Genomic DNA, 230,022 nt, shown 5'->3' with positions numbered 1-230,022 from the left:
AGCAGCGCCACCTCGGAGCGGTCGAAGGTCCGCTCGGTGCGGTCGGCGGCGTAGAGGACGCCGATGACCTGCGACCCGCGGATCAGCGGCACGCCGAGGATCGCGACCAGGCCCTCCTCGCGCACGCCGCCGTTGATCTCGTCGGTGTGGTGGAAGCGGGCGTCGGTGAAGTAGCTCGCCGTCGCGTACGGCGCCGCCGTCTGGGCGACCAGCCCGCCGAGGCCCTCGCCCATCGGCAGCCGCAGCGCCTGGAAGCGCGCCGACACCGAGCCGTCGGTGACCCGCATGTAGGTGTCGCCGTGGGCGTCGTCGTTGAGCGTCAGGTAGGAGACGTCGGTACCCAGCAGCTGGCGGGCGCGGCGGACGATCGCGGTGAGCACCGAGTCGACGCCGCGCAGCGCGGCGAGGTCGCTGGCGGTGTCGAACAGGGCGGAGAGCTCGGACTCCCGCCGCCGGCGAGCGGCGAAGGCGGCGCGCACCTGCAGCGCCAGGAGCCGCAGGTCCTCCAGCTCGGCCAGCGTGCCGGCGTCGGCCCCCGCGGCCCGGGCGCGCACCAGCGGCCCCTCGTACTCGATGGCCGCGGCGTCGTCGAGGACCAGCCGCAGGTACTCGGCGGCCGCGACGGTCACCCGCGGCGCGCCCCCTCCGTCGGCGGGCAGGGCTGCGGTGCGGGCCACGACCGGCATCCTGCCCGGTGCCGGCCCCCGGTAGGGCCCGGCCGCGGGCCGGCGGGCGGGCAGGCGGTCCTCCATCAGTGGGCGGTCCACCCGCCGTCCATCACCAGGGAGGTGCCCGTGACCGAGGTGGCGGCCGGCGAGCACAGCCAGGCGACGGCGTCGGCGACCTCGGCCGGCTCGATCAGCCGCTTGAGCGCCGCCGGCGCGAGCATCACCTGCTCGACGACCGCCTCCTCGGAGATCCCGTGGCTGCGCGCCTGGTCGGCGATCTGCCCCTCCACCAGCGGCGTGCGCACGTAGGCCGGGTTGACGCAGTTGGAGGTGACCCCGTGCGGCGCGCCCTCGAGCGCGACCACCTTGGACAGGCCCTCCAGCCCGTGCTTGGCGGTGACGTAGGCGACCTTGTAGGCCGACGCCCGCAGCCCGTGCACCGAGCTGACGTTGACCACCCGGCCCCAGCCGCGGCCGTACATGTGCGGCAGCGCGCGGCGGACCAGCCGGAACGGCGCCTCGACCATCAGCCGCTGGATCGTCGAGAACACCTCGACGGGGAACTCGTGCACCGGCGACACGTGCTGGAAGCCGGCGTTGTTCACCAGCACGTCGACGTCGACGTCGAGCCGGTCGACGGCGGCGAGGTCGGAGAGGTCGGCGGTGACCGGCGTGCCCCCGACGGTCCTGGCCACCTCCTCGGCCGCCGCGCCGTCCCGGTCGACCACCACCACCTCGGCGCCGGCCTCGGCCAGCCGGGCGGCGACCGCCCGGCCGATCCCGGACCCGCCACCGGTCACCATCGCCCGCCGCCCCTGGAGGTCCTCCGCGCTCATGGCGGGGACGGTAGGCGGTGTCGGCGACCGCCGTCACGGCGGACCAGCACACACCTGGCGGCGCCTACGTGGTGTCACGCCACATGGCTGCCTATTGCCCGCGCGGTCGGCCGGTCGGTGGGTCGAGCCCCACGGCCATGGGCCGAGCACACATGAGCCGGGTCACAGGACTGGGTCCGAGCACATGGGCGCGGTCCCGGATCGTCCGTAACGTCACCCGGCGACCGGACTCCCTCCGTCCCTCAGGAGACCCGCATGACCGCACCCTCCCAGGTGCCCGAGCGAGGGCGCTTCGGCCGCGTCGTCGGCGCGAGCATCATCGGCACCACCGTCGAGTGGTACGACTTCTTCCTCTACGGCTCGGCCGCCGCGCTCGTCTTCGGCCCACTGTTCTTCCCCGAGCAGGACGACTTCGTGGGCGTGCTCGCCGCCTTCGCCACCTACGCCATCGGCTTCGCCGCCCGCCCGATCGGGGGTCTGGTCTTCGGCCACTTCGGCGACCGGATCGGTCGCAAGAAGCTGCTGGTGATCTCGCTGCTCATGATGGGCGGCGCCACGTTCGCCATCGGCCTGCTGCCCACGTACGGCACCGTCGGCGTCCTGGCGCCGGTGCTGCTCATCGCCCTGCGGCTGGTGCAGGGCTTCGCTCTCGGTGGGGAGTGGGGTGGCGCGGTGCTCATCGTCTCCGAGCACGGGAAGCCCGAGCACCGCGGCTTCTGGGCCTCCTGGCCGCAGGCCGGCGCGCCCGCGGGCCAGCTGCTCTCCACCGGCGTCCTCGCCGTGCTGGCCGCCTTCCAGTCCGACGAGGCGTTCGCCAGCTGGGGCTGGCGGATCCCGTTCCTGCTCTCGGCGGTGCTCATCCTGGTCGGCCTCTGGGTGCGCCTGGCGGTCAGCGAGTCGCCCGTCTTCCTCGAGGCCCAGCGTGCTGCCGCGGCCCGGGCCGCCGAGACGGGAGAGGTCGAGAAGGCGCCCATCGTCACCGTGCTCACCCGCTACAAGCGCGAGGTCCTGGTGGCCATGGGCGCCCGCATCGCGGAGAACGTGTCGTACTACGTCATCACCGCGTTCAGCCTGACCTACCTCACGCGGGTGCTCGGTCTGGAGACCTCGTTCGCCCTCAACGCCGTGCTGATCGCCGCCGCCGTCCACCTGGTGACGATCCCGCTGTGGGGCGCGCTGTCCGACCGCATCGGCCGCCGGCCGGTCTACCTGTTCGGCGCCCTGGGTGTCGGCGTGTGGGGGTTCGCCTTCTTCGCCCTGCTGGACAGCGGCAGCTTCGTGCTCGTGGTCGTGGCGATCACCGTGGGGCTGCTCTTCCACGGCGCCATGTACGGCCCGCAGGCGGCGTTCCTCTCCGAGCTGTTCGGGACCAAGGCGCGCTACTCCGGCGTGTCGGTCGGTTACCAGCTGGCCTCGGTGGTCGCCGGTGCCCCGGCGCCGCTGATCGCGGTCGCCCTGCTCGGCAGCTTCACCGACCCCAACCCGATGCGCGTGTCGCTGTACCTCGCGGCCTGTGCGGTCGTCACGTTGGTCGCGGTCCTCTCCTACGGCGAGACCCGCACCCGTGACCTCGCCGAGGACAAGGCGATCGTGACGAAGGGGACCCGGTCGGCCGCCGTCTGAGCCCGGACCCCTCCCGGTGCGAGGACCCCCTGCCGGGTCGCCTCCCGGCCCCGGGACGCCGTGGAGGAGGCCACTCACCGGACACGGGCGGCAGACACCAGGAGGGCTCACCACGGGCCCCCCGTGACACGCGTCACGGGGGGCCCGTGCACGTGCGGCCCCAGGTCGTGAGAGACGGCACCTGTGCCGGGCCGGGACCGGCGGGAGCGTGGGACGTGCCCGGACGACAGCGGCCGACCCCCGGCCGCCGGGCACCCCGAGGAGGCCCCGCAGTGCACCTGACCGCCGCACCCCCCGCCCCGTCCCCGGTGCGCGCCCTGCCGCAGGCGCCCGCCGTCGAGGTCACCGACCTGCGGCGCCGGTACGGCTCGTTCGAGGCCGTCCGCGGCATCTCCTTCGAGGTCCGGCCCGGCGAGGTGTTCGCGCTGCTGGGCGTGAACGGCGCCGGCAAGACCTCCGCCCTCGAGGTGGTCGAGGGCCTGGTTCCCGCGTCCGGCGGCACGGTGCGCGTCCTCGGCCACGACCCGCGCACCGAGCGCCCGGCCGTCCGCCCGCACCTCGGCGTGCTCCTGCAGTCCAGCGGGCTGCCCGGGGACCTCACCGTCGCCGAGACCGTGCGGACCTGGGCACGCACCCTGACCGCGCCCCGCCCGGTCGAGGAGGCCCTGGCGCAGGTGGACCTGACCGGCCGCGCCGGCGTCCGGGTGCGCAGCCTCTCCGGCGGCGAGCGCCGCCGGCTGGACCTGGCGCTGGCGCTGCTCGGCCGCCCCCGGGTGCTCGTCCTGGACGAGCCCACCACCGGCCTGGACCCGGAGAGCCGGCGCACCGTCTGGGAGCTGGTCGGCGGCCTGGTGGACGACGGCGCCGCGGTCGTGCTCACCACGCACCACCTCGAGGAGGCCGAGCAGCTGGCCGACCGCATCGCCATCATGCGCGCCGGGCAGGTGGTGGTCGCCGGCACCCGCGAGGAGATCGCCGAGACCCAGCCGGCCACCATCCGCTTCGTCCTCGACCCCGGCGCCCCGCGGCCGCCGGTGCCCGCGGGGGTCGAGGTGGTCAGCCCCGGTCCGCGGGTCGAGTGGCACACCCGCACCCTGCAGCCGGTGCTGGGCGAGCTGCTGGCCTGGGCCGCCCGCTCCGGGGTGCTGCTGCGGGGCCTGCAGGCCCGCGCCGCCTCGCTCGAGCAGGCCTTCCTCGCCGTCGCCGACGGCGCCGACCCCTACTGACCCGCAGATCCCGAGAGGAACCCCGATGACCACCGCCACCGCCACCGTCGTCCCGGCACCCCCTGCCGGGCCCTCCCGCCTCCGCCGCGTCGGCGCCCTCGCCGCCGCCGAGACCCTCCTGCTGCTGCGCAACCGGACCGCCGTCGTGAACTCGGTCCTCTCGCCGCTGCTGCTCGTGGCGTTCGTCCCGGTCCTCAGCCCCGGCGACGCGCCGCTGGGCCAGACCCTGCTGGTCTCCGCGGCCGCGTTCACGCTGGTGTTCCTCACCTACTACAACCTGGTCACCACCTACGTCGCCCGGCGCGAGGCCCTGGTCCTGCAGCGGATGCGCACCGGCGAGCTCGGGGACGGCGAGGTGCTCGCCGCCACCGCCGTCCCCACGCTGCTGGTCACGGCCGTCCAGCTCGTCCTGGTGACGGCCGGCGTCGTCGTCCTCGGCGAGTGGCGCGCGCCGGTCGACCCCGTCCTGCCGGTGCTTGCGGTGCTGCTCGGCGCGGTGCTCATGGTCGTGCTGGCCACCCTGAGCAGCGTCTACACCCGGACGCCGGAGTCCGCGCAGGTGACGACGCTGCCGGTCGTCCTCGGGGCGACGGCGCTGTCGGGCCTGTTCTTCCCGCTGACCGCGCTGCCCGAGGCGCTGGCCGCCGCCGCCCGGTTGCTGCCGCTCACGCCGGTGGTCGAGCTGGTGCAGTTGGGCCTGTCCGGGCGCACCTGGGACGGCGAGGTCGTCGCGGGCGCCGACCTGTGGTGGGCCGCGCTCACCCCGCTCGCCGTCGCGGCCGCCTGGGTCGTCCTCGCCGGGCTGGCGAGCCGGCGGTGGTTCCGCTGGGCCCCGAAGCGCTGAGGCGGGGGCGCTGACGCGGCCTGCGGACGACGGTCGGTACGGCAGCATGGGGGCCGTGCCGACCGTCGCGCGCTGGTGGAGCAGCCGCACCGACCCGCAGCGCATCGACCTCTACACCCGCTCCTCGTACTACACGACGCTGGTGTTCCTGCCGGCGCTCCTGCTGTTCGCGGTGGTGCCCGACTGGGCCCCGACCTCCCCGTGGGCGGCGCTGCTGCTGGCCGCCGGCGCACTGGTCACGACGGTGGCCTGCCTCCTCCTCACCCGGCGGGGCTTCCAGGACCGCGACCACGACCGCGGCACCCGCCCCGACCGGCCGTCGCTGGCGGTCGCGGTCGTCGCCGGGCTGGTCACCGTCGCCGCCGCCCTGATGGCGACGGCGGAGGGCCCGGCGCCGTCGGCACCCTGGGTGGTGGCCCTGCTGGGCGCGGCGGTCCTCCTGGCGCTGTCGGTGACGGTGCCCACCCGGCCGCTGATGGCAGGGGCGGCTGCCGCCGGCGTCCTCGCCGGCGTCGTCGCGCTGATCGACGGCAGCCCCCCGGTCGCAGCCGTGGTGGTGGCCGCCTCCATCGGGGTCGCCCTCGCCGCCTTCGTGGCGGCGTTCCGCTTCAGCGTCTGGATCCTCGACGTCGTCCTGGAGATGGAGCGCACCCGCGGCGTGCAGGCCCAGCTCGCCGTCGCCGAGGAACGGCTGCGCTTCGCCCGCGACCTGCACGACGTCATGGGCCGCAACCTGTCGGTGATCGCGGTGAAGAGCCAGCTGGCCGCCGAGCTGGTGCGCCGGGGGAGGGACGGCGCGGTCGAGGAGCTGGTCGACATCAGCCGGGTCGCCGAGGAGTCGCTGCGGGAGGTGCGCGACGTCGTCCGCGGCTACCGGGGCAGCGACCTCCCCGGCGAGCTGGCCGGGGCGCGGTCGGTGCTGCGCGCCGCCGGCGTGGAGGTGACCGTCCGGGGCGAGGACGCGGCCGTGACCCTGCCCGGGCCGGTGCAGACGGCGCTGGGCTGGGTGGTGCGCGAGTCGGTGACCAACGTGCTGCGGCACAGCCGCGCGACCTCGTGCACGGTGGAGCTGTCCGCGACCGGCGGCACGGCGGAGCTGCGGGTGGTCAACGACGGCGTCGCCCCGGCCGCGGAGGGCTGGGGCAGCGGCCTCACCGGCCTGGCCGAGCGCCTGACCGCCACCGGCGGGCGGCTGGTGGCGGGCCCGGACGGCGACCGCTTCGTGCTGACGGCCACCGTCCCGGTCGGGGTGCGCGTGTGATCCGGGTGCTGCTCGCCGACGACGAGAACCTCATCCGGTCCGCGCTGGCCGCGCTGCTCGCGCTGGAGGACGACCTCGAGGTCGTGGCCCAGGCCGCCTCCGGGGGCGAGGCGCTGGCCATGGCGCGGGCGCACACGCCCGACGTCGCGGTCCTGGACCTGCAGATGCCCGACCGGGACGGCATCTCCGTCGCCGGCGAGCTGGCGGCCGTGCTGCCCGGCTGCGCGGTCGTCATCGTCACCGGGCACGGCCGGGCCGGGCACCTCAAGCGTGCGCTGGCGGCCGGTGTGCGCGGTTTCCTGCCCAAGACGGTCAGCGCGCCGGTGCTCACCGACGTCGTCCGCACCGTCGCCCGCGGCGGGCGCTACGTCGACCCCGAGCTGGCCGCCGAGGCGATCAGTGCCGGCGACAGCCCGCTCACACCGCGCGAGGCCGACGTCCTGGAGCTGGCGGCGGGCGGCGCCCCGGTGGAGGAGATCGCCGCCCGCGCCCACCTGTCGCCGGGTACGGTGCGCAACCACCTGTCCTCGGCCGCCGGCAAGCTCGGCGCGGCCAACCGGCACGCCGCCGTGGAGGTCGCCCGCCGCCACGGGTGGATCTGAAGGAGGACCTTCCTGCGGCCCGCTAGCCGGCCTCGTTGCCGCCGCGGATGGGGAGGTCGTCGCGCTGGGCCTCGTCGTCGGTGGTCAGCGTGACCGTGTCCTTCTCGCCACCGTCCCCGCGGTCGTGGCCCGGCGTGCCGTCGACCAGGTCGCCGTCCGGGTCGGAGGTGGCGGGGGAGTCGTTGTAACCGCTGTTCTCGGGCTCGGTCATGCCAGGTCCTCTCAGGTGCTGTCGGGGGTCGCGCGCTCGGCGATCGCGGCGTCGGTGTCGGCCTTGGCCGGCAGGTCGTCACCCGAGGCGGCGTCCCGCTCGATCGCCTCGTCGGCGGTGAGGGGGACCTCGTCGAAGCCCGTGCCGGTGCTGCTGTCGTCGCCGCTGCCCGACGCGGTGGGGACGTCCTGCTGGATCCGGTCGCTGCCCTGGGGGTCGGTCACGGGAGCCTCCTGTGCGACGGCGCTGTCCCCGGGGCCATGCCCTCCGCGGGGCCCCCGAAACGGCCGGCGGCCGCCGTGCAGAGCTGTCGGCCCTCGATCAGAAGGCGGCCTCGGGGACCTCCATGAGGGCGTTGTCGGTGGCCCCCACGATCGCCCGCTCACCGGCCAGGCGCGGCAGCACCTGGGTGGTGAAGAAGCGGGTGGCGGCGAGCTTGCCCTCGTAGAAGTGCCGGTCCCGCTCGCCCACCTCGCCGGCCAGCGCGGCCAGCGCGACCTCGGACTGGCGGACCAGCAGCCACGCGGTGACCAGGTCGCCGACGGCCAGCAGCAGCCGGGAGGTGTTCTGGCCGACCTTGTAGAGGCTGGTCGCGTCCTGCTGGGCGGCGGTCAGGTGCCCGAACATCGCGGTGAGCATCGCCTGGACCTCGCCGAGGGCGGTGGCCAGGTGCGCCCGCTCCTCCTTGAGCCGGCCGTTGCCGGCCTCGGCCTCGATCGTGGCCTGGATCTGCGTGGCCAGCCAGGTCAGCGCGACGCCGCCGTCCCTGACGACCTTGCGGAAGAAGAAGTCCTGGCCCTGGATCGCCGTCGTCCCCTCGTAGAGGGTGTCGATCTTGGAGTCGCGGATGTACTGCTCGATCGGGTGGTCCTGCAGGTAGCCCGAGCCGCCGAGGGTCTGCAGCGACTCGGCGGTGAGCAGCTGGGTGGCCCGCTCCGAGCCGAAGCCCTTGACCACCGGCAGCAGCAGGTCGTTGACCCGGGCGGCCAGGCGGGCCTCCTCGCTGTCGGCGGTGCCGGCGGCCTCGGCCTCGGTCACCCGGTCGCGGAACGTCGCGGCGTAGAGGTACAGCGCCCGCATGCCCTCGGCGTAGGCCTTCTGCAGCATCAGCGAGCGGCGGACGTCGGGGTGGTGGGTGATGGTCACCCGCGGCGCGTCCTTCGACGTCGCGGTGAGGTCGGCGCCCTGCACCCGCTCCTTGGCGTACGCCAGCGCCTGCAGGTAGCCGGCCGACAGGGTGGCGATCGCCTTGGTGCCCACGAACATGCGGGCGTGCTCGATGACCTCGAACATCTGCGCGATGCCGTCGTGCACCTCGCCGACCAGCCAGCCCGTGGCCGGCACCGGGCCGTCGCCGAAGGTGAGCTCGCAGGTCGTGGAGACCTTGAGGCCCATCTTCCGCTCGACGTTGGTCACGTGGACGCCGTTGCGCTCGCCGAGCGCGCCGGTCTCCAGGTCGACGTGGAACTTGGGGACGACGAACAGCGACAGGCCCTTGGTGCCCGGCCCCGCGCCCTCGGGACGGGCCAGCACCAGGTGGACGATGTTGTCCGACAGGTCGTGCTCGGCCGAGGTGATGAACCGCTTGACGCCGGTGATGTGCCAGGAGCCGTCCTCCTGCCGCACGGCCCTGGTGCGGCCGGCGCCGACGTCGGACCCGGCGTCGGGCTCGGTGAGCACCATGGTCGCGCCCCACTTGTGCTCCAGCATGAGCGCGGCCAGGCGCTTCTGGTCGGGGGTGCCCAGCTCGTCGAGGATCGCGGCGAACGCGGCCCACGAGCCGTACATGAAGACCGCGGGGTTGGCCCCGAGGACCATCTCGAAGGCGGCCCAGGTCAGCGCGTGCGGGGCGCCGAAGCCGCCGAGGTGCTCGGGCAGGTCGAGGCGGAACCACTCGCCGTCCTCGATGGCCCGCACCGACTCCTTGAAGCTCTCGGGGAGCGTCACCGAGTGCGTGGCCGGGTCGAACACCGGCGGGTTGCGGTCGGCGTCGGTGAAGGACGCGGCGATCGGCCCCTCGGCCAGCCGGCGGACCTCGGCGAGCACGCCGCGGGCCGTCTCGGCGTCCATCTGCTCGAACGGGCCGGTGCCGAACCGGTCCTTGGTGTCGAGGAACTCGAACAGGTTGAACTCGAGGTCCCGCAGGTTCGCGGTGTAGTGGCTCATGCGGTGGGGCTCCCGTGCTCCGTGCCGGTGGGGCGGCGAGGTCGTACTCGCCGGTAACAAAACGTATTACCGACCGGTAACCAGGGCAACCACCGCCGCCCCGGCGGGGGGGGTACCCCGGTCCCCTCCCCCGGAGGGGGCGGTGGACCTCAACCGCCGTCCCGGCCGTGCCGATCACCTGCCCGTGACCCGACGTGCCACCGCCCTCGCCACCGCTGCCCTCACGACCGTGCTGGCGGCCTGCGGCACCACCGCTCCCGACGCCGCCGGGACCTCCGCCGCGCCCTCGGCCCCGACGGCCGAGGACGGCGCCACCCTCGTCATCGGTTCGGTCAGCGACGACCCCGAGGAGGAGGCGGAGGTCTTCCAGCCCTTCATCGACCACGTCGCGGAGCAGCTGGCCGACGCCGGTGTCGGCCGCGGCGAGGTCGTGGTGGCCGAGTCGGCCGAGGAGATGGCCGAGCTGCTGCGCTCGGGTGAGGTGGACCTCTACGTCGACAACATGTACGGCGTCACCGGCGTCGTCCTCGGCGGTGCCGGCACCCCCGTGCTGCGGCGGTGGAAGGACGGCGAGCCGACCTACCACAGCGTCGTCGTCGCCCGGCGGGACAGCGGGATCACCGCTCCCGAGCAGCTGCTCGGACACACGGTCGCCTTCGAGGAGGAGACCTCCACCGACGGCTGGTTCCTGCCCTCCAGCACCCTGCGCGGGCTGGGCCTCTCGCTCACCCAGGTGGCCGAGCCGGTGTCCCCCGTCGCGCCCGACGAGGTCGGCTACGTCTACTCCGGCGACGACGAGAACACCGTCTTCCTCGTCCTCGACGGCCGGGTGGCGGCCGGCGCCCTGAGCGAGGAGGACCTCGCCGAGAACGCCGGCTCGCGGGCCGACGAGCTGGTCACGGTGGCCCGGTCCATCGAGGTCCCCCGGCACGGGGTCGTCGCCCGGGTCGGCCTCGATCCCGAGCTGCTGCAGGCGGTGACCGGCGTGCTCGCGGCGCTGGACGAGACCGCCGGGGGGCGCGAGGTGCTCGAGGAGTTCGACAGCACCGCCCAGTTCGACGCGCTCACCCCGGAGGACCTCGCGCCGGTCCTGCAGTTGCGTGAGGCGCTGGACGATGCGCGCCCCTGACCGCGGTGCGGCCCGGTGGTCCCGGGCCGCCCTCGGGCGACTGGGCCTGCGCACCCGCTTCGCCCTCACCGTCGCCGCCGTCGTCGTCCCCTTCGGGGTCGCGACGACCCAGCTGGCGATCCAGCAGCAGGTCGCGGCGCTGCAGGCCCACGCCGAGGAGAACGCCCTCGGGGTGCTGAGCCTGCTGGACTCCGGCGTCACCAACCTGGTGGTGGCGGGGGACGTCTCCGGTCTGCACGACGTGCTCGGGGACGTGCGCCGGCACGAGGGTGTCGCCGACGCCTACGTGCTGGACGGGGACGGCGTCCTGCTCGCCGACGGCACCCCCGACGAGGACCGGCGGTTCTCCGCCGTGCCGCTGCACGACGAGGTCGCCGCGGCCCTGGAGGACTCCGGCGGACGGCCCGTGGTCCTGGAGAACGCCGACCACCTCGACACCGCCCTGCCGCTGATGCTGGGCGACGACCGCATCGGCACCGTCGTGGTCGACTACAGCCTCGCCGAGGTGCAGGCCGAGGTCACGGCCGCCCGCCGCACCGGCGTCCTCGTGGGTCTGCTGTTCACGGTGCTGGCCGTGCTCGCCGTCAGCCTGATGGCCGGCCGCATCACCCGGGCCCTGGTCCGGCTCACCGACGCCGCGCGGGTGGCCGCCGAGGACCACCTGCCGCGCGTGCTGACCGCGGTCCGGCAGGGCCGGGTGGTGACCGCCGACCTGCTGCCCGAGCCGGTCGAGGTGGGGGACGGCCGGGAGGCGCGCGGGCTCGCCGACGCCCTCAACGCCTACCGCCTGGTGGTCACGGGCATGGCCGGCGACCTGGCCCGCCTCCTGCGGGAGACCGACGCCCGCTTCGCCAGCGCCTTCGACGGCTCACCCGTCGGCATGGCGATCCTCGACCCGGCCGACCACCGTCCCGTCGCGGTCAACGACGCGCTGTGCCGGTTGCTCGGCCGGACGCGCGAGGACCTGTCCGCCGCGCCGCTGACCGACCTGGTGCACGGCGAGGACCGGCCCGCCCACGACGCCCGGATGACCGGGCTGCTGGAGGGTGGCGGCCCGGGGGTGCCGGTGGAGATCCGCTACGTCCGGGGCGACGGCGAGGTGCTGTGGACGATGGCCAGCATCGCCCTGCACCGGGACGAGGACGGCACCGTCCAGGCGGTGTTCGTGCAGCTGGTCGACGCCTCCGCCCGCAAGCGCGCCGAGGGCGACCTCCTGCGGCTGGCCTACCACGACCCGCTCACCGGGCTGCCCAACCGCACGTACCTGCTGGAGACCCTCGACCGCGCGCTCGGGCGCGCCCGCCGCACCGACACCCCGATGGCCGCCCTGCTGCTGGACGTCGACCACTTCAAGGTGGTGAACGACAGCCTCGGGCACGACGCCGGCGACGTCCTCCTCCGCGAGGTCGCCACCCGGCTGCGCACCGCGGTCCGTGAGGGGGACACCGTCTCCCGCTTCGGGGGTGACGAGTTCGTGGTGGTCGCCGAGCCGGAGTGCGACGACGAGGGCGCCCTGGCGCTGGCCCGGCGCATCGAGGAGGCCCTCGCCGCGCCGGTCGTCGTCGACGGCCGTGCGGTGCACGTCTCGGCGAGCATCGGCGTCGCCGTGTCCCGTGGTGAGCGGGACTCCCGCGGCCTGCTGCGCGACGCCGACACGGCGGCGTACTGGGCCAAGGCCCGGGGGCGGGCCCGCTCCGAGCTCTTCGACGAGGAGCTCCGCCGCCGCGCCGACGCCCGGCTGGAGACCGAGCAGGACCTGCGCCAGGCCCTGGACCGCGACGAGCTGTCGCCGTACTACCAGCCGGTCGTCTCGACGGTGACCGGCGAGGTGCTCGGCTTCGAGGCGCTGGCGCGCTGGGAGCACCCCACGCGCGGCCTGCTCTCCCCGGCTGCCTTCCTCGAGGTCGCGCTGGAGACCGGTCTCGTGGTCGCGCTGGGCCGGCGCGTGCTCGAGCGGGCCTGCCGGGACCTCGCCGCGTGGGACGCCGCCCGTGACCCCGCCGAGCTCGCGGCCGGCGCGCCCCTGCCGTGGGTGTCGGTGAACATCGACGCCCAGCAGCTCCACCTCGACGGTTTCGCCGACGACGTCGCCCGGGTCCTGGCCGAGACGGGGACCTCGCCGGACCGGATCCGGCTCGAGCTGACCGAGAACGCCTTCCTCGACCTGACCTCGGTCGAGGCGGCCCGGCGGTTGCGGGCCATCGGGGTCCGGCTGGCCGTGGACGACTTCGGCACCGGCTACTCCTCCCTGCAGTACCTGCGCCGGCTGCCGGTCGACGTGCTCAAGATCGACCGCTCGTTCCTCGAGGACCTCCCTGTGGACCCGCAGGCGGCAGCCGTCGTCGAGGCCATCGTCCAGCTCTCCCACACGATGCGGCTCACGGTCGTGGCGGAGGGCGTCGAGACCACCGAGCAGCTGGCCCACCTGGGTGCGATGGGGTGCGACGCCTCGCAGGGCTACCTCATCGCCCGTCCGATGCCCGCCACGGCGGTCCCGGGCTTCCTCGGGCGGGTCCCGGTCCGTTCCGCTCCGGTGCTGGCCACGGTCGCCGGCTGACCGGCCCGAGCGGGGGTCAGCGGTTGCGGCGGCGGGCGCGCACCACGGCGCCGGCGAGCGAGGCGATCAGTGCCCCGAGCGCGGCGGCGATGAGCAGCGCCAGCACCAGCGGCGCCTGGACGTCGGTGAAGACGAGGCTGATCTGCACGGTCTGTCCGTTGAAGACGACGAACAGCACCAGGATCACCGTGACGGCGATCAGCAGGGCCAGCGCCAGGCCCAGGCCGGCCGTGCGGCCGGCCGACCGCGCACGGGACGGCGTCCCGGAGCGGGTGGTGGCGGGCGGCGTCGACGCCGGCGCGTCCGTCCCGTGCGGGGCGGCGCCGGTCGCGAACGGGTCGGTGCCCGGCGCTGAGGGCCGGGGCTCGGCAGGCGTTCCGGGAGCGGTCACGCAGGAGGACTGTCCGCCCCGGCGGGACCTCAAACGGCGTTCACCGGGGCGTCCGGCCCCGGGGCTCAGTCGCGGTCGGCCGCGGGTTCCGTCTCCGCCGGCGGGTACGACGGGCCGGCGGCGCCGTCGGCCGGGCCGACGTCCCCGGGGCCCTCGGAGTCCGGCGCCGGCGGCCCCGACGTGCTGCTGCCGAGCGGGCCGACGCTGCGCGGCTCCTCCGGCTGGGGCATCTTCTGCTCGCGGGTGCTCACCCCGCCGAGTCTGCGGCCCGCGGAGCGGCCCGGCGACCGGGGAGGGTCACCCCGACAGCGACGGGCCGGCCTCGTGCGCGGGGTGTCCCGCGCTGCGCTCGCGCTGCTTCATGCGGGCCTCGTGGACGTGCCGGTCGCCGTCGGACAGCTCGTTCCTCGCCCGCTCGTCGAAGGCGCGGAAGACCGACCAGTAGGAGGCGTCGTAGTCCTCGACGATCTGGAAGGTCCACCGGTCGGCGATGACGTTGCGGCCGACCAGGTCGCGCTCGAGGTCGTCGGCCAGCTGGGTGTGCCCCGCCTTGCGGAACAGCTCGACGGCGTCCTGCAGGAGCAGGTCGGCCTTGCCCGAGTGCTGGTGGAACCCGTAGAGCTGGCCTCGGGCCTGCTCGATCGTCTCGAGGGCCTCGGAGAGCCTGCCCAGCCCCTCGACGGTCGTGTCGTCGAGGTCGGGGCGGCTGCGGTCGACGGTCACCGGCCCATCCTGCGGGCTGGTGCGCGGCCCTGCCCGGCGAGTGGTGCGGCCGGCGGGCGGGGTCCGGCGCCGGCGGGGGACGGCGGTGGTCAGGCGGGCCGGGGAGCGGGAGCCGAGCCGGCGACGGCCAGGTCGACCAGCCGCTCGGCCAGCGCGCGGCCGTGCGCGGCCGGGCCGTCGGGGCCGAGCAGGCCACCGGAGAGGTACATGCCGTCGATGATCAGGTGCACCTGGGCGGCGAGGTCCTCGCCGGCCCCGGGAGCGACCTGCTCGGCCAGCCGCTCGAGGCGGGCGTGCAGCTCGAACTTGTAGTCCGCCGCGGCGCTGCGTGCCGGGTGCTCCGGGTCGTCGTACTCGCTGCTGACGTTGGTGAAGGGGCAGCCGCGGAAGCCGGCGCGCGTCACGTCGCGCTCGACGGCGTCGACGACCGACAGCAGCGCGGCCCGCGGGTCCCCCTGGAGGCGGACCAGCTCGGCGTCGATGCCGGCCAGCACGGTGGCCGCCTTGCGGGCCAGGTAGGCGCCGACCAGGTCGTCCTTGCTCTTGAACAGCCGGTAGACCGTCATCTTGCCCAGGCCGGTCTCGCGGACCAGCTCGTCCATGCCCACGCTGCGCGAGCTGCGGCCGGCGAACAGCCGCTCGGCGGTGTCGAGGACGATCGCCTCCCGCTCCACGCGGCTGCGGCGGACCGGGGCCGAGGGGTCGGCGTCGGCGAGGGGCAGGGCGGCAGCGGTCACGCGGTGATCGTGCCGCGTCCCGTGACGGAGCAGTTCGCGGCACGCCGGGCGCCGGGCACGGGTGGTCGCTCTGCGTGCCGAGGGGCGAACGCGCAGGTCGGGACGCCGGGGAGCGGTGGGACCGGTGTGACGACGGCGCGCCGGCGGCCGCCGGCTCAGGGGCGGCGGGTGCGGCGGGGGTTGGCGAGCAGGCGCACGACGGCCTCGGCGCCCTGCTCGGCGCGTGGGCCCTCGGACCGCTCGTCCGGGGTGTCGTGCGTCGGCCGGTCCTCACGGGGGGTGTCCTCCATGCCCCCAGCGTGCCCGGCGGGTCGTGTCCCGGGACGGGCCCGTGAGCAGCGACGACCCGTCCGGGTGCGAGATCTGCCTCACGTCCCGCCCGACCCGGCCCCCGGCTCGGCGCGACCAGGCTCCGGGCGGGACGGGTCCGTCCCGCCGATCAGGTGCCGGGGCTGTCGGCGGGGCCGTCGCCGCGGTCCCCGCCCTCCGCGGGCTCGTCGGGGTGCGGGGTGCGGCCGGCGTCGGGCTCCTCGCCCGCGGGGTCGCCCTCCGCCCGCTCGGGGCTGCGCGGCGGCCGTTCGGACTCGGTCACGGCGTCCTCCTCGGGTGCAGGGTCGGTGCGGTCACCAGGGCCTTGCCCCACGCCCGCACCGCCGAACCCCGACGGTCAGCCGACCGGGACGGCGTCCGGGACGCGCGGCAGCAGCTCCCCGACCGCGGCGGTGCCGGGCAGGGCGCCGCGCGCACCGGGCCCGGTCGTCGACAGCGCCGCGGCCGCGGCCGCCTCCCGCACCGCGCCGGCGAGGTCGCAGCCCCGCGCGAGCGCGGCGCCCAGCGCCCCGGTGAAGCAGTCACCGGCGCCGGTGGTGTCCACCGCCTGCACCGGCGGCGGGGCCTGCAGCAGCACCGGCCCGTCAGCGGGCACCACCAGCGCCCCGCGGGCGCCCAGCGTCACCACGGTGGCGGCCGCGCCGAGGCCGCGGGCCAGCCCGGCCAGCTCGGCGGGGGAGCGGGGCGCGGGGTCGGCGCCGGCCAGCTGCACCAGCTCGTGCTCGTTGGGCACCAGCACGGCCACGCGCCGCAGCAGCTCCGGCGGCAGCGGCTGCGGCGGCGCCGGGGTGAGGACGACGGTGCCCGACGCCGCGTCGGCCGCCGCCCGCACCGCGGCCAGCGGGACCTCGAGCTGCAGCAGGACCACCGCGGCCCGCCGGACCGCGGGGACGTCGACGTCGGCCGGTGTCAGCGCGGCGTTGGCCCCGGGGACGACCACGATGAGGTTCTCGCCGCTGCCGTCCTCGACCGGGATGGTCGCCGAGCCGGTCGGCCGGCCCGGTGTCCGCAGCACGAGTGAGGTGTCCACCCCCGCGTCGGCCAGCGCGGCCACCTGCCGGTCGCCGGCGGGGTCCCCGCCGACCCGGCCCACCATCGCCACGCCGGAGCCGGCCAGCCGGCCGGCGGCCGCGGCCTGGTTGGCGCCCTTGCCGCCCGGGGCGAGCACCGCCTCCCGGCCGACGACGGTCTCCCCGCGGCCGGGCAGCCGCCCGACGGCGACGAGGACGTCCTCGTTGAGGCTGCCGACGACGGTGACGGACACGGGCGACCTCCGGTCTGCGGGGACGGGCGGGGTCATCCTGCGGGGCCGTCGCCCCCCGGCGCCTCGTCGGGGTGGACGCCCGAACCGGTGCGGCGGGCCCACACCGGCAGCCCGTACCAGAGGCCGACCGCGACGAGCAGCACCGCTGTGGCGCCGACCAGGCCGGGACCGCGGCCCAGCACGACGTCGAGCACGAGCAGCACGCCGCTGGTGATGGCCAGCACCAGCAGCGCCAGGCCGACCACGAGCATCCGGTCGGCCACCGCGATGAGCACCGCCTTCTGCCGCCGCCGGAACACCAGGCGGTGGAAGGACACCGGCGCAATGAGGACCACCGTGGCCAGCGCCGTGGCCAGCAGCGTGACGGTGTAGACGGTGAGCGCGAAGGCGTCCAGCTCGGCGAAGCGGGAGGTGAAGGCCAGCCCGAGCAGGAAGGCGAACAACACCTGCACGCCGGTGATCGCCACCCGCAGCTCCTGCAGCAGCTCGGCGAGGTTGCGGTCGAGCACCTGGTCGAGCGTCTCGCCACGGGCCCGGGCGCTGCGGACGGCGTCCGCGGGGTCGAACCGCGCACGCGCCCGCGTCCCGGCGTCCGACCCGTCCGCGGTCACGGTCCCCGGGTACCCGGCGACGCCGGTCACCGACACCCGTTTCCCGAGGTCGGCGGCGCGGTACCGCCGGAGGACCGACGAAGGAGGGGCCGTGGCCGACGACGACAGGGACACCGTCCGCGAGGAGTTCGACGAGGCGGTCAACATGAGCGCCTCCGAGCTGGAGGAGTGGCTCGCGACCGACGAGTCGCAGTCGGTGGGGCAGAAGAGCGGCGGGTCCGGCGAGTCGACCGGCCACGAGTCCGGCCGGCGCATCGTCGAGCTGCTGCGGAAGAAGGGCGGCGACCTCACCGACGACGACTACGCGCACATGCGCAAGGTCCACGGATACGTGCAGCGGCACACGGCCCAGGAGCCGGGGAAGGAGGACGTCGAGCACTCGAGGTGGCGGTACTCCCTGATGAACTGGGGCCACGACCCGCTGAAGAAGAAGTAGCCCGCCGCGTGCGCCTCGACGACCCGCGCCGCAACGACCCGGCGCAGTACGACGCGCTGGCCGACCAGTGGTGGGAGGCCTCCGGCGGGTTCGCGATGCTGCACTGGCTGGCGGCCTCGCGCGCCGAGCACATCCCGCCGGCGGCCGGACCCGGCGCGCTGCTGGTCGACCTGGCCTGCGGCGGCGGTCTCATGGCGCCGCACGCCGCCCGGCTGGGCTACCGGCACGTCGGCGTCGACCTCAACGCCGCGGGGCTGGCCGTGGCCGCCCGGCACGGCGTGCGCGCCGTCCGCGGGTCGGTGCTGGCCGTGCCGCTGCGCGACGCGTGCGCCGACGTGGTCGTGGCCGGCGAGGTCCTCGAGCACGTCGCCGACGACGTGGCGGTGCTCGCCGAGGCCGCCCGGCTGCTGCGGCCGGGCGGGACGCTGGTCGTCGACGCGATCGCCGCCACCCGGCTGGCGTCCCTGGTCGCCGTCCGGATCGCCGAGCGGCTGCCGGGCGGGCCGCCGCCGGGCATCCACGACCCCGCCCTGTTCGTCGACCGGCGCCGGCTGCTCGCCGCGGCCGACCGGCTCGGCCTGGACCTGCGGCTGGTCGGGCTGCGCCCGTCCCTGCGCGACGTGCTGGCCTGGCGGCGGGGCCGGCGCGACGTCGTCCGGATGCGTGCGCTGCCCACGACGGCGGTGCTCTTCGCCGGGTACGGCCGCAGACGCGACCCGTCACGACCGCCCGGGGACGCCGGGACACCACAGCGGCGGGCCACCGCGCCCGCCGATACGGTCGGGGCATGACCTCGCTGCTGACCAGCACGTCCCGGGGGCCGCGCTGGTGAGCGCCGCGGTGCTGACCGGCGCCGGCGCGGCGCTGCCGGCGACCCTCGACCAGGACGCCGCGTGGGAGGGCTTCTTCGCCCGGCACTACGCGGGCGTGCGCGCCGCCCGCCGCATCTGGGACAGCGCGGGCGTGCGCACCCGGCACGCCGTGGCCAACCCCGTCGACGAGGACCTCAGCCGGTGGGGCACCGGCGCCCGCATGGCCCGCTACGTCCAGGAGGCCCTGCCCCTGGGCAAGCAGGCCGTCGCCGGTGCGCTGGACGCCGCCGGCCTGGCCCCCGGCGACGTCGGGCTGTTCGCCGTGGCCACGTGCACCGGGTACGCCACCCCGGGGCTCGACATCCGGCTGGCCAGTGACCTCGGCATGCCGCCGGGGCTGCAGCGGCTGCTGGTCGGGCACATGGGCTGCTACGCGGCGATCCCGGGGATCGCGGCCGTCGGCGACTTCGTCACCGCCCGCTCGCGCCCCGCGGTGCTGCTGTGCTGCGAGCTGACCAGCCTGCACGTGCAGCCGGCGCAGCGGGAGCTGGACCAGGTGGTCGCGCACGCGCTGTTCTCCGACGCCGCGGCCGCCGTCGTCGTCGAGCCCGGGGCCGGCCGCGGACGGCGGCTGGCCGGCGTGGTCGCCCGCACCGACCCCTCCACGGCCGACCACATGACCTGGGACGTCACCGACCTGGGCTTCCGCATGGGCCTGTCGCCGCGGGTGCCCGACGTCCTGTCCCGGCACGTCGGCGACGTCGTGGCCGAGCTGCTCGCCGGCGCGGGCCTGCGCGTCGAGGACGTCGCCGGCTGGGCCGTGCACCCCGGCGGGCCGCGCATCCTCGACGTCGTCCGCGACGAGCTGGGCCTGGCCGAGGAGCAGATGGGCGCCTCCCGCCGGGTGCTCGCCGAGCACGGCAACTGCTCGTCGGCCACCGTGCTGCTGGTGCTCCAGGAGCTCGCCGACGTCGAGGGCCCGGTCGTGGTCATGGCCTTCGGCCCGGGTCTGACGCTCTACGCCGCCCTTCTGCTGCCCGTCTGACCGCCCCTCCGCGCCCTCCCTGGGGCTACCCTCCGCGATGATCGTCACTCTGCGGCAGGGAGGCTGGTCGTGGCCCCGTCGGGATCGCCCGTCCGCGTGTTCCTGGTCGACGACCACGAGGTGGTCCGCCGCGGCGTGGCCGAGGTGCTCGAGGACGACCCCGGGCTGGTCGTGGTCGGGGAGGCCGGCACGGTCGCCGAGGCGCTGGCCCGCGTCCCGGCGGTCCGGCCCGACGTCGCCGTGGTGGACATGCGCCTGCCCGACGGCGACGGCGCCGACGTCGTCCGGCAGCTGCGTGCCCGGCTGCCCGGCACGCGCTTCCTCGTGCTCTCCAGCTACACCGACGACGAGGCGGTCGCCGCCGCGCTCGCCGCGGGGGCGGCCGGCTACCTGGTCAAGCAGGTGCGCGGCGCGGACCTGGTCTCGGCGGTGCGGACGGTGGCGGCCGGCGGGACGCTGGCCACGGGACTCGGTCGCCGTCCGCGGCCCGACGGCGACGTCGAGCGGCGGCTGGCGGCCCTGACCGAGCAGGAGCGGACGGTCCTGGCGCTGATCGGCGAGGGGCTGACCAACCGGCAGATCGGCGACCGGATGGGCCTGGCCGAGAAGACGGTCAAGAACTACACCAGCCACCTGCTGGCCAAGCTGGGTCTCGAGCGGCGCACCCAGGCCGCGATCCTCGCCACCGAGCTGCGGGAGCGGCGGCCGGGCGGCTGACCCCTCCCGGCGCGCGTCTCAGCCGGGGACCGGTCGCGGTACCGACCAGGTCACCTCGGTGCCCGCGGGCCCGCCGACCGTGCTCATCCGCCCGCCGTGCCACGCGGCCCGCTCCGCGAGGTTGGCCAGCCCGCTGCGCACGGTGACCGCCGGCAGCCCCCGGCCGTCGTCGGCGACCACCAGGCACACCTCCGCGTGGGGGTTCTCCCCGACGTCCAGCGTGACCGCCACGCGCGTCGCCCCGGCGTGCCGGACGACGTTGCTGACCAGCTCCCGGACCACCGCGAGCAGGTCGGCAGTCAGGGTGGGCGGCAGCCCGTCGAGGTCACCGCGCAACCGCAGGTCGGGCCGGACGCCGGAGCCCTCGGTCGCCAGCCGCACCACCTCGGCCAGCCGGCGGCCGAGGCCGGCCGGGGCGCTCTCCCCGTCGCGCAGGCCGAAGATCGACGAGCGGATCTGGGTGATGGTGGCGTCGAGCTCGTCGACGCTGCGCTCCACCCGCTGGGCGGTGTAGGGGTCGACGTCCTCCAGGGCGCGGGCGACCCGGTCGAGCGCCAGCGCGGTGGCGTAGAGCCGCTGGACGACGTGGTCGTGCAGGTCGCGGGCGATCCGGTCCCGGTCGGCCTGCACCAGCAGCCGGCGCTCGCGCCGCTGGCTGCGGGCCAGCTCCAGGGCGACCGCGGCCTGTGCGGCGAAGGCCGACAGGGCGTCGAGGTCCTCGGTGTCGAACGGCTCCCGGTCGCGGGCGCGCAGGCAGACGATCGTCCCCAGCGAGGGGCCGAGCGGCACGATGACCGCCGACCGGTACTCGCGGATCAGCTCGACGGCGACCGCGGCGTGCCGGCCGCGCACCGGGTCGACGTTGATGTCCTCGACCAGCTCCCCGACGCCGGAGCGGTGCACCCGCCCGACGTGCGTGTCCTCCAGCGGCACCCGCACGCCCTCGAGGTCCTGCGCGCCGGGCCCGGCCGCGGCGACGATGGTCAGCGCCCCGGCGTCGCCCTCCTGCGCGACGAGCACCCCGGCGCGGTCGGCGCCGCTGAGCTCGGCCACCCGGGTGACCACCGTGGCGAGCACGGCCTCGGGCTGGGCTCCCGACAGCAGCGCGGTGGACACCTCGGTCGCGGCCTGGACCCACGCCCGGCGGCGTTCGGCGGACTCGGCCAGCCGCGCGTTCTCGATGGCCAGCCCGGCCGCGCCGGCCAGGGCGAGGACGGCCTCCTCGTCGGCCTCGGTGAACGGCTCCCCGGTCCGCTTCTCGGTGAGGTAGAGGTGGCCGAAGACGGCGTCGCGCACGCACACGGGGACGCCGAGGAAGGAGTGCATCGGCGGGTGCCCCAGGGGGAACCCGACCGACCCGGGGTGGGCGCCGAGGTCGTCGAGCCGCAGTGGCACCGGGTGGTCGACCATCAGGCCGAGGATGCCCTCGCCCTCGGGCAGCCGGCCGATGCGGGCGTGGTCGGACTCGTCCATGCCGACGATGACGAAACGGTCGAGCCGCCGGCCGTCCGGCGTCAAGACGCCGAGGGCGCCGAAGGTGGCGTCGACGGTGCCCACCGCCGCCTCGACGATGTCGTGCAGCGTCGCCTCGAGGCGCCCGCCCGCCGCGGCCGCCCGCACCGCCGCGGCGAGCGCGGGCTCGCCGCTCGTCGGCGTGCCCTCCGGGCCGGGCGGGGTCACGGCCCGTCCGGAGGGGTCTGGGGGCGGTCGGTCGACCGGGTCCTCACGCGCCGCGGGCCAGGCGGCGCCCCGCGCGCGGCACCACGGGCCGGAGCAGCGTGCGGCCGGCGCCGCCGACGAGGACCAGGTCCCCACCGCGGCCGGCTGCCTCCAGCGCGTCGAACACCGACTGCTCGACGGTGGCCGTGCGGACCCGCCCGGTCACGCCGGTCTCGGCGATCGCCCGCACGACCTGGGCCTCCACCTGTGCCCGCACCGCGGCCCGCGTGCGCTCGCCGGCCGACCGGGGAGCGGGCACCAGGCCGTCCGGCGCGTCGGCGACCACGCCGGCGGCGAGCACGGTGCCGTCCCGGCGGGCGGCCTCGCGCAGCGCCCACACCAGCGCGCCGTAGGTGGCCGGGGAGCCGTCCACGTGCACGACGAGCCGGGGCCGGGGACGGCGCGGCAGCAACGGTGCCAGCCGGAGCGGTTCGACGGGCGTGTCGGCCATGCGGGGATCGTGGCGTGCACCTCTCCGATCGGACAGGGACCAAAGGCCCTCAATCCGGAACTCGATCGACTGGTGTGGCGTCCAGCGTCGCGGTGACCACCGCGGTCCCGCCGTCGGAGGACACGTCGACCCGTGCGGACAGCCCGGCCCGGGTCACGACGTCGGCCAGTCCGGGCGCCTGGTCGCCGCCGACCTCGACCAGCAGGCTGCCGCCGGGCGCCAGCCAGGCGGGCGCGCCGGCGGCCACGCGGCGGTGGACCCCCAGCCCGTCCGGCCCGCCGTCGAGCGCCGTCCGCGGTTCGTGCAGCCGCGCCTCGGGCGGCAGCAGGGCCAGCGCGCCGGTGGGCACGTAGGGCGCGTTGACCACGAGGACGTCGACCGCGCCGCGCAGCCGCCCGGGCAGCGCGTCGTAGAGGTCGCCGCCGTGCACCGACCCGCCGACCGGGCCGAGGTTGCGACGCGCGTAGGGCAGGGCCGCCGGGTCGACGTCGGCGGCGTGCAGCTCGGCCAGCTCGACGGCGGTGGCCACCGCCAGCCCGACCGCGCCGCAGCCGCAGCACAGGTCGACGGCGACCGGCCGGCGTCCGGTGCGCGCCCGGACGCCGGCGGCCGCCTGCACCGCGCGGGCGACCAGGGCCGCCGTCCGCTGCCGGGGCACGAAGACGCCCGGGCCGACGGCGATCCGCAACCCGCAGAACTCGACGGCGCCGAGGAGGTGCTCCAGCGGCGTGCCTGCAGCCCGGCGGGCGGCGAGGTCGCCCAGCTCGGCGGGGGAGGCCGCGGCGTCGGCCAGCAGCCGGGCCTCGTCCTCGGCGAAGACGCACCCGGCCGCACGCAGCCGGGCGACGAGGTCGGCGGTGGCCGCGGGGGAGAGGAGCACGGACCGAGGTTGGCAGGCGGCGGTCCGCCCCGCTGCGGCCGGCCGTCGGGGGCCGCTGGTGAGTGGCCATGCAGAGATGTGCATACTGATGCCGTGTCCAAGGTGCTGAGCAGTCTGCCCGTCGGCGAGCGCGTGGGGATCGCCTTCTCGGGCGGCCTCGACACCTCCGTGGCGGTGGCCTGGATGCGCGACAAGGGCGCCGTCCCGTGCACGTACACCGCCGACATCGGCCAGTACGACGAGCCCGACATCGCCTCGGTGCCCGACCGGGCCGCCAGCTACGGCGCGGAGATCGCCCGGCTGGTCGACTGTCGCGCGGCGCTGGTCGAGGAGGGTCTGGCCGCGCTGACCTGCGGGGCGTTCCACATCCGCTCCGGCGGTCGCAGCTACTTCAACACCACCCCACTCGGCCGCGCGGTGACCGGCACGCTGCTGGTGCGCGCCATGCTGGAGGACGACGTCCAGATCTGGGGCGACGGCTCGACGTTCAAGGGCAACGACATCGAGCGGTTCTACCGGTACGGACTGCTGGCCAACCCGTCGCTGCGGATCTACAAGCCGTGGCTGGACGCCGCGTTCGTCGACGAGCTCGGCGGCCGCAGGGAGATGTCGGAGTGGCTGACCGCCCACGGCCTGCCCTACCGGGACAGCGCGGAGAAGGCCTACTCGACCGACGCCAACATCTGGGGCGCCACCCACGAGGCCAAGCGCCTCGAGCACCTCGACACGGGCATGGAGATCGTCGAGCCGATCATGGGCGTGCGGTTCTGGGACCCCACCGTCGAGATCGAGACCGAGGACGTGACGATCGGCTTCGTCAACGGCCGGCCGGTGTCGATCGACGGGAAGGAGTTCGACTCCGCCGTCGACCTGGTGCTGGCGGCCAACGCCGTCGGCGGCCGGCACGGCCTGGGCATGTCCGACCAGATCGAGAACCGGGTGATCGAGGCCAAGAGCCGCGGCATCTACGAGGCGCCGGGCATGGCGCTGCTGCACGCGGCCTACGAGCGGCTGGTCAACGCGATCCACAACGAGGACACGCTCGAGACCTACCACCTGCAGGGCCGGCGGCTCGGCCGGCTCATGTACGAGGGGCGCTGGTTGGACCCCCAGGCGCTCATGCTGCGGGAGTCGCTGCAGCGCTGGGTCGGCATGGCGGTGACCGGGGAGGTCACGCTGCGGCTGCGCCGGGGCGAGGACTGGTCGGTCCTCGACACGACGGGCCCGTCGTTCAGCTACCACCCCGACAAGCTGTCGATGGAGCGGACGGACAACCCCGCCTTCGGGCCGGGTGACCGCATCGGCCAGCTGACCATGCGCAACCTCGACATCGCCGACTCGCGCGCCAAGCTGGAGCAGTACGCCCGGCTGGGCATGGTCGGCGCTGAGCAGCCGGCCCTGGTCGGTGCCGCCCAGGCCGCGGCGACCGGGCTGATCGGGGACATGGTGGAGGGCGGCGCCGAGGCGATCGCCTCGCTCGGCGCGCGGGGCGCCGACGAGGAGTCGCTCGACCGCGCCGCGATGGAGGCCGGCAACGACTGACCGGCGTCCGCCGGCGCCACCCCGGACCACCCACCTCCCGCCGGTGTGAGTGCGGGTGCCGCGCCCGGACTGCTCGGCGCAGTCGAGACCGGGGCCGTCCGTCGTCAGAACGGTGGCGGGTCGTCGCCCGGGGGCGGCGGTGGGTCGGGCACCGGTGGTGGCGGGTCGGGTGCCGCGGGTGGCTGCACACCGGGTGGTCTCGTGGTGCGGGTGATCCCCGACGGGGTGGTGACGGTGAGGACGCCGTCGGCGTCCACCTGGAAGCGCCAGCCGCGGGCGTGGGTCTTGAGCCGGTGGTGGCTGCGGCACAGGCAGCACAGGTTGGCGCAGTCGGTGGGTCCGCCGCAGGCGTGCGGGACGACGTGGTCGGCGTCGGCCCACCCGACCCGCTGCCCGCAGGTGGGGAAGCGGCAGGTGCGGTCGCGGGTGCGCACGAAGCGCTGCTGAGCCGCAGACGGCGTGTAGGTGTCGACGGGCTCGGGGCGGTCGAGCACCGGGCAGCCGCAGTCGCCTTCACTCGGGTGGTCTCGGCAGCCGCGGCGGACGAGACGGCGCAGCTCGGCGAGGGTGCTGGTGGCCCGCAGCGTGCCGTCCTCGTCGGTGAGCGCGAGCGTCACCGACCCGCCCTGCGGGATGCGGACGCCGAGGGCGTCGAGCTGGGTCAGGAGCTCGCGGACCTGCGCGGCCGTGATGGGCAGCCCGTCGACCTTGCCGGGCTCGTCGGGTCGACCGGCGAGCGCGGCGAGGGTCGCGATGACCTGCAGCTGTGCGGTCACCGCCGGGCGGGTGTCGTCCCACGGCCGCTGGATGAGGTCGGTGAGCACCTGAGTGCGCAGCTGCCCGATCGGGCGCTCGTCACCGTCGGCCTTGAGCATCCGGGCCAGCCGGTCGAGCACGTCGTGGCAGGCCGCCGCGGTCGGCGCGGGCAGGTCCGCCGCCAGGGTGGCCATGCCGTCGCGCGGGGAGGGGTAGACCTGCACGTCGGCGTGGCGCTCGGCCTGCGTGCGGCGGGCGTCGACGGCGTCGGCGTCGAGCTCGAGCAGCAGCGCGAGTGCCTTCTTCTTGAGCTTGCCCACGGTCAGCGCGGTGGCCTCGGGCAGCAGCGCCGCCTCGACGCGGCGGGCGAGTGCCGGATCGGTGTGCTCCACCACCTCGGCCAGGGCCTTGGCGCGCGCCTCGTCCAGCTCTCCGGCGGCCAGCGTCGCCCAGGTGGCGGGCAACCCCTCCCGATAGGTCCACGCTCGCCGGGCCAGATGACTCGCGGTGCCGCGGCCGACGTTCAGGATCACCGCCAGCTCGGCGGGGAAGAACTCCGAGACACCCGGCAGCTCGGGATCCGGCGCCCACGACCCCGACCGCGCCCCCGGTGTGCCCGGCGCGGGATCGAGGTCAGCAGGCGTGTCGTCGGCCAGCCCGAGCACCAGCTCGGCCTTGTACGCGGCCGTGCGCGCCTCCAGCGCGGCCACCCGCTGCAACTCCGCGGCCTTCTGCTCCCGCGACAGCAACGCCACCGGCAACCGGCGGAACGGCGCAGGCCGCTCGACCAGCCAGCCCGCGAGCCCACGCTCCACGAGCGACCCGACGTCGGCGACCTCCTGCACGACTCCGAACCTACGCAGGGGGTACGACAGTCTCGGGACCCGAACCGGCCTCTGAGCAGGTCTTTTGCCCGTGAAAGGCCGAACGGGGGCGGAAGGGAGCGGCGGGGTCGGTCGCCCGATCAGGTCGCGGCCAGGAGCCGTGTCAGCGGAGCGGGCGCCGACGACGGGTCGAGCCGCTCGACCAGGGCGCGTGCGTACCGGGCCTTGCGGCCGCTGGTGGTCCCCAGGAACCGGTGCAGCTGCTGCTCCGGTGCGCGACCGCGGTGGGCGGGCTGGTGCCGGAAGGTCGTCAGGGCGCGGTACTCGCCGTGCGCCCGGGCGACCGCCTCGACGCCCGCCGTGCCGACGCTGCGGATGAGCTCCTCCTCGAGGTCCGCGACGCAGGCGAAGAACCCGGCCGACGCCAGGTCCTGCCGGGAGGGGGCGGCCCCGTACCCGTTCTCCTCCAGCGCGCGGGCGAAGAACCCCTCCTCGGCGGCGTCGTACAGCCCGGTCACGCGGACGCCGAGCCCGTCCGGGCCGAGGAGCGCGAGGTACCGGCGGATGCCCGTCGCGCCGCCCATGGGGACGACGACCACGCCCTCCGCGGCGAGAACGCGTCCCTGGCGCCCGGCGGCCGCCTCCACGGCCTCGCGGTCGCTGACCCCCTCGACCAGCACGACGGCCCGCAGGCCGGCCTCGCCGGCGAGCCGCCGGACCCGCTCCGCCGACTGCTCGTCACCGGCGCGGTGGGCGCCCCAGGACAGGAGGGCGGAGGAGAGCCGTGCCGGTGCGGACACGCGGCGACCCTGTCAGCCGCCCGGCCCGCGGACAACCGCGTTGCGCCGGTCGTGAGGCGCGGCTCCTCCGGCGTGCCGGGGTCCGCGGGCCGGAGGTCGCGGGGCGCTCGTGCTCAGGCGATCGCGGCGACGGTGGCGGCCACCTCGTCGCGGAACCGCGGTCTGGTCGGGATCCAGCCGAGCTGGTCCCGGATGCGGGCGCTGCTGATCCTGAACGAGGTGGCGAGGCTGGCGACCAGGGTGCGGCCGAGGAACAGGCCGACCAGCGTGGGCGGGGCGGTGCCGACGCGCGGGCGGCCGAGGGCGTCGGTCGTCGGGTCGGTGAGCTCGCGCAGGCGTAACGGCTCGTCGTCGACGACGGCGAACGCCGTGCCGGCCGGCGCGCGGGTCAGCGCGGCGAGGTAGGCGGCGGCGAGGTCCTCGACGTGCACGCAGCTCCACCAGTTGGCCCCCCGGCCGATGCAGCGCAGCCGGCCCGCGCGCGCCTGCTCCACGAACGCGGAGGCGAACAGCCCACCCGGCCCGTAGACGAAGCCCGGGGACAGCCGGACCACGTCCAGCCCCTGCTCGCGGTGGCGCCGGTCGAGCCGACCGGCCTGGCGGGCGTGCCCGACACCCATGGGGGAGGGGGTGAGCGGGGTGTCCTCGTCGATCCACTCCTCGCCGTGGTCGCCCCAGTCGAAGCACCCCCGGTGTAGACCAGGCGCCGGCCGGACCGCTGGCAGGCGTCGGCCAGTGACCGGGTCGTCAGCGCGTCGGCGTCGAACAGCCGACGGGACCGGGCCGGGGTCAGCCGCCCGGGGACGGCGAGCTGCGCGGCGTGGACGACGGCGTCGACGTCGGCGACCAGCGGGACGTAGGAGGCCGGGTCGAGCACGTCCCCGCGGTGGACGACGGCGCCGGTGGCGACGGTCAGGTGCCTCCGCGGAGGGCGTCGACCGGCTCGATCCTGGCTGCGCGGCGCGCCGGGAGGCCACCGGCCACCAGGCCGACAGCGGCGCCGAGCAGCGCGCCGCCCAGGGCGATCCAGGGGTCGACCACCGGTGTCCAGTTCCGCACCACGGAGATGCCGACGACCGCGAACACGCCCAGCGCCGAGCCGATGAGGCCGCCGAGGAGACCGACGACGACCGACTCGGCGACGAACTGCCCGGCGATCTGACGCCCGGTCGCGCCGATCGCCCGGCGGAGACCGATCTCGCCGACCCGTTCCACGACCGACAGCATGGTCACGTTGGCGATGCCGACCCCGCCGGCGAGCAGCACGATCACGGACAGGACGACGAACACCTCGTTCACGTCTGCCTGCACGTCCTGCCCGAGCTCGGACCGGCCGTCCGGGGCGTTGACCTCCAGGCTCTCCGGGTCGTCGGGGGCCAGTGCGAGGGCAGCCTGGGTCCGCAGCTGCGGACCGGCTCCGATGGTGATGCGGGCCTGGGCGTCGCCGGGGGCGGGCAGGCCGAAGTCGGCACGCGCCGTCCCGGTGGGGAGGATCACCGCGCCCAGCAGCTCCGCCCGGACGTCCACCGAGGCGACCACGCCCACCACGGCATAGGCGATGCCGTCGACGAACACCGAGGGCTGCGTGTCGACTCGTGGGACGCCCAGACGCTCCGCGGCCCGGGCGCCCAGGACCGCCACCCGGTCGGCCCGGAGGTCGTGACCGGCATCGAAGAAGCGTCCGGTGGACAGCTGCCCGCCCAGCGTGTCGAGCAACTCGTCGGAGGCCGCGTAGACCGGAGGAGGGGCGCTCGGCGGCTGGGAGGGGTCGTTCACCGGCACCGCCGTGACGACGGCGTCGGGCAGCGGCACCTCCGCGAGCAGGGCCGCCGACTCGATCCCGGCCAGCCGCTCCAGTCGGGGGACGGCGTCCCACGGCAGCGCCGTCGCGGCGACCGTCGTCCCGCCGCCGGTGCTCGCGGTCCTCGGGGTGACGACGAGCTGGGTGACGGCGTTGGCGTCGAACTGGCGGGCGATCTGGGCGGCGGCGGTCTGGGCGAGCCCGATGGTGGCGATCAGCGCGGTGATGCCCAGCACGGTGCCGATCAGCGTCATCACCAGTCGCCCGGGCCGGGAACCGATGTCCGCGGTGGCCTCGCCGAGCAGGTCGGTGAAGCGGAACCGGTCGGCCGGCTCGACCGGCCGGCTGCCGGGCGGTGCGACCGGCCGGCGAGACCGGCGCAGCTGGGCCGGCCGGTGGAGCCGGGACGGACGCCGGGTACGGGACGGCGGGGTGGCTCCGTCGGTCACCCCGCCTCGCTCACGCGACCGTCGGCGAGCCGGATGCGCCGCGAGGCCCGCCGTGCGACGTCCTCGTCGTGGGTGATGACCACGAGGGTCAGCCCATCGGTGTGCAGCTCCTCGAACAGCGTCATGATCTCCGCGGACGTGGCCTGGTCGAGGTTGCCGGTCGGTTCGTCGGCGAGGAGCACGCGCGGCCGCGAGGCCACGGCGCGGGCCACGGCGACGCGTTGCCGTTCTCCGCCGGACAGGGCGCCGGGCAGGAAGTCGATGCGGTGCCGCAGGCCTACCCGCTCCAGGGCCTCCCGGGCCCGGGGCTCGCGCTCGGCACGCGGGGTGCCGTTGTAGAGCATGGGCAGCAGCACGTTCTCCAGCACGCTGCGCCGGGACATCAGGTGGAAGGCCTGGAACACGAAGCCGAGGTGCTGGGCGCGAACGGCGGCCCGGTCGTCCTCGTCGAGCGATCCGGTCAGCACCCCGCCGAGCCGGTACTCACCGACCGTGGGCCGGTCGAGCAGTCCGAGGATGTTGAGCATCGTGGACTTGCCCGATCCGCTGGGGCCGGTGACGGAGACGTAGTCGCCGTCGGCGACGGACAGGCTGACGCCCTTGAGCGCCTGCACCTCCGGTGGCCCCGGGAACGACCGGGTGACGTCCCGGAGCTCGATGGCCGGGACCGGGGCAGGGAGCGGGGTGGGGAGCGTATCCGTCGCCGGGACGGCGACCGGTGCCGTGGGTCCCGCCGTCACCGGCCGACCACCACGAGGTCGTCCTCGGCGAGGTCGCCCTCCACGGGGCGGACCTCGACGGCGCCGTCGGCGGCCAGCCCGGTCTCGACCACGACCATGCGGGTCTCGGCACGGGCGCCGTCCCGTGGGTCACCCTCGACCACCTCGACGCGGGACTCCCCGCCGGGGCCGGCGCTGAGCGCGGCCAGGGGCACGGACAGCACGTCGCCGTCCGTCGCACCCACCGGGATCCCGACCCGGACGTTGGCGCCCTGCAGCTCGGTGACCTGCTCGGGCGTGAGCGGCGCCGGCTCCAGCTGCACGGTCCACCGTGCCTCCTCGCCCTCGCCCGGGGTGACCCCGGTGATCGTGGCGGCGTGCTCGGTGCCGTCGGGCAGGTCGAAGGTCGCCGTCATCCCCGGGGTGAGCAGTCGGGCGTCCGCGACGGCCACGGTGCCCGACAGGCTGAGGGTGGCTCCCGACACGGTCATGGCCGCGCCCTCGAGCACCGCGCCGCGCCGGGCCTCCACCGCGTCCACCCGGCGCGGGAGCTGCGTGAGGTAGAGGACCTCTCCCGCGGGCAGTGCCGGGAGGGCGGCCTCCCGCGCCCGGGTCAGCTCCTCGCGTGTCTGGGCGAGCTGGTCCTGCGCGGCGGCCAGCTGGGCACGCTGCGCCGTGGTGTCGGCCGGGGCGTCGAGCTCCTGACGCCGCAGCTGGGCGAGGGCCAGGGTGTCGCGCAGGTCCCCGATCGTCACGGTGTCGTCGGGGGTGGCCGCGAGCGCGGCGTCCAGTGCGCGCCGTGCACTGGCGACGGCGTTGTCCGCCTCCCGGACCTCGACGGCCGAAGGACCGCTCCGGGCGCCGGTCAGCTCGGCCTGCGCGGCCGCGACGCCCTGTTCGGCGCTCCGCACGGCGTCCTGCGCTGCCAGCACGCCGTCCTCGGCGCCCTCCTCGGGAGCCGGTGCCGGGTAGCCGGCCTGGGCGTACAGCGCGGTGACCGCGGCTGCGGCGGTCTGGTCGAAGACGTCGCTGGCCGGGTCGCCGGCGTCCAGGCCGACGGCGCGCACGGCCTCCTTGAACTGGACGACGTCGGGTCCGGAGACCCCGACGCGCAGCGTCCGGTAGGCCGGCAGCTCCCCGGGCAGCACGACGACCGGACGTCCGGCGATCTCCAGGGCGACCTCCAGCGGGGCGAGCTCGGAGCCGACCTCGGGCACCTGGCCGGTCACCACCGCGGGACCGGAGATGGCGGAGGTGTCGACGGTGACCTCGACGGAGTCGGCGTACCCGATCTCCCCCCGGATGGTGACGTCGTTGCTCAGCGGTCCGAAGGCCACGGGCACGCTCACCAGACCCGGGGCCGGCGCCTCGTCCCCGGCGGTGTCCGGTGCGACCACGAACCGGCCGGTGAGCAGTCCTGCGACCAGTGCGACGACCGCCACCGCGGCGGTGACCCACAGCGGGCGGTTGCGGTGGAGCAGCGCGAGCCACGCCGACCACCGGGAGGGCCCCGCCCCGGTCGCGGCCGGTGGGCCGGGGGGCTGCTCGTCCGGTTCGGCCACCGTCAGTCCCGCTCGGCCGCGGCGACCAGCGCGTCCAGCTCCGCCCTGTGGTCGTCGATGAACTGCTGCTCGACCTCGCGGGTGATCTCGGCCGATCGGTCGCGGTAGTCGACCTCCTCGCGGCAGTCGAGGTCGGCCAGGGCCAGCTCCACCTCGCGCTCGGCCAGCGCGTCGAGTGCGGCCTGGTCGGGCTCACCGGTCGGCACGCCGTCCTCCGACGTGGCGACGCTCTCGTAGATCTCGTTCAGCTCCTCGTGGACGGAGTTCTGCGCGTCCATCTGGGTGGCGTGACCCCCGTGTCCGGCGGCGTCCATGCACGCCGCCCACTCGCCGTCGAGCTCGGCCGTGCCCGGCCACGACGCGCTGTCCGTGTACAGCTCGTCGATGGCCTCGAACAGGGGCTTGAACTCCGCGGACTGCGAGAGGTCCTCATCGGCGACCTCGTGCTGGGCGGCGCCGTAGCACCCGGCTGTGGTCCAGTCGTACTCGTACGAGCCGTCCTCGGCGATCTCGTCCTCGTCGGGCGCCGGGCCGTGCAGTGCCTCGTAGAAGGCCGTCTGCTCCGACTCCGACAGGCTCGCCACGTAGTCGGCGTTGGGGTCGACGAACTCCTCCTCCGGCACCGGCTCCTCGCTGAACGGGGAGTTGATCGCGCCGTAGCCGTACTGGGCCACCCAGTCCCGGTCGTCCGGTTCCCACTCGGCGTCGCCGCCGGAGACGAGCGTGCCCGAGGTCGTGGTGGGCGTGTACTCGAAGCCCTGGTCCTGCATGCACTGGGCGACGAGCTCCTCCGTCCGTTCCTGCTGCTCGGCGAACTGGCGCTCCTGCTCCTCGGGAGAGAGGTCGCCGCCGTACACCGCGTTGAGGTAGTCCGTCAGCGGCGACTCCTGCTCGGCACCGTCGGAGGCTCCGGTGGCGTCCCCGTCCGACCCGGAGCAGCCGGACAGGAGCAGGGTCAGGGCGGCCACGGCCGAGAGAGGCGCGAGGACAGGGCGGACGTGCACGAGGCCTCCCGGAGACGGTGTGTGAGCGCACGGTAGAGGGCGGTGACCGCCGCGCACACCATTCCCGGGACGACGTCGTCGGGTGTCGTCCCGGAGCGGCCTCATCGGGCTCCCGGCAGGTCCACCACCGCTCCGCCGCTCGCCACCTCGTCGCCGGAGTCGACGGCGTCCTCGTGGCCGGGTGCGTCCGCGGCGGGTCGAGGACGGCGGTCCACACGGTGAGCACGATCGTCCAGGCAACCGGTGTGCCGTCCGGGGTGCGTGACCCACCCGGCCGATGCGGGGACCACCGAGGTCGGGCCGCTGGACCTGCGGTGGCACGTGGAGCGGGTGACGAGAATCGAACTCGCACTGTCAGCTTGGGAAGCTGATGTTCTGCCATTGAACTACACCCGCGGGTGGCCCTGGGGCCGGTCGCCAGCGTAGCAAGGTCCGCCGTCGACCGGACGGCGGCCGGTCCCTGCCCGGTACCCCTCCGAGGGGAGTCGGGCGACCGGTCCGGACGTCGTCGCCGGGCGCGGGTCCGCGGGCGCCGTCGCCGGCCTCAGGCGCCGTCGTCCCCCGGCCGGGGACTGCGGATGACCACGGTGGTGCCGGTGGGGCCGGACGTGGCGACGACGTCCGCGACGGCGCTCATCAGCACCGAGCCGCGACCTCGGTCCATGCTCGACGTCCGCTCCCGCCACTGCCCGTGGTCGCGGACCTCGATCTCCACCGCGCCGTCCTCGACGGTCACCCGCACGTCGACGACGGGCTCGGTCGGGTGCTGGGCGTGCTCGACGGCGTTGGTGGCCGCCTCGCAGGCGGCCAGCAGGAGGTCGTAGGCGCGGTCCTCCGCCAGGCCGGCCTCCGTGAGCAGCGCGCGCAGCCGACGGCGCAGCGGCGGGATGGAGGCGGCGCTCGACGGGACCCGCCACGCCACGGTCGCCGGCGCGGAGGAGGCGGGCGCCGGCGGCGCGCCGGGAGCGGGAGCGGCCTCCGCCACGCGGGGGCGCGGCGGCAGCGGCGCCGGTGCCGCCGCGGGAGCACCCACCGTCCCCGCCGGTCCGGGCTCGCGCCGGCCGCGGGAGCGCTCCAGCACCGAGCGCAGCCGCCCCAGCAGCTCGGCGGACTCGAAGGGCTTGGCCAGGTAGTCGTCGACGCCGGCGTCGAAGCCCTCGACGGCGGCCTCCTGTCCGGCCCGCGCGGTCAGCATGACCACCGGGACGGCGCGGGTCCCGGGGTCGGCGCGCAGTGCCCGCAGCAGCCCGAAGCCGTCGACGCGGGGCATCATCACGTCGGTCAGCACGACGTCGGGCCGCACCCGGGCCACGTCGTGCAGCGCCTCCTGGCCGTCGGCCGCCGTCCGCACCGTCCACGACGGCGACAGCAGCCGGGTGAGGTAGGCGCGCATGTCGGCGTTGTCGTCGACGACGAGCACTGTGCCGAGCCGTTCGGTCGCGTCCGCCGGACGGGGCGCCCAGCCCAGGTCGTCGTCCCACGGGGTCAGCGCGGCACCGCGGACGGCGGCCGGGGACGCGGGCGGCGGTGCGGCGGCGTCCGGCGTCCCGAACGGGATCCGGACGGTGAACGTGCTGCCCACCCCGGGCTGGCTGCCGACCTCGACGGTGCCGCCGTGCAGCCCGACCAGCTCGCGCACCAGTGCCAGGCCCAGCCCGGTGCCCTCCCGGCTGCGGGCCGGTGAGTCGGCGACCCGGTGGAAGCGCTCGAACAGCGCCGGGAGCTCGGCGGCGGGGATGCCCACGCCGGTGTCGGAGACCTGCAGCACCACCCGGTCGTCCTCGGCGCCGAGCCGGACGTCGATCCGGCCGACGAAGGTGTACTTGACCGCGTTGGCGACCAGGTTGAGGACGATCTTCTCCCACATCCGCACGTCGACGGCGGCGGGGCGGGGCAGCGGCGGGCAGTCGACGGTGAGCGTCAGCCCGGCCCGCTCGGCGGCGGCGCGCAGGACGCCGGCCAGCTCGGCGGTGTAGGCGGGCAGGTCGGTCGCCACCCGCACGGCCGCCGTCCGCCCGGACTCGATGCTGACGAACTCCAGCAGGTCGTTGACCAGGCGCTGCAGCCGCTGGCCGTTGCGCAGGGCGAGGGTGAGCTGGTCGCGGACCGCCGGGGGCAGCTCGCCGCCGGACTCGGCCAGCGCGTCGGTGATCGGGCCGAGCAGCAGCGTCAGCGGCGTCCGCAGCTCGTGGCTGACGTTGGAGAAGAACGTGGTCTTGGCCCGGTCCAGCTCGGCCAGCGCCTCGGCGCGGGCGCGCTCGGCGGCGTAGGCGCGCGCGTCGACGACGGCGCCGGCCACCGGCCCGGCGAGCAGCCCGTGGAAGGTCCGGTACTCCTCGTCGAGCGCCCGGTTGGGGCTGACGCCGACCAGCAGCGCCCCCACCGGCTCGCGGCCCGCCCCGCCCGACAGCGGCAGCACCACCGCCCCGGTGACCGGGTCGCCGAACGGGCCGCCGGCGACGCCCAGACCGGCCACGGCGACGCCGCGCAGCTCGTCGGCGGTGCCGGCGGACCCGGGCAGCCGGTCGGCGGGGACGCCCACGGTCGCCGCCCGCCGCAGCGGGGCGCCGTCGCCCCCGGTGAGGTAGACGGCGGCGAGGGGGACGTCGAGGGGGTCGGTGGCCAGTGCCCGGCAGACCTGCGCGGCCAGGTCGTGCTCGTCCTCGCGCCGGCCCGCCGCGGAGGACACCTCGTGCAGCAGCCGCTGCCGCCGCTCGGCGACCACCTGGCGGGTGACCTCGGTGCACACCGCGTGCATGCCGGCGACCTCACCGGCGTCGCCGAACGCGGGGGCGTGGGAGACGGTGAAGTAGGTCTCCTCGCGGTAGCCGGCGCGCTCCAGCAGGAGGAGCAGCTGCGGGATCCACGACGCCTCGCGGACCGCCATGGCCCGCTCGACGGGCTCCTGCAGGGCCGCCCACCCCTCGGCGAGCGTGACCCGCAGGTCGTCGCCGATCGCGCCCGGGTGCTTGGCGCCGATCAGCGTCGCGTAGGCGTCGTTGTAGAACTGCGTGTACTGCGGGCCCCAGGTGAGGATCATGGGGAACCGCGAGGCCAGGACGGTGCGGACGGCGTAGCGCAGGCTGGCCGGCCAGGTCTGCACGGGCCCGACGGGTGTCGTCGACCAGTCGAACGCGGCCATCAGCCGGCCGTTCTCGCTGCCGCCGGCGAAGACGTCGCCGGAGTCCGGACCCGGGGTGGCGGCGTCCGGGGCCACGCGCACCTCCAGGACGACCCTCCCAGTGAGCACGCCGCGGCGACTCCCGCGCGGCGTCAGGACCGTGGTGGCCGGGACCGGCCACCTGACCGTCGGCCACCGTACATGCGCGGGCCGGCACCCCGCCCGGCGCGCCGGGGGTCCTTCATCGGCGCATCTCCGCGAGGAAGCCGGTGGCCTCCGACCGCAGCTGCTCGGCCATCTGCGACAGGCCGGTGACGTCGGTGGCGGTCGCGCCCAGCGACGCCGAGCCGTCGACGGCCGCCGCGATCCCGTCGACCAGGCCGTTCATGTCGGCGACGGTGGTGCCGACCGAGCCGATGACGGCCGTGACGTCGTCGCAGGCCGCGCGGATCGCCTCGACCTGGGCGGTCACCCGCTCGGTGGCCTGTGCGGTCTGGTCGGCGAGGTCCTTGACCTCGGTGGCGACGACGGCGAAGCCCTTGCCCGCCTCGCCGGCGCGGGCGGCCTCGATCGTCGCGTTGAGCGCCAGCAGCCGGGTCTGTGCGGCCACCGACTCGATGAGCGCGATGACCTGGCGGATCTCGGACGAGGTGCGGGTGAGGGAGGCCAGGGTGGCCGAGGCGTTGCCGACCTCGGACGTGGCCGCCTCGGCCGCCGTCGTCAGCCCGGCCGCCGAGGCGCTCATCTCCGTCGCCGCCGTGGCCACCTGCTCGCTCATGGCGAGGACGACGGACTCGAAGTCGTCGGCCAGCCGCAGCCGCGAGGTCTGCGCCTCGGTCACCCGGCCGGCGGTGTCGCGCATGGCGTCGCGGGCGGCGTTGATGTCCGTGGCGGCGTGCCGGTAGGCGCCGTGCAGGCCGGTGAGCAGCACCCTGCGGTGGAAGCGGCCCTCGGCGGCCGAGGCCAGCGCGGCCCGCGACTCGCGGACGAAGGCGTCGCTGACGTCGAGGGCGCGGTTGACCCCGTCCTGCAGGGCGGCCAGCTCCGGGACGGCGTCGGCCCCGGCGACGGGCACGGCGCGGGCCTCGAGGTCGCCGCGGGCGGCCGCCTCGCAGGCCTGGGTGAGGTGGCGGACGACGGCGCGGTAGACCTCGAGCTCCGCGGCTGCCGAGCGGTTCTGGGTGCGACCCACGTCAGTGCTCCTCCTCGCTGATGACCGTCCACACGAAGTCCTCGTAGGACGCGGCGTGCGCGCGGACCAGCTGGTCGAGCAGCGCGGAGGACGCGGCGACGGCGGCGCGCGCGTTCGGGTGACGCCGCTCCTCGGCCAGCAGCTGCTCGTACAGCGGGCGGACGCGGTCCAGGGCCCGCCGCGACGGCCGGCGCCGGTTGGAGTGGTAGCCCACGACCGAGCCGCCGGCGCCGTAGGACGGCGTCACGTGCGCGAGCACCCAGTAGTTCGCGCCGTCGGCGGCGAGGTTGTTGATGTAGGCGAACAGCTCCTGCCCGGCGGCCAGGGTGTCCCACAGGAGCTTGAAGACCGCGCGCGGCATGTCCGGGTGACGGATCAGGTTGTGCGGCTGCCCGATGACCTCGTCGAGGGAGTAGGCGCCCACGCGCAGGAAGACGTCGTTGGCGTAGGTGATCACCCCGCGCGGGTCGGTCTTCGAGACGATCAGCTCCTCGGCCGAGAAGCTGCGCTCCTCGCCGGTGGGCCGGACGGGCGTCCGTGCGCCGCGTCGTGCCGCCGTCCGCGGGGTGGTCTCCAGCACGTGTCCTCCTGGCTCGGGACCGGTTCTCACCGCGGGTATCGGCAGCCGACCCCTCGGACACCACCCGAGACCAGGGCGCGCGCCATCCGGTCGCGCCGGGCCGAGGTGTCCTCGGCCCGGCGCGGTCCGGCTTGGGCTCAGGCGTCCAGGACGACGCCCCGGCACGAGACCGAGCAGTCCAGCGCCCACAGCGACGCGGGGACGGCGGCCAGGCGGGCGGAGCGCACCAGGCGCAGTCCCCCGGGTCCGGTCAGCTCGGCCGGCGTCGACGGGGCCGCCCCGCTGTCGTCGGGCGCTGTGCCGGGCGCCGGCGCCGGTGCCGGCGTCGGCGTGGCACCGGGCGGCGGCGTGCTGCCCGGCGTCGTCCCACCGGCCCCCGTGCCGTCAGGGGTGGTCGGCGTCGTGCTCCCTCCGGAGTCCGGCGCGACGTACTCCAGCACGGTGCCCAGCACCTGCAGCCGCCCGTCGGGGGCGAAGACGGTCACGTCGTACCGGCCGGCCACGCGGGCCGGGGTGCGGAACACCAGGTCGGTGGCCGTGCTGCTGGTCACCTCGGCCGCGCCCGTCGTCCCCACGAGCACCCGCGCGCCGAGCGGCAGGGCCAGACCGGTGATCCGGACCTGCGTCCCGCCGGTGACGGCGACCCGCACCGGGCTGATCGACGTGATCTGGAACTGCCCCTGGGCGGGGAAGGACAGGTGGCCGCCCTCGTCCGGCACCGGCGTCGTGCCCGGACCGCTCGGGGCAGGGGCGCCGCCGGAGCCGCCGGAGCCGCCGGAGCCGCCGGGAGTGCCGGTGCCCGAGCCGGTGCCCGACCCGGTGCCCGTGTCGGGCGTCCCGGCGCCGTCACCCGATCCACCGTCACCGGATCCACCGTCACCGGATCCACCGTCACCGGTGCCGCCGCCGGTGCCGGGCATGTCCGTACCCGGGCTGCCGGTGTCCCCGGAGCCGCCACCCGCCGAGCCGCCACCCGCCGAGCCGCCACCCGCCGAGCCGCCACCCGCCGAGCCGCCACCCGCCGAGCCGCCCCCGCCGCCGGTGGAGCCGCCGGTGGAACCGCCGGTCGAGCCGTCGCCGGTCGAGCCGCCGGTCGAGCCGCCGGTGGAGCCGTCACCGGTGCCGGAGCCGCCGGTGGAGCCGTCACCGGTGCCGGAGCCGCCGGTGGAGCCGCCGGTCGAGCCGCTGCCGTCGCCGGCGTCGGCGTCGGGGCCGGCCGCGGCGGCGGCACCGACGAGCAGCGGCGCCGCACGCGGGTGACCGACGGGCGCGCCGTCGCGGGTGAGCTGGACGGTCAGCACGTAGCGGCCGTCGCCGAGGGTCGTCGTCGGCGCGAGCGACAGCCCGTCCAGCGTCGTGCGCGCGCCGAGGGTGAACGTGGCCTGGCCCTCGTCGTCGGTGACGACCGTGGCGCCGTCGAGGCCGATCTCGTGGCCGGCGACGGCCCAGACGCTGCCCTGGTACTGCATCCCGAGCCCGAGGGTCACACCGAAGGTGCCCGGCGCGGTCGTGCCGCTCACCGCGATGCGCGGGGCGACCACGCCGGCCGGCGCGGAGGTGCCGCTGAAGGAGTAGTCGACCGCGCCGAGGCCCGCCTCGGTCAGGCCGGCGACCGACAGACGGCCGCCTGTGACCGATCGGCCGCGGAAGGCGGCCACCGGGTCGGCGTCCCCGAGCAGCGCCAGGCGCACCTGCTCGACGGTCGCCTGGGGGAGCGCGGCCCGGTAGAGGGCCGCCGCACCGGCGACCTGTGGTGCCGCGATGGACGTGCCGTCGACGAGCCGGTACCCGCCGTCGTTCCAGGTCGTGAAGACCCGGCTGCCGGGCGCGAACAGGTCGACCGAGGTGGCGCCGTACGCGGAGAAGGAGCTCACCATGTCGCCGGCGGTGCTCGCGCCCACGGTGACGACGTTGCCCTCCGTCAGGCTGGCCGGGTACACCGGGCTGCGGTCGCGGTCGGTGGCGTCGTTGCCCGCCGCGGCGACCACGAGGACGCCCTTGGAGCCCGCGTAGGCCACCGCGGAGCGCAGCGTCTCCAGCGCCCCGCCCGACATGGGGCCGCCCCAGGAGGCGTTGACGACGTCCGCCCCGTGGTCGGCGGCGTAGCGGATGGCCTCGGCGCCGAGGACGACGTCGACGCCGCCCCCGCTGCCGGCGACCAGCGGCATGATCGTCACGCCCGGCGCGACGCCGGCGGTGCCCCGCCCGTTGTCCGCGCGGGCGCCGACCGCCCCCGCCACGCTGGCGCCGTGGGTGCCGCCGGCGCCGTTGTCGACCGCCGGCGAGTTGGTCGTGAAGTTCCAGCCGTGGCAGTCGCCGGCCTTGCCGTTGCCGTCGGTGTCGACCGTGCCGCAGGGCTCGGCCGGGTTGGTCCACAGGGCGCCGGCGAGGTCCTCGTGGTCGCTGTCGTAACCGGTGTCGACCACCGCCACCACGACGCCGGAGCCGGTGCCGGCGTCCCAGCCGTCGGGGGCGTCGGTGTCGGCGTCGGCCACCGCGGTCTGGCCGGGGGCGTTGCTGCCGGTGTTGACCAGGTTCCAGCCGTACGCGGGGACCCAGGGGTCGTTGACGGAGCCGAAGACCTCCGCGGTGGGGGAGACCTCGACCGCCGCGACGCCGTCGACCGCGGCCAGGTCGCCCCGGCCGAGCCGGTCGGTGGCGACCAGCGCGCGGCCGTCGCTGAGCCGCTGGGCGCTGGCGACGCCGTCCAGGGCGCCCAGCGGGGGCAGCAGGCCCGCGGCGTCGCCGGACGTCGCCGTGACGACGTAGCGCGTCAGGCCGTCCCCGGGGCCGAAGCCCTCCGCCACGGGCACCGCGGGGGAGGCCAGTGCGGTGTAGGCCGCGGCGCCGGCGTACCCGGCCACCACGGCCGTCACCAGCACCCCGGCCTGGGTGCGCCTTCTCAGGGTGGACACGTGCCCCTCCTCCCGGCCCGGGCTGCCCGGGCACCGCCGGCCTCCGACGGGCCAGCAGGAGGGGAACGGCACGTGGGTGGCCGGGCCGGAGGGGTCCGGCGGGAGGAGTGACCCGGGAGGGGGAGAGCGCGCTCCCTAGACTCCGCGCCATGCTGCTGTCCGACCGCGACATCCGCGCCGCGATCGCCGAGGGGCGTCTCGGCATCGAGCCGCACGACGCGGGGCTGGTGCAGCCCTCGAGCATCGACGTCCGCCTCGACCGCTACTTCCGCGTGTTCAACAACGCCCGGTACACCCACATCGACCCCGCCCAGCAGCAGGACGACCTCACCACCGCGGTCGAGACCCAGGGCGACGAGCCGTTCGTGCTGCACCCCGGCGAGTTCGTGCTCGGCTCCACGCTCGAGGTGGTCCGGATCCCCGACGACCTCGCCGCGCGGTTGGAGGGGAAGGCGCTGGCGATCGAGACGTCGGTGCCGACGCCCACCGGCTGGACCACGATGGGCGAGCTGGCCGTGGGGGACGAGGTCTTCGACGGGAACGGCCTCCCCTGCCGCGTCGTCGCCGCGACCGAGGTGATGCTCGGGCGCCCGTGCCGTGAGGTCGAGCTCAGCGACGGTTCCGTCTTCACCGCCGATGCCGCGCACCTGTGGGTGACCACGACGAAGAACGAGCGGCGCCCCGGTCGGCCGCGGCGAGCCGCGGCACGCACCACCGACGAGGTGGCCCGCACCCTCCTGTGCGGCGACGAGCGCAACCACCGGATCGCACTGGCGGGGCCGGCCCAGTACCCGACGGCCGACCTGCCCGTCGACCCCTACGTCCTCGGCTACTGGCTCGGTGACGGCACGAGCTCCAAGGGGGAGATCACCGTCGGCCGTGGTGACGAGGAGGTGCTCGCCCACTTCGAGGCCGGCGGCTACCGGGTGTGGCCGGCGACCGCGCCGTCGGCGTACCGACTCGGCGGGACCGTCCGGGGTGACGGCCACGCGCACCGGCGCGGCCAGGGCGGCCGGTTCGGCAGCAACGGCTCGCTGAGCAGCCACCTCCGCGCCCTCGGCCTGCTGGGTGACAAGAGGGTGCCGGCCGCCTACCTGACCGCGGACGTCCACCAGCGGCTCGCGCTGCTGCAGGGCCTGATGGACTCGGACGGGTACGTCGACGACCAGGGCCGCTGCGAGTTCGTCAACGTGCGCGAGGACGTCTCCTGGGCCGTACACGAGCTCGCGGCCAGCCTCGGTCTGCGGCCGACCCGCCGCAAGAAGCGGGCGATGCTGAACGGCATCGACTGCGGCCCCGCCTTCCAGGTGGAGTTCACGCCGCGGATCCCGGTGTTCCGGCTCGCCCGCAAGCTGGCCCGGCTGAAGACCGACGGCCGCGGCCACCAGCACCGCAGTGTGCGCGCCGTCCGTCCCGTCCCCACCGTCCCGGTCCGCTGCATCCAGGTCTCGGCGCCGAGTGGCATGTTCCTCGTGGGGGACTCCTACGTCCCCACGCACAACTCCTCGTTGGGGCGGCTCGGACTGCTCACCCACTCGACGGCGGGCTTCGTCGACCCCGGCTTCTCCGGGCACATCACGCTGGAGCTGTCCAACGTGGCCAACCTGCCGATCACGCTGTGGCCGGGGATGAAGATCGGCCAGCTGTGCCTGTTCCGGCTCACCTCGGCCGCCGAGCACCCGTACGGCTCGGCGCTGTACGGCTCCCGCTACCAGGACCAGCGCGGCCCGACGCCGTCGCGGTCGTTCCGCAACTTCACCCGCGCGGAGACGCGGCGCCCCCAGGGGTGACCGCCGCCGGCGACCAGCCGGGCAGCTCGTCGTCCACGTAGCGCTCCCGGGTGGCCAGCCACCCGGTGACGGTCAGCCCCACGGTGGTCACCGCGACCAGCACGAACATCCCGGTGTAGCCGCCGGTGACGTCGCGCAGCACGCCCACCAGCAGTGGGCCGGTGGCGGCCAGCACGTAGCCCCAGCCCTGGGTGACCGTCGACAGCGCCGCCGTCGTCTCCGGCGTCCGGGCGCGCAGGCCGATCAGTGTGAGCACCATGCTGAAGGTCCCCATGCCGACGGCGAGCACCGACATCCACAGCCACGGCACCGTCCGCGGGGCCATCCACAGCCCGCTCCAGCCGACGACGTAGCAGGCCATGAACCCCAGCAGCAGCGGGCGCTGCAGCCGCTGCCGCACGGTGAGCGCCGGGGCGACGGCGTTGACCGGGATGACGACGATCGAGTTGATGCCCAGCAGCAGCCCCGCCGTCGCCGCGCTCAGGCCGGCGTCGCGCAGGTACTGCGCCGACCAGCCCATGACGACGTAGGCCTGGGTGGCCTGCAGGCCGAAGAACGCGGCGAGGACGAGCGCGGTCGGGCTGCGGCGCAGCGGCGCCATCGGGACCGCGCGGTGCTCGCCGCGGGAGGCGCCCGGCTGCCGCGGCGTCAGGAACCAGGGCAGCGCCGCCGCCAGGGCCAGCGCCGCCCAGATCCCGAGCCCCCAGCGCCAGCCGCCCGGGCCCACGGCCGCCGCGATCGGTGCGGTGGCCGTCGCGGCGACGGCGCCACCGATGGCCATCGCGGCGCTGTAGGCGCCCACGAGCAGCCCCGTCCGCTCCGGGAACCAGCGCTTGACCAGGCCGGGCAGCAGCACGTTGCCCAGGGCCCCGCCGACCATGGCCAGCGCCGTGCCGGCGAGGAAGACGGCGAAGGAGTCGACCACCGCCCGCAGCACCAGCCCGGCGGCCATGGTGAGCAGCGCGCCGGCCAGCACGTGCGCGTCGCGGAAGCGGGCGGCCAGCGGCGGGCCGGCGAACCCGATGGCGGCGAAGCAGACGACCGGCATCGTCGTCACCACGCCGGCCGCGGCGCTGGAGACGCCGAGGCCGGCCTCGAGCTCCTGGAGCACCGGGCCCACCGAGCTGACCGCCGTCCGCAGGTTGGTGGCGGTGAGCACGATGGCGACCGCCACCAGCAGCAGGCCGCGCCGCCGGTCGCCGGCGGCCGGTGCGGTGCTGGGGACGTCGGCCGTGCGGGTCACAACCCGATGGTGCGCCCCGCGTCCCGCCGGCCCGCAACCGGGTGCACTCGGCAACCACCCGGGAGACGACGGACGCCGCCGGCGAGGGGCTGCCTCGCCGACGGCGTCCGTCGGGGTGGTGCGGACCGGCCCCCTCGCAGGGGCCCGCCGCGAGCGTGCGACCGGTGGGGGGCGAGGGGGTCCTTACACGTGTCCCGTCGCGGCCGAGCCGGTGCCGGCGATGTCGTCGTCGGCGGTGCCGACCTCGGCGCCGTGCTCGGTACCCGGGGTGCCGACCGGGGCCATCGAGCGGAGCAGGATCTGGCTGACGTCGAGGACCTCCACGTGCTCGGCGGCCTCGCCGTTCTGCTTCTTCGACGTCAGGGCGTCGGAGAGCATCGTGATGCAGAACGGGCACGCGGTGGAGATGACGTCCGGGTCGAGGCCGAGGGCCTCCTCGGTGCGCTCCACGTTGATCCGCTTGCCGATCTTCTCCTCCATCCACATGCGCGCGCCGCCGGCGCCGCAGCAGAAGCCGCGGTCCTTGCAGCGGTGCATCTCCTGGGTGGACAGGCCCTTCACGGAGTCGAGGATCTCCCGCGGCGGCGTGTAGACCTTGTTGTGCCGGCCGAGGAAGCACGGGTCGTGGTAGGTGACCTTGCGGTCGACCGGGGTGACCGGGGTGAGCCGGCCCTCCGCCACCAGCTGGCTGAGCAGCTGCGTGTGGTGCACGACCTCGTACTCGCCGCCGACCTGCGGGTACTCCTTGCCCAGCGAGTTGAAGCAGTGCGGGCAGGTGGTGACGATCTTGCGGGTGCCCGGCACGCGGCCCTCGAAGACGCCGTTGAGGGTCTCGACGTTCTCCTGCGCCATCATCTGGAAGACGAACTCGTTGCCCATGCGGCGGGCCGGGTCGCCCGAGCAGGTCTCCCCCGAGCCCAGGACGGCGAACTCGACACCGGCGGTGTGCAGCAGCTCGGCGACGGCCTTGGTGACCTTCTTGGCGCGGTCGTCGATGGCGCCGGCGCAGCCGACCCAGAACAGGTACTCGACCTCGTAGGGCAGCGGGCCGTCGGCCGTGCGGACCTCGAAGTCGACCTCCTTGATCCAGTCCTCGCGGGTGCTGGGGCTGACCCCCCAGGGGTTGCCGCGGTTCTCGAGGTTGCGCAGCATGACGCCGGCCTCGGACGGGAAGTTCGACTCGATGAGGACCTGGTAGCGGCGCATGTCCTCGATGTGGTCGACGTGCTCGATGTCGACCGGGCACTGCTCGACGCAGGCGCCGCAGTTGGTGCAGCTCCACAGGACGTCGGGGTCGATGACCCCGCCCTCCTCGAGGGTGCCGACCAGCGGGCGGTGGGCCTGGGCGTCGTTGGTGCCCTCGATGCGGGCGTGGCCCGACGCCCAGACCTGCTCGTCGCTGGGCTTGAGGACGTCGTAGTCCGGTGCCATCTCCGACGCCGTCTTCTCACCGAGCAGGTACGGGGCCTTGGCGTACAGGTGGTCCCGCAGGTCCATGATCACCATCTTCGGCGACAGGGGCTTGCCGGTGTTCCACGCCGGGCACTGGCTCTGGCACCGCCCGCACTCGGTGCAGGTGGTGAAGTCGAGCATCCCCTTCCAGGTGAAGTCCTCGATCTTGCCGCGGCCGAAGACGTCGTCCTCGCCCGGGTCCTCGAAGTCGATCGGCTTGCCGTTCGAGGTCATGGGCTGCAGCGGACCGAGCGCGACGCTGCCGTCGTCGTTCCGCTTCCAGTAGATGTTGAAGAACGCGCTGAAGCGGTGCCACGCGACGCCCATGTTGAGGATCCGGCTGACCACGACCAGCCAGGCCAGCGACACGACGATCTTCACGAAGGCGACGACCGAGAGCAGGTCCGGGCTGTCCGGCAGCACGGTGGCGAGCAGGCCGGAGACCGGGTGCGACCACGCGGGGGCCTCGGTGAGGCCCGAGGAGACCTTCAGCGCACGGATCAGCAGGATGCAGAGGCCGACGGTCAGGACGACGGCCTCGACGAAGTAGCCGCGGCCCTCGTTCGAGCCGGCGAAGCGGCTGGTGCGGCCCTGGCGGCGCGGGTGGTCCTTCTGGCGCCGGTAGATCAGGTACAGGATGCCGAGGACGGTGCCGGCGCCGATGACGTCGGCGAAGAGGTTCCACAGCCCCCACTCGCCGATCAGCGGCAGGTGGAAGGCCGGGTCCCAGACCTCGCCGAAGGCCTCGACCAGGGTGAGGAACAACCCGTAGAAGCCGACGAAGACGAACCAGTGGGCGGCGCCGATGGCCGACCACTTGAGCATCCGGGTGTGGCCGAGCGACTCGACGGCCAGCGTCTTCAGGCGCGGGCCGACCGGCCCGTTGCGGGTGCCGTCGGGTTGGCCGGTGCGGATGATCCGCACCATCGCCCGGACGGCGCGGTAGGCGAGGACGACCGCCACGATGAGGAACAGCGCGCTGATCGTGCCCAGCACGATCTGCAGGGGGCCCGTCATGATTCCCTCTCCCCACGCCTCGCGGCGTCGGTTGTCTCCCGTCCGCCCGGACGGCGCGAGAGGGGTCTCGCCGCCGTCCCCACCGGCCCGCGGACCGGCGGCGGATCGCGCGCGGGCGGCTGTGCCCACGCAGCCCGCACGATAGCTGGCCGCGGCACAGGTTACTCGCTGGTAACCCTGGGCGCCGCGCCCCGAGCTGGAGCCGCCCGACGGTGCTCGGCGTCCAGCCCGCACGGGCCCGACCGGGGCCTCCGCCCAGTGCGCCGACCGGCCCGGGAGGCCGCGTCCGGCCGGGGGGCGCGGTCGGGAGGCGCGGTCCCCGTGTGGGCGACGTCACGGAGGAGGGGGCCGGCGGGCCGGGGAACACCACCGCCGGGTGTGCCGTTAGGGTGGGCAGGAAAGTTGAGCGGACCCGACGCAAGGCCGAGGAGTCCCGCGGCGGCGTCCGCCGACGACCTGAGGACCAGCACAGCACACCCGCACGCACACGGAAGAGAGGCCAGCTCCATGGCTCGAGCGGTCGGTATCGACCTCGGCACCACCAACTCCGTCGTCACCGTCCTCGAGGGCGGCGAGCCGACGGTCATCGCCAACTCCGAGGGCTCGCGCACCACGCCCTCGGTCGTCGCCTTCGCCAAGAACGGCGAGGTCCTGGTCGGCCAGTCGGCCAAGAACCAGGCCGTCACCAACGTCGACCGCACCATCCGCTCGGTCAAGCGCCACATGGGCACCGACTGGCGGACCGGCGAGATCGACGGCAAGCGCTACACCCCGCAGGAGATCAGCGCCCGCATCCTGCAGAAGCTCAAGCGGGACGCCGAGACCTACCTGGGCGAGCCGGTGACCGACGCCGTCATCACCGTCCCGGCCTACTTCGAGGACGCGCAGCGCCAGGCCACCAAGGAGGCCGGTGAGATCGCGGGCCTCAACGTCCTGCGGATCGTCAACGAGCCCACCGCCGCCGCGCTGGCCTACGGGCTCGACAAGGGCGAGACCGAGCAGACGATCCTCGTCTTCGACCTCGGTGGCGGCACCTTCGACGTCTCCCTGCTGGAGATCGGCGAGGGTGTCATCGAGGTGAAGGCCACCGCCGGTGACAACCACCTCGGCGGCGACGACTGGGACCAGAAGGTCGTCGACCACCTGGTCCGGACGTTCAACGTCTCCCACGGCATCGACCTGTCCAAGGACAAGCTGGCCATGCAGCGGCTCCGCGAGGCCGCCGAGAAGGCCAAGATCGAGCTGTCGGGCGCGCAGTCGACCAACGTCAACCTGCCCTACATCACCGCCGGTGCCGAGGGCCCGCTGCACCTCGACGTCACCATCACCCGCGCCGAGTTCCAGCGGATGACCCAGGACCTGCTCGAGCGCACCCGCGCACCGTTCAACCAGGTCGTCCGGGACGCCGGCATCTCCGTCGGCCAGATCGACCACGTCGTCCTCGTCGGTGGCTCCACCCGCATGCCGGCCGTCACCGACCTGGTCCGCGAGCTGACCGGCGGCAAGGAGCCCAACAAGGGCGTCAACCCCGACGAGGTCGTCGCCATCGGTGCCGCCCTGCAGGCCGGCGTCCTCCGCGGTGAGGTCAAGGACGTCCTGCTGCTCGACGTCACCCCGCTCTCCCTGGGCATCGAGACCAAGGGCGGGATCATGACCAAGCTCATCGAGCGCAACACCACGATCCCGACCAAGCGCTCGGAGATCTTCACGACGGCCGACGACAACCAGCCGTCCGTGCAGATCCAGGTCTTCCAGGGCGAGCGCGAGATGGCCGCCTACAACAAGAAGCTCGGCATGTTCGAGCTGACCGGCCTGCCCCCGGCGCCGCGCGGTGTCCCGCAGATCGAGGTCGCCTTCGACATCGACGCCAACGGCATCGTGCACGTCACCGCCAAGGACCTCGGCACGGGCAAGGAGCAGTCGATGACGATCACCGGCGGCTCGGCCCTCCCGAAGGACGACATCGAGCGGATGATGAAGGACGCCGAGGCGCACGCCGAGGAGGACAAGCGCCGCCGCGAGGAGGCCGAGACCCGCAACCTGGCCGAGTCGCTGCAGTACCAGACCGAGAAGTTCCTGGCGGAGAACGGCGACAAGATCCCGGCCGACAAGAAGGAGGAGCTCGGGGAGGCCCTGACCGAGCTGCGCTCGGCCCTCGGTGGCTCCGACATCGCCGCGATCAAGTCGGCGCAGGAGAAGGTCGCCCGCGTCTCGCAGGAGGTCGGCGGGGCGCTCTACGCCCAGCAGGCCGAGGCCGGCGCCCCGACCGGCGACGGCGGCCCGACCGGCGCGGCCGGCGCGCCCGGCGGTGCGACCTCGGCCCCGTCCGGTGACGAGGACGTCGTCGACGCCGAGATCGTCGACGAGGACAGCGACCGCCGATGAGCCAGGGGGACGAGCAGCCGCGGGTCGTGATCCGTGACAGGCGGCGGATCGACCCCGTCAGCGGCGCGGTGCGGGCGCCGGCCGGCGAGCAGCCGGCCGGCGCCCCGCCGGCCCCGTCCACAGCCGACCCATCGCCAGGGGAGCAGATGAGCGAGAACGAGACCGTCGCCGGCCCGGAGGTCCTCCCGCCGGCCCCGCCGGTCGCAGCGGGTGACGACGACGTGTCGCGCCAGCTGGCCGAGCGCACCGAGGACCTGCAGCGGGTCACCGCCGAGTACGCGAACTACCGGCGGCGGGTCGACCGTGACCGCACCCTCGTCGTCGACCAGGCCGCCGAGCGGTTCGCCGCCCAGCTGTTCCCGATCGTCGACGACATCGAGCGGGCCCGGGACCACGGCGACCTCACCGGCGCCTTCAAGGTCGTGGCCGACCGCGTCCTCGGCCTGCTCGACGGCCTCGGCGTCGAGGCCTTCGGCGTCGCCGGGGACCCGTTCGACCCCGCGCTGCACGAGGCCGTCCTGCACGACACGTCCGAGGAGGTGAGCCTGCCGACCGCGACGACGGTCCTGCGGCAGGGTTTCCGCCGCGGCGACCGCGTGCTGCGGACGGCGATGGTCGCCGTCAGCGAGCCTGCCGCCGGCCCGGCGGCCGACGGCGCGGCCCCCGTCCAGGACGCGACCGGCAGCGGTGCGCCGGGGGAGACCCCGGCCGCCGGCTGACCGGTCGCGCCAGGCACACGGACGCAGAGAGAGGAGGCGCCCGATGAGCACTCGGGACTTCATCGAGAAGGACTACTACGCCGCACTGGGCGTCTCCCAGGACGCCGACGCCGCGGCCATCAAGCGGGCCTACCGGCAGCTGGCCCGCGACCTGCACCCGGACAAGAACCCGGGCAACGCCGACGCCGAGGCCCGCTTCAAGGAGGTCTCCGAGGCCTACGACGTGCTCTCCGACCCCAAGCGGCGCGGGGAGTACGACGAGGCCCGGCGGCTGTTCGGCAGCGGCGGCGCCGGCGCGCGGGCCGGCTTCCCCGGTGGCTTCCCGGGCGCCGGCGGCGGGGGGCAGCCCTTCGACCTCGGCGACCTCTTCGGCGCCGCGGGCGGTGCCGGCCGGGCCGGCGCCGGCGGTCTGGGCGACCTGTTCGGCAACCTCTTCGGCGGCGGGGCGGGCAGCGCCGCGCCCGGCTCGGCCCGGGCGCGGCAGCAGGCCGCGTCCGGCCCGGCCCGCGGCCAGGACGTCGAGACCGAGGCGACGCTCTCCTTCGAGGAGGCCGTCCTCGGCGTGACGGTTCCGCTGCGCATGCAGAGCCCGGGCACCTGCCCGACCTGCGCCGGCAGCGGCGCCCGTCCCGGCACCGCGCCGCACACCTGCGAGGTGTGCGGCGGCGCCGGTGTCACCAGCCGCAGCCAGGGCGCGTTCGCCTTCTCCGAGCCGTGCCGCAACTGCCGCGGCAGCGGCCAGGTGGTCGACGACCCGTGCCCCACCTGCGCCGGCAACGGCGTCACCACCCAGATGCGCACGATCACCGTGCGGATCCCGGCCGGCGTCAAGGACGGCCAGCGCATCCGGCTGGCCGGCAAGGGTGCGCCGGGACGGCGGGGCGGCCCGGCCGGTGACCTGTTCGTCGTCGTGCACGTCAGCGACCACGACCTGTTCGGCCGCCGCGGCGACGACCTCACGCTGACCGTGCCGATCACCTTCCCCGAGGCCGTCCTGGGGACGACCCTGACCGTCCCCACGCTCGACACGAACGTGACGCTCAAGGTGCCCGCCGGCACCTCCAGCGGGCGCACGTTCCGGGTCCGCGGCCGGGGGGTCCCGGGCCGCGGCCGCTCCGGCGACCTGCTGGTCACCGTCGAGGTCGCCGTGCCGCAGCGGCTCTCCGCCGAGGCGGAGCGGGCGGTGAAGACACTCGACGCCGAGCTCGGCGACCCGCGGCCGCAGATCACCGCGGCCGTGGAGAAGGGCAGTACGCGGTGAGCGTGCCGGGCACCGACGGCCGGGAGCGCCGGGACGCCACCCGCGCCGTCGCCGACGACGCCCCGGTCTTCGTCATCTCGGTGGCCGCGGAGCTGGCCGGCATGCACGCCCAGACGCTGCGTCAGTACGACCGGCTGGGCCTGGTGACCCCCGGGCGCACCCCCGGCGGCGGGCGGCGCTACAGCCCGCGCGACGTCGCGCTGCTCCGGGAGGTGCAGCGACTCTCCCAGGAGGACGGCGTCAACCTGGCCGGCATCAAGCGGATCATCGACCTGGAGTCGCGGGTCGAGGCCCTGCAGCAGCGCGTGCACGAGCTCCTCGGCGAGCTCGAGGACTCCGAGCACCGCCGGATGGCGGCCGAGTCGGCGCTGCGCAGCGGCTTCGGCTCCCCGCTGCGCCGGGCCGACCTCGTGCCGATGCGCCAGGCCAGCTCCGCGCTGGTCGTGTGGCGCCCCCGGGACGACCGGTGAGCGCCGTGACCGACCCGCAGCAGCCCGCGCCGCCCGGTCCCGCCGACCCGCACGAGTCCTTCGTGCGGCTGGAGCGCGAGATCGGCCTGCTGCTGCGCCGCTCCCGGGCGATCTCGGCCCGGCTGGCCCGCGAGCTGCACCCCGACCTCGACGGCGCCGCCTACGGGCTGCTGGCCCTGCTGCAGGACGCCGGCCCGCTGCGCGCCAGCGACCTGGTCACCCGCCTCGGGCTGGACAAGAGCACGGTCAGCCGCCAGGTGGCCTCGCTGGTCGACCTCGGCATGGTGACGCGGGCGCCCGACCCCGCCGACGGGCGGGCGCAGGTGCTCACCACGTCGGCGGAGGGCGCCGCGCGGCTGGCCCGCATCCGCGAGGCGCGCCGCGCCCGCTGGGAGGCCGACCTCTCGGGCTGGCCGGCCGACGACGTCGCCACGCTCGGCGAGCTGCTGGCGCGCCTCAACCGGCTGGGCGAGGCCCGCGAGGCCGAGACCACCGGCCGCTGACGGACCCCTGCCCCCACCACTCGCCAGCCCCCGGCGGGACCCTCCAGGGGGCCGCACACACGTGCCGGCGCCCCCGCACCGGAGCGGTGCGGGGGCGCCGTCGTGCGTGCGGTCAGCGGGTCATCCCCCGGGGACCATCCAGCTGAGCACCGGGGAGGCCTGCAGCACCACGATCAGGCACATCAGCAGCAGGAGCAGCATGCTCCAGCCGAAGACCTTCCGGAACAGCTCACCCTCCCGGCCGGCCATCCCGACCGCCGCGGCGGCGATGGCCAGGTTCTGCGGGCTGACCATCTTGCCCATGACGCCGCCGGAGGAGTTCGCCGCGGCGAGCAGCACCGGGTCGAGGCCGGCGTTGACCGCCGCCTGCACCTGCAGCGCGCCGAACAGCGCGTTGGCGGAGGTGTCCGAGCCGGTCACCGCGACACCGATCCAGCCCAGGATGGGCGAGAGGAAGGCGAAGAAGCCCCCGGTCTCGGCCAGCAGCCGGCCGAGGTGGCTCGTCATGCCCGACTGGTTGAGCACGTAGGCCAGCGCGAGCACCGCCATCACGGTGAGGATGGCCCACTTCAGCTCGCGGTAGGTGTCGACGTAGGCCTTCAGCGCCCGCCCGGGGGAGATCCGCAGGACGAGCATCGTGAGCAGGCCCGCGAAGATCATCAGGGTGCCCGCGGCGGGCAGCCAGTTGAAGGTGAACGTCGTCGAGGCCAGCTCGGTGTCGGAGCCCGCGGCGAACACGTTCAGCCCCGGCCAGGCGAAGGTCGTCGTCCACGGTGCCTCGGCCAGTGCCGACTTCACCGGGCCGAGGTTGGCCAGGGCGAAGATCACGATGATGATCCCGTACGGGGCGTAGGCCTTGACGACCTCCGCGGTGGTGTCGGGCACCACCGGAGCGCCCCCGGCACCGGTGGCGGGGGCGTGCGGGTCCCGCGCCGCCTGGCGTCCCGGGGCGTCGCCGAGCTCCTCGCCGGCGGTGGCACCGACCCCGGCCCGGTCACGACCGCCGGACCCGGCGGCCACGCTGCCGGCCCCACCTGCGGTGCCGCCACCGGCGCCGGCCAGGGAGGCCGCGGTGACCGGCTCGTAGGTGGCCTTGCGCATGCGCACCACGGCGACGACAGCGGCCGCGGCCACGAGCGCGGCGATGATGTCGGTCAGCGGCACCGAGATGTAGTTGGCGGCGACGAACTGCGCGACGCCGAACGAGACGCCGGCGACCAGGGCCTCCAGCCAGGTGTCCTTCAGCCCGCGCTTGCCGTCGACGACGAGCACCAGCACCAGCGGCACGAACGCGGCCAGGATCGGCGTCTGCCGCCCGGCCATCGCACCGAGCGTGTCGACGGTGAGCCGCGCGTCGTCGCTGACGCCGGAGGTCACCGTGGCCAGCGTCACGATCGGCGTGGCCAGCGCGCCGAACGCGACCGGCGCGGTGTTGGCGATCAGCGCCACCGCGGCGGCCTTCATCGGCTGGAAGCCCAGCGCCATGAGCATGACCACGCTGATGGCGACCGGCGTCCCGAAGCCGGCCAGCGCCTCGAGGAGGGCGCCGAAGCAGAAGGCGATGATGATCGCCTGGATCCGCTGGTCGGGGCTGACCTTCTCGAACGAGCGCCGCAGCACGTCGAAGTGCCCGGTGGCGACGGTGAGGTTGTAGACCCAGATCGCGTTGATGACGATCCAGAGGATCGGGAAGAAGCCGAACGCCGCGCCCTCGGACGCCGACAGGAGCGACTGCCCCACCGGCATCCGGAACGCCACGATGGCCAGGACGACCGCGACGGCCAGCGAGATGAGCCCCGCCAGCCAGGCCTTGACCTTCAGCGCGCCGAGGAGCACGAACAGGGTGAGCAGCGGGATCGCTGCCACCAGGGCGCTCAGTGCGAGTGACCCACCTACGGGGTCGACGACCTGCTCGAACAACGGGGCTCCTTCCCTCGGCGGAGAGGGCACGGGACGGGCGTGGGGGACGTACGGCGGTGCGGGCGGTACGGGGTCGGGCGGGTGGTGCGGTACGGGGTCGGCCGAGCGGTCACCGGTCCGCGGTGGAGGCCCTGGCCAGGGCGGTGCCGGGGCCGTTGAGCGCCCGCTCGATCAGGTCCTCGACGGGGACGCCCCGGATCGAGGCGTCCAGCACCTGGACGGTGTGCGCGACCGGCATCCGCTTGCCCATCCGGGCCAGCGTCGTCGCCACCTGCATCCAGCAGCCGGGGTTGGCGGTCACCATCAGGTCCGCCCCGGTGGCGAGGACGGCCGCTGCCTTGCGCTCCCCGAGCTCCCGTGCCGGCTCCGGCTGCAGCATGTTGTAGGTGCCGGCGCTGCCGCAGCACAGCTCGGCCTCGGTGAGCTGCCTGAGCTCCACGCCGGGGATGCCGCGCAGCAGCCGTCGCGGCTCCTCGCGGATGCCCTGCGCGTGGGCCAGGTGGCAGGCGTCCTGGTAGGCGACGGTCATGGGCAGCGGGTGCCGCTCGGCGACCGGCCCGATCTCGTCGATGAACTCGGTGACGTCCCGGGACCTCCGGGCCAGCGCCTCGGCGCGCTCCGCCCACTCCGGCTCGTCGCGCAGCTGGTGGCCGTACTCCTTGATGTTCGAGCCGCAGCCGGCCGCGTTCACGACGACGTAGTCGACCCCGGCCTGCTCGAAGGTCTCGATCGTCCGCTTGGCGAAGCCGAGGGCCTGCTCCTCCCGGCCGCCGTGGCCGGGCAGGGCCCCGCAGCAGCCCTGGCGCCTGGGCAGGATGACGTCACAGCCCTCGGCGGCCAGCACCCGCGCGGTCGCGGCGTTCACGTCGGGGAAGAACGTCCCCTGCACGCAGCCGGCGAGCAGCCCGACGACCGCGCGCCGCTGACCGACGGCCGGCGTCCGCTCGGGGACGCGCTCGACCGGGCCGAGCTTGGGCGCGAGCGACTCCATGGCCTGCAGGGGTGCCGGCAGCTTCCGCATGAGCCCCGTGCGGGTCAGCAGGCTGCCCAGCCGGCTGGCCTGGTAGGCCCGCAGCGGCCCGCGCAGCGCACGCAGTCGCCGCGGGTAGGGGAACAGGTTGTAGATGAGGTCGCGGTAGAGCTTCTCCGACCGCGGCCGCCGGTACCGCCGCTCGACCTGCGGGCGGGTGGCCTCGATGAGCTTGTCGTACTGCACGCCGGACGGGCAGGCCGTCACGCAGGCCATGCAGCCGAGGCACTGGTCGAAGTGGCGCACCATCGAGTCGTCGAGCGGCTCGCCCTCCAGTGCCTCCTTCATGAGGTAGATGCGCCCGCGGGGGCTGTCCATCTCCTCGCCCCAGAGCACGTACGTGGGGCAGGTCGGCAGGCAGAACCCGCAGTGCACGCAGTCACCGATGAGCGCGGCGTCCGGCGGGTGGTGGTCGTCGAAGGCCGGCTGCACGGCCTGCCGCGTCTCCGGCAGGCCGAGCAGGGTCGAGGTGCCCACGGTGGCGGCCCCGGTGCCGGCCGGCAGGTCGATGTCCTGGCCGATGTCGAGCGGGCGGCGCGCCCCGACGACCGCCGAGGGGGCCTCGTCGGCCGCCCGGGCGGCCCCGGTGGGCGATCCGGGCGGCAGGTCGGCGGCCGAGTCGCGCACCGGGCCGACGTTCGGGGAGGCGCCGGGGGACCCGGGCGGGGGCGAGTCGCCCCGGTCGTGACTGCCCGGCGTGATCTCCGTCATCTACAACCCTCCGACGAACCGGCCCGGCGACATCCGTCGCTCGGGGTCGAACCTCTCCTTGACCCGCCGCATCAGGTCCAGCGCGTCCCCCACCGGGCCCCAGTGGTCCAGGCGGTCCACGAGACCCTCCGGCGCACGCAGCACGATCGCGGTCCCGTCGTGCTCGGCGACGGCCGCCCGCAGCCGGGGCAGCACGTCGACCGCCTCGCCGGCCGGCACGGCCGCGTAGGACACCCCCGTGGCGGCGTGCGCGGCCACCGCCGTCCCGGCGGGGAGCGCGCGCAGCACCGGCGAGAGCGCCGCCGGCACGTGGGCCAGCCGCAGCAGCACGTCGTCCGCACCGCCGGGCCGCCGGCCGAGGTCGGCGGGCAGCTCCTCGGACTCCTCACCGCCGCCCAGCAGCGCCACGGTGGCGCGCGCCTGGTCGGTCACCGACTCGGCGATCGACTCGAACAGCACGACGAGCCGCCCGGGACCGCCGGCCGTGCCGATCAGCTCCACGGCCGACGGGGTGAGCGTCGAGCGGGCCAGCGCGACCGACAGCGGCCCCGCGGCCGCGACGTCCGGCAGCTCGAGGGTGACCAGCCGGCGCGCGGGCGGGACCGGGTGCAGCCGCCAGGTCGTGGAGACGACGACGCCCAGCGTGCCGTGGGCCCCGGTGTAGAGCTTGCCGAGGTCGTAGCCGGCGACGTTCTTGACGACCTTGCCGCCGGCGTGGGCGACGGTGCCGTCGGCGAGGACGACGGTGGTGCCGATGAGCAGGTCACGGGTGGTGCCGTAGTGCAGGCGGCGGGGCCCGGAGGCGTTCGCGCTCACCACGCCGCCCAGCGTGGCGCCGTCCTCGGGCGGGTCGAGGCCGAGCAGCTGGCCCGCCTGGCCGAGCTGCGCCTGCAGGTCGGCCAGCCGGACCCCGGCCTCGGCCACGACGGTGAGGTCACCGGCCACGTGCTCGACGACGCGGTCGAGGCCGGTGACGTCGAGGAGCAGGTCGCAGGAGCTCGGCGGTGCCGCCCAGGTCAGCTTGCTGCGCCCGCCGACCGGCACGACGGTGAGCCCGTCGGCCGCCGCGGCCCGCAGGACGTCGGCGACCTCCTCGACGGTCCCGGGCCGGACGACCTCGCGCGGCGCCACCCCGCCGACGGCGTCGTCGGGGCCACCGGCCCGGCGGGTGACGGTCGGTGCGGTCATCAGAAGACCTCGCCGAGGCCCGCCGCCTGCACCGGGTGCTCGCCCTTGTGGACGCCCGGCCGCTCCCCGCACAGCCGCGGGGTCGGGAAGACCTTGCCCGGGTTGGCGATGCCGTCGGGGTCGAAGGCGCACCGGACCAGCTGCATGGTGTCGAGGTCCTCGGCGGTGAACTGCTTGCCCATCTTCATGCGCTTCTCCTGGCCGACCCCGTGCTCGCCGGTGATGGAGCCACCCGAGGTGATGCAGAGTTCCAGGATGGCTCCGGCCAGCTCCTCGGCCTCGTGGGCCTGGCCCTCCACCGCGTCGTCGAAGAGCACCAGCGGGTGCAGGTTGCCGTCGCCGGCGTGGAACACGTTCGCCACCCGCAGCCCCCTCTCGTCGGCCATCCGGTCGATCTCGGCCAGCACCTCGGGGAGCTTGGTGCGGGGGATGACGCCGTCCTGCACGAAGTAGGAGGGGCTGATCCGGCCGACCGCCGCGAACGCCGACTTGCGCCCCTTCCACATCAGCGCCCGCTCCGCGGCGTCGGCCGCGATGCGGGTCTCGAAGGCGTTGCGCCGCCGCGCGATCTCCTCGACCTGCCGGAACTGGGCCTCGACCTCGACCTCGGGGCCGTCGAGCTCGATGACCAGCACCGCCACCGCGCCCTCGGGATAGCCGCAGCTCACCGCGGCCTCGGCGGCCTCGATGGCCAGGGCGTCCATCATCTCGACGGCGGCGGGCACGATCCCGGCCGCGATGATGTCGCTGACCGTGCCGGCGGCGTCCTCGACCGACCGGTAGCCCACGAGCATGGTCTGCACGGCCTCCGGCACCCGGATCAGCCGCAGGGTCAGCTCGGTGGCGACGCCGAGCGTCCCCTCGCTGCCGATGAACGCGCCCAGCAGGTCGTAGCCCGGGTGCTCGGGGGCGCGCCCGCCGAGGTGCACGACCTCGCCGTCGGGCAGCACCACCTCGGCGCCCAGGACGTGGTTGACCGTGAAGCCGTACTTCAGGCAGTGCGCGCCCCCCGCGTTCTCGGCCACGTTGCCGCCGATCGAGCAGACCAGCTGGGACGACGGGTCGGGCGCGTAGGCCAGGTCGAACGGCGTCGCGTCGCGGGTGACCCACAGGTTGATGACGCCGGGCTCCACGGTCACCTGGCGGTTGTCGGCGTCGACCGCTCCGATCGAGCGCAGCCGGGACGTCACGAGCAGGACGCCGTCCGCACGGGGGAGCGCGCCACCGGAGAGCCCGGTCCCGGAACCGCGGGCCACGAACGGCACGCCGGCCTCGGAGCAGAGCCGGACCGTGTCGACGACGTGCTGCCGGTTCTCGGCCAGCACCACGATCGCCGGGGTGACCTTGAAGTTGGCCAGCCCGTCGCACTCGTAGGTGCGCACCTGGGTGCGGTCGGTGAGCACCCGCTCCGTGCCCACCGCGGCCCGCAGTCGTTCGGCCAGGGCGGCGGTGCGCTGGGAGGTGTCCGGTTCGGCGATGGCGGTCATGGCGTCCTCGTGGCGTGCGCTCGTGGGCGGGCAGGGGCAGGAGGTCCGAGGACCCGTCGGCCGGCGCCACCTCGGTGGACAGCGCGCGGGCGTCGTCCCGGCGGCCGGAGGCGGAGGCGTCGCCGCGGGACTCCGCGAGCGCCGACCGGCTCGAGCGCCCCCGGCGTCAGGACCTCCTCGTACCGGTCGCCCGTCGGGCCGGTGACCTCGAGGCCTGCTCCGTCCGCGCTGCTGCTCACGGTTCTCCCTGTCGGTGTGGGTCCTCGTGGTCGGTCATGGTCCCGCCGCCGCGTCTGCTCAGCGAGTCGGGAGGGGAGGCCGGCGATGGTTCCGCATCGTGGAAGACGGTGTCTACAGTCTGGAAAACGACCGGTCCGGAAGGTAGTGCGCCCGGTCACCGGGGGTCAAGGCGGGGTGCGTGGACCCCCTGGTCGGGAGCGGCGGACCGGGGTCCGGGCGGAGGTGGCGGGGTGGCGGACGGTGGGGGAGCCGCGGGCGGCGCGGCGGAGGGTGTGCAGTCCCTGGAGCGCGCGTTCGTGCTCCTCGAGCTGATGGCCGACGCCGGAGGGGAGGTCGCGATCAGCCGGCTGGCCGCCGAGAGCGGCCTGGCCCTCTCGACCATCCACCGCCTGGTGCGCACGCTCGTGGCCCGGGGCTACGTGCGCCAGCTGCCGTCCCGGCGCTACGTCCTCGGTCCGCGGCTGATCCACCTGGGGGAGAGCTCGTCGCGGATGCTGGCCACCTGGGCGCAGCCGCACCTGTCCTGGCTGGTCGACGAGATCGGCGAGACGGCCAACCTCGCCCTGCTCGACGGCGACCGGGTCGTCTACGTCGCCCAGGTCCCCTCGCGGCACTCGATGCGGATGTTCACCGAGGTCGGCCGGCGCGTCCACCTGCACTGCACCGGCGTCGGCAAGGTCCTGCTCGCCCAGCTGCCGCCCGACCACGTGCGCCGGCTGCTCGCCCAGGCCGGCATGCCGGTGCGCACCGAGCGCACGGTGACCGACCCGGACCGGCTGCTCGCCCAGCTGCCGTCCGTCGCCGAGCTGGGCTACGCGGTCGACGACGGCGAGCAGGAGGCCGGCGTCCGGTGCGTCGCCGTCCCGGTGCCCGGCGGCTCGGCGGCCGGCGCCATCTCGGTGTCGGGTCCGGCGGGCCGGCTGGGCATGGACGCGGTGTCGCGGGTCGTGCCGCTCCTGCAGACGGCCGCCGCCGCCCTGGCCACCGAGCTCCGGCAGGACCCGGCCCGACCCGGGACGTGAGGTACCGGACACGGGGATGAAGTTGTCTGCCGCAACCAACCGGACGTATGGTTGCGGTCTACAAGCACTTACCTCCCCGTGAGGACCTCATGACCCTGTCTCCCGGCACCCGGGACCGGCTCGTCGCCGCCGTCGCCCGGCTGGTCCGCACCGGCCGGCACGTCTCCACGCGTGCCGCCGAGTCCGTCCGCGGCGGCCTGCCCTCCTTCGGATGGGGGCTGCTGCTCCCGCTGGAGCGCGACGGCGAGCAGCGCTGCAGCGCGCTGGCCGCACACGCCGGCGTCGACGTCTCCGTCGTCAGCCGGCAGGTGGCGGCCCTGGAGCGGCAGGGCCACGTCGACCGCCGGCCCGACCCGCACGACGGGCGGGCCAGTCTCATCCGGCTCTCCGAGGCCGGTGCCGCCGCCCTCGCCCGCACGCGGGCCGTGCGCTCCGAGTGGGCCACCGCCGCCCTCGCCGACTGGGACGAGGAGGACGCCCGCCGGCTCGGCGAGCTCCTCGAGCGACTGGCCGCCGACCTCGACCGTGCCGCCCCCGCGCCCTCCCGCACCGCCCTCGGGGCCGCCTCGTGAGCGCGTCCCACCCCCTCGCGGCACCGGCGCCGCTCCCGTCCACCTCCGACCGCCGATCGTCCAGGAGCACCGTGACCACCACCCACGAGCCCGACACCGGGGCCGCCACCCCTCGACCGCCGGTCGAGCCGGAGGCGCCGGTCGAGCAGCAGGGCCGCATGACCCACCGCCAGATCCTCGAGGCGCTCTCGGGGATGCTGCTGGCGATGTTCGTGGCGTTCCTGTCCTCGACCGTCGTCTCCAACGCCCTGCCGACGATCATCACCGACCTGCGCGGCAGCCAGAGCCAGTACACCTGGGTGGTCACGGCCACCCTGCTGGCCTCGACGGCGTCGACGCCGATCTGGGGCAAGCTCGCCGACCTGTTCAGCAAGAAGCTGCTCATCCAGATCGCGATCGTGGTCTTCATCGTCGGGTCGATGCTGGCCGGGCTGTCGCAGTCGGTCGGCACGCTCATCGGCTGGCGCGTGCTGCAGGGCCTGGGTCTGGGCGGCCTGCAGGCGCTGGTGCAGATCGCGATGGCCGCGATGATCAGCCCCCGCGAGCGCGGCCGGTACTCGGGCCTGCTCGGCAGCGTCATGGCCGTGGCCACCGTCGGCGGTCCGCTGCTCGGCGGCCTGCTGGTCGACACCAGCTGGCTGGGCTGGCGCTGGTGCTTCTACGTCGGCGTCCCGTTCGCCGCGGTGGCGCTGGTGCTGCTGCAGCGCACCCTGCACCTGCCGGTCACCAGGCGGCGGGTCCGCATCGACCACCTGGGGGCGGCCTTCCTCACCGCCGGGGTCTCGGCGCTGCTCATCTGGGTCACCCTCGCCGGTGACCAGTTCGCCTGGGCGTCCACGGAGACGGCGCTGTTCCTCGCCGGCGGCGCGCTGGCGATCGTCGCCTTCCTCGTCACCGAGACGCGGGCCGCCGAGCCGATCGTCCCGCTGCGGCTGTTCCGCGACCGGACGACGACGCTGGCCGTCGTCGCCAGCGTGGCCATCGGTGTGGCGATGTTCGGCTCGACGGTCTTCCTCGGCCAGTACCTGCAGATCTCGCGGGGCTACTCGCCGACGGCGGCCGGCCTGCTCACCATCCCGATGGTCGGCGGGCTGCTGGTCTCCTCGACCGTCTCGGGCATCCTCATCACCCGGTACGGCCGGTGGAAGGGCTACCTGGTGGCCGGCTCGCTGCTCGTCGTCGCCGGGTTCGGCCTGCTGGCGACGATCGACCACGAGACGTCGATGGTGCCGCTCGGCGTCTTCCTCTTCGTCCTCGGCACGGGGATCGGCATGACGATGCAGAACCTGGTGCTCGCGGTGCAGAACACCGTCGCCGCATCCGACCTGGGCGCGGCCAGCTCCGCGGTGGCCTTCTTCCGCAGCCTCGGCGGCACCATCGGCGTCTCCGTGCTGGGTGCGGTGCTCAGCAGCCGGGTGGGCACCCTCATCGCCGCCGGGCTCCCGCCCGAGGCGGCCGCGGCCGGCAGCGGCGCGGGCAGCGTCGGGCTGGCCGACCTCGCCGACGCGCCGGCGCCCGTCCAGGAGCTCATCCGGGTGTCCTACGGCGACGCGACCGGCCGGATCTTCCTGGTCTCCGCGGTCATCGCGGTGGTCGCCGTCGTGGCCATCGTGCTGATCCGCGAGGTGGCCCTGCGCACCGAGAGCGGTGAGGAGCGGCTGCGCCGCGAGTCCGAGCCGGCCCTCGCCGACGACGCGGCGGTCGGCGCCGCCCGCTGAGGACCCGCCCCGGGACCACGACGGCCCGCTCCCCGCGAAGGGGGGCGGGCCGTCGTGCTGTGGTGCCTCAGCTCTCGAGCGCGGCGTCCAGGGTGATGTCGACGCCGGACAGGGCCTTGCTGACCGGGCACCCGGCCTTGGCCTCCTGGGCGGCCTTCTCGAACCCGGCGGCGTCGAGGCCGTCGACCTCGGCACGCACGGTGAGCGTGATGCCGGTGAGCGCGAAGCCGCCGTCGGCCTGGTCGGGGCCGAGGGAGACGTCGGCTCGCACGTCGAGGGACTGCGGCGTCCCGCCGGCCTGCGCGATGTTGGCCGACAGCTGCATCGCGAAGCACGCGGAGTGGGCTGCCGCGACGAGCTCCTCGGGGCTGGTCGTGCCACCGGCCTCGTCGGCCGCGCGCTTGGGGAAGCTGACCTCGTAGGTGCCGACCTTCGAGCTGGTCAGCTCGACCTGGCCGGACCCCTGCTCGAGGGTGCCGTTCCAGGCGGTGCGTGCGGTACGGGTGGGCATGGGCGCTGCCTTCCGGTCGGGTGGGCGCCGGCGTCTGCTCGCCGGCACCGCGGACCCCGCGCCCCTACCCAGGTGAGTTGTACGCAACCCACCTCCCGGTCAGGGGAGGCGCGGCGCCTCGTTGACCCGCTGGGTCAGCACGTTGAGCGTCTGCTTGAGGTCGGCGAAGTCGTCGACGTCGAGGTGCAGGGCGCAGATCATGTCCTGGGAGATGGCGAAGGCCCGGTCGCGCAGGGCGCGGCCCTCGTCGGTCAGGGCGATGGCGACCGAGCGCTCGTCCTCGACCCGGCGGTGCCGGGTCACCAGGCCGGCCGAGGTGAGCCGCTTGAGCAGCGGGGAGAGCGTGCCGCTGTCGAGGGCCAGGCGCTGGCCGAGCTGGCCGACGGTCTGCTGGTCCTCCTCCCAGAGCAGCATCATCACGAGGTACTGGGGATAGGTCAGACCCAGCTCCTCGAGCATCGGCCGGTACCGCGCCGTCATGGCACGCGAGGCCGCGTACAGGGCGAAGCAGAGCTGGTCGTCGAGAGCCACGCTCGGTGCGGGGAGCTGTGGCTCCTCGCGCGTCATCGTCATGTCCAGCAGTGTAGGAGCAACCAGGTCGCGTGGCATGCAGTTGTGGCGGGTGTCAACCCCCTGGGGGCGACCCGCCGGTGCGTCCTCCCGGCGCGGGAGGGTTGAGTGGAACAGACTCAACTCCCGGTTCGTTGGACCCGTCGAGACCGAACCGGCCGGATCCCGGCCACCGCCTGACGAGAGGACCGACCACACCGACCATGGAGAGCAAGCTGACCACCCGTTCGCAGGAGGCGTTCGCGGCCGCCCAGCGGCTGGCGGTCGACCGCGGGCAGGCCGCCCTGGAGCCCCTGCACCTGCTCGTCGCCCTGCTGCAGCAGACCGACGGCATCGCCGGGCCCCTGCTGGCCGCCGCCGGTGCCGAGCCCGCCGACGTCCGCGCCAAGGCCGAGGCGGCGCTGCGGCGCATGCCGAGCGTCAGCGGGGCCACCGTCGCCGCGCCCTCGCCGTCCCGTGAGCTGCTGCGCGTGGTCAACGCCGCCGGCGAGCAGGCCAGCGCCCTCGGCGACGAGTACGTGTCCACCGAGCACCTGCTGGTCGGCCTGGCCGGCTCCGACGGTGAGGCCGGCTCGGTGCTGACCAGTGCCGGCGCCACCCGGGACGCGCTGCTGGCCGCCTTCCGCACGGTCCGCGGCAACCGCAAGGTCACCACCGCCGACCCGGAGAGCACCTTCCAGGCGCTGGAGAAGTACGCCGTCGACCTCACCGAGCGCGCCCGCGAGGGGAGGATCGACCCGGTCATCGGCCGCGACACCGAGATCCGCCGCGTCGTGCAGGTGCTGTCCCGGCGCACCAAGAACAACCCGGTCCTCATCGGCGAGCCCGGCGTCGGCAAGACCGCCATCGTCGAGGGGCTGGCGCAGCGCATCGTGGCCGGCGACGTCCCCGAGAGCCTCAAGGGCAAGCGGCTCATGGCGCTCGACCTGAGCGCGATGGTGGCCGGCGCCAAGTACCGCGGTGAGTTCGAGGAGCGGCTGAAGGCCGTGCTGCAGGAGATCACCGAGGCCGAGGGCCAGGTGGTCACCTTCATCGACGAGCTGCACACGATCGTCGGCGCCGGTGCCACCGGCGACGGCGCCATGGACGCCGGCAACATGATCAAGCCGATGCTCGCCCGCGGTGAGCTGCGCATGGTCGGTGCCACCACGCTCGACGAGTACCGCGAGCACATCGAGAAGGACCCCGCGCTCGAGCGCCGCTTCCAGCAGGTCTACGTCGGCGAGCCCTCCGTGGAGGACACGATCGGCATCCTGCGCGGTCTCAAGGAGCGCTACGAGGTCCACCACGGCGTGCGGATCACCGACGCCGCGATCGTCGCCGCCGCGACGCTGTCGGACCGTTACGTCACGGCCCGGTTCCTCCCCGACAAGGCGATCGACCTGGTCGACGAGGCCGCCAGCCGGCTGCGGATGGAGATCGACAGCCGGCCGGTCGAGGTCGACGAGGTCGAGCGCGCCGTCCGCCGCATGGAGATCGAGGAGATGGCGCTGGCCAAGGAGGACGACCCGTCCTCCCAGGAGCGCCTGGCCGCGCTGCGGGCCGACCTCGCCGACCGGCGCCAGCAGCTCGACGAGCTGACCGCCCGCTGGCAGCAGGACAAGTCGGCCATCGAGCGGATCCAGCGCATCAAGGAGGAGCTCGAGTCGGTCCGCACGGAGGCCGAGCGGGCCGAGCGCGACGGCGCCCTCGCCCGCGCCGCCGAGCTGCGCTACGGCCGGCTGCCGGAGCTGGAGCGCTCCCTGGCCGCGGCCGAGGACTCGGTGCAGACCGGCGAGTCGATGCTCAAGGAGGAGGTCGGCCCCGACGACATCGCCGAGGTCGTCCAGGCCTGGACCGGCATCCCCGCCGGGCGGCTGCTCGAGGGCGAGACCGCGAAGCTGCTGCGGATGGAGGAGGGCCTCGGCCGGCGGGTCGTCGGCCAGCCCGACGCCGTCCGCGCCGTCGCCGACGCCGTCCGCCGGGCGCGCTCGGGCATCTCCGACCCCGACCGGCCCACCGGGTCGTTCCTCTTCCTCGGTCCCACCGGCGTCGGCAAGACCGAGCTGGCCAAGGCGCTGGCGGAGTTCCTCTTCGACGACGAGCGGGCGATGGTCCGCATCGACATGAGCGAGTACTCCGAGAAGCACTCGGTGGCCCGCCTGGTCGGTGCCCCCCCGGGCTACGTCGGCTACGAGGCCGGCGGCCAGCTCACCGAGGCGGTGCGGCGGCGGCCCTACACCGTCGTGCTGCTCGACGAGGTGGAGAAGGCCCACCAGGACGTCTTCGACGTGCTGCTGCAGGTCCTCGACGACGGGCGCCTCACCGACGGGCAGGGGCGGACGGTGGACTTCCGCAACACCCTGCTGATCCTCACGTCCAACCTCGGCTCGCAGCTGATCGCCGACCAGTCGCTGCCGGAGGAGTCGCGGCGGGCGGCGGTGATGGACGTCGTCCGGTCGCACTTCAAGCCCGAGTTCCTCAACCGCCTCGACGACGTCGTGGTGTTCCGGGCGCTGGGCAGCGAGGAGCTGGCCGGGATCGTCGACATCCAGGTCGGCGTGCTCGCCCGCCGGCTGGCCGCCCGCCGGCTCACGCTGCGGGTCACCGACGCCGCGCGCGAGTGGCTGGCGATCAACGGCTTCGACCCCGTCTACGGCGCCCGGCCGCTGCGCCGGCTGGTGCAGTCGGCCATCGGCGACCCGCTGGCCCGCGCGCTGCTGGCCGGTGAGATCCGGGACGGCGACGAGGTCGCCGTCGACGCCCACGAGGACCTCGCCGAGGAGGGCCTGACGGTCGGCCGCGGCTGAGGGAGGACCTCCCTGCCCCCCACCGCTCGCCGGCTCGCGGCGGACCGCTGCAGGGGGGCGTCCAGCGGGGCCCCGCCGTCCCACCCGGGACGGCGGGGCCGCCGCGCGTCGCCATCGATCCGGTCTCGATCGACCCCCGGCGCTGGCCGGGACCCCGGCCGGCGGGTGATCATCGCCCGGACACCCGACCGGCGAGCAGGGAGTGGACGATGACGTCAGGGCAGGGCGGTCAGGACCCCGGGCAGGGGTGGCAGCCGCCGCAGGGCCAGCCCGGCTGGCAGGGTCCGCCGCCTCCTCAGGGCTGGCCGGACCCACAGCAGGGCTGGCAGGGGCAGCAGCAGGGCTGGCAGGGGCAGCCGCCGTACGGCTACGCGGCCGCTCCGTCGGCCCCCGGCCCGCACCTCGCGCCGGAGGCACCCGAGCGGCCGACGACCGTGCGCGTGGGGATCGGGGCCTTCATCGCCACGCTGATCCTCGGCCTCGTCTCCTCCCTCGTGCAGTTCTCCGACATCGACGGCCTGGTCGCGGAGGCCGTGGCGCTCGCGGACGACCCGGCCGTCACCGAGGACGTCGTCCGCGCCGGGGTCGTCGTCGGCGCGGTGATCGGGCTGCTGCTGGTCGGCCTCCAGGCGCTGTTCATCTGGTTGGCCTGGAAGGGGCGCAACTGGGCGCGCATCGTGCTCCTGGTGCTGGGCGGGCTCAGCGTGCTCCTCGGCCTCAGCGCCCTGGCCGGCGCCGGTGGCGGCGTCGCGGGCTCGGGTTTCCTCGACTCGCTGTCGGTCTTCTCGCTGCTGCTCACGCTCGTCGGGGTCGTCGCGCTGGCGCTGCGGCCGTCGAGTGAGTGGTACCGGGCGATGACCGCGCGCCGTCAGGCCGGACTGCGCTGACGGCTCGTTACGGAACCGTTACCGCAGATGTGAACCCATGGGACGGCGGGTCACGAAGACCGACCGTGACCACGACCGAGCAGGCCCCGGCCTCGGCGGCCGGGCCGGACCTGGCGTCCCGCCGCGGGCGCCGTCCGCTCGCCGCCGTGGCCGGGCTGCTGTCCGCCGGCGTCGCGCTGGGCGTCGCCGAGCTCGCGGCCGGCGTCGTCGGCCCGTCGTCCTCCCCGGTCGTCGCCGTCGGCGACGCGGTCATCACGCTGGTCCCCGAGCCGGTCAAGCAGTTCGCCATCGCGACCTTCGGCGAGCACGACAAGATCGCCCTGGTCGTCGGCACGCTGGTCGTCGTCGCGCTCTACGCGGTGCTCGTCGGCCTGGTCTCGCTGCGCTCCCGCCGGCTGGGTGTCGCCGGCACCGGCCTGTTCGGCCTGATCGGCGCCCTGGCCGCGGTCACCCGCCCGGCGGGCGGCCTGCTCGACGCGCTGCCGTCGGCGGTCGGCGCCCTCGCCGGCGCCGTCGCCCTGCTGCAGCTGGTGCGCCCCCTGACGCTGCCCACCCCCGCGCGGTCCGCCACCCCGCCGGCCGACGACGCCGCCGCGCGGCACGCCGACGAGGTGGTCCTCGACCGGCTGCGCGGTGCGCTCGCCTCGGCCGACCGCAAGGGCGCCGGCGTGGACCGCCGCCGGTTCCTCCTCACCGGTGGGGTCGCCCTCGGCGCGGCCGCGGTCGCCGGTGGCGGCGGCCGGCTGCTGCGGCAGCGCTTCGACGTCAGCAGCGCGCGCGGCGACCTCACCCTGCCGACCCCGTCGTCCCCGGCGGCGGCCCTGCCGCCCGGTGCCGACCTCGCCGAGCGGGTCGAGGGGCTGACGCCGCTGTTCACCGCGAACCGCGACCTCTACCGCGTGGACACCGCGATCACCGTGCCGCAGATCCGGCCCGCGGACTACCGGCTGACGCTGCGCGGGATGTTCGACTCCCCGCGGACCTACACGCTGGCCGACCTGTTCGACCGCGACGACGTCATCGAGCGCGACATCACGCTCACCTGCGTCTCCAACGAGGTCGGTGGCACCCTCGCCGGCACCGCCCGCTGGACCGGCATCCCGCTCGGCGCGTTCCTCCGGGAGAACGGGATCCAGTCCCGCTCCGACCAGCTGGTCTGCCGCTCCAGCGACGGGATGACGATCGGCGCCTCGACCCGCGCGGCCCTGGAGGTCGAGGACGCGATGATCGCCTTCGGGCAGAACGGCGAGCCCCTGCCCGTCGAGCACGGCTTCCCGGTGCGGATGCTCATCCCGGGCCTCTACGGCTACGTCTCGGCCTGCAAGTGGATGACCGAGATCGAGGCCTCCACCTACGACGCCTTCGACGCCTACTGGACCGAGCGCGACTGGGCCGCGCAGGCACCGATCAAGGTCTTCTCGCGGATCGACACCCCCGCGCCGCTGCGGCGCTTCCCCGCCGGCCGCCGCCCCGTCGCCGGCGTGGCGTGGGCGCAGACCCGCGGCATCCAGCGGGTCGAGGTCCGGGTCGACGAGGGCGAGTGGCTGGAGGCGCAGCTGTCCCCGCAGGTCGACGCCGACCTGTGGCGGCAGTGGGTGCTCCCGTACGACTTCGCGCCGGGCTCCTACCAGCTCACCGTCCGGGCCACCGCGGCCGACGGCGAGGTGCAGACCGAGGAGCGTGCCGCGCCCTTCCCCCGTGGGGCCAGCGGCCTCCAGTCCATCCGGGTGATCGCGACCTAGCGGCCCCGCCCCGCCGGCCAGGACCGGCAGGGCGCACGCCCGGACCCCCCGACCCGTCTCGGCCCCCGCCGCAGACGCCTCTCCCGACCCCGCGAACGGGTCGGGAGGGACTCCCGCAACGACGACCGAGGAGCACACCTGTGACGAGCACCCTGACCCGCGGCATCCTGCTGGCCTCCGCCTCGACCCTCGCGGTCACCGTGAGCGCCTGCAGCTCCGACAGCGACGCGAGCGAGACCTCGGGCTCCTCCGAGAGCAGCAGCGCGGCCCCCAGCAGCATGGCCGAGGAGACCGCGGAGAGCACGAGCGCGCAGCCGGCCGGTGACGAGCCCTTCGGTGCCGGCTGCACCGCCGTCCCCGCCGACGGCGAGGGCAGCTTCACCGGCATGACCGACGACCCGGTCGCCACCGCCGCGAGCAACAACCCGGTCCTGTCCACGCTGGTCCAGGCCGTCACCCAGGCCAACCTGGTCGACGCCCTCAACAGCGCGCAGGACATCACGGTCATCGCCCCGGCCAACCCGGCCTTCGAGGCCGTCCCGCAGGACCAGCTCGCGGCCGTGCTGGCCGACCAGGCCCAGCTGACCGCGATCCTCACGCACCACGTGGTCGAGGGTCGCCTGAGCCCCGACCAGCTCGCCGGCACCCACACCACGCTCAACGGCGACCAGGTCACCATCGAGGGCACGGGTGAGGACTTCACGGTGGCCCGGACCGTCACCGGCACCCCGGCGTCGGTCATCTGCGGCAACGTGCAGACGGCGAACGCGACCGTCTACATCGTCGACCAGGTCCTGGCCCCTGCCACCGCCTGACCCGTTCGCACCCCGGCGCACCGGCCCGGCTCCCTCGCGGAGCCGGGCCGGTGCGCTGCGTAGGGTCGGCCGCATGCAGAAGGACCCCGTCCCTCCCCGCCCATCGTCTCCCGGGGCGGGCCCGTGGGACGGGACCGGCCACCCCGACCGCGACCGCCTGCTCGAGCTGGTCGTCGACCTCGCCGTCGTGCACGGGGAGGTGACGCTGTCCTCCGGGCAGCAGGCCGACTGGTACATCGACATGCGCCGGCTCACGCTGCACCACGAGGGCGCCCCGCTCGTGGGCCGGGTCATGCGCCAGCTCACCGGCGACCTGCGCTACGACGTCGTCGGCGGGCTCACCCTGGGCGCCGACCCGGTGGCCGCCGCGATGCTGCACGCCGCGGCCGGCGGCGAGGGCTTCCTCGACGCCTGCGTCGTCCGCAAGACCGGCAAGGCCCACGGCCTGCAGCGCCGCATCGAGGGCCCCGACGTCGCCGGGCGGGCGGTGCTCGTCGTCGACGACGTGTCCACCACCGGCAGCAGCCCGCTGGCCGCCGTCGAGGCGCTCCAGGAGGCCGGCGCCGAGGTGCTCGCCGTCGCCGTCGTCGTCGACCGCGGCGGGCGGGCCGCCGTCGAGGCCGCGGGCCTGGAGTACCGCGCCGCCTTCACCCAGGCCGACCTCGGCCTCGGCTGAGCCCCGAGCGGGCCCGCCGTACCGTGGTGCGGGTGACCGCGACCACCACCACGGCCTGGCTGGACGAGCTCACCGCCGCGCTCGGTGCGGACGGCGTCCTCACCGACCCCGACGTCACCGCCTCCTACGCGCGCGACCAGGCCATGTTCACCGAGGCCGGCACGCCCGGCGCGGTGGTCTTCCCGCGCAGCACCGACGAGGTGGCGGCCGTCATGCGGGTGGCGTCCCGGCACGGCGTCCCGGTGGTGCCGCGGGGCGCGGGGTCCGGCCTGGTCGGTGCGTGCAACGCCGTCGACGGCGGGATCACGATGGTGATGACCCGCATGGACGCCGTCCTGGAGGTGTCGTCGGCCGACCGGCTCGCCGTCGTCCAGCCCGGGGTGGTGAGCAAGACCCTGCGCGACGCCGTCCGCGGCGCCGGGCTGTTCTACCCGCCCGACCCGGCCAGCTACGACTGGTGCACCCTCGGCGGCAACCTGGCCATGAACTCCGGCGGCCTGTGCTGCGTGAAGTACGGCGTCACCACCGACTACGTCCTCGGCCTGGAGGTCGTGCTCGCCGACGGGCGGGTGCTGCGCACCGGGCGGCGCACCGTCAAGGGCGTCGCCGGCTACGACCTCACCCGGTTGTTCGTGGGCTCCGAGGGCACCCTCGGGGTGATCACCGAGGCCACGCTGGCGCTGCGCCCGGTCCCGCACCCGCCGTCGACCCTGGTGGCCACCTTCGCCACCAGCGCGCAGACCGGCCAGGTCGTGGAGTCGGTCGTCACCAGCGGCCTGATGCCCAGCATGCTCGAGGTGATGGACCGGACCTGCATCCGCGCGGTCGACGACCTGCTCAGGGCCGACCTCGACCGCGACGCGCAGGCGATGGTGATCGCCCAGTCCGACGCCGGCGGCGCGGTGGCGGCCGAGGAGATCGCGGCGCTCACCCGGCTGTGCGAGGAGGCCGGCGCCGACCTCGTGCACTCCACCGACGACCCGGCGGAGGGCGACCTGCTGCTCACCGCGCGGCGGATGGCGCTGCCGGCGCTCGAGCGGCTGGGCAGCAGCCTGCTGCTCGACGACGTCGCCGTCCCGCGGTCGCGGGTGGCCACCTTCATCGACGGCTGCGACGCCATCGCGGCGGACTCGGGCCTGGTCGTCGGCGTCGTCGGGCACGCCGGTGACGGCAACATGCACCCGACCGTGGTGTTCGACGGCGCCGACCCCGACCAGCGTGCCCGCGCGCACGCGGCGTTCGACGCCATCCTCGAGCTGGGCCTGTCGCTGGGCGGCACGATCACCGGCGAGCACGGCATCGGCGTGCTCAAGGCCGACTGGCTCGAGCGCGAGCTCGGCGCGGTGTCGCTGGACGTGCACCGCTCGATCAAGGACGCCCTCGACCCGGCCGGCCTGCTCAACCCCGGCAAGGTGCTGCGCCGCCACTGAGGGCCCCGACCCGGGGGAACGCCCGCTGTCGGCGCGGCCCCGGCAGGTGGGATGCTGACCGGCAGCCAGCGCCGATCGACGAGGAGTGCCCGCATGCCCATCGCGACCCCCGAGGTCTACGCCGACATGATCAACCGGGCCAAGGAGGGCGGCTTCGCCTACCCGGCGATCAACTGCACCTCCTCGGAGACGGTCAACGCGGCGCTGCGCGGCTTCGCCGACGCCGGCAGCGACGGCATCATCCAGGTCTCCACCGGCGGCGCCGAGTTCGGCTCGGGCACCCGGGTCAAGGACATGGTCACCGGCGCCGTCGCGCTGGCCGAGTTCGCCCACGTCGTCGCCGAGAAGTACCCGGTCAACGTGGCGCTGCACACCGACCACTGCCCCAAGGACAAGCTGGACGCCTACGTCCGCCCGCTGATCGCCCTGTCCAGGGACCGGGTCGACGCCGGCCAGGCGCCGCTGTTCCAGTCGCACATGTGGGACGGCTCGGCCATCGACCTCGACGAGAACCTGCAGATCGCCGCCGAGCTCATCGAGAAGTGCGCCGCCGCCAAGATCGTGCTCGAGGTGGAGATCGGCGTCGTCGGCGGCGAGGAGGACGGCGTCAGCCACGACATCAACGACAAGCTCTACACCGCCCCCGGCGACTTCGTGGCCACCGCGAAGAGCCTGGGCCTCGGCGAGAAGGGCGTCTACCTGCTCGCCGCCACCTTCGGCAACGTCCACGGCGTCTACAAGCCCGGCAACGTCAAGCTGCGCCCGGAGATCCTCAAGGAGGGCCAGGACGTCGTGGCGGGGGAGTTCGGCCTCGGGGACGGCGCCAAGCCGTTCAACCTGGTCTTCCACGGCGGCTCGGGCTCCGCGCAGGAGGAGATCCGCGAGGCGCTGTCCTACGGCGTCGTGAAGATGAACGTCGACACCGACACCCAGTACGCCTTCACCCGGCCGATCGTCGGCCACATGTTCAGCAACTACGACGGCGTGCTCAAGATCGACGGCGAGGTCGGCAACAAGAAGACCTACGACCCCCGCACCTACATGAAGCTGGCCGAGACCGGCATGGCCGCCCGCGTCGTGCAGGCCTGCGAGGACCTGCTCTCGGCCGGTCAGTCGCAGGGGGCGTGAGCGTGACCCACGGGCACAACCTGCTCGGCGAGCCGCCGGCCACGCTGCTGCCCGGTGACCCGGAGGCGGAGGCCGCGCTGGCGGCCGGCACCGACCCCGCCGAGGTGGCGGCGGGGCACCCGCGGGCCAGCGCGGCCTGGGCGGCGCTGGCCGAGGGCGCGATCGACGGCGGCCGCACCGTCGAGGCCTACGCCTACGCCCGCACCGGCTACCACCGCGGCCTCGACGCGCTGCGCAGGAACGGCTGGAAGGGCTACGGCCCGGTGCCGTGGTCGCACGAGCCCAACCGGGGCTTCCTGCGCTGCGTCACCGTCCTCGCCCGCGCCGCCGAGGCGATCGGCGAGGTGGACGAGCAGGAGCGCTGCACCCAGCTGCTGCGCGACTGCGACCCGTCCCTGGCCGCCTGACGCGGGGTCGTGCACTTCGCGGAGGTGCACGACTGGCTGAAGGGCCTGGTCAGGGCCACACTCCGTGTCCCGGGCGCTCGTGCCCGGGTCATGGGAGGTGGCACGTGGAAACACTGCTCTGGATCCTCGCCGTCGTCCTGGTGATCGCCGGCATCCTCGCGATCGTCCGCCGGCAACTGCTCTGGGGGATCGTGCTGATCGTCGTCGGCCTGCTCGTGGGTCCCGGCGGCGTCAGCTTCTTCACCTGACCCCGTCGCGGAGTCCGTGCACCTCCGCGGAGGTGCACGGGCTCAGCGCTCGCCGAGCTCGGGGTGCAGCTCGTGCAGGCGGGTGGTCAGGGCGGTGAGCTCCTCGCCGCCGGCCATGAGCCGGGTGAGGTCGTCGGCGTCGACGTCGGCGCGCGTGAGGTCACCGGCCACCTGGCCGCGCGCCAGCAGCAGGTAGCGGTCGCCGACCAGGTGCGCGTAGCGCGGGTTGTGCGTCACCAGCACGACGGCGAGACCCTCGGCCCGCGCGCGCAGCACGGCCTGGCCGACCAGCGTCTGCTGGGCGATGGTCATCGGCGCGGTCGGCTCGTCGAGCACCAGCGCCCGCGCGCCGAAGTGCAGGGCCCGCGCGATGGCCAGGCTCTGCCGCTCGCCGGCGCGCATCGCGCTGGCCGGGCGGTCGGGGTCGACCCCCGTGACGCCGACCCGCTCCAGCGCCCGCACGGTGGTCTCCCGCCCGGCGTCGCGGTCGAGCCGGCGCAGCGGCCACACGCCGCGGGTGGGCTCCGCGCCGAGGCAGAAGTTGCGCCACACCGACAGCAGCGGCGCGACGGCGAGGTCCTGCCACACCGTCGCGATCCCGGCGGCCCGCGCCGCACGGGGGTCGCGGAAGCGCACCGGGACGCCGTCGAGCAGCAGCTCGCCCTCGTCGTGCCGCGTCAGCCCGGACAGCACCGAGACCAGCGTCGACTTGCCCGAGCCGTTCTCCCCGAGCACGCAGGTGATCCGCCCGCCGTCCAGCGTGACGCCGACCCGGTCGAGCGCGGCCACGCTGCCGAAGCGGACGGTCAGCCCGCGCAGCTCCAGCACCGGCGGCCGGCCGGAGTCCGCGGCGGTCACGACCGCGGCGCGGCCCGCAGCCGGCCGCGCACCACCCCGCTCACCAGGAGCGCGACCAGCAGCAGGACGCCGAGCAGCGCCTGTGACCAGCGCGGGTCCCAGCCGGAGAGCTCCACCCCCTGGCGGGCGACGGCGTAGAGCAGCGCGCCGGCCGCGGCACCGGCCATGGACCCGTAGCCGCCGGTCAGCAGGCAGCCGCCGATGACCGCGACCACCACGAAGTCGATCGCCGTGGCCAGCGACGGCGTCGCGGCCACGCTGGCGGCCGGCACCAGGGTCAGCGTGCCGAGCAGCCAGGCGGCCGCCGCGGTCAGGGCGTAGAGGACCAGCGTCGTCCGGGGGACCGGCACGCCCAGTTCGCGGGCAGCCGTGCGGGACCCGCCCATCGACAGCACCGCGTTGCCGAAGCGGGTGTGCCACAGCAGCCAGCCGGCACCGGCGGTGAGCGCGACCCACCACAGCAGCGCGACGGAGAACACGCCGCCGCCGACCTCCGCCGTCGACCCGAACAGCGCCGACGCCGAGGCCCAGCCGGGTGCCTCGTCCAGGCCGCTGACCCGGGGGGCACCGGCCACCAGCGGCATCCCGGCCACCGTCACGCCCTGCAGCACCAGCGCCGTGGCGAGGGTGACCAGGAAGCTGGGCAGTCCGGTCCGGACGACGAGCCACCCGTTGACCAGGCCCACCACCAGCACCGCGGCCAGCGACGTGGCGAGCGCCGGCCAGACGCCCCACTCGGCCGGCCCGGCGAGGATCCCGGTGAGGACGGCGCTGGACACCGCCAGCGTGCCGATCGAGAGGTCGAAGTGGCCACCCACCAGGAGCAGGCCCACGGCGACCCCGCCGATGCCGAGCAGCGCGGCGGCGTCCAGGACCCCCGCCAGGCCCCCGACCGAGAGCAGCTCGGGCACCCGCAGACCGAAGACCAGGACGACGACCACCAGTCCCAGCACCGCCGGCAGGCTGGGGCGCACCAGCACCCGGTCGAGCAGCCGCTGCCGCGGCGGCGGCGCCGGACGACGGGCGAAGACGAGGCGGTCGGCGGTCACCGGCACGGCACCCCGGGCACGGTCGGGAACGGGCGCAGCGGTCCTCCTCGGCTCGGGACCCCCAGTGTCCACGACGGCGGCCGTCCTCAGGGACGCAGGCGCCAGCGCACCCGGTCGTCGGCGTACCAGGTCCAGCGGGTGACCGGCCGGGCGTAGGGGACGCCGTCGCGGGTGACCCGCGCGGGGTCGCTGGCCAGCTGCAGCGCCCGGCCGGTGCTGCGCCGCGGCGGGCGCACCAGCTGCGCGGACACGACGACGCGGATCGTGTCGACGGCGCGCCAGTCGGGGCGGACGTCGATCCGCGCGACCGTCCCGTCGGCCACCCGGGCGTCGTCGTGGTGGGCCTGGACGCCGAGCCGGGCGGCGAGCGGCAGCCGGCCCTGCTCGGCCGCCTCGTAGCGGCCGTGCTGCAGCAGGACGCCGCCGTGGTCGTCGCGGACCAGCGTCATCTCCCGCTCGCCGCCGGTGCCGACGCCGAGGTCGCGGGCCAGCCCCCGCGACGAGCTGTCGTCGGCGGGCTCCCACGAGACGGGCACCGCGGCGGTCCGGCCGGCGCCGTGCAGGGTGGCCAGCACCGCCGCGAGCGCGGCCACCGGTCCCCGCACCAGCAGCGCCCCCGCTCCCGCCGCCTCCGCGACGGCGGCCCGCTCCGGCGCCCGGCCGGGCTCGAGACCGCGCAGGTCGAACTCGACGAGGGACATGCCGATACCCTGCCACCGACAGGCCGGTCGCTGCCGGTGTCGACGACGAAGGGGTCCACCACCCGATGCCGGCAGTCGTGCTGATCGGCGCCCAGTGGGGCGACGAGGGCAAGGGCAAGGCCACCGACCTGCTCGGGGGCCGCGTGCCCTACGTGGTCCGCTACCAGGGCGGCAACAACGCCGGGCACACGGTGATCACGCCCGACGGCGAGCGCTACGCCCTCCACCTCATCCCGTCGGGGATCCTCACCCCGGGCTGCACGCCGGTCATCGGCAACGGCGTCGTCGTCGACCCGCAGGTGCTCATCGGCGAGCTCGCCGGTCTCGAGGAGCGCGGCGTCGACACCTCGCGCCTGGTGCTCTCGGCCGACGCGCACCTGATCATGCCGCACCACCGGGCGCTGGACCGGGTCACCGAGCGGTTCCTGGGCAAGCGCAAGATCGGCACGACCGGGCGCGGCATCGGGCCGGCCTACGGAGACAAGGTGGCCCGCACCGGCATCCGGGTGGCCGACCTGCTCGACCTGTCGATCCTGCGGCAGAAGCTCGAGGGCACCCTGGTGGAGAAGAACCAGGTCCTGGTCAAGGTCTACAACCGCAAGGCGATCGACGTCGACGAGGTGGTCGAGGAGTACGCCGGCTACGCCGAGCAGCTCAAGGGCCGCATCGCCGACACCCGGCTGCTGCTGGGCAGGGCCCTCGACGCGGGTGAGTGGGTGCTGCTGGAGGGCTCGCAGGGCACGCTGCTCGACGTCGACCACGGCACCTATCCGTTCGTGACCTCCTCGAACCCGACCGCCGGCGGCGCGGCCACCGGCAGCGGCATCGGTCCCACCCGCATCTCCCGGGTGGTCGGGATCCTCAAGGCCTACACGACCCGCGTGGGCTCGGGACCGTTCCCGACGGAGCTGTTCGACGCCAGCGGCGAGTACCTGCGCACGCAGGGCGGGGAGGTCGGCGTGACCACCGGCCGTGACCGCCGCTGCGGCTGGTTCGACGCCGTCGTCGCCCGCTACGCCAGCCGGGTCAACGGGATCACCGACTACTTCCTCACCAAGCTCGACGTGCTCTCCGGCCTGGAGACCGTGCCGATCTGCGTCGCCTACGACGTCGACGGCGTCCGGCACGAGGAGATGCCGATGACGCAGACCGACTTCCACCACGCGGAGCCGGTCTACGAGGAGATGCCGGGCTGGGCCGAGGACATCCGGCACTGCCGCGGCTTCGACGAGCTGCCGGCCGCCGCGCAGGCCTACGTGCGCCGGCTCGAGGAGCTCTCCGGTGCGCGGATCAGCGTCATCGGGGTGGGCCCCGGCCGCGACGAGAACGTCGTCGTCCACGACCTGCTCGAGTAGTCGGCGCGCCACGATCAGGTGACCTGACCGTGGCGCGTCCTCCCTGACCGTGGGCGGTGCGGGAGGACGCGCCGGGATCAGGTCACCTGATCATCGCGCGGGCCGGGCCGGGACCTCAGGCGGCGGCGTCGACCGCCGCGGTGGCCAGCTCGGCGCGGGCGGCCACGGTGACGTCGGGGTTGTCGGTGATGACCCCGTCCACGCCGAGGGCCAGCATCAGGCGGGCCTCCGCGCGCGCGTCGCCGGTGGCGGCCGGGTCGGTGCCGATGCGCAGGTGCCGCGGCAGGAAGGCGTTCTCCGCGGCCAGCGTCCACGGCACGACCAGGAGCCCGGCGTGGTGGGCGCGGGCCACGAGGTCGGAGACGCCGGTCAGCGCGCCGTCGGCGTCGCGCAGCAGGATCCGGTGGCGGCTGGGCGCGATGCCCTGCGCGTAGGTGGCCACCGCGCGCAGGCCGACGCTGGTGACCAGCGCGTCGTCGACCGGGGCCTCGTCGACCAGCTGGAGCATCGTCGGGCCGCCGTCGCCGAGGTCGGCCCGCAGCCGGCGCAGGGCGCCGGCGTCGAAGGACTGGACGACGACGGTGCCGTCCGGCGCGGCGGCGTCGAGCCGGCGCAGCTCGGCGGCGACCAGCTCGGTCATCGGCTGGCCGTGCTCGGCCGACCAGCTGGGCTTCTTCAGCTCGGCGAGCACCCGGACCGGCCGCTCGGGCGTGGACCGGCGGCGGGCCAGCTCCACGACCTCCTCCAGCGTCAGGATCCCGAAGCGGCCGTCGTAGGCGGTGTTGAGCGGCCGCAGCTGCGGCATCCGCTCGACGGCGCGCAGCGTGCGCAGCTCGGCGAGGGTGAAGTCCTCGGCGAACCAGCCGGTGCGCCGCTTGCGGCCCACGCGGCGGGTGGTGCGGCGATCGGCGAACTCGGGCCGCTCGGCCACGTCCGTGGAGCGGGACAGCTCGTTCTCGTGCCGCGCGACCAGGACGCCGTCCCGGCTGACGACGAGGTCGGGCTCGATGAGGTCGGCGCCCATGTCGATGGCCAGCTCGTAGCTGGCGAGCGTGTGCTCGGGGCGGTACGCGCAGGCACCGCGGTGCCCGACGACGACGGCGCGGGGGAGGCGGGCCACTGCGGGAGTCGCGAGCGACTCGATCGCGTGCATGCGGTCCAGGACACCCCAGCCGGGTTTCGCGGGGGCGAACGACGGGGGGCGAGTCGGGCACAAATGGGAGGACGGCTCGCTGACCTGCGCGCCATCATCCGGGGTGTGGCGCATGTCTCATACACCGGCGGGTCACCCCCGTCACACGAACCCCTCCCGTCCGGGACCGAGCTGGCCCGGGTGGCGCGGGTCGACCGCGGCCGGCTCACCGTGCTCACCGCCGACGGTGAACGGCGGGTGCACCCGGCGGCGGCGCTGCACGACCCCGACGGCGTCGACGCGCCCGCCGTGGGGGACTGGGTGGCCCTGCGCGGCGAGCTCGCCGTCGCGCTGCTGCCGCGCCGCTCGGCGTTCACCCGCACCGTCGCCGGGCGCGCGTCGGCCGCGCAGGTGGTGGCCGCCAACCTCGACACCGTGCTGGTCGTCGACGCGCTGGCCGGCCCGACGCGTGCCCGCCGGGTCGAGCGCTACCTGGCCGTGGCGTGGTCGAGCGGGGCGACGCCGGTCGTCGTCCTCACCAAGGCCGACCTGTGCGACGACGTGCCGGCCGCGGTGGCGGAGGTCGAGGAGGAGGCGATCGGTGTCGGGGTGCTGGCGGTCAGCGTCCGCACCGGCGAGGGCGTGGAGGCGCTCCGGGCGCTGATCGGGCCCGGCCGGACGGCGGCGATGGTCGGCCCCTCCGGCGTCGGGAAGTCCTCGCTGGCCAACGCGCTGGCCGGCCGGGTCGTGGCGCCGACCCGGGAGGTGCGGGAGGGCGACGGGCGTGGCCGGCACACCACCACCGCCCGGGAGCTGCACGTGCTGCCCGGCGGCGGCCTGCTGATCGACACCCCCGGCATGCGGGAGCTGGGGCTCTACGACGACGAGGGCGTCGACGCCGCCTACGCCGACGTCGCCGAGCTGGCCACCCGCTGCCGCTTCCGCGACTGCGCGCACCGCACCGAGCCCGGCTGCGCGGTCGCCGCGGCCATCGACGACGGGCGGCTGGACCCCGCGCGCCTGCTGGGCTGGCGCAAGCTGCAGGCCGAGGCGCACCGCCAGCTGCTGCGCGCCGACGCCCGCGCCCGCGCCGCCGAGCACGCCCGGGTCAAGGCGCTGCACCGCGCGATGCGGGACCAGCCGAACCGGGTGCGCTGAGGTCCCCCTGGGTAGGGTCGCCGTCCGTGCGCGTGCTCGTGATCGGCTCCGGAGCCCGGGAGCACGCCCTGTGCGTGGCTCTGTCGTCCGATCCCGCGGTCACCGCGCTGGCCTGTGCCCCGGGCAACGCCGGCACGCGCACGATCGCCGAGGCGGCGCCGGTCACCGTCACCGACCCGGTCGCCGTCGCCGCGCTGGCCACCGGCTGGGGCGCCGACCTGGTCGTGATCGGGCCCGAGGTGCCGCTCGTCGCCGGCGCCGCCGACGCCGTCCGCGAGGCCGGGATCGCCTGCTTCGGCCCCTCGGCGCAGGCCGCGCAGATCGAGGGCAGCAAGTCCTTCGCCAAGCACGTGATGGCCGCCGCGGGGGTGCCGACCGCCCGCTCGTGGCCGGTGGGCGGTGCCGCCGAGCTGGAGACCGCGCTCGACGAGGCCGGCCGGGCGGGTGGGGGACCGTACGTCGTCAAGGACGACGGCCTGGCCGCCGGCAAGGGCGTCGTCGTCACGACCGACCGGGACGCCGCGCTCGCCCACGGCCGCGCGGTGCTCGACGCCGGTGGGGCGGTGCTGGTCGAGGACTTCCTCGACGGGCCGGAGGTGTCGCTGTTCGCCGTCACCGACGGGACGACGGTGCTGCCGCTGGTGCCCGCCCAGGACGCCAAGCGCCGCGACGACGGCGACGCCGGTCCGAACACCGGCGGGATGGGCGCCTACGCGCCGCTGCCGTGGGCGCCGCCGGAGCTGGTCGACGAGGTGCTGGCCACGGTGCTGCAGCCGACCGTCGACGAGATGCGCCGCCGCGGCGAGCCGTTCTCCGGCCTGCTCTACGCCGGGCTGGCGCTGACCTCGCACGGCGTGCGGGTGGTGGAGTTCAACGCCCGCTTCGGCGACCCCGAGACCCAGGTGGTCCTGCCGCTGCTGGAGACGCCACTGGCCGGTCTGCTGCGCGCCGCGGCCACCGGCACGCTGGCCGACCACCCGCCGCTGCGCTGGCGCTCCGGTGCCGCCGTCACGGTGGTGGTCGCCGCCTCCGGCTACCCGGAACGGCCGCGCACCGGCGACCCGGTCACCGGTGCCGACGGCGAGGGCGTGCTGCACGCGGGCACCGCGGTGGACGCCGAGGGGACGGTCCGCTCCGCCGGTGGCCGGGTGCTCGCGGTGACCGCGACCGGCGCCGACCTCGCCGCCGCCCGGCAGGCGGCCTACGAGCGGGTGGCCGGCGTCCGGCTGGCCGGGGCGCACTGGCGCACCGACATCGCGCTGGCCGCCGTCGAGGGCCGGATCGCCGTTCCCTAGCCGCCGTCCTCCCGCACCGCAGCGCGTCCTCCCGCACGGTGGGCGGTCGGGGAGGACGCGCCGTGATCAGGTCACCTGATCCTCGCGCGCCCTCAGCCGCGCAGCCCCACGGCCGGTCGCGCCCGCTCCGGGCGGGGCTCGGGCGGCCGCGGGCCCTCGTGCCGCCGGGACAGGTAGGTGCCGGCCACGTTGGCGCAGGCCACCACCGGCACGGCGATGAGCGCGCCGAAGATGCCGGCGATCAGCAGGCCCGCGGCGATGGCCAGGACGACGGCCAGCGGGTGCACGTGCACCGCCTTGCCGAGCAGCAGCGGCTGCAGGACGTGCCCCTCCAGCTGCATGACCGCCACCACGACGGCGAGGGCGATGAGCGCGGTGATCGGCCCCTTGGTCACCAGCGCGACCAGCACCGCCACCGTCCCGGCGAGGAACGACCCGATGATCGGGATGAACGCGCCGAGGAAGACCAGCGCGGCCAGCGGGATCACCAGCTGCACGCCCAGGACGGCCAGGCCGATCCCGATGCCGATGGCGTCGACCAGCGCGACGGCGACCGTGGCCCGCACGTAGGAGATGAGCGTGCGCCACGAGCGGCGGGCGGCCTCGTCGAGGTAGGCGCGGGAGTCGCGCGGGAACAGGCCGACCAGCCACAGCCAGATGGACCGGCCGTCCTTGAGGAAGAAGAAGAGCGTGAACAGCGCCAGGACGACGCCGGTGAAGACCTCGCCGACCGTGGTGGCGGTGGTGATCGCGCCGGAGGCGAGCTCCTGCTGGTTGCCGGCGACGAAGTCCTGGAAGGCGGTGAGGCCCTCGTCGATCTGCCGCTGGGTGACCGGGAAGGTGTCGACGACGAAGTTGCGGATCTGGACCAGGCCCTCGCTGACCTGGTCGGCGAGGTCGGTGAAACCGGCGGTGATCTGCTGGACGACCAGCGTGATGATCCCGGCGACGACCGCCAGCCCGACCAGCAGCATGACGAAGGCGGCCAGCGAGCGCGGCCAGCCGTGCCGGATGAGTGCCGCCGCCCCCGGCTGCAGGAGGGCCGCCAGCAGCAGCGCCACGAACACGGGGACGACCACCACGGCGACGTAGGCGGCCACGTAGAGCAGCACGTAGAGCCCGGCCAGGACGGCGATCAGCCGCCAGGAGTACGCAGCGGCGGTGCGCAGGCCGCTGGGGACCGCTGCGTCGCCGCGCGGAGCGTCCCGGCCGGGGGCGAGCAGCCGGCGTCCGCGCTCACCGGGCCGGTGCGGGCGACCGCCCGGGGGCGGTCCGCTCACCCCACCCGGGCCGAGCGGACCGTCGAGGTCCGGGGCGCCCGGCGCCGGGCTGCCCAGCGGTGCGTCCTCGCCGGGCGGGTCGTCGTGGACGGCGTGGGGCGCCGGCTCGACCTCGTCGTCGTGCACGAGGATCGCCCGGTCGTCGTCGCGCTCGGGCCAGGCGTGGGGGTCCCGCTCGGCCGCCGTCCGGATGTGCTCGCGCGCCCGGGCGACGAGGTGGGTGGCCCGTCGCAGCATCGCGGTCCTTCCGGAGGGTGGTGGGGCCCGTGCCCGGTCACGCTAGCCCTGCGGGAGGATGCCCACGTGCCTCGACGAGCTGACCGGGTGCGGGCGGTACCCGCGTGATCGACCGCTACACGCTCCCCGAGATGGGCCGGGTCTGGAGCGACGAGCACAAGTACGAGCTGTGGTGCCGGGTCGAGACGCTGGTGCTGGAGGCGCACGCGGCGGCCGGGCGGGTCCCCGCCGACGTCGTCGCGCCCGTGCGGGCCGCCCCGCCGCCCACGCCGGCGCGGGTCGCGGAGATCGAGGAGACGACGCAGCACGACGTCATCGCCTTCCTCACCGCCTGGGCCGACAACACCGAGCCGCGGTCGGCCGCCGCCTACGTGCACCACGGCATGACGTCGTCGGACCTGCTCGACACCGCGCTCGCCGTCCAGCTGACCGAGGCCACCGACGTCCTGCTGGCCAAGGCCGACCGGCTGGTCGCCGTGCTGCGCGACCACGGCCTGGCGCACCGCGACACGATCAGGGTCGGCCGCACCCACGGCGTGCACGCCGAGCCCGACGTGTGGGGCCACCGGGTCGCCGACCTCGCCTTCGCCACGGCCCGCTCGCGCGACCGGCTGCGCGCGGCGCGGGAGCGGGTCGGCGTGGTCGCGATCTCCGGCGCCGTCGGCACGTACTCGCTGGTCGACCCGTCGGTGGAGGTCGCCGTCGCCGAGGCGCTGGACCTCGCGCCCGCCGACGCCTCCACGCAGGTGGTCATCCGCGACTCGATCAGCGAGTGGGTCGCCGCCCTCGCCGTGATCGCCACCGTCTGCGAGGCGGTCGCCCTCGAGGTGCGGCACGGGCAGCGCACCGAGGTGCGGGAGCTGTCGGAGGCCTTCGGCTCCGGCCAGAAGGGCTCCAGCGCCATGCCGCACAAGAAGAACCCGATCCGCTCCGAGCGCGTCGCCGGGCTAGCGCGGGTGGTCCGCGCCGCCGTCGTCCCGGTGATGGAGGGCATCCCGCTGTGGCACGAGCGCGACATCTCGCACTCGTCCACCGAGCGGGTGTTCCTCCCCGACGCCGCGATCACCACCGACTACCTGCTGCACCTCACCACGGGGCTGGTCTCCGGGCTGGTCGTGGACGCCGACCGGATGCGGGCCAACCTCGAGTCCACCGGCGGGCTGATCTACACCTCCGCCGTCCTGCTGGAGCTCGTCGAGGGCGGGCTCTCGCGCGAGGACGCGTACGCACTGGTGCAGTCGGCGGCGATGGAGACGTGGCACAGCGGGACGCCGTTCCGCGCGACGCTGCGGACCCGGGCGGACGCCTCGGGCGTGCGGCTGGACGAGGCGCGGCTGGACGAGATCTGCCGTCCTGAGGGCTACGTCACCCGCCTCGGCCCGCTGTTCGACCGGCTGGCGGCGCTGACCTGATGCCCGACCTGCCCCTCGTCGCGCGCGGCAAGGTGCGCGAGGTCTACGACGCCGGCGACGACCGCCTGCTGCTCGTGGCCTCCGACCGGATCTCGGCCTACGACCACGTGCTGCCGACGCCGATCCCGGACAAGGGGCGGGTGCTCACCCGGCTGTCGGTGTGGTGGTTCGGGCAGCTGACGCCGGTGCTGGACTCCTTCGGCGCCGCGCACCACCTGCTCTCGGCGGACGACGTCCCGGCCGACGTGGCGGGCCGGGCGATGCTGGTGCGGCGGCTGGAGATGCTGCCGGTGGAGTGCGTGGCCCGCGGCTACCTGTCGGGCTCGGGGACGGCGGAGTACCGGCGCACCGGGTCGATCCGCGACGTGCCGCTGCCGCCCGGGCTGGTCGAGGGCTCGCGGCTGCCCGCACCGGTGTTCACGCCGTCGACCAAGGCCGAGGCGGGGGAGCACGACGAGGCGATCGACTTCGCGCGCGTCGTCGCGCTGGTGGGAGCCGCGCGCGCCGAGGAGGTGCGGGAGCTGACGCTGGCGCTGTACCGGCGCGGGGCGGAGGTCGCGGCGTCGGCGGGCATCGTGCTGGCCGACACGAAGTTCGAGTTCGGGCTGTCCCCGGCCGGTGGGCTGGTGCTGGGCGACGAGGTGCTCACGCCGGACTCCTCGCGCTTCTGGCCGGCGTCGTCGTGGTCGCCGGGCGCCGCGCAGCCCTCGTTCGACAAGCAGTACGTCCGCGACTGGCTGACCTCGTCGGGCTGGGACCGCGTCTCGCCGCCGCCCGAGCTGCCCGACGACGTCGTCGCCGCCACCCGCGAGCGCTACGTCGCCGCGTACGAGCGGCTGACGGGGACCCCCTTCCGCTGATGAGGACGCGGGCCGGCATCGCGTACCGCTCCGGCGGGTCGGGCGGGGACCTGCTCCTGCTGCTGCACGGGCTGGGCGCGACGGGCGCCGTGTGGAACCGGCTGCTGCCGCTGGTCGAGCGTTCCTGGCCCGGCTCCTGGGCGGTGCCGGACCTGCGCGGGCACGGCGGGTCCCCGGCCGAGCCGCCCCACGGGTACGCGGTGCACGCCGCCGACGTCGCCTCGGTCGCGGTGGCCTGCGGGGCCGAGCGGGTGACCGTGCTGGGGCACTCGTTCGGCGGCGTCGTCGGCGCGGTGCTCGCCGGCGGCTGGTACGGCCTGGAGGTCACCCGCGTCGTCGCGCTCGGCGTGAAGATCGACTGGACGGACGACGAGGTCGCGCGGGCCCGGTCGCTGGCCGCCCGCCCGCCGCAGGTGTTCGCCACCGCCGCCGAGGCCGCCGAGCGGCACCTCCGGCTGGCGGGGCTGAGCGCCCTGGTCGCGCCGGACGACCCGGTCGCGCTGGCCGGCGTCCGCGAGGTCGACGGCGGCTGGGCGCCGGCGCTGGACCCGCGCGCGTTCGGCGCCGTCGGCCCGTCGGTCGAGCAGGTCCTGGCGCGGGCGGTGGCGCCGCTGCGGCTGGCGGCGGGCTCGTCCGACCCGATGGTGGGCCTGCCCGCGATGCGCCGCGTGGACCCGTCCGCGGTGCTCCTCGAGGGCGCCGGCCACAACGCCCACTGGGAGAACCCCGACGCCGTCTGGCGGTTGCTGGCGCCCTGAGCGCCCCTGCACGACGAGATCGGCGGTCTCGTACGGCTACGGGCCTCGGAGCGGTCGACATCGCCGATCTCGACCGGGGCTGTGGACGACGCCGGTGCGCGGGTGCGCGAGCACGGCAGGCTCCCGCCCGTGCCACGACGTCGTCCGCCCTCCCGCTTGACCGCACCGGCCACCCGGGCCATGGCTCTCGAGGGTGGCACCACCGAGCGGCAGTTGCGGCACCCGGCGGTGGTGCGGCTCTCCCGGGACACCTACCTCCCGCGGTCCCTGGCGGCGGAGACGAGCGCCCGCTTCGCCGCCGTGCTGCTGACCGCCCCGCCGGGCGCCGTGCTCAGTCACCACACCGCCGCAGCACTGTGGGGCATCGAGGTCCCGCTGCAGGTCACCGCCGTGACACCGGTCCACGTCACCGTGCCGATGGGCTCCCGGGCGGAGAGCCGGCGGGACCGCAGCGTCCACCGGACGCCGCTGCCCGAGGACGACGCCACCCGGCGCGCGGGCATGCCGGTCACGACGCCTGCGCGGACCTGGCGTGACCTCGCCGCGGTGCTGCAGCCGTCCGCACTGCTCGCCGTGACCGACCAGCTGCTCGCGCGGTGGTGCGGCCGGGTCGAACTCGAGCGACAGCTGGCCCGCCGTCCCACGGGCCGCGGGTCCGCGCGAGCCCGCGCCGTCCTCCCCGTGGCCGATCCGCGTGCCGAGTCGCCGATGGAGTCGGTCCTGCGGTGGCTGCTCCACGAGGCGCGGCTGCCGGCGCCGCAACTGCAGTACGTCGTCCGCGATGCCCACGGGCGGACGGCCGCCCGTGCCGACCTGGCCTGGCCCGAACGGAGGCTGCTCGTCGAGTTCGACGGGGACGTGCACCGTCAGCGGGACGTCTTCGTGAACGACCTGCGCCGGCAGAACCGCCTGGTGGCGGCGGGGTGGACGGTCCTCCGGTTCACCTCCGCCGACGTCCTCGGCCGCCCGGACGACGTCATCGCGGAGATCCGCCGGGCGCTGCGCTGACGAGATCGGCGCTCTCGCACGGAGTGGGGTCCGTGGGCGTACCAGGTCGCCGATCTCGTCGGGGCAGGGCGGCCCGGTACCCTCGTCGGCGTGCCGCAGGTGGTCGTCGACGTCGTCCTCAAGCCGGAGATCTCCGACCCGCAGGGGCAGGCGGTGCTGGGCGCGCTCGGCCGGCTGGGCCACACCCGGGTGACCGGCGTCCGCCAGGGCAAGCACTTCGTCCTCGACGTCGAGGGCACCCCCGACGAGGCGGAACTGACGCAGATCGCCGAGACGCTGCTGGCCAACCCGGTCATCGAGGACGTCGAGCTGCACCTCCCCACCGACTGAGAGAGACCCCCGTGCGCATCGGTGTCATCACCTTCCCGGGCTCCCTGGACGACGTCGACGCCGCCCGCGCGGTGCGCCTGGCCGGTGCCGAGCCCGTCGCGCTCTGGCACGCCGACCACGACCTGCGGGACGTCGACGCCGTCGTCCTGCCCGGCGGCTTCTCCTACGGCGACTACCTACGGGCCGGCGCCATCGCCGCGCGGGCGCCGATGATGCGCGACGTCGTCGACCGGGCGCGGCAGGGCATGCCCGTCCTCGGCATCTGCAACGGCTTCCAGGTGCTCTGCGAGGCCGGCCTGCTGCCCGGCGCGCTCACCCGCAACAGCCACCTGCACTTCCGCAACCGCGACCAGCTGCTGCGCGTCGAGCGCGCCGACACCGCGTGGACGTCGTCCTACGCGGAGGGCCAGACGATCGTCGTCCCGGTCAAGAACGGCGAGGGCCGCTACGTCGCCGCGCCGGCCGAGCTCGAGCGGCTGGAGGGTGAGGGGCGGGTCGCCGTCCGCTACGTCGGCGGCAACCCCAACGGCAGCCTGCGCGACATCGCCGGCGTCACCAGCGAGGACGGCCGCGTCGTCGGCCTCATGCCGCACCCCGAGCACGCCGTCGAGGACCTCACCGGCCCCAGCACCGACGGCCTGGGCTTCTTCACCAGCGTCCTGACGGCGGTCGTGAGCGCATGAGCGTCGACACCGTCGAGCTCGCCGCGAAGACCCCGGACGACGAGCAGCCCTGGGCCGAGCTGGGCCTGAAGTCCGACGAGTACCTGCGCATCCGCGACATCCTCGGCCGCCGGCCCACCACCGCCGAGCTGGCCATGTACTCGGTCATGTGGAGCGAGCACTGCTCCTACAAGAGCTCGAAGGTGCACCTGCGCCGCTTCGGCGACCTGCCGCGCAGTGAGGCGCTGCTGGTCGGCATCGGCGAGAACGCCGGCGTGGTCGACGTCGGCGACGGCTACGCGGTCACCTTCAAGGTCGAGTCGCACAACCACCCCAGCTACGTCGAGCCCTACCAGGGCGCGGCCACCGGCGTCGGCGGCATCGTCCGCGACATCCTCACCATGGGCGCCCGCCCGGTCGCCGTCATGGACAGCCTCCGCTTCGGCCGGGCCGACGCCGCCGACACCGCGCGCGTGCTGCCCGGCGTCGTCGCCGGCGTCGGCGGCTACGGCAACTGCCTGGGCCTGCCCAACATCGGCGGCGAGCTGCTCTTCGACGAGTGCTACGCCGGGAACCCGCTGGTCAACGCGCTGTGCGTCGGGGTCATGAGGCACGAGGACGTGCGGCTGGCCAAGGCCGAGGGCGTGGGCAACAAGGTCGTCCTGTTCGGCGCGCGGACCGGCGGGGACGGCATCGGCGGCGTGAGCGTGCTGGCCAGCGAGACCTTCGACGAGGAGGGGCCGGCCAAGCGCCCGAGCGTGCAGGTGGGCGACCCGTTCACCGAGAAGCTGCTCATCGAGGCCTGCCTGGAGATCTTCCGCGAGGACCTCGTCACCGGCATCCAGGACCTCGGCGGCGCGGGGCTGTCCTGCGCGACGTCGGAGCTGGCCAGCGCCGGGACCGGCGGCATGCACGTGGACCTGGACGCCGTCCCGCTGCGCGACTCCACCCTGACGCCCGCCGAGATCCTCATGAGCGAGTCGCAGGAGCGCATGTGCGCGATCGTCGAGCCGGCCAAGGTGGCGCAGTTCCTCGCCGTCTGCCGCAGGTGGGACGTGCTGGCCACCGTCATCGGTGAGGTGACCGACGGCGACCGGCTGACCGTGGACTGGCACGGCGAGCGCATCGTCGACGTCCCGCCGCGCACGGTCGCCCACGAGGGCCCGGTCTACGAGCGGCCGATGCAGCGCCCCGCCGACCTCGACGACCTGCAGGCCGACGACCCCGCCGCCCTGCCGCGCCCGGAGACGCCCGAGGAGCTCACCGCGCACTGGCTGGCCGTCGTCGCCAGCCCCGACGGCGCGGACAAGACGTGGGTCACCGAGCAGTACGACCGCTACGTCCGCGGCAACACCGTGCTGGCCCAGCCCGACGACGCCGGCGTCGTGCGCATCGACGAGGAGTCCTCCCGCGGCATCGCCCTGGCCCTCGACGGCAACGCCCGCTTCGCCCGCCTCGACCCCTACACCGGGGCGCAGCTCAACCTGGCCGAGGCCTACCGCAACGTCGCGGTGAGCGGCGCGCGTCCGCTGGCGGTCACGAACTGCCTGAACTTCGGCTCACCGGAGGAGCCCGAGGTCATGTGGCAGTTCGCCGAGGCCGTGCGCGGCCTGGCCGACGCCTGCCGCGACCTGGGCCTGCCGGTCACCGGCGGCAACGTGAGCCTCTACAACCAGACCGGCGACGTCGCGATCAACCCGACGCCGGTCATCGGCGTCCTCGGCGTGCACGACGACGTCCGGAAGCGGGTGCCCACCGGCTGGCGGGCCGGCGGCGAGACGGTGCTGCTGCTCGGCGAGACCCGGCCGGAGCTCGGCGGCTCGGCGTGGGCGTCGGTCGTGCACGGCCACCTCGGCGGCCGCCCGCCGGCGGTCGACCTCGAGGCGGAGCGGTCGCTGGGCGAGCTGCTCGGCGCGCTCGGCCGGGAGGACCTGGTCACCTCCGCCCACGACCTCGCCGACGGCGGCCTGGCCCAGGCGCTGGCCGAGTCGGCGCTGCGGTACGGCACCGGCGCCACGCTGCGGCTGGGCGGGCCCGGGGACGTCGACGCCTTCACCGCCCTGTTCAGCGAGTCCGGCGCGCGCGCCGTCGTCACCACGACCGATCCCGAAACGGTCCGCACCACGGCCGAGTGGGCCGGCGTCGCGGTCACCGAGCTGGGGACGACGGGCGGGGACGCCCTGGTGGTGCAGGACGTCGCGACCCTGCCGCTGGCCGAGCTGCGGGCCGCCTGGACCGCCACGCTGCCCGCGCTGTTCGGCACCCCGGAGGCCACGGTGGGCGCGGTCCCGGCGGGCGCTGTCCCGACCAGCTGATGCCCGCGCAGCAGCCCATCCCCGCCGAGGAGCTGCGCGCCGCCGTCGACGCCGTCCGCCCGTGGCTGGCCGGGGAGGCCGAGCTGCCGCCCCGCGCGGTGCTCGGTGCGGCCGTGAGGACCAGCACCCGCTGGCTGGCCCAGCAGGTGCCCGGCCGGTCGGTGGAGCTGCGGGTGCCGCCGCACGTCGCCGTCCAGCTGGTCCCCGGCCCGCGGCACACGCGCGGCACGCCGCCCAACGTCGTCGAGACCGACGCCGCCACCTGGCTGCGGCTGGCGACGGGGGAGCTCACCTGGGCGCGGGCGCTCGCCGACGGGCAGGTGAGCGCGAGCGGCAACCGCGCCGACCTGGGCCCGCACCTGCCGTTGCCGCCGCTGCGCCGGCCCTGAACGAGCAGATCCGCGGACGTGCACGGTGCACGTCCGCGGATCTGCTCGGTGGGGGTGCGGGGTCAGCCGGTGAACAGCGTGGTCGCGGTCTTCACCGTCTGGTAGAGGCCGTAGGCCAGGGGGACGCCGACCAGGGTCCAGGCGAGCGCGATCAGTCCGGTCGGGGTGTGCACGGGCGACTGCCCGTCGGTGGACTGCTTCGACAGCGGGGTGCTCATCGGGCGGCGCTCCGTTCGGGGTTGGCGCGGGCGGTGGCAGGGGTGGTGGCGTGCGGTTCGTGCCACTTGCTGGCCACCGGCTTGACGAGCAGGTTCGCGACGAACCCGACGGCGAGCAGGCCGACCATGATGAACAGCGCCGGCCGGTAGTTGGCCGCCACCAGGGTCCCCGGCTCGCCCTGGGTGTCCAGGACGCTGTTGACGATCAGCGGGCCGGCGACGCCGGCGGCCGACCACGCGGTGAGCAGCCGGCCGTGGATGGCGCCCACCTGGTAGGTGCCGAACAGGTCGCGCAGGTAGGCCGGGACGGTCGCGAACCCGCCGCCGTAGAAGGAGATGATCACCGCGGCGAGCAGCACGAACACCCACGTGGCGCTGTTGCCGATGGTGGCCAGCGCGACGTAGAGCAGCAGGCCGACGCCGAGGTAGACCATGTAGATCGGCTTGCGGCCGATGAAGTCCGACGTCGAGGACCACACGAACCGGCCGGCCATGTTGAACAGCGACAGCACGCCGACGAAGCCGGCAGCCGCGGTGGCGGCGACCGTCGAGGTGTCCCCGCTGCGGAAGAAGTCCTGGATCATCGGCGCGGCCTGCTCGAGGATCCCGATGCCCGCGGTGACGTTGCAGAACAGCACCGTCCACAGCAGCCAGAACTGCGGCGTCTTGATGGCGTTGGCGGCCGAGACGCTCTCGGTGGTGACCAGGGCCTTCTGCTTGACCGTCGAGGGGTCGAACCCGGTCGGCCTCCAGTCGTCGGCGGGCACCCGGACGATGGCGGCGCCGAACATCATGAAGACCAGGTAGAGCGCGGCGAAGGTGAAGAACAGCGCCGCGACGGCCTCGCCGTTGGGCACCGTGCCGGCCGTGCCGTCGTAGCCCGGGTCGTAGTAGCTCATCAGCTGGCGGGACAGCGGCGAGGCGATGAGCGCACCGCCGCCGAAGCCCATGATCGCCATGCCGGTGGCCAGCCCCGGGCGGTCGGGGAACCACTTGATCAGCGTGGAGACCGGCGAGATGTAGCCGATGCCCAGGCCGATGCCGCCCAGGACGCCGTAGCCGAGGTAGAGCAGCCACAGCTGCTGGGTCTCGATGCCCAGGCCGCCGACCAGGAAGCCGGACACCCAGAAGCACGCCGCGGTGAACATCGCCGCGCGCGGCCCGTTGCGGTCGACCCAGGTGCCGAACAGGGCGGCGGACAGGCCCAGCATCACGATGGCGATCGAGAAGACGATGCCGATCGCGGTCTGCGACACCGCGAAGTGCTCGACCAGTGCGTTCTTGTACACGCTGGTCGCGTACGCCTGGCCGATGCACAGGTGCACGGCGAGGGCGGCCGGCGGGATCAGCCACCGGTTGAAGCCGGGGCGGGCGACGATGCGCTCGCGCTGCAGGAAGCCGGGTAGCGCCACGGGGGACCTCCGGGCCGGGGACCGGGCCGGCCGGTCCGTGGGCTTGCTCACGACGGGGAGAAGGTACGTGGGGTCCACCGCTCCCGCCCGACGACGTGACCGGATCGTTGCGCGGCACCTCACCTCGCGCAACCGGTCGCCCGGCCCCGCCAGGGCCCCCGTGGGCCTGCGGCGGTGGGAGGCGGAGGGGTCCTTCTCCTAGGCTCCGGGCATGGCTTATGAGGTGAGGGGCGTCGTCGCCCGCGGCAAGGGAGCTCCGGTCAGCGTCGAGACGATCCTCGTCCCCGACCCCGGGCCCGGTGAGGCGGTCGTCGACGTGCAGGCGTGCGGGGTCTGCCACACCGACCTGCACTACCGCGAGGGCGGCATCAACGACGAGTTCCCGTTCCTGCTCGGCCACGAGGCCGCCGGGACCGTGGCCGCGGTCGGGGAGGGCGTCACCAACGTGGCCGTCGGGGACTTCGTCGTCCTCAACTGGCGCGCGGTGTGCGGGCAGTGCCGCGCCTGCCTGAAGGGGCAGCTGCACTACTGCTTCGACACCCACAACGCCGCGCAGAAGATGACCCTGGCCGACGGCACCGAGCTCTCACCCGCGCTGGGCATCGGCGCGTTCGTGGAGAAGACGCTGGTCCACTCCGGGCAGTGCACCAAGGTCGACCCGTCCGCCCCGGCCACCGCCGCCGGGCTGCTGGGCTGCGGCGTGATGGCCGGCGTCGGCGCGGCGATCAACACCGGTGCGGTGCAGCGCGGCGAGAGCGTGGCGGTGTTCGGCTGCGGCGGCGTCGGGGACGCCGCGATCGCCGGCGCGAAGCTGGCCGGGGCGACGACGATCGTCGCCGTCGACGTCGACGACCGGAAGCTGGAGTGGGCGAAGGCGTTCGGCGCCACCCACACCGTCAACAGCCGGACCACCGACGCGGTCGAGGCCGTCAAGGGCCACACGAACGGGTTCGGGGTCGACGTGGCCATCGACGCCGTCGGCCGCCCGGAGGTCTTCGAGCAGGCCTTCTACGCCCGCGACCTGGCCGGCCGCGTCGTGCTGGTCGGCGTCCCCACCCCGGACATGCAGCTCACCCTGCCGATGATCGAGCTGTTCGGCCGCGGCGGGGCGCTGAAGAGCTCCTGGTACGGCGACTGCCTGCCCAGCCGGGACTTCCCGCTGCTGGTCGACCTCTACCGGCAGGGCCGCTTCCCGCTCGAGGACTTCGTCTCCGAGACCATCGGCATCGACGAGGTGGAGCAGGCCTTCGACAAGATGCACAAGGGCGAGGTCCTGCGCTCGGTGGTCGTCTTCTGATGACCGCCCGCATCGACAAGGCCGTGGTCAGCGGGGTGTTCAGCCTCGACGGGCAGGACTTCGACGTCGACAACAACGTCTGGCTGGTCGGCGACGACGACGAGGTGCTCGTCATCGACGCCCCGCACCGCGCCGACCCGATCATCGAGGCCATCGGCGGGCGGACGGTGACGGCGATCGTGCTCACCCACGGGCACAACGACCACATCACCGCCGCGGTCGACCTGCGCGCGGCCACCGGCGCGCCGATCTGGTTCCACCCCGCCGACACGATGCTGTGGGACGTGGTCTACGGCGAGGTGCACCCCGAGGCCAGGCCGGACGAGGCGCTGGCCGAGGGGACCCGGTTCCGGGTCGCCGGGACGTCGCTCACCGCGCTGCACACCCCCGGCCACTCCCCGGGCAGCACCTGCCTGCACGCACCCGACCTGGCCGCCGTCTTCACCGGCGACACGCTCTTCTCCGGCGGGCCGGGCGCCACCGGGCGCTCCTTCAGCGACCACCCGACGATCCTGAACTCCATCCGCAGCCGGCTGCTGACCCTGCACGGCGACACCGTCGTGCACACCGGACACGGCGACGACACCCGGATCTCCGCCGAGATGGGCAACGTGCACTGAGGCGCCGCCGGCCGGGGCGACGCGGACCGGGCATCACGCCGGGTCCGCGTCACCTCCGGTCGCGTCCCCGGTGCCGGGCCGGGCCTCCTGCGTCGTCGTCCGCTCCAGGCGCTGACGGATGGCCGCGACGTTCAGGGCGAGGTCCTCGAGCGCCTCGACGGCGCGCGTGGCGAGCGCGAACGTGAGGTTCTCGCGGCGCTCCTCGGCGTTCGGCTCGCGGCGGCGTTCCCGGGTGGCGGAGCCCCGGTCGGTCGCCCTCGCCCACGGGTCGTCGTCGTCGCCCCGCGACGGGTCGAACAGCCCGCGCAGCATGCGCTGGGCCATCTCGAGGAAGTCGTTCGGGTCGGGCCGGTCGGCAGGCATGTCGGCTCCTCTCCACGCTGCGACCGTCAACGCGCCGGACCCGGTCCGGGTTCCGACCGGCCGGCGGCGCGCGGCAGCCCGGGGTCACGACGGGCCGCGCCGGTCCGTGCGTGGCGGGCGCCACCCGGCAGGACCGCGAACCGCCGGTACGCTCGGGAGGTGCCTCGCGGTGACGGACGGCTGACGCACGCCCTCGACCCCTCTGCTCCCGGTCCCCAGGACGCCTGCGGCGTCTTCGGCGTCTGGGCGCCGGGGGAGGAGGTCGCCAAGCTGACCTACTTCGGCCTGTACGCCCTCCAGCACCGCGGGCAGGAGGCAGCGGGCATCGCGGTGTCGGACGGCGCGTCGGTCGTCGTCTACAAGGACCTCGGGCTGGTCAGCCAGGTCTTCGACGAGTCGACGCTGGGCAGCCTGCGCGGGCACCTGGCGGTGGGTCACACCCGCTACTCCACGACTGGCGCCTCCACCTGGGAGAACGCCCAGCCGACGTTCCGCACCACCGACGCCGGCACCGGCCTGGCGCTGTGCCACAACGGCAACCTGGTGAACACCGCCGAGCTGGCCGGCAAGGCCGCCGACGCGGGCGTGCCGGGGGCGTTCGTCGCCACGAACGACTCCGACCTGGTCACCGCGCTGATCGCCGCCCGCCCGGACGTGTCGGTCGAGGCCGCCGCCATGGAGGTGCTCCCGCAGCTGCGCGGCGCCTTCAGCCTCACGTTCATGGACGAGGACACCCTCTACGCCGCCCGCGACCCGCAGGGCGTGCGCCCCCTGGTGCTCGGCCGGCTCGAGCGCGGCTGGGTGGTCGCCAGCGAGACGGCGGCGCTGGACATCGTCGGGGCCTCCGTCGTCCGCGAGGTCGAGCCCGGCGAGCTGCTGGCCATCGACGAGAACGGCCTGCGCAGCCAGCACTTCGCGCCCGCCGAGCCCAAGGGCTGCGTCTTCGAGTACGTCTACCTCGCCCGGCCCGACACCACGATCTCCGGCCGGGGCGTGCACGCCGCCCGCGTCGAGATCGGCCGGCGGCTGGCCGGGGAGCACCCGGTCGAGGCCGACCTGGTCATCCCGGTCCCCGAGTCCGGCACGCCGGCCGCCGTCGGGTACGCCGAGGCCTCCGGCATCCCCTACGGGCTGGGCCTGGTGAAGAACTCCTACGTCGGGCGGACCTTCATCCAGCCCAGCCAGACGATCCGGCAGCTCGGCATCCGGCTCAAGCTCAACCCGCTGCGCGACGTGATCCGCGGCAAGCGGCTGGTCGTCGTCGACGACTCGATCGTGCGCGGCAACACCCAGCGGGCGCTGATCCGGATGCTGCGCGAGGCCGGCGCCGTCGAGGTGCACGTGCGCATCGCCTCGCCGCCGGTGAAGTGGCCCTGCTTCTACGGCATCGACTTCGCCAGCCGCGCCGAGCTCATCGCCAACGGTCTCGACGTCGACGGCGTGCGCGCCTCCATCAACGCCGACTCGCTGGGCTACGTCTCCGAGCAGGGCCTCATCGCCGCCACCGAGCAGCCGGCCAGCCGGCTGTGCACCGCCTGCTTCACCGGCGAGTACCCGATCCCGCTGGGGGAGACCGGCGTGCTCGGCAAGCACGTGCTCGAGGGCATCGGCCGCACGCCGATGCCCCGGATCTCCGACGCCCGCGGCGGCGAGCGCGCGGTCAGCGGCTGGACCGGCCAGCAGGCCGGCAGCCCCGCGGTGCCCGGCGGCGCCGACGACGCGCTGCGCCGTCCGTGAGCCCGTCGCCCGGGAGCGGCTTCACCTACGCGGGGTCCGGCGTCGACATCGACGCCGGTGAGCGCGCGGTCACCCTGATGCGGACGGCGGTCGAGCGGACCCGCCGACCCGAGGTGGTCGGCGGCCTGGGCGGGTTCGCCGGGCTGTTCGCGCTCGACACGGCGCGGTACCGGCGGCCGCTGCTGGCCTCCTCGACCGACGGCGTCGGCACGAAGATCGCCCTCGCCCGGGCGCTGGACCGGCACGACACCGTGGGCATCGACCTCGTCGCCATGGTCGTCGACGACCTGGTGGCCTGCGGCGCCGAGCCGCTGTTCCTGCAGGACTACGTGGCCGTCGGCCGCGTCGTCCCCGAGCGGGTGGCCGCGATCGTCACCGGCATCGCCGCCGGGTGCGAGCAGGCCGGGGCGGCCCTCGTCGGCGGCGAGACCGCCGAGCACGGCGACCTCATGGACCCCGACGAGTACGACCTCGCCGCCACCGCGGTCGGCGTCGTGGAGGCCGACGCGGTCCTCGGCCCGGAGCGGGTCCGCGACGGCGACGTCGTCGTGGCGATGGGCGCCAGCGGCTTCCACTCCAACGGCTACTCACTCGTGCGCCGCGTGGTCGCCGCGGCCGGCCTCGACCTCACCGCCACCCCCGCCGGGCTGGACCGCCCGCTGGGGGACGTGCTGCTCGAGCCGACCCGCGTCTACGCCCTCGACTGCCTCGCGCTGGTCGCGGAGCTCGGGACGGACGGTGTGCACGCCTACGCGCACATCACCGGCGGCGGGCTGGCCGGCAACACCGCGCGCGTGGTCCCCGACGGGCTCGGGGCGGTCCTCGACCGCGGTACCTGGGCGCTGCCGGCCGCCGTGCGGCTGCTCGAGGAGCACGGCGTGCCGCGCGGGGAGTCCGAGCGGGCGTTCAACTGCGGGGTCGGCATGGTCGCCGTCGTCGCCGCGGACGCCGCCGACCGGGCGGTGCAGCTGCTCGCCGGGCGCGGGGTGCCGGCCTGGCCGGCCGGCCGGGTCACCCGTGGGGGGACCGGCGCGCGCCTGGTCGGCACCTACCGCTGACGCCCCGGCACCGGCCGCGCCGCACCGAGCGCCCGGTGCCGGGCGCGATTCGCACCGCCGTCCCGGGTGGGACGGCGGCGCGCCGTGCTCAGGAGGACGGGGGCGGCCAGCCGCCGACGATCAGCGACTGGCCGCCCAGTCGTCGTCGGCGTCGTCGTCCGCCCATCGATCGGCGTACTCGTCGTCGTCCTCGTCGTCCTTGGCCGCCGGAGCGGTGTAGGGAGACGGAGTGGACCCCGCCAGCTCGCGCTGGAGCGCGGAGAGGTCGGTGTTCGGTGAGCTGTACTTGAGCTCACGGGCCACGCGTGTCTGCTTGGCCTTCGCTCGGCCGCGCCCCATCGGCTCGACCCCCTCATAACGGAGAACGGGAGCCCAGCTCACGGGCTGGACGGCCCGCGTGGCGACCCCGACTGAAGTGACTGTGTCTGGACCGAGCTTACGACACCGATGGAACGGGGGCACGGGTCCTCCCCCTGCCGTCCCCCGACCGTGGCCGCGCTCACGTGCCGGACCCCCTGACGCGGGGCTCCGGCCGGGCTCAGCGGGGCAGGCGGATGGTGGCCAGCCGCCCCACCGAGGCGATGCGCTGCTCGGCCAGCCGGTCGGCGGCCACGGCGGGGGAGACGTCCTGGGCCGCGGCCGCCTCGAACACCCGCAGCGCGGTGTCGTAGATGCGCGCGGCCCCGGCCTCGGCGCGCGGGAAGGAGAAGCCGTGCCGCTCGTCCTCCACCTGGATCACGCCGCCGGCGTTCACCAGGTAGTCGGGGGCGTAGAGGATCCCGCGCCGGGTCAGCTCGTCGGGGATGCCGTCGTGGGCGAGCTGGTTGTTGGCCCCGCCGCAGACGACCTCGGCCTGCAGGACCGCGACGGTGTCGTCGTCGAGGGCACCGCCGAGCGCGCAGGGCGCGTAGACGTCGGCGGGGGTGCGCACCAGCGCGGTGGTGTCGTCGACGGCGTCGACGCCGGGGTGGCGGGCCAGCACCCGCTCCACGGCGGCGGTGTCGACGTCGGTGACCACGACGTCGGCGCCGTCGGAGACCAGCCGGTCGACCAGCCAGGAGCCGACCTTGCCGACCCCGGCGACGGCCACCGTCCGCCCGGCCAGCGTCGGCGCGCCCCAGCGGTGCTGTGCGGCCGCCCGCATGCCCTGGAAGACGCCGAAGGCGGTGAGCACCGAGGAGTCCCCGCACCCGCCGTGCACCTCGGAGCGGCCGTGGGCGAAGCGGGTCTCGCGGGCGACGACGTCGAGGTCGGCGTTGTACGTGCCGACGTCGCAGGCGGTCAGGTACCGGCCGCCCAGCGCCTCGACGAACCGGCCGTAGGCCCGCAGCAGCGCCTCGGTCTTGTCGGTGCGCGGGTCCCCGATGACGACGGCCTTGCCGCCGCCGAGGTCGAGCCCGGCGAGGCTGTTCTTGTAGGTCATGGCCCGGGCCAGCCGGAGGGCGTCGGCGACCGCCTCGTCCTCGCTGGCGTAGGGGTGGAAGCGGGTGCCCCCGAGCGCCGGCCCCAGCGCCGTCGAGTGGACGGCGATGACCGCCCGCAGGCCCGACGCGGGGTCGGAGCAGAAGACGACCTGTTCAGCACCGGATCCGAAGACGTCCACGGCTCCCGAGCCTAGATGCGGCTCCGGCGGTCCCCGCGGGATCCGGGAACTGATCCGTCCCGAGGCCTCAAGGTCCCCCCTCCGGGTGACGACAACAGGAGGGACGGATGTGGAGGACGGCGTCCCGTGGTCACCCGGTGGCACCCGTGCCGCGTGTTGTCCGCGTGACGGAACGCCACCGGTGCGACGCTGCTCCGGCCTCCGCGCCACCCCTCTTCCCCAGGGAGCGATCGATGTTGCAGTGCCGTCCCGGCCGGCGCCCGTCCGGCCCTGCCGTGGGAGCCCGTGGCGGCCGGGGCGTGCGGAGCGCCCTCGTCGGCCTGCTCACCGGCGCGGTCCTGCTGGGCGCCGCGGGCCCCGCGCTCGCCGTCCCCTCACCGCCGCCCAACCCCACCGACGGGCAGATCGCCGACGCCGCGGCCGCGCAGGAGGCCGCCGCCGCGGAGGTCGGCCGGCTGGCCGCCGAGGTGGCCGCCGCGGAGAGCGAGCTCGAGCGCCTCGCCGTCCACGCCGAGGCCGCCGGCACCGCCTACCTGGCCGCCGAGGAGGCCCTCGGGCTGGCGCAGGCGGCCGCCGACCAGGCCGCCGCGGACCTCGAGGTGGCCACCGGCGCCGTCGACGCCGCCCTCGGCCGCATCGCCGGCTTCGCCCGCGACAGCTACGTCAACGGCACCACCCTCACCACCGCCGCCGCGCTGCTGGACTCCGCCGGACCCGGCGAGCTGGTGCAGCGCGCCGCAATGCTCGAGTACGTCGGCGACGTCCAGGTCGACGTGCTCGACGAGCTGGAGATCGCCCGCGTGCAGCAGGCCAACGCCGAGTCCGCCGCCCGGGTGACCCGCGACGAGAGGGCCGCCGCCGAGGACGCCGCGGCCGCCGCCAAGGACGCCGCCGAGGCGCAGGTCGCCGCGCAGCAGGGCGCCGTCGAGGCGGCCTCCGCGCGCAAGGCCGACCTCGACGGGCAGCTGCAGGCCGCGCAGATCCAGCTGCTGGAGCTGCAGGGCGCCCGCGACGCCTACCAGGAGTGGCAGCGGCAGAAGGCCGCCGAGGAGGCCGCCGCGGCCGAGGCCGCCGCCCGCGCCGCCGAGGAGGCCGCCGCGGCCGCCGCCGCCGCCCGTGCCGCCGCCACCGCGGCCGCCTCGTCCGGCTCGTCGTCCGGCTCGTCCGGCTCGTCGTCGTCCGGCTCGTCGTCGGGCTCGTCGACCGGCGCCGCGGCGGTCAGCGGCGCCAACTACGTCAAGCCCACCTCCGGGCGGACGTCGAGCTGCTACGGCTTCCGCTGGGGCGCCCTGCACGGCGGCGTCGACATCGCCGCCCCGATCGGGACGCCGATCTACGCGGCCACGTCCGGCACCGTCGTGCGCACCGGCCCGGCCACCGGCTTCGGCGTGGCCGTCTACATCCGCGGCACCGACGGCGCGGTCACCGTCTACGGCCACGTCAACGCCGAGTACGTCCGCACCGGCGAGCGCGTCCTCGCCGGCGAGCTCATCGCCGAGGTCGGCAACCGCGGCCAGTCCACCGGCCCGCACCTGCACTTCGAGGTCCACCCGTCCGGCGCGATGCACGGCGGCCAGGTCGACCCCGTGCCGTGGCTGCGCGCCCGCGGCGTCAGCATCAGCGGCTGCTGATCGACGGGCCCCGTCCCTCCCGGGACGGGGCCCGCCGTCGCCCACGGCCTCCCGGCGGGGAGGTCCCCCGTCAGGAGGTGGGAGCCGCGGTCCCGCAGTTGGCCTGGCCGAACTGCTGGACGGCGGTGCCGTCCGGGCCGCCCGCGACCGTGACGAACTCCTGCGCCGCGGTCTGCAGCTGCTGCTGGCCCTCGGGGGTGCTGGCGTCCACCGAGTTGGCGGTGTCGGCGAAGGACTGGACGGCGTCGCCGACGACCTGCCAGTTGCCGGCGATCTCCGCCGGCGGCTGGACGGCGTCGAACGCGGCGGCCGCCTGCTGCAGCAGGCCGGGCAGCTGCTCCGGGGTGGCCGCGGTCAGCTGGTTGCCCAGCTCGTCGAACTCCGCCGACTGGGCGCAGAACTGGGCGATGGCGGGGTCGTCGCCGGCGGCCGAGGAGCTGGTGGCGCCGGTGGACGACGCCGCGCTGGAGCTGGTCTCGGCGCTGGTGACCTCCGCGGACTCCTCGGCGTTGTCGGTCCCCTCGCCCCCGCCGCCGCAGGAGCCGGCGGTGAGCAGCAGGGCGCCGGCCGCGGCGACCAGCACGGGACGGGACCTGGACCAGAGCGAGCGCATGGGCCGAGGCTAACCGCGGGGCGCGCCGGACGCGCCCGCGGCCGATAGCGTGCCGGGCGTGCACGCCCCGGCCGATCCGCGCACCTCCTGGGCCCTCCCCGCGCCCGGCGCGCTGCCCCGGACGGCGGCGCTCGAGCCGCTGGTGACGCGGGTGCTGGCCCCCAACCCGTCGGGGATGACGCTCGACGGCACCAACACCTACCTCGTCGGCGACCCGGGCAGCGGTCAGGCGGTCGTCGTCGACCCCGGTCCCGACGACCCCGCCCACCTGGCCGCGGTCGAGGAGGCGCTGGCCGCCCGCGACGCGCGCTGCGTGGCCGTCCTCGTCACCCACCACCACGGCGACCACGCCGAGGCCGCGCAGCCCTGGGGCGCCCGCTTCGGCGCGCCGGTGGCCGCCGCCGACGCGTCCGTCGCCGGGCCGCGGGGCCGGGTGCTCGAGCCCGGCGAGCGGCTGCGCCTGGCCGGGACCACGCTCGGCGTCGTCCCCACGCCCGGGCACACCGCCGACCACCTGGCCTTCCGGCTGGACTCGGGGGCGGTGCTGGTCGGCGACCACGTCCTGGGCCGGGGCACCTCCGTGGTCACCCACCCCGAGGGCGACGTCGTCGCCTACCTGGAGTCGCTGCGCCGGGTGCTCGACCTCGGTCCCAGCGCGCTGTACTGCGGCCACGGGCCGGAGCTGACCGAGGACCCCACCGCGGTCCTCGACTACTACCTGGCGCACCGCGCGTTCCGCGAGGCGCAGCTGCTGTCCGCGCTGGTGCGGGGCGCGGGCACGGTCGACGCGCTCGTGGCCGACGTCTACGCCGCGGTGCCGCGGTCGCTGTGGCCGGCCGCCGCGCAGTCCACCCGCGCCACGCTGGCCAAGCTCGCCGTCGAGGGGCACGTCGCGGTGGACGGCGACCGGGTGTCGCTGCCGTGAGCGTGCCCGTCGTGCGCGCCGCCGACAGCGAGCGCGACCAGCGGCGGGCGGCGGCAGCGCTGCGGGCGGCCGGACTGCGGTCCGGCGACCGGCTGCTGGTCTCCGCGGCGTCCTCGCCGGCGCTGCTGGCCGTCGTCCTCGGCGCCCTGCGCACCGGCGTCGTCCCCGTCGTGCTGGACCCGGCGCTCCCGGCTCCCGAGCGGGCCGCGCTCGCGGCCGACGCCGACCCCGCCCTCGACGTCGGCACCGACCCCGCCCGGCTGCTGACCGGCAGCGGGCAGGCCGAGCTCGCCGACGTGCCCCTGGCCCGGCCGATGCACTACACGTCGGGGACCACCGGCCGGCGCAAGGGCGTCTGGTCCGGCGTGCTCGACCCGGACGACGCCCGCGCGCTGGCCGCCGAGGAGATCGACCTCTGGGACCTCGGCCCGGCCGACCGGCACCTCGTCCTCTCGCCGCTGCACCACTCGGCGCCGCTGCGCTTCGCCGTCCACACGCTGCTGGCCGGTGGGGAGGTGCTGCTGCCCGGACCGTTCGACGCCGCCCGGGCCGCCGGGGTGATCGGTACGGCGCGGCCGACGACGACCTTCTGCGTGCCCACGCACCTGCAGCGGCTGATCGGGCACGGCAGCGTCGACTGGTCCTCCTTCCGGCGGCTGGTGCACGCCGGCGCGCCGTGCCCGGAGCCCCTCAAGCGGGCGGTGCTCGCGGCGCTGCCGGAGGGCAGCGTGTGGGAGTTCTACGGCTCCACCGAGGCGCAGTTCACCGTCTGCCCGCCGGAGCACTGGCTGGCGCACCCCGGCAGCGTCGGCCGTGCGCGCCCCGGCCGGCGGCTGGAGACCGACGAGGGCGGCCAGCTGTGGTGCGCCGTCCCGCGGTGGGCCCGCGTCGAGTACTGGCGCGCGCCGGAGAAGACCGCGGCCGCCTGGCGCGGCGACCGGGTCACCGTCGGCGACCTCGGCCGGGTCGACGAGGACGGCACGGTCTGGCTCGACGGCCGCCGTGAGGACCTGGTGATCTCCGGCGGGGTCAACGTCTACCCGGCCGAGGTCGAGGCGGTCCTCGACGCGCACCCGGACGTGGTGGAGAGCGCCGTGGTCGGCGTCCCCGACGACGAGTGGGGGCAGCGGGTGGTGGCCGCCTACGTGGGCACCGCGGACCCGGCCGCGCTCGCCGACTGGGCGCGCGAGCGGCTGTCGGCGGCCAAGCGGCCCAAGAGCCTGCACCCGGTGGCGGAGCTGCCGCGGACCTCCACCGGCAAGGTGCGCCGGCTGGACCTGCCGGGGGCGCTGGGGCTGTGACCGCCGGCTGGGACGTCGTCGTCGTGGGCGCCGGTTCCTCCGGTTGCGCGCTCGCGGCGCGCCTGGCCGACGCCGGACGCCGGGTGCTGCTGCTCGAGGCCGGCGCCGACCACGCCCGGCCCGGCGACTTCCCACCCGACCTGCGCGACGCGGCCACGCTCGGGGCCACGGTCCCGGGGCACCCGGCCAACCGGTCGCTCAGCAGCGAGCTCACGCCCGGCAGCCGGGCGCCGCTGCCTCGCGGGCGCGGGGTCGGCGGGTCGAGCGCGGTCAACGGCGGGTACTTCGTCCGCGCGACCCCGGCCGACCACGCCGGCTGGGCCGCGGCCGGCAACGACCTCTGGAGCCTCGCCGCCAGCCTCCCGGCCTGGTGCCGGCTCGAGGCCGACCGGCAGTACGGCGACCGGCCCGGGCACGGTGGCGACGGCCCGCTGCCGGTCAGCCGCCCGACCGCGGGCTCCCCGCTGACCGACGCCCTCGCCGCGGCGGCGGCCGAGCTCGGCGTCCCGGAGGAGCCGGACAAGAACGCCGGCGGGCCGCCCGGCTGGGGGCCGGTGCCGTTCACCGTGCGCGACGGCGTCCGGGTCAACACGGCGATGGCCTACCTCTCACCGCGCCGCGGCGCGGCCGGGCTGACCGTCCGCGGCGGGGTGGACGTGCGGCGGGTGCTCGTCGAGGGCGGGCGGGCGGTGGGCGTGGACACCGACGCCGGGCCGGTGCGCGCCGCCGAGGTGGTGCTCGCCGCCGGCGCGGCCGGCTCCCCGCACCTGCTGCTGCTCTCCGGCGTCGGCCCCGCGGCCCACCTGCGCGCGCACGGGATCGACGTCGTCGTCGACGCCCCCGGCGTGGGCGCCGGCCTGTCCGACCACCCGCTGGTCTACCTGCCCTGGACGCCGCTCGCGGGGCTGCCCGAGGGTGACTGGCCGCTGCCGCTGCACAGCGTGCTCAACACCACGTCGGAGGACTCGCCGGTGCCCGGCGACCTCGAGGTGCTGCCGTGGCTGCGGCCGTGGGCGCGCGTGGTCCCGGGCGGCGGAGGGGACGGCACGACGCTCTCGCTGGCCGCGGGCCTCTACCGCGAGGAGAGCCGGGGCCGGCTCGCGCTGGCCTCCGCCGACCCCGCCGCCGCCCCGCGGATCGCGCACGGCTACCTGGCGACGGCGGCCGACCGGCGCCGGCTGCGCGAGGCCGTGCGGCTGGCCGCGGCGCTGCTGCGCACCCGCGCGCTCGCCCCGCTGGTCGCCCACTGCGGCGACCCCGCCGACGACGTCCTCGCCGACGACCGGGCGCTCGACGCCTGGGTCGCCGGGAGCCTGGCGACCGCCCAGCACCTCGCCGGCAGCGCCCGGATGGGGCCCGACGGCGACCCCGGTGCCGTCGTCGACCAGCACCTCCGGGTCCGTGGCGTCGCGGGGCTGCGGGTCGCCGACCTCTCCGTGCTGCCCGAGGTGCCCACGCGCGGGCCGGCGGCGACGGCGGTGCTGGTGGGGGAGCGGGCCGCGGAGCTGATGACCGGCGGCTGACCCCCTCGTGGTGCGGGTCACAGCTCGGTTAACGTCGGCCTCCCGTGTTGCAGCCCTTCGAGGAGGACCCGCCCGTGCCGCAGGTGCAGACCGTCCGAGGCCCCGTCGACACCGCGGAGCTCGGCCAGACGCTCATGCACGAGCACGTCTTCGTGCTCACCGCCGACGTCCAGCTGAACCACCCGGAGGAGTGGGGGAGCGAGGACGACCGCGTGGCCGACGCGGTGCAGAAGCTGAGGAAGCTGGCCGCGACCGGCGTCCGGACGATCGTCGACCCGACCGTGATCGGCCTGGGCCGCTACGTCCCGCGGATCCAGCGGATCGCCGAGCAGGTCGACCTCAACATCGTCGTGGCCACCGGCTGCTACACCTACGACGACGTCCCCTTCTTCTTCCACCACCGCGGTCCGGCGCTCAACGCGGCGGTGGGCGCCGAGGTGCCCGACCCGATGGTCGACATGTTCGTCGGCGACATCGAGGACGGCATCGCGGGCACCGGCGTCCGCGCCGCCTTCCTCAAGTGCGCCATCGACCAGCAGGGGCTGACCGCCGGCGTCGAGCGGGTCATGCGCGCCGTGGCCGGGGCGCACCGCGCGACCGGCGTCCCGATCACCGTGCACACCCACCCGGGCAGCCACACCGGCCTGGAGGTGCAGAAGGTGCTCGGCGACGAGGGCGTCGACCCGCAGCGCGTGGTGCTCGGGCACAGCGGGGACACCACCGACGTCGACCACCTGTCCGAGCTGGCCGAGGCCGGGTTCGTCCTCGGCATGGACCGCTTCGGGATCAACCTGGAGACGACGTTCGAGGCCCGCGCCGACACCGTCGTGGAGATGTGCCGCCGCGGCCACGCCGGCAGCATGGTGCTCTCGCAGGACGCCTCCTGCTACATCGACTGGCTGGCGCCCGGCGTCATGGACCTGCTGCCCCAGTGGCACTACACGCACGTCCACGAGGACGTGCTGCCCTACCTGCGCGAGCACGGGGTGACCGACGAGCAGATCACCACCATGCTGGTGGACAACCCGCGCCGGTGCTTCGAGAACGTCGGCAGGTACTGATGGCCCTGCACCCCTTCGACGAGAGCGGCGTCGAGCGCGACGCCGCCGGCGTCAAGCACTACACCGACCTGCCCGACTCGGTGGTCGCGATGCTGCGGACGTCGGTGGAGCGCGACCCCCGCGGCGAGGCGGTGGTGGAGGTCGACGGGCCGCGCCTGACCTTCCGTGAGCTGGAGGACGGCGCCGCCCGGGTCGCCGGCGGGCTGCGCGCGGCCGGCGTGGGGCGGGGTGACCGGGTGGCGATCCGGCTGGGCAACGGCGTGGACTGGGTGCTCGGGTTCTTCGGCACGCTGATGGCCGGCGGCGTCGCGGTGCCGGTGAACACCCGCTTCACCGAGGCCGAGGCCCGCTACGTCGTGGAGGACAGCGGCGCGCGGGTGGTGCTGGGACCCGGCTCCGCGCTGCCGGACGGCGACCCGCACGTGGAGGAGGGCCTGCGCCGGTCGGACCTCGCGGCGATCTTCTACACCTCGGGGACCACGGGCTTCCCCAAGGGCGCGATGACCAGCCACGAGAACTTCCTGAGCAACACCGAGACCGCCCGCCGGGTGGTGGGCCTGTCGGGGCACGACCCGTCGCTGCGCAACCTGGTCAGCGTGCCGCTGTTCCACGTCACCGGCTGCAACAGCCAGCTGCTGGTGGCGCTGCAGGGGGGTGCCGCGGCGGTGGTCATGCCGGCGTTCGAGGTGGGCCGCTTCCTGCGGGTGGTCCCGGAGGAGCGGGTCGCCGTCGTCACGTCGGTGCCGGCGGTGTTCTGGCTGGCGATCAGTCAGGCCGGCTTCGCCGACGTCGACGTCAGCGGGGTGCGCTTCGCCACCTACGGCGGCGCGCCGATCGCCCCGGACCTGGTGCAGCGGATCAAGGCGGCGTTCCCCGCGGCCCGGGTGGGCAACGGCTTCGGGCTGACGGAGACCTCGTCGATCTCCACGTTCCTCCCGCACGAGTACGCCGACACGCACGCGGACTCGGTCGGCTTCCCGGCGCCCGTCGTCGACCTGCAGGTGGCCGACCCCGACCCGGAGACCGGCGTGGGGGAGCTGCTCGTCCGCGGCGCGAACGTCGTGCAGGGGTACTGGGACAAGCCCGAGGCGACGGCGCAGACCTTCGTCGACGGGTGGCTGCACACCGGCGACCTGGCGCGCATCGACGACGAGGGCTTCACCTACGTCGTCGACCGGGCCAAGGACATGATCAACCGCGGCGGCGAGAACGTGTACTGCGTCGAGGTGGAGAACGTCCTCGCGGCGGCGCCGGGCGTCTTCGAGGTCGCGGTGGTCGGCGTCCCCGACACGGTGATGGGGGAGAAGGTGGGTGCCGTCCTCGTGCCGCTGCCGGGCACCGAGCTCGACGTCGAGGCCGTCCTCGACCACGCCCGCGCGCACCTGGCCGACTTCAAGGTGCCGCAGTTCGTGTCGGTGCGGCCGGCGGTCCTGCCGCGCAACCCCGGCGGCAAGGTGCTCAAACCGGTGCTGCGCCAGGAGACGGAGTGGGGCCGGCCCCTGCGCTGAGCACCGCACCGGCCGGTCCGGGCTGTCCCGGCGGCGCGCTGTCCGCAGCCGCCGGGACGCCGGGTCAGGGGGCGGTCACTGGACCGCGCGCATCTCCTCGGTGGTGCCGCTCAGCGGCGCCCACGCGTCGGGGTGCGGCCGGCCGGCGTCGGCGACCCAGCCGGCGGGCCGGCCGGGAGCGGGGCGGGTCGCGGGCCGGGCGCTCAGGGTGACGATCAGGGCGAGCAGCAGGAGGAGTCCGACGAGGACACCGCCGATGACCAGGAGCGTCGTGAGCACGTACCGACCGTAGGCAGCGGACCGGTCCGGACCACAGGGCGAAAGGCGACGGACATCGGCGCCGACACGGGCAGGTGTCGCCCGTGGACGGCACGCGCCGGTCGTGTCGCTCCGTGATCGACCGACTGCGGATCGCTCCGTCCGGCGTCGTAGACGCCACCTGACGGACTCCGGTGGAGCGGCCGGCGTCCGGGTAGGGCCCCTCGCGGTGCCCCGGTGGTCGGTGCGCCGGGAGGGGGACACCGTGCAGGACCTGGCGAGGCTGGCCGGCCGGCTCGCGGCGGTGCCGCTGGGCACCCTCGCCCGGTGGCGGGACGGCAAGCCCATGCACCCCCGGGGCGTGGTTCTCGACGCCGTCCTCGAGCGGACCGGGGGGCCGCGGGACTGGGGCGTGCGCTGGCTGGCCGAGCCCGCCCGCGAGCCGGCCGTCGTGCGGCTCTCCCGCGGCGCGGGGCTGCCCGCGCCGCTCCCCGACCTGCTGGGCCTCGCCGTCCGCCTGCCCGACGGCGACCGGCCGGTCGACCTGCTGCTGTCGACCGGCGGGACCGGCCGCCGGACCCGGTACGTCCCGGTGCCGCGGGTCGACGCCGCGGCGACCTACTCCTCGTTCATGGGCTACCGGTCGACGGCGGGGACGCTGCGGCTGGTCGCCGTCCCGGACGGGCCCCGGGGCGTGCGGTCGGACCCCGGCCCGGTCGCCGACGCGGTCTCCGGGCGCGGTCTGGCGTTCCGGCTGCTGGTCGCCCGCGGGGGAGGGGACTGGGTGCCCTTCGCCCGGCTCGTGCTCACCGCCCCGGTGGCCGAGCCCGACCCGGACCTGCGCTTCGACGCCGTCCGCAACCCGCCGCCGGGCCTGCTCGCCGACGGGCCGATGGCCCGCTTCCGCGCGCCGGCCTACGCCGCGGCGCGGGAGGGCCGCAGCGGTACGGGACGCGCCTGACCCGTCCCCATCGAGTGGCGTGGGCCACTCGGGAGGGGTGCAGACGGTTGTGCGCCACCGGGCCCGGGTATCGAGACTCACAGAGTTCATCGAGGAGCACCGCCCTGCCGTCGCGTGCTCGACCGCAGGAGGAGTGCACGTCCGCGTGGTCCACGCCCTGACCTCGTCCGCGTCCCACGCGCGGATCCGCATCGCCACGGTGCCGCACGGCGACGCCTACGTCGACGCCGTGCTGCCCGGCACCGCGGTGCCCGTGGGGTCGCGGCACGGTACGAGCCCGTGGCTCGACCCGGCCTACCTGACGGCCCGTGCCGGCTCGGTCGACGTCGTGCACGTGCACACCGGCTACGGCCACCTGCCCGAGGACGAGGTGGTCAGCTGGACCGAGGCGGTGCGGCGCACCGGCGTGCCGCTGGTGGTCACCGTGCACCAGTTGCGCGACCCCGACCAGCCGGTCCGCCACCGCCACGACGCCCACCTCGCCGCCCTGCTCGCCACGGCCGAGGTCGTCTTCACCCTGACGCCGGGCGCCGCCGACGAGATCGCCGACCGCTTCGGGCGGACCGCGATCGTGGTGGCCCACCCCTCGCTCACCGCGCCCGACCCGGACACCGGCGCCGAGCGGGGGCTGGTCGGCCTGGCGCTGGGGACCGCACGGGCGGCGCTGCCCGACCCGGCGGCCCTCCTGCGGGCCGCGCTCTCCGGCGCGGTCTCGGGCGGGGGGCGGCTGCGGGTGTTCGTCGAGCCGGGCCGGATGCTGCCGGCCGACCCGGACCTCGCGATCGCCGAGGGCCTCGAGGTGGTGACCCGTGACCCGGCGCGCTGGGCGCAACAGCTGCAGGAGCTGCACGTCGCCGTCCTGCCGGAGCGCTGCGGCACCCACTCGCGCGACCTGGAGATCTGCCGGGACGTGGGCACCCGCGTGGTGGCGCCCAGCTGCGGCTGGTTCGCCGACCAGTGGTCGGAGGTCGTCGTCTACGGCAACGACGAGGAGCACGGCTTCGACGCGGTGTCCCTGGGTGCCGCGGTGGGCGCGGCGCTGACCCGGCCGATGCCGCGGCCGGCCGACCGCGCGTGGCGGGCCGAGCAGCAGGCGGCGGTGCGGGCGGTGCACGAGCAGGTCTACGAGCAGGTGCTGGCCGACCGCTCCGTCGGCGTCTGACCCACCCGTCCCGGCCGCCGTGGACGGCCCCGACGCCCGGCCGTCGCGGACGGCCCCGACGCCCTGCCGTCGTGGACGGCGTCGACCACCCACAGGCCGGGGAGGACCTCGCGCTCGCCGACCTCGCGGAAGCCCGTCGAGGCGTAGAGCCGGCGGGCGGGGGTGTTGTGCCGGCCGGTGGAGACGGTGACCGGCTGGCCGGCGGCCTCGGCCAGCACGGCGGCGACCAGCGCCCGGCCGGTGCCGCGGCGGGCGTGCGCCGGGTCGACGACGAGCCGGTCGACGTCGACGGCCGCCGTTCCCGGTCGCCAGCCCAGCGCGCCGACGACCGCGTCGTCGTCCTGCGCCACCAGCCAGCGCAGGCCGGCGCCCAGGAGTGCGGGGAGGTCCTCGTGCAGGGCGGGGATCCGGTCGTCGCCGATCAGCCGCGCCTCGACGGCGTATGCGGCGTGCTGGAGCTGCAGCAGGCGGGGAGCGAGGACCTCGTCGTCGGCGGGGTCGTGGTGCCGGATCAGCACCGGGCACCGTCCGCGGGGAGAGAGTGTGGGCAGGGGCGGGGTCGAACCGCCGACCTCTCGCTTTTCAGGCGAGCGCTCGTACCGACTGAGCTACCTGCCCCTCCCGGTGCCGGGCACCGGGTGAGCGACCCTGACGGGACTCGAACCCGCGACCTCCGCCGTGACAGGGCGGCGCGCTAACCAACTGCGCTACAGGGCCTTGCTGTGTCGTGCCGTGGTGCGTGCCCCCAACGGGGTTCGAACCCGTGCTACCGCCTTGAAAGGGCGGCGTCCTGGACCGCTAGACGATGGGGGCTCGTGTTCGCCGGGGGCAGCGAGAACTCTACATGCCCCCGGCAGCCGCTCCGACACCACCCCGCGGTCGGGGCGTCGGGGTCGCCGGAGTGGGACGGACCCCGGCGCGGCGGTCCCGCGACACGAACCCCACGGTGCCGCCCGGCGGGCGCCACGGCTGCGACGCTCGCCGCGTGACCCGACGCGCCCTCCTCCCTGCCGGCACCCTCCTCGTCACGGCGGTCCTGCTCGCCGGGTGTGCCGGGCAGGGCGCGCAGACCGCGTCCGCGGCGGGCAGCGCGTCGTCGTCCGCCGCCGAGGAGAGCACCGCGGCGACCGGCGGCAGCGCGGCCACCAGCCCGGTCGGCGACGACAGCGACGGCGACAGCAACAGCGACGGGGACAGCGACGGCGACGGCGACGGTGACGACGGGGGCGGCGGCGCCCCGGCGTTCTCCGCCGACATCCAGCCCGACACCGCAGAGGCCTCGTCCGACGCCCGCGTCACGGTGACCGACATCCGCACCGGCCGGCACGACGGCTTCGACCGGGTGGTGTTCGAGGTCGACGGCACCGGGACGCCCGGGTGGGACGTCCGCTACGTCGACACGGCCTGGTCCCAGGGCAGCGGCGAGCCGGTCGACGTCGCCGGGGACGCCGTCCTGCAGGTGACGGTCACGGGCGCCGGCTACCCGTACGACACCGGCGTCGAGGAGTACGCCGGACCCGACCCCTTGCCGGGACAGGGCACGGCCACGGTCACCGAGGTCGCCTTCGACGCGACCTTCGAGGGGACGACGGTCGCCTTCGTCGGCACCCGCGCGCAGGCGCCGTTCCGCGTCTACCCGCTCGAGGACCCGTCGCGGATCGTCGTCGAGGTCGCCGACCCCGACTGAGGGCCCCTGCAGGGGGCCCTCAGTTGAGCGTGGCGGTGAGCTCGACCGCGTCGTCGGTGACCCTGGTGCACTCCAGCGCCAGCGGCCCGGCGGTGACGCTCTCGCCCTGCCCGCAGGACACGCTCGCCCCGCCGACGCTGATGTCGGCGCGGCCGTCCTGCACGCTGCCGAGGGTCACCGTGGTGCCCAGGACCTCGACCTCCGAGCCCGCGCCGTCGAGCGTGATCGTGCACGACGACGTCGTGCAGGAGAAGTCGTTCGAGGTGAACGAGCAGCCGGTCAGCGGCACGAGGGCGAGCCCCCCGGCGAGCAGGCCGGCGGCCAGGCGAGCGGTGCGCGTCGTCGGGACCATGCCGGCGAGCGTAGGACGGCGCGGTCAGTCCGTCGGGGAGGCCGGTGTCCCGCCGTCCCCCGAGTCGGCGTCCCCCGGGGTGGCGTCCTGCGGGACGACGGTGCGCACGATGGTGGCCTCGGTCTCGCCCAGCCCGCCCAGCGTGATGTCGTCGTAGGCGACCAGCGCGCCGGTGGCCGGGTCGAGGTACAGCACGGTGCACGTCAGCGGCTCGGGGTACTCGCCCTGCAGGGCGCGCAGGCCGGCGCCACCGGTGGAGCCCTGCACCATGAGCAGCGTCCCGTCGTCGAGCGTCTCGACCTCCCGCTCGTGCGTGTGCCCGGCCAGCACCAGCGGGACGACGCCGTCCAGCGGGGGCGCCTGCTCCGGGTCGTGCACCATCGCGATCGCCGGCGGCTCGGGCAGCTCGCCGGCGACCTCCGCGAGGTCCTCGCCGGTCTGCGCCAGCGGCTCGGCGTCCCCGGTGGCGTCCTGGTCGGGCGTGAAGCGCGGGTCCGGCGTCCCGACGACCGTGATGCCGGCGACCGTCGTCGCGGAGTCGTCGAGCACCGTCGCGTTCGGCTGGGCGGCCACCAGCGCGGCGGTGACGGCGGAGTCGTGGTTGCCGCGGACGAAGACGTACGGGACGCCGAGCGCGCCGACCGAGCCGATCAGCTGGTTCTCCGGCTCGCTGCCCCAGTCGGTGATGTCGCCGGTGTCGAGCACGCCGTCGACGGCGAACTGGTCGACCACCTGGGCCACCAGGTCGAAACCGGCCGGGTTGAGGTGCAGGTCGGAGACGTGCAGCAGGGCGACGGTGTCGGCGTCGCCGGCCGGCTGGGGCAGCGCCGAGAGCGCCGCGTAGAGCGTCCCGACGTTGCCGACCAGGTCCTCCAGCGAGGCCCGGTAGGCGTCGAAGCGGGCGACGATGTCGCGGGCGTCGCCGATCAGGCTCGTCGCGTTGACCAGCAGCCCGGTGTAGGTCGGCTGCGAGAGCGCCTCGGGGCGCCAGGTGGCGGCGCCGAGCCCGGCCGTGCCGGCCAGCAGGACGACGGAGGCCCCGGCGGCCACCAGGGGCTCGCGCCAGCGCCGGAAGGCCACCAGCGAGATCAGGACGGCGCCGCCGATCCCGGCCGCCCCCGTCCGCCAGGCCAGCCGGACGACGGCGTCCTGCAGGTCCTCGCTCACCCGGTCGACCAGGCCGTCGAGCCGCGCGGGGTCGGCGACCAGCGCCTGGATCCGCGCCTCGTCGACGCGGCGCAGCTGGACGTCGAGGCCGAGGGGGCCGTCGTAGGCGTCGACGGCGAGCGCCCCCAGCGGCGGCACCTCCACCGTGGCGCCGCCGCCGGTGGGCGTGAAGGCGAGCGTGGCGTCGAACGGGCCGATAGGCGCCTCGACGCGGCCGAGCAACAGGACGCCGACGACCGCCCCGGCCACCGCGACGGCCAGCCGGAACAGCCATCGGCCGGCCGCCCGGGACCGCGGCGACCGGTGGCCGGCGACCGGGGTCGGCGTCGGCTCGTCCACCCCGCCGAGGCTAGCGGCGGGGTGCAGCACGGCACGTCCTACCGCACCGCAGCGCGTCCTCCCCGGCCGCCGACGGTCAGGGAGGACGCGCCGGGATCAGGTCACCTGATCGTCGCGGAGCCGGCCCGCGGCTCAGGCGACGAGCTTCGCCGTCACCTCGGCCAGGCGGCGGCCCTGGTAGCGGGCGGCGGCCAGCTCGGCCTCGCTCGCGGTGGCCGACTTGCCGCCCGAGGCGTTGGAGACGCCGTAGGGGTTGCCGCCGGCCTCGAACAGCAGCGGGTCGGTGTAGCCGGGCGGCACGATGACGGCGCCGAAGTGCGAGAAGACGTTGAAGAAGGTCAGGATCGTCGACTCGTTGCCGCCGTGGGCGTTCTGCGCGCTGGTGAAGGCGGTGGCGCCCTTGTCGGCCAGCTTCCCGGTGGCCCACAGCCCGCCGAGGGTGTCGATGAACTGCTTCATCTGCGCGGCGGGGGTGCCGAAGCGGGTCGGGCTGCCGAGGGCGTACCCGTCGGCCCACTCCATGTCGGCCGGAGTGGCCTCCGGGACCTCGCCCGCGGTGGTGTCGACGTGCGCCCGCCACAGCGGGTTGGAGTCGATGGCCTCGTCGGGGGCCAGCTCGCGCACCCGGCGCAGGCGCACCTCGGCACCGGCCTCCTCGGCGCCCTGGGCGACGGCGGCGGCCAGCTGGTGGACGTTGCCGGTGGAGGAGTAGTAGACGACGGCGATCCTGGTCATGGCTTCCTCGGCTCTCTCGTGCAGACGGTCGGGCAGGTGGTTGTGCCCTCAACCAACAGCACGCGAGCCGGCCGGTGTTCCCGGACGTCGCACGGGAGGGGGAGGCCGGTCAGGCGGGGTGCGGGCGGAACACCCAGCGCAGGGCCAGGAACCGCAGGGTGCCGATCGTGGCCGTGACGGCGGCGATCAGCAGGATCTCGGTGAGGACGGCGGGCTCGTGGACGACCTCGTTGACCCAGCGGAGCGCCAGGCTGGTGGCGACCATGCCCGCGACGCAGAGCGCGCCGCCCTCCCACTGCGCCGCGAACCAGCCGACCCGCTCGCCGGCACGGAAGGTCAGCCGACGGTGCAGCTCGTTGGCCAGCACCGAGGACAGTGCGGCACCGATCAGGTTGGCCGGGACCTCGCCCAGCCCGCGCAGCAGGACGAACAGCAGGGCGTAGACCGCGCTGGAGAGCCCGCCGACGAGCACGAACCGGGTGAACTGCCCGAGGCCCCTGTCCGACCGCACCAGGGCCGCGACCTCACCCGCGAGGTCGGCGACCGCCACGGGGCGGTGCAGCGACGGGCAGGTCACGACTTCTCCTCGGGGGTGCACAGTGTCTTTCTCGACCTTGCCACTGACAGTTACCTGTGGACCAACGCATTACTCGCTGGGAAACGTCCCGGTGGTGTGGGGTCGCCCACGAGTGGGGTGCCGTGACGGTCGGCGACGACTCCGGGCCCGCCGTCGTCCGCCCGGCATCGTCGGGCCGCCGCGGGGGTAGGGGCCCGCGCATGAGCCTGATGGGGATCCTCGACCGACTCGCGGACGTGAGCAGCTTCGACAAGGCCATCGAGCCGGCCCGCAAGGCGGTGCAGGCGGTCCTCAAGCCGGGCGCGGTCAAGGACGCGCTGCACGGCACCTGGCTGGGCCACCCGCTGCACCCGGTGCTCGTGCAGGTCCCCGTCGGCAGCTGGGCCTCGGCCGGCCTGCTCGACGCCATCCCGCCGCTGCGACCGGCCGCCACGGTGCTCATCGGCACCGGTGTCGCCGTCTCGGTGCCCGCCGCCATGGCCGGGGCCGCCGACTGGTCGGAACAGGAGATCGGCGTGCGCCGGCTCGGCGCGCTGCACGCGGTGTCCAACGTGGCCGCGCTCGGGCTCTACGTCGGCTCGCTGGTCGCCCGGGCGAAGGGGCGCGGGACGCTCGGCCGCGTCCTGTCCTACGCCGGGCTGGGCATCGCGACCGGCTCGGCCGCGATCGGCGGGCACATGTCCTACGCGCAGTCCTCGGGTGCCTCGCACGCAGCCACGGCGGCACGGTCGCTGACCACCGACTGGATCGACCTCGGCCCGCTCGACGACCTGCCCGAGGGCCGGCCGGCGCTGCGCACCGGCAAGGGCAGCGGGGTGGCCGCCCCGCTGGCCGCGGTCCGCCGGGGCGCGCGGGTCGACGTCTTCGTCGGGGCCTGCTCGCACCTGGCCGGGCCGCTGTACGAGGGCAGCGTCGAGGAGGTGCGCGGCCACTCCTGCCTGGTCTGCCCGTGGCACGACTCGGCCTTCGACCTGGAGAACGGCGAGCCGCGGCGCGGCCCGGCGGCCAACCCGCAGGAGAAGCTCGAGGTGCGCATGGAGGCCGGGCGCGTGATGGCGCGGCTGCCCGGCCGGCACCAGTAGGGGCACTCGCCGCCTACGCTGCCGCGGCATGCGGCGGACGGCGGCGGGACTGGCCGTCCTGCTGTGCGCCGCGTGCGGTGGCGCGGACCCCGCCGGCCCCGCCGCGTCGTCGTCCGCGTCGTCGTCCGTCCCGTCGTCGGCGACCCCCTCCCCGGGGCCGGCCGTGCTCGCCGTCCCGGGGATCGAGGCCGAGGTGCGGCAGTGGCGCACCGACGAGGCCGTGGGCGGACAGGTGCAGGTGACGGTCACCGACACCGGTGCCGAGCCGTTCACCGTCACCTCCGTGGCCATCGACTCCGCCGGCTTCGCGCCGCTGCCCGACCGCGCGGTGGACGTCGGGTTCACGCCCGGCCGGACCTTCGACCTGCCCGCGCAGTACGGCGCGGTGGTGTGCGAGCGGGCCGCGGAGCCGGCCGCCGCGCGGCTGACCGTCGTCCGGCCCGACGGGCGGACCGAGCAGCTGCTGGTGCCGCTGGCCGCCGAGGTGCTCACCCGGATCCACACCGAGGCGTGCGCGGTGCAGGCCGTCCTGGCCGTCGCGGACGTCGCCGTGACCGGGGTGTCCCCGGACGGCGACGCGGTCACCGGCACCCTGACGCTCACGCGCACCGGCGACGACGACCGGCCGGTGACCGTGACCCGGCTGGAGGGCAACGTCCTCTACGCCGCCACCGCGGACCTACCGCGGACGCTGGAGGCGGGGGAGTCGACGCTCGAGGTGGGGGTCGAGTTCACGATGGGCCGCTGCGACCCGCACGCCCTCGCCGAGGTCAAGCAGCCCTACGCGTTCCTGCTGGGGCTGCAGGTGGGAGGCGAGGACGAGGTGCCTGCCGATCTGCCGCTGGACCAGGGGCAGCGGGACGAGCTCGCGGCGCTGGTGGACCGCGTCTGCGGGTGAGAACGGTGCCCACACCGGACCGGTCCGGCCGGCCCGGGGGGAACGGGACGGCCGGACCGGGGTCGGGCGCGCGGGCTCGTCGTCCTCCGCGCTGGCGATGACGCTACGTAGCGGACGACGTCCGCGGCGATCCCCTGAACGGGTGTTGCTCGTCGGAGTGATGGTGGCGCCGGTCACGCACGGTTGCACCAGGCGGTCGCCGGGCACCCCCGGTCGGTGTTCTTCCTCTTCTCCAGCCGGCTGGGCTGCCTCGGCAGCCTGCTGGTCTCCGCTCTGCTGACGCTGCTCCTGCTGCTGGCCTTCGACGTGCTGTGAGCCTCCCGTGCCGACGCGGCTACGCAGTGTCGGGCCACCCCTCGTGCACCTCCGGGGCCACCGCGTCCCGGTCGGCCCGCAGCTCGCGGTAGGGGGCCAGGCTCGGGTGACCGAGGTCCCACAGGCGCTCGTTGAGGGCCTGGGTGAGAGCGTTGTGCTCCGAGGTGTTCCACGCGGCGGTGCCGGCGAGGTACTCGTCGAGCGCGGCGCGAGGGCGGTTCCCGCCCAGCGCGACGTAGCGACCCCACAGGTCGCGGGCGGGCAGAGCGCTCAACCGCCAGGCGATGACGGTCAGGGGGCAGACGGCGGAGGCGGGCACCGGGGGTCCTTCGCGGATGGGAGCGGTCGGTCGGAGCCGTGAACTGGGCTCGACGACGGGACGGAGCGGGGCGACCACGGCCGGGCACCCGCTGACGTGCTCCGGCGCCCTGCTGACGAGGCGGTCACCCGGACAGGTCCACCTCACTATCCCCGCACGGGCGCATGCGGCCAACCCGGCGACGGCGCCACCGGCCAGCCGTCACGCAGGTGTGCGCTCCCGGAGACGTCGGGCTCCCCCGAGGCAGACGCGAGTAGCGTCGCAGGCAGCACGTCGGTTCCACGATCACGGCGAGTCGGCGCCGTCCCGACGACCGTCTGCCGGCGGGCTGCAGCAGTGTGGTCCCGGCTCTCGTCCGGCCCTCTCTCGTGTTCGGTCGGCGGCGCCTCCATCCGGACTGTCGCGAGGTTCGACACCGCAGTCCTCGTTCGAATCGAGGACTGCCGTGTCCACGCCCGGTACCGGCGGCGCCCAGCCGCCCCAGGACCCCCGAGCCACCTTCGCCGAACTGAGCAAGATCATGCTGGGTGAGCAGCCGCTGTCGGCCACGCTGGCCCGGGTGGCGGAGCTGGCCAAGCGCACCATCCCCGGTGCCGCGGAGGTGTCGGTGACCCTCATGCACGACGGCGACGTTGAGAGTGCGGCCTTCACCGGGCCGCTGGCCGCCCAGCTCGACGAACGGCAGTACGAGGCGGGGTTCGGTCCCTGCATGGACGCCGCGGTCTCCGGCGTGACCATCCCGATCGACGACACCGCCGACAGTGCCGCCTATCCCGACTTCGGTCGGGCGGCGCGGCACCACGGCATCACGCACTCCCTCTCGGTGGGTCTGCCCGTGCCGCGCCAGGTCATCGGTGCGCTGAACGTCTACGGCACCGACGGCGGCACCTTCGACGAGCAGACGCGGGAGCTCGCGACCACGTTCGCCAGTTATGCCGCGGTGGCCGTCGCCAACGCCGGTCTCTATTCCAGCACCGCCCAGCTGGCGGCCCAGCTGCAGCGCGCACTGGAGTCCCGTGCGGTGATCGACCAGGCGAAGGGCATCCTCATGAGCCGCCACGGATTGTCCGCCGACGCGGCGTTCGACCTGCTGGCCAAGCAGTCCCAGACGGCGCAGCGCAAGCTGCGCGACATCGCCCACGACCTCGTCGAGGAGGTGCAGCGCGGCCGGGACGGGTGACGGTCGACGGCGCCACGGGGGACCGCCCGCGTGCCGATGCGCTGGGCGAGGGGTCGCCGGCCCCGGCGGTAACCTCGGACCGGGCTGCGAGACCTCCGGACCTCCCGCGCGTCGTCCGGGGTCTCCCTGCGCCCACCGGGCCTCTAGCTCAACTGGCAGAGCAGCGGACTTTTAATCCGCGGGTTGTGGGTTCGATCCCCACGGGGCCCACCACGGACCCGGACTGAGCTGGACGTTTGGAGTTGCATTGGCGTCTTGAAAGTAGCGCGGTGGCTGCCATCCCCCGGTTATCCCCCGATTTGGTCGTCGATCACGGCAATCGCGATCGCTGACGGTGCTGTCTGCCTCCTCGAAGGGCGTGGCTGACAACCGGCGCCGCGCGAGGGGCCTCGCGACACGCGTAGGCCTCACTCGAGGCTGCGAACCATCCCCGAAACCCGTGCTCCTGGCCGACGCGTCTGCCTGAGACATGGGCGATCGCAGCCCAACCGGCTAACGTGCTGACGGCAAGTAGCGGTTCCGCAACCTGCGGTACGCGGTGAGGTGGCAACAAAGTGGTCGACCGGGTGATCGATAACCCGATCCTGAATTCGCCCTACGTCGAGCCGGGGAGGCACTTCCGGTTCGACGACGACGGGATCACCAACGAGATCGTCGGGAAGCGCAGGCCCTCGCAGTACTTCATGCCTGTACCGCAGGCCCAGCGTCGGTCTGGGCAGCTGTCCCTCGCGCTGGACTGGACTGAGGACCGACTCAAAACCAACGACCAGGTGAACCTGATCCGCGGCAAGCTCGACGTCTGGCGCAAACAGCGCTACGCGGGCGCGACCAACACGAGCAAGGCCCTGCTCGCGCACTGGACACGCCCGGACCGCGGACGACCGCTGTTCTTCGCCCAGATCGAGGCGCTGGAGACGGCGATCTGGCTCAGCGAAGTCGCGCAGAAGACCGACCCGGCGTTCGGCAACGAACTGCGCGAGCACAACGGGACGTTCAACGACGGGCTACCCCGCATCGCGCACAAGATGGCGACCGGCTCGGGCAAGACCCTCGTCATGGCCATGCTCATCGCCTGGCACGCCTGCAACAAGGCGGCCAACCCGATGGGCCCCGGCAGCCGGTCCTACTCGGACGCTTTTCTCGTCGTCGCGCCCGGCATCACCATTCGCGATCGACTGCGCGTCCTGCTGCCCTCGGACCCGGAGAACTACTACGACGCGATGGACCTCGTGCCGCCTGACCTCCGGGCCGGCATCGAGCGTGCCCGCGTCGCGATCGTGAATTTCCATCAGTTCGGGCGGAAGGAGACCGGAGCCGGTGCTAACGCCGGCAAGCTCGCGAAGGAGATCCTCAACTCCGGGGACGGGCCGAGCCCGTTCACTGAGACGCCCGACCAGATGGCACGCCGAGTCTGCCGCGACCTGGCCAACCGCAGCGGCGGCAAGACCAACATCGTCGTTCTCAACGACGAGGCCCACCACTGCTGGCAGGGGCCGGCCGTGCCGGACATACATGCCCAGCAGGAGAAGCTCACCGGCGAGGAGAAGAGGGAAGCAGCCGCCCGGGCCAGCGAAGCCCACCAGTGGCTCAACGGACTGAAGGCCGTGCACGCCAAATACGGCATTCGCCGCATCTACGACCTCTCTGCCACACCGTTCTTCCTCAAGGGCTCCGGCTACGGGGAGGGAACTCTGTTCCCTTGGGTGGTCTCCGACTTCTCGCTGATCGACGCCATCGAGGCCGGAGTCGTGAAAATCCCCCGGCTGCCGGTCGATGACAACGCCGCCCCGGCCGACATGCCCACGTTCCGCGACCTATGGGTACACATCCGCGACCAGCTGCCCAAGCGCGGCCGGCGCGCCGAAGCGGTCGGCGAAGAACCGGTGCTGCCCGACGAGGTCAAGGCCGCGCTGCACAGCCTGTACAGCAACTACGAGCAGGCCTTTCGGGACTGGGAGGCAAGCGACCCCGCCATCGCCGGCGCTACGCCGCCGGTGTTCATCGTCGTCTGCAACAACACCGCCGTCTCCAAACGGGTGTTCGACTACATCGCCGGCTGGGAGAAGCAGCTCCCCGGCTTCAACCGCCCGGTCGTCCAGAGCGGCGGCCTGCCGCTGTTCCGCAACGACGACGAACGCGGTGGCTGGCGGGATCGCCCGCGCACCATCCTCGTGGATTCTCAACAGCTGGAGTCCGGTGAGGCGATGAGCCCGGAGTTCAAGCGCATCGCAGGACGGGAGATCGAGGAATTCAAGGCCGAGTACCGCACCCGGTTCCCTGGTCGCGACGCAGACGCCCTCACCGACGAGGACCTCCTCCGCGAGGTCATGAACACCGTCGGCAAGCCTGGCAAGCTAGGCGAAAACGTCCGCTGCGTCGTCTCCGTCTCCATGCTCACCGAGGGCTGGGACGCCAACACCGTCACGCACGTTCTCGGCGTCCGCGCGTTCGGCACCCAGTTGCTGTGTGAGCAGGTCGTCGGCCGAGCCCTGCGCCGCCGGTCGTACGCGATCGACGAGGACACCGGTCTCTTCACCGCGGAGTACGCCGAGGTCTACGGAGTCCCGTTCTCCTTCATCGCCACCACCGGCAAGAGCGGACGCCCGACCGTCGTCCGCCCCGTCGTGCACGTCCGCGCCCTCTCGGAGCGGGCCAACCTGCAGATCACCTTTCCCCGTGTCGTGGGCTACCGATACGACCTGCCCGACCCACGGTTGTCGGCTCAGTTCGACGACGACTCCCGGCTCGTGCTCACCGTCAACGACGTGCCCACTGAGACCACGGTCCGTGGTGTCGTCGGCGAGGCAGAAGTCCACACGCTGGCCGACCTGCAGGCTGTGCGCAGGCAGGCCCTCGTCTACGAACTGGCCCGCACCGTGCTCCCACGGCTCCGCGACGAAGCTGGCAACGACCGGTTCTGGCGGTTCCGTGAACTGGTGCCGATCGTTCGGGACTGGCTCGATCACTGGCTCGAATGCAAGGACTACACGTTTGCCGGCATGGTCATGCTCGACCAGAAGAAGGCCGACGCCGCAGAGCGGATCTACCAGGCGATCGTGCGCGGCACCACTGCCAGCCGCGGCACTCCCCGACTGCGTCCGGTCTACCGGTCCTTCGATTCTGTCGGTTCCACCGCGGAGGTCTCGTTCGACACAACCCGGCGCACATACGAGACCCAGCCCGACCGCTGCCACATCACCCACGTCACCCTGCACTCCGGATGGGAGCAGACGGTTGCGAAGGCCATCGAGGCCACCCCGGGCGTGCTCAGCTACTGCAAGAACGACCGCCTCGGCTTCTCCATCCCGTACACGCACGAGGGCGTGCAGCATAGCTACGAGCCGGACTTCCTCGTCCGCGTTGACGCCACCTGGGGTCCGACCACGCTGATCGTCGAGGTGTCCGGTCAGGGCCGCGAGGACAAGCATGCGAAGACCGCCGCAGCCCGCAACCTGTGGTGCCCGGCTATCAACAACGACGGGCAGTACGGCCACTGGCGGTTCGCCGAGATCATCGATCCCAACGTCGCCCTACGCCAGATGACCGAGATCGTTCAGCGGGTCCGCACCGGTGAACTCGAGGAGACGCACTGATGCCACCGATCCAGCGGGCCGCTACGTCCGGTGCCATGCCCATCGAGACGGTTGAGCACGCCGACAAGCGGGCCAACATCCCCACGGCGGACCTAGCCGACTTCGTCACCGACGAGCATCGGGAGCCGCAGAAGGTCACCTACGAGCGGCCCCTTTTGTATCCGCGCGACCTGTCCGCTGACCCGCAGCTCGTGTGGCGGGGAAAGGATGTGCAGGACGCGGAGCCGTTCGAGGTGCCGGCCGTTCCGATCTACATCCAGGAGAAGATCGAGCCACGCGCCATCATCGAGAACCTGCGCAAGACCGAGACGACCGATGACGCCGAGCCGGAACTGAGCCTCTTCGATGACTTCGACGGGCTCGACTCGTTCGATTTGGTCGACTTCTACGAGCACGAGGCCAACTGGGCGAACAGGCTGATCCTCGGTGACAGCCTCCTCGTGATGACCAGCCTTGTCGAAAAGGAAGGCCTCGCTGGCAAGGTCCAGACGGTCTTCTTCGATCCGCCTTACGGCATCAAGTTCGGATCGAACTGGCAGGTCAGCACGCGCAAGCGCGAAGTCCAGGACAGCAAGGAGACGGACCTCACCAGGCAGCCCGAACAGATTCGGGCCTTTCGGGACACGTGGAAGCTCGGGGTCCACTCCTACTTGGCCTACCTCCGCGACCGCCTCCAGGTGGCCCACACGCTGCTCAACGAAGCGGGCAGCGTCTTCGTGCAGATCGGTGACGAGAACGTCCACGTGGTCCGGAGCCTGCTGGACGAGGTATTCGGCGCAGACAACTTCGTTTCCCACATCACCTTCGCGAAGACATCGAGCGCTACGGGTCAGTACTTGGCTGGCGTCTCGGACTTCGTGCTGTGGTATGCAAAGGACCGCAGTCAGATGAAGTACCGCCAGCTGTATTTGCCAAAGGAGCCCGGCGGCGCTGGGGCCGGCGAGTACTCGAATGTGGAGTTGCAAGACGGGCGAAGAATGCCGGCAAATCAGGCGAACAAGCTCGGACTGCGGGGCAGGTCATTCCGCTACGACAATCTCACCAGTCCTCGCGTTCGCGAGAACCGCACCGGCTATTTCCCCGTAGAGGTCGACGGTCGACGGATCCTTCCCGGCGCAGGTGAGTGGAAGACGAACCAGGAAGGCATGCAGCGCCTGGTGGCCGCGGGGCGTGTCGTCGCTCGGAAGAACTCGTTGGCCTACGTTCGCTACCTTGACGACTTTTCCGTCTACGCGTTGAACTCCCTGTGGAATGACACCGCCATCGCCGGGCGTCCCGGGGAGAAGACCTACGTCGTACAGACCAGTCCAAAAATCGCCGAGCGGTGTCTGTTGATGACTACAGATCCCGGCGACCTTGTGCTGGATCCGACCTGCGGCAGTGGCACCACGGCGTACGTCGCCGAACAGTGGGGGCGCCGCTGGATCACTATGGATACATCCAGGGTCGCTATCACCCTGGCGCGCGCGCGACTCATGGGTAGCCGTTTTCCTGATTACCTTCTCGCTGATTCGCCGGAGGGTGCGGCGAAGGAAGCGGCGTTGTCGGGAGTCGCTACCACGGCACGCAACGAGTTCGGACACGATGTCCGGCAAGGCTTTGTGTACAAGCGCGTTCCGCACATCCAGCTGCGCGACATTGCGCAGAATCCCGAGATTGAGCCGGGGATGACGCGACAGGAGATCGACGCGATCGTTGCCCGTCGTGCTGAGTCCGAGCTTCTCCGGGACCAGCCCTTCGTGGACCCGAAGAAGGTCCGCGTCGCCGGACGGTTCACGGTTGAGACGCTCTCGCCGCACAGCGCCGTCAGCGCCGGCGAGGAGCGGCCCGCCGCCGAGCAGGTCGCAGCAGGACAGGCAGAGAGCTCCTACGAGGACACGGTTCTTAGTCACCTGCGGAAGGCGGGTGTCCAGAACACCGTCAAGCAGGAGCGTCTCGAATTCGACCGGCTCGAGGCCTACCCCGGGCGCTGGCTACAGGCCGCCGGCGACTACACCACTGCGGATGGGGAGGCTTCGCGGGTGGCTGTGAGCCTCGGGCCCCAGCATGGGACGGTCGGCCCCGAGCAGATCAAGGAGGCCGCCCGGGAGGCACTAAGGGGCGAGGGGTTCGACCTACTGCTCATCTGCGGATTCGCCTTCGACTCGCGGGCCGGCGAGGTCGCCGCTGAGTTCCGGCCGGGCACTGCCGGCGGCCCCGACTTCGCAGTGGGGCAGGCGGCCCTCCGCATGGGCAAGGTGCAGGTCCTGCTAGTTCGCATGAACCCCGATCTCGCGATGGGGGACACCCTGCTGAAGAACACCGGCGCGGGCAACTTGTTCATGGTGTTCGGCGAACCCGATGTCACCGTGCGGCCGGCCGAAGCAACTGGGCAGCTCGAGGTGGAGATCCACGGCGTGGACGTGTTCGACCCGACAACCGGAGCCGTCCGTTCGCACTCGACCGACGACATCGCTTGCTGGTTCGTCGACTCCAACTACAACGGTGACTCCTTCTTCGTCCGGCACGCCTACTTCACAGGAGCCGATAACCCGTACGACAAACTCAAGAAGGCGCTTCACGCGGAGATCGACGCAGACGCCTGGGCCAGTCTGAACAGCACCGTCAGCCGCGCCTTCCCCCAACCTTCGACGGGCAAGATCGCGGTCAAGGTGATCAACCACTACGGGGACGACGTCCTGAAGGTGTACGAAGTCTGAAGATCCTGCCGGGTCTTTAGCTGATCGGCGGCCTTCGAGAGGGCATCAGGGCTGCCAGGTCACTCGTGAAGGCGGTCTGGCAGTCCCTCTCTGGTCCTCGTTACAGAACCAGCGCAGCCCGCTCGGTGACCGTTCGACGGCTCATGTAGCGGTCCAGGGTCATGCTCGGCTTCGCGTGACCAAGCTGATTCGCCACCTGACGGCCGGACACGCCGTCGTCGTCCAGCCAGGTCGTCACCGTCTTGCGGAAGGTGTGGCCGACCGCCCACTCAAAGCCTGCCGCGTCCAGCAGTTCCCGAACGTGCTTTGTCGTGTTCGACGTCTCGCGCAGCTTCCCCAGGGGAGACGGGAACACGACGTCCCACTCATTCGGCTCAGCGTTGACCTTCCGGGCCATCAGGCGCGACACCAGCCACGACGGGAGGGCCACCGTCCGCTGGCTGGTCTTGGTCTTGCCGCGCTTCTGCAGAGTGAGCCCCTTTCCCGGCACGCGGACGGGGAGCGGTCCCAGTGTGGCCGTACCGGCGTCCAGGTCCAGGGCCGACCACCGGAGACCGCATGCCTCACCGATGCGCGCTCCGGTCCCTGCCATGAAGGCCAGCAGGTCGGGCAGGTCACGACGGCAGGCCATGTCGTCGGCATCCGCGAATGCCAGAAGCGTCGCCCGCTCCTCCTCGGTGAACGCCCGGTGAGGATCGCGCTTCGTCTCCTTGGCCGGGACGGAGACATGACCGACGTCGCGGACCGGGTTGTGGGGGATCGCATCGTGCTTCACGGCCAGCCCCAGCACACCGCTCAGCACGGATCGGGCCGTCTTCATGGCGTGAGCGCCGCTACCCCGGCCAACGACCTTGAGCCACCGCTCGATCACGGCCACCTTGACCTCGCGCAAGGTCAGGTCGGCCAGCGCGCCACCCATGACGTGCTTCCGTAGCGACGATTCGTAGACCGTCCGCGTGTTGACGGCGAGCTGGTCGTTCTCCTTCATTTCAACTAGCCAGACCTCGGCGGCGTTCTTGACCAGCATGGTCGGCGTCATGACTGCATCGGCGGCCGGTGGGGTGATCCGCTCGCGCAGATGAGCCAGCAGGACCGTCCGGGCCGCAGCCTTCGTCGGCGCCCATCGCTCGACGTCGCGGACCTTGCCGTCTAGGTCGCGGACCTTGGTCCGCGCACGCCAGGTGTCGGCCTTTCGGGCGCCGTCGGGCATGGGCTGGCGCTTGCCGTTCTTGTCGTAGACGTAGCCGGTTAGGGCGACGTGACCCCACGCTCCGAGTTCCATCTTCTGTCGCGGCACGGTCGTGCTTTGCCCTTCTGTCGGCCCCCCGGCGTTGCTCTGTCGCAGCGGACCGTAGCAAGAAAGCGGGGGATAGCTAAAGGGTTGGGAGAGGGCGCCTGACGTCCGCGGCGGTCAGTTAGCAGAGATGGCCGAGAAACCGACCCAGGCGCAGAGTCATGGGGTCCTGTCGGGTATGGCTTGTCTGGCGCCAATGACCACTGGCGCATGGTGAGGCGCAAAGACGTCCTGAGACTCTGGGATCACCATCGTCGTCCAGGCGATTCTGACGACGAGGGAAAGCGCTGACGGGCATGCCTGTCGTTGTGCTCCGTGGGCGCTGACCGTTGTCGCCCGCCGTCCCGGTTGCGGTCGTGGGTCGTTGCCGATGCCGTTCTGGTCCCGGCGGCGCTGGTGCTGGTGCTGACCGAGCCGTCGTCCCGGCCCTCCTCCCGGTCGCCCGACTCCACCCCGGGGGCATGACCCCCAAGACGCCATTTCGGACATCGCTGGTACTTAGCAGCCAAGGTTCCGCCACAGTTCCGAGGCCCACCAGGTCCAGACGTTGGTCAGGTCCGCCCCGGAGGGGCGGCCAGGCCCTGGTGCAGACCTGGTCTGAGCCCAGCGGGCCACGGAGTGGCCCACCAGGTCCAGACGTTGGTCAGGTCCGCCCCGGAGGGGCGGCCAGGCCCTGGTGCAGACCTGGTCTGAGCCCAGCGGGCCACGGAGTGGCCCACCAGGTCCAGACGTTGGTCAGGTCCGCCCCGGAGGGGCGGCCAGGCCCTGTCATCGTCCATCCCCTTCGCCGCTGCCCTATTACAAAGGCGTTTGACAAAGACGCAGGTCAGAGGCTTGCTAACGGAGCCATAGCCTCCTTAACCCCACCTGCTGGCGGAGCCATCACCGCCGGGCTAGACCGCGCTCAGGACGCCGTTCCGCAGTCGGGCCTCGTCGTCGGCATCGCTCCATCCCCATGCTGTCCAGCGCTTCTGGTGCCCGTGCTCCGGGCATGCCTGCCTCGGTGGCTTGGCTGCGCCAGTGCTCCACAGCCCATCCGTGACAACAAGACACCGGCGCGTCGAGTGAATGGAGAGTGCGCCGGCGTCGATCAACTTGCGAATCACTGTTCGCATGTGCCGTTCCCCGTATGGCAGCAACTCGCCCGTAGCCCTGTCGACGCGGCTGAGGCAACGCTCCACACCTTCAGGGAAGTAGGCGTGACCGGCGGTGTTCGCGTTCCCAATCGCGAGGAAGAGGAGACGTGTGTCGAGGCTGAGATCGGCCTCGATCGACAAGTGTCCTGCTGCCCTGCTGCTGATTCGCCCCCACCACGGCAGCGCAGGCTTCTTGTCCGGGATCATGCCTGACCGTCCCGGAGGTCGATGACGACGCCGGTCATGCGGCATCGACCGTCTCAACGCGGCCGGCGGCGACGAACCGAACGAGTTCGGCCAGGTCGTACAGGACCCGGCTTCCAACACGGTGGAAGGCGGGTCCACGTCCGGCGCTGGCCCAGTTGGCCATCGTGCCGGTGGTCAGGCCCAGGAAGGCGGCTGCCTCGGAGCGGCGGACGAACACTGGGGGCGCGCCGTCCTGTGACTGCACGGCGGCGGGGGCGACAGAGCGACCCTTGCGGGTCTCGGGTGCGCTTAACACGCGAACCTCCACGGGAAGCGGAGGGGGCTCGCAGTACCTCGATCGACGAACGTGGCAGCAGGGAACCCCCAAGTGAATGGGTTGGTTCCCCGAGGCCCGCTACGCCTCGCCCCGTCGTCGGCACCGGGAGGCTTCGTAGTCGTTCGGGGGTGTTACGCCATCAGGACACTTCCGTACCGCCATGACTACCACCCCACGTGCGTGCCGACTTCGCGCAGTGAGGTAAGCGGTTCGGTCGAAGCATAGCACCCGCCTCACCCTGTGACGCTGCCCGACCTCGGCGGGTGACGATGGCCTCGCTTTGGCGGGGCATCTGCGCCTGGCGGCCACACTGGTCTCCCCCGGGTGGCGTGCCGCGGTCGCCGGCCTGAGTAGCCGCGGTGGCCGGCCTGAGCAGGGGGGGTACCGAAGGGCGACGAACATCGGTACCGCGCTGAGCACCGGGTCCTGAGCTTGCTCGGCGGTCGAACGCCAAGGCGGAAGCGGGACAACCAGACGGCGGGGGCGGCCGTCGATCATGCCTAGCAGGCGGTCGGCGGCCGGGCGCTCCGGCAATTAGACCTACGGCGGGGTCGACGCGACCGCGCGTCAATGGATCACTGGACAAAGCTGCGAAGCCGACATTTCCCGGCCGGCGGGAAGAAGAAGGGCAGAGTGGCGCCATCCACAAGGCCAGCGATCAGCAGACTGTGTGTGCGCCCGTTGCAGCGGCGGTAGGTTTACGAGGGCGTGCCCCCTCAGGGGCGCGTGCCGGGGCATTGGATAGCCCAAGAGAGGTAATCACTGAATGTCGAACATGCCGAGCCGGCCTTCAAGTCACCGGGGTGAGACGGCCTCGCGCAACGCCTTTACGTCAACGTGCCCGGACAATTGGGTTGTCCGCCGGATTGAGGACGAGTACGGCATCGACCTCGAAGTGGAGATTTTCGACGGCGACCGGGCCACGGGTCTCACCTTCAAAGTGCAACTCAAGTCCAAAGACTTGAAACCGGGTCGAGCAATCTCGAAGTCCGTAGAAGTGGCTAGTCTCAACTACTGGCTGAGTCATGACGTCCCCGTGCTAGTCGTGCTTTTCGATAAACGCTCGGGTGTCATGTATGGCGGTTGGGCTCATGCTCACGACACGGGGTCGATTGCCGACGGCGCAAAAACCACAACCTTTTCCTTCGCGCCAGCCGACATCCTTGATGCGGCCGGATTTGCCCGGATAGAGGCAGACGTTCGCGTGGTCCGGAGCCTCAAGGAATCCCTCGCGCCACGTCCCACGCCGGTAAAATGCACCTTCGCCGACAACATCTCGAAATCGGTGAAACCTCACCTCCTTAGCTCGTTCAAGACGGCATTGGAGCAGTCTTCGGGTGAACTCGCTTACGTTCCGAGTGCCGACTATGCCATAAACCTCCGCGTTATGCCGGACAGGGTGGTCGCCGAGCTTCCTACCAGGGAAGCGACTGTCACCTTGCGCGCCGACATCGCGAATCTTGCGGTAGACCCTGATGCGCGTCGTTGGACGGCCGAGGGAGTTCTGTGTGGGATTGCGCTTCTTTTTCAATCCTTGGGTCTGCGCCCGCGGGCCGTTGACGTCCTCAATGCTATTCTGCCCACCCCCATAGTCTATGCAGATCCATACGTCTCTAGTCGTATCGCCAGCCTCCTTGTGGACGGAAAGCGCCCCGATCTAGCCGTCCGCGTGATACTTGCTAGTCCGGTCGATGCCGACCCCTTCTTCTTGCTGCCGTACTTGATGGCCGCGGAGGTGCATTACTCCAACCTGACCGATCAGGAGCGGGTAAACCTGCGGCAATACTTTGATGAGAGGGCTGCGACACTAGAAGCAGCCGGCGACGCTCGGGAAGCGGCAATCGCCCACTATTCGCTTTCGCAGTTGGCGCGGGCAGAACTTGACTACGAGGCAGCCGTTCGGGAGTTGGGCGAGACGCTTCGCCTAGACCCTCGCTATGCGGATCGACCGTACTTCCATAAAGAGCTCGCAGGTTCTCTCTGGGAGACGAATGCACCTGACAAGGCGGCAGAGAGCTACAGGCGGGCGCTTGAGTTAGGTGCGCCGGAAGATGAGGTGTCGCATCTGTATGTTGACGCACTCTTCTGGGCGGGGCGCTACGGGGATGTTCGAGAGGCAGTGTCAGACATGGGGGCGCCTCATCGTCTGGCGCGGTTGGACGACGCGGCGGCCGCCTTCATAATCGATTTCCTTGGAGTGGCCGATCAGGGGGGAAGGAGCGAAGCTCAAGCCGATGTGGACTTTGCGAACGCGGAGGAGGCGCTCGCCTTCTTGAGGGACTCGGATGCCCTGCACGTCAACGCTTGGCGGGTGGCGCTAGAAACGACTGCGAGCCCAGCGTCGTCGATGCTCGTCGTTGCACTCGCCCTCGTGTCCAACGGCTGGGCTTGGGGTTCTGCCGTCGCAATGGGCTTCCTCGAGAACCTCGATGGCGACCTCCTCGACGCCATGATCGAGTCCGGACTGCACTTCGACCGGGTTCAATTCCTCGAAACAGTGCAAGAGGTGAGCCGAATCGAAGGTCTTGAAGGCGAGGGGCTGTCACAACTGCTAGACATGATCACTATGCGAGACGTGGAGACACCAACCCGGGCACCTGAGCCGTTTATGCTGAGGGTGCATGGCGGCGAATCTGGCATGGAAGTATTCCAAATCGGGCCTTAAAAGCGGGGGATGTCCTGCCCCTTATGAATGAAGGTCCGCCCGACGCCGTCGTACGGTGCCCCTCTGTCGGACTTGCAGTCGATAGGTACCCCCCTCTGTTCGCTTCCCTAGCCGCCCATGAGCAGCCGCAGACTACGGGCCGCGCCGTCGGCTAGGGTCAAAACGTCTGGACGCTCGCTGAATAGAGTCCGTAATGCTTCTCGCGCATACTGGAGTGCGGCGTTGGCCTGTTCGCCAAGAAGTTTCTCGTCCGGCTTGCCTCCATGCACGATCTTGCTGCGATCGTCGTAGAGGGCTTTCAGCTTGAGCCGCAACTCTTCGCGCTCGGTAGGCTCGCTCCTCAGTAGCCACGCCATTGCCGCAGAAATGCGCAGACGTGGTTCGCCCTGGGAGGTTCCGAAGAGGTTCTCCCATACGATTACCGAATCCACGAGGCGATCGGCCATGTCCGTCCGCGAGTTTGCAGCGCTAAGAATTCGCCGGACGGCGATGTCGATTCGAGGCGTCCAAGATGACTCGACCAGTTCCGCCCATCGCGCCACCTCGGCACATTCATCCGACGTTAGCTCGTGAGGCATGAAGCCCGGGAGCGATCGCGGATCCGACCAACTCATGCTGGGACCGTGGCCATAGGGGTCGCCAATCCAGGTCCACGCCAGTTTCGCCGTGATCCAGCTACCTATTGGACGATCGGTTGCTAGCAAGACGGCCAGCTGCACGCCTTCGAGGCGTCGGCGGAAGACATCGGCTCCCTTAATGTTTGGCCAAGGGGGAGGCTCGTTATCCCAGTCAGGGCTCTTTGTGGGGAGAATGGTGTATGGCAAATCGGTGTCGAGTGTCATCTCGCCGGCGTATGAGACCTTGACCTCGGTGCCATCATGCTGGGTCCCGACTACGTCGCCTTCCAGCGATGCAGGGGCATGGCTCCGTTCCCAGTCACGAACGGGGCGGAGGGCTCCCCACGGGGTGGTGATGGATTGGCCATCCCGCGTTGTGAAGCCAGTGAACACCATCCGGGCGGGAATGGCTGGTTGCTGCCCCTTGATGCCCTGTCGGAGCACCTTCAGATTGTGACGGACCAGTGCCGTGAGGGAGTGGAGACTCGGTTCTTCTGTCGTCATCCCCAATGCGCCCCAGGCGGACGCGATGATCATCTCGCCGAACATGACGTCCTGAACTCCGCCCCCGCGACCGAGGCTGCTGTAGAAGAAGCCGCGGCGACCTATTCCCTGATCGTCCTCAGGAAACAATCTCGCTAGGGTTGCATCGGCCTGGATTGCCGTCTGCAACTCTAGTTGCTGGGGGTGATGGTATAGGGATAGTCGGGGCGTCGGCCAGAATGCGTCGGCGGGAGCGAGTAGTAGGGGGAAACTGTCGATGGTCATCTCGATCAGAGCGCTGACCACCGGGTCATCGGAACTATCTGGTAGTAGGTCACTAACATCGCCGCCAGCTGCGAGGTGCAGTGTCACGCCGATGCTCCGGCCGCGATCCGCGGTGGGGCGACTGAGAATCTCAAGAGCGAAACTTCGGGGGTAGTTGGGGTTAGTCGCCAACTGGGCCGCAACCTGTTGAGCTAGCGGAATTAGTTGGGCCAGGACTGCCTCGGCGCTGCTCGTAAGTGCGGCCGTGGTTTCTAGGCGCGCCCGCATGGTTGGGACGGTGGTTGCGCATAGGAATCCGAGTAGTGGAATGCCGAAAGTTTCAAAGAGTAGTGCTTCGTGGGGCCTCAACGGAGATGGGACAGCTGCTGCCTCGGGCACGCAGTGATCCTCGCCGAAGGAGTCGGGCCCCCGCGACAGGAAGAGCGGTCGGGGGGCCGGAGCAGAGTAGGAGTGACGGCGCGCAGTGCCGAAGAGGTGCTCCCAGGCCGCCAGTCGACACCCCTTCGGTACCTCGTTGAGGCCCTCCACGGGGAGGTTCCCGCAGGGAGCCCATACGCGCGCGGCCGGCGCGGATCGTCTCAATCCCCCTGTAACCCCCCGGATTCGGCATGAATCAGGATGAACCTGCCTGAGGGCTGGAGGGCAATACGTGCAGCTCAGCGTGCTTGCGAGGAGTGCGCATGATGTTGCGTGATTGGATGCCCTTTAATCCGCGGGTTGTGGGTTCGATCCCCACGGGGCCCACCGCATGTGATGTCGCAGGACATCGCGGACGCCCGAACCCACGGATGGTGGTTCGGGCGTTGTCATTACCGGTGGGGCTCGGTGGCCGTCGGGTGGGCCGTGCTCGCGAGTGGGATCGAATGCGTTGCAACGCTCGATCTCGGGTCGAGAAGACAGCTGAGCGTCCCTACAGCGGTGCCGCCGAGGAGCAGAACGACGGTGAGACGACGATTGGCCGCGTTGCCAAGCCGATGGAGCGACGACCTCGTCCTAGGTCTTTCGGACGGCCGTGGTGACGACGTCGCGTCGGCGGAAAGCGGCCAACGTCCAGTCGAGATCTCGCTCGGAGACGGGACCGCGCCTCACACGCCTGCTCGGCTCGCCCGGCACCAACCCATGGGCGGTGAGCTCGCGAGGGCCGTGGTGCATGAGTGGCGACAGAAGGGCGCTGGGCGGTCACCGGTGGGGCACGGCGTGGCTGTCCTGCCGGGAGTGCGGCCGTGATGGGGGCGCGCACGGTCCTGCCGGTTCGTCACCGCTGCGTCATCAACGGTACGCGTGACGCAGCGGTGACGGTCGACGCGCTACACCTCGTCGCGCGTGGTCCAGCAGGGAGGGATCGGTTGACCGACGCCGCGGTACGAGACGACCTGCTCGTGCTCAACGGGATCGACGTCGACACGGGTGACTACCTCACGCCGAAGGTCTCCGTAGCCGACGTGGCCGGTGTGCTGCGGGCTGATACCGGGCCGGCACCGGGTATGCGCGAGCTCCGGCGACGCCGGCAGGACGACGAGGACCACTTCGGGGTCGTGTACGGGCGGGATCCCCAGGACCTGGCCTCGGTGGGTTGGGGCGTGGTCGTCCCGCCGGACCTCGACCCTGCGGTGCTCGAGGCCCTCGAGCCCCTACTGCGGCTCCGGGAGGAGCAGGCCGGCGACCTGTTTCGGCGCCTCGAGTTGCGCCCCGGGGAGGACAAGGACGACTTCCTCGCCCGACACGGCACCGGACCGTCCGTCGTCGACCCCCGCAAGGTCCCGTACTACCTGATGCTGCTGGGCTCCCCGGACCAGGTGCCCTTCGACGTCCAGTACCAGCTGGGCGTGTCCTACGCCGTCGGGCGCGCCGACCTGGCGGACCCCGAGGCCTACGCCGCCTACGCGGCGACCGTGGTGGCAGCCGAGCGGAGCCTGCCCACCCCGGCCGAGGGCGGGCCCTCGCCCGCCGCACACCGGCTTCACCTGTTCGCCACCCGGCATCCGGGGGACACTCCCACAGCGCTGAGCGCCTCGCGGCTCGTGGAGCCTCTGCACGGGGAGCTGCAGGAGACGGCGCACCGCTGGGAGGTCAGCACCGACGTCGGCGCCGGCGCGACGCGCACCCGGTTGGAGGACCTCCTGACCGGCCCGCAGGCTCCGGACCTGCTGTTCACGGCCAGCCACGGCGTGGGTGGGAGGTCGGCGCACCGCGACCTGGCGGGGGCGCTGCTCTGTCAGGACTGGCCGGGTCCCCTCGCCGCTCGGGGTCCCCTCGACGAGGGGCAGTACCTCGCCGCCCACCACCTGCCGGTGCACTCGCGGGTCGGACCGAAGGTGGTGTTCTCCTTCGCTTGCTTTGGGGCTGGCACACCGCAGGTATCCGACTATCCGGGTGGCCCTGACAGTGACGCGGAGCTGGCCGCCGCCGGGTTCACCGCGCGACTCCCGCAGCGGCTGCTGGGCGCGCCCGCCGGCGGAGCCCTGGCCTTCGTCGGGCACGTGGACCGGGCCTGGAGCTGCTCGTTCCTGTGGAAGGGGCTGGCCGCTCAGGTCACCCCCTTTCAGAGCACTCTGCTGGCCCTGATGGACGGTGCCCGGCTGGGATCGGCGATGGAGAGCCTGACCTCCCGGTACGCCGAGATCGCCACCGAGCTCACCCGCCGGATGGACGGGTTCCGTAAGTACGGCAAGCGCATCGACGACGCCGACCTGGTCGGCCTGTGGACGGCCACGCACGACGCCCGCGCTTACGTGGTGCTCGGTGACCCCGCGGTCCGGGTGGCACCTCGCGGCAGCGCCGGGCTGATCATGGGATGACGGAACGGAGGACCTCATGGGAGCCGAGCCGGTGCCAGGACGCGCGGACCGCTACCACCTGGTGGCCTTCGACGCCGCCGGGAACGAGCGGCCCGAGGCCGGCAGTCCGTACAGCCGGGAGCTCGCCGCGCTGCTCGCACGCGAGGCGCCGACGGACGTCTTCGTCCTCAGCCATGGGTGGAACGGCGACATGCCTGCCGCCCGTCGCCAGTACGGCGCCTGGATCGCGGCCATGGCCGAGTGTCCCGAGGACCGGGCTGCGGCCGAGGCGCGACCCGGTGGCTTTTGCCCGGCCGTCGTCGGCATCCACTGGCCGAGCAAGGCGTGGGGCGACGAGGACCTCGGCTCGACGTCCCACGCCCTCCCTGCGGACGTCAGTACGCCCGAGGCCGGGCAGGGCGACGGGGTGACCCGATTGCTGAACTCGTCGGCGACCGCCCTCGGCGACACGCCCATCATCCGGGACTCGGTGTGCACGATCGTGGACTCGGCGCTCGATGATCCCGTCCCGGTCGCTTTGCCCGCGCGAGTGCGCGAGGCGTACCAGCAACTGGACGCGGAGCTGGGACTGGGCGCCGCCGGCGAGGGCGCCTCGCCCGGGGACGACCGCGCCTCCTTCGACCCGGAGGCGGTCTACCAGGCCTGCCTCGTGGAAGAACTGGCGTCCTTCGGCGGCACCTCACTCGGTGGCCTGCTCGCACCGCTGCGGGTACTGACCTTCTGGCACATGAAGCGACGGGCCCGAGACGTGGGCGTCGCCGGCGTGGCCACCCTGCTCACGCGCCTGCAAGACGCAGCCCCGGGGGCGCGCTTCCACCTCATGGGCCACAGCTTCGGCTGCATCGTCGTCTCCTCGGCCGTGGCCGGGCGCGGGCCGGCGGGACGCCGTCCGGTCTTCTCCTTAGCGCTGGTACAGGGGGCGATGTCGCTGTGGTCCTTCTGCTCGACCATCCCCTCTGCACCGGAGCGGCCGGGCTACTTCCACCGCGTACTCGCCGATGGGCTAATCACAGGGCCCATAGTGGTGACCACCTCGGTCCACGACCGCGCGGTGCGCACCTTCTACCCGCTCGGGGCGGGTTCGCGGAGCCAGGTCGACTACCTGCCGGATCAGCTGCCGACCTACGGCGCCATCGGCACCTTCGGCGTGCGCGGACCCGGCATCGAGGTCGTGGACGACGACCTGCGGCCGATCGACGAGCCCTACGACCTGGAGCCCGGTGTCGTACACGACCTGCGCGGGGACGACGTCATCCGGGACAGCGCGGGTGTTATGGGTGCGCACAGCGACATCACCAAGCCACCGGTGGCCCACGCCGTGTGGCAGGCGGCGCTGGCCGCACCTCCTCCATGGGCTAGGTGTCGTGACTAGGGACGTTGTTGACAGTCGGCGTGGTGCCTTGATCGCGAAGGAGACCTCCGGAAGGAGTGGCGGTGCTTGACGTCGCCGTTTTCAACCGGAGGTCTCTGTGGCCCACGCTAATGCCCGCACGACCGTCTATGCCCGCAAGCTGATCGTCGACCGCGTCGGAGCCGGTCACCGGCCCGGCGAGGTGGCCAAGCAGCTGAGAGTGAGCCGACAGACGGTCGACAAGTGGCTCCGCCGCTACCGCGCCGAGGGCGAGGCCGGGCTGGCCGACCGCTCGTCCCGGCCGCATCGGATGCCCCGCCAGACCTCGCCGGAGACGACCGCGGCGATCGTGGCCGCGCGCACCGAGCACCATGCCGGCCCGGTTCGGCTGGCCGCGATCCTGGGCCTGGCAGCCTCCACCATCGGTGCGGTCCTCGCCCGCGCCGGCCGGCCCCGGCTGGCCGAGGTCGACCGGCTCACCGGCGAGCTGCTGCGCGGCCGGCGGCACAGCGACCGCCGGTATGAGCGCGCCCATCCCGGCGTTCTGCTGCACATCGACGTCAACAAGCTCGGCCGGATCCCCGCCGGCGGCGGCTGGCGGGTCCACGGCCGCTCGGAGGAGGTCCGCGGTCGCGGCCTGGGCTGGGACTACGTGCACGTCGCCGTCGACGAGCACACCCGGCTGGCCTACGCCGAGGTGCTGTCTGACCAGCGGGTGGTCACCTGTGCCGGTTTCTTGACCCGGGCGGCGGCCTGGTTCGCCGCCCGCGGCGTCATCGTGCGTCGGGTGCTGACCGACAACGCCAAGAGCTACCGAGTCGGGCGGGCCTGGATCGCCGTCTGCGCCCAGCTGGGCATCGGCCGCCGGTTCATCAAGCCCGGCCGGCCCGCGACCTTCGGCAACGCCGAGCGGTTCAACCGCACCCTGCAGACCGAGTGGGCCTACGCCACCGCCTGGACCAGCAACGACGAGCGCACCGCCGCCCTGGACAGCTGGCTGGAGCACTACAACACTGCCCGCAGCCACTCCGCCCTCGGAGGTCACCCGCCGGTCAGCCGCCTCGCCGCGTGAACAACCTGTCTGGTCACGACAGCTAGGGCCAGCATTAGCAGTCCTTAGCTAATCCGTAGGACCTGCAGTCCGCATCGGATAGGTCATAGACAATCTTGGACCTGACTAGGTCCAGGAGGTCGTCGTTATCCAGCGGCATGATGCTCCGGTGACCATTGGTGTGGAAGAGCGCAACATGCCTGCCGCCAGGCGTGAAGGTCGCGGCCACGGGCGCCGAGTCGGTGGGCACCGCCCGTGTCCGCTCCCCCGTATCAGGATGGGAGAGGACCGCCTGCTGGTCTAGGCCCGCGGTCAGTACCTCACCGGCCGGGCCGATGACGACGTACCGGACAGCACCCGAGTGCACCGGCTCCAGCCACGTGAGATCACCGCTCCCGGCGTCGAAGGAGGCGACCCGCCCACTCGAAGTCCCCAGGGCGACGTCCTGCCCGTCATGAGTAAACATGGCATCGTTCACGTATTCCCATGTGGCATCCGAGATTTCGTGCTCGGCCGCTGTCTCCAGCCGGAGTTCCACAGGCTCCCCCGGCCCAGGCAATGGCAGCACGACCGCAACCGGCTGCGCGTTCCCCGGGGACGACGGGTCCTGCGACACGGGGTCGAGGGTCGCGAGGACGCGTGAACCGTTGGGGGCGACTCTGACCTGGGCGATGGAGCGGTTCGGGTCGTCCATCACGACGTCCAACTCCGCGCCGGTGCCGGCGTCCCACCTAACCAGTCTCCCGTCCCACCCCCCGGTGATGATTGCGGCGCCGTCGGGAGTGAATGCCAGATCACTCATTGAAAAGTCGTCCGGTCCCAGGACCACCACCTCGCGGCCCGTCTCCACGTCCCAGACGTGCACCCGCCCGTCCTCGGTGATGCCTGCCACTTGGCGGCCGTCCGGGTCGGCCGCCAGTGCGGAGACGAGGTGTCCCTCCGCGCCGGAGATGACGTGGTGGCCGCCTCGGGCATCCCACGCGCTGAGGGTCCCGTCCGCCGCGATGGTGAACGTCTGCTCACTCGTCACGACGAGGGTGAACGCAGCCTGCGCACCCGCGTCATTGACGCCCGTGGGCCGGAGCTGCCAGAACGCCGGGTCACTGTCCTGGGACAGCACCAGGACCGCGCTGGGATCGGTGACGTCGAAACTGGCCTGCGTGAGCGCCGCCCCCGGGACGGTCGCCTGCGCGACCAGCCGACCCGTGGCGGCGTCGTGCACCGTCAGCTGACCGTCGGCCTGGAATGTCAAAGTCCGGGAGAGGTCCGCATCGAGCGTCCGGTACAGCGCGTTTGCGGCCGCGGGGTCCGGGGCCTCGGGGAAGGGCTCGTGCAGGGGACGCCTCGAAGCCACGTCCCAGACGGTGACCGTCTGGTCGGACGTGATCGTCCCCAGGGTCTGCCCGTATGGGCCGACCGTGACCTCCGAAGCGCCCGAGGGGAGTGGAACCCGGCCGATCTCGTCCCCGGTGGCAGCGTCCCAGAGGACGGCGGAGGGGGCGTCACTGACGGTGGCTAGAGTCCGGCCGTCGGGGCTGAACGCGGCGTCGTTTGCGCTCGTGGAACCCTTGTCGGCAACCGCGAAGAGCGGGGTGCCTGCGCGGTCCCACACCTGGACCTGCTCGTCGTAGCCGATCGTAACCACCTTGGTCCCGTCCGGCGAGACGAGCACATTCCATAGGAGACCGGTGCTCTCGTCCCATCGCTCGATGCCGCCCGAGGCCACGTCCCAGACGAGGATGCTGCCGCCGACGAAGCCGGCGACCACGGTGAGCCCGTCGGAGCTGATGTCTACAGCGAAGACATCCGAGGCGTCCGAAAGGGGTAGTCGTTCTTCAGCCTCCCCTGTTGTTCTGTCCCAGATCTGGAGGGCCTCCACTCCCGCAGTCACCACGGTCGTGCCGTCCCGGGACAGCGATGCTGAGAGCGCCGGCCCCTGTCCGCGCAATGCCATCGAGACCGGGGATGCGGAGGCGGTCTCGTACAGGAGGTCGCGAATCGGCTCGTCGAGGCCGTCAGACCTGGACTCGTCGGCCGCGAACGCCGCTGTGTCGGCTGCGACCGCCGCTAGAGGCACCGCTCGCTGTTGATTCCGGGCGAGGTCACGATGCACGCCTGACAGCAATTGATAGATCGTCTCCTGAGCCTGGACTCGACTCTCAGCCTGGCGCGACTGAACGAGGAAGTAGCCCGCGGCGACGGCCAGCAACGTCGTCACAGCGACCACGATCTTCAGTCGCCGCGCGGAGCGATGCAGCGCCGCCGCGGTCCGTCGCTCGAGACGAACCTGCTCGTCGGCCCGCCGGGACGCTTGGATGAACTCCTGCTGTCGGCGTGTGAGGGCGCCTGTCCGGACAACTTCGTCCTGCTCGGCCAGGGCGAGGTCCGTGCCGAGAAGCAGCAGGCGATCAGGCCGGCCCTCCTGGTCCCAGAGCACAGTCGCCCGCTCCAGAGAGGAGAGGTGCTGGGCGCGCCAGGCGGCGTTGTCGCGCCGGACGGGTTCGATCAACCGGTCGTGCGCTAGCTCGTACCAGGTGGCCTGCCGGCGGCTCTCCGCACGGACGAGGTGGGCGTCGAGAAGTTCACCCAGGAGGCGGTGTCCGGCCTCCGTGGAGGGCTCGGGACCCTGCAGCACCTGGCTCCGTAGTCCCTGTGGGGTGATGAGGCGCTCCTCGAACCAGTCCCGGATGACCCGCTCGGGCACCCCGGTCTGTTCCGCGGCGGCGAGGACGCGCTCGGCGTAGTAGTCGCCCAGCGCCTGGTCCACTCGCCCCAAGGCCTCGACGTCGCCACGCGTGATCTCACTGGCGTCGTGGGGCAGCATCGACCACAACAGGTGGCAGGCGACCTGCAGTTGGACCGGCTCGACATAGGAGCCCAGCGCCTCGGTGACACCACCCGGCCGCTGCACACGTACGGTCCGCAGGTCGTCCACCAGCTGCCGAGCAGCCTCCTCGGTAAAGTTGACGCCCGTGTCCTGCGCGGGGCGGCGCATCGCCTCGAGCGCCTCGTCCACGGACAGCAGGTCCAGCCGGAACGTCGTCCGCAGTCGCGTGGGGACGTGGTGCAGGTACGGGTCCAGGGCGGCGAGGAAGTCCTCCCGCATGGAGAACAGCGCCCAGTAGCCCCGGTCGCGGAGTGCCTCGCCCAGTTGCCGGAAGAACTCGTGCTTGGCCGCCTCGTCGGTAGGATCGGCGGTGAGCACCTCCTCGAACTGGTCGAAGAGCAGCACCTCGTTGTCAGGCAGGCCGTCGCGGTCGGCGTAGGCCTCCAGGTATTGGCGCAGCGTCAGTGTGGCCAGCTCGGCGACCGGGCGCTGGGTCTCTGGCGGAAGCCCCTCCTCGAGGGAAAGCAGCACGCTCATCACGTAGCGGTTGCGGGGCGCCGGCAGTCCAGGTCGCGGCTCCAGCGTGTGTGTGACGCGGATCACCGGCAGGACCTCGAAGCCGTCGTCCCGCAGCGCCGGTACGAGGGCGGCCTGAATCAGCGACGTCTTCCCGGCTCCGGACGGGGAGTATAGCAGGACGATCCGTTCCGCCACGAGCAGGTCGACCAGGTCCTCCCGCTCACGGTCGCGTCCGTAGAGCGCGTCGCCGAGACGGAACGACGTCGGGCCGACGTAGGGGTTGCTGACGCGCTGGGGCGTGTCGGTGGAGGTCATCTCCGGGCACCCCAGGCGTCATTCAACTCCTTGACGAAGTGTTCGGTGCTGCCCCAGTACAGGGAGACGCGGGCGCTGCTGAAGTAGTTCTCCAGGTACTTCCGGGCACGTCCCGCGTCGATCGTGGTCCCCTCCTCGGGGTCAATCTGGACGGCCACGTGGGTGTACTCGTCGCGCCGCCGGCCCCCCTCCGACCGCATCAGGCTGCGGTACAGGACCCGGAAGTCCCACTCGTCGAGGCGGAACCCCACGAACATGAGGGCCGAGTCCGACAGCCGCCGTCGCACGGGCTTCGGCACGAGGTCCTGGTTGCGGGTGATGCCGATGAGGAAGTCGAAATAGTTGTCCTCGGTAAGCACGAGGGACTCGGGTTCGTCGAACGTTCCGAGCAAGTGGTAGATCAGCGGGCGATTCGGGGTGGGCCGGTATCCCGGCTCCCGCTCGAACACCGACTCGGGCCAGTCGGTGTCCTCGTGCCAGCGACAGAGTTCCACCTCCGGTTCCCGGCCGGCGTTGCGTAAGGCCCTGGCCAGCAGGCGCGAGGGCTGGGTCGTGACGTACACCGGTGCGGGCAGCTGGGCCAGCGCTGAGTAGGGGTCGACCTCCTCGCGCTGATGGCGGGCCTCCCAGGCCGCCGCAATGAGGTCCTCGAGCGGGGCGTCCTCGTCCAGCAGGTCCGCCGGCAGGTCGTCCCGGTATCGCTCCACCAGGGTCCGTCGCAGGTGGTTCTCGAGTTCCAGCCGGGGGAAGCGCCGGTTCTGGTTGATCGACAGGTACTGCGCGACCTGGGGAAGGCTCTCCCGGTTGTAGGGCGCCATGGGGAATCGGTAGCTCCGGGCCCAATTCATGGCGATCTCCTGGCGGGTCCCGAGCAGCGCGTCGCTGATTCCCGGGCCGATGATCGGGGTGCACTTCCCGACCTTGAAGTCGGTGATTAGCGAGGGCCACTTGTCGAACCGCTCACCACTGGGGGCGATGCCCGGCGTGTACCACAGTCGTCCGCTCTTCAGTCGCATGAACAGCGTGGGCACCCACCAGTCGGCCCGGTCGCGCACGGCTGCCCGGGCCACTGCTGTTGCGCGGTCCACGAGCCCATCCGTATCCAGGCTCCGGAAGAAGGCCTTGGTGAAGGTGGCCGCGGTCGTCATGGAGATGTTCCCCTGCATCGCCACCACCGCGGGGACGCCGACCTCAGCCAGCCGGGGACCCAGCGCGGCCAGTACGCCGGCATCCTCGCTGCGGCGGTCCGCGCCCGCACCGGCGCTTTGGCAGGACGCCAGGAACACCAAGCGAGGCAGGCGAGGTAGGTCACGCAACCGGCTGATCAGCTCGCTGCCCAGTAGTGGGGCGGTGTTGCCTTGGTCGTCGATGAGCAGCAGCACCGGCTCGTCGTTGACGACGTAGCCGTGACAGACCAGATAGAGGACGTCGTACCCGTGACGGATCTGGCCGAGCATGTTCTCGGCGGTTGGAGCGGCAATCCCGGGAAGCGTCCTCAGCTCCAAGGAGGCCAGCCCCTCCCTGGCACGGGCGACTTCCTCGTCGACGCGCACGGGGGCCAGGGGGCGTCCGGCGTCGATCGAGCCGAGATCCGAGGGCCCTGCGACCACGGCGAGCGCCGTCAGGTCCGCCCGGGGCCGGACTCCCACGGGGCGCCAGTCCTGGCTGCTCAGGTATCGCGAGAACAGCACGTTCTCGTTCGTCAGCAGGGTCGAGCCGTCCGTGGGGTTGCGCAGCGTCTCCCACCTGACACCGTGCAGCGCGGTGGCGCTGCTGCCCATCACCAGGCGCACGCGCAGACGCACGCCCTGGCTCTGCGATGTCGCGACCGCCGTCTGGAAGGCAGTGCTCACCCCGTGGCCGAAGAGGCCGGAACCGAGCGCCAGGCCGTACTCCTCCTCGTCCTCGAGGGCGTCGAGCTCGTGCGGGTTGATCTTCGCCAGCAGCGGCCCGGACACACCCAATTGCGTCTCGGCGTCGGTGCGGGGCAACGAGAAGCGGAGCTCGACAGTCCAGGTCACCGCGTCGCGCCGGTGGAGGCCGATCTCGAGGTCGGCGTACTCGTCCGCTGCGTTCCGCAAACCCGTGAGGACGGTCATCCGCACCTGCCGAGACGCAACGAGCCCAACAGCGGTCGCGTCGAGCATCCTCCGCGAGCCGTCGTCGCAGAAGTACTCATGGTCCGTGACAGCGGGTAGCAGCCGACGCGACGCGTCGGCGATGCGCGTCGGAACGCAGCGACCGCGACCACGCGAGCTCCTCACCGAGTCACCCGACTCCGAGAGGTGTCGTCCGCGCGACTGCCTCCAACGGCCGGACTCCGAGCAGCCTCCCGAGACGGCGTCACGTCCCCGTCACCGCGACATCAACGGTGCCTCGCATGCGAGGTGGGCGTCGGGGTGAACGGGAGGGCTTGAGAGACAGGACATCGATGACGAGCACTTGCGCAGGAGCTGCGGACCGAGCCGACCAGCACGCTCCTGGTCGTGCGGCTTCCTCGGTCCCGATGGCGGTGTTCACGGCGCCGACGCGAGCAGCGGCGCCGCGAAGCCGCGGATCGCCTCGGCCAGGACGTCGTCGGGCACCCCGTGCCAGCTGCCGGGCAGCGTGCGGTGCTCGCCGTGCGGCAGGGCGGCGGCCACCCGCGCCGCCCAGCCGCCCAGCGGGCCGCTGCCGGTGTCGCTGGACAGCACCTGCGCCGGCACGCGAACTGCGGCCAGGAGGTCCTCGGACACCGCCCCCGTGCGGGACAGGGACATGTCGTAGACCAGCGTGGGGGCGATCCCGTCGAGGACCTCGAGCACGGTCTCCGGCTGCGCGGCGATCATCTCGGGCGGCATGCCGATGCCCCGGTGGAAGGCCTGCACCGCCTCGCGACGCCGTCCGCTGCGCACCAGCTGCGCCAGCTCGTCGATCTGCGCGGCGTCGGCGGTGGGGTCGCCGTCGAGGTCGAGCGGCGGCTCGAACATCGACAGCGCCCGGATCGGCGCCCCGGCCGCCACCGCGTGCAGCGCCAGCACCGCACCCGAGGACAGGGTGTGCACGGCCGCCGGTCGACCGGCGGCGTCGCCGGTCGCGTGAGCCAGCACCGCGGTGAGGTCGTCGACCTCGCGCTCGAGGGCCCAGGGAGGGGTGTCGGTGCTCTCGCCGCGGCCCCGGCGGTCGTAGGCCACGACCGTGAACGACGACGCGAGTCGCTGCGCCAGGGCCCGGGACGTGCCGAACGCCCGGTACATGGCCGCCCCGTCCACCAGCACCAGGACCGGTCCCGCGCCCACCCGCTCGAGTGCGATGCGCGTGCCGTCGGTCGACTCCACGAACTCGGTCGTCATGGCCTCGTCCCCTCCCGATCGTCCTCAGCGGGGTGGTGCCCCGCGTCCGATCCTGGAGTGGCCGGGCGGAGGCGATCAACGGCCGTCCACCGCTGGCAGCGAGTAGTAGCGTTCATCGGTGTGGCGCCACGTCGAGCTGCGCGAACTGCGGGTGTTCCTCGCGCTCGCCGAGGAGCTGCACTTCGGGCGCACCGCTGACCGGCTGGCGCTGACCCAGTCCCGGATCAGCCAGAGCCTGCGCGACCTCGAGCGGAAGCTGGGGCTCCAGCTGGTGGCCCGCACGAGCCGCCGTGTGGCCCTGACCCCGGCGGGGGTGCGGTTCCGCGAGGACGCCGGCCGCGCCCTGGCCGCCCTCGAGGACGTGCTGCGGGCAGCGCAGGAGACCGGCGAGCAGCTCGACGAGCCGGTGCGCATCGGCATCCTCAGCGCTGCCCAGATCACGCCGGTCCTGCGCGACGTCGTCGCCGCCTTCGAGGTCGCCCATCCGCGCGGCACCGTCGAGTTCGTGGGTCTGCCCTTCGCCGACCGCTTCGGCCCGCTGCGGAGTGGCGACGTGCAGCTCGTGGTCACCTCGCTGCCCATCGACCAGCCCGACCTCGCCGTCGGGCCGGTCCTGTCGCGGCACCGGAGGCTCCTCGCCGTCGGCCGCACCCATCCGCTGGCCGTCGGGCCCGACGTCTCGATCGAGGACCTCGCCGACCACCCCATCGGCGACCTCGCGGTCGCGGCCCCGCCCGAGCTCCTCGACGAGATGACGCCCCGGCAGACCCCGTCCGGCCGACCCGTCCGCCGCGCCGGTGCACCCATCCGCCACGAGTCCGAGCTCCTGCTCGCCGTCGCCGGCGGCACCGTCGTCCAGCCGGTGCTGGCGCCGTTCGCGGCGACGCTGCAGCACCCCGACGTCGTCTACCTGCCCATCCGCGACCTGCCGCCCAGCCGCAGCGTCCTCGTCTGGCGGCGCGCCGACCGCCACCGCGGACTGCACGCGTTCCTGCAGGTCGTCTCGGCGCGCGCCGGGCGACCGGCCGACCCGGCCGACTGACGCAGCGCCCGCCGGTGGGGCGGGCGCCGGCGGCGTCGGGCAGGACCCCGGTCCGGACGGTTCAGTGCAGCTCGTTGATGCGGATCAGGTTGCCGGCGGGGTCGCGGACGGCGCAGTCGCGGATCCCGTAGGGCTGCTGGGTCGGCTCCTGGACGACCTCGGCGCCGCCGGCCCGCAGCTGCTCGAAGGTCCCGTCGAGGTCCTTGGTGGCCAGGACGAGGATCGCGTAGGTGCCCTTGGCCATCATCTCGGTGATGGTGCGGCGCTCGTCGTCGGTGATGCCGGGGTCGACGGCCGGCGGGTGCAGCACGATCGAGGTGCCGGGCTGGTCGGGAGGGCCGACCGTGATCCAGCGCATCCCGCCGGAGCCGACGTCGTTGCGGACCTCGAAGCCGAGGGTGTCGCGGTAGAAGGCCAGAGCGGCGTCGGGGTCGTCCTGCGGGAGGAAGGTCGAGTGGATGGTGAGGTCCATGGCGATCACGCTAGGGACGCCCCGGGTGCCCGGGCTTCTCGATTCCTGACCGGTCTGGTCACCTGCTTCACCACGCACGGCGGCACCCCCGCCGTCCCGTCCGCCGCGAGGCGCCGGTAGGTGCTGGGCGGCACGCCGACCAGCTCGGTGAAGCGGGTGCTGAAGGTGCCCAGCGACGAGCAGCCCACCGCGAAGCAGACCTCGGTGACGCTGAGGTCGCCCCGACGCAGCAGTGCCATCGCACGCTCGATGCGCCGCGTCATCACGTAGGCGTACGGCGACTCGCCATAGGCGAGCCGGAAGGCGCGGCTGAGATGTCCGGCCGACACGTGCTCGCCGCGCGCGAGCGCCTCGACGTCCAGCGGCTGCGCGTACTCGCGGTCGATCCGGTCGCGGACGCGGCGCAGCCGCGCGAGGTCGCGCAGGTGCTGCGCCGCGGCGGTCCGGCTGGTCACCTGCGGGATCGTGTCACGGCGCGCCGGGGTCGCCGACCTCCCGCGGCACGCCGTGTCCGGCCGCGTCCCCGCCACCGGTCGGCGGGGGCGCGATCTCGACGTGGTCGCTGCCGAGCCGCCTCCGGGGCGTGCCGTTGACCACGACGCAGGCCCGCTGCCACGGCCGCTGGCGGGTGAGGAAGGGGAGCTCCTCGCGCATCCACTCGTGCCAGAACGCGGCGGCCTGCTCGGGGTCGCCGTTCACGCCGTCGGCGACGTCGCGGGCGATGCCGCGCCGCTCCGCCTCCGCTGCGTCCGACTGCACCCAGACGGTGGCGTCGACCAGGTCCGCGTGCTCGCGGTGGCTCGCGCCGGTCCCCTCGACGATGACGAGGTCCGACCCCGGGGGGACGGCGACGACCCCGTCGCGCCCGCGCCGGTCCCACTGCGGTGGCCGGTAGGACAGCCCCCGTCCCTCGTGCAGCGGCCGGAGCACGCCGTCGGCCAGCAGGTGGCCCCAGGCGAACAGCGGCTCGTGCCAGGCCAGGTCGTCGGTGTGCACCACCGCGGACGCGGGGGCCAGTGCGGACAGGCGGGCGGCGAGCGTCGACGTGCCCGAGGCGCCGCGGCCGTCGACGGCGACGATCCGGGGCCGTCCGCGAGGGTCGCCCGCCGCTGCGAGGACCAGGTCGAGCAGTGCCGGCACGGGTACGGGGCGCCAGGGTCCGGCCTCCGGCTCGCCGGCGGGCAGCGTCGGGGTCACGGGGTCGTCCTCCGGGGCGTCGGGTGGATGGCGGCCGCGCTGTCCTCGGGCGCCGGCGGAGGCGCGCTGAGGAGGACCCGTCCGAGCAGCAGGACGCAGAGCCCGGCGAGCACGACGCTGACCAGCGCCACGCGCAGGCTCGCCGCGTCCGCGACCAGCCCGACGACGGCCGGGGAGACGAGGAACCCGACGCGCAGCAACCAGCTGACGACGGTGAGGCCGACGCCGTGCGGCAGTCCGGGCAGCTCGTCGGCGGTGTGCATCACCGCGGGGACGAGGGTCGCGACGCCGAGCCCGGCCAGCGCGAAGCCGGCCAGGGTGGTGCCGACCGACGGGACCGCGAGGGCGAGGCCCATGCCGAGCGCGATCGCGGCGCCGCCGAGGCGCGCGACGCGGCGCTGCCCGAACCGGTCCACCACCCGGTCCCCGGTGAGCCGGCCGGCGGTCATCGCGACCTGGAGGGCGACGAAGGCGAGACCGCCCACGGCGGCACCGGCACCGACCTCACCGCGCAGGTAGAGCGCGCCCCAGGACGAGCCGGCGTCCTCGACGAAGGCGCCGCACGCGGCCAGGGCGCCGAGCGCGGCGAGCAGCAGCACGGTGTGGCCGGGCAGGGAGCCGAGGCGTCGGCGTCCGCCGGCGGACGCCTCCCCGCCGGCGCCGGCCGGAGTGCGCTCGGCGTCCTCCGGCCCCCGGAGCAGGAAGCGGTACGCGACGAGGGCAGCGACGCCGAAGACGGCAGCCGACGCGCCGAGGTGCACGGCCAGCGGCACCGCCAGCCCCGCCGCGGCGGACCCGAGGAGCCCGCCGACGACCGCGCCGATGCTCCAGACGCCGTGGAAGGCGTTGACGATCGAGCGGCCGTAGGCCCGCTGCACCCGGAACCCGTGCGCGTTCTGCGCGACGTCCACGACGGCGTCCAGCGCGCCGACGACGAGCATGACCACGGCGAGGACGACCCAGGTGCCGGCCAGTGGCACACCGGCCACGGCCACGGCGAGCACGACCAGCCCGAGCGCGGCGACCCTCGCCGACCCCAGCCGCTGGATGAACGCGGGCGCGAGCAGCCCGGCCAGGAGCGCTCCGACCGGCATGGCGGCGATCGCGCTGCCGAGCGCGGTGTTGCTCAGCTCCAGCCGGTCCTTGATGTCCGGCAGGCGCGGCACGAGGTTGGCGTAGAGCACCGCGTTGACGAAGAACACCGCCGACACCGCGGCGCGTGCGCGGCGCAGGTGCCGGTCGAGGACAGCAGGTGGCACGGGCGGCATGGGGGGGCTCCGGGGCGTTCGGGGTGCGGTCCGCCGGGACGGCGTGCGCGGGCGGGTCAGCGGGTGATGCGGAGGAGGGCGTGACGTACCTGGTCCGGCGTCATCGGGTCCGTCGACAGGAACTGGTGCAGGACGAGCCCCTCGACGAGGGCGTCGAGCTCGCGGGCGGTCACGGGGTCGAAGTGCAGCTCCAGCACCCGCCGGCTGCGCACCATCCAGTCCTGGGTGACCGCGCGCAGCTCCGGGCGCCGGGCGGCGGCGACGTAGAGCTCCACCGCCAGCACCAGCGTCCGCTCGTCCCCCAGGAGGTCCTCGCTCAGGTGCCGGGCGAGCGCGTCCAGCGCCGCCTCCGGGTCCGGCGCGGCACGCAGCCGCTCCTCGAGCGCTCCGGCGACCTGCTCGGCGTGCACGGTGAACGCCGCCGCCAGCAGCTCGTCGATGGAGGCGAAGTGGTAGGACGTCGACCCCAGCGGCACGTCGGCGGACCGGGCGATCGCGCGGTGGGTGGCGCCCGCGACACCGTGCTCGGCGATCACGTCGAGCGCCGTGGCGATGAGCCGCTCGCGCCGGTCGGGGTCGTAGCGGCGCGCCCGCCGCGCCGGCTCGTCGGCAGCCTGGCCGCCGAACGCCTCCGGGGCCGGCTCGGCGCTCACGGCCGGGTCCCGCCTCGCGCGGCGCGGGACCCCCTCACGCCTCCTCGCCGGCGGCGGGCTCGTCGCGGACGGCCGGCTGCCCGATGGCGCCCAGCAGCCGCTCGAGCAGCGCACGGCGCAGCGGCTCCTGCCGCGTGGTCGTCGCGTTGTGCGACGCCACCAGGTCGAGCGCCGCGGCGTCGGCCTCGGCCAGCGCGGGGTCGTCGAAGACGTACGGGTCCCCGGCGAGCACCCGCTCGCGCATCGTCCGGGCGTCCGTGACCTGCTGCGACAGCATGTGGACGAGCGTACACATCGTTGTGGACGTGCGTCCACATACGGTCCGCAGGCCCTTCGTCCCTGTCGGCCTCGTCGCGCACGCCCCTACGGTCACCGCCAGCCGCTCCCGGTGCGGCCGGCGGGGGCGGCGTCCTCGCCGCAGCACGTCCCGACGGAGAGGACCGACGATGACGACCCGGACGGGCACTCGAGCCACGGCCGCGACACTGCTGGCCGGCGCACTGGTCCTCGCCGGCTCGACGCAGGCCCTCGCCGCCCCTCCCGGCGGGAACGGCACGGCCACGGGGCCGCGCGTCATCCAGCGGGACCTGCCACACAGCGGGGAGGGCGTGCAGACCGTCGTCGTCGACACGAGCGCCGGCGCGGGCAGCACCGGCGGCAGGGTCACCGGCCGACCGGTCGTGCAGCTCGACCTCCCGCACAGCGGCGACGGCGACCAGGTCGTCGTCTACGACGCGAGCGCCGGGAACGGCGGAGCCGGTGGAGCCGGGGGGAGTGCCACCGCGGTCTCCCTGGCGGCCAGCACCGCCACGGTCACCCAGACGGCGACGGCGGCGACCGGCGACGGGGTCGCCACCGCCGTCGGCACCGCGATCACGGGGGACGCGAGCGCCGGGGACGCGACCGCCACCGGAGGTGCCGGAGGTGCCGGAGGAGCCGGCGGCGCGGGGAGCACCGGCGGCACCATCAGCACCGGCCCGATCGTGCAGCAGGACCTGCCGCACAGCGGCAACGGGGACCAGGGCATCGTCCTCGACGCGAGCGCGGGGAACGGCGGCGACGGCGGCGACGGCGGCGACGCCACGGCCGTCTCGGTGGCGGTGGACGACGCCACCGTCACCCAGACGGCCACGGCGACCGGCGACGGGGTCGCCACCGCCGTCGACACGGCCGTCACGGGGAACGCGACCGCCGGGGACGCGACCGCCACCGGGGGCGCCGGTGGGAACGGCGGCGACGGCGCGGCGGACAGCACCGGCGGGACGATCGTCACCGGCCCGACCGCGCAGCGGGACCGGCCGCACAGCGGCGACGGCGACCAGGCCCTCCTGCTCGACGCCAGCGCGGGGAACGGCGGCGACGGCGGCGACGGCGGCGACGCCACCGCCGTCTCGACGGCGGTGAACGCGCCCACGGTCGACCAGACGGCCACGGCGACCGGTGACGGGGTCGCCACCGCCGTCAACGCCGCCAGCACCGGGGACGCCACGTCGGGTGACGCGCAGGCCGCCGGAGGTGCCGGTGGGACCGGCGGCGACGCCGGGGCGAACAGCAGCGGCGGCGACGGCGGGGCCGGCGGGGACGCCGTCGCCGCGTCGGTGGCGGTGAACGTCGCCACCGTCGACCAGACGGCCACCGCCACGGCCGACGCGGCCGCCGCCACGGCCGACGCGGCCGCCGCCACTGCCGCCAACACCGCGGTCACCGGTGACGCGACCTCGGGAGCCGCGAGCGCGACCGGAGGCGACGGAGGTGCCGGAGGGGACGGCGGCGAGGCGGCCGCGCTGTCACTGGCGGTGGAGGCCGCCACGGTGGACCAGACGGCCACCGCCGGGGACGCGGCCGCCGTCGAGCCGCCCGCCGGCGACCCCGCGGACGGCTGAGGCCACGGCGGCAGCCGCTGCCGCGGTGGGCGGGTGCCGGCCGACAGCCGGCGTCAGAGGACCTGGTGGCCGTACATCTCGCCGAGCGGGTCGGCGATGAGCTCGATGCGGGCGCCGTCGGGGTCACGGAAGTACACCGAGACGCCGCTGTGCACCTCGTGCGGGACGCCGGCGTCGGTGAGCCGCTGCACCAGGTCGGCCCACCGGTCGGGCTCGACGCTGATCGCCACGTGGTGCAGCCCGCCGAGCACCTCGGCGTAGGGGCCGACGTCGAGGCCGGGGAAGTCGAAGAACGCGACGAGGTTGCCGTTGCCGATGTCGAAGAAGAAGTGGGAGGAGCCGGGGTAGTCGCGGTTCTCGATGAGCTCGGTCAGCGGGAAGCCGAGCACGTCCTGGTAGAAGCGCACGGTCCGCTCGACGTCGCTGCTGATCAGCGCGGTGTGGTGCAGGCCGCGGGCGGTGGAGGCGGGGCGCTGGCCTGCGGGCCGCAGGTGCGCGTCGCGGATGCGCGCGCGCTCGGCCTCCAGTGCGACGGGGTCGGGACCGGTCATCGCGGACGTCCTCTCGGGTCGGTGCCCCGATCGTGCCGTGCCGACAGACCCCGTGCCCGTGTCCTATTGACTCCCGATAGATGGTCAACGACATTCGATGCATGCCGTCCATGCCTCGGGTGTTCCTCGCCCTCCGGGTCCTGCTCGCGCTGCTGTTCGCGGCCCTGGTGGCCGCCCAGGTCGGCGCCCTGCCCGCGGCGCTGCGGCACCTGGCCGAGGAGTCGCCGGAGCTGGCCGGCCTGCGGTGGCCGCTGCTGACGTTCGGCGTGCTGGAGCTGGTGTGCGCCCAGGTCGTGGTCGTCTGCACCTGGCGGCTGCTCGGCATGGTCGAGGACGACCGCATCTTCCGGGAGGAGTCCTCGGTCTGGGTGGACGCGATCGTGCGGGCCATCGTCGTCGCCGGGCTGCTGCTCTCGGGTGCGGCGGTCTACACCGCCGTCGGCCGGGCTCCCGCCGGCCTGCCGGCGCTGCTGCTGGTGCTGCTGGTGGTCGTGGCCGCGGTGGGGCTGCTCGTGGTGGTCATGCGCGCGCTGCTGCGGCGGGCGACGACGCTGCAGGCCGACATGGAGGCGGTCATCTGATGCCCATCGTCGTCCGCATCGACGTCGAGCTGGCCCGGCGCAAGATGGGTGTGGGGGAGTTCGCCGAGCGCGTGGGGCTCACGCCGGCCAACGTGGCCGTCCTCAAGAACGGCCGGGCCAAGGCCGTCCGCTTCAGCACGCTGGAGGCCATGTGCCGGGTGCTCGACTGCCAGCCCGGTGACCTGCTCGAGTGGGTGCCGGACGAACGCGAGGCGCAGCAGGCCCCGCACGAGGCCGGCCGGTGAGCGGGGGGCGCGTCCCGGAGGCCGTCGACGTCCTGGTCGTCGGGGCCGGGCTGGCCGGGCTGCACACCGCCACGCTGCTCGCCGGACGCGGGCACGACGTCCTCCTGGTCGACCGTCGCCCCGACCTGACCGGCGCGATCCGCACCACGGGGATCTTCGTCCGGAAGACGCTCGACGACTTCCCCGTCCCGGCCCAGCACCTCGGCCCGCCGATCCGGCAGGTGGTGCTCCACCCACCGGGGCTGCGGCGCCCGGTGCGGCTGGTCAGCGAGCGCGACGAGTTCCGGGTGGGTGACATGGCACCGCTCTACGTCGCGGCGGCCGGCGCCGCGGTCGACGCCGGCGTGCGGATCGCGCTGGGCACCCGCTACGCCGGCCGGCGCGGCGGCAGCGCCCTGCTCGTCGGCCGCGAGGGGCCGGTCCGGCTGCGGGCCCGGTTCGTCGTCGGCGCCGACGGCGCCCGCTCGCGGGTCGCCCGCGACCTCGGCCTGGACCGCAACACCCACCTGCTGGTCGGCGCCGAGGAGGTCTTCGCGGTCCCCACCGGTCAGGGACCCCCGACGTTCCACTGCGTGCTCGACCCCTCGCTCGCCCCGGGCTACCTGGCGTGGGTGGTGCACGACGGGCGGCACGCCCACGTCGGCGTCGCCGGCTACGCCGACCGCTTCCCCGGCGGGCTCCGCCGGGCCCTGGAGCGGTTCGGCGCCTCGGCGCCCGGCCTGGCCGGCGTCGAGCGCCCGGCGGAGGTCGAGCGGCGTGGCGGCCCCATCCCCGTCGGCGGCCTGCTGCGCCGGATCGCCTGCGCCGACGGGCTGCTCGTGGGGGACGCCGCCGGTGCGGTCTCGCCGCTCACCGCCGGCGGTCTCGACCCGTGCCTGCGGCTGTCGGTGCACGCTGCCGCCGTCCTGGACGAGGCACTCCGGGCCGGGCGGCCGGACGCGCTGGCCGCCTACGACGGAGCCGCGCTCCGGGCCCGCTTCCGGGGCAGGCTCCTGCTGCGCCACGGGCTGGCCCAGGTGCGCACGCCCGCGGCCGCGACGGCGGCGTTCGCCCTGCTCCGCACGCCGATCGGGCGGGCCGCGGCCCGCCGGGTCCTCTTCGGTGACCGGTCCTTCCCGTCCCCCGCGGTGCCCTCGCGGCCCCCGGCCGGGTCGCCCGGACGAGCGGCGCACCGGGCCTGACGGGCGCGCCGCCGGCCGGCACCGGTCACGGGCCGGCCGGGCGGCGGTGCTCGCGCGGGCTGGGCCCGGTCCAGCGGCGGAACGCGTGGGTGGAGCTGGCCGGCTCGGCGTAGCCCAGGCGGTCGGCGGCGTCCGGGCGCAACACCAACGACCGGCCCGACGTCACCTTCCGGTACCGGGCGCGCACCCGCCGCCTCGACCTGGCGGACTACCGGACCGGCCCGGCGGGGTCCTCCAGCGCCCGGTCGGGGTAGCCCCCCGGACGCGGCGTCGACGTCCGGGGCGGCGGGACGCGCCGTCCCGGCGGGCGTCGTCCGAGGTCACCGACGTCCCCGGGCGGGTCCCCGCGCTCGTCCACGCGTGTCCCGGTCGACATGTGGGTGTCCCCGGAGGCGGGTCGCCGGACCGGCGGAACGGATCCACAACGATCCGAACACGCCGCGTCCCAGCGCGCCTCGCTGCGCGCCCCGCGGATGCGGCCGGACCCCACACTTCCCCTGTCCGCGCCGCCCTCACCGGCAGCTGCGGACGCCGTCGCACTTCCCCTGCGGCGGCCCCATGGACGGGATGAACGGTGGATCACGTGGATCTCCGCAGTACTGGACTGCGCCTCGACAGCGAGGCACGCCTGGGTTGGTGGCTGGTCGTCGAGGGCCAGGACGGCCCCGACCGCCTCGTCGCCGGCCCCTACGACGACCGCACCGGCGCCGGCTGGGCCGCCGCGGAGCGCGGGGACGACGACGAGCCGGTGCGCGCCGTGTACGGCGTCCGGGGCCCCGGCGGCGGCCTGCACCGCCGCCCCTCGCCGCAGGAGCTGGCGTGGCTGACCCACCTCGGCGAGCAGCTCGACCGGCTGCCCGAGGACTGGGACGCCGGCCTGGCCGACGATGACCCGCTGGCCACCCTGCTGGTCGAGGTCACCGCGGTGCTGGCCGAGGCCGGCCTGCCGCTGTGGGACGCCACCGGCCCCGGCGGCGCGCTCGGCGGCGTCTGCCTGAGCGCCGAGCCCGGTCTCGACGGCGTCGTCGTCGGCTGGCGCCAGCACGACCGGACCAGCGTCGAGCTGCTGCACGGCGCCGACACCGACGCCGCGGTGCAGCAGGTCATGAACAGCGCCCTGGCCGACGTGCTGTGGCTGCGCGGCTTCGAGGTCGACGACCTCGGCGGCGACGCCAGCGGCTCCGTCGTCCGCCGCGCCGCCTGACCGCCGTGCGCGCCTCCGCAGTCCCCGTGGCACACGGGCCGGCCACGGGCACCGCTCCCTCCGCCGAGGACGGCCTCGGCCTGGCCGCCCTGCTCGACCTGCTCGCCGTCGACCCCTCCGGCGAGGCACCGGCGACCTCCGGCCGGCGCCCCGCCGGCCTGGTCGCGCGGGCCCGCGGCTGGCTCCACCGGGCCGCCGACTGGGGTGCCGGCCCGCAGCGCTCCTGGTGCGCGTGGTGACGCCCGCGGTCCCGGCGGGTAGCGCCGAGCTGATCGTGTGGCCGGTGGTCGCCGTCGTGGGGTTCCTCGCGCTGGCCGGGCTGGTCGTGGTCCTGGGCCGCAGCTCCACGGCCCGCTACGAGTTCGAGCGCAACGCCGTGCGGCAGCAGCGGTCGCCCGCCGCCGACCAGCGGCCCGGGCCCGGGACCGGGCTCGCCGTGCCGGCCGGCCCGGCCGGCACGGCGGGCCCCGGCACCGCGGCGGTCCCGTCGGGAGGCGGGACGCAGGCCCGTCCCGCGGGCCGGACGGCCGTGGGTCTGGCGACCCACCCGGCCGGACGGCGGATCGCCGGCGGCGACGGGACGACGGCGTGGTGGCTGGTCGACGGGTCGCAGGACCGGCCCGGGCTGCACGCGGTCGCCGGGCCGTTCGCCGGCCGGACGGACGCCGTGTGGACCGCGCTGGCCACCGGGCTCGACGGGTCCGCCCGCGCCGTCCACGGCACCCTGCGCGCCGACGGCACGGTGATCCGGCGGATCTCGGCGCAGGACTCGGCGTGGCTGACGCACCTCGGCGAGCAGCTCGACCGGCTGCCCGAGGACTGGGACGCCGACCTCGACGACGACGACCCGCTGGTCACCCTGCTCGTCGACGTCACCGCCGTGCTGACCGAGAGCGGTCTGCCGCTGTGGGACGCCACCGGCCCCGGCGGCGCGCTCGGCGGCGTCTGCCTGAGCGCCGAGCCCGGCCTCGGCGGCGTCGTCGTCGGCTGGCGCCAGCACGACCGGATGAGCGCCGACCAGGTGCACGGCGCCGACGTGGACGTCGACGTCCAGCAGGTGGTGAACGCCGCGCTCGCCGACGTCCTCTGCGTGCGCGGCTTCGACGTCGAGCTCCTCGGCGGCGCGGCCAGCGGCTGCGTCGTCCGCCCGCTCGGCTGAGCCCGGCCCGCCGGACGCCGCGCCCGGGCCGGTGCGGCGCCGGCCGCCGGACCGGCAGGTGGACCACCCGCGACGGGAGGCGGCGCGCCGCACGACGTCACGACCACGGGCCGGTCCGCCCCACCCCTGAGCGGGAGGGCGGGTCGAGCCCGTCCACGACCCTGCCGAAGGACGAGGTATGGCACAGCCGCCGACCGACCGCACGCCACCTCGGGGGACCGCCCTCTGGTGCTACCTCACCGCTCTGGTGGCCGTGCCGCTCGTCGGCGTGGGCGTCCTGACGGCGCTCATCGCCGTCCACACGAGCGGCGACGTGGACAGCGCGCGGCGCGCCGAGGCCGCCGTCCGGGCCGTCGCCCGGCTCGACGCCGCCCGCACGGCCGTGGAGCGGGAGATCCTGCCGACGCTCGCCGTGGCCGTGATCGACGATCCGGCCGCCGCCACACAGCTCGGGGTGGCGCCGTGGATGCTGGCGAGCGCGCGGAGCGTGGCCGCCGACGGGACCGCCCAGGCGCGGACGGCGACCGACGCGGCGCTGGCCGCCGTGGCCGCCGGCTCCCCGGGCGCTGCGGTCGCCGAGCACGTGACCGCCGACCTGGCCGGGCTGCGGGCCGGCGTCGACCGGGGGCAGGTGCGCCTCGAGCAGCTGTACCTGGGCTACCTCGACGCGTCCAACGACCTGATGACCGCCGAGTGCGACGCCGCCGCGGCGGCCGTCTCCGAGGGCGTGCCGGCCCGGACGGCGCGCGCCGTCCAGGACGTCGAGACCATCGCCACGCTCACGCAGACCGCCAGCCGGCAGACGCCCCTGTACCTCGGCTCGCTCTTCGCCCCGGACACCGCCCTCATCGGCTCGCGGCTGGCGTGGGAGACCGGGTGGCTGTCCTACACGGACGCGCAGCGGCGGATGGAGGAGCTGTCGCAGGAGCCGCTGCGGGCCGCGTGGGCGCAGCTGCGGGAGTCCGAGCTGGTGACCGGGCTCGACGCGCTGCTCACGCCCGCGAGCACCCCCGCCGCCCCCACCAGGGACGTCGGCCGCCTGACCGATCTCCTCCTCCGCAGCGCCGACCGCGACGCCGCACTGGCCGGGCTGGTCGGGACCGCCATCGACGACGTCCTCGCGATGGCCGCGGCGGACCGCGAGGACGCCGCCGCGGTCCTGCGGCGGACGCTCGAGCTCGGCGCCGGCCTGCTGCTGGTGGCGGCGCTCGGGGCCGTCTGGCTCGGCCGGACCGTGTCGCGGTCGCTCGGGGTGCTCGCCGGCCAGGCCACCCGGATCAGCGAGGGGGAGCTGGTCGAGGTCGAGGTCCGCGGGCCGCGCGAGGTGCGCACCGTGTCGGCCGCCCTCGGCGCGGCCGTCGCCGGCCTGCGCCGGATCCAGGACCAGGCCCGGGCGGTGGCCCGCGGGGACCTCGACGACGCGCTGCTCGACCGGCCGCTGCCCGGCCCGCTGGGCGAGGTCGTGCACGCCTCGATCCGCCAGATCGTCACCTCGGTGCGCCAGCGCGAGGAGCTGCAGTTCGCCCTCGCCCACCGGGCCACGCACGACCCGCTGACCGAGCTGCCCAACCGCGCCCAGGCCCTGACGCTGGTGACCTCCGCGCTGCACCGGGCCCGCCGCTCGGGGCGATGACCGGGCTGCTGTTCGTCGACCTCGACGGGTTCAAGGCGGTCAACGACGGCCGGGGCCACGCCGCGGGCGACACGGTGCTGCGCGAGGTGGCCCGCCGGATGCGGGCGACGGTGCGCGCCGGCGACGTCGTCTGCCGTCTGGGCGGGGACGAGTTCGTCGTCCTCGTCGAGCCGGTCGAGGCCGAGCGCCACCTCATGGACCTCGCCGAGCGCCTCGTCGCCGACATCAGCGAGCCCGTCGACGTCGGCGGCCTGGTGCAGGTCGGCGCCAGCATCGGCGTCGCGGTCAGCCGGAACGGCGGTGCGGACGCCGATGCCCTCGTCGCCGAGGCCGGCACCGCCGCCGAGCGCGCCAAGCGGCACGGCCGCGGCCGGGCGGAGATCTTCGACGACGTCCTGCGCCGGCAGCTGGCCGCGCGCGCCGCGACCGAGGCGGCGATCGCCGCGGCGCTCACCGACGGCGGGATGCGGCTGGTCTACCAGCCCGTCCTCGACGTCGCGGAGCAGCGGCTGCGCGGCTTCGAGGCGCTGGTGCGCTGGGTGCGGCCGGACGGCGTCGTCGTCCCGCCCGACGAGTTCGTCCCCGTCGCCGAGAGCTCCGACCTGGTCTGCGACCTCGACCGCTGGGTGCTGCACGAGGCCACCCGCCAGCTCGCCGCCTGGCGGGCGGGGACGCCGGCCGCGCCGGGGGTGCCCGAGCCGACCGTCGCGGTCAACGTGTCCGGCCGGCACCTGACCGACCGGCGCGTCGTGACCGACGTGCTGGCCACCTCCGGCCTGCCGCCACGCCTGCTGGTCGTGGAGGTGACCGAGACCGTCCTCGTCGACGACCCGGTCGCCATGACCCACCTGGCGGAGCTCCGGGCCATGGGCGTGGCGATCGCGATCGATGACTTCGGCACCGGCTACACCTCGATCGGGCAGCTGCGGCACGTGCCGGTGGACACGCTGAAGATCGACCGCAGCTTCGTGGCCTCACCGGACCCGGGACAGCAGGAGCTCGTGGGCCTGGTCATCAGCGCGGCGCACACCTTCGGCCTCGACGTCGTGGCCGAGGGCGTCGAGGAGCCCGCCCAGCTCGAGCGGCTGCGCGCGCAGGGCTGCGACCTCGCCCAGGGCTGGCTGCTGTACCGCCCGCTGCCGCCCGAGGCCGCCGGCGCGCTGCTCCGCCCGGTGCCGCAGCGCGCCCCGGCGTCCTGACCCGCCACCGCCGTCCCGACCCTGCCGGGAGCGGTCCCGTTGACCGGGCGGGCGGCGCGCGGCAGCCTCCTGTCCCCGAGCCGTCCGCCCGACCCGAGGGGGCCCCGTGCGCGTCCCCACCCCTGCCGGGGCCCTCCTCGCCGCCGGTCTGGTGCTGACCGGCTGCGCCACCGTGGTGACCGGGGTCGCCGGCCCGGCCGGTGGCCCGCGCACCGACGCCACCGACGCCGACCTGAGGGTGCACCTGGCCGAGGAGGGCGGCGCGACCGACCGGGTGGCGCGCAACGCCCTCGCCGACGTCCTCGCCTACTGGGAGCAGACCTACCCGGAGCTCTTCGGCGGCGAGTTCGGTCCCGTCGACGGCGGCTTCTGGTCGATCGACCCGGCCGAGACCGACCCCGCCGACCTGCCCGGCGGCCCGTGCTTCCCCGACGACCTCGCCGACCTCGCGGACAACGCCTACCACTGCGCCGACGAGGACGTCGTCGTCTACGACCGCGCCTGGTTGGCGGAGCTCGCCGAGGACTACGGCGCGTTCGTCGTCGCCGAGATCATGGCGCACGAGATCGGCCACGCCGTCCAGGCGCACGCCGGGCTCGACCAGCCCTCGATCATCGCCGAGACCCAGGCCGAGTGCTTCGCCGGCGGCTGGACGCGGTGGGTGGTCGAGGGACGCTCGGCGCACTTCGTCGTCCGCCCGAAGGAGCTCGACCCCTACCTGCTCGGGTACCTCTACTTCGGCGACGCCGTCGGGTCCTCGCCCGACGCCGAGGACGCGCACGGCTCGCTGTTCGACCAGCTCTCCGCGTTCCAGGAGGGCTACGCCGAGGGCCCGGTCGCCTGCGCCGCCTTCGACACCTCGCGGGTCTACACCGAGGAGGAGTTCGAGGCCGAGGAGGAGGCCACCGGCGGCGACCTGCCCTACCGCGACGTCGTGGACGGCACCGACGACCTGCTCGCCACCTTCTGGGACCAGGCCCTGACCAGCGGCTTCCCAGGCACCGGCCCGCTCGGCGGGCGGCTCGACCTCCCCGACGTCCGCGCCGCCGACGGGCCGGGCATGGTGTGCAGCGGCGCGGGCGCCGAGCTGGACCTGCAGTACTGCACCGCGGACGACTCGGTCCGCTACGACGCCGCCGGCCTGCTCGAGCCGGCCTACGAGGACGTCGGCGACTTCGCCGTGACGACGCTGCTGGGCCTGCCCTACGCGATGGCCGTGCGCGGGCAGCGCGGGCTGTCGGTCGACGACGCGGCCGCGGTCACCGCCTCGGTGTGCGCCGTGGGCTGGCTGGCGCGGGAGCTGCACCTCGGCCACGTCGACGGGCCGGGGCTGGCGATCTCCCCGGGCGACGTCGACGAGGCCGCGGTGGTGCTGCTGCAGTACGCCACCGAGCTCACCGTCGTACCGGAGTCGGGGCTGTCCGGCTTCGAGCTGGTCGACCACTTCCGGCAGGGGTTCGTCGACGGCGGGCGCGCCTGCCGGTTCTGACCGGGCTCAGTCCGCGTCGAGGAAGTCCTCGACCACCGGTGCGAGCTCGCCGGCCTCGGTGACCAGCGCCAGGTGCCCGCCGGAGTACAGGTGCAGCCGGGCGCGGGGGATGCCGCGGGCCAGGATGCGGGCGTTGACCACCGGGATGATCGGGTCGTCGTCACCGGCGACCACCAGCGTCGGCTGCCGGATCAGCGACAGGAACGGCAGGCTGCTCCACCCCGCGCTGGCCGCCAGCTGGTAGTAGTAGCCGCGCCGCGGCCCCAGCCGGCTGGCCGAGTGCAGCACCCGGGCCGCCAGCGCCGGGTCGTCGCGGATCGTGCCGCCGTAGAGCGTGGCGGCGACCTCCTCGGCGTACCCGGCGTCACGGTGGCGCCGGGGGGTCAGCATCCGGGCCAGCACGCGCGGGTGCGCGGGCACCATCAGGCTGCCGGTGCCCGTGGCCGCCAGCACCAGCCGGCGGCAGCGCCGGCGGTGCTGGACGGCGAAGTGCTGCGCCAGCCCCCCGCCCCAGGACAGCCCCAGGACGTCGACCGGGTCGTCGTGGCCGAGCTCGCACAGCATCCCGGCCAGCACCGGGGTGAAGGTGGCCAGCACGTACGGGACGACCGGCCGCGGGGAGCCGCCGACGCCGGGGACGTCGAAGCGGATCACCGTCCGACGCGGGTCGAGGGCGTCGACGAACGGCTGCAGGACCTCCAGGCTCGCCCCGATGCCGTTCATCAGCAGCAGGGGCGGGACCGACCCGTCCCCCCGGCGCACCGACACCCGGAGGGTGCGGCCGGCGACGGTCACCGTGCGGACGACCTCACCGGTGCCCGCCCTGGCGGCCGCCGCGCGCGACGTCCTGCGGGCCGGGGGGACCTGCTCCCCCGGCTCCTCACTTGTCGAAGACATACGTCCCCGGTGCGTCGGTGAGCGGCGGCAGCTCCTCGCTGCCCAGCGACGTCGGTGCGGGGACCTCGTCACCGGCCCGCTCGCCCAGCCACGCCATGAAGTCCGGCCACCACGAGCCCTTCTCCTTGGCGGCCGAGGCCAGCCACTGCTCGGGGTCGGCCGGCGTCTCCGGAGCCACCTGGAAGGACGCCTTGGGGTTGCTGGGCGGGTTGACCAGCGAGGCGATGTGGCCGGCGGTGGACAGCACGAACCGGCTGCGCCCGCCCAGCAGCTGCGTCGTCCGGTAGCAGGACTGCCAGGGGCACAGGTGGTCGGCGATCCCGGCGGTGACGTAGGCGTCGACGTCGACGGCCGAGAGGTCCACCGGCGAGCCCAGCATGGTCGCCGCACCCGGCTTGGTGAGCAGGTTGCCGACCGAGACGTCGATGAAGTCGCGGTGCAGGCCCGCGGTCATCCGGGTGGTGTCGGCGTTCCAGAAGAGGATGTCGAAGGCCGGCGGCGGCTTGCCCTGCAGGTAGTTGTTGACCCAGTAGTTCCAGACCAGGTCGTTGGGCCGCAGCCAGGCGAACACCTCGGCCAGCGTCGCGCCGTCCAGGTAGCCCTTCTGCCGCGACTTCTCCGTCGCCTCGCGGACGGCCTCCTCGTCCATCAGCGCGCCGATCGTGCCGGCGTGCGACCAGTCGAGGACGGTGACGGCGTAGCTCGACGCGGCCACCCGGTGCAGCGCGCCGGTGTCGGCGAGGTGGGCGAGCACCATGGCCTGGATGATGCCGCCGGAGCAGAAGCCCTGCAGGGCCACCCGGTCGCTGCCGGTGATCTTCTCCGCGGCGTCCATCGCGTCGAGGACGGCCTGCCCGTAGGCGTCCAGGCCCCAGTCGGCGTGCCGCTCGTCGGGGTTGCGCCAGCTGATCATGAAGACCTGCTGGCCTGCGGCCACGTAGTGCTCAACGATGCTGCGGCCCGGCGCGAGGTCGGTGACGTAGTACTTGTTGATCGTCGGCGGCACGATCACCAGCGGCACGCTGCGGACCCGCTCGGTGGTCGGCCGGTACTGGATCAGCTCGAACACCGGCGTCCGCAGGACCACCGCGCCCGGGGTGACGGCGAGGTCCTCTCCCACGGTGAAGGCGTCCGGGTCCACCATCGAGGGCACCCGCGGCGCGGACGCGAGGTCGCTGACCAGCCGACGCACGCCGCTGACCGCGTTGCGGCCGCCGGTGTCGATGACCGCCTTCCACAGCAGCGGGTTCAGCAGCGAGTTGCTCGGCGCGAGGGCGTCGACGACGTTGGTCAGGGTGAAGCGGATGCGCTCGTCGTCCTGCCACTCGAGGTCGGCGTCCTCGACCAGCGAGGCCGCGGTCTGGGCCGCGGCGATGTGCGCCTGCATGGCCCGCTTGAGCAGCGGGTTGCCCGCCCACGCGGGGTCGGTGTACCGCCGGTCCTTGGGGTTGGGCGCGATCTCCGAGCGGCCGGTGACGATGCCGCCCAGCTCGCGCACCAGTCCGCCGGAGCGGCGGGCCACGACGTCGGGCTTGCGGGCCAGCGCGGCCCCCAGCCGGGCGACGGTCCGGGCCGGCGGGATCATCCGCCGCAGCGGGCCGCGGGCGCCGTCGACGAGCACCATGTCCAGGCCCATCACGGCCTCCGACGCCTCCGGCGCCTCGGCCGGGCCGGTGTCGCGGACGGGCGCGGAACGCGGGCGCGGGGAGTCGGGAGACGGGCGGGGAGCAGTGGTGGTCATCCCGGACTCCTGGTGTCGGTGCAGGTCTGTGACCCGGTTGACTCAACCACAGGAGGACTCCTGCGGCAGGGGGCGGCTGCCCCGGAGGGGGCACTACCCGCTGAGGCCGACCAGGCACACCCGGGACCGAGCGCGCACCCCGCCCACCCCGCAGGAGGCTCCGCCGACCGTCACGGGGACGGGCGGGCGGCCCGTTCGCGCCGGTCGCGCACCGCGGTCACCACCGCGGGCCAGCCGAGGGCGAGGCCGGCGCCCAGCAGGGCTCCGGCGACGGTGTCGGACAGCCAGTGCGCGCGCAGGTAGACCCGCGACAGCGCCATGACCGTGGAGAAGACGACCGCCCACACCTCCCAGCGCAGGCGGGCGCGCCCGGGTGGGGCCAGCACCAGCACCAGCCCGACCGCGGTCACCGCGCCGGCGATGGCGTGCCCGGAGGGGAAGGCGGCCGCCGACGTCTCGATCAGGGCCCCCGGGGGACGCGGGCGGTCGAAGGCCGCCTTGACCGGGCCGATCGCGGCCTCGCTGGTGACCACCGCCAGCCCGAAGGCGAGCAGGCGGGCCCAGTGCCGGCGCCAGGCGAGCAGCAGCATCGCCGCGGCCCGCAGCGGCCAGTTCACCCAGGTGCTCCCGAGCCACGACAGCGCGACCGACACCCCGGTGGCGGGCTCGCTGCGGACCGCGCCGACCCACCCCCACACCGCGTCGTCCACCGCCTGCACCGCCGGGCGGGTGGTCGGCAGGGCCACCAGCACGCCGACGAGCACGGCGCCGGCCAGCAGGAGCGCGCTGGCCCGCAGGCCGCGGCGGGAGTCGACCAGCATCACCCGGGTCGCCCGAGCACGAGCAGGACCAGGCCCCCCACCAGCAGGCCCAGTCCGACGCCGCCGACGACGTCCAGCGGCAGGTGCGCCGCGACGTGCACCCGCGCCAGGCAGACCGCCGCCGCCAGCACGACCCCGGCGATCCGCCCGCGGCGTCCCAGCCAGGGCCAGGCCACCGTCAGCACGGTGACCACGACGGCGGCGTGTCCGGAGAGGAAGCCGCGGCCCTGCGCCGCGTCCCCGCGCAGGACGACGTCGTCCAGCAGTCCGTCGGGCCGGCCCCGCACCACCACGTCCTTGATGCCCTTCGCCGCCAGGTACGTCCCGGCGCCGGCCAGCAGCAGCCCCGCCGCCAGCCGCCAGCGGTGCAGCACCGCGGCGGCCAGCGCGCTCGCGGGCACCACCAGGACGTTGCCCAGCTGCATGACCGGCCAGACCAGCGCGAACGGGAGCACGTCGACGCCGTTGACCGCCCGGAACACCGCCGCCTCGGACGCGGGCACGGACGTCCGCTCGATCGGCAGCGCGGCGAGCACGAGCACGAGCGCGCCGACCGCGACCAGGACGGCGTCACGGCCGCGCCGCACGGGTCTGCGCGGGCGGGTGTCCGCGCGCCCGCTCACGTCGTCTCCGGCACCAGCTCCGTGCGCGGTGCGGAGTTCGGCTCCCGCCGCCACGAGCGGTTGTGCCGCCAGAACAGGTACGTGGCCACGCCCAGGGGGATGGGCAGCACGTAGGTCAGCCCGCGGAACACCAGCACTGCGGCCGCGACCAGGGGCCGGTCACCGCCGGCCGCCGCCAGGCCGGTGATGAGCGCCAGCTCGATGACGCCCAGCCCGCCCGGGGTGAAGGGGATCGCGGTGAGCAGCCGGGCGAAGGCGAAGACCGCCAGCGCCTCCACGACGCCGACCTGCTCCGCGCTCACGCCGACGGAGCGCAGCGCCAGCAGCAGGACGACGAACAGGGAGAGGTGGCTGACCAGGGTGGCCAGGGTCAGCCAGTGCCAGCGGGCGCGCAGCAGCAGCACCGTCCGGTCGCGGAACTTCGTCGTCGCCAGGTCCCAGCCCTGCGCGGGGGGCCGGCCGAACGGCCGCAGCAGGGCGGAGGCCACCCGCCCGGCGCCGGTGCCGATCCGGGCCGCGCTCTCCCGGCTGCGCAGCAGCAGGCCGAGCAGGACCACGGCCGCGACGAGCCCGGCGATGCCGCCCAGCCCGGCCAGCAGCCGCCCGGTGGTCGGCGCGGAGCTGAGGGCCAGCAGGGCGAGGGCGAGCACCGGGAGCCCGAGCTTGGCGAAGTTGTTCCAGAGCCCCGACAGCAGCAGCGAGACCGACGTCCGGGAGCGGGAGAAGCCCCACGAGGAGTTCATCCCGTAGGTCAGCCCGAGGGACAGGGCCGCCCCGCCGACGACGGTGTTGGACACCGCGGTGGTGGTCAGCGTGGAGACCGTCGCCTCCCGCAACCGCAGCCCGGGCATGGTCGCGACCATCACGAACTGGTAGGTCGCGAGGTTCCACAGCGCGGCGACCCCGAGCAGCGCCAGCGACGTCCAGGACATGGCCGCGACCGCCGACCACACGTCGGACAGGCTGGTGAACTGGGGCAGGAACCAGAAGAAGACGGCGCCCACGAGCGCGAGGGACAGCAGCGGTGTGAGCACCCGGCGCCAGAGGGGAGTCGTCCTCGGGGGCCGGGCGGGCGGGGCCTGCGGTGCGACGGCGGTCATGATCCGCCTCCCTCGTCGACGGGCGGGTCGAGGTGCAGCCGCCGGCCGCTCTCCTCGTGGACCTGCGCGGCCAGCTCCTCGCGGCTGACGACGCCGAGGCTGTGGGTGGCCAGGGCGAGCGGCTCCCCCCGGTTCTCCCCGGCGAGGGTGAAGACGACGGTGAGACAGCCGCCGTCGAAGACGTAGTAGCGCCGGCCGTGGTACTGCGGGGCCACCTGGGTCACCCGCTCGAACCGGCGCAGGTCCTCCCGGTCGCTGGGGATCTCCGTGGCGCCGCTGGTGTCGCAGTCCTCGGTGAGCACCACCTCGATGGCGCGCGCGCCGTCGCGGTTGGAGTCCAGCCAGAACCGGGACGAGCCCGAGCGCGCGTCCAGGCCGGCGAAGGTCCAGCCGACCGGCACGCTCTCGACGCACGGCAGCCAGGTCGCCGTCGGCACCGACTGCGCCATGAGGACCACGCCGTTGGCCGCGGTGGCGTCGTCCCCGGTCGCGCACCCCGGCAGCTCGTGGCTCATGCTCGTGCCGTTCCCCCCACAGCCGGCGAGCAGCAGGGCCGCCGCGAGCAGCGCGGTCGCCGGGGGGCGCGTGGCGGTCACAGCGGGGACCCGAGCAGGTCGATGGTGATCCCGAGGGCGACCAGCGCGGCCACGACGGTGACGATGCTGAACCCGACCCGGCGCAGCGTCCACCGCTGGATCCGGACGGGCGGGAGCCGGTAGGGCAGCAGCCGCAGGAAGTCGGCGTGCAGGTCACGGCCCTGCGCGCGCAGCATCCGGCGCAGCTGGGAGGGCATGGTCAGGCCACGGGTCGCCGCGAAGGCCTCCGCGATCTCCTCCTCGGAGAAGTGCTGCCGGGCGCGGGCGTAGACCCGTGCGGCGTCGGTGCGCAGGGCCAGGACCAGCATCATGTTCGCCAGGTCCACCGCCTGCCGCCACGGACTGGGCCGCACCTCGCCGAACGCGGAGTCGATGAGGAACAGCGTGCCGTCGCGCACCATCACGTTCGCCGGCTTGATGTCCCGGTGGGCCATGCCGATCTCCCACATCCGCCGGACGACGGCCAGGCCCTGGTCGATGATCGCGTCGTCGACCTCGGCCTCGCCGATCTCCTTCGCGCCCTGGAGGAACTCGGCGACCAGCAGGTACTCGCGCTCCGGGGTGATCTCCACGATCCCCAGCGGGTGCGGCACGGGCAGGCCGGCGTCGGAGAGCAGGCGCAGCACGTAGTCCTCGTACTGCACCAGCCGGCGCACGCTGTGGTAGGGCTTCTCGTCCTCGAGCCGGCCGTAGAGCAGCGTGCGGCCGAGCTTGAACCAGCGGTCGGACCGGACGTGGGTGGCGGCGTAGAGCTTGCCGAACACGCAGCTCTCGTCCTCCTCCGCGGCGTCGTCGGCCTTGACGGTGATCCGCAGCGGGGTGGAGCCGCCCGAGCCCGCCAGGCCGAAGGGCGTCACCGCGGTGGCCACCAGGCCGAGCTGGTCCTGCAGGGCGCGGATGATCGCCTGCCCGCGCGCGCCCGAGACGTCGAGGTGGGCCGGGCTGCCGCGCCGGTAGACGACCGGGTAGACCTCGTTGGGCGTCAGCAGGCGGAACGCCGCCAGCGGGGCCGCGACCCCGAGGACGACCCCGGCGAGGACGTCGGTCGGGTGGTCCTGGGCGAGGTAGAGCCGCGCGGCGGCGGTGACGAGCAGCAGCCCGCACACCACCCACTTGCCGACGTCGCGGCGGCGCCCGGCGGGGACCAGGGAGTACAGGCAGCTGACCAGGAGGGTGGTCAGGACGGTCATCGGCACCGAGGGCATGGAGAAGCCCGACCACGTGCCGAGCACCTCCACCTCGTAGGGGCGCGGGCGCTGCAGGGAGGCCGCCACGGTGCCGGCGAGGTTGGTGACCAGCAGGCACACGCCGAGCCAGACGAACAGGTGCCGCCAGCGCCGGAAGACGGCCAGGACGACCAGGCTGACCACCCACAGCACGTGGATGGCCCGGGTCGTCGCGAGGACGCCGGCCACCTCGGCGACGCGGGTCAGGCCGGGGGAGCGGAGGGTGCCGATCGCCTGCAGCACCCGGGTGTCGACCAGGTCGAAGAACGCCACGCTCCCGGTGGCGACCACGACGACCCACGAGACCAGCACGGCGCCGCTGAGGCCCAGCCACCACTTACCCGAGGCGTTGAGGTGCCGCGGGAGGGGCGGCGGCTCACCGGAGGGCCGGCGTCGGCGGTGGACGCGCTGGATCGGCGGGGGGTCCGGTCGCCGGACCGTTCCCACCGCCGGGGCCTGCGTCGCCGGGGCCTGCGGCGGGGGTGCCTGCCCCGCCGGGGCCCGTGTCGTGGCCGCCATGCCGGCCGATGCTGCTCCTGATGCGTCCCGGAGACCATCGACCTTGGTCCCGTCCCGGGCTAGCGTGGCGGTCCCCGCGGGTCCCCGGCGGGGCGCCGCCTCCCTGGGAGGTCCGCGATGCGTCTGCGCGTGCTCACCGCCGTCCTGCTCCTCACCTCGGCCCTGTGCGCCTGCGGGGGGTCCCCCGACGACGCCCGCCGGGTCGAGGAGGGGGTCGTCCGGGTCGCCTCCTACGACTTCCCGGAGAACCAGACGCTGGCCGAGGTCTACGCCGAGGCGCTGCGGCGGGCCGGGCTCGAGGTGTCGGTGCAGCACGGCATCGGCACCCGGGAGGTGGTCCTCCCGGCCCTCGAGCAGGGCGTGGTCGACGTCGTCGTCGACTACCTCGGCACCGCCTCGGACTTCCTGGAGCCCGGCGCAGGGTCGGCGCACGCCGACCCCGTCCTCCTCCAGGAGGACCTGGCGCGGACCCTGGCGCCTCGGGGCATGACCGTGACGGCGGCCGCGGCGGCCGAGGACCAGAACGGCTTCGTCGTCCTCACCGACCTCGCCGAGCGGCACGGGATGACCACGCTCTCGCAGCTCGCTGCGGTGGCTCCCGGGCTGGTCTTCGGCGGCCCGCCCGAGTGCGTCGAGCGGCGCTTCTGCCTCCCCGGCCTGCGCGAGGTCTACGGCGTGGAGTTCGCCGCCGTGCGCACCATGCCCTCACGGGTGGCCACCGTGGAGGCGCTGCGCACCGGGGAGATCGACGTCGGCATGCTGGAGACGACCGACGGTCACCTCATCGACGCCTCCCTGTTGCTGCTGCGGGACGACCGGTCGCTGCAGCCGCGCGAGAACGTGGTGCCCATCGTGCGGACCGCGGTGGCCGAGGAGGCCGGTGAGCGGCTGCGCGGCGCGCTGGAGGCCGTCAGCGCGCAGCTGACGACGATCGACCTGATCAGGCTCAACCGGGCCGTGGCCATCGACGGCCGCACGCCGCGGGAGGCCGCGGCGCAGTGGTGGGACGGCCGCTGAGGAAGGACCCTCCTCCCCACCCCTCGTGGCCCGCCGCGAGCGTGCGAGTGGTGGGGGGCAGGAGGGTCCTTCCTCAGGCGATCGCGCTGGTCCCGGTGATCGCCCGGCCGACGATGAGGCTGTTGACCTCGCGGGTGCCCTCGTAGGAGTAGATGGCCTCGGCGTCGGCCACGAACCGGCCCACGTGGTTCTCCAGCAGGATGCCGTTGCCGCCCATCAGCTCCCGCGCCCAGCCGACGGTCTCGCGCATGCGCATCGTGCTGTAGCCCTTGGCCATCGAGGCGTGCTCGTCGCGGAGCATGCCGCAGTCCTGCAGCTGCGAGGCGCGGGCGCACAGCGCGGCCGAGGCGGTGATGTTGCCGAGCATCCGGAACAGCAGGTCCTGCACCAGCTGGAACGAGGTGATCGACCGGCCGAACTGGTCGCGCTCCAGCGCGTAGCGCAGCGCGTGCTCGTAGGCCCCGCGCGAGCAGCCCACCGCCGACCACGCCACGCTGACCCGGGTCGCCCGCAGCACGTTGGCCGTGTCCCGGAAGCTGTTCGCGTTCTGCAGCCGGTTCTCCTCGGGCACCCGGACGCCGTCCAGGGTGATCAGCGCGTTCTGCACCGCACGCAGCGCGATCTTGTCCTCGAGGTCGACGGCGCTGAAGCCGGGGGCGGGCGTCTCGACGACGAAGCCGAGCACCCGGTCGGTGTCGACGTCGCGGGCCCAGATGATCACCAGGTCGGCGAAGCTGCCGTTGCCGATCCACTTCTTCTGCCCGTCGAGCACCCACTCGTCGCCCTCGCGCCGTGCCGTCGTCTCCAGGCCGCGGGCGACGTCGGACCCGTGACCGGGCTCGGTCAGCCCGAACGCGCCGATGAGCTCCATCCGGGCCATCGCCGGCAGCCAGCGCTCCTTCTGCTCCTCGGAGGCGCACAGGTGCAGGGTGCCCATGGCCAGGCCGCCGTGGACGCCCATGAAGGTGGCCACCGACGGGTCGCCCCGGCCGAGCTCCATGGCCACCATGCCGTCGAACAGCGACGACCGGCCGGGAGAGCCGTGGCCGGAGTACTGCGCGCCGGCGATCCCCAGCTCGGCGATCCCCGGGATCAGGTGCCGGGGGAACTGCGCCCGGGTCCAGTACTCGTTGATGATCGGCTCGACCTGCTCGTCCATGAACGCCCGGACGCGCAGGAGCGTCTCCCGGTCCTGCTCGTCGAGCAGGGCCTCCAGGTCGTAGAAGTCCGACGTGACGGTCGTCCGGTCGCCCATGGCGCTGCCTCCTCTACGGGGACCGCGGTGTCCCCTGCGCCCGACCTACCCCGCACCCCGCGTGGCAACCGACCGGCGTGGCATGGCCGCGGACGGATCCGGGCAGGAACGCCCTGCTCCGTCCGTACGTCCCTCCTGAGGAGAGCCCGTGTCCCGATCGATCGCCGACCAGACCGACGCGGAGCTGGGCGGCCCGGGCAGCGTCCTGGTGCGCCAGCGCCGCGACCACGTCGAGCTCGACCGGCTCCTGCACGAGCTCGACGGCACCACCGGCCGCGCGCAGGAGGAGGTGCTCGCCCGCATCGACCGGCTCGTGTTCAGCCACGCCTTCGCCGAGGAGTCGGTCATCTGGCCCGTCGTGCGCCGGACCCTCCCCGACGGGGAGGACCTGACACTGCGCATCGAGCGGGAGCACCAGGAGGTCAACGAGCTCGTCGCCGCGCTCGAGGAGGGCGGGATCGACGACCCGCGGCGGCCGGCCCGGCTCGCCCGGCTGGTCGAGGTGCTGCGCGAGGACGTCCGCGACGAGGAGGACGTGCTCTTCCCCCGCCTGCAGGAACGGCTCGACGTCGCGGAGCTGCGCCGCCTGGGCCGGCAGTGGGACCTCGTCCGGCGGATCTCGCCGACCCGCCCGCACCCCACGGTGTCCCGCCGCCCGCCGGGCAACGCGCTGTCGGCGCTGCCGCTCACCCTGCTCGACCGCAGTCGCGACCTCGTCGACGCGGTCGTGCGCCGCGCTCCCGCGCCCCTGGCACCGGCCGGTGTGGCGGTCAGCCGGGGGCTGGCCGCCGTGGCCGGGCTGGTCGAGCGCACCCCGCCGGCCCGCCGCGGCGACCGGCCGCCCACCGCCCGCTGAGCACACGACGAGGGCCCCCTCCCGCAGTGGGAGGGGGCCCTGGCCGTGTGCCCGACCCGGGACGGGTCGTCCTGCTAGTTCGTGTTGCGGTCCTTCGGCTCGGCGCGGGCGTCGAGCTGGATCTCCTTCTCGGCCGCCGGGACGCCATCCTTCATCTCCTTGGTCCGCTCCATCTCGGCGTCGAACTCGATGCCGAACAGCAGGGCCAGGTTGATCAGCCAGAACCAGATGAGGAAGACCACCACGCCGGCCAGCGCGCCGTAGGTCTTGTTGTAGCTGCCGAAGTTGCCGACGTAGAAGGCGAACGCGGCCGACGCGATGACGGCCACGAGGATCGCGACCGCGGCACCGGGACTGACCCACTTGAAGCCGCGCAGCTTCACGTTCGGCGTCGAGTAGTAGAGGACGGCGATCATCAGCGCGAGGATCACGAGGATGACCGGCCACTTGGCCACGTTCCACACGGTCAGGATCGTGTCGCCCAGACCGATGGCCGAGCCGACGGCCTCGACGATCGGGCCGCTGAGCACCAGCATCAGGACGATCACGGCGGCGAACAGGATGCCGACCAGCGTGACCAGCAGCTGCAGCGGCTTGAGCTTCCAGATCTTGCGGCCCTCGGGCGTCTCGTAGACGACGTTGGCCGCGCGGGTGAAGGCGCCGACGTAACCCGAGGCCGACCAGACGGCACCGGCCAGACCGATGACCAGGCCGATCCCGGCGGTGCTGGTGTTGCCGGCGATCTGCTCGATGACCGGCTGCAGGGTGCTGGCCGCCTGCCCGGGCACCACGGTCGTCAGCGCGTTGGTCAGCTCCTCCGGGGTGGTCAGCAGGCCGACGACGGAGACCAGGGCGATGAGCGCCGGGAACAGCGCCAGGACGCCGTAGTACGTCAGCGACGCGGCCCAGTCGGTGAGGTTGTCCTCGCTGAACTCCTTGAGCGTCCGCTTGACCGTGCCCATGGCCGTGGGCGTGCGGTCGTGGCCCGTCGGGGCGTTGTCGAAGCGGGTGGAGTTGACCTTGTCGTCGTTCGGGGCGGGGTCGCCGGCGGAGTTGCCGGAGAACTGTGTCCGCGATTTCGCACTGGTGTCGCGCGAGCCGGTGGGGCGGGCCATCGTGGTCCTCCGGGGCTGGGTGGTCGGGTGGATCGGCGTGATCAGTTCCCCGGGCGGCCCTGTTCCATGCGCCGCGTGATCACCGGGCGCGTCGTGGGGGAGGGGTCAGCGGATGCCCGACACCGGCGACCACTCGCCGGCGCACGCCGTCGCGCGCTCGACGTCGGCGAGGTCGTCGGGCTCGCCGGGGCCTCGCCGGCGGGCCTGCACCATCCCGGCGACGCTGACCAGCGCGACCGCGGCGGCCGCGCCGGCGCCGAGCAGCGCCACCCCGGTGAACGCCGACGCCCGGGGGAGGCCGGTGGCCGGGTCCAGCCCGGCGCCGAGCAGCGCGACGGTGAGCGTGCTGCCCGCCGCCTGGCCGACCGCGCGGGCGATGGAGTTGACCGCGTTGGCCACGCCGGTCTCGCTGCGCCGCACCGCCTGGACGACGAGGGTCGGCAGTGCCGCGTAGACCACGGTCACCCAGACCTGGGAGAGCAGGCCGGCGGTGATGACCTGCCAGGGCTCCGAGCGGGCCACGGCCAGCAGGACGAAGCCGGCCAGGCCCGCCGCCGACCCGGCGAGCAGGGTGGGCAGCGCGCCCAGCCGGTCGACGACCGTGCCGGCCACGGGCGCGAGCAGGATGCCGACCACGCCGCCGGGCAGCAGGTAGACGACCGCCGCCTCGAGCACCGAGGCGCCGAAGCCGTAGCCGGCGGCCGCGGGCGGCGTCTGCACGTACTGCATGACGACGAGGAAGGAGACGAACAGCCCGACGCCGGTCATCAGCCCGGCCAGGTTGGGCACGAGCATGCGCGGGTCGGTCAGCAGGCCCGGGCGGACCAGGGGCTGGGCCCGGCGCCGCTGCAGGAGCACCCACCCGGTGAGGACGACCAGCGCGCCCGCGGCGCAGCCGAGCGTCAGCGGCGAGGTCCAGCCCCAGGTGTTGCCCTGCGAGACGGGCAGGAGCAGCAGCACCAGCCCGACGCCGAGCACGACCGCGCCGGCCCAGTCGACGCGGCCGGTGGCCGTGGCGGGGCGGCGGGGGAGCAGCACGGCGGCCAGGACCAGGGACACCAGCGTCACGCCGAGGCCGATCCAGAAGGGCCGGCGGTAGTCGCCGCCGTCGCCGGTGAGCAGGCCGGCCGCGACCAGGCCCACCACCCCGCCGACGCCGAGGGTGCTGCTCACGACGGACATCGCCACGCTCAGCCGCTCCGGTGGGAGCTCCCGGCGCAGCACGCTGATCGACAGGGGGAACAACCCGTACGAGGAGCCCTGCAGCACGCGGGCCACCAGCAGCAGCGGCAGCGACTGCGTCACGATGGCCAGCAGGGTGCCCAGGGCGACGGCGACGAGGATCCCGAGGACCACCGGCCGCTCGCCCCGGGTGTCACCGAGCCGGCCCAGCACGGGGGTGAGGACGGCGGCGGCCAGGAGGTTGGCGGTGAGCACCCACCCGGCGGCCGCGGGGGAGACGCCGAGCTGCTCGCCGATCGGGCCCAGGACCGGGACCACCAGGCTCTGCAGCAGCGACAGCGTCGTCACACCGAGGGCGAGGGTCAGGACCAGCAGCGCGGGGCGCGTCGGGGTGGAGGGCGACACGACGCCGGTTCGGGCTGATCCGGGACCGGCGGGCACGGTGCGATGACACCATGCGCCGGCGGGAGGGGCCGCAGCAGGTCGGCCCCACCCCTCGGGGTGAGAACGGTCACCGCCGGTCAGGTGAACAACACGACACGACGATTGAGACGGCGCCGGACGGGGGACACAGTCCCTGACGACGTGCTGGCGGGTCGCGGACCCGGTAGCGGTGAGACGAGAGCAGGGGGACGTTCCTGATGGTGTTGTGGCCGGCTGTCGCCCTGGTCGGGTTCTTCGTCCTGACCGGACTGGTGATCGCGATGGGCACCTCGACGACCGCGCGCTACGAGCGCGAGCGGGCTGCGGCCTCCTCCGCTCCCGCCCGCACCGCCGCCGAGCCCGTGGGGGCACGGGTCGCCTGAGGCGCCCGCACCCTCCTGACCGACCGCGCCCCGCCGCTCCTGTCGCAGGAGCAGCGGGGCGCGGGTGTGTCCGGGCCCGCCTCCGGGCGCCGTCCTCCGTCAGAGCCAGGCGTCGGGGGTGTCGAGCACCGTCCGGTCCAGGGACTCCAGCAGGTCCAGCCACGTGTGCACCTTGGGCAGCTCCCAGCGCTGGAAGTACCGCGCCGCGGCCCGCTTGCCCTCGTGGAAGTCGCTGGTCTCGTCACGGGTGGCCAGCGCCTGCTCCAGCCACAGCCAGGCGACCACGGTGTGCCCGGCCGCCTCCAGGTAGGCGCTGGCGTTGGCCAGCGCGACCGCCGGGTCGCCGGGGCCCCACAGCGTGGCGGTGACCTGCACGAGCCGCTCGACGGCCGCGTCGACGTCGGCGGCGAGGTCGGCGAAGGGCGTCGCGGCCGCCCGCGCCGTCGTCGCGCCGATGGTCTCGGCGAGCAGCCGCAGCCCGGCCCCGCCGTGCATGGTGACCTTGCGGCCGAGCAGGTCGAGGGCCTGGATGCCGTTGGTGCCCTCGTGGATCGGGTTGAGCCGGTTGTCCCGGTAGAACTGCTCGACCGGGTAGTCGCGGGTGTAGCCGGCGCCGCCGTGCACCTGGATGGCCAGGTCGTCGGCCACCGGGCCCCACTGCGAGGGCCACGCCTTGGCGATCGGGGTCAGGGTGTCGAGCAGCAGGTGCGCCCGCTCGCGCTCGTCGGCGGTCTCCGCCGTCCGCTCCTCGTCGACCAGGCGGGCGCAGTACAGCCCCAGGGCCAGGCCGCCCTGCGCGTAGCTCTTGGCCGCCAGCAGCATGCGGCGCACGTCGGCGTGGTCGACCAGCCGCACCTGCGGCGAGGACGGGTCCTTGCTGCTGGCCGACCGGCCCTGCGTGCGGGTGCGCGCGTACTCCAGCGCGTGCAGGTAACCGGTGTAGCCGAGGACGGTCGCGCCCATCCCGACGCCGATCCGGGCCTCGTTCATCATGTGGAACATGTAGGAGAGCCCCTTGTGCGGCTCCCCGACCAGGTAGCCGACCGCGCCGGCCCGCCCGCCCGGGCGGTGCACGCCCTCGCCGAAGTTGAGCAGCGTGTTCGTCGTCCCGCGGTAGCCCATCTTGTGGTTGAGCCCGGCCAGGACGACGTCGTTGCGCTCGCCGACCGAGCCGTCGTCGGCGACCAGGTGCTTGGGCACGACGAACAGCGAGATGCCCTTCACGCCGGGCGGGCCGCCGGGGATCTTGGCCAGCACCAGGTGGACGATGTTCTCGGTGAGCTCGTGGTCGCCGGCCGAGATCCACATCTTGTTGCCGGTGAGCCGGTAGGTGCCGTCGTCCTGCGGCTCGGCCCGGGTGGTGATGTCGGCCAGCGAGGAGCCGGCCTGTGGCTCCGACAGCGCCATCGTGCCGAACCAGCGGCCCTCGAGCATGGGCCGGACGTAGGTGTCCTTCTGCTCCTGCGAGCCGTGCGCCAGCAGCAGCCGGGCGTTGCCCATGGTCAGGAACGGGTAGCTCGACGTCCCCACGTTGGCCGCCTTGAACCAGGCGAAGGCCGCCTGCCCGACGGTCTGCGGCAGCTGCATGCCGCCGTACTCCTCGTCGAAGGTGCCCGACATGATCCCGGACTCGCGGAACACCGCCAGCGCCTGCGCCACCTCGGGGATCATCTCGACCCGGCCGTCGACGAACCGCGGCTCGTTCTCGTCGGCCGTGCGGTTGTGCGGCGCGAAGTGCTCGGTGGCGATCTGCTGGGCGAGGTCCATCACCGCGTCGAATGTCTCGCGCGAGTGCTCCGCGTAGCGGGCCCGCTTGGTCAGCGTCTCGACCTCCAGCCACTCGTGGAGCAGGAAGTCCAGGTCGCGCCGGGACAGGATGAGCGAGGGGGACACGGCAGGCCTCCACGGACGACGGTGGCGAGGAGCGCGGGCGCGGCGCCCGACCGGACCACGATAGGCCGGGGGACGGCGCCGTCCGGTTGAGGAGCCGCGCGCGCCGGGTAGCCGTCCTGCGAGGGCGCCGGAGGGCGCCCGAGGGAGGACCCCATGGACCTGAACCAGGTGCTCGGCCGGGCGACCGGGCTGGCCTCGGGGGCCGGCGGGGCGCTGCTGCGGCGATTGCAGCACGTCCGCTTGCCCGGGGCCGGCCAGGCGTCGACGACCGACGACCCCGAGCGCGCCGCCCGCCGCTGGCGGGCGGTGACCGTGCTGCGCGACCCGGCCGACGTCGACCCCGCGGCCGGCCTGCCCGCACCGCTGGCCGCCCTCGGCGACCGCGTCGAGGTGCGGGTCACCCCGGCGCCCGGCGACCGCGGCACCGAGCTGGCCGCCCGCTACCGCGGCACGCCCACCGAGGACGAGGTCGGCGACCTGCGCGCGGCGCTGCGCGAGGCGAAGGCGCTGCTCGAGGTCGGCCAGGTGCTGCGGATGGAGCCGCAGCCGCACGGGAGGCGCGCGGCCACCCCGCAGGGTGCCGCGCTCGAGGGTGCCGCGCAGGCGGCGCCGAGGGAGGGCGTGCTGTGAGGGCGGCGACCTGGACCGGCGTCAACGAGGTGTCGGTGGAGACCGTCCCGGACCCGCAGATCCTCAACGACCACGACGTCATCCTGCGGGTCCGGCGGACGACGACCTGCGGCTCGGACCTGCACCTGCTCGGCGGCTACATCCCGGCGATGCGGGTCGGCGACGTGCTCGGCCACGAGTTCATGGGCGAGGTCGTGGAGGTCGGCTCGGCCGTCCGCGAGCGCCGCGTCGGTGACCGCGTCGTCGTCAACTCCTTCATCGCCTGCGGGCACTGCTGGTACTGCCGGCAGGAGCTCTACTCGCTGTGCGACAACGGCAACCCGAACCCGGGGATCACCGAGGGGCTGTGGGGGCAGAGCCCCGGCGGCTGCTTCGGCTACTCGCACGCGATGGGCGGGTTCGCCGGCAGCCACGCGGAGTACATCCGGGTGCCCTACGCCGACGTCGGCAGCTTCGTCATCCCCGAGGAGGTCAGCGACGAGCGGGCGCTGTTCGCCTCCGACGCGGTCTCCACCGGCTGGATGGGCGCGGACCTGGCCGGCACGAAGCCGGGGGACACCGTGGCCGTGTGGGGCGCCGGCGGCGTCGGGCAGATGGCCGCGCGGGCGGCGATGCTGCTGGGCGCCGAGCAGGTGTACGTGATCGACCGGCTGCCCGAGCGGCTGGCGCAGGTGCGGCAGCACGTGGGCGCCGAGGTCATCGACTACTCGACCACCGACGTGATGGCCGAGCTGCGCGAGCGCACCGGCGGCCGTGGCCCCGACGTCTGCATCGAGGCGGTCGGCATGGAGGCGCACAGCACCGGCGTCCACGGCGTGTACGACCAGGTCAAGCAGCAGCTGCGGCTGCAGACCGACCGGCCCGGCGCCGTCCGCGAGGCGATCATGGCGTGCCGCAAGGGCGGCAGCGTCTTCGTCCTGGGGGTGTTCGCCGGCCCGGTGGACAAGTTCCCGCTCGGTGCGGCCATGAACAAGGGGCTCACCCTCCGCGGCGCCCAGGTGCACGGGCAGCGCTACACCCCGCGGATCCTCGGGCACATGGCCCGCGGCGAGCTGGTGACCGAGCACCTGGCCACGCACGTCATGCCGCTGGAGGAGGCGCCGCGCGGCTACCGGATGTTCAAGGACAAGGAGGACGGCTGCGTCCGCGCCGTCTTCACGCCGTGACACCGATGGGCGGCCGGCTCACCCGCTGACCCCCGGCTGCGTGCACGGGACACGGGACGACCCGCCCCCGCGGCGTGCACGCGGCCGGTGATCGACGGCGCAGGACGACGAGAGGCCCCTCGCCGCGGGTGCGGGGAGGGGCCTCTGGCCGTGCGGACTCAGTCGCGCGGTCGGTCGCCGTCGTCGTGCAGGTGGTCGGCGGGGACGGACGCCAGGCCGCTGGGCCCGCTCCTCACCGCCTCGTGCCTGCCGGCGTGCCACCGGTGCTGGCCGACACTGTGCGCGCCGTCCCCGTGCGTGCCGTCCCCGTGCGTGCCGTCCCCGTGCGTGCCGCCGTCGGGGACGGCGTCCCCGGGCCGGCCGGCCGGCGGCGGGGTGGACGTCGGTGCCGCGGCACCCGCCGCCTGCGCCGCCTGCTCGCCGGCGTCCTCGGCCTCCGGGTCACCGGCCGTCTGGGCGGCCGCCTGACGCGCCTGGATGCCGGACTTGTTGCTCAGCGCCAGCTGCGGCAGGAAGAGGAACACGAAGAACCCGACCGCCGCCGCGGACGCCGCGATGAGGAAGACCAGGTCGATCGAGTCGGAGAAGCCGGTCTTGAACGGCAGCGCCAGGAACGAGGGCAGGTCCTGGATGAACGAGGTGTCCGACAGGTCCGAGCCGGCCTGCAGCTGACCGCTCTGCAGCGCCTCGGCCACCCGCGGGTCGGTTCCCGCGGCGGCGGTCAGCGACTGCTCGATCTCCACCGGCAGGCGGCTGAACAGCACCGACAGGAAGGCGGCCGTGCCGATCGTCGCGCCCATCTGCCGGAAGAACGTCACCGAGGAGGTGGCCACGCCCATCTGGCTCGGCGGCACGGCGTTCTGCACCGCGAGGACCGCGGGCTGGAAGTTGAAGCCCAGCCCGATGCCGAGCAGGACCATGAACGGCACCAGCGCCCAGATCGACGTCTCGGCGCCCACGACGAAGGACAGCGACAGCAGGGCCGCGGCCATCAGCACCGTGCCGGCCAGCGGGAAGACCCGGTACCTGCCGGTCTTGGAGATCGTGATGCCCGAGCTCATCGCGCCGATCATGATCCCGGCGACCAGCGGGATCATCTGCAGGCCGGCGACGGTGGCGCTGGAGCCGTGGACGATCTGCAGGTACTGGGGCAGCAGCAGCAGACCGCCGAACATGGCCGCGCCCACCACCACGCTGCCGAGGCTGGCGATGGTGAAGCTGCGGTTCCCGAACAGCCGCAGCGGCAGCAGCGCCTCGTCGCGGTAGGCCCGCTCGGCCAGCAGGAAGAGGACGAAGCCGATCGCGCCGATGGCGTAGCAGACCAGGGCACGGGTCGACGTCCAGCCCCAGGTGCGGCCCTGCTCGGCGATGACCAGCAGCGGCACGATGAAGGTGATCAGGGCCAGGGCGCCGGGCCAGTCGATGCGGTGGTGCTGGCGCTCGTGCGGCAGGTGCAGCACCCGGAAGACGGCGGCGAAGGCGAGGATCCCGAGGGGCACGTTGATCATGAAGATCCAGCGCCAGCCGGTGAGGCCCAGCAGGGAGCTCTGGCCGGCGAAGAACCCGCCGATGACCGGGCCGAGCACGCTGGAGGCGCCGAAGACGGCCATGAAGTAGCCCTGGTAGCGGGAGCGCTCCCGCGGCGGCACGATGTCACCGATGATCGCCAGGGCCAGCGACATCAGCCCCCCGGCGCCGATGCCCTGCACCGCCCGGAAGGCGGCCAGCTCGTACATCGAGCTCGCGATGCCGCACAGCACCGAGCCGGCGACGAAGACGGCGATGGCGAACAGGTAGAAGGGCCGCCGGCCGTAGATGTCGGAGAGCTTGCCGTACAGCGGGGTGCTGATCGTGGAGGTGATCAGGAAGGCCGTCGTCGCCCAGGCCTGCAGGTCGTAGCCCTGCAGGTCGTCGGCGATGGTGCGGATGGCGGTGGAGACGACGGTCTGGTCGAGCGCCGCGAGGAACATCGCGACCATCAGCCCGGCGACGATCGTGAGGATCTGCCGGTGCGTGAAGGCGCCGTCCTCCGCGGGAGCGGCAGCCGCCGCGCGGGCGTCCTTGCGCTCGGCCGCGCTGGTGCGGGTGGTCTGGGTCATGAGCTCTCTCTCGGAGACGGGGCGGCCGGCACGGCGGTGGGCTCGCTCGGCAGGGAGGCGGCGAGGTCGTCGACGAAGCGGGCGAACAGCGAGGTGAGCGTGCGGAGGTCCTCCGGGGACCAGTCCGCCGTCACCCGGGCCAGGTGGGCCTCGCGCTCGGCGCGCAGCTGCTCCAGGGCCACCCGTCCGGCGTCGGTGACGACGAGGAGGCTGGCCCGGCCGTCGGTCGCGTCGGCCACGCGGCGCACCAGCCCCTGCTCGATGAGGACGGCCACGTGGCGGCTCACGGTGGACGGGTCGGCGTGCACCAGCTCCGCGAGGGCGCCCTGCCGGAGGGGACCCAGCCGGACCAGCGGGAACATCAGGACCAGTGCGGCGCGGTCGCGGCCCTCGGTGGCCTGCGCCTTCACCGCGTGGACCACGCGCATGAAGCGCGGGAGCTGCTCGCCGAGGGTGCGCAGCTCCGGCGTCCGGTCGTCGGCCGGTGCCGTCGCACGGGGCGCAGGGGGAGGGGGCGGCACGGGTCCTCCGGGCGGCGAGGCGGAACAGGAACACGTGCACGGTACAACCTGTTGTCCGTACCAAGCAAACAGTTGTACGGCGCATGCAAGCGAGGCGGCGCACGTCGGGGCGGGCGCGTGCGGTGGGACCCTGGAGGGGGAACACCCGTCAGCAGGACGGTCATCCCCCGTGGCGTCCCCGTACCGGAGCGCCGAGCGCCCGACCACCGCCGGCGCCGAGGAACGACGAGGAGACCCGCGTGAGCACCCCGCCCGACGACCTGCGTGCGCGCCTGGCCGGGCTCACCCTCGACGACGAGCACCGGCTCGGCCGCCGGCTCGACGCCCTGCGCCGCACGAGGGACGCCGCGGCGCGCGGGCGGGCGCTCGAGAAGCTCGCCGCCGACGTCGCCGCGGCCGAGGAGCGCATCGCCCGGCGCCGCGCCGCCCTCCCGGTGGTCAGCTACCCGGAGCAGCTGCCGGTCAGCGCGCGCCGCGAGGACATCGCCGCCGCGCTGCGCGACTCCCAGGTGGTCGTCGTCGCCGGCGAGACCGGCTCGGGCAAGACGACCCAGCTGCCCAAGATCGCCCTGGAGCTGGGCCGCGGGGTGCGCGGACGGATCGGGCACACCCAGCCGCGGCGGATCGCCGCGCGCACCGTGGCCGAGCGCATCGCCGAGGAGCTCGGCACGCCGCTGGGCGGCGCGGTGGGCTGGAAGGTCCGGTTCACCGACCAGGTCGGCGACGGGACGCTGGTCAAGCTGATGACCGACGGCGTCCTGCTGGCCGAGATCGCCCGCGACCGCATGCTGCGCCAGTACGACACGCTCATCGTCGACGAGGCGCACGAGCGGAGCCTCAACATCGACTTCCTGCTGGGCTACCTCGCCCAGCTGCTGCCGCGCCGGCCCGACCTCAAGGTCGTCATCACCTCGGCCACGATCGACGTCGACCGGATCGCCAAGCACTTCTCCGTCGACGGCGCCGACGTGCCCGTCGTCGAGGTGAGCGGCCGCACGTACCCGGTGGAGGTCCGCTACCGCCCCGTCGTCGACCCCGACGCCCCCGAGGGCGACCCCGCCGCCGACCCAGACCGCGACCAGGTCACCGCGATCGGCGACGCCGTCGAGGAGCTGGCGCACGAGGGCCCGGGCGACGTGCTGGTCTTCCTGGCCGGCGAGCGCGAGATCCGCGACACCGCCGACGCCCTGACCGAGCGCTTCCCCGGCGTCGAGGTGCTGCCGCTCTACTCGCGGTTGTCGGCCGCCGACCAGCACCGGGTCTTCCAGCCGCACACCGGCCGGCGGGTCGTGCTCGCCACGAACGTCGCCGAGACGTCGCTGACCGTGCCCGGCATCCGCTACGTCGTCGACCCCGGCACCGCGCGGATCTCCCGGTACAGCGCGCGCACCAAGGTGCAGCGGCTGCCCATCGAGCCGGTCAGCCAGGCCTCGGCCCGTCAGCGCTCCGGCCGCTGCGGCCGCGTCGCCGAGGGCATCGCCATCCGGCTCTACACGGAGGCGGACTTCGAGAGCCGGCCGGAGTACACCGACCCCGAGATCCTGCGCACCAGCCTGGCCTCCGTGCTGCTGCAGATGGCCGCGTTGGACCTGGGCGCCGTGGAGGACTTCCCGTTCGTCGACCCGCCGGACCGGCGCGCCGTCGCCGACGGCCGCGCGCTGCTGGAGGAGCTGGGTGCGCTCGACGACCGCGGCCACCTGACCCCGACCGGCCGGGCGCTGGCGCAGCTGCCGCTGGACCCGCGGCTGGGCCGCATGGTGGTCGAGGCCGACCGGCGCGGTGTGCTGGAGGAGGTGCTGGTGATCGCCGCGGGCCTGACGATCCAGGACCCGCGCGAGCGGCCCGCCGAGCACCAGCAGGCCGCCGACGCCGCGCACGCCCGCTTCGCCGACGAGCACTCCGACTTCCTCACCCTGCTCAACCTCTGGCGGTACCTGGCCGAGCAGCAGGAGGCGCTGTCCGGCAGCGCGTTCCGCCGGACGGTCAAGCGCGAGTTCCTGCACTACCTGCGGATCCGCGAGTGGCAGGACCTGCACGGTCAGCTGCGTGGCACCGCCCGCCGTCTCGGCATGACCCTCGGCGAGCCGGCCGCCGAGCCCGACGAGCGCGGCATCACCACCGCGCTGCTGGCGGGACTGCTCTCGCAGGTCGGCCTGCAGGTCGAGGACGCCAAGCGGCGGGACGGCGACCGGCGGCGCGGGAGCCGCGAGTACCTCGGCGCCCGCGGCGCCCGGTTCGTCATCGCCCCCGGCACCCCGCTGGCGAGGAAGCCGCCGCGCTGGGTCGTGGCCGCCGAGCTGGTCGAGACCAGCCGGCTGTTCGCCCGGACCGTGGCCCGCACCGACCCCGAGGAGGTCGAGCGGCTGGCCGCCCACCTGGTGAGGCGCGAGCACTCCGAGCCGCGGTGGGACGTGAAGCGCGGCTCCGTCGTCGCCACCGAGCGGGTCACCCTCTACGGCATCCCGCTGGTCGTCGGCCGGCGGGTGCAGTACGGCTCGATCGACCCGGTCGTGTCCCGGGAGCTGTTCATCCGGCACGCGCTGGTGCAGGGCGAGTGGACGACGCACCACCGGTTCTGGGCCGACAACCAGCGGGCGCTGCAGCAGGTGGCCGAGCTCGAGGAGCGGGCCCGCCGCCGCGACATCCGGGTCGACGACGAGACGGTCTTCGAGCTCTACGACGCGCGGATCCCGGCCGACGTCGTCTCCACCCGGCACTTCGACCGGTGGTGGAAGACCGCGCGCCGGGAGACCCCGGACCTGCTGACCTTCACGCCGGAGATGCTCACCAACGCCGCCACCGCCGGGCAGGTGCGCGTCGAGGACTTCCCGGACGAGGTGCCGCTGACGCAGGGGCTGACGCTGCCGCTGTCCTACGCCTTCGCGCCCGGCAGCCCGCGGGACGGCGTCACCGTCGACGTCCCGCTCGCGGTGCTCGACACCGTGGCCGAGCGGACGTCGGGGGAGTCGCTGGCCTTCACCGTGCCCGGGCTGCGGGGGGAGCTGGTGACCGCGCTGCTGCGCACGCTGCCCAAGCAGCTGCGCCGGGCGCTGGTGCCCATCCCGGACCGGGTCCGCGAGGTGCTGCCGCGGATCGCCCCCACCGAGCCGCTGCTGCCGGCGCTGGAGCGCGAGCTGCGGCGGGCGGCGGGCGTCGTCGTCCCGCCGGACGCCTGGCACCCGGAGCAGGTGCCCGACCACCTCCGGGCCACGTTCCGCGTGGTCGACGAGCGCAACCGCACGCTGGCGCAGGGCAAGGAGCTCGCCGCGCTGCGCGCCGCGGTGGCCCCGCAGGCGCGGGCCAGCCTGGCCGCGGCGGCGTCGGACGTCGAGCGCACCGGGCTCACCGCCTGGACCATCGGGGACCTCCCGCGCACCGTCGAGGTACGCCGCGGCGGGCACGTGGTCACCGCCCACCCGGCGCTGGTCGACGAGGGGGCGACGGTCGGTGTCCGGGTGGTGTCCACCGAGGTCGAGGCGACCCGGCTGACCTGGCGCGGCGCGCGCCGGCTGCTGGTGCTCGCCGCGGGGTCGCCCACGCGGCAGGTGGTCAAGGGCCTGTCCCCGACGACCCGGCTGGCGCTGCAGTTCAACCCGGACGGCGAGATCCCCGCGCTGGTCGACGACTGCGTCGACGCCGCCGCCGACGAGCTGCTCGCCGCCGCGGGCGGGCCCCCGCGCGAGGAGGCCGCCTTCACCGCGCTGGTGCAGACCGCCCGCGCGCAGCTGCTGCCGCTGACCGCCGACACCGTGCGCCGGGTCGAGGCGGTGCTCACCCAGGCCCGCGAGGTCGCCGTCGCCATCGGTGCGGCGCCGGGCCGGCGGGTGCCCGAGGCGGCGGTCGCCGACCTGCGCCGCCAGATGGGCGGCCTGCTGCACCGCGGGTTCGTCGCCGCGGCCGGCCGGCGCCGGCTGCCCGACCTCGTCCGCTACCTCAGGGGCATGGCGTACCGCCTGGAGAAGCTGCCGGCCAACGCCGTCCGCGACGAGCTGGCGATGCGGCAGGTGGCCGCGGTGACCGCCGAGTACGAGCAGCTGCGCCGGCAGGTGCCCTCCACGGGAGCCCCGGACGACCCGGTCACCCGCGTCCGCTGGATGATCGAGGAGCTGCGGGTCAGCCTGTTCGCGCAGGTGGTCGGCACGCCCCGGCCGGTGTCGGAGCAGCGGGTCTACAAGGCGATCGACGCGCTGACCGCCTAGCGGTCTCAGCCGGCGGCGGCCGCCTCGTCCGCGGCCCCCTCGGCCTCGGTTCGGGAGCCCTCGCGCAGCAGGGCGGAGACCCGCTGGCGGGTGACGCCGAACAGCGAGGCGATGCGGTCGGTGCTCACCCGCTCGTCCTGCAGCGCGCGGGCCTGCGCCCGCCGCCAGGACGACCCGGCGCCGGAGAGGGCCGAGAGCACCGTGGTGATCCGCTCGACGACGAGCGGGCGCGCCTCGGCGCTGACGATCTCCAGCCGGCTGTGCCCCGCCCGGCGCTCGGCCAGCAGCTGCTCGGCGCGCTCCCGCGCGCCCTGCAGCTCGACGGCGCACCGGTCGATCTCGTGCAGCAGCTGCTCGAGGGCCAGGGACGCCGTGTCCCCGCTTTCCCGGGCACCCGGGCCCCGCGGTCCTCCGTCGCCCCCGGTCCGTCCGTGCCAGAGTGCACCGCCGCTCCCCGCGCCGCCGAAGGTGTCCCCCACCGGATCGGTTGCACACTACCGGGTTCACCCCCACGGGACGTGCACGGGGCGTGACGTGCAACGGGGTCGGCCATCCGGCCGGTGGTCGGGGAGCGGCGGGGTGACCAGCCGCGCCGGCGGGGCGTGCAGATCGTCGAGGCGATCGCCGACCCCTGGGGCGTCGAGGACGCCGACGGCGGCGAGCGGGCCTGGTTCGTCCCCGGGCCGGGGGACGGCCGAGCCGCGCCCCGGGCTCGGGCCGGGGTTTGGGTCCGGAGGCCTCCGGGGAGGGCTGGGAGGACCGAACACGCCCGACGGAGGAGACGCGATGAGCGAGCCCACCAGCCACACCGAGGCCGCCGGCGAGGGCCTGAGCGACGAGGAGATGGTCGAGACCGTCGCCGGCCAGACCGACAGCGCCTCGGGTCACGCCTACAAGGCCGGCAAGGACTGGGACGGCGACGCCAGCCAGACGCCCGCGCCGCCGGACACCGACGCCTGACCGGCTCCCCGGCCTGACGCCGCCACCTCCCGCCCGGGGCGCCCGGGCGGGAGGCGCACGCGCCGGCGAGGTCCCCGGCCGGGCTGGCGGACCGGCAACCCGCCGGAGATAGTGGGCCGAGTCACTCGCTGTCCCGGCGGAAGGTCCGTGCATGAGCATCCTCGGCACCCGCGTGGTCCGCACCGAAGACCCGCTGTTCCTCACCCGCGGGGCGACCTACACCGACGACCTGACCGACGAGCGGCTCACCGGAGCCCTGCACGCGACCTTCGTGCGGTCCACCGTCGCCCACGGGCGGCTGCTGTCGGTCGACGCCTCCGCCGCCCTGGAGGCGCCGGGCGTGGTGGCGGTCGTGACGGCGCAGGACGTCGCCGACCTCGCGCCGATCCCGCCGCCCTTCCCCTTCATCAACCCCGCGATGACCCGGCCCTGGCTGGCGTCGGACCGCGTCCGGTTCGTCGGCGACCCGGTCGCCGTCGTCCTCACCGAGGAGCGGTACCAGGGCGAGGACGCCGCCGAGATGGTCGCGGTCGACATCGACCCGCTGCCCGCCGTCGTCGGCACCGCGGCAGCGGCCTCCGACGAGGTGCTGCTGTTCCCCGAGGCGGGCACCAACGTCATGGCCTCCTTCGGCGATCCCGCGCCGGCGGACTTCTTCGACGGCTGCGAGGTCGTCGTCACCCAGGCGATGGTCAACCAGCGGGTCGCCCCGGTGCCGCTGGAGGGCCGGGCCGCAGCCGCCGCCTGGAGCGAGGACGGCCGGGTCACCGTCTGGTGCACCAACCAGGGCGCCCAGCAGGCCCGGGGGCAGTTCGGGGACTGGCTGGAGATGGACCCCGACCTGATCCACCTGATCACCCCGGACGTCGGCGGGGGCTTCGGCGCCAAGATCGGTGCCGACCCCGAGTACGCCTTCGTCGCCTGGCTGGCCAAGCACGTCGGCCGGCCGGTGCGATGGGCGGAGAGCCGCTCGGAGAACCTGATCGGCATGCTCCACGGCCGGGGCCAGGACCAGGTGGTCACCGTCGGCGGGCGGCGGGACGGCACGATCGAGGCCTACAGCATCGTGTTCGACCAGGACTGCGGCTCCTATCCGCGGATCGGTGCGGTGCTGCCCACCCTGACCATGCTCATGGCCCCCGGCGTCTACGGCTTCCCCAAGGTGCACGCCCAGGCGCGCGCCCTGGCCACCACGACGACGTCCATCGGCGCCTACCGCGGTGCCGGCCGGCCGGAGGCGACCGCGGCGCTGGAGCGGGCGGTCGACCTGTTCGCCGCGGAGATCGGCACGGACCCGGCCGACGTGCGCCGGAAGAACCTGCTGCCGGCGTTCAGCGAGCCGCACACCACCCCGACGGGCGCCACCTACGACACCGGCGACTACACCGTGGCGCTGGACAAGGCGCTGGAGGCCGCCGGCTACGCGGAGCTGCGGGCCGAGCAGGCCCGGCGGCGGGAGCGCGGCGACGTCCGTCAGCTGGGCATCGGGATGTCGGTGTACGTCGAGATCACCGGGGCCGACAACGGCGCCGGGACCGGCGAGGCCGCCTCCCTGGAGGTCCACCCGGACGGCACCGCGACGGTGCTCACCGGCACCTCGCCGCACGGCCAGGGGCACGCCACCGCGTGGGCGATGATCGCCAGCGACCAGCTCGGCATCCCGATCGAGAAGATCAGCGTCGTGCACGGCGACACCGACCGGGTACCGCAGGGCGGCGGCACGATGGGCTCGCGCAGCCTGCAGCAGGGCGGCGCGGCCGTGCACCAGGCGGCCGGCGAGCTCGTCGACCTGGCCAGGCAGCGCGCCGCGGAGAAGCTGGAGGTCGCCCCCGAGGACCTCGTCGTCGACCTGGGTCTGGCCGGGCTCGCCGTCCGCGGGACGCCCGGGACGGGCATCACCTTCGCCGAGCTGGCCGCCGACGAGCAGCTGCTGGTGCAGACCAGGTTCACCGCCGCGGCCCCGACGTTCCCCTTCGGCGCCCACGTGGTGGTCGTGGAGGTGGACGTCGAGTCCGGCAAGGCCGAGGTCACCCGGCTGATCGCGGTCGACGACGCCGGGACCATCCTCAACCCGCTGCTGGCCGAGGGGCAGCGGCACGGCGGCTACGCCCAGGGGGTGGCGCAGGCGCTGCTGGAGGAGGTCCTCTACGACGAGGACGGCAACCCGACGACCTCGACGCTGGCCGACTACCCGTTCGTCTCCGCCACCGAGCTGCCGAGCTTCGAGCTGGTGGAGATGGCCACGCCGACCCCGATGAACGCGCTCGGCGCGAAGGGCATCGGTGAAGCCGGGACGATCGGCGCCACCCCGGCCGTGCAGAACGCCGTCATCGACGCCGTGGCCCACCTCGGCGTCCGTCACATCGACATGCCCACCACCCCGATGCGGGTGTTCCGGGCCGTCCAGCAGGCCCGGGGAGGCAGCTGATGCAGGTATCGATCACCGTCAACGGACAGCCGCGCACCGACGAGGTGGAGCCGCGGCTGCTGCTGGCGCACTACCTGCGCGAGGTGCGGGGGCTGACGGCCACCAACATCGGCTGCGACACGACGTCGTGCGGGGCGTGCACCGTCGTCGTGGACGGGCTGACCGTCAAGAGCTGCACGGTGCTGGCGGTCCAGACCGACGGCGGGCAGGTCACCACGCTCGAGGGCCTGGCCGGACCGGACGGCGAGCTGCACCCCGTGCAGCGGGCCTTCCGCGAGGAGCACGGCCTGCAGTGCGGGTTCTGCACGCCCGGCATGGTCATGGCGGCGATCGGCGTCCTGGCCGACAACCCCGACCCCAGTGACCGCGAGGTCCGCGAGGGTCTGGAGGGCAACCTCTGCCGGTGCACCGGCTACCACAACATCGTGCGAGCGGTGCAGGCCGCCGCCAAGGCCGGCCCGGCCGCCGGCCAGGTCCCCCAGGCGCAGGAGGTCCAGGCATGACCGGGCTCGCGAGGTCGTCGACGAGCACAGCATCCCGGGTCACGAGCCCGACGAGCGCCAGCGAGGAGGGCGAGTGATCCCCTCGCCGTTCGACTACGTGCGGGTGCAGTCGGTCGACGAGGCCGTCGCCGCGCTCACCGAGCACGGCGAGGACGCCAAGCTGCTCGCCGGCGGGCACTCGCTGCTGCCGATCATGAAGCTGCGGCTGGCCGTCCCCACCGTGCTGATCGACATCGGCGGCATCAGGGACCTGTCCTACGTCCGGGTCGAGGGCGACGAGGTCGCCATCGGTGCGGGGACCCGGCACCACGAGCTGGAGGGGGACGCCGTCGCCGCGGCGGAGGTGCCGATCCTGCCGTACGTGGCCGGCCAGGTCGGCGACCCGCAGGTGCGCCACCGGGGGACCCTCGGCGGGACCGTCGCGCACAGCGACCCGGCGTCGGACCTGCCGACGGCGCTGCTCGCCCTGGGCGGCACCGTGGTCGTGCAGGGTCCCGACGGGCGCCGCGAGATCCCGATCACGGAGTTCTGGCTCGGCTTCTTCGAGACCGCGCTGCAGGCCGACGAGCTGATCGTCGAGGTCCGGGTGCCGCGGACCGGCTCGGCCGGGTGGGCCTACGAGAAGTTCACCCGCCGGGCCAACGACTGGCCGATCGTGGCCGTGGCCGCGGTCGAGGGCCGGGTGGCGCTGGCCAACATGGCGGGCTCGGTCGTCCGGGCCACCGCCACCGAGGAGGCCCTGGCCCGCGGCGCCTCGATCGAGGAGGCCGCGGCGCTGGCCGACCAGGACACCAGTCCCGGCGCGGACATGCACGCCGACCAGGAGTACCGCCGGCACCTGGCCCGGCTGCTCACCCGGCGGGCGCTGGAGAGGGCGTCCGGGGGAGCCGCAGCCACCGCGGCCTGACGAAGGACCCTCCTGCCCCCCACCGCTCGCAGGCTCGCGGCGGGCCCCTGCAGGAGGGCCTCAGCCGCGGTGGGGTGGCAGCATCCCGGCGCCGACGGTGGCGTTGGTGGCCTCGTCGACCAGGATGAAGCGCCCGGTGACCCGGTTGCGGTTGTAGTCGTCGACGAACAGCGGCTGCGTGGTGCGCAGCCTCACCCGGCCGATGTCGTTGAGGCCCAGCTCCGTGGCCTCCGCGTCACGGTGCAGCGTGTTGACGTCGAGCCGGTAGGTCAGCTCCTTGACCATCCCGCGCACGGTGCGGGTGGTGTGCTTGACCGCCAGTCGCTGACGCGGGCGCAGCGGCTCGTCGGCCATCCAGCAGACCAGGGCGTCGAGGTCCTGCGTCACCTGCGGCGCGTTGCCCGGGCGGCTGATCAGGTCGCCGCGGGAGACGTCGAGGTCGTCGGAGAGCCGCACGGTGACCGCCATGGGCGGGAACGCCTCGTCGACCGGGCCCCGCGGGCCGTCGATCGCCGCGATCGTCGTCGCCAGCCCGCTGGGCAGCACCAGCACCTCGTCGCCGACCCGCAGCACCCCGCTGCCCACGGTGCCGGCGTAGCCGCGGTAGTCGTGGTGGGCGTCGGACTGCGGCCGGACGACGTACTGCACCGGGAAGCGGACGTCGACGAGGTTGCGGTCGCTGGCCACGTGCACGTGCTCGAGGTGGTGCAGCAGCGAGGGCCCCTGGTACCAGGGCGACCGGTCCGACCGGGTGACGACGTTGTCGCCGTGCAGTGCCGAGATCGGGACGACGGTCAGGTCGGGGACGTCGAGCTTGGCGGCGAACGCGCTGAACTCGTCGGCGATGGCGTCGTAGGTCGACTGCGACCAGTCGACGAGGTCCATCTTGTTCACCGCGACCACCAGGTGCGGCACCCGCAGCAGCGAGGCGAGGAAGGCGTGCCGCCGGCTCTGCTCGAGCATCCCCCGGCGGGCGTCGACGAGCACGATCGCCAGGTCGGCGGTCGAGGCGCCGGTCACCATGTTGCGCGTGTACTGCACGTGGCCCGGGGTGTCGGCCAGGATGAAGGTGCGCCGCGGGGTGCTGAAGTACCGGTAGGCGACGTCGATGGTGATGCCCTGCTCGCGCTCGGCGCGCAGGCCGTCGGTGAGCAGCGCCAGGTCGACGTAGTCGCCCTTGCTCGCCCGCTCGATGGCCTCGTACTGGTCCTCGAAGACCGCCTTGCTGTCGTAGAGCAGCCGGCCGATGAGGGTGCTCTTGCCGTCGTCGACCGAGCCCGCGGTGGCGATGCGGAGGATGTCCTTGCGCGCCGTCGCGAGCTCGGCCGCCTGCTCGGCGGCGGGGGAGTGGACGTCGACGACTGGCTCGGACACGCCCCCCATCATCCCCGTCGGGAGCGGACGGCAGCGTCCGGGGCCGGAGTGGGGGACGCTGGTGTGAGCAGGGCCACCGGGTCCGCGGGGAGGGGTGGGCGTGGGCGGCTTGGTGTTCCTGGTGCCGGTGCTGCTGGTCGTGTCGCTCGGCTACGCCGTCACCTACGTGGTCGCCGAGGCGCTGGGCATCGCCGCGCCCGAGGCGGTGGCCTGGCCGGCCGGGCTGCTGCTGTTCGCCGTCACCGCCTGGGCGGGACTGCGGTGGCACCGCCGCCGCCGGCGCAGGCGAGGTCCGCTCAGAAGTAGCCCTCCTTCTTCCGGTCCTCCATCGCCGCGTCGCTGACCTTGTCGTCGCCGCGGGTGGCGCCGCGCTCGGTCATCCGGGTCACCGCGATCTCGGCGATGACCTCCTCGACCGTCGTCGCCCGCGAGCGCACCGCGGCGGTGAGGTTGGCGTCGCCCACCGTGCGGTAGCGCACCGTCTCGCGGAGGACGCGCTCGCCCTCGCGCGGCTGCACGAACTCGTTGACCGCGTACAGCATCCCCTGCCGCTCGACGACCTCCCGCTCCTGCGCCAGGTACAGCGGCGGGATCGCGATGTCCTCGCGCAGGACGTACTGCCAGATGTCGAGCTCGGTCCAGTTCGACAGCGGGAAGACGCGGATGGACTCGCCGAGGTGGATCCGCCCGTTGTAGAGGTCCCACAGTTCCGGGCGCTGGTTCTTCGGGTCCCACTGGCCGAACTCGTCGCGGAAGGAGAACACCCGCTCCTTGGCGCGCGCCTTGTCCTCGTCGCGCCGCGCGCCGCCGAACAGCGCGGTGAAGCCGTGCTCCTCGACCGCGTCGAGCAGCACCGGCGTCTGGATGCGGTTGCGGGAGCCGTTGGGCTCCTCCTTGACCAGGCCCCGCGCGATCGCGTCGGGCACCGAGGCCACCACCAGCTGCACGCCGAGCTCGGCGACGCGCTTGTCGCGGAACTCCAGGACGTCGGGGAAGTTCAGGCCGGTGTCGACGTGCATCACCGGGAACGGGATGCGCGCCGGGGCGAAGGCCTTGCGGGCCAGCTCCAGCATGACGATGGAGTCCTTGCCGCCGGAGAACAGCAGCACCGGGCGCTCGAGCTCGGCGGCCACCTCGCGGATCACGTGGATGGACTCCGCCTCCAGCGTCTCCAGCTGGGTGAGCCGGTAGTCGGGAGTGGTCACCCCTCCAGTGTCGGCCATGCCGCCGGGGGCGCCGGTCCCGGCCCCCGTGTCGCGGGCCTCAGCGCACCGCGGCGAGCAGGCCGGCGGCCAGCTCCGGGCGGCACACCAGCAGGTCGGGCAGCGACGGGTCGGGCTCGTTGTAGCGCAGCGGGGAGCCGTCCAGCCGCAGCGCGGTCAGCCCCGCGGCCAGGGCGACGGCGACCGGCGCGGCGGAGTCCCACTGGTACATGCCGCCGGCGTGCACGTAGGCGTCGACCTCGCCGCGCACCACGGCCGTCGTCTTCCAGCCGGCCGAGCCCAGCGGCACCAGCTCGCCGCCGACCGCCTCCGCCGCCGCGGCGGCCTGCGCGGGCGGGCGGGTGCGGCTGACGGCGATCCGCGGCGGCCGGGCCGTGGCCGGCGGCGGCGCGGGCGCGGGGTCGGTGACCAGCACCTCGCCGACGGCGGGCAGCGCCACCGCCGCGGCGGAGAGCGCGCCGCCGGCCCACAGCGCCACGTGGACGGCGAAGTCGGTCCGGTCCGTCTCGCCGTACTCGCGGGTGCCGTCGAGCGGGTCGACGATCCACACCCGCCCGGCGGACAGCCGGCTGCGGTCGTCGGCGGCCTCCTCGCTGAACACGACGTCGTCCGGTCGGTGCTCGGCCAGCACGCCGGTGATGGCCGTCTGCGCCGCGGCGTCCCCGGCGTCGCCGAGGGCGCGGCCGCTCAGCCCGCCGGAGCGCAGCTCCAGCAGCACGCCGGCGGCCGCCCGTGCGGCGGCGGCGGCGACCTCGACGTCCCTCATGCCCCGGTTCCCGACGGCGCCGTGGCGTCGGTCGGGCGCGACGGCGGGGCGTGCCGGCCGGAGGCGTCGGTGATCTCCGCGAAGTAGGACGCGCGCAGCTCCTCGCGGGGCAGCACGAACAGGCCGCGTGCCTCGACCAGCGGGGTGTCCGGCGCCGAGGCCGGCGCGATCGTGCCGGTGACGACCGCCTTGCGGCCGGCGTGCTCGGTCACCCGGGCGCGCAGGAGCACCGGGGTGTCCAGCGGCACCGGCCGGCGGTAGTCCAGCTCCAGGCGGGCGGTCATGCCCCACAGCCCCGCGCGGATGGCGGCCGCGCCGAGCGCCTGGTCCATCACCAGGCCGCTCATCCCGCCGTGCAGGAACCCCGGCGGGCCCTCGTAGGCCAGCCCGAAGGAGGTCTCGGCGACCACGTCGCCGTCCGCCCCGTCCGCGGTCGCCGAACGGAAGAGGACGGGTGGGGCCAGCGCGCTGCCCACCCCGCTCACCGGGTTGTAGACGCGCCGGAAGGCGACCGGGTCGTCGAGCACCGGCAGCCGGGTGGCCGGGCGGGTGCTCGCGGCCAGCCGCTCGCGGGCCGCGCGGACGACGGCGGCGACCTCGTGCAACTCGGCGGCCGGGACGGTGGTGCGCACCGACGCGTCCACCAGGCCGCGCAGGGCCTCGCCCAGGTCGGCGACGGCCGCCATCAGCTCGGGGTCGTAGGGGGCACCCTCGACGTCAGAGGTCACCCGCGGACGGTAGCCCGGAGGGCTCGCGCGGCAGCCCGGCGGGCTCCCCCGGGAAGGGGACGCCGGCGTCCGGGACGACCGGGCCGGAGCGCGGCAGCCGGACGGTGAAGGTGGCGCCCTGGCCGGGGGCGGTGGTCAGGGCGACGTCGCCGCCGTGCGCGGCCACCAGCGAGGACACGATCGCCAGGCCCAGGCCGGTGCCCCCGACCGCCCGGTTGCGCGAGGGGTCGGCCCGGTAGAAGCGCTCGAAGACGCGGGCGGCGTCCTCCGGGGGCATGCCGGGGCCCTCGTCGGCCACCCGCAGCACCACCCGGTCGCCGCCGTCGCTGGTGTCCTCGCCGATCGAGACGGTCACCCGGGCCGTGGGCGGGGTGTGCACCAGCGCGTTGGTCACCAGGTTGCCCACCACCTGGCGCAGCCGCGCCTCGTCGCCGAGCACGACCGGCACCTCGGTGAGCGAGTCCTCCAGCGTCAGGCCGACGGGCCGGTCCGGCTGCAGCACCCGCGCGTCGTGGACGGCGTCACCGGCGACCTCGGCCAGGTCGACGGGGGTCAGCGAGAGCGGCCGCTGCTGGTCGAGGCGGGCCAGCTGCAGCAGGTCCTCGACCAGCACGCCCATCCGGGCGCCCTCGCTCTCGATGCGCTGCATCAGCCGGGCGGTCTCCTCGGGAGTGCCGACCGCGCCCTGCCGGTAGAGCTCGGCGAACCCGCGGATCGAGGTCAGCGGGGTGCGCAGCTCGTGGCTGGCGTCCGCCACGAAGCGGCGCATCCGCTCCTCGGAGGCGCGGGCCTGCTCCTCGGAGGCCTGCTGGGCGCGGAACGCGCTCTCGATGCGGCCGAGCATCCCGTTGATGGCCTGCGACAGCCGGCCGACCTCGGTGCGGCCGTCGCCGGTGGGCACCCGCTGCGACAGGTCGCCGGCCGCGATCGCCTGCGCGGTGCGCTCGACGGAGGCCAGCGGGCGCAGGCTGTTGCGCACCAGCCAGTGGCCGGCCAGCCCCAGCACGGCCAGCACGACCAGGCCGACGACGACCTCGATGGCCACCAGCCGGCCGATCACCCGGTCGTCGCGGTCGAGGTCGCTGCCGGCGACCAGGGTCACGCCGCTGGGCAGCTGCGTGGCGACGAGCCGCCAGGCGGAGTCCCCGTCGGCCGACTCCACCGTGGTGATCGGCGGACCACCGGGCCCGCGCCGGCCGGCGTCGTCGGCGATGGCGGCCACCTCGTCGGCGTCGAGCTCGGGCAGGTCGCCGTCCGACGGCGGCCCGGCGATCACGACCGGTCGATCGCCGCCGGGCAGGAGGCACGCGAGGTAGGTGCCCGGACCACCGTAGCGCCGCGGGGGCTCGACCAGGCAGGTCGTGGTCAGGAAGCCCGGGGCATCGCGGTACTGGTTCAGGGTGCCCACCAGCTCCTCGTCCTGCTGCTGGTCGAGGTAGCGGTGCAGCAGCGAGGCGGCGGCCACCCCCGTGGCGGTGAGCGCGACCGCGACCAGCACCAGCAGCAGCGCGACCAGCGTGATCCGCAGCGGCACCCGCGGGAGGCGGACGCCGTCGCGGGACGGACCGGTCGCCGTGCTCACGCGCCGCGCGGCAGGCGCAGGGTGTAGCCCACCCCGCGGATGGTGTGCAGCAGGCGCGGCTCGGTGGTGTCGACCTTGCGCCGCAGGTAGGAGATGTAGGACTCGACCACGTTGGCCTCGCCGTTGAAGTCGTAGTTCCACACGTGGTCGAGGATCTGCGCCTTCGACAGCACCCGCCCGGCGTTGGCCATCAGGTAGCGCAGCAGCTTGAACTCCGTCGGCGAGAGGCTGACCACCTCGCCGGCCTTGACCACCTCGTGCGACTCCTCGTCGAGCTCGATGTCGGCGAAGGTCAGCCGCGGGCTCTCGGCGGCGCGCTGCGGGCCGGTGCTGCGCCGCAGCACCGCCCGGATCCGCGCCAGCACCTCGTCGAGGCTGAAGGGCTTGGTCACGTAGTCGTCGCCGCCGAGGGTGAGACCGGAGACCTTGTCCTCGGCCGCGTCCCGCGCGGTGAGGAAGAGCACCGGCGTGTGCCGGCCGCTCTCGCGCAGCCGCCGGACGACGCCGAAGCCGTCCAGCCCCGGCATCATCACGTCGAGCACGAGCAGGTCGGGCCGGAAGGACGACGCCAGCGTCAGGGCCTGCTGCCCGTCGGACGCCGTCACGACCTCGAAACCGGCGTAGCGGAGGCTGGCCGACAGCAGCTCGCGGATGTTGGGCTCGTCGTCGACCACCAGGAGGCGTGCCTCCGGGGTCGTGCTCCGTGCGCTGCGGGTCCCCGTCACGACCTCTCCCGTGGGACGCCTGGCTGCCGTCGTCATGGTCCCAGGTTCTGCCCGCGTGCTGGCGCGTGCCTGGGCGCTCCCTGTGAGGTCCCTGTGCGCCCTCCCTCAGCCGGCGGGGGCCATGGCGCGGCCGCGCCGCCAGTAGCCGATCGCGTGGTGCTGCGCGCGGGAGAGGCCCCAGCGGCCGCGCAGGTCGGCGCGCACGGCCCGGACGGCGGCGGACTCCGCGGCGACCCAGGCGAACAGGTCCTCGCCGTCGGGGCGCTCGAGTGCGGCGACGGCGTCGGCGAGGAGCGTGCTCTCCCCCGGGGGCGTGTCCCCGCGGTGCAGCCAGCGGACCTCGACCCCCGCCGGTGCGGTCAGGGGTTGCTCCTCCTGGGGGCCGGCGACCTCGACGAGGGCGAGCCCGCGGGTGGCCGGGCCGGCCGCGGCCAGGATCCGGCTGATCGCCGGGAGCGCCGTCTCGTCACCGGCGAGGAGCAGCGTGCCGGCGGGGCGCTCGCCCAGCGGCCCACCGCCGGCCACCGCGAGCAGCGCCCCCGGGGCGGCGGCGGCCGCCCAGGCGGCAGCCGGGCCGTCCCCGTGCAGCACGAAGTCGATCTCCACCTCGCCGCGGTCCGGGTCCTGCCGGCGGGCGGTGTAGCTGCGCAGGCTCACCCCGTGCGCGCCGGCCGGCCACACGATCCGGCCGTCACGGGCGACGACCGGCCAGCGCGGGTCGGCATCGCCCACCCGCGGCACCAGCAGGTTCACCGTGGGTCCGGCCGCCGCGACGGCGTCCGGACCGCCGGACAGCACCACCCGGCGCACCGAGGGGGTGACGTCGGCGACCGAGACGACGGTGAGGACGTCGACGGGACGCGGGTCCCCGGGGAGCGAGGCGCCGGCGGCATCGGTCACGCGGCGAGCGTAGGGACCGGCCCCGGCGCGGGCCGACCCGGCCGACCCCGGGGGAATGAGGTCGACCGGGCCGGCGATCGAGGACGGAGTACTCACTGTCAGTCACCTCTGCTCGACTCTCAGCAGGAGGTTCTCCCGGCGGCGCCCCGTCACCGTGCACGCTACGTGACCACCGGCAGTCCGCCACTGCCCGACCGGGTGATCATCCCTCTCGCAGGGGTGATCTGGGGCCCTCCCCCGCCTGCCGCGCTGCCCGGGTCCGCGCCATGTGTGCCTCTCCCGCGGGACGGGCACCGGGGGAGGACGCGATCCGAGACGAGGGAGGACGGGGATGGCCGACGACCTGAGGAAGGGTGACCACGTCACCTGGAAGAGCCACGGCAGCGAGGCCGAGGGCGAGGTCACCAGGAAGATCACCGAGGAGACCGAGGCCGGCGGGCGCACGGTCAAGGCCAGCCCCGACGAACCGCAGTACGAGGTGAAGAGTGACAAGAGCGGCAAGACCGCGGTGCACAAGCCCTCGGCGCTGCACGAGAAGTAGGAGGCGACCGTGAGCGAGGCCGACGACCAGTTCGCCGGGACGTCATCGCGCAGCAACAAGCACAGCCCCCGGGTCGACGAGGAGCTCGAGCACGAGATCCAGGGGATGCTCAAGGCCGACCGGTCCACGCGGGCCGAGGAGTGGCGGGAGGTCGAGCCGGTCGCCGAGGGCGAGCCCGACATCGCCTCCGACCCCGCCGGCACCCTCGTCGGCGGGACGCCGGTGGGGATGGACCACGACGCCGTCGTGGCGCGTGCGGAGATCGCGCGCTGGCTCGTCCGCGCCGACTTCCCCAGCAACGGCCCCGACCTGGTCGAGGCAGCGATGGACCACCGGGCGCCGGACGCGGTGATCGACGAGCTCCGGCGACTGCCCGAGGGTCAGACCTACGAGCGGGTGGGCGACGTCGTCCGCGCGCTGGGGTACCCGACCGAGACCTGACCGGCCGGGCGGGGGAGGGGGCTCAGGAGCCGGTGCGCTCCTGGGCCCCCTCCTCGTCCTCCTCGTTCTCGGCGATCTCCTCGGCCCCGCGCCGGCGGAACAGCTTGGAGCCCGGGAAGCCCTTCACCACCTGCCGCAGGTCCTGCATGGTGTCGACCAGGTCGTGCACGTCGGTCCCGACGCCCTCGAGCGAGGACAGGACGGGGATGACGGTCTGGTCCAGGCTGTCGACCAGGGTCGGCAGCCGGTCGACCAGCGTGACCAGGGCCTCGACCTCGTGCGGCTCCAGCGTGTCCGCCAGCCGGTGCACCGTCGGCGCCAGCCGGGCCAGCGGCTCCTCGTAGCGGCCGAGCAGCGGGTCGATCCGCGCGACCAGTCCCTCGGCGCCCCCGATGGCGCCCTCGGCCCGCCCCACCGTCGCCTCCGCGCGCTCCACGGCGCCCCGCGACCGGTCGATCGTGGTGCCGACCGCCTCGATCGCGGCGTCGGACCGCTGCCGGGTCTGCTCCATCGCGGTGACCGCGGCGTCGGCGCGGGTCTGGGTTTGTGCGACGGCGTCGATGGCGCGGTCGGCGCGGGTCTGGGTCTGGGCGACGGCGTCGATGGCGCGGTCGGCGCGGGTCTGGGTCTGGGCGACGGCGTCGATGGCGCGGTCGGCGCGGGTCTGGGTTTGTGCGACGGCGTCGATGGCGCGGTCGGCGCGGGTCTGGGTCTGGGCGACGGCGTCGATGGCGGCGTCGGCGCGGGTCTGGGTCTGGGCGACGGCGTCGATCGCACGGTCGGCGCGGTCCTGGGTCACGCCCAGGGCCGAGATGGCCGCGTCGGCCTTCTGCTGCGTCTCGCCGATGGCGCTCATGGCCCGGTCGGCCGACTCGAGGGTGGTGCTCGCCCGGTCCAGCAGGCCGTCGGCGCGGCCGACCACGCCGTCCACCCGCTCGAGCAGGCCGTCGAGCCGGTCGACCGCCGCCGCGAGCCGGGGCACCAGCGCGAGGGCCTCGGCGACCCCGCCGCGCAGGCTCTCGACCGCGGAGAAGACGTCGGACGGACCGGGGATCGACGGCAGCCTCACGGGCCGACGCTACGTCCCGACGCAGCTCACCGCCCATCCGGCGAGCCGACGACCCACCGGCCGAGGAGCGGGGGCGGGGTCGCACCGGCGGGTCCGGCGTCGCGTTCCCGCTCCTGCGGTCCGCCGGTCGTATCGTTGTGTGCTGCCGCGCGTGCGGGGCGCAACGGCACGGACACGACGATGGGATGTCGACACCGGTGGGGGACGAGCGCGGGCGGGACGGCCGGGCCGACGGCCACGGCAGGCCGGCCGACCCCGGGCCGATCACCGTCGAGCAGCTGATCGCCCGCTCCGGCAACGCCAGCGGCCGCCGCGCGGCCCGCCGCACCGGCGAGGTGCCCATCCCGCTCGGCCCCGGTGAGTCCCTGCCCGCCCACCGCGGTCCCCTCCCGCCGGTCCCCGGCGAACGGCCCACGCCGTCCTCCCTGCACAGCGGGGCGGCACCGCACGGCGACGCCGCCCCGCGCCGCGGCCTGCCCCCGGTGCCCGGCGGCTCCCCGCGACCCGAGCCGCCCGCCCCGCCGGCCGTGCCGCCCGTCGCCGGTCCGGTGCACCGCTCGCAGCCCGTCCCACCGCTCCCCGGCGGTGTCCGGTACTCCGCGCCCGTGCCGCCGCTGCCGGGCGGGCCGGGCGGTGTCCGGTACTCCGCGCCCGTCCCGCCGCTGCCGGGTGGCCGGCCAGGAGCACCGCTGCCGCAGCACCGGTCGGTGCCCGTCCCGCCGATCCCCGGCCTGGACGCCCCCGCGATGTCCGGTGCCGGCAGCACCCGCCGCCCGGCGCTGGACCGCCGCGCGGCCCGCCGGGCGGCGCGCAGCCCCGGCCGGCGCCGGCTGGTCCGCGCCGCGCTGGCCCTCGCCGCGCTGGTCGGGCTGGTCGTCGCCTACCACCTGGGGCTCTACGTCCACGTCGACCGCGACATCGCCCGGGTGGCCGCGCTGGCCCCCGACGGACCCGAGGTCATCGCCCCGACGCTGCAGGAGGGCGCGACCACCTACCTCGTCGTCGGCACCGGGCTGCCGGGCGCGACCGGTCCGGCGTCGGTGACCACGCTGCTGGTGCACGTCGCCTCCGGCGGCGACCGCGCCGTCCTGGTCAGCGTGCCGCCGACGGCGCTGGTCGACACCCCCGGCTGCCGCACCGCCGACGGCGGCGAGCGCGATCCGGTCTCCGAGGCATTCGCCGCCTCGCTGCTGGCCGGCGGACCGGCCTGCACGGTGCGGGCGGTGCAGCAGCTGACCGGCCTGCGGGTGGACCACTACCTCGCCGTCGACCTGGGCCGGCTGCCCTCGATGGTCGACGCGATCGGCGGGGTGAGCGTCTGCCTGCCCACCACCACCGAGGCCGTCGCCGCCTCCGCCCGCCCCCTGCCGGCGGGCACGTCGGAGCTGACCGGCGCACAGGCCGGCCAGTACCTGGCCCCCGGTGACGCCGGCTCCGACGTCACCGGCGCTGCCGCGGCCGAGCGGGCCCAGCTGCTGCTGTCGGCCACGCTGCGCTCGGCCATGACGGTCGGCACGCTGAGCAGGCCGTGGGAGCTGGCCTCCTTCCTCACCCGGGCCGCCGACGCGCTCACCGTCGATCAGCAGACGACCCTGGGCGACCTGCGCACCCTCGCCGGCGCCCTCGGCGACCTCGAGGCCGACGCCGTCCAGCGCGCGGCCCTGCCGGTGGCCCAGGTCGGCTACGTGCCCGCCGGCTCCGACCAGGCCCACGTGCTGCTCGACGGCGCCGGCGTCCGGACGCTGTTCGACACGGTGATCGAGGACAGCGCGGTGCCCGCCGAGCTGGCCGCCACCGCCGTCGCGGCGGCCACCGCCGCGGCGGACGCGCCGGCCGTCGACCCCGCGGCAGCGACCGGCGCGGAGCAGCCCGCGGCCGCCCCCGCCGCCCAGCCGCTCACCGTCGCCCCGTCGGGCACCACGGTCGACGTCCTCAACGGCACCGCCACCGCCGGGCTCGCGGCCACCGTGGCCGACCAGCTGCGGCAGCAGGGCTTCGTCGTCGGCGAGGTCGGCAACGAGCGCGGCGTGGTCAACCAGACCGTCGTCCGCCACGGCCCCGGCGTCCTCGAGCAGGCACGCACCGCCGCCGCCGCCGTCCCCGGCGCGGTCCTGCAGCCCAGCGACGCCATCGGCGACAGCGTGCAGCTGGTCCTGGGCCCGGGCTTCTCGGGCGTCGTCCCGGTCCAGGTCGCCGCCCCGGCGCCCCCCGCAGCGGCCACCCCGGCCGCCGACACCCCGGCCGCCGGAACCGCTCCCGCGGCGAGCGCCGCCCCCGTCAGCTGCAGCTGAGGAAGGCCTGCCCCGGGTGGCCCGCCCTCAGCCGAAGCGGCCGGAGATGTAGTCCTCGGTGGCCTTCTGGTCGGGGTTGCTGAAGATCTTCTCGGTCGGGTTGAACTCGATCAGCCGGCCCGGCTGGCCGACCCCGTTGAGGTTGAAGAAGCCGGTGGACTCGCTGACCCGCGCCGCCTGCTGCATGTTGTGCGTGACGATCACGATGGTGAAGCGGTCCTTGAGCTCGGTCATGAGGTCCTCGATCGCCAGGGTGGAGATCGGGTCCAGGGCCGAGCACGGCTCGTCCATCAGCAGGACGTCGGGCTCGACGGCGATGGCGCGGGCGATGCACAGCCGCTGCTGCTGACCGCCGGACAGGCCCGAGCCGGGCCGGCCGAGGCGGTCCTTGACCTCGTTCCACAGGTTGGCGCCGCGCAGCGAGCGCTCCACGATGTCGTCGGCCTCGGACTTCTTCATCCGCCTGTTGTTCAGCCGGTTGCCGGCCAGGACGTTCTCGTAGATCGACATCGTCGGGAACGGGTTGGGCCGCTGGAACACCATGCCGATCTGGCGGCGGACGTCGACCGGGTCGACGTCGGCGCCGTAGAGGTCCTGGCCGTCCATGACGACCTTGCCCTCGACCCGCGCACCCGGCAGCACCTCGTGCATGCGGTTGATCGAGCGCAGGAAGGTCGACTTCCCGCAGCCCGAGGGGCCGATGAGCGCGGTGATGCTGCGCGGCTCGATGGCGACGTTGACGCCCTCGACCGCCAGGAAGTCGCCGTAGTAGATGTTGAGGTCGGAGACCTCGATGCGCTTGGCCACGTGCGTGTCCTCCGTGTCAGTCGGTCAGCGACCGGTCGTGGGAGCGAAGAAGCGGCTGATCAGGCGGGCGACGACGTTGAGCGCCATGACCAGGATGATGAGGACCAGCGCTGCCGTCCAGGCCCGGTCGAGGAACGCCTGGGTGTCCGTCCCGGGCTGGGTCAGCTGGTAGTAGGCGAACACCGGCAGGGTCGCCATGCGCCCGTCGAACGGGTCGAGGTTGGTCCCGGTGACCAGGCCGACGGTGACCAGCAGGGGCGCGGTCTCGCCGACGACGCGGGCCACCGCCAGGGTGACGCCGGTGCCGAGACCGGCGATCGCGGTCGGCAGGACGACCTTGACGATCGTGCGCCACTTCGGGACGCCGAGGGCGTAGCTGGCCTCCCGCAGCTCGTTGGGCACGAGCTTGAGGACCTCCTCGCAGGAGCGGACGACGACCGGGATCATGAGCACCGAGAGCGCCACGGCGCCCATCACGCCGAGCCGGACGTCGTTGCCGAACAGCAGGGTGAACAGCGCGAAGGCGAACAGGCCGGCCACGATCGACGGGATGCCGGTCATGACGTCGACGAAGAAGGTGATGGCCCGCTTGAGCCGGCCAGTGCCGTACTCCACGAGGTAGACGGCCGTCATCAGGCCGATGGGCACCGAGATCACCGTGGCCAGCGCCGTGATGACCAGCGTGCCGAGGATGGCGTGGTAGGCGCCGCCGCCCTCGCCGACCACCCGGAACATCGAGTTGCTGAAGAACGTCGCGTCGAAGCGCGCCAGGCCGTTGTCGAGCACCGTGTAGACCAGCGACACCAGCGGGACCATCGCGATCGCGAAGGCGGTGGTCACCAGGCAGGTCACCAGCCGGTCGGTCGCCTTGCGGCTGCCCTCGACGACGCGGGTGGCGACGTAGACGGCGATCGTGCCGAGGACCGCGCCGTAGACGGCGGTCAGCACGATGCCGGAGCCGCTCAGGGCCGACAGGAGGGCACCCAGCACGATCCCGCCGAGGTAGAGGGCCGGCACGGCGTACCGGGGCAGCCCGCGGCGGCGGCGCACCGGGCCGTTCGCCACCGCCGCGGCGGTGGCCGGGACCTGGGTCTCGGTGCTCATCAGTTGGCTCCGGAGAAGTCGGCGCGCCGGTCGACGATCCAGCGGGCGAGCATGTTGACCGCGAGCGTGATGACGAACAGCACCAGGCCGCTGGCGATCAGCGTGTTGACCCCCAGGCCGGTGGCCTCGGGGAACCGCAGGGCGATGTTCGACGCGATCGTCGAGGGGTTGGAGTTGCCGATCAGGTTCAGCGTGGCCCCGGCGCCGCCCGACAGGACGATCGCGACCGCCATCGTCTCGCCCAGGGCGCGGCCCAGACCCAGCATCGCGCCGCCGATCACGCCGGACTTGCCGTAGGGGAGCACCGCCATCCTGATCATCTCCCAGCGGGTCGCGCCCAGCGCGAGCGCCGCCTCGCGGTGCAGCGCCGGTGCCTGGCTGAAGACCTCCCGGGAGATGGCCGAGATGATCGGCAGGATCATCACCGCGAGCACCAGGCCGACCGTGAACATCGTGCGGCCGCTCGTGGAGGCGGGGCCGGCGAAGAACGGGACGAAGCCGAGGGTGTCGGCCGCCCACACGTGGAAGGGCACGAGCGCCGGCGCCAGGACCGCCAGGCCCCAGAAGCCGTAGACGACGCTGGGGATGGCCGCCAGCAGGTCGATGACGTAGCTCATGCCGGCCGCGATGCGCCGCGGGGCGTAGTAGGTGGTGTAGAGGGCGATCGCCACGGCGAGGGGCGTGGCGACCAGCAGTGCGAGCACCGCGCCGAGCAGGGTGCCCAGGACGAGGGGGCCGACGTAGCTGCCGAGTCCCTCGCCGCCGGGGACGTCCCCCGCCGGGGCGGTGAGCGCGGGGATCGCCTCGCTGACGAGGAAGGCCGCCACCCCGGCGAGGACCAGCAGGATGAAGACGCCGGAGCCCTTGGCGGTGCCGGCGAAGATGCGGTCACCCGGCCGGCGGACGGTCCGCTGCGGCCTGGGCTCGGACGGGGCCTTCGTGGCGCTCACCGCTGCTCCGTGGGGTCGATCAGGTGGGTGTCGGGTGCCCGTCTCGGGCGGCGCGGTGGCCCGGGGCGTCGTCCGACGCTCCCGGGCCACCACCGGTCGGTGCGGATCAGCCGGCGCTGATGGCGTCGACCGCGGTCTGGGCCTGCTCGCGCAGCGTCTCCGAGATCGGGGCGTTGCCGGCGTTGTCGGCGGCGGCCTGCTGGCCCTCCTCGCTCACCACGTACTGCATGAAGGCCTGGACGTTGTCCGCGGTCGCCTGGTCGTCGTAGGTGACGCAGCCGACGTGGTAGCTCACCAGGACGACCGGGTACTCGCCCGATCCCTCCGTCAGCCGGTTGACCTCGACGGCGAAGTCGTACTCGCCGCGGCCCTCGACGGCCGGGCTGTTCTCGACGACGGCCGCCGCGGACTCCGGGGTCGGGGCCACGAACTCGTCCCCGACGGCCACGTTGACGACGCCGAGGTCGCCGGCCCGGCTGGCGTCCGCGTACGTGATCGCGCCGGCCGTGCTCTCCACCACGCCGACGACACCGGAGGTGCCGTTGGCCGCCTCGCCGCCGGGCAGCGGCCACACGCCGTCGGGCTCGGAGGTCCACACGTCACCGGCGGCCTGGAACAGGTAGTCGGTGAAGTTGTCCGTCGTGCCCGAGTCGTCGGCGCGGTGCACCGGGGTGATGGCCTGGTCGGGCAGCGTCGCGCCGGGGTTGTCCGCGGCGATGGCCGGGTCGTTCCAGGTGGTGATCTGGCCGGTGAAGATGCCGGCGATCGTGGCGGGCCGCAGGTCCAGCTCGTCGACGCCCTCGAGGTTGTAGACGACCGCGATCGGCGAGATGTAGTTCGGCAGCTCGAAGACCTCGCCGCCGGCGCAGCGCTCCTGCGCCGAGGCCAGCTCCTCCTCGTCGAGCGCGGCGTCGGAGCCGGCGAAGTCCGTGGCGCCGGCGATGAACTGCTCGCGGCCACCGCCCGAGCCGACCGGGTCGTAGGAGAAGTCCACGTCGGGGTGCTCGCCCTGGAAGCCGGCCTGCCAGGCCTCCATGGCGGCCTGCTGGCTGCTCGCGCCGGCGCCGACGAGGTCGCCGCTGAGCTGCTCGGCGCCCTCGGCGCTGCCGCCACCACCCCCGGAGGAGGACTCGGACTCGTTGGCCGCCCCACACGCGGCGAGCGCGAGGGTGCTGGCCAGCGCCGTGGAGAGGACGGCGGCGCGCGACCTGGTGCTGAGCTTCAACCCAGTGCCTTTCGAGAGGAGGAGCCCGGACCTCGCTGCCGGGCACGGCGGGATCGACGAGGGGGACGGTAGGCAGCGCAGGTGGCCGGTCCCGGGTCGCTCGGTGAACGGCCGGTGAACGGCCGCTGAGCCCTTCCCGACCGGGTGAGAACGCCGTCACAACCGGTCGGTGAACGACCGCGTGTCAGGTGGCGGACCCGTCCCCAGCAGGGTCCCGCCGCCAGCAGGCGACGTGCCGGACCAGCCCCCGGAGAGGGGCCTCGCTCAGGGGACGCGCCGCCAGGAGACGTCGACGGCGTACCTGCCGAAGCCGCGGCTCTCGTAGAGGTGCACCGCGGCGGCGTTGTCCTCCTCCACGTAGAGGAGCACCTGGTCCAGCCCGCGGCCGCGCAGGTGCGCCAGGCCGAGGTCGGTGAGCGCGCGACCCAGGCCCAGGCCCTGCGCGGTGGGGTCGATGCCGAGCACGTACACCTCGCCGACCGCGTCCGGGCCGGCATCGCCGGGCGGGTGCACCTTGGTCCAGTGGGACCCGAGCAGGGTGCCGCCGGCGTCGGGGTCGCCGCGCCAGGCCAGCAGGAAGCCGGCCGGGTCGAACCAGGGCTCGGCCTCCCGCAGGTGCAGGTCCTCCGGCGTCCACGCGCCCTGCTCGGGGTGGGCGGCGAAGGCGCGGGCGTTCACGCGCAGCCACGCCCCGTCGTCCCGGCCGGGCCGGAAGGCGGCCACGTGCACGTCGTCGGGCAGCGCCGGGCGGGCATCGAGGTCGTCGTCGGTGAGGGGACGGCGCATCTGCAGCAGGACCCGCGCGCGGGTGTAGCCGCGGGCGGTGGCCAGCGCGGTCGCGGCCGGCAGGTCGCCGTGCGCCCACACCCGCAGCGGCCGGCCTGCGGAGAGCTCCTCGAGCCGGGTCAGCAGCGCCGCGCCGACCCCGCGGCCGCGGGCGCCGGGGGCGACGACCAGCTCGGCCTCGGCGTCGTCGGAGGACCCGGGCGGGCCCAGCTCGAGGCGGGCGTAGCCGGTCAGCACGCCGTCCTCGGTGGTGGCGACGACGTCCTGGCCGCCGGGCGGACCGCCGTGCTGCAGGCGCAGCTCGGCCTCCTCCGACAGCGGGCGGACGCCGTCGGCCGCAGCCGCGGCGCGCAGCAGCGCGAGGACGGCCGCGGTGTCCGCGGGGTCGAGCCGCCCGGGGTGACGGACGGTGGGTGCGCTCAGGGCAGGGGGGTGGTGCTGCGGGCGGGACCGGCGACGGCCTCGCCCGACCGCTCCGCCTCGGCGCGCGCCGCGGCGGCCGTGGCGTCGGCGACCTGCTGGTCGAGCTTGTAGCCGACGTTGCGCACGGTGCCGATGAGCGCCTCGTGCTCGGTGCCGAGCTTGGCGCGCAGGCGGCGGACGTGGACGTCGACGGTGCGCGTGCCGCCGAAGTAGTCGTAGCCCCAGATCTCCTGCAGCAGCTGGGCGCGGGAGAAGACTCGGCCCGGGTGCTGGGCGAGGTACTTGAGGAGCTCGAACTCCTTGTACGTCAGGTCCAGCGGCCGGCCGCGCAACTTGGCCGAGTAGCTGTGCTCGTCGATGACCAGCTCACCGGCCTGCGTGAGGCCGCCGTCGACGCCGTCGGCCGGGGTGGTGGCCGCGAGCCGGCGAGCGGTGGCCCAGCGCAGGCGCGCGTCGACCTCGGCGGGGCCGGCGGTGTCGAGCAGGACGTCGTCGACGCCCCAGTCGGCCGACAGGGCGACCAGCCCCCCCTCGGAGAGGACGGCGACCAGCGCCGAGGCCACCCCGGTGGAGGACAGCAGACCGCACAGCGTGCGGGCCTGGACGAGGTCGTGGCGGGCGTCGACGAGGACCACGTCGCCGGAGTCGCCGTCGAGCAGGCTGGACAGCTCGGGGGCCACCACGCGCACCTGGTGTCCGAGCAGGCCCAGGGCGGGCAGCACCTCGGTGGTGGCCTGACGCGCCGCGGTCATGAGCACGAGTCGCATGTCGTCTCCTCGGGGAGGGCATCGACGGCGCTGTCGAACCGAGACCGCAGGATAGCCGATGGGTTCCGCGCCCGAGCCGCGACGGCCGGTCACGACTCCGGAACGGTCCGTGCCGAGGCCGGGACACGCGCACCGCGCCGCTCGTCGAGCGCCGCGCGGGGGGAGGCGTCTGCGACGATCGGGTCACAGCGGGACCCCGCGGCGCCGCCGCGCGGACCGCCGGCCCGGCGAGGAGGGTGCGTGACGACGGCGCTGGACGACCGGGCCGGCACCCGGGCCCTCCACCTGGGCTCCGCCGTCGCCGTCGCGGTCGCCACGGCGCTGCTCGTCCTCGTGCCGGGCCTGGTGGGGGAGCACGGCCGGCCGGCCGCGGTGTTCCTCCTGCAGGTCGCGCTGGCCGCCGGGTGGGTCCTGGCCACCGGCCCCTCGGGTGCGCTCGGGGTCGTCGTCCTGGCCCTGGCGGCCGCCGTCGGCGCCGATCTGCTCGTCGCCCTCGCCGACCGGCCGGGCCCCGGGGTGCTGCTCGCCGTCGCGGGTCCGGCCCTGCTCGCCGCCGTGCTGCACCAGATGCTGCGCCGGCCCCCGCGGCGCGACGTGGTGGGCTCCCTGGGCAGCACGGCGCTGCTGGTGACGGCCACGTGCGCGCTGGCACTGCTCCTGCTGCCCGAGGTCGCGGGGGACACCGGGGACCCGGTCGGCTCGCCGCTGATCGTGGTGGGCGCGGCCCTGGCGGCCGGTCACCTGGTGGACGCCGTGCTGCCCCGGCCCGCGGTCGCGGACGGGGTCGCCCGCGGCGTGCCGGGCCTGCTGCTGGCGCTGGCCGCCGGTGTCGCCGTCGCCCTGGTGGACAGCGGCGCCGGCGACCTGGTCGACGTCCTCTCCGGGGTCACCACCGGCCTGGTGCTCGGACTGGCCGCCGCGCTGGCGGGACTGGCCACCTCCTTCGCCCTGACCGACGCCCTGACCGGTCCGGACGCCGACGCCGACGGCGCCCGGCCCGCCGCCGGGCTGCTCGTGGCGGCGGCACTGCCGCTGGCCCTGTGCGCGCCGGTCCTGCTCGTGCTCGCCGTCGCCTGACCGTGCGCGCGGTCCTGGGGGTCCTCGTCCTCCTCGTCGTCGTCCTCGGCGGGGTCGCGCTGGTGGCCGACCCGGTCGCCGAGGGGATGGCCGAGGACCGGGTCGCCGTGGCGCTGCAGGACGCCGGGGCCCTCGCCGGCACGCCGCAGGTCGACATCACCGGCTGGCCCTTCCTCACGCAGGCGGTGGCCGGCACCTACGACGAGGTGCGCATCGGGCTGACCGCCGCGGACCTCGGCCAGCCCGAGGGCACCCGCGCCGACGTCACGCTGCGCGGTGTGCACGTGCCGCTGTCGGACGCGCTGTCCGGCTCGGTGCAGGAGGTGCCGGTCGACCGCGTCGACGGGACGGCGACGCTGTCCTACGCGCTGCTGTCGCGGGAGCTCGGCGCCGACACCACCCTCGAGCGGGCCGGCGACGGGCTGCGGGTCACCCGCACCGTCGAGGTGCTCGGCTACACCGTGCCGCTCACCGCGGTCGGCGGTGTCGTCCTCGAGGGCGACGAGCTGGTCATCGAGGTCGAGGACGCCGAGGCCGCCGGCGTCGGCGTGCCCGACTTCGTGGTCGACCGGGCCGTGGCGCTGCTGGACCTGCGCTACCCGGTCCGGCTGCCGTTCGGCCTGCAGCTGACCGGCGTCACCCCCGCCGACGACGGCGTCGACGTGGCGGCCCAGGCCACGGACACGGTGTTCCGCCCCTCGTGATGCGGGAATGAGCGGCGTCCCGGCCCGGTTGCGGCCGGGGATGAGCGGGACCGGAGTGCTGGTGCTCGCCGCGGCGCTCGTGCTCACCGCCGTGGCGGCCTGGTGGCTGCGCACCCGCGACGGGCGGCTGCGCGCCGCGCCCGACGAGGCGGAGGAGGACGGCGTGGGACCCACGGCGGTGCTCGAGCGGCTCGGCGTCCGACCCGGCGACGCCGAGCTGACCGTCGTCCAGTTCTCCACCGCCTTCTGCGGGCCGTGCCGGACCACCCGCGCCCGGCTGCAGCACCTGCGGGACACCCGACCGGGCCTGGCCTACGTGCACGTCGACGCCGAGAGCCACCTCGACGCCGTCCGCGAGCTCGACGTCCGGCGCACGCCGACGCTGTTCTACCTGGACCGGCAGGGACGGCTGCTCGGCCGCAGCAGCGGCGCGCTCCGCCCGGAGGACCTCGGTGCCCTCGTCGACGCGCACACGGGGGCCCGGCCGTGATCGGCTACCCTCGCCCCGTGGGCACCCTGCTGACCTCGCGCCGCACAGTGGACCTGTGCCGCGTCGGCAGCTGCCTGTGTCGCGCTTCCTGAGGGCGGCCCCGCTCCGCCCAGACGTGCCCCCGCCGCCGTCCGGAGAGCCCCTCTGATGCCCGACACCCCCGCGCGCACGGTCGACGTGCGCGGCCCCCGCTTCGCCGCGTGGGTGACCAGCGCCGTCCTCGTCCTCGTCCTGCTGCCCGCCAGTGGCCCGCTGGCCGCGGTGCAGGCCGCCGTCTTCGCCGTCGGCGCCGCCGCCGGCCTGCGGTACGCGCCCTACGCGGTGCTCTTCCGCACCCTGGTCGCCCCGCGGCTGGGCCCGGCGCGCGAGCGCGAGCCCGAGGCGCCGGTGCGCTTCGCCCAGCTCGTCGGCCTCGTCTTCGCCGCCGTGGGCGCCGCCGGGTACCTCGCCGGGGCGCCGCTGGTCGGCGCCGTCGCGACCGGCCTCGCGCTGGTGGCGGCCCTGCTCAACGCGGCCACCGGCTTCTGCCTGGGCTGCGAGCTCTACCTCACCGTCCGGCGGGCCCGTCCGGCCCGCACCACCTGATCGTCCGCACACCCACCACAGGGAGGAACACCCCCCATGAGCCGCACCGACGTGCTCGTCACCGCCGACTGGGTCCAGGACCACCTCGGCGACCCCGGTCTCGTCCTCGTCGAGGTCGACGAGGACACCAGCGCCTACGACGGCGGCCACCTCGAGGGTGCCGTCAAGCTGGACTGGAAGAAGGACCTGCAGGACCCGCTGCGCCGCGACTTCGTCGACAGGGGCGCCTTCGAGGCCCTGATGTCCTCCCGCGGCATCGGCAACGACGACACGGTGATCCTCTACGGCGGCAACAACAACTGGTTCGCCGCCTACGCCTACTGGTACTTCAAGCTCTACGGCCACCGGGACGTCAAGCTCATGGACGGCGGCCGCAAGAAGTGGGAGCTCGACGGCCGCCCGCTGTCCAAGGACCCCGTGGAGCGCCCGGCCACGCAGTACACGGCCCAGGACCCCGACCTGTCGATCCGCGCCTTCCGCGACGAGGTCGTCGCCTCGATCGGCTCGAAGAACATCATCGACGTCCGCTCGCCCGACGAGTTCTCCGGCAAGATCCTCGCCCCGGCGCACCTGCCGCAGGAGATGGCGCAGAAGGGCGGGCACGTCCCCACCGCCAAGAACATCCCGTGGAGCAAGGCGGCCAACGAGGACGGCACGTTCAAGAGCGACGAGCAGCTCGAGGCGCTCTACACCGAGCAGGGCTTCGACGACAGCCTGCCGACCATCGCCTACTGCCGCATCGGCGAGCGCTCGAGCCACACCTGGTTCGTGCTGCGCGAGCTGCTCGGCAAGAACGACGTCAAGAACTACGACGGCAGCTGGGTCGAGTACGGCTCGCTGGTCGGCGTCCCGATCGAGAAGTGAGCTGACATGTGCGGAGCCCCGAAGCAGGGTGGTGGCCTGGCCGGCATCGACCTGGCCACCCAGACGGTGATCCAGGGCCAGGTGTGGCACGACGGCGCCCCGGTCGCCGGCGCCTACGTGCGGCTGCTCGACGCCACCGACGAGTTCACCGCCGAGGTGGTCACCAGCCCCGAGGGCGAGTTCCGCTTCTTCGCCGCCCCCGGCGCGTGGAAGCTGCGCTCGCTGGCCCCGGCCGGCCGCGGTGAGCGGGCCGTGTCGGCCGACGTCGGCCTGAACGAGACCACGGTCGTCCTCGCATAAGGACCCACGGCAGCGCCCCTCCCGCACTCGCGGGAGGGGCGTCGTCCTGCTCCGGGGTCCCCGGCCGGGTAGCCGGCTGCCCGGCCCGTCTCACCGGTCGGACGTCGCCCGGTGGCGGGCGTGCCAGGCCGCGGCGGCCAGCCCGGCGGCGACCGCCATCACCGCACCACCCGCGGTCGCGCCGTCGAAGCCGGCCTCGAGCGGTCCGGGCGCCCGGAGCGCCGCGGCGACCCCGGCCACGGCCCCCAGGGCGAGCAACCCGCCCCACACCGCCCAGGCCGTGCCGCGCAGGTCGTCGGGCCGGGACGGCGTCCGGCGCCACCACCGCACCAGCCAGCAGGCCAGCACCACCGCGCCGGCCAGCGTGCTCGCGTGCTGGGCGACGTCGTAGCCGTACCAGTCCTCGCCGAGGGCGCTGCCCACCGGCGCGGCCAGGGCGGGGACGTGCCGGGGGCCCCAGCCCCACCAGTGGGTGAACTGGTCCCAGCCGACGTGCGTGGCCGCACCGACGGCCAGGGCGGCGAGGACGCCGGCGACCGCGCGCACCGACGACAGCCGGGCCCGCGGGCCGGCCGGTGCCGGCACCCGCCGGCGCAGCCCGGCCGGGGCCGCGGCGCGCGCCGGGGCGGCCAGCAGGCCGTGCCAGAGCGCCCACGCCGCGGCGCCGAGGACGACGTCGACGGTGACGACCCCCAGCACGCCGTGCGTCGGCCAGTCCGGGCGGCCGGGGAGGTAGAAGGGGAGGTCCGGCGCCAGGCTGCCGGCCACCAGCGCCGAGGCCGGGAGCCCGGTGCGCAGGAACGGCAGCACCGCCGCGGGGTGGCTCCCAGTGAACGGCACGGCTCCATCCTGCCCGGCGCGGCGGGTCCGGCGGCCGCCCGTGCGGGGGGCCGCCTACCGTGGCGCCGTGGTCGCCGGCTGGGTCCTCGTCGCGCTGTTCGCGGTGGCCGCCCTCGCCTGCCTGCTCGCCGCCCGCCGGCTGGCCCGCCCGGACCGGGACCCGCGCCGGCCGCCGGTCCCGGCGCCGCCCACGCGGTCCCCGCGGGGCCGCTGAGCCCGTCCGCGGCGAGGGGCGGCCGGGGCGCGCCGACTACCGTGGCGGTCATGCCTCCCCGGGACGCCGGCCGGTGACCGGCCCGACCGACCTGCCCGTCGCCGACACCGTCGACGTCCGCTCCGGCCCGGAGGTGGCGCCCGGCCTGCTCTCGGTGCTGCCCCTGCTGGGGGAGTGGCACGGCGAGGGGGTCGCCGCCGGGGGAGACGCCGGCGACCGCCGCTTCGGCCAGTGGGTGCGCTTCGCGCACGACGGCCGCGACTTCCTCGCCTACGAGTCGCGCACCTGGCTGATCGGCGACGACGGCCGGGTGGAGGGGCCCGGCGTCCGCGAGGCCGGCTTCTGGCGGCCGCGCGGCCAGGACGACGTCGAGCTGCTGGTCACCAGCCCCGAGGGCATCGTCGAGCTCTACGTCGGGACGGCGCGCACGACCACGAGCTGGGAGCTGACCAGCGACGTCGTGGCCCGCACCCCGGACGCGCCGGACACCACCCGCGCCGTGCGGCTCTACGGCATCGTCGAGGGGGCGCTCATGTACGCCGTCGACCGCGCCGGGGCCGACACCCCGTTGCGCCCGACCATGTCGGCCCGGCTGGAGCGGCTCCGGTGAGCGGGCCGGTGAGCGGATCGGAGCACGGGCCGGCGCGCACCCCGCGCCAGGTCGCCGACCGCTTCGTCGACGCCGTCTGCGACCTCGACCCGATCGTCGCGACGTCGCTGGGCACCCGGCCCGGCGACGACCGGCTGCCGGACCCCAGCCCGGCCGGCCTGGAGGCCGAGGCCGAGCTGGCCCGCCGCACGCTCGCCGAGCTCGACGCCGTCCTCGCCGCCGACCCGGCCCTGGCCGACGACGCGGTCGAGCGCCGCTGCGCGCGGCTGCTGCGCGAGCGCCTGGGCGCCGAGCTGGCCGCGCACGACGCCGGCGAGGGGTTCCGCGCGCTGTCCAACCTGTTCAGCCCGGTGCACTCGATCCGGCAGGTCTTCCTGCTCATGCCGACGGCGACCGAGGAGGACTGGTCCGTCGTCGCGCGCCGGATGGCCCGCGTGCCCGAGGCCTACCGCGGCTACCGGGAGACGCTGCGCGAGGGCGCCCGGCGCGGGCTCCTCGTCGCGCCGCGGCAGGTCTCCACCGTCGTCGGCCAGCTCGGCGAGTGGCTCTCCGGGCCGTTCTTCGGCGGGCTGGCCGCCTCCGGCCCGGACGCGGTCCGCGGCGACCTCGACGCCGCCGCCCGCGAGGCCGACGCCGCGGTGGCCGAGGTCCGCGACTTCCTGCGCGACGAGTACCTCCCGCAGGCCGAGGGGACGCAGGACGCCGTCGGCCGCGACCGGTACGCGATCGCCGCGCGCCGGTGGAACGGTTCCGACCTCGGCGCCGGGCAGGGGCTGGAGGAGGCCTGTGCCTGGGGCTGGTCGGAGCACCGGCGGATCCTCGCCGAGCAGCGGGCCGAGGCGCAGGCGCTGCGGCCGGGCGCCACGCCGATCGAGGCGATGCGGTGGCTCGACGAGCACGGCCCCGCGGTCGAGGGCGTCGAGGCCATCCGGCAGCGGCTGCAGTCGATGATGGACGAGGCGATCGCGGCGCTGGACGGCACGCACTTCGACCTCGCCGAGCCGGTGCGCCGCGTCGAGGCGATGATCGCGCCGCCCGGCAGCGCCGCGGCGCCGTACTACACCCGCCCGGCGCAGGACTTCTCCCGACCCGGCCGCACCTGGCTGCCCACCCTGGGCCGCGAGCGCTTCCCGCTGTGGGACCTGGTCTCCATCTGGTACCACGAGGGCGTCCCGGGCCACCACCTGCAGCTCGCCCAGTGGGCCCACGTCTCCCGCGACCTGTCGACCTACCAGACCTCCCTGGGCTCGGTGAGCGCCAACGTCGAGGGCTGGGCGCTCTACGCCGAGCGGCTGATGGACGAGCTCGGGTACCTGACCGAGCCCGGCGCCCGGATGGGCTACCTCGACGCCCAGCAGCTGCGGGCGATCCGGGTGGTCATCGACATCGGCATGCACCTGCGGCTGCCGGTCCCGGACGACGCCGAGGGCGTGCTGGCCGGGCACCGCGGGCGGCCGTGGACGCCGGAGCTGGCGCGGGCCTTCGCCGGCGAGCACCTCGGCAGCGACCCGGCCTTCCTCGACAGCGAGCTGATCCGCTACCTGGGACTGCCCGGGCAGGCGATCAGCTACAAGCTGGGCGAGCGCGCCTGGCGGGCCGGCCGGGACGCCGCCCAGCGGGCCCGGGGCGCGGACTTCGACCTCAAGGCGTGGCACATGGCCGCGCTCTCGCAGGGTTCGCTCGGTCTCGACGACCTCGAGGCGGAGCTCGCGCAGCTCTAGGCAGGACGGAGGCCGACCAGGCGGGCCAGCTCGGCGCTCACGCGGGCGAAGTAGGCGTCCGCGTCCTCGACGGAGCCGACGAGCTGGCCGAACAGCTCGAAGCTCACCGACCCGAACAGCGCGCTGTAGGCCAGCAGCGCGCGCACCCGGACGGTGTCGTCGATGGCGGGGTGGTCCTGTCCGAGGACCTCGACGGCGGCGTCGCCGAGCAGGCCGGGCTCCCGGCCGCCGCCGTCCCCGGTGACCAGCCCCGCGCGGGCCGCGTCGCCGAGGATGCGGCCGAGCACGATGCCGACCCGGGACGCGGGCGGGACGGTGTCCCGGGGTGCGGTGTACCCGGGCACGGGGGAGCCGTAGAGCAGCGCGTACTCGTGCGGGTGCGCCCGCGCCCACGCGCGCACCGCCGAGCACGCGGCCGTCCACCGCTGCTCCGGCGGCGCGGCGGCGTCGTCGGCGGCCTCGACGGCGGCCCCGAGGTCGTCGTAGCCGTCGATGATCAGCCGGGTCAGCAGGTCGTCGCGGCTCGGGAAGTAGCGGTAGACGGCCGACGAGGCCATCCCCAGCTCCCGGGCCACCGCCCGCAGCGACAGCGCGGCGGCGCCCACCTCGGCGAGCTGGCGGCGGGCGGCACCGGCGATCTCGGCGGTCAGCTCGGCACGGACGCGCTCGCGGGCGGTGGGCACGACGCCATGCTGACCGAACGAGAGCACTGTACGCAAGGGAGAGCACTGCGCTTGAGAGGACGGAGGCAGTGCGCGAGCGTCGTCCTCGGACGAGAGCACCGCTCTCGACGGAGCTCCTCAGGAGGAGACGTGGCACTGCACGTGATCGTGGGCAAGGGGCCGGTGGGCCTGACGACGGCGGAGCTGCTGGCCGACCGGGGGCACCGGGTGCGGGTGCTGTCCCGCAGCGGCGGGACCTCCACCGACCGGGTCGAGCACCGCCGGGTGGACGCGGCCGACGCCGCCGGGCTGACCGCGGCGGCCACCGGCGCCGCGGCCCTCTACAACGCCGTCAACCCGGCGTACGACCGCTGGACGACCGACTGGCCGCCGGTGGCCGCCGCACTGCTCGCCGCCGCCGAGCGCACCGGCGCCGTGCTGGTGACGATGTCGAACCTCTACGTCTACGGCCGCCCCACCGGGCCGATGACCCCGGACGGCCCGCTGGCCGCCACCGACACCAAGGGCCGGGTGCGGATCGCCATGTGGCGCGAGGCGCTGGCCGCCCACGAGGCCGGCCGCATCCGGATGACCGAGGCGCGGGCCGGGGACTTCGTGGGCCCGCAGGTGCCGGCCGGCCACTCCCACCTCGTCCGCCAGCTCCCGGCCCTGCGCCGCGGCCGCCGTGCCTGGGTGGTCGGCGACCCGGACGCGCCGCGCAGCTGGACGTACCTGCCCGACGTCGCCGCGACGCTGGCAGTGCTCGGCACCGACGAGCGGGCGCTCGGCCGGGCGTGGCACGTCCCGAGCAACCCGCCGCGCTCGCAGCGCCAGGCCCTGGCCGACCTGGCCCGGGCGATGGGGCGCCGGCCGGTGCCGGTCAGCGGCGTCCCGTGGCCGGTGCTGCGGGCGGTCGGCCGGTTCTCGCCGGTGGTGCGCGAGGTCGTCGACATCCGGCACCAGTTCGACCAGGAGTACGTCCTCGACGCCACCGCGACGACGCAGGCGTTCGGGCTGGCGGCCACCCCGTGGGACCAGGTGCTCGCGGCGACCGCCGGGGCGGCCGAGCCCGCGCGGGTCTCCGGCTAGCGCGGCTCGACCGGGTTGACCGGGTCGCTGTCGGGGGTCACCGGGTCGCCCGGCTGCGCGGGGGCGACCTCCAGCCGGGTGGCCAGCAGCGCGTCGACGGCGTCCACGCTGCCGCCGACGTAGGTGCTCATCAGGGCGGGGTCGGTGACCACGCACCAGGCCCGGTCGGCCGGCCACCACAGCGCGGCGCTCTGCTCGTGCGGCTCGGGGGCGAAGTTGGTGGCGGCCCGCTCGACGGGGCCGCGCACCAGGAGCAGGTCGACGCGGGGGAGTCGCAGCCGCGGCAGGTCGGCCGCGCCGCCGTCGTCCCAGCCGAACCAGCACTCGCGGGGCGTGCCGGTCTCCAGCGCCAGGACGGCGGCCACCTCGCCGGCGACGTGCTCGACGAGGTGGCCCTCGGCGGGGGCGTCGTTCCACACGCCGGGCTGGTCGAGCTCGCTGACGAAGTCCCAGGACCCGGTGATGCCCGGCCACTGCATGAGGCGGTGCGGGCTGGTGCCGTTGGCCGCGGCCACCTCGTCCCAGCGGACGTGGACGTCGTCGTCGCCGGCGTAGCGGACGGCGGGGTGGAACACGCGGGCGTAGGCGGGGAAGCGGGCCGGCAGGAGCGCGGCCACGGTGTCCGGGGTGGCGGCGCGGACCGCCTCGGCGATCCAGCGTCCGGCCGGTGCACTGCGCGTGGCGGTGTCCACGGCCGCTCGGCCCTCCCCGGCGGTGCGGCTGGGGACGGTCCCCAGGGACGGACGACCCCCGGGCTGCTCCACGGCGCCACCGAGGAGGCGGCTGCGCGTGGGCCGACTGGACGAGTGTCGGCGGCCCGGGGGTCGGGTGACTGTCCGGTTCTCGCTCGCCGCCGTGCGACGGACGGGCGATCAGGATGCCGGCGTTCGGGTTCCACTCCGAACGGGCGGCCCATCTGGACGGCGGCTAGCGGACAGCCACCTCACGAGTCCTGTGCGAAGTCAACGTGTCGGACCACCTCCCCTCTCGTGTACCTCGACGGTACGACGGCCCGGGGCGTTCGGCAACGACGTGGTTCAGCCGTCGGCGGACGTCCGCCGGCCCGGCCCCGGGACGTCGGGACCGTCGAGGCCGCGCTGGTAGACGTCGGGGACGTCGTCCTCGTCGGCGTCGATCTGCTCGAGCTCGGAGATCCGTCGGTACCGCCGGTTGCGCAGCCGCAGCACGACGGTGGCCAGGAGGGCCGACAGCACGGTCCCGACGAGCACGCCGACCTTGACGTGGTCGTCGCGCTCGCTGCCCACCCCGAAGGCCAGCTCGCCGATGAGCAGCGACACGGTGAACCCGATCCCGCCGAGCAGCGCCATGCCGACCAGGTCGGGCCAGCCCAGGTCGTCGGCGAACTCGGCACGGGTGAACCGGGTGACCAGCCACGTGGCGCCGACGATGCCGACCACCTTGCCCGCGACCAGGCCGACGACGATGCCGAGCGCCACCCGGTCGCCGAGGGACTCGACCAGTCCGGACAGCCCACCGACGGTGACGCCGGCCGCGAAGAAGGCGAACACCGGCACCGCCACGCCGGCCGAGATCGGGCGGAAGCGGTGCTCGAGGTGCTCGGCCAGCCCCGGCCCCGCACCCGGGCCGCCCGCCGCCTCGCTGCGCACCACCGGGACGGTGAAGGCCAGCAGCACGCCGGCGACGGTGGCGTGCACCCCGGACTCGTGCACGAACACCCAGGTGAGCACCGCGAGCGGCAGCAGCAGCCACCACGAGCGGATCCGCTTCTGCACCAGGAACCCGAAGACGGCGAGCGGGACCAGCGCCAGCGCCAGCCAGCCGGCGGCCAGCGAGGTCGTGTAGAAGATCGCGATGATCGTGATGGCCAGCAGGTCGTCGACGACGGCGAGGGTGAGCAGGAAGGTCCGCAGCGCGCTCGGCAGGTGGGTGCTGATCACCGCCAGGACGGCGAGGGCGAAGGCGATGTCGGTCGCCGTCGGGATCGCCCAGCCGCGCAGGCCGCCCGCGCCGCCGAGGTTCACCAGCGTGTAGAGCACCGCCGGCACGACCATCCCGCCGACCGCCGCCGCCACCGGGAGCGCCGCCCGGCGCGGGTCGCGCAGGTCGCCGGCGACGAACTCGCGTTTGAGCTCCAGGCCGGCGACGAAGAAGAAGACGGCGAGCAGCCCGTCGGCGGCCCAGGTCCCCAGCGTCAGGTCCAGGTGCAGCGACGCCGGTCCCACGCGGGTGTCGCGCAGCGTCTCGTAGGACTCCGCCCAGGGCGAGTTGGCCCAGGCCAGCGCCGCGACGGTGCCGGCGAGCAGCAGGACGCCGCCGACGGTCTCCTTGCGCAGGACGTCGGCGATCCGGCTGGTCTCGGCCCAGGAGCCGCGTGCGAAGACGCGGGTGGATCCGTGGGGGGCGTTCATGCGGCGGCTCCGGGGGGAGGGGTCGGGTGCGACACCGCCGACCAGACTTCCCGGCACACCGCGCGTCAGGGTATCGGTGCGCGCCCGTCGTCGCCGTCCGTGCACGGGGCCGGTCCGTAGAGTGGGCGCCGTGGACCCCCGCCCGGCACCGCCCCCGCGGGAGCGGTCCCTGCGGCCGGCGGAGCTGGCCGGCCGGCGCGTGGGCGTCTGGGGGTACGGCCGGGAGGGCCGCGCCGCCGTCCGCGCCGCCCTGGCCGCCGGCGCCGCCGGGGTGCTCGTCGCCGACAGCCGCCCGGTCGACCCCGCGCAGCTGCCCGCCGGGGTGAGCGCCACGACCGACGTCGCGGACCTCACCGGGTGCGACGTCGTCGTGCGGTCGCCGGGCATCAGCCCCTACCGGGAGGACGCCCGGCTGCTCGCCGAGCGCACCGTCGTCACCACCGGCACGGGGATCGCGCTGGCCGAGGCCGCCGGGCGTGGGGTTCCGGTGCTGTGCGTGACCGGCACCAAGGGCAAGAGCACCACCAGTGCCCTGGCCGCCGCCGTCCTCACCGCGGCCGGCCGCCCGGCGGTGCACGCCGGGAACATCGGGACGCCGCTGCTCGACGTCCTCCTCGACGGTGTCGGCGACCGGACGCTCGTCGTCGAGGTCTCCAGCTACCAGGCCGCCGCCGTCCCGGACTTCCGCGGCCGTGGCGCGCTCACCTCGCTGGCGCCCGAGCACCTCGACTGGCACGGCTCGGTGCAGACCTACTACCGCGACAAGCTGCGGGTCTTCACCGCCTGCCCCGGGCGCTCGGTGGCCGTGAGCGCGCAGGCCCGGCCGCTGGCGCAGCGGTACCTCGACCCCGCGCAGCTGGTCGACCCCGCCGAGGTGGTCCCCGCCGACCTCGCCGCGCGCCTGGCCCCGGCACACCTGCCCGGCGCGCACAACCGCAGCAACGTCGAGGTGGCGCTGGCCGCCTGCGCCCTGACCGGCCTGGACCTCGCCGCCACCGCCGACGCGGTCACCTCCGCCGTCGCCGGGTTCCGGGCGCTGCCGCACCGGCTCTCGCCCGTGGCCACCCTCGACGGCGTCACCTTCGTCGACGACACGCTGAGCACCACGCCGGTCTCGGTGCTCGCCGCCCTCGACGCGCTCGCCGGACGGCCGGTCACGCTCGTCGCCGGGGGGCAGGACCGCGGCCTGGACTACACCGACCTGGCCCGGACGTTGGTGGCCCGGCGGGAGGCCGTCGCGCTGGTCACCGTCCCCGACACGGGGGCGCGGCTGGCCGCCGACGTCCGCCGGGAGGCCGCGGGCGTCCCGGTGCGCCTGGCCGAGACGGCGTCGCTGGAGGAGGCGGTGGCGACGGCGCGCGCGACCACTCCGCCCGGCGGGGTCGTCCTGCTCTCGCCCGGCGCCCCCAGCTACAACCGCTTCCGCGACTTCGAGGAGTTGGCAGCCACCTATGAGCAGATCCTCGTCGACGCCGGCGCCGAGCGCGTCCGTGCGTCCTGAGGTCGGCCCCTTCGTCGTCGCCGGCCGGTCCCTGGACCCCGCGACCGGCGAGGCGGCCTTCACCTACCGGCTGGGGGACGACGAGTTCACCGAGCGGGTGACCCTCGACCCCGCGCTGTTGACCGGCCCGGTGCCCTCCCACGTCTCCGCCGCGCTCGACCTCGTGCACCTGGTCATGGGCACCAGCTACTACAAGCTCGCCGCGCCCGGCCGGGTCGTCGTCGAGGGAGCGGTCACCGCCGCCCAGCTCGCCGTCGCGCAGGCCGCCTACACCGACGGGCTGGGGGAGTTCGCCGCGGTCAACCGGCTGCCGGTGCCGCACCGCGTCGAGTTCGAGGCGGAGCTCTCCGAGCACCCGCCCGCCCCCGCCGCCGGCGCCCGCGGGGCGCTGCTGCCGGTGGGCGGCGGCAAGGACTCCGCGCTCGCCCTCGTGGTGGTCCCCGACGGGACCGCGCTGGCGATCAACCCGACCGGCGCGCAGCGCGACGTCGCCCGCGCCGCCGGGGTGCCGCTGGTCGAGGTCCGCCGCAGGCTCGACCCGCTGCTGGCCGAGCGCACGGCGCAGGGCGGCCTCAACGGGCACGTGCCGGTGACCGCGATCAACTCGGCGGTCTCGACGCTGGCCGCCGTCCTCGGCGGCTACGGCCCCGTGGTCTTCGCCAACGAGCGGTCCGCCGACGAGGAGACGCTCACCATCGGCGGCGCGAGCGTCAACCACCAGTACTCGAAGTCCTTCGCCTTCGAGCAGCTGTTCGCCGCGGCCGCCGCGGAGCTCGGCGTCGGCTACTTCAGCCTCACCCGGCAGCTGTCGGAGCTGGCCACGGTGGCCGCCGTCGCCGCAATGCCGCTGCGCGCCGACATCCTCAGCTGCAACCGGTCCTACACGCAGCGGCACACGGGCGGGCAGGCCGAGCAGCGCTGGTGCCTGCACTGCGACAAGTGCCTGTTCACCTTCCTGTGCTTCGCGGTGTTCCTCCGGCCGGCCGAGGCGGAGGCGATGTTCGGGGGCAACCCGCTGGCCGACCCCTCGCTGGCCGACGGCTTCCGGAAGCTGTGGGCGACGGAGAAGCCGTTCGACTGCGTGGGGGAGCGGGCCGAGAGCGCGGCGGCGATGGCGCACCTGGCGGCCAGCCGGTCCTGGGGCGACGCCCCGGTCGTGCGGCTGCTCGGGGCGGAGGCCGCCGCGGCCGCCGAGGTCACCGGCGCCACCGTCGCGCGGTTCCTCGCCCCGCGCGGCGCACACGCCGTCCCCGAGCGGTACCTCGAGGCGCTGCAGCAGGTGCTGGCCGGCTCCCGCAGCGCCGTCGCGTGAGGCCCCGTCCGGAGGCTCGCCCCGAGCGTGCGAGGGGTGAGGGGGACGGGGGCCTTCTAGGCTCGGCGGGGTGACCACCGAGCAGGGGCCCGTGCCGCTGGCCGAGCGGCTGCGGGCCCAGGGCCTGCGGCTGACGCCCCAGCGCCAGCAGGTCCTGGCCGCCGTCGCCGAGCTCGACCACGCCACCCCCGAGGCCATCGGCGCCCGGCTGCGGGAGCAGGCCGGGCCCGGCGGCGCGGCGCCCGACACCTCCACCGTCTACCGGACCCTGGAGCTGCTCGAGCGGCTCGGCCTGGTCTGGCACACCCACCTGGGCAAGGGGGCGCCGGTCTACCACGCCTCCGAGCACCCCCACCTGCACGTGGTCTGCGCCTCCTGCGGGGACATCGCCTCGGCCGACCCGGCGCTGCTCGACCAGGCCGCGGAACGTCTGGCCGCCGATCTCGGTTTCACCGTGGACGTGGGGCACGTCGCGCTGTCGGGGACGTGCCGCCGCTGCCGAGAGTCCGGGACGGAGCAGTCATGACCACCACCTCACCGCTGGCCACGCGGCCGGGCGCTGTCGTCGCCGAGGGCTCGACCGTCGCCGCGCACCACGGCGACCCGCTGCGCGAGCAGCGGCTGCTCGCCGAGGGCGCCGGCCTGGTCGACCGCGGCGACCGCGACGTCCTCACCGTCCCCGGCGCCGACCGGCTGACCTGGCTGCACAGCCTGACCAGCCAGCACCTCGAGCGGCTGGCCGACGGCACCGGCACCGAGGCGCTGGTCCTCTCGCCGCACGGCCACGTCGAGCACCACCTCGTCCTCGCCGAGCTCGGCGGCACCACCTGGGCCGACGTCGAGCCGGGCACGGGTGCCGCGCTGCAGACCTTCCTCGACCGGATGCGGTTCATGCTCCGGGTCGAGCCGGCCCTGGTCACCGACGCGTGGGCGCTGCTCTCCGTGGTCGGCCCCCGCACACCGGAGGTGCTGGCCGCAGCCGGGCTGCCCGCGCCGGACGCGCCGTACGCCGTCGCGGCCCTGCCGGACGGGGGCTGGGTCCGCCGCATGCCGCCCCTCGGCGACGGCGGCGCCACGGCGTTCGACCTGCTCGTGCCCCGGGCCGACCTGGCCGCTCACGCCGACGCGCTGACCGCCGCGGGCGCCGGTGCCGCCGGGGCCGACGCCTACGAGGCCCTGCGGGTCGAGGCCCGCCGGCCGCGGCTGGGCGCCGACACCGACCACCGGACCATCCCCAACGAGCTGGAGTGGCTGTCCACCGCCGTCCACCTCGAGAAGGGCTGCTACCGCGGGCAGGAGACCGTCGCCCGCGTGCACAACCTCGGCCGCCCGCCGCGGCGGCTGGTCCTGCTGCACCTCGACGGCGTCAGCGAGGACCTGCCGGCCCCCGGGACGCCGGTCGTGTCCGGCACCCGCGAGGTCGGGCGCACCGGCACCGTCGTCCGCCACCACGAGCTCGGCGTCGTCGCACTGGCCCTGGTCAAGCGGTCGGTGACCCCCGACGCCGAGCTGACCGTGGGGGGCTCGCAGGCCGCGCTGGACCCCGACGACGCCCCCGACGCGCTCGACGACACCCGGGTCGCGGCCCGCGACCGGGTCCGGGCCGTCCGGTCTGCCACCATCGGGCGGTGACCTCCGTGAGCCCCGAGCCGCCCCCCGCCGGTGGGCCGGCCGTCGACGCGCTGCTGGCCCCCGGCTTCCTGGAGGGCGTGGACTCGCGCCCCATGTCCGAGGTGCGGGTGCTGCGCCGCCGGGCCGAGCAGGAGGAGGTCAACCTCTCCTACACGCGGCGGCTGCTGCAGGGCCGGCTCGACATCGTCCGCCGCGAGCTGCAGCGCCGCGCCGAGCACGACGGCCGCTCGCTGCTGGACCTGCTGCCGGAGATCCTCTCCGAGAAGGGCCGCGGCCCCGCGCACGGCCTGGGTCGCCACCAGACGGTGCAGCCGGCCTCGCCCGGCGACTACGAGTCCTGGGTGAACGGCCTGACGCCCGACGTCGACCTGTCGGCGGTCCCCGAGCTGCCCGACGCCGACCTCGAGCGGGCCGCCCGCTCGCTGGCCGCGGCCGAGGGCTCGCTGTCCGAGCGGCGCCGCGGCGTCCAGCAGGTCATGGACACCCTCGCCGGCGAGCTGGCCCGCCGGTACCGCAACGGCGAGGCCGACGTCGCCGCCCTGCTCGCCGACGAGGGACGCCACTGAGGATGGACCACTCTCCTCCCCACGCCTCGCAGGCTCGGCGCGGGACCCTGGGGAGTGGCCGTTCCAGTACGTCACCCTGGCCGGACGCTCCCGTCCTCGCCGAGGTCTGGCGTTCGGGGTTCCTCGAGTCGGTGCACCGCGGGGCGCTCGTCGTCGTCGGTCCCGACGGGGAGGTGCGCTGGTCGGCCGGTGACGTCGGGCGGCCGGTGCTGCCGCGTTCGGCGAACAAGCCCGTGCAGGCCACCACCTACCTGGCCGCCGGCTGGCGACCCCGCCGCGGCGAGGAGCTGGCCGTCGCCGCCGGCTCGCACGCCGGCGAGGACGGCCACCGCGACCTCGCCGCGGCCGTGCTGGCCGCCGCCGGGCTGGGCCCCGAGGCTCTCGGCTGCCCACCGGCGCTGCCCGGCCACGAGCCCACCCGCGCCGCCTGGCTGGTCGCCGGCCGCGAGCCGGAGCGGCTGGCCATGAACTGCTCCGGCAAGCACGCCGCCATGCTGGCCGCGTGCGTGGCGGCCGGCTGGCCCCCGCGGGGCTACCTCTCGCGGGACCACCCGCTGCAGCAGGCGATCGAGGCCCGGCTGGCCGCGGCGGCCGGTGAGCCGGTCGCCGCCGTCGTCGTCGACGGGTGCGGTGCGCCGCAGCACGGGCTGTCGCTGACCGGGCTCGCCCGCGGCGCCGGCTCGCTGGTGGCCGCGCCGGCGGGGAGCCCGGAGCGGGCGGTGGCCGACGCGATGCGGGCGCACCCCTGGTACGTGGCCGGCACCGGCCGGGAGGACACCGACCTCATGACCGCCGTCCCCGGCCTGCTGGTCAAGGGCGGTGCCGACGGCGTGCACGTCGCCGCCCTGCCCGGCCGCGGCGCGGTCGCCCTCAAGCTCGACGACGGCGGCGACCGCGGGCGGGCCCCCGTGCTCGCGGCCGGCCTGCGCCTGCTCGGGGTGGACGCCGGGGCGCTGGCGCGCTGGACGGTCACCCCGGTGACCGGAGGGGACGGCGTGGTCGGGGAGGTCCGCCCGGCCGCGGTCCTCCTCGGCTGAGCAGCGACACGCGGGTGTGAGGGGACTCACGGGCAGCTGCCGGCCACTGCGCTTGCAACAGCTAGCACTGCTGGTTAACGTCGAGTCGTGCAGACCCCTGGCGAGTTCGTCACCGGCCAGGTGAGGTCGGTCCGCGACAAGGTGGACCAGCTCGCCGGCAGCGTGGCGGAGACCGTCGCGGCCGAGGCCCAGCAGGTCTCGTCGGTGCGCTCGCAGGTGGGGGAGTACATCCGGGAGCAGCGCAGCGCCGCCCGGGTGTCCCTGCGCGAGCTGGCCCGCACCGCCGGGGTGAGCAACCCCTACCTGTCCCAGGTGGAGCGGGGCCTGCGCAAGCCGTCGGCGGAGATCCTCGCCGCCATCGCCAAGGGCCTGCAGATCTCGGCCGAGACGCTCTACGAGCAAGCGGGGATCCTCGACCGGCGGGCCGGCAACCCCGACACCGTCGCGGCGATCCGGTCCGACGACCAGCTCTCCGAGCGGCACAAGGCCGTGCTGCTGGAGCTCTACGAGACCTACGTCCGCGAGCACGCCGCGACCGCGCCCGACGGCGCGGTACCGCGGCCCCCCGCGACCACCCACGACCGGACCCCCGGGACCCCTCCGGCCCCGAACCCCTCCAAGGAGTCAGCATGAGCACCAACGACACCCTCAAGCAGGTCGCCGAGCGCGGCCGCACCCCGCTGCTGGCCGCCGTCGGCGCCGGTGACCTCGCCGTCGAGCAGGCCCGCACCGCGCTCGCCACGCTCCGCTCGCGCGCCGAGGCCCTCCCCGGCGAGGCCCAGGTCCAGGTCGACCTGGCCGCCAAGGAGGCCCGCACCCGCGCCGAGCTGGCCGCCGGCCGCGCCCGTCAGCTGGCCGTCGCCGTCCGCCCCGACACGGTCGCCAACACGGTCGCCGAGCTGCTCGAGACGGCCCGCACCCAGGCCCTCAGCACCGTCGAGGCGCTGGCCGACCGCGGCGCCGACGTCCTCCAGGAGCTGCGCCGCCAGCCGGCCTTCCGCCGGTTCGCCGGTCAGGCCGAGCAGGTCGTCGACCGCGTCGAGGGCGCCGTCGAGGAGGTCATCGAGGAGACCGCCGAGGCCGTGACCGAGGCCTCCGACGAGGTCACCTCGCTGGTCCAGAAGGCCGCCTCGAAGACCGCCAAGGCCGCCGCCAAGGCCGAGGCCGTCGTCGACGAGGCCGCCGACTCCGCCAAGGCCGCGATCGAGGAGACGGCCGAGACCGTCGAGGAGGCCACCGCCAAGGCCGCCCGCAAGCCGGCCAAGCGCACCACCTCGGCCGCGAAGGCCGGCGCCAAGGGCACCTCGGCGCGCGTGAGCCGCGCCCGCGCCGCCAAGAGCACCGACTGAGGAAGGACCCCCTCGCCCCCACGCCTCGCTCCGCTCGGCGCGGGCCCCTGCGAGGGGGCCGTTCCCTCACCTCACCCGCTCGGGGCCGTACGTGCCCCGGAGGGGCCACAGGACCAGGGCCCCGGAGCTGCGCCTGCGCTCCGGGGCCCTGTGCCGTCCTGGGGGATCCCCCGTCGGAGGGGTCGCCGGGACACACCCGGCGGGTACCCTCTGGGCATGTCGTTCGACGGAGTCCTGCTCCTCGGCCTGTACGGGCTCGCGCTGGCGCTGGCCCTCTGGGCCTTCGTCGACGCCGTCGTCCGCCCGGCCGCCGGCTACGTCGCCGCCGGCAAGCTGACCAAGCCGGCCTGGGCGGCGATCACGGCCCTGGCCGCGGTCGTCATCTACTTCCAGACGCCGATGAGCTTCCTCGGCCTGCCCGCGGTCATCGCGGCGGTCGTCTACCTCGTCGACGTGCGCCCCGCCGTGCGCGGGGTCCAGCGGGGCAACACCAGCTGGTGACCCGTGGCCGGCGGCGCCCGGCCACGGAGGGGCCCCGCTAGCGGTCGTCGCGGGGCATGACGACCCACAGCACCAGGTAGGCGATGAACTGCGGTCCCGGCAGGACGCAGGACACGACGAAGGCCAGCCGCAGCCCGCTGGTCGACAGCCCGTAGCGGCGGGCGATGCCGGCGCAGACCCCGGCGATCATCTTGTGGTGGGTGTCGCGGGCCAGCCGGCGCGGCGCGGGGTAGGTCATGTCCCGACCCTAGGCGCGGCCGCGGACCCGGGCATCGGGGAAGACCCTGGTCACCGGCTGAACACACCCGGAGGCGGCTCGGGTGAGGGGGTGGCCTCCGCGTCGTGCACCGGCTGCGCCGTCCCCGCGAACCGGTCCAGGTCGTCCCCGGCCACCACCCGCGCCGGCATCGGGTCACCGGCGCAGCGCCGGGTCAGCCCCTCGACGGGCAGGGGCGCCTCGGAGGCGACCGCCACCAGGTTGCCGAAGCGGCGACCGCGCAGCGTGCCCGGCTCGGCCAGCACGCAGACGTGCCGGAACACCGCGCGCAGCGTGGCCACCTGGCTGCGCGCGAACCGCAGCGGCGGGCCGTCGGCCACGTTGGCGGCGAGCACGCCGTCCGGCCGCAGCACCCGCCGCGCCTCGGCGGCGTACTCGACCGTGGTCAGGTGCGCCGGCGTCCGGGCGCCGGCGAAGACGTCGCTGACGACGACGTCGGCGCTGCGCGGGGGCAGCGCCGCCAGCCCGGCGCGGGCGTCGGCGGCCCGCACCCGCACCCGCGCGCCGCGGGGCAGCGGCAGGTGCGCGCGGACCAGGTCGGTGAGCCGCTCGTCGAGCTCCACCACCCGCTGCCGCGAGCCCGGCCGGGTCACCGCCAGGTAGCGGGCCAGCGTCAGCGCACCCCCGCCGAGGTGGACGGCGTCCACCGGCTCACCCCCCGGTGCGGCCAGGTCCAGCACGTGGCCCATCCGCCGCACGTACTCGAACTCCAGGTGCGCGGGGTCGTCGAGGTCGACGTGCGACTGCGGCGTGCCGTCGACCACCAGCACCCAGGAGCCGTCGCGGTCGGCGTCGCCCAGGAGCTCGGCGGTGCCGCCGTCGACCGCGGTGGGACCGGGCGGGACGACGGAGGAGCGGTCGGAGCGCCTCACGCGGGCGCCACCGCCGACCAGCGGACGGTCAGCTCCCCGTGCCTCCAGCGCCGGGTGGAGCCGACCAGCGGCCAGCCCTCGTCGGCCAGCGCCTGCACCGCCGCCGCCCACCGCTGGCGGGGGCCGAAGGTGGACAGGCCCGCCGCGGCGGCCCACGCCGCGTCGAGGGCGCGGAGGAAGCCGTGCACCGGCCGGCCCGGGACGTTGTGGTGGATCAGCGCCTTGGGCAGCCGCTCGGCGAGGTCCGAGGGGCGGTCGAGGTCGGCGACGCGCGCGGCGAGGGTGAGCGTGAGCGGCCCGTCGGCGTCCAGCGCCACCCACGTCGCCCGCCGTCCCCACTCGTCGCAGGTGCCCTCCACCAGCAGCCCGCCGGGACCCAGCGCGGCGCACATGGTCTCCCACGCCTGCGCCGCCGAGGCCTCGTCGTACTGGCGCAGCACGTTGAAGGCCCGGACCAGCACCGGCTGCAGCCCGGCCAGCTCGAAGCCGCCGACGCGGAAGTCGACGCGCGGCGGGTCGCGGTCGTCGGCGACGGCGGCCACCCGGGCGGGGTCGATCTCCAGGCCGACCACCTCGAGGCCGGGCACCTCCGGGCTCAGCCGCTCGGCCAGCTCCAGCGTGGTCACCGCCGAGGAGCCGTAGCCGAGGTCGACCACCAGCGGCCGGGCGGCGTCCCGGATCCGCGGCACCTGGGTGGCCTGGATCCAGCGGTCCACGCGGCGCAGCCGGTTCGCGTTCGTCGTCCCCCGCGTCGGCAGGCCCAGGGCCCGCGCCCGTCCCGCGGCCAGCCGGGGGCTCGCCCGCCGGGGAGCGAGGCTCGCCCGGCGCTTGTGCTCGCTGCCCCCCTCGCTCACCGGCGCCGAGGGTAGTCCGCCCCCGGAGCCGGTCGGCGAGCCGCGGCTACCGTGGGGCGGTGCTCGTCCGCTCAGACGCCCGTCTCGCCGACCTCACCACCCTGGGGGTCGGTGGCCCCGTCGACCGGCTGGTCGAGGTCGCCGACGCCGACGAGCTGGTCGCCGCCGTGCGGGAGGCCGACGAGGCCGGCCGGCCGCTGCTCGTGCTCGGCGGCGGCTCCAACCTGGTGGCGCCCGACGACGGGTGGGACGGCGACGTCGTCGCGGTCCGCAGCCGGGGTGTCGCGCGGCACGGCGACACGCTCCGGGTGGAGGCCGGCGAGGACTGGGACGACCTGGTCGCGCGGACCGTCGAGGAGGAGCTGGCCGGGATGGAGGCCCTCTCGGGCATCCCCGGCTCGACCGGCGCGACACCGGTGCAGAACGTCGGCGCCTACGGCCAGGAGGTCGCCCAGACGATCACCGCGGTGCGCGTCTACGACCGCGCCGAGAAGACCGAGCGGACGCTGACCCCGGACGAGTGCGCCTTCGGCTACCGCGACAGCCGGCTCAAGCGCGAGCCCGGCCGCTTCGTCGTCCTCACCGTGGACTTCACGCTCGACCCCGGGCCGCTGTCCCGGCCGGTCGGCTACGCCGAGCTCGCCAAGCGGCTGGGCGTGGACCTGGGCGGGCGGGCGCCGCTGGCCGACGTCCGCACCGCCGTGCTCGACCTGCGTCGCGGCAAGGGGATGGTGGTCGACCCGGCCGACCCCGACACCCGCAGCGCCGGGTCGTTCTTCACCAACCCCGTGGTGCCGGCCGGGCAGGCGGTGCCCGGCTGCCCGAGCTGGCCGGCCGGGGACGGGCAGGTCAAGCTCAGCGCCGCCTGGCTGGTGCAGTCGGCCGGCTTCGGCCGCGGCACCCGCGACGGGCGGGTCGGGACGTCGTCGCGGCACAGCCTGGCGCTGACCACCGAGCCCGGGGCGACCGCGGCCGAGCTGATGGCCTTCGCCGAGCGCGTCATCGCCGCCGTCCGCGAGCGCTTCGGCGTCACGCTGGTCCCGGAGCCGACCCGGCTGTAGCCGCCTGGGCCGGGCTCAGGGGCGGGTGAGGTCCAGGAACATCACGTGCAGGCCGACGTAGCCGTGCTCGGGGTGGTCGAAGGCCCCCGGCACGGTGCCCACCACCTCGAACCCGAGCGACCGCCACAGCGCGACGGCGGGGGTGTTGGTCTCGACGACGGCGTTGAACTGGATGCCGCGGTAGCCGGCGCCCCTCGCCCAGGCGACGACGTGCTCGCCCAGCGCCCGGCCCACCCCGCGCCCCTGCGCGGCCGGGTCGACGAGGAAGCTCGCCGTCGCGACGTGCGACCCGCGTCCCGGCCGGTTGGGTCCCATCTTCGCACTGCCGACCACCCCGTCCCCGTCGACGGCGACGACCGTCCGGCCGGGCGGCCGCTCCATCCACAGCGGCCGGGCGTCCTCCAGCGACAGCCCCGCCGGGTAGGCGTACGTGCGGCCGGCGTCGACCACCGCCCGGAAGAACGGGTGGACCGCCGGCCAGTCCTCGTCGGTCGCCTCGCGGATGTGCACCGGCTCAGCCCTCCCGGTGCACCTTGTGCTGGGCGGCCTGGGCGCGCGGGCGGACCACCAGCAGGTCGACGTTGACGTGGTGCGGGCGGGTGAGCGCCCAGGCGATGCAGTCGGCGACGTCCTCGGCCACCAGCGGCTCGCGCACCCCGCGGTAGACGGCCTCGGCCCGCTCCCGGTCACGGACCCGGTTGAGGGTGAACTCCTCGGTCCGCACCATCCCCGGCGCGATCTCGACGACCCGCACCGGCTGGTCGAACAGCTCCAGCCGCAGCGTCCCGGCGAGCGTGTGCACGCCGTGCTTGGCCGCCGTGTACGACGCGCCGCCCTCGTAGCTGACCAGGCCCGCCGTCGAGCCCACGAAGAGCAGGTCGCCGGCGCCCGAGGCGATGAGCGCGGGCAGCAGCGCCTTGGTCAGCCGGACGGTGCCCAGCACGTTGACCTCGTACGTGCGCGCCCAGGAGTCCAGGTCGGCCTCGGCCACCGGGTTGGCGTCGAAGGCGCCGCCGGCGTTGTTGACCAGCACGTCGACCCCGTCGAGGGCGCCGGCGAACGCGGCCACCGAGTCCGGGTCGGTGATGTCGAGCGGCAGCGCCCTGGCGCCGATCTCCGTGGCCAGCTCCGTCAGCCGGTCCATGCGCCGCGCGCCCAGGACGACGTCGAAGCCCTCCGCCGCCAGGCGCCGCGCGGTCGCCGCGCCGATGCCACTGGAGGCGCCGGTGACGACGGCGGTGCGGCCGGTACCGGGGAGTGGTCGGGCAGGGGGCGGGGCGGCGTCGGCAGGACCGGGCATGTGGCCATCCTGGCGCTGTTGCAGACTGGGGAGTCGACAGGGGTGCCGCCCGGCGCCCGGGGACGCGCCCGAGGCGGGAGGTCGGAGTGCCCGCTCGCCGCCTCCTGCACCCCCGCACGCCCCGGCGGGTCGCCACGGTCTCGGTGCACACCAGCCCGCTCGACCAGCCCGGGGCCGGCGACGCCGGGGGCATGAACGTCTACATCGTCGAGGTCTCCCGCCGGCTGGCCGCCCGGGGCATCGCCGTCGACGTCTTCACCCGGGCCACCTCCAGCGACCTGCCGCCGGTGGTCGAGATGAGCCCGGGCGTCACCGTGCGGCACGTCAGCGCCGGCCCCTTCGAGGGCCTGGGCAAGGAGGAGCTGCCGGCCCAGCTGTGCGCCTTCACCGCCGGTGTCCTGCGCGAGGAGGCCCAGCACGAGCCCGGGCACTACGACGTCGTCCACTCGCACTACTGGCTGTCCGGGCAGGTCGGCTGGCTGGCACGGGACCGGTGGAGCGTCCCGCTCATCCACACCGCGCACACCCTTGCCAAGGTGAAGAACGCCGCGCTGGCCGCCGGCGACCGGCCCGAGCCGCGCGCCCGCGTCATCGGCGAGGAGCAGGTGGTCGCCGAGGCCGACCGGCTGGTCGCCAACACCGAGGAGGAGGCCCGCCAGCTCGTCGAGCACTACGGGGCCGACCCGCGGCGCACCCTCGTCGTCCCCCCGGGCGTGGACCTCGACCGCTTCCGTCCCGGCGACCGCGCCGCCGCCCGTCGCGTGCTGGGCGTGCCCGCCGACGCCGTGGTCCTGACCTTCGTCGGCCGCATCCAGCCGCTCAAGGCGCCCGACCTGCTGCTCGAGGCGGCCGCCCGCATGCTCGCCGACGACCCCGGCCTGCGCGACCGGCTGCAGGTCCACGTGGTCGGCGCGCCGAGCGGGTCGGGCCTGGAGGCACCGCGCCGGCTGGAGGAGCTGGCCGCGCGCCTCGGCCTCGCCGACCGCGTGCGCTTCCTGCCCCCGCAGGCCCCCGACCGGCTGGCCCTGCACTACCGGGCCGCCGACGTGGCCGTCGTCCCGAGCCACAACG

215 protein-coding genes, 5 tRNA genes and 1 pseudogene (2 of these 221 running past the window's edge) are annotated in these 230,022 nt (G+C 74.6%); 111 read left to right on the top strand and 110 right to left on the bottom strand.

The annotated features are described in order from the left end of the window. Both JOD57_RS10790 and JOD57_RS10785 read right to left on the bottom strand, forming a co-directional pair. A protein-coding gene (locus tag JOD57_RS10790) for a helix-turn-helix domain-containing protein (RefSeq protein WP_307824607.1) crosses the window boundary here: on the bottom strand, positions 1-767 show its beginning. 1,255 nt of this gene lie to the left of the window's left edge; the window shows 767 of its 2,022 coding nt (coding positions 1-767); its start codon is at positions 765-767; its stop codon lies beyond the left edge, outside the window. Next, positions 752-1,504 carry a 3-hydroxybutyrate dehydrogenase gene (locus tag JOD57_RS10785; RefSeq protein ID WP_204692026.1) on the bottom strand — a complete coding sequence of 251 codons (753 nt, stop codon included), beginning with the start codon at positions 1,502-1,504 and terminating at the stop codon, positions 752-754. The genes JOD57_RS10790 and JOD57_RS10785 overlap by 16 nt, the downstream gene beginning before the upstream one ends. Positions 1,505-1,759: 255 nt before the next feature. Between JOD57_RS10785 and JOD57_RS10780 the strand changes: the two genes are divergently transcribed. The 5 genes from JOD57_RS10780 to JOD57_RS10760 all read left to right on the top strand — a co-directional run bounded on the left by JOD57_RS10780 (position 1,760) and on the right by JOD57_RS10760 (position 7,060). Next, a complete protein-coding gene (locus JOD57_RS10780; RefSeq protein WP_204692025.1) occupies positions 1,760-3,127 on the top strand; it encodes an MFS transporter in 1,368 nt (455 codons plus the stop codon). 272 nt (positions 3,128-3,399) lie between these two features. Further along, complete coding sequence (locus tag JOD57_RS10775) at positions 3,400-4,353, top strand: ABC transporter ATP-binding protein (protein ID WP_204692024.1); 954 nt, start codon at positions 3,400-3,402, stop codon at positions 4,351-4,353. A 25-nt stretch (positions 4,354-4,378) separates the two neighbouring features. Beyond that, complete coding sequence (locus tag JOD57_RS10770) at positions 4,379-5,197, top strand: ABC transporter permease (protein WP_204692023.1); 819 nt, start codon at positions 4,379-4,381, stop codon at positions 5,195-5,197. A gap of 55 nt (positions 5,198-5,252) precedes the next feature. Beyond that, positions 5,253-6,458 carry a sensor histidine kinase gene (locus JOD57_RS26830; protein ID WP_204692022.1) on the top strand — a complete coding sequence of 402 codons (1,206 nt, stop codon included), beginning with the start codon at positions 5,253-5,255 and terminating at the stop codon, positions 6,456-6,458. Further along, on the top strand, positions 6,455-7,060 hold the full coding sequence (locus JOD57_RS10760) for a response regulator transcription factor (protein WP_204692021.1): 606 nt from the start codon (positions 6,455-6,457) through the stop codon (positions 7,058-7,060). Before JOD57_RS26830 ends, JOD57_RS10760 begins: the two co-directional genes overlap by 4 nt. A gap of 22 nt (positions 7,061-7,082) precedes the next feature. Here the strand turns inward: JOD57_RS10760 and JOD57_RS10755 are convergent, their stop codons facing one another. From JOD57_RS10755 to JOD57_RS10745, 3 genes are all read right to left on the bottom strand, one after another. Beyond that, a complete protein-coding gene (locus JOD57_RS10755) occupies positions 7,083-7,271 on the bottom strand; it encodes a hypothetical protein (RefSeq protein WP_204692020.1) in 189 nt (62 codons plus the stop codon). An 11-nt stretch (positions 7,272-7,282) separates the two neighbouring features. Further along, positions 7,283-7,495 carry a hypothetical protein gene (locus JOD57_RS10750; RefSeq protein ID WP_204692019.1) on the bottom strand — a complete coding sequence of 71 codons (213 nt, stop codon included), beginning with the start codon at positions 7,493-7,495 and terminating at the stop codon, positions 7,283-7,285. Between the two features lie 97 nt (positions 7,496-7,592). After that, complete coding sequence (locus tag JOD57_RS10745) at positions 7,593-9,437, bottom strand: acyl-CoA dehydrogenase (protein WP_204692018.1); 1,845 nt, start codon at positions 9,435-9,437, stop codon at positions 7,593-7,595. Between the two features lie 184 nt (positions 9,438-9,621). Here JOD57_RS10745 and JOD57_RS10740 point away from each other — a divergent pair, with 184 nt between their 5' ends. Continuing rightward, on the top strand, positions 9,622-10,566 hold the full coding sequence (locus tag JOD57_RS10740; protein WP_204692017.1) for a phosphate/phosphite/phosphonate ABC transporter substrate-binding protein: 945 nt from the start codon (positions 9,622-9,624) through the stop codon (positions 10,564-10,566). Next, positions 10,553-13,123: an EAL domain-containing protein gene (locus tag JOD57_RS10735; protein ID WP_204692016.1), complete on the top strand. Its 2,571-nt coding sequence runs from the start codon at positions 10,553-10,555 to the stop codon at positions 13,121-13,123. The genes JOD57_RS10740 and JOD57_RS10735 overlap by 14 nt, the downstream gene beginning before the upstream one ends. 16 nt (positions 13,124-13,139) lie before the next feature. Here the strand turns inward: JOD57_RS10735 and JOD57_RS10730 are convergent, their stop codons facing one another. The 8 genes from JOD57_RS10730 to JOD57_RS10700 all read right to left on the bottom strand — a co-directional run bounded on the left by JOD57_RS10730 (position 13,140) and on the right by JOD57_RS10700 (position 17,179). Next, complete coding sequence (locus tag JOD57_RS10730; RefSeq protein ID WP_204692015.1) at positions 13,140-13,514, bottom strand: lipopolysaccharide assembly protein LapA domain-containing protein; 375 nt, start codon at positions 13,512-13,514, stop codon at positions 13,140-13,142. A gap of 65 nt (positions 13,515-13,579) precedes the next feature. Next, positions 13,580-13,765 (bottom strand): hypothetical protein, encoded by a 186-nt coding sequence (locus JOD57_RS10725; protein WP_204695062.1) that lies wholly within the window; start codon positions 13,763-13,765, stop codon positions 13,580-13,582. Positions 13,766-13,811: 46 nt separating this feature from the next. Further along, complete coding sequence (locus tag JOD57_RS10720) at positions 13,812-14,237, bottom strand: hypothetical protein (protein ID WP_204692014.1); 426 nt, start codon at positions 14,235-14,237, stop codon at positions 13,812-13,814. A gap of 89 nt (positions 14,238-14,326) precedes the next feature. Then, the gene (locus JOD57_RS10715; protein WP_204692013.1) at positions 14,327-14,974 is read right to left on the bottom strand and encodes a TetR/AcrR family transcriptional regulator; all 648 of its coding nucleotides are present in this window, start codon (positions 14,972-14,974) and stop codon (positions 14,327-14,329) included. A gap of 155 nt (positions 14,975-15,129) precedes the next feature. Continuing rightward, the gene (locus tag JOD57_RS26235) at positions 15,130-15,264 is read right to left on the bottom strand and encodes a hypothetical protein (RefSeq protein ID WP_275582077.1); all 135 of its coding nucleotides are present in this window, start codon (positions 15,262-15,264) and stop codon (positions 15,130-15,132) included. 149 nt (positions 15,265-15,413) lie between these two features. After that, positions 15,414-15,566, bottom strand: a complete 153-nt coding sequence (locus JOD57_RS10710) for a hypothetical protein (protein ID WP_204692012.1) — start codon at positions 15,564-15,566, stop codon at positions 15,414-15,416. A 75-nt stretch (positions 15,567-15,641) separates the two neighbouring features. Beyond that, positions 15,642-16,568 carry a ribokinase gene (locus JOD57_RS10705; RefSeq protein ID WP_204692011.1) on the bottom strand — a complete coding sequence of 309 codons (927 nt, stop codon included), beginning with the start codon at positions 16,566-16,568 and terminating at the stop codon, positions 15,642-15,644. Between the two features lie 32 nt (positions 16,569-16,600). Further along, positions 16,601-17,179, bottom strand: a complete 579-nt coding sequence (locus JOD57_RS10700; protein WP_204692010.1) for a DUF6328 family protein — start codon at positions 17,177-17,179, stop codon at positions 16,601-16,603. A gap of 91 nt (positions 17,180-17,270) precedes the next feature. Here JOD57_RS10700 and JOD57_RS10695 point away from each other — a divergent pair, with 91 nt between their 5' ends. The 4 genes from JOD57_RS10695 to JOD57_RS10680 all read left to right on the top strand — a co-directional run bounded on the left by JOD57_RS10695 (position 17,271) and on the right by JOD57_RS10680 (position 20,189). Further along, positions 17,271-17,615, top strand: a complete 345-nt coding sequence (locus JOD57_RS10695) for a DUF3140 domain-containing protein (RefSeq protein ID WP_204692009.1) — start codon at positions 17,271-17,273, stop codon at positions 17,613-17,615. A gap of 8 nt (positions 17,616-17,623) precedes the next feature. Beyond that, complete coding sequence (locus tag JOD57_RS10690; protein ID WP_204692008.1) at positions 17,624-18,406, top strand: methyltransferase domain-containing protein; 783 nt, start codon at positions 17,624-17,626, stop codon at positions 18,404-18,406. Positions 18,407-18,443: 37 nt separating this feature from the next. Then, complete coding sequence (locus JOD57_RS10685; RefSeq protein ID WP_204692007.1) at positions 18,444-19,472, top strand: type III polyketide synthase; 1,029 nt, start codon at positions 18,444-18,446, stop codon at positions 19,470-19,472. A gap of 69 nt (positions 19,473-19,541) precedes the next feature. Continuing rightward, entirely contained in the window at positions 19,542-20,189 is a 648-nt protein-coding gene (locus JOD57_RS10680) for a response regulator (RefSeq protein WP_204692006.1), read from the top strand. An 18-nt stretch (positions 20,190-20,207) separates the two neighbouring features. Here the strand turns inward: JOD57_RS10680 and JOD57_RS10675 are convergent, their stop codons facing one another. Genes JOD57_RS10675 through JOD57_RS10665 form a run of 3 tightly spaced genes read right to left on the bottom strand, consistent with a single transcriptional unit; the run spans position 20,208 to position 23,239 of the window. Further along, complete coding sequence (locus JOD57_RS10675) at positions 20,208-21,869, bottom strand: sensor histidine kinase (RefSeq protein WP_204692005.1); 1,662 nt, start codon at positions 21,867-21,869, stop codon at positions 20,208-20,210. 43 nt (positions 21,870-21,912) lie between these two features. Further along, positions 21,913-22,359: a universal stress protein gene (locus tag JOD57_RS10670; RefSeq protein ID WP_204692004.1), complete on the bottom strand. Its 447-nt coding sequence runs from the start codon at positions 22,357-22,359 to the stop codon at positions 21,913-21,915. A gap of 49 nt (positions 22,360-22,408) precedes the next feature. Continuing rightward, positions 22,409-23,239, bottom strand: a complete 831-nt coding sequence (locus tag JOD57_RS10665; protein ID WP_307824606.1) for a putative protein N(5)-glutamine methyltransferase — start codon at positions 23,237-23,239, stop codon at positions 22,409-22,411. Positions 23,240-23,332: 93 nt separating this feature from the next. On the opposite strand from JOD57_RS10665, the gene argG reads away from it, so the two are divergent. Next, on the top strand, positions 23,333-24,781 hold the full coding sequence (gene argG, locus JOD57_RS10660; RefSeq protein ID WP_204692002.1) for an argininosuccinate synthase: 1,449 nt from the start codon (positions 23,333-23,335) through the stop codon (positions 24,779-24,781). 104 nt (positions 24,782-24,885) lie between these two features. On the opposite strand, the gene JOD57_RS10655 is transcribed toward argG, so the two are convergent. The 13 genes and pseudogenes from JOD57_RS10655 to JOD57_RS10600 form a co-directional block, all read right to left on the bottom strand. Next, positions 24,886-26,382, bottom strand: a complete 1,497-nt coding sequence (locus JOD57_RS10655; protein WP_204692001.1) for an HNH endonuclease signature motif containing protein — start codon at positions 26,380-26,382, stop codon at positions 24,886-24,888. 119 nt (positions 26,383-26,501) lie between these two features. Then, positions 26,502-27,161, bottom strand: coding sequence for a TOPRIM nucleotidyl transferase/hydrolase domain-containing protein (locus JOD57_RS10650; RefSeq protein ID WP_204692000.1), 660 nt, complete (start codon positions 27,159-27,161; stop codon positions 26,502-26,504). 113 nt (positions 27,162-27,274) lie between these two features. Further along, positions 27,275-27,781: an NAD-dependent epimerase/dehydratase family protein gene (locus tag JOD57_RS10645; RefSeq protein ID WP_204691999.1), complete on the bottom strand. Its 507-nt coding sequence runs from the start codon at positions 27,779-27,781 to the stop codon at positions 27,275-27,277. A 98-nt stretch (positions 27,782-27,879) separates the two neighbouring features. After that, positions 27,880-28,038, bottom strand: a pseudogene (locus tag JOD57_RS27265) (hypothetical protein); the annotation flags it as partial. A 35-nt stretch (positions 28,039-28,073) separates the two neighbouring features. Next, the gene (locus JOD57_RS10640; RefSeq protein ID WP_204691998.1) at positions 28,074-29,411 is read right to left on the bottom strand and encodes an ABC transporter permease; all 1,338 of its coding nucleotides are present in this window, start codon (positions 29,409-29,411) and stop codon (positions 28,074-28,076) included. Then, positions 29,408-30,151, bottom strand: coding sequence for an ABC transporter ATP-binding protein (locus JOD57_RS10635; RefSeq protein ID WP_307824605.1), 744 nt, complete (start codon positions 30,149-30,151; stop codon positions 29,408-29,410). The genes JOD57_RS10640 and JOD57_RS10635 overlap by 4 nt, the downstream gene beginning before the upstream one ends. Beyond that, complete coding sequence (locus JOD57_RS10630; RefSeq protein WP_204691997.1) at positions 30,148-31,692, bottom strand: hypothetical protein; 1,545 nt, start codon at positions 31,690-31,692, stop codon at positions 30,148-30,150. The genes JOD57_RS10635 and JOD57_RS10630 overlap by 4 nt, the downstream gene beginning before the upstream one ends. A 2-nt stretch (positions 31,693-31,694) precedes the next feature. Beyond that, positions 31,695-32,660 (bottom strand): hypothetical protein, encoded by a 966-nt coding sequence (locus JOD57_RS10625; protein ID WP_204691996.1) that lies wholly within the window; start codon positions 32,658-32,660, stop codon positions 31,695-31,697. Between the two features lie 358 nt (positions 32,661-33,018). After that, positions 33,019-33,092 (bottom strand) — tRNA-Gly (locus tag JOD57_RS10620). 148 nt (positions 33,093-33,240) lie between these two features. Further along, positions 33,241-35,946, bottom strand: a complete 2,706-nt coding sequence (locus JOD57_RS10615; RefSeq protein WP_307824604.1) for an ATP-binding protein — start codon at positions 35,944-35,946, stop codon at positions 33,241-33,243. 112 nt (positions 35,947-36,058) lie between these two features. Then, complete coding sequence (locus tag JOD57_RS26825) at positions 36,059-37,009, bottom strand: methyl-accepting chemotaxis protein (RefSeq protein WP_204691995.1); 951 nt, start codon at positions 37,007-37,009, stop codon at positions 36,059-36,061. Between the two features lies 1 nt (position 37,010). Further along, complete coding sequence (locus JOD57_RS10605; RefSeq protein ID WP_204691994.1) at positions 37,011-37,589, bottom strand: PAS domain-containing protein; 579 nt, start codon at positions 37,587-37,589, stop codon at positions 37,011-37,013. A gap of 137 nt (positions 37,590-37,726) precedes the next feature. Then, positions 37,727-40,504 (bottom strand): S8 family serine peptidase, encoded by a 2,778-nt coding sequence (locus JOD57_RS10600; RefSeq protein WP_204691993.1) that lies wholly within the window; start codon positions 40,502-40,504, stop codon positions 37,727-37,729. 149 nt (positions 40,505-40,653) lie between these two features. Between JOD57_RS10600 and dcd the strand changes: the two genes are divergently transcribed. Then, on the top strand, positions 40,654-42,294 hold the full coding sequence (gene dcd, locus JOD57_RS27420) for a dCTP deaminase (RefSeq protein ID WP_239568373.1): 1,641 nt from the start codon (positions 40,654-40,656) through the stop codon (positions 42,292-42,294). On the opposite strand, the gene JOD57_RS10585 is transcribed toward dcd, so the two are convergent. Beyond that, the gene (locus JOD57_RS10585; protein ID WP_204691992.1) at positions 42,260-43,537 is read right to left on the bottom strand and encodes an MFS transporter; all 1,278 of its coding nucleotides are present in this window, start codon (positions 43,535-43,537) and stop codon (positions 42,260-42,262) included. The two genes, dcd and JOD57_RS10585, sit on opposite strands and share 35 nt — an antisense overlap. Before the next feature lie 183 nt (positions 43,538-43,720). Continuing rightward, the gene (locus tag JOD57_RS10580; RefSeq protein WP_204691991.1) at positions 43,721-46,006 is read right to left on the bottom strand and encodes a (Fe-S)-binding protein; all 2,286 of its coding nucleotides are present in this window, start codon (positions 46,004-46,006) and stop codon (positions 43,721-43,723) included. A 507-nt stretch (positions 46,007-46,513) separates the two neighbouring features. Here JOD57_RS10580 and dnaK point away from each other — a divergent pair. From dnaK to JOD57_RS10555, 5 genes are all read left to right on the top strand, one after another. After that, positions 46,514-48,391, top strand: a complete 1,878-nt coding sequence (gene dnaK, locus JOD57_RS10575; RefSeq protein WP_204691990.1) for a molecular chaperone DnaK — start codon at positions 46,514-46,516, stop codon at positions 48,389-48,391. Between the two features lie 146 nt (positions 48,392-48,537). After that, positions 48,538-49,110, top strand: a complete 573-nt coding sequence (gene grpE, locus JOD57_RS10570; RefSeq protein ID WP_239568370.1) for a nucleotide exchange factor GrpE — start codon at positions 48,538-48,540, stop codon at positions 49,108-49,110. A gap of 43 nt (positions 49,111-49,153) precedes the next feature. Further along, on the top strand, positions 49,154-50,371 hold the full coding sequence (dnaJ, locus tag JOD57_RS10565; protein ID WP_204691988.1) for a molecular chaperone DnaJ: 1,218 nt from the start codon (positions 49,154-49,156) through the stop codon (positions 50,369-50,371). Next, complete coding sequence (locus tag JOD57_RS10560; RefSeq protein WP_204691987.1) at positions 50,368-50,841, top strand: heat shock protein transcriptional repressor HspR; 474 nt, start codon at positions 50,368-50,370, stop codon at positions 50,839-50,841. The genes dnaJ and JOD57_RS10560 overlap by 4 nt, the downstream gene beginning before the upstream one ends. After that, on the top strand, positions 50,838-51,344 hold the full coding sequence (locus JOD57_RS10555) for a MarR family winged helix-turn-helix transcriptional regulator (protein WP_307824603.1): 507 nt from the start codon (positions 50,838-50,840) through the stop codon (positions 51,342-51,344). Before JOD57_RS10560 ends, JOD57_RS10555 begins: the two co-directional genes overlap by 4 nt. A gap of 120 nt (positions 51,345-51,464) precedes the next feature. On the opposite strand, the gene JOD57_RS10550 is transcribed toward JOD57_RS10555, so the two are convergent. The 4 genes from JOD57_RS10550 to JOD57_RS10535 form a co-directional block, all read right to left on the bottom strand. Beyond that, the gene (locus JOD57_RS10550) at positions 51,465-53,264 is read right to left on the bottom strand and encodes an L-lactate permease (protein WP_204691986.1); all 1,800 of its coding nucleotides are present in this window, start codon (positions 53,262-53,264) and stop codon (positions 51,465-51,467) included. A 109-nt stretch (positions 53,265-53,373) separates the two neighbouring features. After that, a complete protein-coding gene (gene glcF, locus JOD57_RS10545; protein WP_204691985.1) occupies positions 53,374-55,005 on the bottom strand; it encodes a glycolate oxidase subunit GlcF in 1,632 nt (543 codons plus the stop codon). After that, entirely contained in the window at positions 55,006-56,193 is a 1,188-nt protein-coding gene (locus JOD57_RS10540) for an FAD-binding oxidoreductase (protein ID WP_204691984.1), read from the bottom strand. It lies immediately after the preceding gene. Further along, positions 56,193-57,680, bottom strand: coding sequence for an FAD-linked oxidase C-terminal domain-containing protein (locus tag JOD57_RS10535; protein ID WP_204691983.1), 1,488 nt, complete (start codon positions 57,678-57,680; stop codon positions 56,193-56,195). Before JOD57_RS10535 ends, JOD57_RS10540 begins: the two co-directional genes overlap by 1 nt. A gap of 512 nt (positions 57,681-58,192) precedes the next feature. Here JOD57_RS10535 and JOD57_RS10530 point away from each other — a divergent pair. From JOD57_RS10530 to JOD57_RS10520, 3 genes are all read left to right on the top strand, one after another. Next, positions 58,193-58,942: an IclR family transcriptional regulator gene (locus tag JOD57_RS10530; RefSeq protein WP_307824602.1), complete on the top strand. Its 750-nt coding sequence runs from the start codon at positions 58,193-58,195 to the stop codon at positions 58,940-58,942. 89 nt (positions 58,943-59,031) lie between these two features. Continuing rightward, positions 59,032-59,514, top strand: coding sequence for a MarR family winged helix-turn-helix transcriptional regulator (locus JOD57_RS10525; RefSeq protein WP_204691981.1), 483 nt, complete (start codon positions 59,032-59,034; stop codon positions 59,512-59,514). A gap of 71 nt (positions 59,515-59,585) precedes the next feature. Further along, positions 59,586-61,232, top strand: coding sequence for an MFS transporter (locus JOD57_RS10520; RefSeq protein WP_307824601.1), 1,647 nt, complete (start codon positions 59,586-59,588; stop codon positions 61,230-61,232). 67 nt (positions 61,233-61,299) lie between these two features. Here the strand turns inward: JOD57_RS10520 and JOD57_RS10515 are convergent, their stop codons facing one another. Together JOD57_RS10515 and JOD57_RS10510 are read right to left on the bottom strand one after the other, a co-directional pair. Beyond that, positions 61,300-61,743 (bottom strand): OsmC family protein, encoded by a 444-nt coding sequence (locus JOD57_RS10515; RefSeq protein ID WP_204691980.1) that lies wholly within the window; start codon positions 61,741-61,743, stop codon positions 61,300-61,302. Between the two features lie 99 nt (positions 61,744-61,842). Then, positions 61,843-62,316 carry a MarR family winged helix-turn-helix transcriptional regulator gene (locus tag JOD57_RS10510; protein WP_275582076.1) on the bottom strand — a complete coding sequence of 158 codons (474 nt, stop codon included), beginning with the start codon at positions 62,314-62,316 and terminating at the stop codon, positions 61,843-61,845. A gap of 200 nt (positions 62,317-62,516) precedes the next feature. Here JOD57_RS10510 and clpB point away from each other — a divergent pair, with 200 nt between their 5' ends. From clpB to JOD57_RS10465, 9 genes are all read left to right on the top strand, one after another. After that, positions 62,517-65,102 carry an ATP-dependent chaperone ClpB gene (gene clpB, locus JOD57_RS10505; RefSeq protein WP_204691979.1) on the top strand — a complete coding sequence of 862 codons (2,586 nt, stop codon included), beginning with the start codon at positions 62,517-62,519 and terminating at the stop codon, positions 65,100-65,102. A gap of 209 nt (positions 65,103-65,311) precedes the next feature. Beyond that, positions 65,312-65,989, top strand: coding sequence for a hypothetical protein (locus JOD57_RS10500; RefSeq protein ID WP_204691978.1), 678 nt, complete (start codon positions 65,312-65,314; stop codon positions 65,987-65,989). Positions 65,990-66,054: 65 nt separating this feature from the next. After that, positions 66,055-67,731: a molybdopterin-dependent oxidoreductase gene (locus JOD57_RS26815; protein ID WP_204691977.1), complete on the top strand. Its 1,677-nt coding sequence runs from the start codon at positions 66,055-66,057 to the stop codon at positions 67,729-67,731. A 140-nt stretch (positions 67,732-67,871) separates the two neighbouring features. After that, positions 67,872-68,546: a fasciclin domain-containing protein gene (locus JOD57_RS10490; protein WP_204691976.1), complete on the top strand. Its 675-nt coding sequence runs from the start codon at positions 67,872-67,874 to the stop codon at positions 68,544-68,546. 73 nt (positions 68,547-68,619) lie between these two features. Beyond that, positions 68,620-69,222, top strand: coding sequence for an orotate phosphoribosyltransferase (pyrE, locus tag JOD57_RS10485; protein ID WP_204691975.1), 603 nt, complete (start codon positions 68,620-68,622; stop codon positions 69,220-69,222). A gap of 32 nt (positions 69,223-69,254) precedes the next feature. Continuing rightward, positions 69,255-70,652: an FAD-binding oxidoreductase gene (locus tag JOD57_RS10480; RefSeq protein WP_307824600.1), complete on the top strand. Its 1,398-nt coding sequence runs from the start codon at positions 69,255-69,257 to the stop codon at positions 70,650-70,652. Between the two features lie 93 nt (positions 70,653-70,745). Beyond that, positions 70,746-71,780: a class II fructose-bisphosphate aldolase gene (gene fbaA / locus JOD57_RS10475; protein ID WP_204691973.1), complete on the top strand. Its 1,035-nt coding sequence runs from the start codon at positions 70,746-70,748 to the stop codon at positions 71,778-71,780. Beyond that, the gene (locus tag JOD57_RS10470; protein ID WP_307824599.1) at positions 71,777-72,187 is read left to right on the top strand and encodes a DUF3151 domain-containing protein; all 411 of its coding nucleotides are present in this window, start codon (positions 71,777-71,779) and stop codon (positions 72,185-72,187) included. Before fbaA ends, JOD57_RS10470 begins: the two co-directional genes overlap by 4 nt. A 104-nt stretch (positions 72,188-72,291) precedes the next feature. Next, a complete protein-coding gene (locus JOD57_RS10465) occupies positions 72,292-72,435 on the top strand; it encodes a GPGG-motif small membrane protein (RefSeq protein WP_204691972.1) in 144 nt (47 codons plus the stop codon). Positions 72,436-72,477: 42 nt separating this feature from the next. Here the strand turns inward: JOD57_RS10465 and JOD57_RS10460 are convergent, their stop codons facing one another. From JOD57_RS10460 to JOD57_RS10450, 3 genes are all read right to left on the bottom strand, one after another. After that, complete coding sequence (locus JOD57_RS10460; protein WP_204691971.1) at positions 72,478-73,293, bottom strand: ATP-binding cassette domain-containing protein; 816 nt, start codon at positions 73,291-73,293, stop codon at positions 72,478-72,480. After that, positions 73,290-74,342: an ABC transporter permease gene (locus JOD57_RS10455; protein ID WP_307824598.1), complete on the bottom strand. Its 1,053-nt coding sequence runs from the start codon at positions 74,340-74,342 to the stop codon at positions 73,290-73,292. The genes JOD57_RS10460 and JOD57_RS10455 overlap by 4 nt, the downstream gene beginning before the upstream one ends. A gap of 86 nt (positions 74,343-74,428) precedes the next feature. After that, entirely contained in the window at positions 74,429-75,043 is a 615-nt protein-coding gene (locus tag JOD57_RS10450) for a hypothetical protein (protein WP_204691969.1), read from the bottom strand. A gap of 65 nt (positions 75,044-75,108) precedes the next feature. Between JOD57_RS10450 and JOD57_RS10445 the strand changes: the two genes are divergently transcribed. After that, the gene (locus tag JOD57_RS10445) at positions 75,109-76,398 is read left to right on the top strand and encodes an adenylosuccinate synthase (RefSeq protein WP_204691968.1); all 1,290 of its coding nucleotides are present in this window, start codon (positions 75,109-75,111) and stop codon (positions 76,396-76,398) included. A 115-nt stretch (positions 76,399-76,513) separates the two neighbouring features. Here JOD57_RS10445 and JOD57_RS10440 read toward each other — a convergent pair whose 3' ends face one another. Further along, a complete protein-coding gene (locus JOD57_RS10440; protein ID WP_204691967.1) occupies positions 76,514-77,551 on the bottom strand; it encodes a glycerophosphodiester phosphodiesterase family protein in 1,038 nt (345 codons plus the stop codon). Between the two features lie 180 nt (positions 77,552-77,731). On the opposite strand from JOD57_RS10440, the gene rsgA reads away from it, so the two are divergent. Together rsgA and purD are read left to right on the top strand one after the other, a co-directional pair. Continuing rightward, the gene (gene rsgA / locus JOD57_RS10435) at positions 77,732-78,688 is read left to right on the top strand and encodes a ribosome small subunit-dependent GTPase A (protein WP_307824597.1); all 957 of its coding nucleotides are present in this window, start codon (positions 77,732-77,734) and stop codon (positions 78,686-78,688) included. A 26-nt stretch (positions 78,689-78,714) separates the two neighbouring features. Then, positions 78,715-79,983: a phosphoribosylamine--glycine ligase gene (gene purD / locus JOD57_RS10430; RefSeq protein ID WP_204691965.1), complete on the top strand. Its 1,269-nt coding sequence runs from the start codon at positions 78,715-78,717 to the stop codon at positions 79,981-79,983. A gap of 92 nt (positions 79,984-80,075) precedes the next feature. Here the strand turns inward: purD and JOD57_RS10425 are convergent, their stop codons facing one another. Next, positions 80,076-81,500 carry an AI-2E family transporter gene (locus tag JOD57_RS10425; protein ID WP_204691964.1) on the bottom strand — a complete coding sequence of 475 codons (1,425 nt, stop codon included), beginning with the start codon at positions 81,498-81,500 and terminating at the stop codon, positions 80,076-80,078. Between the two features lie 104 nt (positions 81,501-81,604). Between JOD57_RS10425 and purB the strand changes: the two genes are divergently transcribed. The 8 genes from purB (at position 81,605) to JOD57_RS10385 (ending at position 89,234) form a co-directional block, all read left to right on the top strand. Further along, positions 81,605-82,912, top strand: a complete 1,308-nt coding sequence (gene purB, locus JOD57_RS10420) for an adenylosuccinate lyase (protein WP_204691963.1) — start codon at positions 81,605-81,607, stop codon at positions 82,910-82,912. Continuing rightward, positions 82,912-83,772, top strand: coding sequence for a phosphoribosylaminoimidazolesuccinocarboxamide synthase (locus tag JOD57_RS10415; protein ID WP_239568367.1), 861 nt, complete (start codon positions 82,912-82,914; stop codon positions 83,770-83,772). Before purB ends, JOD57_RS10415 begins: the two co-directional genes overlap by 1 nt. Continuing rightward, the gene (locus tag JOD57_RS10410) at positions 83,772-84,530 is read left to right on the top strand and encodes an alpha/beta fold hydrolase (RefSeq protein ID WP_204691962.1); all 759 of its coding nucleotides are present in this window, start codon (positions 83,772-83,774) and stop codon (positions 84,528-84,530) included. The genes JOD57_RS10415 and JOD57_RS10410 overlap by 1 nt, the downstream gene beginning before the upstream one ends. Positions 84,531-84,710: 180 nt before the next feature. Next, positions 84,711-85,538: a DUF559 domain-containing protein gene (locus tag JOD57_RS10405; protein ID WP_204691961.1), complete on the top strand. Its 828-nt coding sequence runs from the start codon at positions 84,711-84,713 to the stop codon at positions 85,536-85,538. Positions 85,539-85,628: 90 nt separating this feature from the next. After that, positions 85,629-85,868 carry a phosphoribosylformylglycinamidine synthase subunit PurS gene (purS, locus tag JOD57_RS10400; RefSeq protein WP_204691960.1) on the top strand — a complete coding sequence of 80 codons (240 nt, stop codon included), beginning with the start codon at positions 85,629-85,631 and terminating at the stop codon, positions 85,866-85,868. Positions 85,869-85,879: 11 nt separating this feature from the next. Continuing rightward, the gene (purQ, locus tag JOD57_RS10395) at positions 85,880-86,551 is read left to right on the top strand and encodes a phosphoribosylformylglycinamidine synthase subunit PurQ (protein WP_204691959.1); all 672 of its coding nucleotides are present in this window, start codon (positions 85,880-85,882) and stop codon (positions 86,549-86,551) included. After that, on the top strand, positions 86,548-88,845 hold the full coding sequence (purL, locus tag JOD57_RS10390) for a phosphoribosylformylglycinamidine synthase subunit PurL (RefSeq protein WP_204691958.1): 2,298 nt from the start codon (positions 86,548-86,550) through the stop codon (positions 88,843-88,845). The genes purQ and purL overlap by 4 nt, the downstream gene beginning before the upstream one ends. Then, positions 88,845-89,234, top strand: coding sequence for a sterol carrier family protein (locus JOD57_RS10385; protein WP_204691957.1), 390 nt, complete (start codon positions 88,845-88,847; stop codon positions 89,232-89,234). Before purL ends, JOD57_RS10385 begins: the two co-directional genes overlap by 1 nt. Before the next feature lie 62 nt (positions 89,235-89,296). Here JOD57_RS10385 and JOD57_RS10380 read toward each other — a convergent pair whose 3' ends face one another. Both JOD57_RS10380 and JOD57_RS10375 read right to left on the bottom strand, forming a co-directional pair. Further along, complete coding sequence (locus tag JOD57_RS10380; protein WP_204695061.1) at positions 89,297-89,452, bottom strand: MFS transporter small subunit; 156 nt, start codon at positions 89,450-89,452, stop codon at positions 89,297-89,299. After that, positions 89,449-90,915, bottom strand: coding sequence for an OFA family MFS transporter (locus JOD57_RS10375; RefSeq protein ID WP_307824596.1), 1,467 nt, complete (start codon positions 90,913-90,915; stop codon positions 89,449-89,451). Before JOD57_RS10375 ends, JOD57_RS10380 begins: the two co-directional genes overlap by 4 nt. A gap of 160 nt (positions 90,916-91,075) precedes the next feature. Between JOD57_RS10375 and JOD57_RS10370 the strand changes: the two genes are divergently transcribed. Next, positions 91,076-92,161, top strand: coding sequence for an S-(hydroxymethyl)mycothiol dehydrogenase (locus tag JOD57_RS10370; protein WP_204691956.1), 1,086 nt, complete (start codon positions 91,076-91,078; stop codon positions 92,159-92,161). Beyond that, positions 92,161-92,781 (top strand): MBL fold metallo-hydrolase, encoded by a 621-nt coding sequence (locus tag JOD57_RS10365; RefSeq protein WP_204691955.1) that lies wholly within the window; start codon positions 92,161-92,163, stop codon positions 92,779-92,781. The genes JOD57_RS10370 and JOD57_RS10365 overlap by 1 nt, the downstream gene beginning before the upstream one ends. Positions 92,782-92,814: 33 nt before the next feature. Here JOD57_RS10365 and JOD57_RS10360 read toward each other — a convergent pair whose 3' ends face one another. Then, entirely contained in the window at positions 92,815-93,144 is a 330-nt protein-coding gene (locus tag JOD57_RS10360) for a hypothetical protein (RefSeq protein WP_239568364.1), read from the bottom strand. A gap of 159 nt (positions 93,145-93,303) precedes the next feature. On the opposite strand from JOD57_RS10360, the gene purF reads away from it, so the two are divergent. Both purF and purM read left to right on the top strand, forming a co-directional pair. Next, positions 93,304-94,881, top strand: coding sequence for an amidophosphoribosyltransferase (purF, locus tag JOD57_RS10355; RefSeq protein WP_204691954.1), 1,578 nt, complete (start codon positions 93,304-93,306; stop codon positions 94,879-94,881). Continuing rightward, the gene (gene purM, locus JOD57_RS10350) at positions 94,878-95,939 is read left to right on the top strand and encodes a phosphoribosylformylglycinamidine cyclo-ligase (RefSeq protein ID WP_204691953.1); all 1,062 of its coding nucleotides are present in this window, start codon (positions 94,878-94,880) and stop codon (positions 95,937-95,939) included. Before purF ends, purM begins: the two co-directional genes overlap by 4 nt. A 120-nt stretch (positions 95,940-96,059) precedes the next feature. On the opposite strand, the gene JOD57_RS10345 is transcribed toward purM, so the two are convergent. Both JOD57_RS10345 and JOD57_RS26810 read right to left on the bottom strand, forming a co-directional pair. Beyond that, positions 96,060-96,278: a DUF3073 domain-containing protein gene (locus tag JOD57_RS10345; protein WP_204691952.1), complete on the bottom strand. Its 219-nt coding sequence runs from the start codon at positions 96,276-96,278 to the stop codon at positions 96,060-96,062. Between the two features lie 199 nt (positions 96,279-96,477). After that, positions 96,478-97,542, bottom strand: a complete 1,065-nt coding sequence (locus tag JOD57_RS26810) for a Glu/Leu/Phe/Val family dehydrogenase (RefSeq protein WP_204691951.1) — start codon at positions 97,540-97,542, stop codon at positions 96,478-96,480. Between the two features lie 299 nt (positions 97,543-97,841). On the opposite strand from JOD57_RS26810, the gene JOD57_RS10335 reads away from it, so the two are divergent. After that, a complete protein-coding gene (locus JOD57_RS10335) occupies positions 97,842-99,173 on the top strand; it encodes a peptidoglycan DD-metalloendopeptidase family protein (RefSeq protein ID WP_307824595.1) in 1,332 nt (443 codons plus the stop codon). A 70-nt stretch (positions 99,174-99,243) separates the two neighbouring features. On the opposite strand, the gene JOD57_RS10330 is transcribed toward JOD57_RS10335, so the two are convergent. Then, positions 99,244-99,786: a hypothetical protein gene (locus JOD57_RS10330; protein WP_204691949.1), complete on the bottom strand. Its 543-nt coding sequence runs from the start codon at positions 99,784-99,786 to the stop codon at positions 99,244-99,246. A 58-nt stretch (positions 99,787-99,844) separates the two neighbouring features. Here JOD57_RS10330 and JOD57_RS10325 point away from each other — a divergent pair, with 58 nt between their 5' ends. The 5 genes from JOD57_RS10325 to JOD57_RS10305 are packed head-to-tail and all read left to right on the top strand — an operon-like array spanning position 99,845 to position 106,104. Continuing rightward, entirely contained in the window at positions 99,845-100,711 is an 867-nt protein-coding gene (locus tag JOD57_RS10325; RefSeq protein ID WP_204691948.1) for an MBL fold metallo-hydrolase, read from the top strand. After that, positions 100,708-102,012, top strand: a complete 1,305-nt coding sequence (locus JOD57_RS10320; RefSeq protein ID WP_204691947.1) for a class I adenylate-forming enzyme family protein — start codon at positions 100,708-100,710, stop codon at positions 102,010-102,012. The genes JOD57_RS10325 and JOD57_RS10320 overlap by 4 nt, the downstream gene beginning before the upstream one ends. Continuing rightward, a complete protein-coding gene (gene mftG / locus JOD57_RS10315) occupies positions 102,009-103,535 on the top strand; it encodes a mycofactocin dehydrogenase MftG (protein WP_204691946.1) in 1,527 nt (508 codons plus the stop codon). The genes JOD57_RS10320 and mftG overlap by 4 nt, the downstream gene beginning before the upstream one ends. Before the next feature lie 44 nt (positions 103,536-103,579). Then, entirely contained in the window at positions 103,580-104,596 is a 1,017-nt protein-coding gene (locus JOD57_RS10310; protein ID WP_307824594.1) for a phosphotriesterase family protein, read from the top strand. Beyond that, the gene (locus JOD57_RS10305; protein ID WP_204691945.1) at positions 104,596-106,104 is read left to right on the top strand and encodes a class I adenylate-forming enzyme family protein; all 1,509 of its coding nucleotides are present in this window, start codon (positions 104,596-104,598) and stop codon (positions 106,102-106,104) included. The genes JOD57_RS10310 and JOD57_RS10305 overlap by 1 nt, the downstream gene beginning before the upstream one ends. 75 nt (positions 106,105-106,179) lie before the next feature. Here JOD57_RS10305 and JOD57_RS10300 read toward each other — a convergent pair whose 3' ends face one another. Then, positions 106,180-106,383 carry a hypothetical protein gene (locus tag JOD57_RS10300; protein WP_204691944.1) on the bottom strand — a complete coding sequence of 68 codons (204 nt, stop codon included), beginning with the start codon at positions 106,381-106,383 and terminating at the stop codon, positions 106,180-106,182. Between the two features lie 244 nt (positions 106,384-106,627). On the opposite strand from JOD57_RS10300, the gene JOD57_RS10295 reads away from it, so the two are divergent. Then, a complete protein-coding gene (locus JOD57_RS10295) occupies positions 106,628-107,323 on the top strand; it encodes a phosphodiesterase (RefSeq protein ID WP_204691943.1) in 696 nt (231 codons plus the stop codon). Between the two features lie 145 nt (positions 107,324-107,468). Then, the gene (locus JOD57_RS10290) at positions 107,469-108,485 is read left to right on the top strand and encodes a glycosyltransferase family protein (RefSeq protein ID WP_307824593.1); all 1,017 of its coding nucleotides are present in this window, start codon (positions 107,469-107,471) and stop codon (positions 108,483-108,485) included. On the opposite strand, the gene JOD57_RS10285 is transcribed toward JOD57_RS10290, so the two are convergent. The 4 genes from JOD57_RS10285 to JOD57_RS10270 form a co-directional block, all read right to left on the bottom strand. Continuing rightward, entirely contained in the window at positions 108,446-109,003 is a 558-nt protein-coding gene (locus JOD57_RS10285; protein WP_204691942.1) for a GNAT family N-acetyltransferase, read from the bottom strand. The two genes, JOD57_RS10290 and JOD57_RS10285, sit on opposite strands and share 40 nt — an antisense overlap. Positions 109,004-109,029: 26 nt before the next feature. Further along, positions 109,030-109,103: transfer RNA gene (locus JOD57_RS10280), tRNA-Phe, on the bottom strand. Between the two features lie 25 nt (positions 109,104-109,128). Continuing rightward, positions 109,129-109,202 (bottom strand) — tRNA-Asp (locus JOD57_RS10275). Positions 109,203-109,225: 23 nt separating this feature from the next. After that, positions 109,226-109,298: transfer RNA gene (locus JOD57_RS10270), tRNA-Glu, on the bottom strand. A gap of 172 nt (positions 109,299-109,470) precedes the next feature. On the opposite strand from JOD57_RS10270, the gene JOD57_RS10265 reads away from it, so the two are divergent. Further along, positions 109,471-110,172, top strand: coding sequence for an AMIN-like domain-containing (lipo)protein (locus JOD57_RS10265; protein ID WP_204691941.1), 702 nt, complete (start codon positions 109,471-109,473; stop codon positions 110,170-110,172). Between the two features lie 19 nt (positions 110,173-110,191). Here JOD57_RS10265 and JOD57_RS10260 read toward each other — a convergent pair whose 3' ends face one another. The 4 genes from JOD57_RS10260 to JOD57_RS10245 form a co-directional block, all read right to left on the bottom strand. Then, complete coding sequence (locus JOD57_RS10260; RefSeq protein WP_204691940.1) at positions 110,192-110,524, bottom strand: hypothetical protein; 333 nt, start codon at positions 110,522-110,524, stop codon at positions 110,192-110,194. Between the two features lie 24 nt (positions 110,525-110,548). After that, complete coding sequence (locus tag JOD57_RS10255; RefSeq protein ID WP_204691939.1) at positions 110,549-112,030, bottom strand: metallophosphoesterase; 1,482 nt, start codon at positions 112,028-112,030, stop codon at positions 110,549-110,551. Positions 112,031-112,162: 132 nt separating this feature from the next. Next, the gene (gene wrbA, locus JOD57_RS10250; protein WP_204691938.1) at positions 112,163-112,765 is read right to left on the bottom strand and encodes an NAD(P)H:quinone oxidoreductase; all 603 of its coding nucleotides are present in this window, start codon (positions 112,763-112,765) and stop codon (positions 112,163-112,165) included. Between the two features lie 109 nt (positions 112,766-112,874). Continuing rightward, positions 112,875-113,342, bottom strand: a complete 468-nt coding sequence (locus JOD57_RS10245) for a GtrA family protein (protein WP_307824592.1) — start codon at positions 113,340-113,342, stop codon at positions 112,875-112,877. Between the two features lie 200 nt (positions 113,343-113,542). Here JOD57_RS10245 and JOD57_RS10240 point away from each other — a divergent pair, with 200 nt between their 5' ends. The 3 genes from JOD57_RS10240 to JOD57_RS26220 all read left to right on the top strand — a co-directional run bounded on the left by JOD57_RS10240 (position 113,543) and on the right by JOD57_RS26220 (position 115,637). Continuing rightward, on the top strand, positions 113,543-114,424 hold the full coding sequence (locus JOD57_RS10240; protein WP_204691937.1) for a Rieske (2Fe-2S) protein: 882 nt from the start codon (positions 113,543-113,545) through the stop codon (positions 114,422-114,424). A gap of 28 nt (positions 114,425-114,452) precedes the next feature. After that, complete coding sequence (locus JOD57_RS10235) at positions 114,453-115,322, top strand: hypothetical protein (protein WP_204691936.1); 870 nt, start codon at positions 114,453-114,455, stop codon at positions 115,320-115,322. Between the two features lie 183 nt (positions 115,323-115,505). After that, complete coding sequence (locus tag JOD57_RS26220) at positions 115,506-115,637, top strand: hypothetical protein (RefSeq protein WP_275582075.1); 132 nt, start codon at positions 115,506-115,508, stop codon at positions 115,635-115,637. A 19-nt stretch (positions 115,638-115,656) separates the two neighbouring features. On the opposite strand, the gene JOD57_RS10230 is transcribed toward JOD57_RS26220, so the two are convergent. Next, a complete protein-coding gene (locus JOD57_RS10230; RefSeq protein ID WP_204691935.1) occupies positions 115,657-115,956 on the bottom strand; it encodes a hypothetical protein in 300 nt (99 codons plus the stop codon). A gap of 445 nt (positions 115,957-116,401) precedes the next feature. Here JOD57_RS10230 and JOD57_RS10225 point away from each other — a divergent pair, with 445 nt between their 5' ends. The 4 genes from JOD57_RS10225 (at position 116,402) to JOD57_RS10210 (ending at position 123,428) form a co-directional block, all read left to right on the top strand. Beyond that, entirely contained in the window at positions 116,402-117,136 is a 735-nt protein-coding gene (locus tag JOD57_RS10225) for a GAF and ANTAR domain-containing protein (RefSeq protein WP_204691934.1), read from the top strand. A gap of 137 nt (positions 117,137-117,273) precedes the next feature. Continuing rightward, a tRNA-Lys gene (locus JOD57_RS10220) sits at positions 117,274-117,349 on the top strand. Between the two features lie 341 nt (positions 117,350-117,690). Then, positions 117,691-120,729, top strand: coding sequence for a BPTD_3080 family restriction endonuclease (locus JOD57_RS10215; protein ID WP_204691933.1), 3,039 nt, complete (start codon positions 117,691-117,693; stop codon positions 120,727-120,729). Next, the gene (locus JOD57_RS10210; RefSeq protein ID WP_204691932.1) at positions 120,729-123,428 is read left to right on the top strand and encodes a site-specific DNA-methyltransferase; all 2,700 of its coding nucleotides are present in this window, start codon (positions 120,729-120,731) and stop codon (positions 123,426-123,428) included. Before JOD57_RS10215 ends, JOD57_RS10210 begins: the two co-directional genes overlap by 1 nt. Positions 123,429-123,528: 100 nt before the next feature. Here the strand turns inward: JOD57_RS10210 and JOD57_RS26805 are convergent, their stop codons facing one another. From JOD57_RS26805 to JOD57_RS26215, 3 genes are all read right to left on the bottom strand, one after another. After that, positions 123,529-124,725, bottom strand: coding sequence for a tyrosine-type recombinase/integrase (locus JOD57_RS26805; RefSeq protein WP_204691931.1), 1,197 nt, complete (start codon positions 124,723-124,725; stop codon positions 123,529-123,531). An 890-nt stretch (positions 124,726-125,615) separates the two neighbouring features. Further along, entirely contained in the window at positions 125,616-126,065 is a 450-nt protein-coding gene (locus tag JOD57_RS10200; RefSeq protein ID WP_204691930.1) for a hypothetical protein, read from the bottom strand. Between the two features lie 34 nt (positions 126,066-126,099). Further along, entirely contained in the window at positions 126,100-126,360 is a 261-nt protein-coding gene (locus JOD57_RS26215; protein ID WP_204691929.1) for a helix-turn-helix transcriptional regulator, read from the bottom strand. Between the two features lie 787 nt (positions 126,361-127,147). Here JOD57_RS26215 and JOD57_RS10190 point away from each other — a divergent pair. Beyond that, complete coding sequence (locus JOD57_RS10190) at positions 127,148-129,046, top strand: DUF4365 domain-containing protein (RefSeq protein WP_204691928.1); 1,899 nt, start codon at positions 127,148-127,150, stop codon at positions 129,044-129,046. A gap of 107 nt (positions 129,047-129,153) precedes the next feature. Here JOD57_RS10190 and JOD57_RS10185 read toward each other — a convergent pair whose 3' ends face one another. Beyond that, positions 129,154-130,518, bottom strand: coding sequence for a HEPN domain-containing protein (locus JOD57_RS10185; protein ID WP_204691927.1), 1,365 nt, complete (start codon positions 130,516-130,518; stop codon positions 129,154-129,156). A 1,259-nt stretch (positions 130,519-131,777) separates the two neighbouring features. Here JOD57_RS10185 and JOD57_RS10180 point away from each other — a divergent pair. The 3 genes from JOD57_RS10180 (at position 131,778) to JOD57_RS10170 (ending at position 135,652) form a co-directional block, all read left to right on the top strand. After that, positions 131,778-133,229 (top strand): hypothetical protein, encoded by a 1,452-nt coding sequence (locus JOD57_RS10180; RefSeq protein WP_204691926.1) that lies wholly within the window; start codon positions 131,778-131,780, stop codon positions 133,227-133,229. 31 nt (positions 133,230-133,260) lie between these two features. Next, entirely contained in the window at positions 133,261-134,601 is a 1,341-nt protein-coding gene (locus JOD57_RS10175; RefSeq protein WP_204691925.1) for a hypothetical protein, read from the top strand. Positions 134,602-134,698: 97 nt separating this feature from the next. Next, positions 134,699-135,652 (top strand): IS481 family transposase, encoded by a 954-nt coding sequence (locus tag JOD57_RS10170; RefSeq protein ID WP_204691924.1) that lies wholly within the window; start codon positions 134,699-134,701, stop codon positions 135,650-135,652. Positions 135,653-135,686: 34 nt separating this feature from the next. Here JOD57_RS10170 and JOD57_RS10165 read toward each other — a convergent pair whose 3' ends face one another. The 3 genes from JOD57_RS10165 to JOD57_RS10155 form a co-directional block, all read right to left on the bottom strand. After that, positions 135,687-139,292 carry an AAA family ATPase gene (locus tag JOD57_RS10165; RefSeq protein ID WP_204691923.1) on the bottom strand — a complete coding sequence of 1,202 codons (3,606 nt, stop codon included), beginning with the start codon at positions 139,290-139,292 and terminating at the stop codon, positions 135,687-135,689. Next, a complete protein-coding gene (locus JOD57_RS10160; RefSeq protein WP_239571039.1) occupies positions 139,289-141,391 on the bottom strand; it encodes a CHAT domain-containing protein in 2,103 nt (700 codons plus the stop codon). The genes JOD57_RS10165 and JOD57_RS10160 overlap by 4 nt, the downstream gene beginning before the upstream one ends. A gap of 417 nt (positions 141,392-141,808) precedes the next feature. Next, on the bottom strand, positions 141,809-142,624 hold the full coding sequence (locus tag JOD57_RS10155; RefSeq protein ID WP_204691921.1) for an alpha/beta fold hydrolase: 816 nt from the start codon (positions 142,622-142,624) through the stop codon (positions 141,809-141,811). A gap of 118 nt (positions 142,625-142,742) precedes the next feature. Here JOD57_RS10155 and JOD57_RS10150 point away from each other — a divergent pair, with 118 nt between their 5' ends. Next, positions 142,743-143,666: a LysR family transcriptional regulator gene (locus tag JOD57_RS10150; protein ID WP_204691920.1), complete on the top strand. Its 924-nt coding sequence runs from the start codon at positions 142,743-142,745 to the stop codon at positions 143,664-143,666. A gap of 61 nt (positions 143,667-143,727) precedes the next feature. Here JOD57_RS10150 and JOD57_RS10145 read toward each other — a convergent pair whose 3' ends face one another. From JOD57_RS10145 to JOD57_RS10120, 6 genes are read right to left on the bottom strand one after another with little or no spacing between them, the layout of a single operon-like run. Further along, complete coding sequence (locus tag JOD57_RS10145) at positions 143,728-144,138, bottom strand: VOC family protein (RefSeq protein WP_204691919.1); 411 nt, start codon at positions 144,136-144,138, stop codon at positions 143,728-143,730. A 5-nt stretch (positions 144,139-144,143) separates the two neighbouring features. Further along, complete coding sequence (locus JOD57_RS10140) at positions 144,144-144,593, bottom strand: helix-turn-helix transcriptional regulator (RefSeq protein ID WP_204691918.1); 450 nt, start codon at positions 144,591-144,593, stop codon at positions 144,144-144,146. Between the two features lie 13 nt (positions 144,594-144,606). Next, the gene (locus tag JOD57_RS10135; RefSeq protein ID WP_204691917.1) at positions 144,607-145,335 is read right to left on the bottom strand and encodes a uridine kinase family protein; all 729 of its coding nucleotides are present in this window, start codon (positions 145,333-145,335) and stop codon (positions 144,607-144,609) included. Continuing rightward, positions 145,332-146,603: an MFS transporter gene (locus tag JOD57_RS10130; RefSeq protein ID WP_204691916.1), complete on the bottom strand. Its 1,272-nt coding sequence runs from the start codon at positions 146,601-146,603 to the stop codon at positions 145,332-145,334. The genes JOD57_RS10135 and JOD57_RS10130 overlap by 4 nt, the downstream gene beginning before the upstream one ends. A 56-nt stretch (positions 146,604-146,659) precedes the next feature. After that, positions 146,660-147,256, bottom strand: a complete 597-nt coding sequence (locus tag JOD57_RS10125) for a TetR/AcrR family transcriptional regulator (RefSeq protein ID WP_204691915.1) — start codon at positions 147,254-147,256, stop codon at positions 146,660-146,662. A 34-nt stretch (positions 147,257-147,290) separates the two neighbouring features. After that, entirely contained in the window at positions 147,291-147,533 is a 243-nt protein-coding gene (locus JOD57_RS10120) for a maltose acetyltransferase domain-containing protein (RefSeq protein ID WP_239568362.1), read from the bottom strand. A 169-nt stretch (positions 147,534-147,702) separates the two neighbouring features. On the opposite strand from JOD57_RS10120, the gene JOD57_RS10115 reads away from it, so the two are divergent. Then, a complete protein-coding gene (locus JOD57_RS10115; protein ID WP_204691914.1) occupies positions 147,703-149,139 on the top strand; it encodes a hypothetical protein in 1,437 nt (478 codons plus the stop codon). 53 nt (positions 149,140-149,192) lie between these two features. Here JOD57_RS10115 and JOD57_RS10110 read toward each other — a convergent pair whose 3' ends face one another. Further along, entirely contained in the window at positions 149,193-149,690 is a 498-nt protein-coding gene (locus JOD57_RS10110) for a VOC family protein (RefSeq protein ID WP_204691913.1), read from the bottom strand. Positions 149,691-149,791: 101 nt separating this feature from the next. Between JOD57_RS10110 and JOD57_RS10105 the strand changes: the two genes are divergently transcribed. The 3 genes from JOD57_RS10105 to JOD57_RS10095 are packed head-to-tail and all read left to right on the top strand — an operon-like array spanning position 149,792 to position 151,697. After that, on the top strand, positions 149,792-150,271 hold the full coding sequence (locus JOD57_RS10105; RefSeq protein WP_204691912.1) for a DUF2975 domain-containing protein: 480 nt from the start codon (positions 149,792-149,794) through the stop codon (positions 150,269-150,271). Further along, entirely contained in the window at positions 150,271-150,516 is a 246-nt protein-coding gene (locus JOD57_RS10100) for a helix-turn-helix domain-containing protein (RefSeq protein WP_204691911.1), read from the top strand. Before JOD57_RS10105 ends, JOD57_RS10100 begins: the two co-directional genes overlap by 1 nt. Then, positions 150,513-151,697 (top strand): FAD-dependent oxidoreductase, encoded by a 1,185-nt coding sequence (locus tag JOD57_RS10095; RefSeq protein ID WP_204691910.1) that lies wholly within the window; start codon positions 150,513-150,515, stop codon positions 151,695-151,697. Before JOD57_RS10100 ends, JOD57_RS10095 begins: the two co-directional genes overlap by 4 nt. A gap of 25 nt (positions 151,698-151,722) precedes the next feature. On the opposite strand, the gene JOD57_RS10090 is transcribed toward JOD57_RS10095, so the two are convergent. Then, the gene (locus tag JOD57_RS10090) at positions 151,723-151,884 is read right to left on the bottom strand and encodes a helix-turn-helix transcriptional regulator (protein ID WP_204691909.1); all 162 of its coding nucleotides are present in this window, start codon (positions 151,882-151,884) and stop codon (positions 151,723-151,725) included. A gap of 396 nt (positions 151,885-152,280) precedes the next feature. Here JOD57_RS10090 and JOD57_RS10085 point away from each other — a divergent pair, with 396 nt between their 5' ends. From JOD57_RS10085 to JOD57_RS10060, 6 genes are all read left to right on the top strand, one after another. Beyond that, the gene (locus JOD57_RS10085; RefSeq protein ID WP_204691908.1) at positions 152,281-152,901 is read left to right on the top strand and encodes a hypothetical protein; all 621 of its coding nucleotides are present in this window, start codon (positions 152,281-152,283) and stop codon (positions 152,899-152,901) included. A gap of 5 nt (positions 152,902-152,906) precedes the next feature. Then, positions 152,907-153,140: a hypothetical protein gene (locus JOD57_RS10080; RefSeq protein ID WP_204691907.1), complete on the top strand. Its 234-nt coding sequence runs from the start codon at positions 152,907-152,909 to the stop codon at positions 153,138-153,140. Further along, positions 153,137-154,060 carry a hypothetical protein gene (locus tag JOD57_RS10075; RefSeq protein ID WP_307824590.1) on the top strand — a complete coding sequence of 308 codons (924 nt, stop codon included), beginning with the start codon at positions 153,137-153,139 and terminating at the stop codon, positions 154,058-154,060. Before JOD57_RS10080 ends, JOD57_RS10075 begins: the two co-directional genes overlap by 4 nt. A 178-nt stretch (positions 154,061-154,238) precedes the next feature. Beyond that, entirely contained in the window at positions 154,239-155,693 is a 1,455-nt protein-coding gene (locus JOD57_RS10070) for a HAMP domain-containing protein (RefSeq protein ID WP_204691906.1), read from the top strand. Then, the gene (locus JOD57_RS10065) at positions 155,690-156,892 is read left to right on the top strand and encodes a putative bifunctional diguanylate cyclase/phosphodiesterase (RefSeq protein ID WP_204691905.1); all 1,203 of its coding nucleotides are present in this window, start codon (positions 155,690-155,692) and stop codon (positions 156,890-156,892) included. Before JOD57_RS10070 ends, JOD57_RS10065 begins: the two co-directional genes overlap by 4 nt. Positions 156,893-156,998: 106 nt before the next feature. Next, entirely contained in the window at positions 156,999-158,381 is a 1,383-nt protein-coding gene (locus JOD57_RS10060) for a neutral zinc metallopeptidase (protein ID WP_204691904.1), read from the top strand. Between the two features lie 6 nt (positions 158,382-158,387). On the opposite strand, the gene phaZ is transcribed toward JOD57_RS10060, so the two are convergent. The 7 genes from phaZ to JOD57_RS10025 all read right to left on the bottom strand — a co-directional run bounded on the left by phaZ (position 158,388) and on the right by JOD57_RS10025 (position 165,904). Then, a complete protein-coding gene (gene phaZ / locus JOD57_RS10055; protein ID WP_204691903.1) occupies positions 158,388-159,176 on the bottom strand; it encodes a poly(3-hydroxyalkanoate) depolymerase in 789 nt (262 codons plus the stop codon). Between the two features lie 85 nt (positions 159,177-159,261). Continuing rightward, a complete protein-coding gene (locus JOD57_RS10050; protein WP_204691902.1) occupies positions 159,262-161,019 on the bottom strand; it encodes a PHA/PHB synthase family protein in 1,758 nt (585 codons plus the stop codon). Between the two features lie 170 nt (positions 161,020-161,189). After that, complete coding sequence (locus JOD57_RS10045) at positions 161,190-161,840, bottom strand: phosphatase PAP2 family protein (protein ID WP_204691901.1); 651 nt, start codon at positions 161,838-161,840, stop codon at positions 161,190-161,192. Then, positions 161,840-162,463 carry a phosphatase PAP2 family protein gene (locus JOD57_RS10040; protein WP_204691900.1) on the bottom strand — a complete coding sequence of 208 codons (624 nt, stop codon included), beginning with the start codon at positions 162,461-162,463 and terminating at the stop codon, positions 161,840-161,842. The genes JOD57_RS10045 and JOD57_RS10040 overlap by 1 nt, the downstream gene beginning before the upstream one ends. Continuing rightward, positions 162,460-163,563: a lysylphosphatidylglycerol synthase transmembrane domain-containing protein gene (locus JOD57_RS10035; RefSeq protein WP_204691899.1), complete on the bottom strand. Its 1,104-nt coding sequence runs from the start codon at positions 163,561-163,563 to the stop codon at positions 162,460-162,462. The genes JOD57_RS10040 and JOD57_RS10035 overlap by 4 nt, the downstream gene beginning before the upstream one ends. Further along, on the bottom strand, positions 163,560-164,159 hold the full coding sequence (locus JOD57_RS10030; RefSeq protein WP_204691898.1) for a hypothetical protein: 600 nt from the start codon (positions 164,157-164,159) through the stop codon (positions 163,560-163,562). The genes JOD57_RS10035 and JOD57_RS10030 overlap by 4 nt, the downstream gene beginning before the upstream one ends. After that, the gene (locus JOD57_RS10025; protein ID WP_204691897.1) at positions 164,156-165,904 is read right to left on the bottom strand and encodes a phosphatase PAP2 family protein; all 1,749 of its coding nucleotides are present in this window, start codon (positions 165,902-165,904) and stop codon (positions 164,156-164,158) included. The genes JOD57_RS10030 and JOD57_RS10025 overlap by 4 nt, the downstream gene beginning before the upstream one ends. A gap of 117 nt (positions 165,905-166,021) precedes the next feature. On the opposite strand from JOD57_RS10025, the gene JOD57_RS10020 reads away from it, so the two are divergent. Continuing rightward, positions 166,022-166,921: an ABC transporter substrate-binding protein gene (locus tag JOD57_RS10020; protein ID WP_204691896.1), complete on the top strand. Its 900-nt coding sequence runs from the start codon at positions 166,022-166,024 to the stop codon at positions 166,919-166,921. Between the two features lie 73 nt (positions 166,922-166,994). On the opposite strand, the gene JOD57_RS10015 is transcribed toward JOD57_RS10020, so the two are convergent. Then, the gene (locus JOD57_RS10015) at positions 166,995-168,176 is read right to left on the bottom strand and encodes an acyl-CoA dehydrogenase family protein (RefSeq protein ID WP_204691895.1); all 1,182 of its coding nucleotides are present in this window, start codon (positions 168,174-168,176) and stop codon (positions 166,995-166,997) included. 148 nt (positions 168,177-168,324) lie between these two features. Here JOD57_RS10015 and JOD57_RS10010 point away from each other — a divergent pair, with 148 nt between their 5' ends. Beyond that, positions 168,325-169,032: a hemerythrin domain-containing protein gene (locus JOD57_RS10010; RefSeq protein ID WP_204691894.1), complete on the top strand. Its 708-nt coding sequence runs from the start codon at positions 168,325-168,327 to the stop codon at positions 169,030-169,032. 74 nt (positions 169,033-169,106) lie between these two features. Here JOD57_RS10010 and JOD57_RS10005 read toward each other — a convergent pair whose 3' ends face one another. Together JOD57_RS10005 and JOD57_RS10000 are read right to left on the bottom strand one after the other, a co-directional pair. Then, positions 169,107-170,147, bottom strand: a complete 1,041-nt coding sequence (locus JOD57_RS10005) for a YihY/virulence factor BrkB family protein (RefSeq protein WP_204691893.1) — start codon at positions 170,145-170,147, stop codon at positions 169,107-169,109. A 105-nt stretch (positions 170,148-170,252) separates the two neighbouring features. Further along, a complete protein-coding gene (locus JOD57_RS10000; protein WP_204691892.1) occupies positions 170,253-171,734 on the bottom strand; it encodes an MFS transporter in 1,482 nt (493 codons plus the stop codon). A 236-nt stretch (positions 171,735-171,970) separates the two neighbouring features. On the opposite strand from JOD57_RS10000, the gene JOD57_RS09995 reads away from it, so the two are divergent. Continuing rightward, positions 171,971-172,135, top strand: a complete 165-nt coding sequence (locus JOD57_RS09995; RefSeq protein ID WP_204691891.1) for a hypothetical protein — start codon at positions 171,971-171,973, stop codon at positions 172,133-172,135. 99 nt (positions 172,136-172,234) lie between these two features. Here the strand turns inward: JOD57_RS09995 and JOD57_RS09990 are convergent, their stop codons facing one another. Continuing rightward, positions 172,235-174,028: an acyl-CoA dehydrogenase gene (locus JOD57_RS09990; protein WP_204691890.1), complete on the bottom strand. Its 1,794-nt coding sequence runs from the start codon at positions 174,026-174,028 to the stop codon at positions 172,235-172,237. A 153-nt stretch (positions 174,029-174,181) separates the two neighbouring features. On the opposite strand from JOD57_RS09990, the gene JOD57_RS09985 reads away from it, so the two are divergent. After that, positions 174,182-174,658: a hypothetical protein gene (locus JOD57_RS09985; protein ID WP_204691889.1), complete on the top strand. Its 477-nt coding sequence runs from the start codon at positions 174,182-174,184 to the stop codon at positions 174,656-174,658. After that, positions 174,655-175,824: a zinc-dependent alcohol dehydrogenase gene (locus JOD57_RS09980; RefSeq protein WP_204691888.1), complete on the top strand. Its 1,170-nt coding sequence runs from the start codon at positions 174,655-174,657 to the stop codon at positions 175,822-175,824. Before JOD57_RS09985 ends, JOD57_RS09980 begins: the two co-directional genes overlap by 4 nt. 158 nt (positions 175,825-175,982) lie before the next feature. Here the strand turns inward: JOD57_RS09980 and JOD57_RS09975 are convergent, their stop codons facing one another. Continuing rightward, a complete protein-coding gene (locus tag JOD57_RS09975) occupies positions 175,983-177,923 on the bottom strand; it encodes an MDR family MFS transporter (RefSeq protein WP_204691887.1) in 1,941 nt (646 codons plus the stop codon). Then, positions 177,920-178,444 carry a MarR family winged helix-turn-helix transcriptional regulator gene (locus JOD57_RS09970; protein ID WP_307824589.1) on the bottom strand — a complete coding sequence of 175 codons (525 nt, stop codon included), beginning with the start codon at positions 178,442-178,444 and terminating at the stop codon, positions 177,920-177,922. Before JOD57_RS09970 ends, JOD57_RS09975 begins: the two co-directional genes overlap by 4 nt. Before the next feature lie 239 nt (positions 178,445-178,683). Here JOD57_RS09970 and hrpA point away from each other — a divergent pair, with 239 nt between their 5' ends. Next, complete coding sequence (gene hrpA / locus JOD57_RS09965) at positions 178,684-182,643, top strand: ATP-dependent RNA helicase HrpA (RefSeq protein ID WP_204691886.1); 3,960 nt, start codon at positions 178,684-178,686, stop codon at positions 182,641-182,643. Between the two features lie 5 nt (positions 182,644-182,648). On the opposite strand, the gene JOD57_RS09960 is transcribed toward hrpA, so the two are convergent. Next, complete coding sequence (locus tag JOD57_RS09960) at positions 182,649-183,122, bottom strand: hypothetical protein (RefSeq protein ID WP_307824588.1); 474 nt, start codon at positions 183,120-183,122, stop codon at positions 182,649-182,651. Positions 183,123-183,429: 307 nt separating this feature from the next. Here JOD57_RS09960 and JOD57_RS09955 point away from each other — a divergent pair, with 307 nt between their 5' ends. From JOD57_RS09955 to JOD57_RS26800, 4 genes are all read left to right on the top strand, one after another. After that, positions 183,430-183,603, top strand: a complete 174-nt coding sequence (locus JOD57_RS09955; RefSeq protein ID WP_204691885.1) for a hypothetical protein — start codon at positions 183,430-183,432, stop codon at positions 183,601-183,603. A gap of 151 nt (positions 183,604-183,754) precedes the next feature. Further along, positions 183,755-186,031 (top strand): xanthine dehydrogenase family protein molybdopterin-binding subunit, encoded by a 2,277-nt coding sequence (locus JOD57_RS09950; RefSeq protein ID WP_204691884.1) that lies wholly within the window; start codon positions 183,755-183,757, stop codon positions 186,029-186,031. Beyond that, a complete protein-coding gene (locus JOD57_RS09945; protein ID WP_204691883.1) occupies positions 186,031-186,534 on the top strand; it encodes a (2Fe-2S)-binding protein in 504 nt (167 codons plus the stop codon). The genes JOD57_RS09950 and JOD57_RS09945 overlap by 1 nt, the downstream gene beginning before the upstream one ends. 73 nt (positions 186,535-186,607) lie before the next feature. Further along, positions 186,608-187,441, top strand: a complete 834-nt coding sequence (locus tag JOD57_RS26800) for an FAD binding domain-containing protein (RefSeq protein ID WP_204691882.1) — start codon at positions 186,608-186,610, stop codon at positions 187,439-187,441. A 60-nt stretch (positions 187,442-187,501) separates the two neighbouring features. On the opposite strand, the gene JOD57_RS09935 is transcribed toward JOD57_RS26800, so the two are convergent. Continuing rightward, the gene (locus JOD57_RS09935) at positions 187,502-188,815 is read right to left on the bottom strand and encodes a sulfate adenylyltransferase subunit 1 (RefSeq protein WP_307824587.1); all 1,314 of its coding nucleotides are present in this window, start codon (positions 188,813-188,815) and stop codon (positions 187,502-187,504) included. A 100-nt stretch (positions 188,816-188,915) separates the two neighbouring features. Here JOD57_RS09935 and JOD57_RS09930 point away from each other — a divergent pair, with 100 nt between their 5' ends. Further along, positions 188,916-189,158, top strand: coding sequence for a hypothetical protein (locus JOD57_RS09930; RefSeq protein WP_204691881.1), 243 nt, complete (start codon positions 188,916-188,918; stop codon positions 189,156-189,158). On the opposite strand, the gene cysD is transcribed toward JOD57_RS09930, so the two are convergent. The 6 genes from cysD to JOD57_RS09900 form a co-directional block, all read right to left on the bottom strand. Continuing rightward, positions 189,112-190,020 carry a sulfate adenylyltransferase subunit CysD gene (gene cysD, locus JOD57_RS09925; protein WP_443667585.1) on the bottom strand — a complete coding sequence of 303 codons (909 nt, stop codon included), beginning with the start codon at positions 190,018-190,020 and terminating at the stop codon, positions 189,112-189,114. The two genes, JOD57_RS09930 and cysD, sit on opposite strands and share 47 nt — an antisense overlap. A 58-nt stretch (positions 190,021-190,078) precedes the next feature. Next, complete coding sequence (locus JOD57_RS09920; protein ID WP_204691879.1) at positions 190,079-190,804, bottom strand: inositol monophosphatase family protein; 726 nt, start codon at positions 190,802-190,804, stop codon at positions 190,079-190,081. Beyond that, the gene (locus JOD57_RS09915; protein WP_204691878.1) at positions 190,801-191,532 is read right to left on the bottom strand and encodes a PaaI family thioesterase; all 732 of its coding nucleotides are present in this window, start codon (positions 191,530-191,532) and stop codon (positions 190,801-190,803) included. The genes JOD57_RS09920 and JOD57_RS09915 overlap by 4 nt, the downstream gene beginning before the upstream one ends. Further along, a complete protein-coding gene (locus tag JOD57_RS09910) occupies positions 191,522-193,114 on the bottom strand; it encodes a sensor histidine kinase (RefSeq protein ID WP_204691877.1) in 1,593 nt (530 codons plus the stop codon). The genes JOD57_RS09915 and JOD57_RS09910 overlap by 11 nt, the downstream gene beginning before the upstream one ends. Further along, a complete protein-coding gene (locus JOD57_RS09905; protein WP_307824586.1) occupies positions 193,111-193,839 on the bottom strand; it encodes a response regulator transcription factor in 729 nt (242 codons plus the stop codon). Before JOD57_RS09905 ends, JOD57_RS09910 begins: the two co-directional genes overlap by 4 nt. A 105-nt stretch (positions 193,840-193,944) precedes the next feature. Beyond that, complete coding sequence (locus tag JOD57_RS09900; protein ID WP_204691875.1) at positions 193,945-194,739, bottom strand: siderophore-interacting protein; 795 nt, start codon at positions 194,737-194,739, stop codon at positions 193,945-193,947. A gap of 331 nt (positions 194,740-195,070) precedes the next feature. Between JOD57_RS09900 and JOD57_RS09895 the strand changes: the two genes are divergently transcribed. After that, positions 195,071-195,280 (top strand): hypervirulence associated TUDOR domain-containing protein, encoded by a 210-nt coding sequence (locus tag JOD57_RS09895; protein ID WP_204691874.1) that lies wholly within the window; start codon positions 195,071-195,073, stop codon positions 195,278-195,280. Between the two features lie 9 nt (positions 195,281-195,289). Next, positions 195,290-195,721: a DUF2795 domain-containing protein gene (locus tag JOD57_RS26795; RefSeq protein ID WP_204691873.1), complete on the top strand. Its 432-nt coding sequence runs from the start codon at positions 195,290-195,292 to the stop codon at positions 195,719-195,721. A gap of 22 nt (positions 195,722-195,743) precedes the next feature. Here JOD57_RS26795 and JOD57_RS09885 read toward each other — a convergent pair whose 3' ends face one another. Then, positions 195,744-196,790, bottom strand: a complete 1,047-nt coding sequence (locus tag JOD57_RS09885; RefSeq protein ID WP_204691872.1) for a hypothetical protein — start codon at positions 196,788-196,790, stop codon at positions 195,744-195,746. A 185-nt stretch (positions 196,791-196,975) separates the two neighbouring features. On the opposite strand from JOD57_RS09885, the gene JOD57_RS09880 reads away from it, so the two are divergent. Further along, on the top strand, positions 196,976-199,081 hold the full coding sequence (locus JOD57_RS09880; RefSeq protein WP_204691871.1) for an LCP family protein: 2,106 nt from the start codon (positions 196,976-196,978) through the stop codon (positions 199,079-199,081). A gap of 27 nt (positions 199,082-199,108) precedes the next feature. On the opposite strand, the gene pstB is transcribed toward JOD57_RS09880, so the two are convergent. From pstB to JOD57_RS09850, 6 genes are all read right to left on the bottom strand, one after another. After that, a complete protein-coding gene (gene pstB, locus JOD57_RS09875; protein WP_204691870.1) occupies positions 199,109-199,888 on the bottom strand; it encodes a phosphate ABC transporter ATP-binding protein PstB in 780 nt (259 codons plus the stop codon). Positions 199,889-199,912: 24 nt separating this feature from the next. Next, complete coding sequence (pstA, locus tag JOD57_RS09870; protein ID WP_204691869.1) at positions 199,913-200,992, bottom strand: phosphate ABC transporter permease PstA; 1,080 nt, start codon at positions 200,990-200,992, stop codon at positions 199,913-199,915. Further along, positions 200,992-201,942: a phosphate ABC transporter permease subunit PstC gene (pstC, locus tag JOD57_RS09865; protein WP_204691868.1), complete on the bottom strand. Its 951-nt coding sequence runs from the start codon at positions 201,940-201,942 to the stop codon at positions 200,992-200,994. Before pstC ends, pstA begins: the two co-directional genes overlap by 1 nt. 106 nt (positions 201,943-202,048) lie before the next feature. Next, positions 202,049-203,167 carry a phosphate ABC transporter substrate-binding protein PstS gene (gene pstS / locus JOD57_RS09860; RefSeq protein ID WP_204691867.1) on the bottom strand — a complete coding sequence of 373 codons (1,119 nt, stop codon included), beginning with the start codon at positions 203,165-203,167 and terminating at the stop codon, positions 202,049-202,051. 264 nt (positions 203,168-203,431) lie between these two features. After that, positions 203,432-204,376, bottom strand: coding sequence for a mycothiol synthase (gene mshD, locus JOD57_RS09855; protein WP_204694765.1), 945 nt, complete (start codon positions 204,374-204,376; stop codon positions 203,432-203,434). Continuing rightward, on the bottom strand, positions 204,373-205,143 hold the full coding sequence (locus tag JOD57_RS09850) for a winged helix-turn-helix transcriptional regulator (RefSeq protein ID WP_204691866.1): 771 nt from the start codon (positions 205,141-205,143) through the stop codon (positions 204,373-204,375). Before JOD57_RS09850 ends, mshD begins: the two co-directional genes overlap by 4 nt. A gap of 240 nt (positions 205,144-205,383) precedes the next feature. Here JOD57_RS09850 and JOD57_RS09845 point away from each other — a divergent pair, with 240 nt between their 5' ends. From JOD57_RS09845 to JOD57_RS09820, 6 genes are all read left to right on the top strand, one after another. Continuing rightward, positions 205,384-206,220, top strand: coding sequence for a hypothetical protein (locus tag JOD57_RS09845; protein WP_204691865.1), 837 nt, complete (start codon positions 205,384-205,386; stop codon positions 206,218-206,220). Between the two features lie 2 nt (positions 206,221-206,222). Next, positions 206,223-206,924 (top strand): LmeA family phospholipid-binding protein, encoded by a 702-nt coding sequence (locus JOD57_RS09840; protein ID WP_204691864.1) that lies wholly within the window; start codon positions 206,223-206,225, stop codon positions 206,922-206,924. A gap of 40 nt (positions 206,925-206,964) precedes the next feature. Continuing rightward, on the top strand, positions 206,965-207,414 hold the full coding sequence (locus tag JOD57_RS09835; protein ID WP_204691863.1) for a thioredoxin family protein: 450 nt from the start codon (positions 206,965-206,967) through the stop codon (positions 207,412-207,414). Between the two features lie 147 nt (positions 207,415-207,561). Next, on the top strand, positions 207,562-207,999 hold the full coding sequence (locus JOD57_RS09830) for a DUF4395 domain-containing protein (protein ID WP_204691862.1): 438 nt from the start codon (positions 207,562-207,564) through the stop codon (positions 207,997-207,999). Positions 208,000-208,035: 36 nt separating this feature from the next. Beyond that, positions 208,036-208,863: a sulfurtransferase gene (locus tag JOD57_RS09825; RefSeq protein ID WP_204691861.1), complete on the top strand. Its 828-nt coding sequence runs from the start codon at positions 208,036-208,038 to the stop codon at positions 208,861-208,863. 6 nt (positions 208,864-208,869) lie between these two features. Further along, positions 208,870-209,163 carry a DUF1416 domain-containing protein gene (locus JOD57_RS09820; protein ID WP_204691860.1) on the top strand — a complete coding sequence of 98 codons (294 nt, stop codon included), beginning with the start codon at positions 208,870-208,872 and terminating at the stop codon, positions 209,161-209,163. A gap of 90 nt (positions 209,164-209,253) precedes the next feature. Here the strand turns inward: JOD57_RS09820 and JOD57_RS09815 are convergent, their stop codons facing one another. Then, complete coding sequence (locus tag JOD57_RS09815) at positions 209,254-210,003, bottom strand: DUF4184 family protein (RefSeq protein ID WP_204691859.1); 750 nt, start codon at positions 210,001-210,003, stop codon at positions 209,254-209,256. 67 nt (positions 210,004-210,070) lie between these two features. Between JOD57_RS09815 and JOD57_RS09810 the strand changes: the two genes are divergently transcribed. The 3 genes from JOD57_RS09810 (at position 210,071) to JOD57_RS09800 (ending at position 212,548) form a co-directional block, all read left to right on the top strand. After that, complete coding sequence (locus JOD57_RS09810; protein ID WP_204691858.1) at positions 210,071-210,217, top strand: hypothetical protein; 147 nt, start codon at positions 210,071-210,073, stop codon at positions 210,215-210,217. A gap of 73 nt (positions 210,218-210,290) precedes the next feature. After that, entirely contained in the window at positions 210,291-210,827 is a 537-nt protein-coding gene (locus tag JOD57_RS09805) for a heme-binding beta-barrel domain-containing protein (RefSeq protein ID WP_204691857.1), read from the top strand. An 8-nt stretch (positions 210,828-210,835) separates the two neighbouring features. Beyond that, positions 210,836-212,548, top strand: coding sequence for a DUF885 domain-containing protein (locus JOD57_RS09800; protein WP_204691856.1), 1,713 nt, complete (start codon positions 210,836-210,838; stop codon positions 212,546-212,548). On the opposite strand, the gene JOD57_RS09795 is transcribed toward JOD57_RS09800, so the two are convergent. Further along, positions 212,545-213,231 (bottom strand): TetR/AcrR family transcriptional regulator, encoded by a 687-nt coding sequence (locus JOD57_RS09795; protein WP_204691855.1) that lies wholly within the window; start codon positions 213,229-213,231, stop codon positions 212,545-212,547. The two genes, JOD57_RS09800 and JOD57_RS09795, sit on opposite strands and share 4 nt — an antisense overlap. A gap of 129 nt (positions 213,232-213,360) precedes the next feature. Between JOD57_RS09795 and JOD57_RS09790 the strand changes: the two genes are divergently transcribed. After that, on the top strand, positions 213,361-214,299 hold the full coding sequence (locus JOD57_RS09790; protein ID WP_307824585.1) for an NAD-dependent epimerase/dehydratase family protein: 939 nt from the start codon (positions 213,361-213,363) through the stop codon (positions 214,297-214,299). Here the strand turns inward: JOD57_RS09790 and JOD57_RS09785 are convergent. Both JOD57_RS09785 and nhaA read right to left on the bottom strand, forming a co-directional pair. Next, entirely contained in the window at positions 214,296-214,991 is a 696-nt protein-coding gene (locus JOD57_RS09785; RefSeq protein ID WP_204691853.1) for a hypothetical protein, read from the bottom strand. The genes JOD57_RS09790 and JOD57_RS09785 overlap by 4 nt on opposite strands. A 345-nt stretch (positions 214,992-215,336) precedes the next feature. Then, complete coding sequence (nhaA, locus tag JOD57_RS09780; protein ID WP_204691852.1) at positions 215,337-216,689, bottom strand: Na+/H+ antiporter NhaA; 1,353 nt, start codon at positions 216,687-216,689, stop codon at positions 215,337-215,339. 130 nt (positions 216,690-216,819) lie between these two features. On the opposite strand from nhaA, the gene murD reads away from it, so the two are divergent. From murD to JOD57_RS09735, 9 genes are all read left to right on the top strand, one after another. Then, positions 216,820-218,190, top strand: a complete 1,371-nt coding sequence (gene murD, locus JOD57_RS09775; protein ID WP_204691851.1) for a UDP-N-acetylmuramoyl-L-alanine--D-glutamate ligase — start codon at positions 216,820-216,822, stop codon at positions 218,188-218,190. After that, complete coding sequence (locus tag JOD57_RS09770) at positions 218,180-219,502, top strand: MurL-like N-terminal domain-containing (RefSeq protein WP_204691850.1); 1,323 nt, start codon at positions 218,180-218,182, stop codon at positions 219,500-219,502. Before murD ends, JOD57_RS09770 begins: the two co-directional genes overlap by 11 nt. Positions 219,503-219,572: 70 nt before the next feature. After that, positions 219,573-220,028: a Fur family transcriptional regulator gene (locus tag JOD57_RS09765; RefSeq protein ID WP_204691849.1), complete on the top strand. Its 456-nt coding sequence runs from the start codon at positions 219,573-219,575 to the stop codon at positions 220,026-220,028. After that, complete coding sequence (ygfZ, locus tag JOD57_RS09760) at positions 220,025-221,134, top strand: CAF17-like 4Fe-4S cluster assembly/insertion protein YgfZ (protein ID WP_204691848.1); 1,110 nt, start codon at positions 220,025-220,027, stop codon at positions 221,132-221,134. Before JOD57_RS09765 ends, ygfZ begins: the two co-directional genes overlap by 4 nt. Continuing rightward, positions 221,131-221,700 carry an RsiG family protein gene (locus tag JOD57_RS09755; RefSeq protein WP_307824584.1) on the top strand — a complete coding sequence of 190 codons (570 nt, stop codon included), beginning with the start codon at positions 221,131-221,133 and terminating at the stop codon, positions 221,698-221,700. Before ygfZ ends, JOD57_RS09755 begins: the two co-directional genes overlap by 4 nt. A 2-nt stretch (positions 221,701-221,702) precedes the next feature. Next, a complete protein-coding gene (locus JOD57_RS09750; protein WP_204691847.1) occupies positions 221,703-222,737 on the top strand; it encodes an asparaginase in 1,035 nt (344 codons plus the stop codon). 87 nt (positions 222,738-222,824) lie between these two features. Continuing rightward, entirely contained in the window at positions 222,825-223,370 is a 546-nt protein-coding gene (locus JOD57_RS09745) for a helix-turn-helix domain-containing protein (RefSeq protein ID WP_204691846.1), read from the top strand. Beyond that, positions 223,367-224,086, top strand: a complete 720-nt coding sequence (locus JOD57_RS09740; RefSeq protein WP_204691845.1) for a hypothetical protein — start codon at positions 223,367-223,369, stop codon at positions 224,084-224,086. The genes JOD57_RS09745 and JOD57_RS09740 overlap by 4 nt, the downstream gene beginning before the upstream one ends. A gap of 216 nt (positions 224,087-224,302) precedes the next feature. Then, entirely contained in the window at positions 224,303-224,587 is a 285-nt protein-coding gene (locus tag JOD57_RS09735) for a DUF2516 family protein (protein WP_204691844.1), read from the top strand. 37 nt (positions 224,588-224,624) lie between these two features. Here JOD57_RS09735 and JOD57_RS09730 read toward each other — a convergent pair whose 3' ends face one another. From JOD57_RS09730 to JOD57_RS09720, 3 genes are read right to left on the bottom strand one after another with little or no spacing between them, the layout of a single operon-like run. After that, positions 224,625-224,825, bottom strand: a complete 201-nt coding sequence (locus JOD57_RS09730) for a PspC domain-containing protein (protein WP_204691843.1) — start codon at positions 224,823-224,825, stop codon at positions 224,625-224,627. Positions 224,826-224,875: 50 nt separating this feature from the next. Continuing rightward, on the bottom strand, positions 224,876-225,736 hold the full coding sequence (locus JOD57_RS09725; RefSeq protein WP_204691842.1) for a spermidine synthase: 861 nt from the start codon (positions 225,734-225,736) through the stop codon (positions 224,876-224,878). Next, positions 225,733-226,590 (bottom strand): class I SAM-dependent methyltransferase, encoded by an 858-nt coding sequence (locus JOD57_RS09720; protein WP_204691841.1) that lies wholly within the window; start codon positions 226,588-226,590, stop codon positions 225,733-225,735. The genes JOD57_RS09725 and JOD57_RS09720 overlap by 4 nt, the downstream gene beginning before the upstream one ends. A 59-nt stretch (positions 226,591-226,649) precedes the next feature. Here JOD57_RS09720 and JOD57_RS09715 point away from each other — a divergent pair, with 59 nt between their 5' ends. Further along, positions 226,650-227,651 (top strand): UDP-N-acetylmuramate dehydrogenase, encoded by a 1,002-nt coding sequence (locus JOD57_RS09715; protein WP_204691840.1) that lies wholly within the window; start codon positions 226,650-226,652, stop codon positions 227,649-227,651. A 15-nt stretch (positions 227,652-227,666) separates the two neighbouring features. On the opposite strand, the gene JOD57_RS09710 is transcribed toward JOD57_RS09715, so the two are convergent. Together JOD57_RS09710 and JOD57_RS09705 are read right to left on the bottom strand one after the other, a co-directional pair. Then, positions 227,667-228,161 (bottom strand): GNAT family N-acetyltransferase, encoded by a 495-nt coding sequence (locus tag JOD57_RS09710; RefSeq protein WP_204691839.1) that lies wholly within the window; start codon positions 228,159-228,161, stop codon positions 227,667-227,669. Positions 228,162-228,165: 4 nt separating this feature from the next. Then, entirely contained in the window at positions 228,166-228,951 is a 786-nt protein-coding gene (locus JOD57_RS09705) for an SDR family oxidoreductase (protein WP_204691838.1), read from the bottom strand. A gap of 86 nt (positions 228,952-229,037) precedes the next feature. Here JOD57_RS09705 and mshA point away from each other — a divergent pair, with 86 nt between their 5' ends. Further along, positions 229,038-230,022 carry the 5' portion of a D-inositol-3-phosphate glycosyltransferase gene (gene mshA / locus JOD57_RS09700; protein ID WP_204691837.1) on the top strand. Its footprint extends 356 nt past the window's final position, so the window shows 985 of its 1,341 coding nt (coding positions 1-985); it begins with the start codon at positions 229,038-229,040; its stop codon lies beyond the right edge, outside the window.

This window comes from Geodermatophilus bullaregiensis, from assembly GCF_016907675.1.
Lineage (GTDB): Bacteria > Actinomycetota > Actinomycetes > Mycobacteriales > Geodermatophilaceae > Geodermatophilus > Geodermatophilus bullaregiensis.
Note: the sequence above shows the minus strand (reverse complement) of the source record. Positions and strands in the feature narration are given on the sequence as shown.

Bases quoted from the DNA above. Each gene is read 5' to 3' on its own strand.
- JOD57_RS10785 (WP_204692026.1), bottom strand. From the start codon at position 1,504: ATGAGCGCGGAGGACCTCCAGGGGCGGCGGGCGATGGTGACCGGTGGC.
- JOD57_RS10780 (WP_204692025.1), top strand. From the start codon at position 1,760: ATGACCGCACCCTCCCAGGTGCCCGAGCGAGGGCGCTTCGGCCGCGTC.
- JOD57_RS10770 (WP_204692023.1), top strand. From the start codon at position 4,379: ATGACCACCGCCACCGCCACCGTCGTCCCGGCACCCCCTGCCGGGCCC.
- JOD57_RS10755 (WP_204692020.1), bottom strand. From the start codon at position 7,271: ATGACCGAGCCCGAGAACAGCGGTTACAACGACTCCCCCGCCACCTCC.
- JOD57_RS10745 (WP_204692018.1), bottom strand. From the start codon at position 9,437: ATGAGCCACTACACCGCGAACCTGCGGGACCTCGAGTTCAACCTGTTC.
- JOD57_RS10735 (WP_204692016.1), top strand. From the start codon at position 10,553: ATGCGCGCCCCTGACCGCGGTGCGGCCCGGTGGTCCCGGGCCGCCCTC.
- JOD57_RS26235 (WP_275582077.1), bottom strand. From the start codon at position 15,264: ATGGAGGACACCCCCCGTGAGGACCGGCCGACGCACGACACCCCGGAC.
- JOD57_RS10670 (WP_204692004.1), bottom strand. From the start codon at position 22,359: ATGGCCGACACGCCCGTCGAACCGCTCCGGCTGGCACCGTTGCTGCCG.
- JOD57_RS10645 (WP_204691999.1), bottom strand. From the start codon at position 27,781: ATGGGTGTCGGGCACGCCCGCCAGGCCGGTCGGCTCGACCGGCGCCAC.
- dcd (WP_239568373.1), top strand. From the start codon at position 40,654: ATGCTGCTGTCCGACCGCGACATCCGCGCCGCGATCGCCGAGGGGCGT.
- JOD57_RS10580 (WP_204691991.1), bottom strand. From the start codon at position 46,006: ATGACGGGCCCCCTGCAGATCGTGCTGGGCACGATCAGCGCGCTGTTC.
- dnaK (WP_204691990.1), top strand. From the start codon at position 46,514: ATGGCTCGAGCGGTCGGTATCGACCTCGGCACCACCAACTCCGTCGTC.
- grpE (WP_239568370.1), top strand. From the start codon at position 48,538: ATGAGCGAGAACGAGACCGTCGCCGGCCCGGAGGTCCTCCCGCCGGCC.
- dnaJ (WP_204691988.1), top strand. From the start codon at position 49,154: ATGAGCACTCGGGACTTCATCGAGAAGGACTACTACGCCGCACTGGGC.
- glcF (WP_204691985.1), bottom strand. From the start codon at position 55,005: ATGACGGAGATCACGCCGGGCAGTCACGACCGGGGCGACTCGCCCCCG.
- JOD57_RS10540 (WP_204691984.1), bottom strand. From the start codon at position 56,193: ATGACCGCACCGACCGTCACCCGCCGGGCCGGTGGCCCCGACGACGCC.
- JOD57_RS10535 (WP_204691983.1), bottom strand. From the start codon at position 57,680: ATGACCGCCATCGCCGAACCGGACACCTCCCAGCGCACCGCCGCCCTG.
- JOD57_RS10525 (WP_204691981.1), top strand. From the start codon at position 59,032: ATGACCCTGTCTCCCGGCACCCGGGACCGGCTCGTCGCCGCCGTCGCC.
- JOD57_RS10515 (WP_204691980.1), bottom strand. From the start codon at position 61,743: ATGCCCACCCGTACCGCACGCACCGCCTGGAACGGCACCCTCGAGCAG.
- JOD57_RS10510 (WP_275582076.1), bottom strand. From the start codon at position 62,316: ATGACGATGACGCGCGAGGAGCCACAGCTCCCCGCACCGAGCGTGGCT.
- clpB (WP_204691979.1), top strand. From the start codon at position 62,517: ATGGAGAGCAAGCTGACCACCCGTTCGCAGGAGGCGTTCGCGGCCGCC.
- JOD57_RS10500 (WP_204691978.1), top strand. From the start codon at position 65,312: ATGACGTCAGGGCAGGGCGGTCAGGACCCCGGGCAGGGGTGGCAGCCG.
- pyrE (WP_204691975.1), top strand. From the start codon at position 68,620: ATGCAGAAGGACCCCGTCCCTCCCCGCCCATCGTCTCCCGGGGCGGGC.
- fbaA (WP_204691973.1), top strand. From the start codon at position 70,746: ATGCCCATCGCGACCCCCGAGGTCTACGCCGACATGATCAACCGGGCC.
- JOD57_RS10450 (WP_204691969.1), bottom strand. From the start codon at position 75,043: ATGTCCCTCGTCGAGTTCGACCTGCGCGGTCTCGAGCCCGGCCGGGCG.
- JOD57_RS10445 (WP_204691968.1), top strand. From the start codon at position 75,109: ATGCCGGCAGTCGTGCTGATCGGCGCCCAGTGGGGCGACGAGGGCAAG.
- JOD57_RS10440 (WP_204691967.1), bottom strand. From the start codon at position 77,551: ATGCACGCGATCGAGTCGCTCGCGACTCCCGCAGTGGCCCGCCTCCCC.
- JOD57_RS10425 (WP_204691964.1), bottom strand. From the start codon at position 81,500: ATGCTGCGACGGGCCACCCACCTCGTCGCCCGGGCGCGCGAGCACATC.
- JOD57_RS10415 (WP_239568367.1), top strand. From the start codon at position 82,912: ATGCCCGACCTGCCCCTCGTCGCGCGCGGCAAGGTGCGCGAGGTCTAC.
- JOD57_RS10410 (WP_204691962.1), top strand. From the start codon at position 83,772: ATGAGGACGCGGGCCGGCATCGCGTACCGCTCCGGCGGGTCGGGCGGG.
- JOD57_RS10405 (WP_204691961.1), top strand. From the start codon at position 84,711: ATGGCTCTCGAGGGTGGCACCACCGAGCGGCAGTTGCGGCACCCGGCG.
- purL (WP_204691958.1), top strand. From the start codon at position 86,548: ATGAGCGTCGACACCGTCGAGCTCGCCGCGAAGACCCCGGACGACGAG.
- JOD57_RS10385 (WP_204691957.1), top strand. From the start codon at position 88,845: ATGCCCGCGCAGCAGCCCATCCCCGCCGAGGAGCTGCGCGCCGCCGTC.
- JOD57_RS10380 (WP_204695061.1), bottom strand. From the start codon at position 89,452: ATGAGCACCCCGCTGTCGAAGCAGTCCACCGACGGGCAGTCGCCCGTG.
- JOD57_RS10370 (WP_204691956.1), top strand. From the start codon at position 91,076: ATGGCTTATGAGGTGAGGGGCGTCGTCGCCCGCGGCAAGGGAGCTCCG.
- JOD57_RS10365 (WP_204691955.1), top strand. From the start codon at position 92,161: ATGACCGCCCGCATCGACAAGGCCGTGGTCAGCGGGGTGTTCAGCCTC.
- JOD57_RS10360 (WP_239568364.1), bottom strand. From the start codon at position 93,144: ATGCCTGCCGACCGGCCCGACCCGAACGACTTCCTCGAGATGGCCCAG.
- JOD57_RS10345 (WP_204691952.1), bottom strand. From the start codon at position 96,278: ATGGGGCGCGGCCGAGCGAAGGCCAAGCAGACACGCGTGGCCCGTGAG.
- JOD57_RS10330 (WP_204691949.1), bottom strand. From the start codon at position 99,786: ATGCGCTCGCTCTGGTCCAGGTCCCGTCCCGTGCTGGTCGCCGCGGCC.
- JOD57_RS10305 (WP_204691945.1), top strand. From the start codon at position 104,596: ATGGCCCTGCACCCCTTCGACGAGAGCGGCGTCGAGCGCGACGCCGCC.
- JOD57_RS10260 (WP_204691940.1), bottom strand. From the start codon at position 110,524: ATGGTCCCGACGACGCGCACCGCTCGCCTGGCCGCCGGCCTGCTCGCC.
- wrbA (WP_204691938.1), bottom strand. From the start codon at position 112,765: ATGACCAGGATCGCCGTCGTCTACTACTCCTCCACCGGCAACGTCCAC.
- JOD57_RS10240 (WP_204691937.1), top strand. From the start codon at position 113,543: ATGAGCCTGATGGGGATCCTCGACCGACTCGCGGACGTGAGCAGCTTC.
- JOD57_RS10235 (WP_204691936.1), top strand. From the start codon at position 114,453: ATGCGGCGGACGGCGGCGGGACTGGCCGTCCTGCTGTGCGCCGCGTGC.
- JOD57_RS10210 (WP_204691932.1), top strand. From the start codon at position 120,729: ATGCCACCGATCCAGCGGGCCGCTACGTCCGGTGCCATGCCCATCGAG.
- JOD57_RS10200 (WP_204691930.1), bottom strand. From the start codon at position 126,065: ATGATCCCGGACAAGAAGCCTGCGCTGCCGTGGTGGGGGCGAATCAGC.
- JOD57_RS10190 (WP_204691928.1), top strand. From the start codon at position 127,148: ATGTCGAACATGCCGAGCCGGCCTTCAAGTCACCGGGGTGAGACGGCC.
- JOD57_RS10165 (WP_204691923.1), bottom strand. From the start codon at position 139,292: ATGACCTCCACCGACACGCCCCAGCGCGTCAGCAACCCCTACGTCGGC.
- JOD57_RS10160 (WP_239571039.1), bottom strand. From the start codon at position 141,391: ATGACCGTCCTCACGGGTTTGCGGAACGCAGCGGACGAGTACGCCGAC.
- JOD57_RS10155 (WP_204691921.1), bottom strand. From the start codon at position 142,624: ATGACGACCGAGTTCGTGGAGTCGACCGACGGCACGCGCATCGCACTC.
- JOD57_RS10145 (WP_204691919.1), bottom strand. From the start codon at position 144,138: ATGGACCTCACCATCCACTCGACCTTCCTCCCGCAGGACGACCCCGAC.
- JOD57_RS10130 (WP_204691916.1), bottom strand. From the start codon at position 146,603: ATGCCGCCCGTGCCACCTGCTGTCCTCGACCGGCACCTGCGCCGCGCA.
- JOD57_RS10120 (WP_239568362.1), bottom strand. From the start codon at position 147,533: ATGCTGTCGCAGCAGGTCACGGACGCCCGGACGATGCGCGAGCGGGTG.
- JOD57_RS10115 (WP_204691914.1), top strand. From the start codon at position 147,703: ATGACGACCCGGACGGGCACTCGAGCCACGGCCGCGACACTGCTGGCC.
- JOD57_RS10110 (WP_204691913.1), bottom strand. From the start codon at position 149,690: ATGACCGGTCCCGACCCCGTCGCACTGGAGGCCGAGCGCGCGCGCATC.
- JOD57_RS10105 (WP_204691912.1), top strand. From the start codon at position 149,792: ATGCCGTCCATGCCTCGGGTGTTCCTCGCCCTCCGGGTCCTGCTCGCG.
- JOD57_RS10100 (WP_204691911.1), top strand. From the start codon at position 150,271: ATGCCCATCGTCGTCCGCATCGACGTCGAGCTGGCCCGGCGCAAGATG.
- JOD57_RS10070 (WP_204691906.1), top strand. From the start codon at position 154,239: ATGGCACAGCCGCCGACCGACCGCACGCCACCTCGGGGGACCGCCCTC.
- JOD57_RS10065 (WP_204691905.1), top strand. From the start codon at position 155,690: ATGACCGGGCTGCTGTTCGTCGACCTCGACGGGTTCAAGGCGGTCAAC.
- JOD57_RS10050 (WP_204691902.1), bottom strand. From the start codon at position 161,019: ATGACCACCACTGCTCCCCGCCCGTCTCCCGACTCCCCGCGCCCGCGT.
- JOD57_RS10045 (WP_204691901.1), bottom strand. From the start codon at position 161,840: ATGCTGGTCGACTCCCGCCGCGGCCTGCGGGCCAGCGCGCTCCTGCTG.
- JOD57_RS10035 (WP_204691899.1), bottom strand. From the start codon at position 163,563: ATGACCGCCGTCGCACCGCAGGCCCCGCCCGCCCGGCCCCCGAGGACG.
- JOD57_RS10025 (WP_204691897.1), bottom strand. From the start codon at position 165,904: ATGGCGGCCACGACACGGGCCCCGGCGGGGCAGGCACCCCCGCCGCAG.
- JOD57_RS10020 (WP_204691896.1), top strand. From the start codon at position 166,022: ATGCGTCTGCGCGTGCTCACCGCCGTCCTGCTCCTCACCTCGGCCCTG.
- JOD57_RS10015 (WP_204691895.1), bottom strand. From the start codon at position 168,176: ATGGGCGACCGGACGACCGTCACGTCGGACTTCTACGACCTGGAGGCC.
- JOD57_RS10005 (WP_204691893.1), bottom strand. From the start codon at position 170,147: ATGGCCCGCCCCACCGGCTCGCGCGACACCAGTGCGAAATCGCGGACA.
- JOD57_RS09995 (WP_204691891.1), top strand. From the start codon at position 171,971: ATGGTGTTGTGGCCGGCTGTCGCCCTGGTCGGGTTCTTCGTCCTGACC.
- JOD57_RS09985 (WP_204691889.1), top strand. From the start codon at position 174,182: ATGGACCTGAACCAGGTGCTCGGCCGGGCGACCGGGCTGGCCTCGGGG.
- JOD57_RS09975 (WP_204691887.1), bottom strand. From the start codon at position 177,923: ATGACCCAGACCACCCGCACCAGCGCGGCCGAGCGCAAGGACGCCCGC.
- JOD57_RS09955 (WP_204691885.1), top strand. From the start codon at position 183,430: ATGAGCGAGCCCACCAGCCACACCGAGGCCGCCGGCGAGGGCCTGAGC.
- JOD57_RS09950 (WP_204691884.1), top strand. From the start codon at position 183,755: ATGAGCATCCTCGGCACCCGCGTGGTCCGCACCGAAGACCCGCTGTTC.
- JOD57_RS09945 (WP_204691883.1), top strand. From the start codon at position 186,031: ATGCAGGTATCGATCACCGTCAACGGACAGCCGCGCACCGACGAGGTG.
- JOD57_RS09920 (WP_204691879.1), bottom strand. From the start codon at position 190,804: ATGAGGGACGTCGAGGTCGCCGCCGCCGCCGCACGGGCGGCCGCCGGC.
- JOD57_RS09895 (WP_204691874.1), top strand. From the start codon at position 195,071: ATGGCCGACGACCTGAGGAAGGGTGACCACGTCACCTGGAAGAGCCAC.
- JOD57_RS09880 (WP_204691871.1), top strand. From the start codon at position 196,976: ATGTCGACACCGGTGGGGGACGAGCGCGGGCGGGACGGCCGGGCCGAC.
- pstA (WP_204691869.1), bottom strand. From the start codon at position 200,992: ATGAGCACCGAGACCCAGGTCCCGGCCACCGCCGCGGCGGTGGCGAAC.
- JOD57_RS09850 (WP_204691866.1), bottom strand. From the start codon at position 205,143: ATGCGACTCGTGCTCATGACCGCGGCGCGTCAGGCCACCACCGAGGTG.
- JOD57_RS09835 (WP_204691863.1), top strand. From the start codon at position 206,965: ATGAGCGGGACCGGAGTGCTGGTGCTCGCCGCGGCGCTCGTGCTCACC.
- JOD57_RS09830 (WP_204691862.1), top strand. From the start codon at position 207,562: ATGCCCGACACCCCCGCGCGCACGGTCGACGTGCGCGGCCCCCGCTTC.
- JOD57_RS09825 (WP_204691861.1), top strand. From the start codon at position 208,036: ATGAGCCGCACCGACGTGCTCGTCACCGCCGACTGGGTCCAGGACCAC.
- JOD57_RS09820 (WP_204691860.1), top strand. From the start codon at position 208,870: ATGTGCGGAGCCCCGAAGCAGGGTGGTGGCCTGGCCGGCATCGACCTG.
- nhaA (WP_204691852.1), bottom strand. From the start codon at position 216,689: ATGAACGCCCCCCACGGATCCACCCGCGTCTTCGCACGCGGCTCCTGG.
- ygfZ (WP_204691848.1), top strand. From the start codon at position 220,025: ATGACCACCACCTCACCGCTGGCCACGCGGCCGGGCGCTGTCGTCGCC.
- JOD57_RS09750 (WP_204691847.1), top strand. From the start codon at position 221,703: ATGGACCACTCTCCTCCCCACGCCTCGCAGGCTCGGCGCGGGACCCTG.
- JOD57_RS09740 (WP_204691845.1), top strand. From the start codon at position 223,367: ATGAGCACCAACGACACCCTCAAGCAGGTCGCCGAGCGCGGCCGCACC.
- JOD57_RS09735 (WP_204691844.1), top strand. From the start codon at position 224,303: ATGTCGTTCGACGGAGTCCTGCTCCTCGGCCTGTACGGGCTCGCGCTG.
- JOD57_RS09730 (WP_204691843.1), bottom strand. From the start codon at position 224,825: ATGACCTACCCCGCGCCGCGCCGGCTGGCCCGCGACACCCACCACAAG.
- JOD57_RS09705 (WP_204691838.1), bottom strand. From the start codon at position 228,951: ATGCCCGGTCCTGCCGACGCCGCCCCGCCCCCTGCCCGACCACTCCCC.